This window comes from Salinibacterium sp. NYA9b, assembly GCF_976973725.1.
Genome location: NZ_OZ333476.1, coordinates 286169 through 512680, shown reverse-complemented (window position 1 = coordinate 512680; position 226512 = coordinate 286169). Strand labels below are relative to the sequence as shown.

Here is a 226512-nt window from a genome sequence, read left to right as displayed (position 1 = left end):
GCGAACAGACTGCCGCAATCCGAGTCGGTCAGCACCAGTTTCTGCTTCATTGAAGCCCTTGCCCGCATCGACCACGAGCACGCTTACTTCATGGTCAGACCCGAAGATGGCGACTTCCGCCTGCATCACACCCGAGTGCTTAATTACGTTGACGAGACACTGCTTGACGGCGGGCCCCAGTGCAGCATCACCTCGAGCATCCAGTCGAGACAATGCGGTCAGATCGCCGGTCACTTCCACGACTAACTCCAAAGCGCGCACCTCAGTAATCGCCGCGAGGAGTGCACTGTTCTGCCAATCGTGCCTCACGCTGTCCGTTGAGTCGAGCGTCGCCTCTGAGAGCCACTCCTCGCCCACCAACACTTCAAGATCACGCTTGATGTCACGCTGAAGTTTCGGATTCATCGCGCCAAACGGAGCATTCGCAATGGCGGCAAGATGCCCGAGAACAGTGTCGTGCATGACAGCAGCGGAAGTAGCTTCGATGCCGTAGCGGAGGCTCGCGAACTCATCGTCGCGGGCCGCACGGTGCAAATGCGATTGCACCCGTCGCACCCCACGTTGGCTGAGCCGCAAAATAACGAGCACTGCTACGACTGCCACGTAAACAACTACAGGCGCCGGGTGCGGATGCACGTAGCCCTGCCACTGCAGCGAGGCCAAAGCCACGGCACCCTGTGAGACGCCGAGCCCCACCGTGCACCAGAGGATGCTCCATCCCACGGTGCGACTCGCGCCGCCGACGAGCATGAGAGCGATTCCGACCAGGTTGAGCAAGTAATGGCCGACGACGCCCACTGGTTGCAGTTGCGAGATGACGGTGAGAGAGAACCAATAAACTGCCGGACCGCCGATCACTAGGTGCGCGACCGTAAAGAACACGGTGCGATAGCGATTGACGAGTGTGATCGTGACGAAAAGCGGAATCAGCGCGATCGCAGCCGGCAGGAGGTAGCGGGAGGGGTCTCCGGCGTACAGGGTCACAACGCCGACGAAAGCGAGGGAGAAACAAATGAATGCAACAGTGTTGATTGCTCGCGCGAAGGCACGGCTCACACTCTCTTTGCGCAGATGGGCTGGCAAGCCAATAGACATGCATGCCCCCATTCGTCGCGCCGTGAATGCACAAGCTCCAGTATGGCAGCATTCGGGGTACGAACTGTACCCCGCGTGCGGGGTACAGTTGAGGCCAATGGCCCACTAAACGGGGGACAAACAGTTCGTGCGGGCTGCCTACGGGTTGATGTGAAGCGCCGTCGCCGTGCGCGTGATCGTCTCCCGCGCCAGTTCGGGCGAGTCAGCAAGCTGCTGACCGAACGTCGGGATCATCTTCTCGATCTTCGGACGCCACTCATCCATGCGCTCCGGGAAGCACTTCTCCACCAGACCGAGCATGATCGGAACGGCCGTGGAGGCTCCCGGCGATGCTCCGAGCAGGCCAGCAATGCTGCCATCGGCGGAGGACACAACCTCGGTGCCGAACTGCAAGACACCGATCTTCTTCGGGTCTTTCTTCATGACCTGCACGCGCTGCCCAGCCGTAATGCTGTACCAATCTTCTGGCTTGGCATTGGGCACGAATGCCTTGAGCTCTTCGAACTTGGTCTCGGGGCTCGCCATCAGCTGCCCAACCAAGTACTTGACGAGAGAAAGGTTGCTGAGCCCGGCGGCGACCATCGGGAGCACGTTGTGCCAGCGGATGGAGGCAAAGAGGTCGAGAACTGAACCGGTCTTCAAGAACTTGGGGCTGAATCCGGCGTAGGGGCCGAACATGAGACTGCCCTCCCCCTCCACGACACGAAGGTCGAGGTGAGGAACCGACATGGGCGGCGAACCAACAGCGGCCTTGCCGTAGACCTTGGCGCTGTGGGCGGCCACGAGCTCAGGGTTGTCTGTGCGGAGGAACTCGCCACTGACGGGGAACCCGCCGAAGCCACGGATCTCTTTGATGCCTGACTTCTGCAGAAGGTTGAGAGCGTAACCGCCAGCACCCACGAAGACGAAACGTGCGGTCACAGGCTCGACAGGAGTGCCGCCGATGTCGTGACGAAGCTTGAGCTTCCAGAGGCCGTCGCGCTGTTTCGTGAGGTTCGTGACCAGGATGCCCGTGTTGAGCTCAGCGCCCGACTCCACGAGGTTGTTGACGAGATAGTGCGAGAGCGCGCCAAAGTCGACGTCCGTGCCTGAAGCAATATGGGTTGCGGCTACGGGCTCTGACTTGAGGCGACCTGGCATCATGAGCGGCGCCCAGCCGTGAATGACGGCAGGGTCTTCGCTGTATTCCATGCCCGCGAAGAGCGGGTGATCCTTGAGCGCTTCGAAACGCTTGCGAAGGTACTCAACGTTCGTCTCGCCCCACACGAAGCTCATGTGCGGGGTCGCGTTGATGAACGACTCGGGTTCGGGCAACGCTCCCTCGTCGACGAGGTACGACCAGAACTGACGTGACACCTGGAACTGCTCGTTGACTTTCACCGCACTCGAAATCTCGATAGAGCCATCGCTCTTTTGCGGGGTGTAATTGAGCTCGCACAGCGCGGAATGTCCGGTGCCAGCGTTGTTCCACGGATTCGAACTCTCCAGGGCAAGATCGCCCAAGCGTTCGAAAATCTGGATCTCCCAGTCAGGCTGCAATTGCTTCAACAGCGTTCCGAGGGTGGCACTCATAATTCCGCCGCCGATAAGCGCGACGTCGACGGTTTTCTTCACAACTCCACTTTAGCCTTCTGTTAGAGACCCACAGTGCGAAGAGCCTGATCCATCTCTGTCGCCAGCGCGGCGTAACCCTCATCGTTGGGATGCAAGCCGTCGCTGGCCATCCACTCGGGGTGACCTTCGATCCAGTGCGAGGCTCCCGGAATGTAGTCAGCACCGATGTCGGATGCCGCAGCCTCAACCCAGCCGATGATCGTTTCCACCGACTCTGGTCGTTCATCCGTGTACCAGAACGGCTCAACAACAATGAAGCGGGCATCCGGAAGCGCGGTTGTCAGCCGGTCGAAATCCGCTGAGATTTGAGTGCGGATGTCGCTGGCGCGGGCATCGAAGCTGAAGTTGTCGTTGAGGCCCATCGTCACGATCACGATGTCTGGGGCATCCGCGATGATCAGGCTCGGCAGGTCGCCATCACCGAACGTGCTGCGGTTGTTGATAAAGCCGAGCCCGTTTTCGCTCGGATTGAACTCGCTCCACCCGCGCTGCTGGCTGATCACCGTCGACCACCGGTTCTCGGATGCCGACGCTCCGGTGCCGAGAGTGTAGGAGTCACCATAGAAAGCGACGCGAACGTCGTTGGGGTCGCGTTCGGTTGCGGGCTCCTCGGAGCTGCAGGCAGAGAGGCTGAGGGCTGCTGCAACCACAACGGTCGTCGCGATAATGCGGGCTACTGAATCGAACTTCATGGAAGGAGTTCGGCGCGGGCGGCCTAAACGGTTGCTGTGGCTTAGAGCGCGGGAGAACATGGGCGGTTCACGAGAGCTAGCGCCCTAGGTCGCGAAGGGCGAGATCCATCTGGGTTGCGATCGCCGCATGACCCGCATCGTTGGGATGCAGGTTGTCGTCGGACATCCACTCCGGATGCCCCGTGAGCCAATAAGACGCCCCCGAGATGTAATCGGCGCCGGCCTCAGCCGCAGCGTCGCGCACCCACGAAATGATCACGCCGACCGAAGCGGGGCGCTGGGTTTTGTACCAGAACGGTTCAACGACAATGATCTGGGCATCCGGAAGCTGCGTCACGAGTCGCTCGAAATCACTCAGGATCTGGCCGGGCAGCTCGTCGGCATAGGCGTCATAGGCGAAGTTGTCGTTGAGCCCCATCGTGACGATGACGACGTCGGGGTCGTCCGAAATAATGAGGTCAGGAAGGTCGCCGTCGCCGAACTCCGTGCGGTTGCGCATGAACCCAAGACCGCTCACGCTCGGGTTGAACTCGCTCCAGCCCTGCTGGCTGCTGAGAAGCGTCGACCAGCGCAGTTGCTCCGCTGATGCTCCTGTTCCCCGTGTGTACGAGTCGCCGTAGAAAGCGACCCGGAGAGCATCGGAATCAGCCGCCGCCACGACGAGAGGCTCCGTCGAGGACGCGCTCGTCGCGCACCCCGCAAGACCCACCGTGACGGAGACCGCGATCATCGCAATGATCGTGCGGGCTGCGGAACCAAAGGTCATACGGGAAGTTCGGAGCGGCGGGCAGTAATGCGTGCCCGCTAAACCGATGCCTTCGCGAGAAGCTTCGCGGCAACGAGCTCCGCGATCTGCACCGCATTGAGAGCGGCACCCTTGCGGAGGTTGTCATTGCTGATGAACAGCGCGAGGCCGCGACCGTTCGGCACGCCCTCATCCGTGCGGATGCGACCCACAAAGCTGGGGTCGGCGCCGGCAGCGTCGAGAGGCGTCGGGATGTCGCTCAGGCTGACACCCGGAGCATCCGCCAGCAATTCCTTCGCGCGCTCGGGGCTCAAGGGCTTAGCGAATTCGGCGTTGATCGACAGCGAATGACCGGTGAAGACTGGGACGCGAACGCACGTGCCACTGACCAGCAGGCCGGGCAGTTCGAGAATCTTGCGGCTCTCGTTGCGCAGCTTCTTCTCTTCGTCGGTCTCGTTGAGTCCATCATCGACAATGTTGCCCGCAAACGGAACAACGTTGAACGCAATGTTCTTGGGGAACTTGTTCGGGGCCGGCATCGTGACGGCCGCGCCATCTTCCACGAGTCCCATCGTGTTTTGGGCGACCGCAGCAGCAGCCTGCTCGAGTAGCTCTTCGCCACCGGCAAGGCCTGCGCCAGACACAGCCTGGTAAGTGCTCACGATCAAGCGCTCAAGACCGGCTTCGGCATCCAGAACCTTCAACACCGGCATCGCTGCCATCGTCGTGCAGTTTGGGTTCGCAATGATGCCCTTAACGGCCTGGTCAATCGCGTGCGGATTGACCTCGCTGACGACCAGCGGAACCTCAGGGTCCATGCGCCAGCCCGACGAGTTATCGATCACAGTAACGCCAGCCGCAGCAAAACGCGGAGCCTGCGCCAGCGACGTGGTGGCACCGGCCGAGAAAATGGCAACGTCAAGGCCCGTGGGATCAGCAACAGACGCATCTTCAACGGTGATCTGCTCACCCTTGAACGGCAACGTCGTTCCGGCACTGCGAGCGGACGCGAAGTAGCGAATCTCCGCTACCGGAAAATCACGCTCTTCCAACAGACGACGCACAACAGCGCCAACCTGACCCGTTGCACCAACAACACCAATACGGATGCCTGCGTTACTCATGAGTACCTCTACCTACAGTTTGTATTCGCCACACTAGCGCCGAACAATTAACGATTGAGACCGCGAAGAGCGGTTAGCGACCTGTGCCCGCATGAACAACAGCCTCTTCGTCACCATCGAGACCGAACGCGGTGTGCACAACACGCACCGCCTGGGCGACCGTATCCGCACGCGTCACTACAGAAATGCGAATCTCGCTCGTGGAGATCATTTCCATGTTGATGCCCGCCTCGAACAGAGCCGTGAACAGTCGAGCCGACACTCCAGCGTTGGTGCGCATGCCGCCGCCGACCACGGAGAGCTTTCCGATCTGGTCATCGTGCTGCAGCGACTCGAAGCCAACCTCTTCTTGATTGAAGGTCAACGCGCGGAGCACATCTTCGGCATCCGACTTCTTCAGAGTGAAGGAGATGTCGGTGCGACCCGTGGCTGCCTCAGAAACGTTCTGAACGATCATGTCGATGTTGGCATTAGCGGTGGCCACAATCGTGAAGATCTGTGCGGCCTTTCCTGGAACGTCAGGAACTCCTACCACCGTGATCTTCGCTTCGCTCAGATCGGAGGCAACACCTGTGATGATTGCTTCTTCCACGCTCTCTCCATCCTTCGGATTGACTACCAACGTGCCAGTCTTGTTATTGAACGACGACCGCACGTGAATCGTTACCCCGTGTCGGCGCGCATATTCCACTGCGCGCACGTCGAGAACCTTGGCCCCTGCCGCAGCAAGCTCCAACATCTCTTCGCTCGTGACGACATCGACCTTGCCCGCGGACTTCACGATGCGGGGATCAGCCGTAAAAATGCCATCAACGTCGGTATAAATTTCACACGTCTCTGCGCCGAGGGCGGCGGCGAGGGCTACCGCAGTGGTGTCCGAGCCACCGCGACCGAGAGTCGTAATGTCTCCGGTACCGCGGTTGAATCCTTGGAAGCCTGCGACGATCGCGATAGCGCCATCGTCGAGGGCTTCTTTGACGCGGCGAGGAGAAACCTCCACGATGCGCGCGGCACCGTGTTGAGCATCCGTGACCATTCCGGCCTGGCTACCGGTGTAGCTGCGGGCATCGACGCCAAGACTCTTGATGGCCATCGCGAGCAGCGCCATCGAAATTCGTTCGCCTGCGGTGAGCAGCATGTCGAGCTCACGGCCGGTCGGCACTGGCACGACTTGTGCGGCGAGGTCGAAGAGTTCGTCAGTGGTGTCACCCATGGCTGAGACGACGACAACAACGTCGTTTCCGGCCTTGCGGGTCTCGACAATGCGCTTGGCGACGCGCTTGATACTCTCAGCGTCGGCAACGGACGAGCCACCGAACTTCTGAACGATGAGGCTCATTGTTCTCCTGAAGCGTGGTTGATCGGGCAGCTGGTGCCCAAAATGCGAGTCTAACGGTGCCAGCACCATCCGCCGCAGTTCATTACGGGAGCGCTAGTTGTCGATCGTTCGACGACCTTCAAATGCACGGCCGAGGGTTACCTCGTCGGCATATTCCAAATCTCCGCCAACCGGAAGCCCGGATGCGAGGCGCGAAATACGAAGGTTGGGTTGAACGAGAAGCCGCGTGAGATAGGTAGCGGTTGCTTCACCTTCGAGATTGGGGTCGGTCGCGATGATGACTTCTGTGACGACGCCGTCAGCTAACCGGCCCAACAGCTGCTTGATGCGCAACTGGTCGGGACCAATTCCATCGATGGGGCTGATAGCTCCACCGAGTACATGATACAGCCCGTGGAATTCGCGAGTGCGCTCGATAGCGACGACGTCTTTCGCCTCTTCGACCACACAAATCGTGGCCGGCGAGCGCCGAGCATCCCGACAAATTGAACACGTGTCGTGCTCAGTGACGTTGCCGCAAATGGCGCAAAAATGCACTTTGTCGCGGATGTCGTTGAGCAGTTCTGCAAGCCGACGAACATCAAAACTTTCGGTCTGCAAAATGTGGAAAGCGATGCGCTGAGCAGACTTGGGCCCGATGCCGGGAAGCCGACCGAGCTCGTCGATCAGTTCTTGAACAATTCCGTCGTACACGGGTTACTCGTCTCTCGGCTGCGGCACCACACGAGGCGCCACTTGCTCTTCTTCGATAAAGGTTGCGTTCAGCAGTTCGCGCACAACGGATTCGCCATAACGCGAACGATCCATTTGCGCTGCCGTTGCCGACATCGCTGCTTTCGCCATTGATTCTGGCGGGGCTGGGGGTGCAGCAGCTGCCGCTTCTGCCAGCCGGTCGGCCGTCGGCTTCTTCGCCGTTTGCTGGGCTTGCTGCGCTTGCGCGTTAGCAGTGCGTTGTGCTGCAGCGCCACCGCGTGCTGCAGAAGGATCGCCTTCAGGTTCTGGCTCGGACTCAGGGATAGCCGCTACAGCCCATCCCCCGGGTTCACGATCTTCGGCCGGCGCAGGTTCCTCAGGCTCGGGGCCCTCATCAACGGCGGGCACGGTGCGCTGCGGCGAGCGCGGCTGAGCCGTAGGTACCGGCGACATCTCGGGCGCGGGCATCCGCGATTCTTGCTGCGGTGCCGCCGCGGCGGGACGACCTGCGGGCGGCGCTGACGGCGCACCCTCAACCTTGGCGATGAACGCGGGCTCGAAACCGAGCACGTGCACCACGGCCTTCTTGAGATAGTCGCCGACTCCTTCGCCAGGAGCACTGCGCTGCTTGAGAGCATCGACGTCACGTTGGCTGGGGAACGAGAGCACCAAAATCTTGTCATCGCGCAGCTCGAGAGGCTTCGCAGTGAATACCACCATCCAGGCGGTGCGCTTGAGGTTTTCGACGACATCGAGAATCTCGGGCCAGGCGTCTCTCACCTGCTGAATCGACACGGGCGTCGTGCGCGGTGCAGCGGGGGCGGAGAGACCCGTGTTGGATGCTGCGGGCACGGGCGGCGAGGAAGCGGCTGCGGGCGCAGCTGCTGGTGCCACCGATGTCGCGGCAGGTGTCTCAGGTGCCGACGCGCGTGGAGCCTCCGCACCGGGACGTTCAGCCGGTGCAGCCGCAGAGGCAGGGGCCGCAGCACGCGACGGCGCCGCGCTCGCAGCGGGAGCAGCCGCGATGGGTGCGTCACCCTCAATGCCAATACGACGTTCGAGGCGCTCGACCCGGGCCAGAGCACCACGTTGCGTGTTATCGCTTGCGGGAACCAAAATGCGCGCAATCATCAGTTCGAGATGCAGCCGCGGCGAGGTCGCACCGGTCATTTCGGAGAGCGCTGCGTTGATGACATCAGCCGCTCGCGAAAGTTCAGCAGCGCCGAGCGTGTGGGCTTGCTGCGCCATGCGCTCAAGTTGATCTTGCGGGATGCCGCGCAGCACGGAGGCCGCGTTGTCTGCAGTTGCCGCAACAACGATGAGGTCGCGCATCCGCTCTAGAAGATCTTCGACGAAACGACGCGGATCTTGACCGGTCTGGATGACGCGGTCGACCGACGAGAACGCAGCGGCAGCGTCGCCAGTGCCGAGAGCATCAATCACTTCGTCGAGTAGCTCAGCGTGGGTGTACCCCAGCAACGCAACGGCGCGTTCGTAACCGACCGTGGCGGTGTCGGAACCAGCGATGAGTTGGTCGAGCAGCGAGAGAGTGTCGCGCACCGAACCGCCACCGGCACGAACAACGAGCGGAAGCACTCCTGGCTCCACCTCGACGTTCTCGCTTTCACACAACTGCTGAACGTAGTCGAGCATCTGGGCAGGCGGAACCAAACGGAAGGGGTAGTGGTGGGTGCGCGAACGAATCGTGCCAATCACCTTGTCAGGCTCGGTAGTCGCGAAGATGAACTTCACGTGCTCCGGCGGCTCTTCAACAATCTTGAGCATCGCGTTGAAGCCCTGAGGCGTCACCATGTGCGCCTCGTCGAGAATGAAAATCTTGAAACGGTCGCGGGCCGGGGCAAACACTGCGCGCTCGCGCAAGTCACGGGCATCCTCAACACCGTTGTGGCTTGCCGCGTCAATCTCGACAACATCGAGCGAACCGCCACCATCACGTGACAGCTCTACACACGACGCACACACACCACAGGGAGTGTCGGTCGGGCCCTCGGCACAGTTGAGGCAGCGCGCCAAAATACGGGCGGATGTCGTCTTGCCACACCCCCGCGGACCACTAAACAGATACGCGTGATTAACCCGATCGGTGCGCAACGCTGTGCGCAGCGGATCCGTCACTTGAGATTGGCCGATGAGTTCAGCAAAAGTCTCGGGCCGGTATCGGCGATATAGGGCAGCAACCACGCCTCTAGCGTAGTCGTGCCCGCTGACGATCCCAACGCGCGCTGAGCGAACACGCGCAGCTCACGCTCTTCTCAACGTGATTCGAAATCGACCAAACTACCCGGCCGCCGGTTCCGAATCATCTCTGGTCGGCTGGTTACCGACCACAGCCACACCTGATCCGTGGCATGCGTTACCCGAATAGACGTGCAGGGCTCACCCGGGGGGTGGGAAAACCCTGCACGCACTTAGCTCTCGAGGCGAGTGAACGGGCGGCAGCGCTCCAGTGCGCTGCTGCCCCTATTCACGCGCGATGGCGCCCGGTGAGGCGTCGAGAAATCATGAGTAGTCCGCCGGCACCGATGAGGGCGACAGCGAGCCAAGCAACTAGGTAGCCGGACGAACCGGTGAAGGCGAGGCCGTCATCCGCGGCCGCCAGCGTCGTGAGTTCGAAGGTGAAGCCAGGAGTGCTGACCTCCAGCGCACCCGACGCGACCATCGCGGGAACCCACATCGCTTCGTGTTCCGGAGTGATCACGGTGGCGACTGTGTCACTCAGAACGGTGAAGTTGGAGCCCCACACAGCACCGAAGCGTGCACCGGTGGCGGCCGAGAATCCAGCTCCACGAAGCGTCACCAGAGTGCCGCCATCGTCGGGACCGACCAGCGGCGTCATCGACAGGACCACGGGGGCAACGACGTAGGTGAAGTCGCCGCCATCAACATCGCCAATCGGATGCTGCACTACGACAGCCGCTGCACCTTCAGAACCTGCAGGTGTGGTCACCGTGATTTCGGTATCGCTCACGACCGTGAACGACGTTCCGTCATCCCCATCAAAGGTCACTCCCGTTGCGCCGGTGAAGCCGGTGCCCGTGATCGTGACTTCTGTTCCGCCCGCCAGCGGGCCCTCATCGGGAGCGATCGAGGACACTGTCGGTGCGGCTTGGTAGCTGAAAGTGCCCGGCGACGAATCGGATGGCGTGTTCTGCACGATGACGTCAACAGCGCCAATAACGTGTGCCGGGGTCGAAACGCTGATCTCGGTGTCGCTCACCACAGTGAACGACGTTCCGTCATCCCCGTCAAAAGTGACGCCCGTTGCCCCGGTGAATCCCGTGCCGGTGATAGTCACGGCAGTGCCGCCCGCGACCGGGCCGATGTTCGGCGACAACGAGAAGATGATGGGCGCAGCGGTATAGGTGAAGTCACCCGCAGCAGCATTTCCAATCGGATGCTGCACGACAACCGCAATGGTTTCTGCAGCGTGCGCGGGGCTCGAGACGGTGATCTCGGTGTCGCTCACCACAGTGAACGACGTTCCGGCAGCCCCGTCGAAGGTAACCCCCGTGGAGCCCGTGAAACCGGTACCCGTAATCGTCACTTCAGTGCCGCCCGCGAGTGGGCCTTCGTTCGGCGTCAAGCCTGAGACCGTCGGTGCTCCGCGGTATGTGAAGGTTTCGGGAGCAGAGTCGCCGGTTGCTCGTTCGATAATCAGGTCGACAGCGCCTAGGGCATGCGCCGGGCTCGTGACGGTGATCTGAGTGTCGCTATCGACGGTGAATGACGTGCCGCCAGTCCCATCGAACGTGACGCCCGTGGCATCCGTGAATTCAGAGCCAGTGATGGTCACCACCGTGCCGCCCGCGATCGGGCCGAAGTTTGGTGTCAGGGATGAGACGAGAGGTACCGGCGTGTAGGTGAACTCGGCAGCATCCGAAGCACCCGCCGGATGTTGGATGATGACGTCTACGGTGCCCGCAGCATGCGCGGGACTCGTCACAGTGATCTCGGTGTCGCTCACGACGACGAAATCTGTGGCAGCAACACCATCGAAAGTGACGCCGGTTGAGCCACCGAAGTCGGTACCGGTGATGGTGACCGCTGTGCCGCCGGTAGCCGGTCCGCTCGTCGGGTCAACATCGGTAATAGTCGGGCTAACCCCGACACTGTTGGGGCCGACGGCCGAGCGTGCGACATCCAGTTGGAGAAGCTCAGTTACCGGTCCCTGTGCGAGCAGGCCTACGCGAAGGGCAGTTTCTACGAACTCTTGGGCTGGTGCAACACCGAGCAACTGCTGGTTGTTGACGGTGAGCGCGAGAACCGTGTCAAGAGCTTCGAGCACCGGGTTCAGGAGCGTCACTACTGGTGTGATGACACCGGTCTGGAGTCCACCAATGAACACCTTGAGTGCGGTGGTACTTGGATCCAGGAGGTCCGAAGCCAGCGGTGCGATGGCTGCGCCGACGATCGCGGTCGTGAGCGCGGAGATGTTTACGAGACCAGAGAGCGCTGAAATCCCGATAGTCGCCGTGGACGTGGCAATTTCGCCGAGGGTGCCATCAACGGTGACCTCGACAATCGATACAACACCAAGGACAGCTCCAAGGTCGAGACCCAACTCGACGGTGATGCTCACTTCGGCGGCCGTGAGCGCCGCCGTGACGGCATCTTCGACATTGTCAGCAAATTGCCCGACCAATGTTGTCACCGACGCTGTAATTGCAGCGAGCTCGGTGGACGTAAGAACAGAGGTGTCCACCGGCAGTCCTGACAGCGAACCGCCTTTGAGCTCCGCCAAGTCGACGATGATCTCACCCGTGCCGAAGTCGATTGTGACGGCGTCGGAGGTGAGCGGTGTGTACACGGGAGCCAGCGCAGCCGGCAGGTCGAGCGTCACACTCGCTGAGGTATCCCCCACAGAGAGCACGCCCAAGCTGCTGAGGGTGCTGAGAGCGATGCCGGAGACACCGCTCACTAGCGAGCCGCTGGGCCCAGCAACAGCATCAACAGCGCCGGACAGCGTCGAGGCCAGGCCGTTTACTGTGGCGCTCACTCCAGCAACAGTGTCGCTGGTGAGTCGAAGTTCGGCGCCCACGATCTCGTAGGAGCCTGCCGGTGCGGCGGGAGCTGCGACAGATGCCCGAGAGCTGGCTGCTCCAACCTCGAGGGAGAGCGCCGTCAGCTCGTTCGCAAGATCGGTTCCCAAAGCCTCGGCGAGCCCTAAGGAAAGAGACGACGGTTGGTCTGTCAGATCGAAAAGGGAAGCCCCGATGTCTCCCGAGACATCAGCCAATCCTGTTGCGGCGATTGAGCTACCGTCATCCGCGGCGTGAGCAAACGTGCCGAGAACCCCAGCATCGGCGAGGGCGATAGGCACACCGATTCCACCAGCGGTGGCAGTGACCGCCGCGAGCACGCCGACTCCGGAGGTATCTGTCTGTAGAGCTTGGGTTCCATCGTTGCTCGCGGCTGATGCGCCGAGCAGAGCAACCTGCGCGGGGAGGAGTCCCGCAAGAAGCGTCCCAGACAAGAAAGTCGCATCCGCGGTGGAGTCATCACCCGCGACCGCGTGCGCCGGAGCGCCAGCAGAGAAGACAGAGAGCGTGACAAGCCCCGCAGCGGCGAACGTAGCAACGCTCGCGCGAATGGTGCGCGCCTGACCGCTCGTGCGTTTGTCTGTACCAAAAATTGGTTCCCTGAAAACCACAATGCCCCCCCCTGATCGCGAGACCGGTGCACCGAGTGCACACAGTCTCAACTCGAGTAGTGGTGAGCTACTCGCAGGGTGGTTGGCCCAACGTTGAGACCGCCCGAATTCGGTCTCGAAACCATAATAAAAGCTCAGAGAGTGTCACCACAAGGGTCCATAAAGGGGGACAAACAAGTGGTCTATCGGGTTACAGCCTCAACCGACTTTCGTGCTACCGACGAGCGTCACGAGCATCTCTCGGAGGTCAGGGATTTGAGTCATGGTCCACTGCCGTGAGAGATGGTTGTAGTCGCGGTAGACGGGGACATCTCCGTCCATTACCTTGCACACTTCCTCGTCGCACAGTGTGTCATTAGTCGTGTAGAACACCGCAAGATCATGACCCTCGATGGCTTCCTTCGCCACCGCCTGGAGTACTGCCGTCATTTCCAGAGCCTCGTCTCTGGGCGAGGCACAGCCCTCAGCGTCCCCACCTGAGCGCACTAGGCAGGTACTGGGATCGTAGCCAACGCGCGGGTTGTCTTGAATCACGCCCACCCGAGCACCCAGTGTTTCAAAAAGAATGATCGTGTTGTCGTAGGAAGCGCGCCATAGGTCGAGTTGTTCGGACAATACAAGGGCTCCACCATCGGGTTCGACGATTCGGCCGTCGTAGGCCTCAGCTTGGGAGATGAGAACTGCATCAGGTTCGATTTCCTCGATGATGTTTTCGGTGTCTTGGACGAAACCTTGGCACCCTTCAGTGAACTCCCCCTTCGAGCTCAAAGTATCCACGCCAATCGCCGCACAGGCAGTGAGCCAACGAACAACTAGTCGAATATTTTCCTGTTTCGCCGCCTCGGCTAAGGCATCTTTCCATTGCCCCGCATGAGAATCGCCCACCAGCACAACGGTCACCGGGCTATCCACGTCGCCCATCTCACAGAGATTGACGCCGCTGACGACAGTGGTTTCTCGGTCGCACTCCGGTGCAGGTTTATCAGCCCGAGCTTGTTCGATCAGCCGGTATTCCTGAACCGCAAGATTTCCCTGCACCACGGCTCCACCAGCCAAAAGTAGCCCGACGACGGTGACGGCTGCTGCAGAGATGAAGGTGCGCCGAAGAGAACGGACAAGTGCCGGGTTGAAACGAATAGGGTTCTCGACCAAGTAGTAGGTGATGGCAGCAGCCACGAAGGACGCAGCGGCAGCTCCTACGGTGACTCGAAGGCGTTCTGACTCAAACGCCACCCCTGCCAGCACTATGAATGGCCAGTGCCAGAGGTACCACGAGTACGACAAGTTTCCGACCCATTGCATAGGTGCGATCGCGAGCACACGCGCCGGCAAGGCAGGGACCTCGTCATCTGCGCGACGACCGCCGAGAATGATCAGCATCGTCGCCGCGACGGGAAGAAGCGCTGCGAACCCGGGGAACGGCGTAGTTTCAGGGAGCAAAACGACGGTCGCCAGTAAGACGGCTGCACCGATAACGGTCATCAGCGAGCGGAGCAGTTTCGCACCGAGATAGCGGCCGGGAAGCAGAGCAAGAAGGCCTGCCGCTGCGAATTCCCACGCCCGTGCGGGCAGTAGATAGAAAGCAGCCGATGGTGCCGTCTGAGTCCAGATGAGGGCGAGCAGGAACGAGAGCAGAATCGTGGCGGAGAAAGCGATAAACAGGACTCGGCGGATCGCGACCCCCCGACGATGGGCGATAACGGCAGCAGCAATGACCACTAGCGGCCAGAGAACATAGAACTGTTCCTCGACACCAAGAGACCACGTGTGAAGGAAGGGGCTCGGATCGCCGAGGTCTACCGTGAAATAGTCCGTCGCTTGCTGAGAGAACAGAAAATTGGAGACGTACAGCAGGGTACTTGCGGCGGCGCGACCCAGATCGGCCCATTGAAGTGGCGAAAGGAGCCAGGCCGCTAGCGGTAGCGTCACAAGCACCATGAGCACGGACGCAGGCACAAGCCTTCGGACACGCTTGGCCCAGAACTGCCCGATGTTGATCCGACCGGTAGCTTCAACTTCGCGCAGCAAGTTCGTGGTGATCAAGAATCCGGATATCACGTAGAAAACGTCGACACCGATGAAACCGCCACCGAAGCCGGGGAAACCCGCATGGAACGCTACAACGGGAACGATTGCCAGAACTCTGAGGCCGTTGATATCTCCGCGGAACCATGAAGCAAGACGCGTTGGCGCCTTACTATTCTGAACTTTCGACACGGCTCCCCTGACCTGACCGGAGTGCCCGGACCGACGGCAGACTATCAGTTGGAAAATATACAGCGAGACCGAGCAATGCTCTCCAAGCCTCTGCCGACGCCGCGCTACAGCGCTATAGCGCTACCGCCTCAACTGATTCCCGTGCTATTTGCAGTTCTTCGTTCGTCGGAATGACGAGAACCTTCACGCGCGAATCGGATGCCGAGATGACGCGCTCGCCACGATTGGCTGTGGCATTAGCAGCGACATCCATCTCGATCCCAAACGATTCGAGACCCTCGACCGTCGCGAGGCGCGTGTTGGCGTTGTTCTCGCCGACGCCCGCGGTGAACACGACGGCGTCCGCTCCGCCAAGGGCCACGAGGTACGCCCCCAAGTAGTGACGCAACCGGTGGTAGTAAACACCGAGCGCTGCCTGCGCCTGCTCATCGCCAGCATCCGCCTTCGACTGCACATCGCGCATGTCTCCGGTGCCGGTCATGCCGAGCAATCCACTCTCCCTGTTGAGCAAGTGGTCTAGTCCGGGGAGGTCCATTCCGGCCCGGCCGAGATGAAAAAGTGCCCCAGGATCGATGTTGCCCGAGCGGGTGCCCATCACGAGCCCCTCGAGCGGAGTCATGCCCATTGAGGTGTCGACGCTGCGACCACCATCGATCGCGCACACGGATGCTCCATTGCCCAGGTGAAACACGATCATCCTGAGATCGGCGAGATCTTTGCCCAGCACCGCAGCGGTCCGCTCCGAAACGTACCGGTACGAGGTGCCATGAAAACCGTAGCGACGGATGCCGTGCACTCGGGCCAGTTCCGTATTGATCGCGTACGTGTAGGCGTGCGGTGGCAGCGTGCCATGGAATGCGGTGTCAAAAATCGCCACATGAGGCACGGTCGAGAACGTCGCTCGCGCTGCGCGAATGCCCTTCAGATTGGCGGGGTTGTGCAATGGCGCCAGCACTGAAATCTCTTCAAGTCGGTCCTCGACCTCATCGGTGATCACGGTCGCCTGCGTGAACTCGGCTCCCCCGTGAACGACACGGTGTCCAACGACGGCCGGATGTTCGTCTCCCAGCTCCGCAAGGATCTGCCGCATCCCGTCGTCGTGGTCCGCTGCGCCTCCGCCGGGTTCCCCGATGCGTTCCACGATGCCGCCGCTATAGACGGAACCGGACTCGGCATCGAGCAGTTCCCACTTGATCGACGATGAACCGGAGTTCACCACGAAGACGGTTGTCATTCTTTCTCCTTGGCAGCGGCATCATCGGCGATGCCCTGTAGCGCGGAGGCCTCGGCGGCGACCGATTGAGCCTGAATTGCAGTGATCGCGACGGTGTTCACAATGTCTTGCACGAGCGCCCCACGCGAGAGATCGTTGATCGGTTTGCGGAGGCCTTGAAGGACAGGCCCAATGGCCACTGCTCCGGCGCTGCGCTGCACGGCTTTGTAGGTGTTGTTGCCCGTATTCAGATCGGGGAATATGAACACGGTCGCGCGGCCGGCAACTTCTGAGTCGGGCATTTTAGATTTTCCGACGGCGGCATCCACGGCAGCGTCGTATTGAATAGGGCCGTCGACGGCAAGATCAGGGCGTCGTTCGACCACGAGCGCGGTAGCGGCCCGAACCTTGTCGACGTCCGCACCGCTGCCTGAGGAGCCGGTGGAATACGACAGCATGGCAATGCGCTGCTCGATGCCGAACTGGGCAGCAGTCGCGGCAGAAGAGATAGCGATGTCAGCGAGTTGAGCGGAATCTGGGTCGGGGTTCACAGCGCAGTCACCATAGACAAGGACGCGGTCTTCAAGACACATCAAGAACACACTCGACACGATCGACATATCGGGCTTGGTTTTGATGATTTCGAAACTAGGGCGGATGGTGTGAGCCGTGGTGTGCGCTGCGCCCGAGACCATGCCGTCGGCCAGCCCCAAGTGCACCATCATGGTGCCGAAGTAGGAGACGTCGGTCACAGTTTCGCGCGCGACCTCCATCGTCATTCCCTTGTGGGCGCGCAGCTTCACATACTCCGTCGCGAATCGGGTGCGCAGTTCTTCATCAAAGGGGCTCAGGATGCTCGCGGCCGAGATATCGAGACCGAGTTCAGCCGCGCGGCCACGCACCTCGCCCTCGTCACCCAGGATCGTGAGCGTGGCAACGCCACGGCGCAACAGCGTGCTCGATGCGCGCAAAATGCGGTCATCACTGCCCTCCGGCAACACAATGTTCTGCGGGATGCTGCGAGCGCGATCGAGCAGACCGTACTCGAACATGAGCGGCGTGACGACGGTGGGCGGATGCAGGTCGAGTCGACGCAGCAGCTCTGCGGCATCCACGTGCTGTTCAAACAGGGCAAGCGCCGTGTCGAACTTGCGGGGAGACTCGGCAGCCAAGCGACCGCGCGTCTTGGTAATAATGCGCGCGGTGTCATAGGTGCCGAACGAGGTGCGAATCACGGGCAACGACACATCGAGACCATCCATGAGGCGCTCGATTTGAGGCAACAGCTCGAACCCACCGTTGAGGATGATGCCCGCAAGCGAAGGGAACGTCTCCGACGCGTGTGCCATCAGCGTCGCCAGCAACACATCCGACCGGTCGCCAGCAACCACCACGACCGAGCCCTCGATGAGACGCAGCAGCACGTTCTCCATCGTCATACCGGCCACGACCACGCCGAGCGCTTCACGCTGCAACAGATCATCGTCGCCGCGCAGCAACTCACCATCAACGGCAGTGAGCAGAGAGGCAAGGCTGGGCGCGATAAGGAAGGGGTCTTCGGGGATAGCCCACACCGGAGTATCGTCGCCGACCGCCGCGCTCACTCCGGCGATGATGTCGGTCATGAAGTCGGGGTCAGACCTATTGACGACCACACCGACCAACCGGGCGTGGGCGGCATCCAATTCTTGATGCGCTATCGAATAAACCTGCGCCATGTCAGCGGGGCTGCGGCTCTCGCCGTCCTCAGACTGAGCACCCAATACAAGGAGCACCGGAGCACCGAGGTTCGCGGCGACGCGGGCGTTGTAGGACAGCTCTGTCGGGCTGCCCACATCCGTGTAATCAGAGCCCACAATCACGACAACGTCGCACTGGGCCTCGACTGCCTTAAACCGTTCGATGATGCGGCTGAGTGCCAGCTCGGGATCAGCGTGCACGTCGTCGTAGCCCACGCCGACAGCCTCGTCGTAGCTGAGATTGACGGCTTCATGACCGAGCAACATCTCTAAGACGTAGTCCCGCTCATCGCTGGTGCGAGCGACGGGCCGAAACACGCCAAGTCGTTTCGCTTCGCGACTAAGCGTGTCGAGCAGACCGAGGGCGATGGTGGACTTGCCAGCGTGGCCCTCGATGGAGGTGATGTAGATATTCCGCGTCACCTCTCCAGCCTACGCCGGAAGATACGCCCCAGAAGGAGATGCCGGGCGCTTAACAGAAAAGACCCCTCGCGCACCCGCCAGAGCCCGGTTACCCTTGCTACGTTTCCGTCCTGGGGGAATTGGCCTGGATGGCGCCACGCGAGGAGCCGCCCCCAGTCTACCCAAAATTATTACCCCTCGCGCGCCGGCTGCACTCCCCGAATTCACGGCGTTCGGAACGTCGATTACCACTGGGCCGCCCACCCCGTTATGATCACTTGAGGCTGTTTGCGCTAACGCGCGTTCAACCTGTCAGGAGAATTCGCCTAGTGGCCTATGGCGCACGCTTGGAAAGCGTGTTGGGTGCAAGCCCTCGGGGGTTCGAATCCCCCATTCTCCGCACTTACCCCATTGTGATCGCCCACGCGAAAAAACGAAGGGAACGCCGTTGTCGACTAGGCCAGTGAGCCTCAAACCTCGCCGTGACGATCCTCGTCGGCGGCTAGGTCAACCCCGTTCGCTCTTGTGGCGCGGGTTTCAGGCTTGGCTGATTTTCACGGTAATCGTGTTCGGCGCACTGTATACCCTCACGATTCCGGATGGGCCGTGGCTTGCGGTCGTGATCACTCACGCGGTCGCTATCGCCGCCGCCATAGCCGCGTGTGTTTCCTACTTTCGCAGCGCCATCTGGATCGGTGCAAACTCCCCCCTCGTCACCGAGCGCGGTTTTTTCTTCGGGCGACTGACGCACTTCGACAAGTCAGACGCCACCTTGATCGTGCGGTCAACCGTCTTCACGAGCGATGGCTTGGAATCGCGGGCCGAACTCTCCGTGATGGGTCACAATGACCGTCGCCTGTTGCGCATGCGCGGGCAGTATTGGGCTCCCGAGGATTTCGAATTCGTCGCGTCTCACTTCAACGTGCCCGTCGAAACAATCCCCGGCACCGTTTCACACGGCGAAATTCGGCGCGATTACCCCGAAACCCTGTATACGTATGAGCGGTATCCCCTCCTCGTGGTCGCTATTGCGATTGGCACCACGGCCGCGGTTGCCGGTGTCTTTGCCGCAGCGCTCACCGTCATCAACGCCCTCGCTCGCTAGCGACGGCCGCAGCCGTAGCGCTAGCCACAGCGTTAGCGGCAGCAGCGACTCCCCTGTTAACGCGCAAATGCCGCGGTGCCGGCGCCCTCTGGATGGGCAACAGCACCGCGGCATTCGCAGCGAGGAGATCTGAGCTAGCTCTTGACCGAGCCGCTCATCAGTCCACCGATGAAGTACTTGCCGAGCACGATGTACACGACCAGCGTGGGCAGCGATGCAAGCAGCGCACCCGCCATCGCGGCACCGTAGTTCGCCAGTTGAGCGCCCTGCGCCAGGTTGTTGAGCGCGAGTGATACGGGCCCTTCATTCTGGTTCGACAGGAACAGCGCGAACAGGAAGTCGTTCCACGCTGAGGTGAACTGCCAGATGATCGTGACAACAAAGCCGGGAAGCGACAGCGGCAAGACGATACTGCGGAACGTGCGCAGCATCCCCGAACCGTCCATGCGGGCAGCCTCCATGAGCTCATGAGGGATGCCGGCGTAGTAGTTGCGGAAGATCAACGTACAGATCGGCAGACCGTAAATCACGTGCACCACGAGCAGGGTGGAGACATCGCTCGGCAAGCCGAGGCTGGTCTTCATCTGCACGAGCGGCGTCATGATCGCCTGGTACGGAATGAACATTCCGAACAGGATGAACGTGAAGACGACATCGGCGTACGGGAAGCGCCAGCGGGCAAGAACGAAACCGTTCATTGCTCCGAGGAACGACGCGATCAGTGCGGCAGGGATCGCCAGCAAGAACGTGCGACCGATGGATGCCGACAGCGCGTTCCACGCGAGTGCCCAGTTGTCGAAGCCGGTTGGTCCACCCTCGAAAGCAGGCTCCCACGGCCAACGAACCGGCAGCCCCCACGAGGTGGCGGGGTTGACGTCCTGCGGCGGCTTGAGGCTCGTGACGATCAATACGTACACGGGCATCAACACAATGACCAGGAAGAACACCAGCAGTACGTACTTCGCGGTGCGGCTCAGTCCAGCTCGCGCACGAATTGCCGAACTCTGCGGCATGTGCGACTCAGTGGTGGGTTCGCTTGGCTTCTTGTCGAGTCCAGTTGCGACACTCATCCTTGCCTCTTCTCTGCGCGAGCGGTGTAGATCAGGTACGGGACGATTACGACGGCAACGAAGAGCAACAGGATCGTCGCGATAGTGGCCGACTTGGCGTAGTCGTTAGAGGTCAAAGCAACCCACAGGTAGGTTGCGGGAACCTCGGTCTGGTAGATCGACTTCGTGATCGCCATGATGAGGTCGAAGACCTTCAGCGACATGTGGCCCACGATGATGAGAGCCGACAGCGCGACGGGGCTGAGCTGGGGGAAGATCACGTAGCGGTAGAGCTTCCACTCGGTCGCGCCATCCATGCGGGCTGCTTCGCGCAGCTCTTCAGGGATGCCACGGAAGCCCGAAAGGAAGAGTGCCATGACGTAGCCGGCGAGCTGCCAGATGGCGGGCAACGCAATGGCCGCCATGCCCCAGGTTGGATCGTTCCACCACGAGTTCTGGAGAAAGTCGAGCCCGAGGTTCTCGAAGACCCGGTTGAGTCCGGATGCACGGTCACCCTCAGCGCTGTTGAGCAACCAGCGCCAGACGACACCGGATGCCACGAACGAGATCGCCATGGGGAACAGGAACACCGAGCGGAAAACGCCCTCTGCGGTGACGCCCTTGTCGAGCATCCACGCCCACAAGAATCCGAAGATCATGGTGCCACCGATGAAGAAGAGGGTGAAGATACCAAGGTTCTGAAGCGAGTGGATGAAGCGCTCTTCGCCAAACAGAGCGATGTAGTTATCGAGTCCAACGAACTCAGTAGCGGGAACAAGACTGTTCCGGTTGCTGAGCGACACCGAGATGTTGGCGCCGATCAAGCCATAAACAAATATCCCGAGAACGATAATCGTCGGGGATATCAAAAGGAGCGGTGGGCCCCAGTTTTTGTATCCTTTTTTCACGCGCGAGCTCCTCGGTTTGCACGGTAGTGGGTGGGAGCGTCGCCGCCCCCACCCACTATGTCTCGTAGTGCTAGTTAGCCCTGAGCCTTGTCAGCGGCGGCAACGAGTCCGGACAGAAGCGAAGCTGCGTCGCGGTCAGCGCCGAACTTGCCGATGGCCGAAGAGATGTCTCCCGACCAGGCGATGCTTGCTGCTGCACCGTGTGCGAGCGAGCTAACAACGGTGTCTTCACCGAACGACTTGATAGCCGTCTGCTGGTACGCGGGGTAGTCAGAAGCAACCGTGTCGGTACGTGCCGGGATCGAACCCTTAGCGAGGTTGAATGCCTTCTGGCCTTCAGCCGAGCTGATGGTCGTCAGCCAGTCAATGGCAGCCGCTTCGTGAGGAGCGCCTTCCGAGAGGGTGAACGAGTCAGCGAGGAAGTCGAAGACTCCATCGGTGCCGGGGGTTGCCCAGGTGGTGTACTCGTTGTCGTAGGTCCAACCGGCCTGCTGGAATGCAGACTCGGCCCAGTCACCCATGACGTTGTAGGCAGCGTTGCCATCGAGAACGATCTGCGTTGCAGCATCCCAGTCGAGGCCAGCGAAGTCGCTGTTGGTGTATTCGAGCAGGTCGCCGTAGTGACCGATTGCGGTCTCTACTCCAGCGTCGTCCCAGGCGGTGTCGCCGGTCCAGAGTCCCGAGTAGCCCTCGGCGCCAAGGTCAGCGATGAGTACGTTTTCGAAGAGCTGCATCTGAGTCCACTCGGTGCCGAGCGCGAGAGGAGTCTCGACTCCAGCGTCCTTGAGCTTCTTCAGGTCTACAAGCCACGCGTCGATGTCAGCAGGAGCAGCCTTGGGGTCGATCCCGGCATCCTCGAGCACCTGGGTGTTGGCCCAGACGACGTTGGCACGGTGGATGTTGCTGGGTACCGAGTAGATGGCACCGTCAACGGTGATGCGCTCGATCAGGCTCTCGGGGAAGACATCCGTGAGGCCGTTCTCTTGGTAGAACGAGCTGAGGTCCTGAAGCTGACCGGCGTTGATGTAGTCCGTGAGCTCTGCTCCGGCGTGGGCCTGGAACGTGTCCGGCGGGTCGTTCGACTCGAGGCGTGATGCAAGAGCTGCCTTGGCGTTGGAGCCGGCGCCGCCAGCTACAGATGCATTGATGAACTCAATGTCAGGGTTCTGCTCAGCGAATACCGTGACGAGAGCGTCAAGGCCGACCTTTTCGGATCCTGAGGCCCACCAGGTGAATACCTCAACCTGGTCAGCGTTGTCGGGGTCTGAGCTAGGGGTGCTCGAGCAGCCCGCAAGAACGAGGCCTAAGGCCACCGCCCCGGCGATAATGGAAAGTGGCTTACGCATTCTGTGTTCCTCCATTGGAATATGAGTGCTGTTCCGTTCAAGAAGTGAATCGGACGTTCACCAGTAAACTGTCTAACCGTTGGGTTTGACAAGTGAACGCAGCAAGTTTTTGTACATTCGAATGGTCACGATTTGGCAACAGCGAGCCTATTTCGGTTCGCTGCCACCGCCGACTGGAGCGAACTTTGCGCTCTACTTCCGCTAGAACACTGGGTTTTAGGCGCGTTTGCGTGCCCGAGTGCCCGCTGCGGAGAGCTCCGGATACGGGTCGGAATTACCGACGTTTGAGGGTCGAAAAAATTCCGCGAAGCACCTCGCGCACGACCGTCTGTCCAGTTCGTGAACTCAAGGCGTCGCCCAAAACATTGGGCTGCTTGCGCGTTGTCGTGCGTGTAGTGGTGCGCGACGTGGTCTTTTTGTTCATGTCTTTGAGCGCTCGTTCGTAGTCGGCTTGCACCTTCGCCTGCTCCTTAGCGTGCGCCTTCGCGAGCTTCTCAGCGTCTTTAGCGGCAACCGCAGCAGCGTCTGCCGCCGCCTCCGCCGCCTCCGCTTTGGCATCTGCCTCAGCCGCCGCATTCATCTTGCCGGCCAAAATCTCCCGAGCAGATTCCCGATCAACCGCGGTGCCGTAGGTCACCATCAGCGGGGATGCGGCGACCGCAGCCTCCATCGTGCCGGCATCCGTCGGCGACATCGAACCTTGCGGTGCGCGCAATCGAGTCCACGCCACGGGAGTCGGAGCGCCCTTCTCATTCATGACGGTGATGATGGCCTCGCCAGTCGCGAGTGACGTCAGCACCTCTCCGAGGTCATAGCCCGATGTGGGGTAGGTCGAGACGGTCGCCTTGAGCGCCTTCGCCGAATCCGGCGTGTGTGCACGAAGCTGATGCTGGAAGCGCGAACCGATCTGGGCAAGCACATCGCTCGGAACATCCTTAGGCGTCTGGGTGACGAACACCACACCGACGCCCTTGGAACGGATGAGCCGCACCGTCTGAGTGATTGACTCAATAAAGTCTTTCGAGGCATCGTTGAACAGCAAGTGGGCTTCGTCAAAGAAGAACACGAGCTTGGGCTTGTCGATATCTCCGACCTCGGGAAGGTCATTGAAGAGGTCAGCAAGAAGCCACATCAAGAATGTCGAGAAGAGCGCTGGTTTGTTGCTCACGCCCGGCAGCTCAAGCAAGCTCACAATGCCCTTGCCTTCCGCGTTGGTGCGCAGGAAGAGTGACGTATCAATCTCCGGTTCGCCAAAGAACTCATCGGCGCCCTCGTTCGCAAAACCGATGAGCTCACGCAGGATGACGCCAGCAGTCGCCGACGACAAGCCGCCCAGGTTCTTCAACTCGACCTTGCCATCATCGCTCAGCAGGTATTGCACGACAGCGCGCAAATCGCTGAGATCAACCAGCGGCAGTCCGGTCTGATCGGCGTAGTGGAAAATCAGGCCCAGGCTCGACTCTTGCGTGTCATTGAGGCCGAGCACCTTCGAGAGCAACAGTGGCCCAAAGCTGGAAACCGTCGCCCGAATCGGCACGCCGATGCCGTTACCGCCCAGCGTGAAATATTCTGTGGGGGATGCTGCGGGCAGCCAGTCTTGGCCGATCGACTCGGTGCGCTCCAGCAGCTTGTCACTCGAGCTGCCTGCGGTAGCAATGCCCGAGAGGTCACCCTTGATGTCGGCGGCGAAGACGGGAACGCCGGCAGCCGAAAGCTGCTCGGCCAGCACCTGCAACGTTTTCGTCTTACCGGTTCCGGTGGCACCCGCCACCAAACCATGACGGTTGAGCATCGCGATCGGAATGCGCACCGGAACATCGGAGAGCGCATCTCCATTGACGAGAGCGCCCATCTCAAGCACCTCACCGTCGAAGGCGTAGCCCTCTCGGATGTCGGCTACCTGAGCCGCGCTGAGGGGGCCGTCACCCGAACCGGTAGCGTGGGTGGCTTTCGTTGGGGCTGACTTCGCCGCTGCCGGCTTGTCGGCTGCTGGTTCTGGGGGCCCGGCCTCCGGTGCGGTCTCGGGTGCGGCCTCCGGTGCGGCCTCCGGTGCGGTCTCGGCGGTCGTTGCCTCCGGCACTGCGGCCGCGGCCTGCTCGGCGGCAAGCGCGGCCTCTGCCGATGCCAGCTCGGCGGCCGCGAGCGCGGCCTGCGCCTGGGCTAAGGCTTTCTTGGCGGCTTCTACTTGGGCTGCGGCATCCGTCATTCTTCTAGCCTACGGAGTGAGGTCGCCCAGCGCTCTTATTGATGCCAGATTGTGGGTCTTCGGTCGCTAAGCGATGAGCGAATGGCGCCCACACAATAATCGCGACACCAACACCGAGGAGTGCACCTCCGATGGTGTCGCTCAGCCAGTGCGCCCCCAGATACGTGCGACTCAAGATCATGAGAATTGTGTAGGCGATACCGGCCACCAGCACCCACCGACGCTGCAGCAGGATGATGAGCACGACCGTGACAGTAGCGGCGTTGGCCACATGCCCCGACGGGAATGAACCGATATCGGCTGTGACCAAGATCTCCTCAGGACGCGCGCGACCAAAGAGTGACTTGAGTAACTGAACAACGCCAGCGCTCAGTGCTGACGCCAGCACAAAGTAGAGCGCTGCCGAACGACGTTTCGCAATAAAGAACGCAAGCGCTGCCCCCAGCGGGACAACAAATACCCCGAACCATCCACCACCCACAAAATCCATGACCAGAGCTGGCACGGTGAAAATATCGGCACGGACGCTCAGCAGGTCGTCGAGTACTAGCTGGTCGAGACTCAGCACGCCGTCTCGCGTCGCGATAAGAAAACCGAGCAGCACGGCCAGCACCACGGCGGTCACTCCACTGATAAGCGGCCAGCGCTGGGTAACCTGACGAGCTTCCGCTGGCGAAATTTCAGTATTCACCCATTTACGGTACCGGGTGAATCTTGGCGAGTGCCGAGACAATCCGCGGCTGTCAGCGCTCCGTGAGCCTCAACACTTCTCGCGATGCCTAGCGCGATAGCGCAGGCACGGTACGCGGACGGATGACCGTCCACATCACGATGATCGACACGATTGCGGTGCTCCCCATCACAATGCCCATCGGGATTGCGTTGGTGATTCCGAAGGCGCCGACGATAGGCGAGGTGAGTCCGGCAAGCCCAAAGTTCACGGCGCCCAACACTGACGCCGCCGTCGCCGCTTCTCCCCCGTGGTTGGCGAGCGCCAACACTTGAGTACAGGGGAACGAAAAGCCACAGGACATCACGAAGAAGAACAGGGGAATCAGCACCGTGATGAGATCGCCGTTCACGATGTCGAGGAACACGATCGTGGAGGCCGAGAGCAGCAGCATGACTCCGGAGCCGGCAAGAATCCACTGCGGCCCGATGAATCGCATCAGGAATGCTGCGGACTGGACTCCGATCACGACCCCCACCGAGTTCACGGCGAAGACAAGACCGAACGCTTGAGGATCAAGACCGTAGACGTTCTGCAAGAGGAACGGAGATGAGGCGAGGTAGGCGAAAAGCCCAGAGAAGGTCATTCCCGCGATGATCGCCGTGCCCACGAACACCCGGTCAGTGAAGAGGGCCTTGTAGCGCTGGCCTGCCGTGGCATGGCCGAGGTCTCGGCGCCGGGCTGGCGGCAAGGTTTCGATAATGAGGAACCACGCAGCGATCAATACCAAACCGGCGTAGATCGCCAGGAAGACGAACATTCCACGCCACGGGGTGATCAGCAAGAGCTGAGACCCGATGAGCGGAGCCAAGATGGGCGCAAGCCCCTGCACGAGGGCAAGGCGTGACAGCATCCGCACAAGAGGGAGCCCGCCAAAGAGGTCGCGCACGATTGCCATGGTCACGACAGCACCCGCGGCCGCTCCCATTCCTTGGATGAGGCGAAAGACGAAGAGCAGTTCGATGTTGGCTGCGAGGGCAACTCCGATACTCGCCATGAGGTGCACGCTCGTGGCAACGAGTAGCGGAAGGCGTCGACCGATTCGGTCACTCAGCGGACCGACGATGAGCTGGCCAAGCGCGAAACCGAGGGTCGTCGCGGTCAGCGTGAGCTGGACGATGGCCGCAGTGGTGTCGAGATCCGCTTCGATGAGAGGGAACGCCGGCAGGTACAGGTCGACGGTAAACGGGCCGAGCGCGGTCAGCGCGCCAAGCACGAGGACATACACAAGCCGTTGACGTGCAGAGAGTGAGTCACCGGGATGAACGACGGTAGTCAAGCGATTCCTAGCTAAGAGAGTGCCCGGTTGTGGGCGCGGCAAAAGTAGTGTGCCCGCAACCCCGAGGGCTACCCCAGCCTACGCCCAGCGTCCGGAACGTTGGCGCTCGACGCAACAGCGCTCGCCTACGGGATGTGCGTGGCCCCTAGTCGGTGCGGTTCTGTTCCGCATACAACCGCGAGTACTCGCCGCCGCGCGTGATCAACTCGGCGTGCGTTCCGCGCTCCACAATCGCTCCGGCGACGACAACGAAGATCACGTCCGCCGAACGCACCGTCGACAACCGGTGGGCTACGGCAATGGTCGTTCGACCCCGCGAAGCGGTATCGAGGGCTGCTTGCACAATGCGCTCAGAGATGGAGTCCAACGCGCTCGTCGCTTCATCGAGGATAAGCACACTGGGGTCTTTGAGCAGCACGCGCGCAATAGCAATGCGCTGTTTCTCTCCGCCCGACAGTCGGTAGCCGCGCTCCCCCACCGTCGTGGCGTAGCCATCGGGAAACGACATGATCGTCTCGTGGATGTTCGCGGCACGCGCTGCGGTTTCGATCTGCTCGGTCGTCGCATCCGGTCGCGCATAGGAGAGGTTCTCGGCGATGGTCGCGTGAAAGAGGTAGGTTTCCTGGCTCACAATGCCGATGTTGCGGATGAGCGAATCTTGGGTGAGATCCTTCACATCGTCGCCGGCGAAGAGCACGCGCCCGTTGCTCGCTTCATGGAGCCGAGGAATCAGATAGGACACGGTGGTTTTGCCGGCACCGGAGGGACCGACAAAGGCCGCGTACTGTCCGGGCTCAATCGAGAAGCTGACTGAGTCAAGCGTTGGCCGAGTGGATGCCTCGGCGTCGGGATAGCGGAAAGTCAGGTTATCGAAAGCGACCGCTCCCAGCTCGGCCCTATTTACCTCGTGGGCATCGGCCTTGTCGGTGATCGCTGGCGTGAGGTCGAGGTACTCGAAAATTCGCGCGAAGAGAGCCGAGGATGTTTGAAGGTCGAGCGCCACCCTCATAAGTCCAAGGAGGGGGAACATGAGGCGTGCCTGCACTGTCGTGAAGGCCACGATTGTTCCGGCAGTGACGTCAACGCCACCAGTAATGAGGTACGCGGCAACCATGTAGACGATCGCAGGAATGACCGACAAGAAGATATTGACGGTGGCGAAGAACCACTGGCCACTCATCTGCTGGCGCACCTGCAGGTCGACCTGTTGTTCGTTCTCGTCGGAATACCGCAGCGTTTCGATGTCCTGTTGGTTGAAGCTCTTGGAGAGAAGGATGCCCGAAACGCTCAAGGACTCTTGAGTGATCGCGGTCATGTTGCTCAGCGACTCTTGAGTCTTGGTGGCAATGCGCGCGCGGATCTGCCCAACGCGACGTTGAGCGATCACAATACCCGGAAGCACAATGACGGCAACCACGGTGAGCTGCCAGCTGAGCACGAGCATGCTGATGAACGCCGCGATCACCGTGACGGTGTTGCCGATCACGCTCGACACGGTGTTGTTGAGCACGCCAGCAACGCCACCAACATCGTTTTGAAGCCGGGATTGGATGACGCCCGTCTTAGTGCGGGTGAAGAATGCGAGCTCCATGCGCTGCAGCTGATCGAAGAGTCGCACCCGGAGCGCGCCCATGACCTTATTGCCCACTGTCGCGGTGAGGTAGGTCTGCCAGACGCCTAGCGCGGCGGACGCTATCCAGAGCGCGATCATGATGATGACGAGTTGCGCCAGCACGGGGATATCGGGTGTGCCTGACGCCGGGAAGAGGCCTTCGTCGAAGGCTTGCTTGGTGAGCAGCGGTGGCAGCACGCTTATGCCGGCGCCGATCAGCACAAGAGTGATGGTGAGCGTTAGCGCTGACTTGTGCGGCTGAAAGAGGTGAGCGATGCGCTGGAGGAGGTGGGGGACCTTGGGGGCTGCAGCATTTTCTGCTTTTTGGGCGGAGTAGTCTCCGCCGCTAACTCGGCCACCGCGTCGCGGACCACCTACTGTGCTCATAATTCGAGCCTAGTTCGCAGTTCTGCCCTTAACGGCCAATCGCACAGCGCCCGAGTGCGCTGTGCGAGAAACCTCACACGGGAGTTCGGCGGGCAACTAGGGTTGCCCGCCGAACAGTCAGGATCAGTTTCCGCGAACTACCGAACGTCGTCGCGCAACGCTGAACCCTACGAGCACCAATCCGAGCTGCAGGAACCCGAGTCCAGCCAGTGTCGGAGCGATTGTGCTCGAGCCTGTGTATGCCAGGGTAGGCAGATCTCCAACCGGCAATGCCAGAGTAGGCAGATCTCCAACCGGCAATGCCAGCGTTGGCAAATCAACTGTCGGGGTATCCGTTACCGGGGGAACCACGGTGGGCGGCTCCTCAGGGGGAAGCGGGAAGGTGGGCAGGTCGCACACCTCCAGCGTGATCGAGTCTTTCGCACTCAACGTGTTGTCTGCGTTCACGATCGACACCGTGTAGGTCTCGCCGTTCGGCACGTCGGTGATGGTGAGCGCATGAGTCGGGAGATCGGCCTCGAAGGTGATCGGAGCAACACCGTCAACAGGCTTGCCAGTGGAGTGCGTAACTACGGTGACCGTGTAGCTCTGGCCAACAGCTAGGTCGCTTGCCGATACAGCTATCGTTGAGGCACCCAAAACATCACACTCTGTCTGCATGAGCATCACGGTTGGGTTACTAGGGCACACGTCCAAGTACATGTCTGCCGCAGCAGTCACTGTCGGGTTCGACTTCGTGTCGGTCACGATGACTCGGTAGGTGTTCTCTGGCTCGAGACCCTCGAAGGTGAACTTCTGAGGTTTTCCGGTGCTGGAGTCAAGCTTCTGGGCTTTACCCACGAGAACGTTGTCAAGCATGAGCGCAACGGTATAGTCGCGGCCAGCAGCGTAGTGCGAAACGGTAGCAGTAAGCGAAGCGTTTTCACCCGGTGCGGTGCACTGTTCGGCAGTCAGCTGAACCGTGGTCTCGTTAGTCGCACACGACACCAGAGTTACGGTGGCGCTGTTCGTGTAACTCGTCTGCACCGCGTCGGTCACTGTTGCGGTGTAGGTGCCGCCAGCCATTCCCGTCAGCTTTGCGTCGTAGCGGTCAGCGGTTGCAAAGTAGCCGTTCTCGGTGAGGACGGGCTTCTTTGCGGAGTCGACCACAACAATGTTGTAGGTGCGTCCGGGAACGAGTCCCTCAACTGCAATCGTGATTTCACCTTCAGCATCGGTCGAGACCGCGTCGCACTGCGTTGCCAAGAGAGTCGGCTTCGCTATTGCTTCGGGGCACGGCAAGAAGGTGTGCGTGTTGCTCTGCTCAGGCGTCGCGTTTGCCTGGCTGGTGTCTACGATCGTCGCGAAGTAACTCGCGGAAGGGGTCGCTTGGGACTTGTACGAGCCGGTCGCCGCGCTAGCGGTGAAGGTGTAGCTGTCAACAACGGCATTCGAACTGGCGTTCACGATATCGATGCGGTATTCGCGACCAGCTACGAGAGAACTGACGTTCACCTTGATAGAGGCGCCTTCACCGTTTACCGTGCATTCATTAGCGACGATAGCGATACCTGACGATGCGGGGCACGCAAGCGATTGGACCGTCTTGCATGCCATCAGCGAACGATTCGTCGTATCGATGAGCGTCACGGTGTAAGCAGCTCCGGCGATGGCCGTTTCCCAGGTGTAGCTACCGGTGGTCTGCTTGGGGACGTACGTGACAGTTTTCGAGTTGCCAAGGTTGTCAGAGAGAGTGAGCTCGTACTTGCGGTCAGCTACGAGGCCCTTGAAAGTAGCGGTGATGTCTGTTGATCCACCGGGCACTTCGCAGCTCGAGGCGGTCAGGCTGACGATGCTCTGCGCGACGCACGGTTCAGAGGTCTTGGTCCAGGTGCGGTTCCAGCTCGAGTTTGTGGGGTTGTTCCACGCGGTCACCGATGCGGTGAAGGTGTGGGCTTCGGTGGAGTTGGGGAACGCGAAGAAGTGCGATCCGTTCTTGCTGAACTCAATAACCTGCTGCTTGCCACCCTCAAGTTGGAACTTGATGAGGTTCTGCTGGCCTTCGCCGGTGCCGCTGGCTTCGTAGTAACGGCCAGTAACGGTTACGCCTTCACACGTAACGTCGATGCTCGGTGTGTGCGCTTCGGCAGCCGAGGAGACAGAAACAACTGCCAGCCCTGAACCAACTACGAGTGCGAGAGCAACCATGGCGGAAATGCCGCGCATGTGTCGCAATGACCAGCGCTTTCGCTGCTGGCCGGTGGTCTTATCGAATCGGGGGCTTCGATTTGCGGCGCGCCAGCGCGCCAAAAAGTTAGTCACTTCGGGTTTCGCTCTCGGGTAACGAGCGACCTGGAACTATTCGAACCAATACGCTGGGGGGCGCGTTAGCCCGGCGGGGGATTCCGGGTAGCTCTATCGGGATTTGTCACACGTTCGGGGGTCAAGAATGCGACGTGCCCATTATGGGGGGTCATTGAGAAATAATGCAAGCGCGGCGCGCGGAGGGAGTAGTCTGTAAACCCTCGCGTCACCCACCCGACCAGGCGAGATCTTCGAACTCATCGAGACAGCTGTCTCGAAGGGGGGAATACAGCAATGGCGACAGCCGACGTTAGCGCGCTCGAACGCGCTTTCGATGCTGCCCGCTCCGCGGGAGACTTCACTCTTGCACTCGACGAGCTGCGCGAAGCGTGGCCCCGAGTGGTGAGTACGGCAGGTGCTTCACTGCGCTCAATGCTCGACTCCACCCCAGACGATTTGTGGCACAGCGACCCGTGGTTGATTACCTGCTACGCGTCAAGTTTCCGATCAGCAGACACTGCGAGCCGCACTACAGCGCTCCCCTACTTCGAGGCCGCTTTCGCGCTCCTCACCCCCGAGACCCCCGCGTTCGTGCGTGCGACCCTATACGTGCGATATGCGGCAGCTCTTCGCTCGCTTGGCCGCCTCAATGACGCTCTCGCCGCGATCACAAGCGCGAGTGCCATCGCAGATAGTCGCGATGTCATCCCGCTCGCCCGGCGCGTTCCGCTCACCGCAGAGATTGCGCTTCAGCGCGGAGCAATCGCTCTCCACGGTGGCGATTTCGATCGGGCAAAAGCAGATTTCCGCTTAGCCGGCTCGCTCGCGGAAACGAATCTGAGTGTTGCAAACCAGCTGGAAGTTTTCGGATGCCTCGCTCTCATCCAACTCCTCATGGGCGACTTTGAGCATGCCCTCAGTTACGTGGCCAGAGCCGAATCCACGGGGGCTAGCCCCGCGCTGCGCGACAGCAGATTCAACGCCCCGGCTCTGATCACCGAGCTGTTGATCGGCGCCATGCAGCGCGGCACAGACTCCGTCGGACCGCTCGTAGACAGGCTGCAGAAAGCCATTCGAGAGAGCGACTGGGAACCGTTAGGGCTCTACGCACAAGCCTTCACTGAACTCTTCGTCGGAAACGCCCACGAAGGTCTAGAAAAGCTTCGGCTAGCGCTCTTCTCGCTCGATGAATGGCAGCCCGTCGGCTTCGTTGATTCTGAGATTCGAGGACTGCGCGCCGCCGCTTTTCTGCAACTCGGCGACAGCGGGGCAGCCTGGGATGTGCTCGCCAGCCTCTCCCCCACCCAGCACCACACCGTCTGCCCGAGCCGGCTTGTAGCTCACTTGCGCTTCGTCACCGGCGACGCCCGAGGTGCTCTGGACGCGCTGCGCGAATGTGAGGCTTTGGGCGATAATCACTCAAGTCGCACGCTTGCCGATGTCTTTCTCGTGAAGGCAGCTGCGAATCTTTCCCTCGGGGGCGAGGAACAATCGGATGTTGCCTTCGACCGCGCCCTACGCCTGGCTGCGCGCAACCGCATGCACAGCCCATTCCGCCTTATTCCCAGCGAAGTGGTTCAAGAAATGCTCACTCGCGCATCGACGCGAAGCCAGCCGCTTGAAGTTGGAGCGCTCATCAAACGACTCGACGGCCTTACGGTCGTCCTCGTACGGCGTGACTCACTAGCCCTGAGCGACCGAGAACGCTCAATCGCCCGCGAACTCGTCCGCGGGAGCAACTCAGCAGAGATCGCGGAAACGCTCTTCATTTCGGTGAATACAGTGAAATCTCACCTCAAGAGCATTTACCGAAAACTGGGGGTGACATCGCGAGTCGAGGCAATCCACAAGTCCCGCGAGTTAGGCCTTCAGGTGGATATCACCCGCGACTAACCCTCTATTCACCCTCGCCGCTGTTGCTGCGTAACTTTCACCTCGATAGGTTAGTGACACCACTTCCGCTAGCCCCGTATTCTTTACGCGCCTAGCGGTCTCGTGCCGAAACATCCGCCTCCGGAACCTGATCCCTGGTGTCAACGGATTCGGCACGTTGGTGGGGCGCCCGGCTGGTTACCAGGCGCCCCACCCCCTCTCTCACACCGGTTCTCCTCTGAGACACTTTCCCCGGCAGTGTTCTTGTTAGCCCTGCGCCCGCTCCCGCAACAAGCCTTGGGGCGTGCTCTCATCACACACGCGCCCCGCTATCCGCACGCATCCACACATCCACACATGACGCCGCAGACCGCCCTCTCCGCCCCTCCCGGGCGAACCGCGACCCGAGTGTTGATTAACGCAGAAAGGCGCCACCCCGAAGGGTGACGCCTTTCTGGCAAGTAAGTCTCTAAAGAGACTCGAACCTAGTTAAAGGATTCGACTACTTAAGGGTTACGGTTGCGCCGGCTTCTTCAAGAGCAGCCTTTGCCTTCTCAGCGGTCTCCTTGTTTGCACCCTCGAGTACAGCCTTGGGAGCGCCGTCAACGACTGCCTTCGCCTCTCCGAGACCGAGGCTCGTGAGTGCGCGCACCTCCTTGATAACCTGGATCTTCTTCTCGCCAGCAGCTTCGAGGATGACGTCGAAGGAATCCTTCTCTTCAACCTCTTCAGCAGCAGCAGCAGGTGCAGCAGCAGCAGCAACCGGAGCAGCAGCAGTAACTTCGAAGACCTCTTCGAACTTCTTAACGAAGTCGCTGAGCTCGATGAGGGTCAGTTCCTTGAAGGCCTCGATGAGGTCGTCGCTTGACATTTTCGCCATGATTTTCTCCTATATTTCTTAAGCTAATTAACCCGCGCGTTACTGCGCGGAATCCTGCTTCTCGCGCAGCGCGTCGACCGTGCGAACGGCCTGAGCGAGCGGTGCGTTGAACAGATACGCGGCGCCGAACAGTGAAGCCTTGGCTGCTCCAGCAAACTTCGCAAGGAGCACCTCCCGACTTTCCAGTGCGGCCAGCTTGTTGACCTCTTCAGCGGTGAGCGCGTTACCGTCAAAGTAACCACCCTTCACCACGAGAAGAGGGTTTGCCTTGGCAAAGTCACGCATAGCCTTCGCAACGGCGACAGGGTCTCCGTGTACGAATGCGATTGCAGACGGACCAACGAGCTCTTCGTCGAACGACGAAATGCCTGCTGCGTTAGCTGCAATCTTTGTCAGCGTGTTCTTCACCACGGCGTATGTTGCGTGCTCACTGATTGACTTGCGCAGCGTCTTGAGCTGGGCAACAGTGAGTCCGCGATACTCGGTTAGCAGAACGGCGGTCGAGTTGCGGAAAAGATCCGTAAGCTCGGCGACCGATGCTTCCTTGTTCGCCATGGTGCTCCCTACTGGTTGATGTGTGTCTGCCTCAGAGCCGCACGGAAGTGTAAAGAGTGGCTGGAGAAAAGAAAAAGCTCCGGCCCTACTGCGCTAACACAGAGGCACGGAGCTGAGTTGCGGCCAGAACTGGCCGAAAAACTACTTCACACACCTGCGCTGGCCTTCGTTTTCACGAACTTCGATCACACACACTTTCGCGCATGCAAACGACCGGCGGTCTTTGGCTTCGATAAGAGTACGTGATGGGGAGCATCTGCGCAAACCAGCAGAAGCCCTCAGCTAAAGAACAACGCCCGCCGGCAGCTCAATGCGGAATACCGTATTGCCCGGCTCACTCGTAACTGAGCTCGAACCGCCATGCGCCTCGATTACCGCAGCAACGATAGCGAGGCCCAGCCCAGTGCTCCCCGCAGCGCGCGAGCGTGAACTGTCCCCACGTACGAAGCGTTCGAAGACCGTCGCCTGCAACTCATCAGCAATGCCAGGACCGGTGTCTCGGATTTCGATGACGGCGCGATCTGCCTCCAACGTCAAACACGCGGTAACCGTGGTGCCCGCGGGAGTATGCACTCGCGCATTGGCGAGTAGGTTGGCGACGACCTGATGCAATCGCGCGTTGTCGCCGCTGACCACTATCGAGTCATCCGGAAGTTCAAGCTCCCACACATGGTCGGGGCCAGCCACATGGGCATCCCCGACTGCGTCGATAAGGAGTCGAGAGAGATCGACAGAGGCATGCTCAACTGGCGCAGCTTCATCGAGGCGGGCCAACAGGAGCAAGCTTTCAACGAGACCGGTCATGCGCACGGACTCTGACTCGATGCGGCCGATCGCGTGAGCAACGTCATCCGGAATCTCATGGCCACCACGGCGGGTGAGCTCGGCATAGCCACGGATCGAGGCCAGCGGCGTGCGCAACTCATGGCTCGCATCGGCCACAAAAGAACGCACTTTCTTCTCACTGGCTTCACGAGCGGAGAGGGCGGATGCCACATGCTCCAGCAGTCGGTTGAGAGCGGATCCCACTTGCCCCACTTCGGTGCGCGGGTCGGCGTCATCGGCCGAGACTCGTTCTGCGAGCGCGACAGCACCGCGGTCAAGTTGGAGCTCAGACACCCGTGTTGCGGTGCTCGCGACTCGCTCAAGCGGGCGAAGGGCGAAGCGCACAGCGATAGCTCCAGCGATGGCGGCAATGACAATTGCAAGCAGGCCGATTACGACAACAAGGATGGTGAGTTGAAGAACTGTCGCGCGCACGTCAGATAGCGGCAGGGCGACGATCAATGACTCCCCGGTCGCGGCATTGTGTGATGCGATGACCCGGTAGTCGCCGAGGTCGCCGCCCAACGAGACGGTCGTGGGTTCGTCGATTTGTGCAAGTCCGGCCAGCGAATCGAGTTGGGTTTCCGTTAGCGGTGACGAGGCTCCCTTGTTACCGAGAACTCCGGCAGTGATCTCACCGTTTGCGCTCACTAGACCCGCAATGGTTCCTTCCCGTTGCCCAGGAAGAGCAAGAAAATCGCGTGCTGGTGGCGGCCTGCTCTGGTCGGTGGTTTCCCGAATATCGAGGGCGCCCTGAGAACGATTCGTCGCCAACTCAAGCTGATCATCGAGCCGATTCACGAGAAAACCCTGAAGGGCCAACACGCTGACGACACCGATAAGAATCGCGGCAAGCGCAATAAGAGCAGCGCTGCCAAGCACCAAACGCTTGCGGAGACTCAGCGGCGGACGTCGTGTGCCCGGAGCCCGGACCTCTCGAGGTCTGGTCATTCCGGAGCTCGCAGCATGTAACCAACCCCGCGCACGGTTTGGATCATGGGCGGGCCAAGAACATCGACCTTCTTGCGAAGGTAAGAAATATAGATTTCGACCACGCTAGCTTTGCCCCCAAAGTCGTAACTCCACACCCGGTCGAGGATCTGGGCTCGGCTCAGAACGCGACGTGGGTTACGCATAAGGTATCGCAACAGTTCGAACTCGGTGGCCGTGAGCTCGATCGCTGTGCCGGCGCGGCTTACTTCATAGGTGCTTTCATCGAGGCTCAAGTCGCCGACTTCGATGATGGGGTTAGCCTCCCCCGAGATCGTGAGCGCTGAACGACGCAACAACGCCCGCAATCGCGCAACAAGCTCTTCGAGGCTGAACGGCTTCGTGACGTAGTCGTCGCCGCCCACCGTGAGACCGGCAATGCGGTCGTCAACGGAGTCTTTGGCGGTGAGAAAAAGAATCGGGGTTTGGATGCCATCCGCCCGCAAGCGAGAAAGCACAGAGAGGCCATCGAGGCCAGGAAGCATGATGTCGAGAACGACGACGTCTGGCTTGAACTCGCGGATAGTCGACAGCGCTTGTGGACCATCGGACGCGAGCCGAACATCCCACCCCTCATAGCGCAGCGCCATCGAGAGTAAATCGGTGAGCGAGTCTTCATCGTCGACCACAACCGCACGAATAGCGGTTCCATCGGCGCGGCTGAGGCGCGGTTGAGCCTGGACGGCGGGGAGGTGGTGTGACTGGATCATGTCGTCTAGTTATTCGGAGTTTCCTATGAAATTTCTGTGCGCCATCGATGCAACTGCCACACGTCCACGGGCTTACGACCTTCAAAGCCCACTCTCAGCCTTGCCATAGAGCCCTGATAGACGACGTTTCTAGGTTTGTGTCAACTACCGCACCGTCCGCATCACCCGAGGAGACCCATGTTCGGAACGTACCTGTATCGAGAGCTCAGCAATCGACGCAAACAAACAGCCATTATCGCGGCCGGAATGGCTCTTGCCATTGCCCTTGTCATGATCGTCAATGGAGTAGCCGCCGGCGTCAAGGATGCCCAAGCTACCGTGCTGGCCTCGGTCTACGGCGTCGGCACCGACATCACCATCACGCAAGACCCCGCACAACCAGTCGAAGGCGAAGAAGGCCAGGCGCAACAACAGCAGCCCCGCTTCGAATTCGGCGCTGATGACGGCGAAACGACAGACGGCACCACCGCCATCAGCCAGTCCCGCCTCACCAGCGGCATCGCCAGCACCACCTTCGATGCGGATGCCCTCACCACAGCACAGGGCCTCGACACCGTAGCCGCAGCTACCGCCACGCTGGCCCTCACCAACGTGAGCTTCAGCGGCGAAGTAGCAGCGCCCGATGCCGCAACCGAACAAGGCACAGGACAGGAAGGTGCAGTTCCAGGAGAAGGTGCAGCACAGGGCGGCCGCGGCGGCCCAGACGGAGCAGGCGGAAGCGCCTTCGACGTTGACACCTTCACCGTCACCGGAATTGACGTTGCTGGCGAAAGCGTCGGCCCCCTCACCTCCGTAGAACTTGTCGATGGCCGCGCCTTCGAGACGAGCGACAGCGACTCCAACGTCGTCATCCTCGACACGAGCTACGCCACCACGAGCTCACTCGCCGTCGACGACACCCTCGAGATCGGTGGCGAAGAATTCACCATCATCGGTACCGTCACCTCGACCTCGTCTGACGCGACTACGGCATCCAACACCTACATTCCGCTCGATACCGCTCAGCGTGTAGCTGACCTTGAAGGTCAGGTCTCCACTGTCTACGTGCAGGCAGCAAGCTCAACAGACATCGCGAGTGTTCAGTCAGCACTGCAAACTGCGCTTCCGGATGCCTCAGTGAAGACCCAAGAAGACCTCGCCTCGAGCGTTTCTGGTTCGCTTTCCACCGCCTCCGACCTCGTCGGAAAGCTCGGAACGTGGCTGTCGATCATCGTGCTCGCCGCTGCCTTCCTCATCTCCGTACTGCTCACCACGTCGGGCGTAGCCCGTCGCACCCGTGAGTTCGGAACTCTGAAAGCAATCGGCTGGAACAATGGCGCCGTGGTGCGTCAAGTTGCCGGCGAATCACTCGTGCAGGGCGCCATCGGTGGAGTGATCGGAGTCGTCGTCGGTTTGCTCGGCATCCTCTCCATCAATCTCATCGCTCCGGTGCTCAGCGCGAGCGCAGTCGCCACAACAGCGGTTGCAGGCCAGGGTGCCGGTCAGGGCGGAGGCGGAAACCGCTTCGGTGATGCCGCAACCACGGCAGCCGCAACGACCGATATCGCTCTCCAGATTCCCGTGACCTTCGGAATCATCGGCATCGCTGTAGCTCTCGCCATCGCGGGAGGTCTCATCGCCGGAGCATTCGGTGGATGGCGTGCAGCACGACTTCGCCCGGCCGAAGCTCTCCGCAGCGTCGCCTGATCCCCCACACCCTGTAGACCTCAAGGAGACTTTCTATGTATGAACTCAACGAACTTACAAAAACCTACGAAACCAAGCGGGGCACGGTAACGGCCCTTAACAAGGTGAGTTTGACCATCCCGACCGGACAGATGGTGGCCATCCAAGGCCCCACCGGTGGTGGAAAATCGACGCTGCTGCAAATGTTGGGCGCTCTCGAACGTCCAACCAGTGGCACCGTCACCCTCGGCGATGACGAACTTTCGAAGATGCCAGATTCTCGGCTCGCTGAAATTCGCGCCCGCACAATCGGGTTCGTCTTTCAAGGCTTCAACCTCATCCCCACCCTCACTGCTCAAGAGAATGTGGAGACGGCGCTAGCTCCTCTCGGGCTTTCCAGCGCGGATCGCAAGAGTCGGGCCACGGCGGCTCTGGAGAAAGTGGGCTTGGGCGAGCGCCTCACCCACCACCCCTCTGAGCTTTCAGGCGGTCAGCAGCAGCGTGTTGCGATCGCTCGTGCCCTCGTGAAGGAGCCGACCGTGCTGCTTGCCGATGAGCCGACCGGAAACCTTGATGAGCAGACCCGTGACGAAATCATGGAATTACTCGAGGGGCTGTGGCGGGATCAGGGCCTCACTCTCATCATCGTCACTCACGACTCAGCCGTCGCGAAGCGTGCCGAGCGCCGACTGACGCTGAAGCACGGTGCGGTGACCGAGAAGAAGTAGCAGGGTCGTATCCCTCGGACGGGCGGCGCGTGGTCTCTAGCGCGTCGCCCCAGGGATCAGCCAGCGATCGCCTCGCGCACGGATGCCCAGAGTGACAGCGCGGGCACCGATATAGCCGAGACCAAAAGCGAACCACAGGGCCACGATCGCGGACACGGCTGTGAGGTGTGCCGTGTCGACCCACCACAGCAGGGGCACGTAGACCGCCAGATTGATGAGGCCAGTGAGCGCCAGATAGCGCGCATCCCCCGCGCCGATCAATACGCCATCGAGCACGAACACAAAGCCCGCGATCGGAATGCCGAGGGCAAGCACCGGCAGAAGCGCCGCCAAGCCGCTCTGCACTTCTGGGTCTGAACTAAACGCAAAACCGATCCACGGTGACGACACAAGAACCATGACTCCGAGAACGACACCGCTGCCGATTCCAAGCTCGATAAGGCGCCGCGTAATGGCACGGGCGCGCGGGAGGTCGCTCGCCCCCAGTTCTTTACCGATCATCGCTTGCCCCGCGATCGCCAGCGCATCAAGCACAAAGGCGAGCGTCGCGAAGATCGTGAGTGCGATCTGAACCGTCGCAAGCTCGGGCACTCCGAAGCTCGTGGCGACGGCTATCGTGGCGAGCATCGCTGCCCGCAAAGACGCTGTGCGCAACAGAAGCCAAGCTCCTGCATGGCCAGCCAACAGCATGCCTGTCGCGTGCGGTCGAAGCCGGGCACCCTCGCGACGGGCAAGAGTGACGAGCATCACAAGGTAGGCGGCAGCCATACCCCAACTTGCGACGACGGTACCGATTGCTGACCCTGCAACGCCCCAGCCGAAACCGTAAATGAAGAGTGTGTTGAGCAGCGCATTCGAGACAAACCCGGCAACGGCAACCACGAGCGGGGTGCGCGTATCCTGCAATCCCCGCAGCAATCCGGATGCCGCGAAGGTGATGAGCATCGCGGGCAAGCCCAGGATCGAAATTGACAGGTATTCGGTGGCGTAGCCGACGACACTGGCATCCGGGTTGAAGAGGCTAATCAGCCAGGGAGTGGTGGGGATGCCGACCGCCACGAGCACGACGCCGAGTGCGATGGCCAGCCACACGCCATCAACGCCGGCGGCGACAGCACGCGCCCGATTGCCGACCCCCAGCCAGCGAGCGACTGCGGGAGTGGTGGAATACGCCAGAAAAATGAGGAGCCCGACGGCCGTCTGCAGCACAGCACTCGCGACGCTCAAGCCGCCAAGTTGGGCACTGCCGAGGTGCCCCACGAGGGCGGTGTCGGTGAGCAGAAAGATCGGTTCCGCCACAAGCGCGCCCAGCGCCGGCACGGCAAGGCGACGGATGTCACGATCAAGTGGAGAGTGCAGCAATCCCACGGTTGTCTAGTCTGCTGCGCTATCGGTCGCGTCTGCGCCCGCGGACTGTGAAGTGGGTTTCGGTACAGGCGTTTTCGGCGCAGGCTTCTTTGGCGCAGGCTTCTTTGTGGCTGGTTTGCTCGCGGCCGGCTTTTTCGCGGCTGATTCGCTCGTGGTCGGCTTGCTTGCGGCCGGTTGGGGCGCACGCTTCTTCGCTGCAGGTTTCGCTGCAGCGGGCTTCGACGCTGCCGTGGTCGCCGTGGCTGTCGCGGACTGTGAAGTGGGTTTCGCCGGAGTCGTCGTCGTCTTCTTCTTCGCCGCTGTTCTGGGCGCTGACGTCGATGCCGTTTTTGGCTTCGCCTTCACGGGAGTCTTCGGCGCTGTCGGGGCGGAAGTCTTCTTCACCGAAGTTGTCGTGGCCTTAGCAGCGGATGCCTTCGGAGCTGGTGTGTTCTTCGCGGGGGCCTTCTTCGCTGGGGCTTTCTTCGCTGGCGCTCGCTTCGCGGCAGGTTTCTTCACTGCGGCGGTTGCCGCCTGTACTCCAGCGACCTCGTTCGCAATCTCGCTCTCAACCGCGATCTCATCGTCAACAGAAGTTGGCGGCGCTGTGCCCGCGGGCGCAGCGGGGCCTAACGCAACATCCGATTCCGTGGCGTCGCTGTCGCCAGCCGAGGCGGCTTCGTCGAGAGCTTCGTCAGTGTCGACTGCCGGTCCGTCTTTTGCGGCGCGACGTTCACGGCGTTCGCGCACCTGACCAACGACCGTCGGAATGAGCAGGACCAACAACACCACGACGATTGTCGTCACGATCAGCACCACAGACTGCACTGAGCCTTGGTCGGGCTGTGGCGTCTCGTCGACGACCTCAACGAGACGCGTGGACACGATGGGCTGGTATGCCTCGAGCGTCATCTCTCCCGCTACTTCGCTAGAGCCACGAACAAGGGGCGTGATCACGCCGTCAAGGAGGCTGAACCAGGCACCGGTCTCGGGTTCCTGCACAAGAGTTGCATCGTCGTCGACATCGTCAAGTGCAAGCGCAACGCCGGGGCGGCGAATGAAGTCAATCATTTCGGGGTCAACGGTCGCGGGATCAATGCCGATCATTGCGACCCCGACGGGCTCTTCTCCGATTGTCACCGGGACCATCCAACGGTTTACGTACTGCACCGGAGTCTCTGTCGATTGGCCCGAGTGATAATCGTTCGACCACAAGAAGACGCGATCAATGGCTCCGAGCTCGATTCCATTGGTGAAATCTAGTCCGCTGCCGCGTTGATTCTGCCCAAAAAACTCTTCGAGTTCCAAGAGCAACCCGTCATCAGCGTTGGCGAACAGCGTGACATCCGGCGGCGTCGAACCCACGGATGCCGAAGCACCGACAACCGGCACCAGCGTCACGATTGCCACCATTGCAGCCGCGGCTACTCCGACCCAGCGACGACGGAAGCTCGGGGTTGACGCTGTGTCGGGGTGCATGGCTGGCATGGGCCTAGTCTGCCAGTTCGTACCGGCATTGAATGCGCGGACGCGTGCCTCGTGGCCACTTGGCAACGACGAATCCCTCCTTTCCCTGTCGTGCGCGCACGCGATGCCACCGGTACGGGAGACAATAGGGGTGTGACTATGCAACCGGAACTCGATCTTTGGGAGCCGGTTGCGCCCAATCATCGCGACCGCATTGTTGCCCATTCTGAGGATCGAGTCGCGTGGCTTCGTGCCCGCAGTCGTGGCGTGACAGCAACGGATGCCGCCCGCCTAGCCACTGAACAATCCTTGCGTGCGGTTGTGGAGAGCAAGCTTCTCGGCTCCGGTTTCAGCGGCAACGCGTTCACTGATCATGGCCGCGCTCGGGAACCAGAAATCGCACGCTGGGTGCTGGGTGCGCACGGCATCCAGTCAAGTTCGGCGCTCTTTCACGCCCACGATCAGCCCCTGCATTTAGCAACTCCCGACGGCGTCTCGGTGCTTGATGGTTCGCTCGTGCTTTCGGAGATCAAGACGACGGCGAAAGCGTGGCGCACCATCCCGCGCTCGTACCTGCGTCAGGTCTGGTGGCAACAGTATGTGCTGGGCGCTGACCGCACGCTCGTAGTGTGGGAGCAACACACTGACTTTGTTCCCGTGCATTCTGAGCCGAAGTGCCAGTGGGTTGAGCGCGACGAAGATCAGATCCACACCCTGGTGGGCTTGGCCGATCGACTACTCGATCTCATGCGAGCACCCTAGCCCTCTGTACTCAGCGAGCTCGTTACTCGCGTGCATTCCGTGACAGCGCGCGAGCAGCAATCACTGTGCCGAGGATGATGAGCCACGCAATCGCAATCGTCGTGGCAACAAATTCAAGCCTGCTGCCGAGCACAACCTGAAAGCGGAAGAGCGAAAAGAGCCCACCCGTTCCCGCAATTACTGCGACCGCAACGGCGGTGATGAGTGACATTCTTGCGAGCACGCGGTGTTCCCGCGCGAACGAGGTTTGGATCATCGCCCAACATGCTGCTGCGAATGCAATGACCGCCGCCATGGTGTGCGTGAAGTCTTGCCAGGTGAAACTCGGGCCGTAGGGTAACGGGCAACCAGAAGTGCAGGTCACTTGCGATGCAATGAAGAAGAAGCCGCACCCCACCCAGAGAGATAACGCTGGCGAACCGAAAGAGAGCAATGGCGGCCAGGCGCGCACCCGTCGGGCGCTCCACGCAACTGCTGAGCCACCGCCCACAATGAGCAAGAGCGCGATCTCAAAGGCGGCCGCTGTAGGTTCGCCTTCCGCGCCCAACTCGCTGACATACAGCTCTCGGGGCACCATGAGCCGAGACGCCCAAATGACGACAAGCGCGATGCCGACAGCGACACTGCCGACGACGGCAGCGACTCCCTCAATGGCAGCGGTTGACACGCGCTGCGGCGCAATAGTAGTCATTGGCTACTGGGCGGACAGCGGTTCGTTGAGCGAAAGCTGACGCACGAAGTCGTCTTCCCAGCGCTCTCCGACAAGAAACTTTTTGGTGCCGGCGAGCCCGAAGCCCATCTTTTCGTAGAAACGATTGGCGCGAGCATTCTCCTGATTCACGCCCAGCCACATCCCGGCAAAGCCTTGATCGCGAGCCCACGCGATTCCCGTACCGATCAACGCGGGCGCGACGCCAGCGCCGTGAAAGAGGCCGAGAACGTAGCATTTACTGAGCTCTACTGTGGGGTGAAGGGTAAGCACCTGGGCGACATCCGGATCACTGGGCTCGGCGGCAGAAAACAGCGCGTAGCCGGCGGGCTGGCCATCTACCTCGGCGAGAAGAACCTCGCGGGCAGGGTCAGTGAGGTAGTGACGGAACGCCGACACCGAAAGGTGTTCTGCGATGTAGGACGCGATCGCTTCGAGCGTTGTTGTGGCAGGGCACGCCAACGGAAAAGTCTGGCGAGCGATCTCGTGGAGCAACTCGGCGTCACTCTCGATAGCGCGGCGAACAGTGGTGGTCACGACAAGGCTCCCTACGGCAGATACTGACCAGCATATTCCCCAAGCACAACGCCTAGGGAATGCAAAAAACGGGGGCCGGCGCAAGCCGACCCCCGTTCATTTAAGCAGTATTAGATCGAGTTGATGTCGACCGGGATGCCAGGACCGAAGGTGGTCGAAACCGTTGCCTTCGTGATGTAGCGACCCTTGGAAGAGCTGGGCTTTGCGCGCAGAACCTCGTCGAGTGCTGCCTTGATGTTCTCGTCAAGCTGCTCAGCCGTGAAGCCAGCCTTGCCCACGATGAAGTGAACGTTGGAGTGCTTGTCAACGCGGAATTCGATCTTTCCGCCCTTGATCTCCGAGACAGCCTTTGCGGTGTCAGGGGTAACCGTTCCGGTCTTCGGGTTTGGCATGAGGCCACGCGGACCAAGAACCTTACCCAAACGACCAACCTGGCCCATGAGCTCGGGGGTCGAAACTGCTGCATCGAAGCTGGTGTAGCCAGCGGCTACCTTCTCGATGAGCTCCGAGCCACCAACCTCGTCAGCGCCAGCAGCGATTGCTGCTTCTGCTGCAGGACCGGTTGCGAAAACAATAACGCGAGCAGTCTTACCCGTGCCGTGAGGCAGGATAACGGTGCCACGAACCATCTGGTCAGCCTTGCGAGGGTCTACACCCAAGCGAAGAGCAACCTCAACGGTGGAGTCGAACTTCTTCGAGCTCATTTCGCGAGCAACAGAGACAGCCTCGGTGGGCGTGTAGAACTTGCCCTCTTCGAGCTTCTCAGCGGCGGACTTGTATGCCTTGGAATTCTTGGACATTATGCCTCCACCGTGATTCCCATCGAGCGAGCGGTGCCCGCGATGATCTTCATTGCGCCGTCGATGTCGTTGGCGTTGAGGTCAGCCATCTTCTGCTCGGCGATCGTACGTACCTGGTCTTTGGTGAGCTGCGCAACCTTGACGGTGTGCGGCGTGCCCGAACCCTTTGCAACTCCAGCAGCCTTCTTGATGAGCTCTGCTGCCGGCGGGGTCTTGAGGATGAACGTGAACGAACGGTCCTCGTACACGGTGATCTCTACCGGGATAACGTTTCCACGCTGAGCCTCGGTAGCGGCGTTGTACGCCTTGCAGAACTCCATGATGTTAACGCCGTGCTGTCCCAGCGCAGGCCCGATGGGCGGTGCGGGGTTAGCGGCGCCGGCTTGGATCTGAAGCTTAATCAGACCTGTAACCTTCTTTTTCGGTGCCATTGTGTTTCCTTTTCAGTACGAACTGACCCGTGTGGCCAGCTCTCCCGCACCCGAAGGGCGCGGTGGTTTTTTAGGGGCGTAAGCCCTTAAAGCTTGGTGACCTGATCGAAGCTGAGCTCGACCGGGGTCTCGCGCTCGAAGAGGGAAACCAGAACGATGAGCTTTCCGCTCTCCGCCTTGATCTCGCTGATCGAACCGGGAAGGCCCGCGAACGAACCCTCCTTGATGGTGATGGTCTCGCCGATCTCAAAGTCGATCTCTGCGGGGATAGCGCGTGCAGCCGTCTTGCTCTTCTGCGATGCGCCCTTAGCAACAGGAGCTTCAACGATCTCAACAAGGCTCTTCAGCATGTTGAATGCTTCTTCGAAACGCAGCGGTACGGGGTTGTGGGCGTTGCCCACGAAGCCAGTAACACCGGGAGTGTGACGAACAACCGACCAGCTGTCTTCGTTGAGGTCCATGCGAACCAGAACGTAGCCGGGGATACGAACACGGTTAACGAGCTTGCGCTGACCGTTCTTGATCTCGACAACATCTTCCATCGGAACCTCGACCTGGAAGACGTAATCTTCCATCGCCATGGAAACCTTGCGGTTCTCGATGTTGTGCTTGACGCGCTTTTCGAAACCAGCGTAGGAGTGGATGACGTACCACTTGCCTGGCTGCAGGCGCAGATCCATGCGGAATTCGGCGTACGGGTCGACCTCAACCTCTTCGCCCTCGACTGCCTCAGCAGCGTCGGTGCCTTCCGCTTCAGCGTCATCCGCTGCTTCGTCATCGGTTGCAGCAACAGAAGCGTCAGCCTCTGCAGCGTTATCGATGTCGAGCGCGTCGTTTACTTCAGCATCTGCTGCAGGGTCGACTGCGGCATCCAAAGCCTCAAGGAGACCAGCAAGATCGGCGTCGACATCAGCCGAGTCGCCTTCAACGTGCATTGCCTGGTGCTCGGCGGAGTCTTCTGAACGCTCTGCCGCAGCCAAGGTGTTACCCGTCTGCGCCTCATCCTCCTCGGAGGACTGCTCTGCTGCCGTAGCGAGCTCGGAGTCTTCGCGGTGGTTCTCGGACACTAAATCTCTTTTCGTTGCTCTGCAGTTCGGCCGTAACCGCTGCGGTTTATGAAGGGCTTAGACGACCAGGTTCGGGTCGCCGAACAAGAAGTTCACCAACGCGCTAAACCCAAAGTCGAGGGCCGAAACGATACCCATCATGATGATGACGAACACAAGAACAACGAGAGTAAAGCTGACCAGCTCGCGCCGAGTCGGAGTTACTACCTTCTTGAGTTCGTTAATAACTTGGCGGATGAAGAGTGTCATGCGGCCGAAGGGTCCACGACGTTGCGCGCTCTCCTTCTTCGCCTTGGCGACGACGTCCTCGCTGGGCTCGTCTACGTCTTTCTTGGCCACTCTTACTACCTTCCGATACTTCGGCTTACTCGACCCGCTCCGTTTCTCACAGAGAGGGACTTGCAGGGCGGACAGGACTCGAACCTGCAACCTGCGGTTTTGGAGACCGCTGCTCTACCAATTGAGCCACCACCCTTTGCAAGAGATCGAAATCTCTTACCCACACTTTCGCACAAACACTACGACACATCCACATTGAGAAGTGAGGAGCAGGCGCGCGAAAGTATGGCAGTTATCAACAACCTGAACAAGTGTACGTCATCCTGAGCCGTCCCGCAGTGCCCACTCCCCCTGTAGAGAGATCAACACAGAGAACCAGCAGAAATGGGCGGCAATTCGCCCGCTTCTTCACCCGCCATTGGGGTCTCTCAGAAAAAGTTTTCAAGAAAGTTTGAAAACCCGCGTCATAACCGAGGGGGGTCTCAGTCTCTCTATGCAAGCAGGGCAAACCAACCCTTCTTATTCGGGCATTACCAGCACCACCATTCGGGCACCACCAGCAACACCAGCACCACCATTCGGGCACCACCACGCGAGACCTCACCATCTCGCCGCATAACTCAAAAACAAGCACCACCACATGGGCAAGCGAAGCTGAGATCAGGCAGTAGTTCGTGGCACAACCCTCAGGTTGGCCTCATCGTCGTATCAGCTTCCTTATCCGAACAGGATCAGGAAGGTACCAGTCGTGTTTACACAACACATCCCGCGCACTGGGAAGCCAGTCGGGAACACCAAGCACACCCCAGCAGTCCGTTTCGGAGCGGCTCTGGGAACCGTAGCCCTTGTATCGGGCTTCACTCTTATTGCACCCGTTGCAGCAAGCGCAGAGGAGACCACCGGCGCCTCCTACGCTTACGCAGAATTCCTTTCCGGCGATGTGCTCGGAACGGACCTCGGCAACGTTGCGGGTCTCGGCCAAGTCGTCGCCACCAACAACGGCAATCAGCCACGACAGGTTCACCGCGATCCCCTCACTGTTGACGCTCTTGGCGCAACCGTGCTCCACCAGCCAGGCGGCCTGCAGCTGCCCCTTCTCGACGTAGTGGATGCCGGTGTCGTCAACCAGTACGCCGAAGCCGACAAGAACGGCGAATCATTCGCTTCCACCGGAGCCATTCAGGACGACGGCGGCATCGGCATCGGCAACGTTGCTTCCGGCCCCGCCGGCGACCTCACGCTGGACCTGGACAGCCTCCTCGACAACGAGTTCGCTTCGGTACTCACCGACCTCAAGCTCGATCTGGATGCCGTTTCCGCTCGCGCTGACGGAAACATGACGTCAGCATCCGGCGATTACACCCTCGCCGACGCAACACTCAGCTTCTCCAGCCCCGCCATCAGCAAGCTGACCAGCAAGGTCACTTCTGCGCTGAGCGGCGTTGACAGCAAACTGGTCAGCTTGGGCGGCGATAACGGCGCTCTCGGCAACTCAATCGACGGCATCCTCGACCCTGTTCTTGGAGTGGTCGGCTCCTCGGCCGACGTCAAGGTCGTTGTTGATGCAGACCTCGACAAAGCCGCGAGTTCACTGCTCAAGGGCAGCTACGGCAACGGCGGCGTCAGCTTCAACCTCGAAACTGGCGCAGTCATGGTTGACCTCGAAACTCTCCTCGGCAGCGACCTCAACGATCTTCCGCCGAACACGGAGTTGCTGACGGATGTTGTCGTCAACAAGATCCTCACCGGCATCAGCGAAACCGTAGCCACTCTCGCCGACGACATCGTTGATCGCGTCGAGCTGGCTCTGCGCGACGCCAACGTTGAGGTGTCGGCGAAGCTGAACCTTCTGACCGCACAGGACCCCGTGCAGAACACGGTGTGCCGCGACATCCGGGTACCGATCATCGGTGACATTCTCAACGGAGACTCGACGGGCGGCGGGCTCGTCGGCGGACTCCTCGGTGGGCTCACTGGCGGCCTCACAGACGGTGTCACGCAGGGCATCATCGGCTACACAACGGACACCGTGTGCGACCTCGTCGACACTGTTCTTCCCGACCTCCGCAGCACCGTGGACGTCAGCATCATCGGAAACGTTGACGATCTCATCAACGGCACTGCAGTCTCTGCGAAGGCGAACATCTCGCTGCTCGGTGGAACGGTCAAGACCGGCCTCAACGTTAAGACGCTGATCGGTAGCCTCGGCCAGAGCCTCAACACGTCGCTCTTCTCCAACGGCGGAGTAGTGACCTCGCTCGTCAACAGCCTCAACACCGGCCTCGTGAATCCCGCTGTCACCGGCCTCCTCGGTAACAACTCAGTAGCGACAGTGCTCCGCGATCTGGTCTCCATCAAGGTCAACGTGCAAGAGCAATGGACATCGACCGGTGCAGTCTCAGGCGACATGTTCAGCGAAACCGCAGTGCGCGTGTCCGTCGGATCAGGGCTCACCACAGCGGGGCTCTCCAGCGCCGGCGGCCTCCTGAACGGTGCACTCGGCCAGGCAACAGCGGCCCCGAGCTTCGCTTCGACTGGAGTTGCAACACTCAATGTGGCTCGCGCCGTTGTTGGACCCAACGTTCAGACCGTCGTTGATCCTGGATGCACCGAAAACTGTGGGACCGGTGGAGACCCCGATGGCGACCCTGACCCCTGTGTCGGTACCTGTGTCGTTGGTGATTCGGACTTCCTCGACCTTCCGACCTATGCCCTCGGTGGGCAGCTCGCATACACCGGTGCCGGTGTTGCGACGCTCCTCGCCCTCATCGTCGCGTTGTTGGCAGCGGGTGCCTACTTCGCGCGTCAGGGTTACCTACGTACACACCCCAAGTCCGAGCTCTAGGACTGCGTAAGTAACCTCTAGCGGCCGGAGCTTATCGTCCCCCCAGGATCACAGCTCCGGCCGCTTCCCTCTGCCCCTACCGCGTTCTCGCGGTAGGGGCAGTCTTCTGCGCCAGCGCTGCTCTCGCTGGGTAGGCAATCTCTGGGCATCCGCCCTCCTGAAGCCATACACTTGAAGGGTGACCTCACCTCGCCTCTCCGCCAGAATTTCCGCCATCGCCGAGTCAGCCACCCTCAAGGTGGATGCCAAGGCCAAGTCGCTTCTTGCGGCAGGGCGGCCCATCATTAGCTATGCGGCTGGCGAACCCGACTTCGCGACTCCCGCGAACATTGTGGCTGCGGCGTCCAGAGCAGTGCTCGACCCCAAGAACCACCGCTACACGCCAGCAGCCGGCCTGCCCGAACTTCGTGAAGCAATCGCTGCCAAGACGTTGCGCGACAGCGGCCTTGAGGTCGGCATCAATCAGGTTGTTGTCACCAACGGCGGCAAGCAAGCCGTCTACCAAGCGTTCGCGACCCTTGTTGATCAGGGCGACGAAGTCATCGTTCCGACGCCGTACTGGACCACCTACCCCGAAGCGATCAAGCTCGCCGGCGGCACCATGGTCGAGGTTTTTGCTGGCGCAGACCAGGGTTACCTCGTGACCGTGGAACAGCTCGAAGCCGCTCGCACCGAGAACACCAAGGTGCTGCTCTTCGTTTCGCCATCGAACCCCACCGGTGCCGTCTACACCCCCGAGCAGACCAAAGCCATCGGCGAATGGGCGCTCGAGCACGGCATCTGGGTGATCAGCGATGACATCTACCAAAACCTCGTCTACGACGGAGTGCGTGCCGTCTCCATCGTCGAGGTTGTTCCGGCACTCGCGGACACCACCATCCTCGTCAACGGTGTCGCCAAGAGCTACTCGATGACCGGCTGGCGCCTCGGCTGGATGGTAGGCCCCGTCGACGCCATGAAGGGCGCTGCGAACCTGCAGTCGCACCTCACGAGCAACGTCTCCAACATCTCGCAGCGCGCTGCCATCGAAGCCCTGACCGGCCCGCAAGATGCCGTGGAAGAAATGCGTCTCGCGTTCGACCGCCGCCGCAAACTCATGGTCTCCGAACTCAACAAGATCGACGGCATCAACTGCCCAACACCCCAGGGCGCGTTCTACGTGTACCCGGATGTTTCCGGCTTGCTGAACCGCGAATGGGACGGAGTCACTCCGACCACAAGCCTCGAACTTGCCGACCTGATTCTCGAGAAGGCCGAAGTTGCGGTCATCCCCGGAGAAGCGTTTGGGCCAAGCGGTTACCTCCGCCTCTCCTACGCCCTCGGCGACGACGCCCTCCTCGAAGGCGTGCAGCGCTTACAAAAGCTTTTTAGCTAACCGAACCGCCCTCGGGGCGGTGGAGGAATTATGGATGCGACACCGCCGCTCGATGCGGCAGGCCGGTTGAACGTAGCCCTCACCGCCGCGCTTCCCTCCCAACGGCTTCAGGCTGCCCTCTCCGCCGGAACGCACCCGCGAGACGAGTTCGTGCGCGTGCTGCTAGAGCGGTGCGCGATCGAACCCGACCTCAACGTTCGCGAGACGCTCACGTGGGCGCTCATGCGGCATCCGTCGTCGATTACCGTGCCGCTGCTGATTGCCGAAACACGATCCGCGACAGCGCAGGCGCGCAGCCAAGCGCTGCACACTCTCTCGAAGATCGGTGACCCCGCCGGGTGGGAAGCGATCACCCCTGAGTTGCTGAACGACTCGGCTGAGGCGGTGGCCCGCACCGCGTGGCGCGTTGCAACGGTGCTGGTGCCCTACGGTAGCGAAACGGAACTTGCGAGAGCGCTCGTGGCGCACCTCGGTCGGGGTGAGCGCGAAGCCCACATGAGTCTCAGCCGATCCCTCGTGGCACTCGGGGAGCACGCCGCCGCGCTGCTGAACGACATCGCCGAGAACGGCGCAGGCGACGAGCGGCTTCACGCCATGACCACGCTGCTGCTGTGCGAATCTCCCGACGACGGCTATGAAGCGGCGCTATTCGACGCGGAGTTGCGGGTGCTGTTGGCGGATGCCGGCGCGGGCGAATAGCCCGCGGTGCGCCGTTACTAGCGTCCGGGAAGTTCGATCGTCACGGTGGTTCCGCCGTACCCGTTGGCCTGGTCTCGACCCTCGATCGTGACCTCGGCGATGCCCTCAGGAATTTCCACGCCCGGCTGGGTGCGGGTGAACGGCTGCTCGGCGGCGTGATCGTGGGTGAGCGTGTGCTCACCGAGCACCGTGCCATCGGGGGCGAGCACGCGCCATCCGTCGGCGTACTGCTCAGGAGTGTCATACGGCGAACTGATCGTGACCGCGAAGTCGAAAAGGTTGGTGCCCGTTGGCGAGACGCTCACGTCTTCCACATCGGGGAAGAATGTGGCGGCGTCAGGGCTTGAGCTGGCTGGCGGTGTTGTGCTGAGTTCAGACGTGTTGTTCGAGGTGCTCGCAGCGGAGCATCCCGTCACGGCGAAGGTGACGGCGAGCGCGAGCGCCGCCAGAGCGGAGGTTCGGGAGCGGGCCGGCATGATCATGGTTCGACGGTAGCGGGACAGGCTGAACGTCACCGCCACGCTGCGCACCCGCACTGCGCAGCCACACTGCGCAGCCACACTGCGCAGCCACACTGCGCACCCGCACTGCGCATCAACCGATCGGTTGATGCGCCTCTAACCGTCTGCACCTGTCGCAGCGCGGCCAGACAAGCGACGATAGAAGCATGAACACCACCGCTCCCGTCGTGCAGGTCGAAAATCTGCGCAAAACCTACGGTTCGTTTGCCGCTGTTGACTCCGTCAATTTTGAGATTCAGCGCGGCGAAACCTTCGCCCTGCTTGGTCCAAACGGTGCAGGCAAGTCGACCACGATCGAGATTCTCGAAGGCTACCGGGATCGAACCGGTGGCTCGGTGAGCGTGCTCGGCGTCGACCCCGGCAAGGGTGGCCTCGACTGGAAGGCGCGCCTCGGCATCGTGCTGCAGTCAAGCGGCGAGAGCGGCAACGTCTCGGTGCGCGAACAGCTCACCCACTTTGCTGGTTACTACCCCCACCCGCGCGACGTCGAAGAAGTTATCGCTTCAGTCGGTCTTGAAGAGAAGGCTGGCACGCTGATCCGCAAGCTTTCGGGCGGACAACGTCGACGAGTGGATGTCGCGCTCGGCATCATCGGAAGCCCCGAGCTGCTCTTTCTCGACGAACCAACCACAGGCTTTGACCCCGAGGCTCGTCAGCAGTTTTGGCAGCTGATTCGCTCGCTCAAGGCGGACGGCACGAGCATCCTCCTCACCACCCACTACCTCGACGAAGCGGCCCAGCTGGGCGACCGTGCCGGAGTAATCGCGGGTGGAAAAATGATCGACATCGGCGCTATCGACGAGATCGGCGGGCAAGAAGCGCGCACCCCCGTCGTGCGTTGGCGCGATGCCAACGGCAAGCATGAAGAGCGCACGCACGCCCCTGGCGCTGTCGTGGCATCCCTCATGGCGTCTGGCGTAGAACCGGCCGGGCTCGAAATTGTTCGCCCCAGTCTGGAAGACATCTATCTGCAGCTGGTCTCCGACCACGCGCACGCACGTGAAGTGGAGAACGCACGATGAGCACCACAACAACACCGACGGCCCCTGCTGCCAGCGCACCGAGCTTCGGTCTCGGAATCGGCCGCAGCCTCCGGCTCGGGTTCAGCCGCATCAAGCTCGAAGTGCGGAGCTACTTTCGCCAGGGCGACTCGGTCTTCTTCACCTTCCTCTTTCCTGTCGTCATGCTCACGATCTTCGCGGTCGCCTTCAGCGAGCAGAACTTCGGCACCGAAGAAGAGCCGCTCACCGCAGCTGCCTTCTACCTGCCAGGGATGATCGCCGCTGGCCTCCTTCTCAGTGGCCTGCAGAACATGGCGATCGACATTGCTATGGAACGCAGCGACGGCACCCTCAAACGTCTCGCCGGAACACCGCTGCCCGTAATGAGCTATTTCATCGGCAAGATCGGGCAAGTCTTCGTGACCGGCGTGCTGCAAGCTGCCCTCGTGATTCTGGTCGCGAGTGTCGCATTCGACGTCGAGCTGCCGAGCGAACCCAGCAAATGGCTGACTTTCGCGTGGGTCTTTGTGCTCGGTGTCACGACATCCGCCGTGCTCGGTATCGCACTGAGCGGCCTCCCCCGCAGCGGCAAGAGTGCCACTGCCGTCGTCATCCCCGTCGCGCTCGTGTTGCAGTTCATCTCCGGCGTGTACCTCGGCTTCTCGATGTTGCCTGAGTGGCTGCAAAACTTCGCCAGCATCTTCCCTCTCAAATGGATGGCGCAGGGGATGCGCGAAGTGTTCCTGCCGGCAAGCTTCGAAGTGATGGAGCAATCTGAAAGCTGGAACCTGCCAGGAGTGGCCATCGCCACCGGCCTCTGGTTGGTCATCGGTCTCATCGTGACGCGCATCACGTTCCGCTGGATCCGCAAGGATAGCTAAATGGGTTTCGCGCGTTGGATGAGCATTGCTGTGATCGTCACCACGGCGGTCATGGCAGTGCTCATCGTCGGCTCCAGTGGCTATGGCCCCGGTAGCCGACTCGGCGCTGCGGTGGCCCTCGCCGCCTTCGCTCTCGCCTGGTTCACGCTCGGCATCCGCGCCAGAGACAACAGCATCATCGCAGTCATTTACGTCGGTGTGCTCGTGGTCACCGTGGGTGCTGCCGTCGCCTTCATGCCGGTCATGGCCACACTGCAATCGCTGGCCTATCCCCTCGTCTGGGTGCTCGCCGAGCGCACGCGAAACGCCATCATCGGCAACGTCGCCCTCGCCCTCTCTGTCGGCGTCGGCTTTCTGATCAACATGGGCCTCAGCGCGGATGCCCTGCTCTACAGCAGCACAATCGTCGCCCTCTCGCTCATCTTCAGCCTCGCCCTCGGCCTCTGGATCACCCAAATCTCCACACTCAGCGACCAACGCCACGACCTCGTACTCGAACTGCACTCCACCCGCGACGAACTCGCCGCCATCAGTCGGGATGCCGGAGTCTCCAGCGAACGAGAGCGGCTTGCCCGCGAAATCCACGACACCATCGCGCAAGACCTCACCGGACTAGTACTCGTCGCCCAAAGAGCTAGGCGCGAACTCGACAACAACCACCCTGCCGCTGCAGCCGAACAACTCGAGCTCATTGAAGACAGTGCCCGCGCAGCACTTGCGGAAGCGCGTGCACTTGTCACGGCATCCGCTCCGGTAGGTCTCACGGGCGATGGCATCACTAGCGCTCTGACACGACTAGCTGAGCGGTACAGCCGCGAAACCCAACTGACCGTGACAGTGGATGCGGAGCACCTGCCCGCGATCGCCCGCGAAACCGAGGTGGTGGTGTTGCGCTGTGCCCAGGAGGCGCTCGCTAATGTGCGCAAGCATGCTGAGGCCACTCGCGCGACGATCACAGTCTCTGCTGATGATGTGGGGCTGACGATTTCCGTCGCCGACGACGGCGTAGGCTTCGACCCCACCACCGCTCACCCCGGTTTCGGCCTCGAGGGGATGAGCGAACGTTTGGCTCTCGTCAACGGTCGTCTCGACGTTGATAGTTCGGCCGCCGGCACCACCGTGCGTGCCACCATTCCGAAGGAAGTTCTTGCATGATCCGTGTCGTTGTTGCTGACGATCATCCGATCGTCCGCAGTGGAATCGTCGGCCTGCTGGGGTCGGCGGATGACATCGAAGTCGTCGGAGAAGCCAGTGACGGCACCGAGGCGGTTGCCTTGGCCACGCAGCTCTCCCCCGACGTTGTGCTCATGGATTTGCGCATGCCCGGCCTCGGAGGCGCAGAAGCGACCGCGCAACTCGTGGCCGCACGCCCCGACGTCCGCGTGCTCATCCTCACGACCTACGAGTCTGACGAGAACATTCTGACCGCGATTGAGGCAGGAGCGAGCGGCTATCTGTTGAAGGCGGCACCGCAAGAGGAGATTCTGGCCGGGCTGCGTTCGGTCGCGCGCGGCGAAGTCGCTCTGGCTCCATCGATTGCGGCGCTGCTCGTGAACCGCATGCGTGAGCCGGCGAAGGTGACACTGAGCGACCGTGAGACTCAAGTGCTGGCACTTGTGGCGGAGGGCAACAGCAACCGAAAGATTGCCGCAGCTCTGTTCGTGAGCGAGGCGACCGTGAAGACGCACCTCATCCATGTCTTCGAGAAGCTCGACGTGAAGGACCGTACGCGGGCCGTCACGAAGGCAATGGAGTTGGGGCTGCTGCCTCGCTCGCATTAGCGCGCCTGAGTGAGGCGAGCTTGGCGCGTGAGCGCAGGTTGTGAGGTGAGTTGGGCGAGCTAGGCGAGTTCGACGCCGACGCCGACAGGTTCTGGCTGCAGGTAGATGCCGTAGCGGCTGAGTACGCACGCGCCAATGTACCGGGCGAGTTCTGCAACTTCGGCAGCGTCCGCGCCCGTGCGGTTGACGATCGCCAGGCTGTGTTTCGTCGACACGGCGGCTCGTGAGCCTGGCAGCCGGAATCCCTTGTTCACGCCCGAATGTTCGATGAGCCAGGCGGCGCTGAGCTTGACCAGGCGCGGCTTGGGCGCGGGGGGCGGGGCAGGTTCTTCGCCGAGCGGAACCGCAACGTCGGTGACGGGTTCGTCCTCGATAACCCAGCGTGGGGCATCCGCGGGAAGCCCTCTCGCGATGTGTTCTGGCACGATCGGGTTGGTGAAGAAAGATCCACAACTGGCGGAGTCTGGTTCGTTGGGGTCGAGCACCATTGCTTTGGAGGCGCGCAGGGCGAGCACGGTGTCGCGCACTTGTTGTACGGGCACTCGGTCGCCGATGTTGACACCGAGCGCGGTCGCGAGCTGTTGGTACTGAACGGTGCTCTCGGGCGATGCCGCGAGGGTGACGTACACGGCGAGGACAACGCCGGCGCGCCCCTCTTTGATCACCGAGTTGCGGTAACCCAGTTCGAGTTCGGCGGTCGTGAGGTGAACGAACTCACCGTTGTCGTAGTCGAGAAAGTCGATGCCATCGAGCACGCTGGCGACTTCTTGACCATAAGCGCCGATGTTCTGAATGGGGGCTGCGCCTACTGAACCGGGAATGCCGCTGAGCGCTTCGAGCCCCGCCCAGCCCCGTGAAACGAGCTTCGCCACGAGGCCGTCCCAGGACTCGCCCGCTTGCACGCGGAGGCTCAGCGAGGTCTCGGTTTGAGAGACGAGTTGGATGCCGCGTGTTGCGATATGGATGACAGTGCCGTCGAATCCTTCGTCGCTGATGACCATGTTGGAGCCGCCCCCAATGAGCAGCCATTCGTCGCCTCGTTGCCACACGTCTCGCACGTTCGCGATCAGTTCTTGCTCGGTGGCGGGGCGCAGCAGCGTGTGCGCTGGCCCTCCTACCTTGATGGTGGTGAGGTCGGCGAGCGCCACGTTGTATTGCGGCGGTGTGCTTTCGCTGGGGGCGGTGTCGGTCATTTGTTGAGTTTGACCCTCACTTGCGACTTGCCGAGCACGGTTTGGTTAGCGGCGCTGACGGTGAGGTCGATGCGCGTCACGTCGTCTTCGATGGCGCCCACTTTGGCGGCGACGGTAACGACGACGCCCCCATTGCCGTCGACGACGACGGGGCGAGTGAAGCGCACACCGTATTCGACGAGTTCGCCGCGGTCGCCCATCCAGTCAATGACGGGTTGCACGGCGAGGCCCATGGTGAGCATGCCGTGGGCGAGTACGCCGGGGAGACCAACGGAGGCAGCAACGTCATCGCGGTAGTGGATGGGGTTGAAGTCTCCGGATGCTCCCGCGTAGCGCACGAGCGAGAAGCGGGTGAGAGTGATATTGCCGGTGATCAGTTCTTGGCCGACGACGAGGTCGCTCATTCTGTGCCTCTCATGACGAGTACGGAGGTTGCGGTGACGACGTGCTCGCCTGTGGCGTCGCTGATGGCGGTTTCGGCGGTAATCATGTCGTTGCCGCCGAGCGACTTAATGCTCGTGACTGTGAGGATGGCGGTGAGTTCGTCGCCGGCGACGATGGGCCGCGTGTAGGTGAACTTTTGTTCGCCGTGCACGATGCGCGAGAAGTCGATGCCGGTGTCGGGGGCGGCCAGGAGAAGGGCAAGGCCTGCTTCTTGGATGACGACGGCGAAGGTGGGCGGTGCTACGACATCCACAAAGCCTGCTGCTTTCGCGGCTTCCGGGTCGTGGTTGAGGGGACTTTGAGCGAAGACGGCGCGCGCAAATTCGCGTACTTTTTCTCGCCCGACGAGGTAGGGGGTCGTAGGCGGGAAGACCCGGCCTTCTAGTTCTTTATTCACTGGCACGGTGTCCAGCTTAGGCAATGTTGGCGATACGCGCGTGGGTGAGATTGGGGTTGTGTTTGTGGGCCGGCTTATTGCGGCGGGATTGTGTTGCGGGCGGATTGTGTTGCGGCTGTTAAATGGGTGAAGCCCCGGTGACCGTGAGGTCTGCCGGGGCTTCAGAAATTCTGTGAGGCGTTAGCTCAGTAAGTTTTTACTGGCAGCTGTCGCACTGCAGAAGATCCATTGGGTCGACGGGAATTGCATATCCGCCAACGGTGTCGTTTTCGTTATCCATTCGATCCTCCTTAAAAGTCTGCTAGAAGTTTGCCGACGGTTTGTCGGAGATTTCACTATATATGGGTAATGACACCCATGTCATTACCCCAGATGTAGTGTCTCGGCGTGTCGGCCAACTTTCTTTAAATCTACTCTCACCCGCTGACATTTGGCCGCAAAGGGTGCCTCTCATAGCTCCCACGCCGGACCGCTTTGTCCAACCCCCGTTGGGGTTACGGCAGGCCCATTTTTGAACGGATGTCGCTGGTATTACCAGATTCGTGCATAATGGTTCGCAGCGCACCGGAAACCATCGAACTGGTGAATAGCGGGCGCCCCACCACGGGTCCTCCTCAAAAACGAGGTTGACCAGGTTGGCTTCAACACTCAAGGAGGAGAAATGAAGTTTGTCAAAATCGCCGCTTCGACACTGGGGCTAGCCCTGGTTCTTACCGGCTGCAGCACGGGGTCGTCTGACTCAGGCAACGACTCAGGTTTGCCGTCGTACGACTGGGACTTCACCATCACGGTCAGCGACAAGTCCAGCTGGAACGCCGGGGCTGAGCGTTTCGCTGAAGTCCTCGACGAGGAGAGCAACGGACGCATCAAAGTCAACATCTTCACGAACGAACAGCTTTCAGGTGGAGATTCAGCGGCCGGCGTCGAACAGCTCATGAACGGCGACAAGGCTTTCTCCTACAACTCGACGATCATCTACTCGGGAATCGACCCCCGTTTCGGTACGATCAACGCCCCCTTCTTGTACGACAGCTACGAGACCGCGGATGCCGCAATCGAAGGCGGTGCACTCGACGCGTACAAGGAACTCTCCGCAGAGTTCGACGTGCAGCTGCTCGGCTTCGGCGAGTCCGGCTTCCGCCAGATCACCAACAGCAAGCATGAGATCCTCGCACCCGACGACCTCGACGGTCTGAAGTTCCGCGTCCCAGGATCAAGCCTCTTCCTCAGCATCTTCAAGGAACTGGGCGCTGACCCCGTCTCGATGAACTTCAGTGAAGTCTTCACCTCACTGCAGACCGGAACGATCGACGGTCAAGAAAACCCGTACGACGTCATCTACTCCAACGGCCTCACCGAGGTTCAGGACTACATGTCGGTCTGGAACTACATCTACGACCCGCTCATCCTGGGCATGAACAAGGACATGTACGACGCTCTGAGCGACGACGACAAGGCACTGGTCGAGATGGCTGCTGCCGAGGCAAACGAAGTTCAGAAGAGTGAAAACCGTGCACGTGAAGCAGAGCAGCTTGCCGAGATGTCAGAAATCATGACGGTTTCGGAACTCTCTGCCTCGCAGCTCGCTGTCTTCAGCGAAGCGATGTCTCCGGTCTATGACGAGTTCACCGACGCGTGGACCCCCGAACTGCTAGCTGCGGTCCGCCCGGAATAGTCCACGCTTCCCATGTTCGACAAGATACTCACGGGGGCTGAGAACACGATCATTGCGGTCGCGTTCTCAGCCATCACCCTCCTCGCGTTTTTCAATGTAGTCAGCCGCTATTTGCTGCACGCATCGATCGCGTACACAGCAGAGCTGGTCGTCAACTTGGCCGTTCTGCTCACCCTGGTGGGGGCCGCCGCAGCAGTGCGTCTCGGCACCCACCCGGGTTTTACACTCCTCAAGGACTCGACCCACGGCATCCCACGCAAAGTTGTCATTGTGATCATTGCGCTCGCAATGCTGGCGTTCTACCTGCTGCTGCTCTGGTTGGGCTTTGACATGGCAATGAAGCAGATGGAGTCCGGTCGGCTCACATTCGCGCTGGGCGTCCCTCAGTGGATCTTCTCCATGTCACTCCCGTTCGGCGCTGCACTCGGCGCCCTCCGGACCGTGCAGGTAGTCGTTCGCGAGCTGTTCAACAAGCAGACCGAAGCGCCACTAGAACTCAAGGGAGTCTGATCCCATGGTTGAACTCGTACTCTTTGGCTCATTTTTGGGCCTACTGCTCGTCGGTGTTCCCGTTGCATTTGCAATGGGAGGCTCCGCTTTCCTCACCATCGTTGTCGCTGATGGAGTGAACGCCCTTTTCCCGACCGCGGGAATTATGTACGCCTCGCTGTCGTCTGAAACGCTTCTGGCGATCCCCTTCTTTATCCTCGCCGGCGTGATCATGGAAATCACCGGAATCTCGGGCAGGCTCATCGAACTTGCCGATGCCATGGTGGGGCACCAAAAGGGTGGGCTCGCGCTCACCACGATCCTCGCTGCGCTTCTGTTCTCGGCGATCTCCGGATCGGGACCCGCCACCGTCGCAGCGCTCGGAGCGATTCTGATCCCTGCCCTCGCGAAGCACGGCTATAAGAAGCGTCACGCCGCAGCGCTGGTTGCCAGTGCTGGCGAAATGGGAATCGTCATTCCGCCGAGCATCGCGTTCATCGTCTTTGCCGTCGTGGCGAGCGACTACGAACGCATCTCGATCGGGCGTCTCTTCCTCGCGGGAATCGTGCCAGGAATCCTCATGGCGATTGCGTTCTACATTGTGGCCCGCCTGCTGCCCGTCGAAACCGAAATGGCTAAGACGAACGCGAAAAAACATATCGATAAAGCTCTCGGTCGCAAAGACAAGAAACTCCTTCTGACGGCGACAGGAGCCACCACTTACACCACGGCCAATCCGACGGTGCTCATGACCGCCGATGTCGATCCCGACGACGTTCAGGTCGGGCAACGTCGAACTCGAGCATCGTGGCCGGTCATCGGTCGCGCCTTCGTGCGAGCCATTCCCGGCCTTCTCGTTCCGGTGATCATCCTCGGCGGCATCTACGGCGGCATCTTCACTCCCACCGAGTCTGCAGCGGTTGCTTCGGTCTACGCGCTATTAGTCGGCGTTTTCGTGACCCGTAAGCTCAATTTCAGAGGGCTCTTCAGGGTATTCACGACCGCCGGAATCCAAGCGGGCCGCATTATGTTGATCATTTCGGCGGCGACGATCTTCGCCTACGTCATCACCAGAAACCAGATCGCCAGCCAGGTAACCGATGCCCTGCTCGCGCTGACGGATAATGTGGTGGTCATCATCCTGTTGATCAACATCATGTTGCTCATCGCGGGAATGTTCCTCGATGCTGTTTCGGCGTTTTACCTCTTCATCCCACTCTTTGTTCCGGTCATGCTGGAGCTAGGAATGGACATCACCACAATCGGTGTCGTCATGACGATCAACCTGGCAATCGGGCTTGTTACTCCCCCGGTCGGAATCGACCTCTTCGTGGCGGCTGGAATCGCGCAAGTTCCATTCGGTGAAGCCGTGAAGGGAATTTGGCCGTTCTTGGTGGCCAGCCTCACGGTTCTGATGTTGCTGACCTTCATACCAGTGCTCAGCACCGGACTACCCGACCTTATGGGTCTGTAGCGGGAGGCCGAGTTAAATGGTCAAGGATCTAGAAGGCCGAGTCAGTCTGGTCACTGGCGCAGCTCGCGGCATCGGACGGGCAATCGCACGAACTCTCGCGGAACGTGGTTCGCACGTGATGGTGGTTGATGTTATCGACGGCGCTGAAGCGGTCGAGGAGATCTCGGCCGCTGCGGACGGTCGGGTTCGCGTCGCTAGCTCAATCGTGGATGTGCGGGATCGCACTCAAGTGCGCGCCTGCGTTGCCGACGTCGTCGAGACCTTCGGGTCGCTCGACATCCTGGTCAACAATGCCGGCACGTGCGGACGCGTCGATCTCGAAATGATGGATGACGAAACCTGGGAACGGGATATTGAAACGAACCTGCGCGGCACGTTTCTCTTCACGCAGGCAGCGATCTACCCCCACATGAAGGAACAGTCGTTCGGCCGGATCATCAACATCAGCTCCATCTCAGGAATCATGGGTGGCCCGTTTGCTACCGGGGACGGTTCCAACCGCTCCGGCCCCGCGTATGCCGCTTCCAAGGGCGGCATCATCGCATTCACCAAGTGGGTGGCCAAAGAGGTCGGGGTGTTCGGCATCACGAGCAACACTGTGGCACCGGGCCCGATTTCTACGCCCATGACCGCGAGCACCAACTATTCGCTCGACTCCCACGCGATCAAACGCATGGGTACACCGGAGGACATCGCGACAGCGGTGGCCTACCTTGCATCACCCAGTTCCGGCTTCGTCACAGGGGACACCCTGAAGGTCGACGGCGGAACCGCTATCGGCTGATAGAACAACTAAATATCTCGGAAATCAGCACAACAACTGCTGGTATTACCAAAGGTCGTCTCTCCTCCTCACCAAGGCAGGGAGACACCGAAGCCACAAGCTGACAAGGCGGCACCAATGGAAGTATTGAAGCACCACGGCGAGACCCTCAGTCCCCGCATCATCTCCGTACCCACGCGCTCGCGCGGACGGCTCACCACCCTCACTCCCGGTCGAAACGTTCTCGAAGAACTCACCGAGCTGCTGCGTGAAATGGGCACCGATAGCGGCTACGTAGAACTGTTCTCCGGAAGCTACACGCCCGTGAGCTACTGCGTTCCTGCTGGCGCCGACAGTGAGCGAGCAGTCAGCTTCTCGGAGGCGCGAAGCGTTGAACACGCCGAACTCGTTTATGGCGCCGTGACCGTCGGGCTGCGCGACAACGAGCCGTTCATCCACAGTCACTGCATGTGGATCGACGAAAACCAGCAGCAACTCGGGGGCCACCTGTGGCCAGAAACCACATCCGGAAGCCCCGCTCCCCACGCTGCCATCTATGGAATCTACGGCGCACAGTGGACAAGCGCCGACGACCCTGAAACGCGGATGCCCGTGTTCACCCCATCCATCGACGAGAGGAACCCCATGCCCAACCAACTCACTGAAACCGGCTATCTCGAGACGGTGGTAGCTCGGGTGCGCCCGAACGAAGACCTCACGACGGCGATCGTCTTCCTCTGCGAGGAGAACGGATTCACCTCAGCTGTCGTCCGCGGCGGTCTTGGCAGCCTCGTCGGCGCCACCTTCTTCGACCGGAGCACCGGCGGAGTCACCCACGTCGACGGTCCAGGCACCGAAGTCATCTCAATCATGGGAGACGTCGCGCTCGTTAACGGCGTCTACGAAACGACGATCAGCTGCACCCTCGTCGACCTCCACGGCGTTGTTCACGCCGGAGAACTCGTGCCGGGCGAGAACGCTGTCGCTGTGACCTTCGAACTCGTCATCCAAAAAATCTCGTAACCAATAACCGCAACACTCATCTGTTTAACCCCACACACAAGGAGCACTCATGGACGTAACACTCGGAAAAGACTTTCTCGGCGACGAAGACGAAGCTGACCTCGTGGAATGGCTAGTCGCTGACGGCGCCACCGTCGCACAGGGCGATTCCATCGCTCAGGTCGAGACCTCGAAGCTCGTCAATGACTTCGTCGCGCCCGGCGCAGGCGTCATCACTTTCAAGGTTGCCGTTGGCGACGTTGTCTCTGTTGACGACGTCATCGCCACTATCGAATAGGAGCGGCTCATGCCTGACTTTGATAACGAAACACAAGGAATCACCGGATTGCGCCTGATGGCAAAGATCCGCGAGTTCGAACGACGGATGCCGCTGCTCTCTGAAGAGGGACTCATCCGCGGTTCGACGCACCCCTCGGTGGGAATGGAAGCCGTCGCCGTCGGAGTCTCACTGGCTCTCGAAACCGGAGACGCTGTCGCCAGCAACCACCGCGGTCACGCCCACACCCTCGCCAAGGGTGCCGACTTCGGTCGCACCATGGCAGAGATCCTCGGTCGCTCAGACGGATACTGCGGCGGCAAAGGCGGCTCGATGCACATTGGCGTCAAGGAGATTGGCGTGCTCGGCACCAACGGCATCGTTGGCGCCGGAATCGGCATCGCGACCGGTTCGGCATTGGCCGCTAAGGTCAGCGGCGACGGAAGCGTGGCTGTGGCCTACTTCGGCGATGGCGCCTCGAACCAGGGTGTGCTCGCCGAGGCGTTCAACCTCGCCGCCATCTGGAACCTTCCGGTCATTTTCGTACTGGAGAACAACCACTACGCCCAGTCGGCATCCATTGAAGAAATGGTCGCTCAGCCCGACTTCACCCAGCGCGGCATAGCGTATGGCGTGAAATCGGTCGCGGTCAATGGAATGGACATGCGCGACGTCTACCTTGCCGCCCGCGAGGCTGTCGACAAGGCACGAGCAGGAGACGGCCCCACGTTGATCGTCGCGGACACCTACCGCTACCTCGGCCACATGGCTGGTGACACCGAGATCTACCGGGATGCCGACGAGGTCAAACAGTGGCACGACAAGGATCCGATTGCCTTCTTGGCATCCGTCCTGATCGATGCTGGCGTGCTCGACAACGAACGCTGGACCAGCATGCAGGCCGAGCTCACCACCGAGGTGCAGGCCGCGGAGGACTTCGCTCGAAACTCCCCGTTCCCCGGTGTATCAACAGCATTCACCGATGTATACGACAAGGAAGAAGAGGTCTCGCGATGAGTAAAGCACCCAAGAGCATGAGCACGTGGCGTGCCCTCAACGCCGCGCTGCACGACATTCTCGAAGACACTCCCGAGGCATTCGTTCTCGGTGAAGACATCACCACGTGGGGCACCGGTGGCGGCATCTACGGCGTTACTCGCAAGCTCGCGGATGTCTATGGCAAGAACCGTGTCATGGATACCCCGATCAGTGAAGAAGTACTGATCTCCGCGGCAACGGCCGCGGCATCGCGTGGCACTCGACCGATCCTAGAAATCATGTATTCCGACTTCGCCTTCTTGGGCTTCGACGGCATCATCAACCAGGCTGCAAAGTCGCGCTACATGTTCGGCGGACAGTTTGATGTTCCGCTGGTGATTCGCACCAACGGTGGTTCGGGAATCGGTAAGGCTGCTCAGCACTCGCAGTCACTCGAGACCCTCTTTGCGCACATCCCCGGCCTTGAGGTCGCTGTGCCCGGAACACCCGGAGATGCTTACGGGCTGCTCCGCCATGCGGTCACGACCAACAACCCGACGATCTTCCTCGAACACAAGAACCTCTACTACGACAAGGGCCTTGTCGACTTTGAGCCGCTCCCCTTCGGGCAGGCTCGCATTGCCCGAGTCGGCACTGATGTCACGATCGTCGCTACGCAGCAGATCTTGGCGCGCTCGCTGGTGGCGGCGGAGATTCTTGAAGCCGATGGGATCAGCGCCGAGGTCATTGACCCCCGCACACTGTTCCCGTTCGACATGGACACCGTCTACGCGTCCGTAGCGAAAACTGGACACCTCGTCGTTGGTCACGAAGCAGTTCGGGACTACGGCTGGGGCGCAGAGTTCGTGGCAGAAGTCGTCGAGAACTCCTGGGACAAGCTCGATGCTGCACCGGTTCGCCTCGGCGCTGCACGAACGCCTATCCCCTACAGCGAAGAACTTGAAGCGGCGGTTATCCCCACCGTCGACAAGATCGTCGCCGCCGTGCGACGCACCCTCGCGTAAAGCAGCAACGAACTGGGTGGGGGTGTCCGAACGGATGCCCCCACCTGCACAAGCAAGAAAGTATGAATGACATGCAACGACTCAGCAACAAAGTAGCCCTCGTTTTCGGTGGAGGATCAGCCGGAGGCGAGATCAACAACGGCCTCGCGACGAGCATTGTGTACGCGCAAGCGGGAGCGCACGTGGTGATCGTCGATGTGAACGAAGAAGCCGTGAAGAGCGGTGTTGCTCGCCTCACGGCCGAGTGCGACACTCTCGGAATACCGTTCGAGGGAACTGGTCTCGTGGGCGACGTCACCTCAGAAGAATCCGTGTCAGCTGTTGTCGAGCACGTCATCGCCCGCTACGGTCGCATCGATATTCTGCACAACAACGTCGGCATTGCCCGCATGGGAGGCCCCATCGAGATGAGTCTCGATGAGTGGGAATTCGTGATGCGGATCAACCTCACCAGCGCCTTCCTCACCTGCAAGTTCGTGCTCCCCCACATGCTGGAGCAGGGCTCCGGATCGATCGTGAACGTCTCCTCCATTGGTGGCATGCGCTACATCGGTTACAACTACCCGAGCTACTCCGCCACGAAGGGCGGAATGATCCAATTCACGACCAACATCGCGCTGCAGTACGCACGCCAGGGCATCCGCGCGAACTGCGTAGCCCCCGGCTACATTGAGTCGCCATTGATGTATCGCCAGATCAGCGGAAACTACGATTCCGTCGAAGAGATGGTTGCTGCTCGAAACGAGCTCTCCCCCACGGGAAAAATGGGGGACTGCTTCGACGTCGCCTATGCGTCACTCTTCCTCGCCTCCGACGAGGCAAAGTACGTGAACGGCGTGTGCCTACCCGTGGATGGTGGCCTCACCCAGCAGTCGGCCGCCGCCGTCTAATCCCGCGAATCGATCGCTTTCGGCAACCAGCTGTCGGAGGGGCCACTGGTGTCGTTAGCCCTCAGGGTTTCCAGCCAGGCAAAGTGCTCATCAACCGCGGCGCCCGCGGCGTCACGGTCTTGTCGGAGCACGGCATCCAGCACGTCTCCGTGAACCTTGCGGAGCGTCTCACGGTCGTGTTCAAGAGCGATGTAGCGCACGGTACCGCGCAAGACTGAGTGCAACATCTGGGAGAAAAAGATCAGCCCCGACTGACCAGAGGCACGGAAGAGCGCGTGGTGAAAAGCGTTGTCTGCCTCGAAAAGCTCGCGCCCGTCGTCGGAGTCGCGCATGCGCTGCACAGCTTTTGCCAGATCGTCGAGCGCTTGCTCATCGCGGGTATCGCACGCCGCCATGGCAGCGTGACGTTCCAACGCGTAGCGCACGGAGATCAAAGAGTCGATCGTGAGCTGAGACGACATCAGGCTAAGAATCAGGGTGTCGCTGATGCTGTCAGGCTGGATGCCGGTGAGAAAGGTACCTTCGCGTTCGCGGCGCTGAAGAATGCCGAGCGAAACTAGGCGGCTGATGCGGTCACGCAACGCCGTTCGACTGATGCTCAGAGTTTCTGCGAGTTCGCGTTCACTCGGGATCTGCTGGCCAGGCTCTTTAGCGAGAAGCAGCGTAACGAGTTCGCCGAGCGCTTTATCTTCGAGAAGATTGGTCAAGAACCGGTGTTGTGAGAAATCTGACGGCTCGATGTCGGCAGACTGACCACTCATACGGTTCTTCCTCCCTGCCCAACACTGGACCGCTACTGGGCCAGAAAAGACTAGCCTCCTGCGATCATACGCCGATACTCCGCATCGCGGAGGGGTTCTCATGTCCCGATCGCTCAGTCATTCCTCGTCGAAGAATCCACGCACGGTCGCCGATTCTTGGAATCTTTTTCCTGCGTCCCGACGCTCTGGCGAGGTGAGCATCGTCGGCTTCGTGAGGGCGAAGTGAGTCGACTGTTCGAAGGCGAATGCAACCTGCAGAAGATCGAAATCTTTACCGTGCGGCATAGAGAGTTGCAACCCAACCGGAAGACCAGCCTCACTGAAGCCTGCCGGAACAGAAATGGCAGGAACGTCGGCAGCGGAGATCAGCGTGACAGACCTGAGCCACCCCAGATAGTTGTCGAAACGAACATCATTGATCGAAGTGGGGAACCGCTGCGTCGCATCGAACGGCAGGAGCTGTGCCACAGGGGAAGCGAAGACATCGAACCGCTCATGAAACGTCGCCATCGCGCGTTCCAAACGGGTGCGGGCCAAGGCGGCCGAGGTGAGATCGGCAGCGGTGAGCGCCTCACCCAGTTCGACATTCTGCTGCAGTTCGGGCTTCACAAAGTCTCGGTGTTGCGTCACGAAGTCGCTCAGCAGCATCGAGAAATCGAACGCCCGTGTTGTGCTGAAAACCTCATCCGCATCGCTCAGATCGGGCGCAGCCTCTTCGACAATCGCGCCGAGGTCTTCGAATACGGCCATGGCCCGTTCCAGTACGGCGATAACCTCAGGGGCGACAGGAATACCGAGCCCGAAGTCTTTCGACCAGCCGATTCGCAACCCGCGAATGTCCCGCTCCAAAGGCTGAGTGAACTGCTCGCCTCCCTCCGAAATCGAGAGCGGAGAACGGGAGTCGGGACCGGCGAGCACCGACATCGCCAACGCAATATCGGAGACCTCACGCGCCATCGGCCCGGTGCGACCAAGCCAGGCCCACGAGTTGCGGCCAACCATCGGAATACGCCCGCGTGACGGACGAAGCCCCACCACGTTGCAGAACGACGCCGGGATGCGCAACGAACCCCCGATGTCTGAACCGTCTCCGAGATTCTGGATGCGGGCCGCGAGCGCCGCAGCGACTCCCCCGCTACTGCCGCCCGCACTCAGCGACGGATCGAACGGGTTCGTGGTGATGCCAAAAAGGTCATTGAACGTGTGCGCGCCCGCCGCAAACTCGGGAACGTTCGACTTTCCGGTGCTGATAACCCCGGCCTCCCTGAACCGCGCGATAACGACATCATCCTCGTCAGGAACAAAGTCTTTCAACACCACCGAGCCCTGAGTAGTGCGCATGCCCTTCGTGTTGTTCGTGTCCTTGTGGGTCATGGGCACACCATGCAGCGGGGGCAACTCTCCGCCCGATGCAGTCACCTCGTCTGCACGCGCAGCGGCCTCGAAAGCACCCTCGCGGTCCTGCATAATGATTGCGTTGATCGCAGGGTTAATCAGGTCGATCTGATCGAAGTGCGACTGCACTGCTTCGCGGGCCGAAAGCTCGCCCGTGCGAATGAGTCTCGCCATCTCCGCCGCCGAGAGGTCAGGGATTGTCGAAGGCGAGCGTTCAGTCATGAATGAATCTTTCCACAGGCACGCCTAAAGTTGCCTCATGTTGTCGTGCGAAGATGCCCTGCCTCAGCGCCCACGCCGTGTTCTCGTGGCCGGTGTCTCTGGCGCAGGAAAGACGACTCTCGCTTTGAGGATTAGCGACATCATCGCAATTACGCACACCGAAATTGATGCCCTGTTCCACGGCCCGCAGTGGACCCCGCGCCCAGAATTTCTCGACGACGTACGAGCTCTCGTCGCGACCGACGCGTGGGTCACCGAATGGCAATACGATTCCGCTCGGTCGCTACTGGCCGAACACGCCGACCTGCTGGTCTGGCTCGACCTACCGTTTCTGCGCGTCACACTCCCACGAGTGATCCGCCGCACCCTGCGTCGCGCGATACGCCGGGAGCAATTGTGGAACGGCAACATCGAAGCTCCATTGCGAACCTTCTTCACCGACCGCGAGCACGTCGTGAAATGGGCAATCTCAACCCGCAAGAAGTATCACGCCGAGGTTCCCGCTCTCGTGCAGAAGCATCCCGAGCTAGTGATCGTGCGGCTGCGTTCCACCCGTCAAGTCGAACGCTGGCTTACGGGCGCCCTGAGCAACAGCATCCGTTTAGTGCAGAATGGGTCAACCGATAGCGAGAGGAACTCCATGAATTCAGAATCGAACCTTCCCCCCATCGAGCGCTGGTGGCCTGAATTGAGCATCCCAGCGAAGCATGCGCTTCAAGAGGATCTTCACGGCGAGATCAGCGCGACAGTACTCGAAGAGATTGGCACGCTTGCGGGAAGCACTGTCCCGGCGGCACCGCAGCACCTCAACGACGACGAGCGTGCTTATATCGCCACTCAAACCGAGATCGTCGACTAAGAAGGCGCGCTGGCAGCAGCGATGGATGACTTCGAATTTTCCGTTCACGGCGAGCTCTTTCGGGTCAATGAAGAGACGCATCCTGATCGAGTAGGCACTTACCAATTCGGTTGGCTGAACGGCCCGGCCGAGGGCACCTACGGCTTCAGCATCGGAAGATTTGCAGGCGGTGCTGCCTCGCCCGGGGATGACATCCACCCTCGGATGTCGCAGACCCAATTGATCGCTGAGGCGCGCAGTTTTGTCGAGAGCTTCTACGCTCCGGGTGGGATCGGAGAAGAGGACTTTCCCGAGCACGTGGCGGAACGAAGGCCAGAACCGCACCTTCGCGCCTGGCGCGCCAGCGATGCCGCCGCTCTCGTAGAGGCCTCCCATTCGTCTCCCGACGTGGCCGTGCAGTTGGGAACGCCCGACCTCACAACCGAGGCGTTGGCTCGCGACTTCATTGCGCATGACCTCGCTCAGACTGACACGCGCCTCAATTGGGCGATCGTCGAGGACTCTGTTGCGGTCGGCAACGCGGGGATGTCAAGGATCGACAGGAACCACAACACCGCGTGGCTGCATTACTGGCTTGCAGCCTCGGCACGTGGCAAGGGGCTCGCGACCCGCGCGCTCGTGTCGGTCGCCGACTGGGCCTTCAGCGACGGGCTCTTTCGCCTTGAGCTCGGACACCGCGTGAACAATCCGGCATCATGCCGCGTCGCCACGCGCGCAGGTTTTGTTGCAGAGGGCATCGAACGCCAGAAGCTTCGCTACGGAACCGAACGCTTCGATGTTGAGTTGCACGCGCGATTGCAGTCCGATGACGCCCCTGACATCCGAGCGTTGCCACTGATGCATTAGAGGCGCATGAGCGTCGCCTAGCTCTACGACAGGTGCGCTGTGCCCGAGATATGGGCAACGGGAGGCGACATCGGATGCGGGGAGAACCCGAACCGGTCGACGGCATCGACTTCGAAACCGGCGGCTTCGATCGCGGCAAGGGTGTCGCGGTTGGGGCGGCATCCGCCTGCTATTGCAGCCCAGGCAGGAGTAAGAGCATCCTCAATCACCGCGACGACACGATTGCTCGAACGCACGTGCTCGTAAAACGCGAGGTGCCCGCCCGGTTTGAGCACGCGGGTGAACTCCGCGAGCGCGGCCCGCTGATCAGGGACCGTGCACAGCACAAGGCTGCACACGACCCAATCGCAGCTGTTAGAGGCGAGGGGCAGCGCTTCTGCGGTGCCGTCGCTGACGGTGATGGGGACACCAGCCTTCAGCGCCGCCGCTTCGGCGAGCGACCGCAGTTCGGCATCCGGTTCGACGGCGTGAACCGACCGCACCGCCGAACCGTAGTGCTGAAAGGTCGTGCCGGTGCCCGCCCCTACCTCCACCACGGTGCCGGAGATGGCGCGAAACAGTGCGGCACGGTGGGTGTCGCCACCCCGTGCATCCATCGTCGGAGACAGCTTGATAAATCCCTGACGAAAGAACTTTTCGCGCCAGCCGCCCTCACCCACGGGGAAGACCCGCGAGTGAGAGCGTGTGGACAATCAGCACGGTGTTAGATGAACAGCGTCGTCGTGGATTCAGCTGCCTCGCCAAGGAAGGTGGCGACACCACCGAGCTCGACACCATCGATGAGGTCGGATTCGGCGATGCCGAGCAGATCCATCGTCATGGTGCAAGCGATGATGCGAGCGCCGCCCTCCATCGCCGATTCCATGAGTTCGGGCAGCGAGTGCACGCCATTCTTCTTCATGGTCTTCTTGATCATCGCGGTGCCCGCGCCCATCATGTGCATCTGCGAGAGCGTGAGCTTGTCGGCACCGGCGGGCATCATGCCGGCGAAGAGTTTGTCCATCGCCTTACGCTGACGCTTCGGCGGCTTCTGCTGACGAAGCGCATTGAGGCCCCAGAAGGTGAAGAACATGGAAACTTCTTCGCCCATCGAGACAGCACCGTTGGCGATGATGAACGCGGCGATCACCTTGTCGAGGTCGCCCGAGAACACCACAAACGAGACTTTGGGTTTCGCGGGGGCAGCAACGACTCCTCCCCCACCGGCGAGCAAGAGGGCCTCAGGACCAGCCTTGCGGATCGTGGCCACATAGCCGGGCCCCTCCGGTTCGATGGCCAACAGTTCGTGACCGTTGCGGCGCACCCACGCGGGGGCATCACTCGCGAAGCCGGGGTCGGAAACGTGGACGACGATCTCGTCGCCGAGGTTGAGCCCCTTCATCTCGGTGGCGAGCTTCATGATCGGCCCTGGACACGCGAGCCCAGTGCAGTCCAGGTTCACCGAAACACCTGTGCCGTTCGCGACGTGGGCGGCGACACGAGCCGAGTTGAGGGCTTCGGCCGCTTCGGCGTACGAGGTTTCTGGCTCGATTGGTCCGTCGGTGTCTGGCTCGACCTCATGCCACGCTCGGAACGTTTCGGATCCGCCCGACAGTGTGGCGACATCCGTAAATCCCAGCTGCACGAGGATGCGGTACGCCAGGTAACTGCGGAAACCGACGGAACAATAGAGCCGCAGGCCTACTGACCGGTCCCAGTCGACCGTGTCGGTGCGGAGGGTTGCGAGCGGCACATTCTCGGCGCCAGGCAGGTGGAAGATGGAGAACTCTTCTGGCGTGCGCACGTCGATGATGCGTGCGCCATCCGTGGCATGGGGGTAATCCTGCGCGTACCAGAGGTTCAGATCACCGAGCAGCACATTGCTGGCAACGAAGCCAGCCATGTTGACCGGGTCCTTAGCCGAACCAAACGGCGGGGCGTAGGCGAGCTCGAGTTCTTCAAGATCCCAGACGGTAAGGCCAGCACGCAGAGCAGTAGCGAAAACATCGAGACGCTTATCGACGCCGTCGAAACCGGTGACTTGAGCACCGAGCACCTTTCCCGTGTCGGGCGCAAACAGCAGCTTGATGTGCATCATCGCTGTGCCCGGGTAGTAACCAGCATGACCGGATGGATGCACGTGCACGGCCCGGTACGTCACTCCCGCTGCCCGCAACTGGCGTTCCGTCGCGCCGGTGCCACCCGCGACCATCTCGAAGATTTTCACTATCGAGGTGCCCTGAGTGGACTTGTACTCCGTGTCGCGGCCGCAGATATTCTCGGCAGCAACGCGCGCTTCGCGGTTAGCTGGCCCGGCAAGCGGAGCGAGCCACGACCCCGGCAACACCGTGTTCGGGGTTTCAACCGAGTCGCCCGCCGCCCAAATGTTCGGGTCAGACGTGCGCATATGGGTGTCGACGACTAGGCCGCCATTCTCGCCCAGGTCGAGACCGGCATCCCGAGCAAGGCCAACACTGGGGCGGACTCCGACCGACAGAATGACGAGGTCCGCTTCGATAGTGGTCGAGTTTGTGAGTTCCACCATGACCCCTCCGCCGGTGCGCGGCGCGAACGCGGCAGCCCCCGTCGAGAGGTGAAGAGCGATTCCTCGGCTGCGGAGGTGGTGTTCAACGGGAACCGACATCTCGTGGTCGAGAGGCGGCAGAATCTGGTCGCTCAGCTCCACGACATCCACTAGAGCACCACGGTGCTTCAGGTTTTCGGCCATCTCGAGCCCGATATAGCCCGCACCGATCACGACGCACCGCACGGGACCGCGAGCGCCACTGGCCGCTTTCTCAAGGTCAGCGTCGAGTTCCGCTTTGATGGCATCCATGTCGCCGATGCGACGCAGAACGTGCACTTCGGGCAGGTCGATGCCGGGAAGCGGCGGGCGAATCGCTTCCGCCCCCGTGCACAGTGCGAGATTGTCGTAACTTTCGACGTATTCGCGCCCGGTGTCGACTTCGCGCACCGAGACAGTCTTGGCTTGACGGTCGATCGCGGTGACCTCGTGAGCGATGCGCACCTCAATGTTGAGGGATTCGCGCAGGCTCTCCGGCGTCTGCAGGAGCAGCCGGTCTCTCTCGGTGATCACTTCACCAATGTGGTACGGCAATCCGCAGTTTGCGAACGAGACGTGATGACCGCGCTCCAGCACGACAATCTCTGCACTTTCATCGAGCCTGCGAGCGCGAGCGGCGACCGATGCGCCTCCAGCGACTCCTCCAACAACGACCAACTTCATGGGATGCCGTGCCTTCTGCGGCGACCTCTGGGCTGTGCCTTTCACAGTCCATCAATGCACCGCTATATAACCAACGCTACTCCTCTCCCTCAGGCCGTGCGGGAGTACCGGGCGCTTGTCGCGAGGTGCGATCTACCCACCCTCACTGAGCAATTTTCCACAGGCCTGTAGCGGCGTCCGGAGGACCATTTGCTAGTCTGCGAACCTGCCGCAGCGGCAGCGCAACGAGAGCCCAGCGGCCTCGTCGCGGCATCCGAGAGGGTTCGCATGTATTCACCGATCGTCTTCGACTACTGGTTGCCGACCTACGAACGCGAGCCCGCATTCGACGAGTTGTATGTGGTGCGGATCGCCGAATCGCTTCCCACCAACACCGCAGTCACGCTGCTGGATGTCGCCGAAGGGCCCAGCATCGTCAGAATGATTCCCACTTTTGCGGAACGCCTCGACCTCGTTGAGGGGCAACGCGTTAGCGGCCAGCAATTGCGCTCAGATCTCGACGCCGCCGGAGTCGCTCTCAACGGTGCAGATCAACTTTTCTATTTACCCCGGCATGCTCAGGATGTGCTCCTCGCTGAGGTGACTCCTGAGACAACGCGCCAGCTGACTGGAGCGGATGCGACAGCATTCGAACAGTTCACTGCGGCCGTTCCGGAAAGAGAATTAGACGAGGCCTTCGTCGAACTCGACCATTGGCTCGTGTACGGAACCTTTGCCGACGACCGCCTCGTCGCCGCCTCCAGCATGTACCCGTGGCAAGGATCACAGCTTGCGGACCTCGGCATCGTCACCCTGCCCGATTACCGCGGTCGAGGGTTCGCCACCCAGACCGTTCGCGCCATCAGCGCCCACGCCCTCGGCGGAGGCTACGAACCGCAATACCGCTGTCAGCCCGACAACGTTGGGTCTGTGGCAGCGGCCCTTGCAGCAGGCTTCACCCGCTTTGGGCAGTGGGATGTCGTGCCGCTGAACGACTGACGTGCAGCGCGCGCGGCTATTCTCCGCGCCAGGTAGCCGGCACGATTGTCCAGATGACTTCGGCACCGAGTTCGGCATCCGCTTCCCAGTTGTGCGGTTCACGGCCCGGGAACGTGAGCGAGTCGCCTGCCGCAAGCGGAATGTCGCGGTCCACGAAACGTACGGTCACCGCACCAGTGATCACGTGGAGGACTTCGACTTCGCAACTGATCGTGTAGAACGCATCCCCACCGTTGGCAGCGGGCTGCATGTGGGTGCGGATGACTTGAACGCGCGATTCGTTGCGCGGGGAGATGAGCCGCTCATCCACTCCTTGACCGCCGAGATTGATGTGCGGGGCATCCGCCAAGGAAATTTTTACTGCTTCAGGTTCCGCGAAGAGTGACCCGATTTCGAGTGAGAGAACTTGGCACAACTGCACCAGCGTCGCGACGCTTGGGGAAGTCTCGTCGCGTTCGAGCCGACTGAGAAAACCCTTGGTCAGCCCTGCAGTTGTGGCGATTTGTTCGAGGGTGAACCCCTGTGCTTTGCGGGCGCTGCGGATGCGCGCTCCGATGGCGAGCGCTTCGGCACTGGGTGAGGGCGACAGGGGTCTCATGGCTCTACTCCATCACTTACCGGGGTTGACGAGGCGCACCTCTGGGTTTACTGTGAGTTCACGTTTACTGCTGATTATCGAAAGTTTACTATGACGAAACCTATTGTTGGCCCGGTCGATGCAAGTATTGTCCCTCGCTTTGCCGGTATCGCCACATTCGCTCGTCTGCCGCGCATCGAAGATGTCGAGCACACCGACATCGCGATCGTCGGAATCCCCTTCGATAGCGGAGTGAGCTACCGCCCCGGTGCCCGCTTCGGTCCGGCCCACGTGCGAGAAGCATCACGACTCCTGCGCCCGTACAACCCCGCGCAAGACGTATCGCCGTTCGCGGCCCAGCAAGTGTCGGACGCCGGCGACATTGCGGCAAACCCCTTCAGCATCGACGATGCCATCCTCGAAATCGAGGCCGCCGCCCTCGACCTCGCAACCCGCGCCGACCGCATCCTCACTATCGGCGGCGACCACACGATCGCACTCCCCCTCCTCCGTGCCGTCACCAAGAAGCACGGCCCCGTCGCCGTGCTCCACTTCGACGCTCACCTCGACACGTGGGACACCTACTTCGGTGCGCCGGTTACTCACGGCACCCCGTTCCGCCGGGCATCCGAAGAAGGTCTCATCGACCTCACCGCGAGCATGCACGTCGGCACCCGCGGCCCGCTCTACAGCGCCGAAGACCTCACCGACGACAGCCGCCTGGGATTCGCAGTCGTCACAAGCGAAGACATCGAAGACGACGGAGTAGCCGTCGCCATCGAGCGCATCCGCGACCGCATCGGCGACAAGCCGCTCTACATCTCCATCGACATTGACGTTCTCGACCCTGCGCACGCACCGGGCACCGGAACCCCCGAAGCTGGCGGACTCACGAGCCGTGAACTGCTGCGCATTCTTCGCGCCCTCGCTGACAAGAACATCGTTGGCGCCGACGTCGTCGAAGTCGCCCCTGCCTACGACCACGCGCAGCTCACGGCCGTGGCCGCGAGCCACGTCGCCTACGAGCTGCTGAGCGCGATGGCTCCCCGCGATAACCAGACCCCGACCGCAACGCCCGAGAGCTAGAGGAGCGCACCATGAGCACGACAACCCCGCATCAGGATGACGTGCTCAGCGCAGCATCCGCCATCGTTGACGCTTTTAGGGCCACCGACGGCGACCAGTACTTTCGCGGCTTCGCGCCCGACGCGACCTTCATTTTTCATACCGAACCCGCCCGCCTGAACGACCGCGCTGAATACGAACGCCTCTGGGCCGGTTGGGTTGAGGGCGGCTGGAAAGTACTCGACTGCGAATCGTCGGACGCCTCAGTGCAGTCGTTCCCCGGCGGCGCTGTGTTCAGCCACACCGTTTTCACTCGCGTCGACACCGGCGACGGCGAAGACTCCTACCGCGAGCGCGAAACCATCGTGTTCCGCCTCGACAACGACCAATTGCTAGCCGTGCACGAACACCTCTCACCCCTGCCCGACCCTGCCCCATAAGCAAACGGACCCAACCGCACCCTACTGAGGAGACACACGCAATGTCGCTCTACACCCGCTTAAGCAAACACACCCAGGACCAATCGGATGGCGGCAAGCCCGTCAAAGGAACCTACTCACTGCTGCGCATTGGAATGATTTGGCTCGCAGCCAACCTCGTTGTCACGACTCTGCTCACGGGAACACTGTTCGTTCCCGGCGTTGACTTCGCGACCGCGTTTCTCATGATCGTTCTGGGAACCCTCGGCGGAGCCATCGTGCTCACCGCCATCGGAGCCATTGGCACCCGCACGGGACTGCCGACCATGGCCATCACACGCGCATCATTCGGCACGCGCGGCAGCCTTCTGCCCGTCGCGGCCAACGTGATCGTGCTCATGGGCTGGAGCTGGGTGCAGGCGATGCTCGCGGGCGTCACCGTCAACTTCTTGGTCGAAAGCGCTACGGGGTACTCCAACCCCATCCTGTTCTCCGTTCTCTGCCAGAGCATCGTCGTAATTCTCGCGATCTTGGGCCACGAAGGTATCTCCAAGATTGAGCCGTGGCTTGCCGTTCTCATCCTCGGCATCATCGCGTGGGTCTTCATCACCGCGTTCACCGCATTTGACCTCGGCGACTTTCAGGCTGTTGCCCCCGACGAGAGTCTCGGCTTCACCCCGATCATCGTGCTCGACATCGTGATCGCGACCGCCGTCTCGTGGACCGTGCTGTCAGCCGACTTCAACCGTTTCGCCCGCACCACCAAGGCCGGCGTGATCGGCTCGGGCATCGGCTACACCGTCTCAACCGTGACCGCGATGACGCTCGGCCTTACCGCCTTTGTCTACGTGATCCTTAAGGGCGACGAAGCTGCCGCGTTCGACCCCACCACGATCGTCGCCGCCTTCGGTGCACCGCTCGCCATCATCATCTTCCTCTCGGTGATGGCCACGAACACGATGGTCGTCTACGGAATGGTGACCTCGGTCGTCAACGCCAAGGTCGGTAGCCGACTGAAGTTCCTGCCGACAGCACTCATCCTCGGTGGTATCTCGATCATCGGCTCGACCTGGTTGCAGTTGCTCAACCAGTTCACCGACTTCCTCGTCGTCATCGGCGCCTTCTTCGTGCCGGTGTTCGCGATCATGATCGTCGACTACTACATCGTGAAACGCGGTGCCTACACGAAGGACATTCTTGAAGCTCGCGGTGGTCGTTACTGGTACAAGGCGGGCGTCAACTGGTTCGCTGTCGCCATCTGGGTCATCGGCGCCACCATGTCATACGTGTGGGCCTACGTCTGGCCGCTGCCGATCGGCGCCACCATCCCGGCGTTCGTTCTCACCTTCGTGCTCTATCTTGCAGTCATGCTTCCTGAGCGGAAGCGTCACGAAGCCGTTCGCAGCCAGCACCTCGCTGACACTGCGGATGCCGACGTGGATGCCGCCGCTCGCCCCGTCGCCTAACTCGCACTAGCCTCACCAGGAATCAGGTACCCCATGCGCGAACTGAGCCACCCCATCACCAGCGGAATGCAGGTTTACCCCGGTGACCCTGCGGTCTCAGTCGATAGCGCACTCAGCGTGGAGCAGGATGGCGTTGACGTCAGCCTGCTCCACCTGGGATCACACACCGGCACCCACCTCGATGCCCCGTCGCACACCGTCGCCGGCGGCCGCACGACAGCGGCAATCAGCCTTGAAGAACTCGTCGGCGACGCGCTTGTCGTGCACCTCGCTGAGCAGAAACCCCACGCGCTCTATGACATCGACGAGATCACGACCGCCCTCGGGGAGCTTCCCGCCGCTGTGCCCGCCATCGTCATCATCAACACCGGATGGGCTCAGCACTTCGGTTCAGACGAAGCGTTGAATCATCCCGCGATTGCTCCGGATGCCGCAGCTGAACTCTGGAGCCGTGGCATGCGATTGCTCGCCGTCGACACCCTCAGCCCCGACCCCACGGGCGAAGGCTCCACCGATTTTCCGGTGCACGAGATTGTGCTGGGCGGCGACGGCCTCATCGTGGAAAACATCACCGGCCTTGAGGGACTGCCCGAGCGCGTGCGCGTCGGTTTCTTCCCGCTACCGATCGATGCCGACGGTGCACCGGTGCGCGCGGTCGTTCTCAACGACTAACGACTCAGTTGGCGATCGCAGCCAGGATCGTGTCGCAGAGCGCCATCGTGCGCACGTTATCCGCTGCCGACGGGCTGAGCTCTTCGGTGCCCTGCAGCACTCCGACGAAGTGCTGCATCTCGCCGATGTAGCCACGCAGATAGAGATCTTTGAGACTCCCGGATCCGGGAGAGTTCGAGACGTCGAACGTGACGGACCGCTCAGAGAGGGTTTCGCCCGGCCCGGCAACAGTGCCGGCAACTTCGCCCGTAAGCACCTCGATGCGGCTCAGGTCGGAGACCCGCACAACCCCGTTGGCGCACGTCACACTGAGCTCTTCGGTCTCGCGCGACCACGCTTTCGCTGAAACGAAGTTCAACGATCCGACGACACCGTTCTCGTGGCGGACCTGCACGATAATCGCGAGTCCGTCGCCGACGCTGTTCTGCATCGCCGACACGTCAACCACCTCGCCGAATACGTCGCGCACGAGATCAATCAGATGGATGACCGCCTGGGTGATGAACTCGACAGGGGTGAAGTCAGGCTTCCACGCGGCGAAGCCGAACTCGCAGGCGTAGGAGATGACCGGGCCCTGCTCGGTGTCTTCACCAATGAGGGTTTTCAGCTGGGTGTAGGCCGGGGCGAAACGCTTCATGAATCCGAGCATCACGGGCACACCGGCATTCGCTGCAATTTCGGAAATTTTTCGGGCTTCGGCCTCGGTTGACCCGAGTGGCTTCTCGACGAACACAGCGACTCCTGCGCGAACGCAGTCGGCAACGACGTCAGCCTGCAGGTGCGGCGCAAGCGACACCACAATGCCGTCGAGGTTCGAGGCTTCGATGAGCGCGAGGTGGTTCGGGAAGATGGGATGGATGCCGCGGGTTTCGGCCTCAGCGACGCGGGCAGGATTGCGCTCCGCAACACCAACCAGAGGAACGCCCGTCGCGGCAAACGCGGGATAGAGGTTGAGCGAGGAGTGGAGGCCTGCGCCCACAAATCCGATTCGGGGCTGCGCAACGGTCGGCATAGGTCCTCACCTCTTCTGTGCACGAGTGGCACTGCCCCATTGTCTCCCACTCTCGCGGCGGCGCGGCCGCGAGGGGAGCCGTGGTGTGCGGGTGTGCGCTGGGTGGCGCGCGCATCCTGAATTGTCCGGCCCAATGTCAGGCGCGGCTGCTTCACTACCTCCATGGATGCCGCATCGCTCAGTTCCGACGGGTACGACGCTGATTTCTTGGGTGTTCCTGTGCCGTTGCCCTCCCCGGCCTCAGGAGCCCAGATTCGTAAGTTGCCGTATACGCATTTCTCGGTAAATCTGGATCCGTTGCGGAGGCTCGCCAGCGCGACCGGCGTGAATATCGATGGCGATCGGCTCGTTGATGTGGGTCGCGGCAATGACTGGCATCTGGATTCGCGCATCCCGGAGCATGAACAAACCGGCGAAGCGGTGTACGCCCGCAATGATCTCGACCGCGGGCATCTTGTGCGGCGGCGTGACCCCGTGTGGGGTGACGGGGCGACTGCCAGCCAAGCGAATTACGACACGTTTGCGTTCACGAATGCTGCGCCCCAAGCTGCGGGCTTCAACCAGTCAAAAGAGTTATGGCTCGGTCTCGAAGATCATGTGTTGGAGTACGCGCGCACGAACCGAAACCGCATCAGCGTGTTTACGGCGCCCGTGCTCGGCGACGACGATCCGGTGTACCGGGGTGTGGGCATCCCGCAACTGTTTTGGAAGATCGCCGCGTGGGCGACCAGCGTGGATGGCGCTGCCGTACTCCGGGCTGCAGGGTTCCTGCTTGACCAACGCCCTCAGCTCGCCGATATTGACCTCGACGAGGCGCGCGCTCAAGCCCTCGCTAACGGTGCTCCCCCGCCGTTGGGACCATTCCGCACCTTCCAAGTGCCCATCGACGATATCGCTGGACTCACCGGACTCGACCTTCGCGTTCTCTCTGACGCGGATGCTCTTGCTCCTGCCGACGCAGCCGCCCAGGGCTCAGAGCCGCACGCACGATGGGTCGAACTGCTCGATACCCTCGCGGTTCGCCTTTAGCCTGTCCACGCCGCGTGAGGCGAGGAGTTGCGTCTATCGCGCAATAAGCGCTGCCATAGCACGACGAGAGGTTTAGTACTAACCTGTCGGAAATCAGTACTCTCATCGCCCGCGGACTTCACTAACCCGGTTTCGCGCTGGCACTGACCCCACTCGGGATGCTGATGTATCGAGGATAGCCCCAGTGAAGGAGCACACTCATGAGCAAGTCTGCGAAGCCCCGAAAACTCCCGCCGAGATGGTTCGTTCGCGCCGCTTGGCGTGTTCATCGCGCCATTGTTAAGCTCACCAGAAGTAGGCGCGGGTTGTGGCTGGCGGAGCCCGACAAGTGGGGAGCGATGCGTGTCACTACAGTCGGCCGCCGCACTGGCCAGGAGCGCAGCGTCATTTTGGGCTACTACGAAGACGGCCCCAACCTCGTCACCATGGCGATGAACGGATGGGGCGAGGGCGAACCCGCCTGGTGGCTCAACCTGCTCGCGCATCCTGAGGCGACGGTCGAATTGGTGACCGGCCGGCATTGTGTGACCGCTGCTGCAGCGGAAGGAGACGAACGTGCGGCGCTCTGGGAACGGTGGCGTGAGCTACACGATGGCCTCGATGAGTATTCGAAGCTTCGCTCTACCGAGACCGCCGTGGTAGTGCTCCGCCCAAGAACGTAGCGCTCCCCGCCAGATGACTTGCCTGCGCCCGCAGCCAGGTCGATTGCAGAACCTTTTATCGAGCCGAAACCACATCAATGGCACCCGCGAGGTCGGGATGCTCGAACGTGAAGCCCGCCTCAGTGAGCGTGCCGGGCACAACCCAGCGGCTCTTCAGGATGAGTTCGGGTTCGGTTCTGAGAACCCACATGGCCGGCTCGAGCATCCATCGCCAGGCGGGCAAACCGAACGGTGCGCCGACCGCTGTGCGCAGGATGCCCATGAGCGTGCGGTTGTCGGAGGGGTTAGGGCTCGCGAGGTTGACCGGCCCGGAAATTGTTTCGGTGTCACGCAGAAAGCGGATCGCGTTGACGACATCGTCGAGGTGAATCCAGCTGAACTTCTGCCGACCGCCCGTCTTGTGGCCTTCGGCGCGACCACTGCCTGTGGGGGCCGGGCCGATGCTGCGGTACCGGTTGTGGCCGAACCACCAGCCATCGATTTGCGGGCCGCCGAGTCCGATCCGCGCGAGTCGCAGCAGCAGGTTGGTGGCGGGGCCATCGCCGAGCACGATCGCCATGCGGAGGGCAACGCGGCGCGTGTGCGGCAGCTCGCCCTCGAAGAATTCGTTCTCCCAATTGCGGGCAACATCCACCGAGAAGCCCTTGCCGAGTTCGCCATTGTCGTCGCTGTTCGGGCGGTCGGTCGAGTGGCGGTAGATCGTCGCGGTTGACGCGTTCATCCAGATGGCGGGCGGGGAGGATGCCGCAGCGATCGCCTCGCGCAGTGCCCGAGTTGTTTCTACTCGCGAGCGCAGAATCTCGTTGCGGTTCTTGACGGTGTAGCGGCAGTTCACGGATTCTCCGGCGAGGTTTACGACAATCGCCGAGCCATCGATGAGCCGGGCGATAGCGGCGGGGTCGCCCCACGTGACGGCAGCGTTGCGGCCGATAAACCGCACGTCGTACCCGTCGTCGCGGAAAGCATCGGCGATCGCTGGCCCGACGAAGCCGCTGGCACCGGCGATCACTGCGATGGGCTGTACTGCCGGTGGTTCTGTCGCTGATTGTGCCGCTACCGGTTCTGCTGCCATGACGCCCCCATCAGACTGAAGTTTTCTCAGGCAAGTCTATCGAGGAGGCGCGGCGCTCCGACATCGTGCCTGTCGTCGCCGCGACGTTCCCGCGCGCAAGCTGCCGAAGGTGAGCGGCACCCCGGGCAGGGCGAGCGCGTCGCGGTATCCAGCGCTCACAGGCTGAGGCATCCGCTTATTCACTCGACAACCTAAGGAGCGGCATGCCATTCATCGGCAAACTCTTCGACCGTCTTCTGCTCCAAGTCTCGGCGCACCACGCGAAGAAGTTGATCCGCCTCCTCGACGGAATCGACTGACGTGCGGATGACCTCCGCGCCAGTCGTACGGCGCGCCACAACGAGGTCGGCGCCAGGCCCTCTCGGACTGGTATCCCCCATCAGCAGACTTCCGACGAGCTCGGCCGCGAACCGGGCAGCATGACGCAGCGGATGATCGTGGCGCTTCTCGATGCGAACCTCAAGGTGTTTGGCCGCGCGATCCTGCTCCGACATGCTGCACTCCTTGCTTCGTCACCGAAACTCAATAACTGAGCCTATATCATTTCAAGCATCACCCGGACGTCGTTTCGCGCAGATTTCCCGCGTCATTTAGGCTGAACCCAGCGGTCTGAGCGACCGGATGCAGGCAAGAGGATTCCGCCCATGACCACCACCCCTGAGCACGTTCCCACCATCGTTTTGTCGAAGGCGTCGGCGGGTGGCGCTCACGAAAAGCCTGAGCTGACGGCGCTGATTCATGGGCTCGAAGCATCCATGAAATCGGCGATCGAAGCCACCGGTGCTCGCGTCATCAGCGTTGACGGTTTTACTGAAGCTGACGTGGATGCCGCGCTCAGCCAGGCGGACGGCGTCGTGCTGCTCGGCGGTGGCGATGTTGACCCGGACGAGTATGGGGCGACGGAGCGGCATCCGAAGCTCTACAACATCGACCGCACGACCGACCGCGTCGATATCGAGCTCGTGAATCAAGCCACCGAACGTCGCCTGCCCATCCTCGCGATCTGCCGCGGGATGCACATCGTGAACGTTGCGCGCGGCGGAACGCTCATCCAACACCTCGAACCGAGCGCCGTTGTTCATAGCGGCGGCGGAGTCGACGCGATGGTCGATCACGACGTGACACTCGATCCCGCTTCGCAACTCTCTGAACTGTATGGCGACGGCACGATGACAATCCGCTCCGGTCATCACCAAGCAGTGGATGTCGTCGGCGCCGGACTCACCGCCACCGGTCGCGCCGCCGACGGCGTGGTCGAAGCGGTGGAAAGCACCGACCCCACCTCTCCTTTGATTGCTGTGCAATGGCATCCCGAAGACGTCAAGTCGAGCGAACACGACCGCGAACTCCTCTTCGGCTGGCTCACCGCGCAGGCGCATGAATTTCACGCACGCCAAAGCGAAGTAGCCGCTTAGAGCCGGTCACCAAAGCTGAAGCATCCTTGCGAATGGATGCCCGCAGTGCAACGCTGAGAGCATGCGGAAACTAGCCCTCATCCTCCTTGCCGCTAGTGCCGTACTCGTTCTCGCGGGGTGCACCGCCTCCGCCAACCCTGAGCTTGCGCCCGCCAGTGGGTCGCCGGCCGAATTCCCGGAGTGGGTGCGCGAGGACTTCACGAACGAATATTCCGACCTCACGCTTGTCAGCGAAGACACCGAAGAAGTCGACCAAGATCTCATTTATTCCGCACGCAACACCAAGGATTTTGTGTGCGTCGTCATCGCAACCCCTCCCACCGGGGGCGGAGATGGCGATGACTGGTTCCTCTCAGCAGGGTGCGTGCCGCCCTCACGCTTCGCTGAGAACGGCGCAATGGTGTCGTACGGCGGCGGAGGCCGCAGCGGCGGAGCTCACCTATTCCCAACCGGCTTCAACATACCTCTCGAAGCCGGATGGGTGCGCGTGAGTCCGCAGCTAGCGATCCGAGACTAGCGAACCGCCATTGCGGCGCGAACGCCAGCGTTGACGATTTCGCCACCAGCTACGTTCAAGCCGCGAGCAAGCGCCGGGGATGCGGCAGCGGCGGCATCCCAGCCCAGGTTCGCGATGGCGACAACGAACGGCAGCGTGGCATTGCTGAGCGCGCGGGTCGAGGTGCGCGGAACAGCGCCGGGCATGTTGGCAACGCAGTAGTAGAGCGAGTTGTGAACCGTGAAGGTGGGGTCGTCGTAGGTCGTGGCGTGGGAGCCTTCGAAGCATCCGCCCTGGTCGATCGCAATGTCGACGAGCACCGAACCGGGCTTCATCGACGCCACCATTTCGTCAGTGACGAGCTTGGGAGCTGCAGCGCCGGGGATCAGCACCGAACCGATTACGAGGTCGGCTTCGAGAAGCTGTTCGGCAATTTCGTAGCGCGTCGAAACACGGGTCTGAATCTGGCCATTGAAGCGCTCTTCGAGAACCCGAAGGCGAGGCAGCGAAATGTCGATGATCGTGACTGCTGCGCCCAAACCGAGCGCGTTAGCTGCGGCGTGCTCACCAGCAACACCGCCACCGATAACAACAACCTTGGCCTTAGGGGTTCCGGCAACTCCGCCGAGCAGTTGACCACTGCCACCCTCAGCCTTGAGCAGAGCGTGGGCACCAGCAACGATCGAGAGTCGACCAGCGACCTCGCTCATCGGGGCAAGAAGCGGAAGCGAACGGTCGTCGCCCTGAACAGTCTCGTAAGCGATCGCGGTGGTTCCCGAAGCGACGAGGGCCTCGGTCAGCGCGCGGTCCGCCGCGAGGTGCAAGTAGGTGAAGAGAACGAGGTCTGTGCGAAAGTAGCCGTACTCCGAAGCGATCGGCTCTTTGACCTTCACAACGAGGTCGGCGGATGCCCACACCTCGGCTGCGTCAACAACAATCTGTGCGCCTGCTGCCGCGTACAGTTCATCGGTGAAGCCACTACCGAGGCCAGCGCCAGCTTGAATGATGACGGTGTGCCCGCCAGCCGCCAAGGTATCAACGCCCGCAGGCGTGATGGCGACACGATTCTCGTTGTTCTTGATTTCAGCAGGCACGGAAATGCGCATCGACTTACCTTTCGCAGCGGGGTGGAGTTGCTCAACCCTGTCAGAAATTCTGCCTTTTGTGGAAAAGTCAGAATTTTGATCGGCGTATTTTCAAAAGTGATGTGAATTCGTGCGAAAATGGCACCTCAGCGACATTTCAACCGAAGGATCTTCGCATGGCCGACGAGCTCGATCCGATCGACACGAAGATCCTCGCGCTTCTCTCGCGGGATGCCCGGATCAGCAACGCGGCTGTCGCCAGCACCGTGGGTATCGCAGCATCCACTGCCCACAGTCGCATCAAGTCGCTCTTCGACCGCGGCCTCATCACGGGATTCCACGCTGCGCTCAACCACGAGAAGCTCGGCCGAGGCCTTCAAGCCATCATCGGAGTCTCCCTGCGCCCGGGCGCGCGCCAAGAGAGCATCCAGGCATTCACCGAAGAAATCCGTCGGCTGCCCGAAGTGATTCAACTCTTCTTCGTGGGCGGTGGGGATGACTTTCTCGTGCACATCGCGGTCGAAAACTCGTCCAAGGTGCGCCTATTCGTAGTCGACCATCTGTCGGCCCGCCACAGCGTTGCCTCGACCAATACGAGCATGATCTTCGAGTACCACCGCAATGCGGTTGCAACGGATTTCTCGTAACCCTAACCGGCGACTTCTTGAAATTGATGCCTCGTGCTGGCAGTCTGAGCGAAGGCGGAAAACGCATCCCTCCCCACCCTTTTGGAGCAGCACCGTGACCACGATTCCTGACGCGAACAATCACACAAGTGCGGTTCGGTCCGCGAACAACACCGCCGGTCGCACCTCGCTGATCAGCGGCATTGTCGCCGTCATCCTCGGCACTGTGTTCTTCGTGGCGCAAACGAATCTCACTTTCACCGCCGGCTACGAACTAATGAATGCATGGGGACTAGCCAGCAACGTCGTTCTCGTCATCGTCAGCCTCACCGGCCTCGGTTTCGGAATCGCCGGCGCCGTGCAGCGCAGCAAACCACAGCTCGCCGCCGGGATTGGCATCGGCATCGCAGCCGTGATGCTCACCGATGTACTCGTATCGACCGTGGTGTTTGCCGTCGTCGCGGCAATCTTTTAGCGCGGAAAGACATGGGCGAAAGACTGCGGGCGCACCACGATCTGCATCTGCGGCTTTCTCCTAAAACTGGTCGAAGCGTGGGCTCGTGAGCGGCCAATCGCGTTCGATCCATGCTGGCACGAACGTATCGAGTGCGGCTTCGAGCTCGGTGCCGACGTACTCGTCCCGCACCCACCAGGAAACGTCGGCATCCGCTGTCTCGTCGTCGCTGGGGTCGATATAAACACAGCCGATGAGTTCCGTCTCGTTCTCGTCAAAGAGCGCGAAGTTGAACGACTCGTGGGTCTGCATCTCGTCGGCATGCCGCTGCAGATCCACGCGATCCTGCTCGGCGGTCATCGTCGCCGGCGGCCAGCCCCAAGCTTCGCCATAGATCGACCACAGCCGTTCCCGCGACCCCATCACGGCATCCATATCGAGCTCGGTATCGGAGGCACGGATCGGGCGGAGGTGGTGGCCGGTCGGCAGGGAGACGTGGGTCGGATGCGGCCAGACCGCGGGCAACCACGGCGCGGCCGATGGTGACGTGTTGCTGGGGTCAGTCATTGGGGTCCTTCTCGCTGAACGTTCTAACGCAGTAGTCCATTCTCGTACGCGTGCGCGACAATCTGCACCCGAGAGGTGAGTGACAGCTTCGCAAGAATGCTGCGGATATGGCTCTTCACTGTCGTCTCGCCGATGTACGCGGTTTGCGCGATCTCTGCGTTGCTCAGCCCTCGCGCTGCCAACAAGAAAACTTCCTTTTCGCGCACCGAGAGAACATCGATTGCTTCGGCGACGCGCTCGCGCTGCACGGATGATGTTTGCGCTCGGATGAGGTCTACCGTGTCACTCGCAGCGATCACCGACTGCCCGGCGCGCACAGCCCGAATGGCGGCCAGAACGAACTCGGGAGTCGCCTCCTTCACCAAGAATCCCTCGGCACCTGCCTGAATCGCGCGAACCACCGCCTGATCACGCTGGAAAGTCGTCAGCATGATGATCTTCGGGCCCAGTCGGGGTGCTGACCCTTCACTCCCTTCGCGTTCTGCCGCGGTCTCGGCGAGCGCGCTCATGATGCGCGACGTCGCCTCGATGCCGTCGAGGAGCGGCATCCGAATGTCCATCAACAGAACGTCCGGGTTCACCTCGTGAGCCAACGCAACGGCCGCTTCGCCGTCGTAGGCGGCACCCACGAACGTGAGGTCGTCCTGTGACTCAATCAGCATCTGGATGCCCGAGCAGAACAACTGGTGATCGTCAGCTATCGCAACACGAATGGGGCTCATTGAGCGGCCACCTCGTCTGCGACCAGCGGCTTCTCGTAGCGTTCCCCGTCACCCGGGTTCTCCTCGCTGGTTGAGGGAATGAACGCGGTAACGAGATAGACATCGCTCTCATCAGCGGCACCCGTCGTGAGCCACCCGCCCGCTAACCGTGCACGCTCGCGCATTCCGTACAGACCCCGAGTCGTGCGCGGAGCAGCCTCCGCGACGGCATCGGCGACCGCCGGAGCACCTGTCGAAGAAACGCTCAACGCCAAACCCGGCCCGCGCCAGTCCAGGGTGATGCGTGCCGCTGGTTCCCGCCCGGCATGCTTCAGAGCATTGGTCAGAGCTTCTTGAACGATTCTGTACACGGCGAGCTGTTGGCCAGGCGTCAGCGGTCGCGGGTACCCAAAACTCTCGATCGTGGCAGCAAGCCCGGCCCCGCGCATCCGCTCAACCAGCTCGTCGAGGCTCTCGATCGTCGGGTTCGAATGGCCCTCTGGCTCAGACACCAGCGACTCGATAAGAATGCGCACCTCCGAGAGCGACGAGCGCGCTGAACCCGCGATCCGCTCCAATGACTCTCCCATCGCATCGGGCCGCTTGGCGCCGATAAACCGAGCACCGTCAGCTTGCGCGATGATCACCGCGAGCGAGTGAGCCATGATGTCGTGCACATCTTGGGCGATACGGTCGCGCTCACGCGACACGATGAGGTCGATTTCAGCAGAGTGGAGTTCCTCGACGGTGGATTCAAATTTGAGGGCAATTGCTCGCCGAAGACGGGAAGACCCCAAAGCGAATCCAAGCGACCAGGTGACCACAGTGAAAGCGCTGAAGTAGGCAGCCAACACGATGGCTGTCTTATCGGCGGGGATTGAGGGCGTCCCCACCCACGCACCCCACCCGTAACCGTCGGAGAGCGCCGGCACGGACAACAACACTGCAACCATGATCGCGTAGGAAATGCTCACGGGAAGAACCAACCAGCGGATATTACCTGCTGCGCAAGTGCTGACGATTAAGCACGTGATCAGAATGGACAGGTATACGGGCCACGAGTTGTCATTAAATCGAGCGGCCGGCTCCACGAGCTGCAGGAGGATGACAGCCCCGGGAATCGTAGTTGCCAGCCAAGGCAGCCGTCGCGCGACCCCGATCGACACCGCGAGCACCGCGACAACTAAAGGAAACAGCGGCAACGGCGCATTGCCGATGCGGCCGCTCTCGGCGATCATCCAGAGCACGAAAAACACGACGGCGATGACTGGTTCAAGCAGCCAACGATATTTGCGAAGAATGATGAGCATGCGGCAATGCTAGGTGCGCGGCTCGGAGCGAACCCCACGAATTGGCGGAGTTCATCCCAATGGAGGAGGAAGGCCGCCTCTAGGGCGGAGATGGGAACGCACGAAGCTGTGGAGTGCTGAGCGTCGAGAACGACCGGCATCCACAGCCGCGCCTTCGGGCTACCCGGCCACGAGCACCGTCCAGGTGTCTCCGCCATCGAATGACTCGACGAGTCCGCGCTCATCGATCAGAGCGATGCGGTCGCCCTCGGCCCCGACGGTGAGCGCGAACGCGGTCCCCTGCACCGAGCCTCGGGCAGACCATCCCTCGTCCTCAGACGAACGCACCCAGACGGTGCCCTCAACATCCACTCCCACGAGCATTCCGGGTGCATTTGCTGCGGCCGCAAGCAAATACAGCAGCGGTGCATCCGCAGTCAGAACGAACGACTGCCCGGAATTCTCGCTCACCGCCAGACCGTCGGGCGTAGTGGCATATAGTCTCTCAGCGCTGCTCGGGTCAGCGACGAGTGAATAGGCTTCAATGCTCGCACCGGCGCTCCAGGTCACCCCGCCATCTGTGCTCGCCGACAGCGGCGCACCGTCGGATGACAATCCGTACAGCTGGCTGGGGTCATTCTGGTTGACAGTGAGCGAGTGGAAATCTGTCGCCCCGGCTAGCGAGACGCTCGCCCATGACTCCCCCGCATCCGTACTCGAGAGCAGCCCCAGGTTCGGCCCCTCAAAGGTGCTGGAGCTAGAACTCGGATGCCCGGAAACGAAATACTGATCGCCCGCCGCCGCGAAGCCCATCGCATCAAACGGCTCTCCGCCGAGAGGGCCGCGCAACTCGCCGGCAGCATCCACGCGGTAAATACCCGAATGGCTCGCGACAAGTACGTTGTCGTTCGAGTCGATTCCTAAGCCATGCACGTGCTCGAAAACGTTTAGCGCTGACGGCGTAGTGTCGGCACCGGCGATCGGCGCTGGAGAAGCGCACCCGGCCAAGGCAATCGCGACAATGGATGCGCTGGCTGCGAGGGGGATGGCATTCTTCTTGATTCTGTTCTTCACTGTGTTCCTTCTCATTCCTACTCATAGCGGCGGCGCCCCGAGAGGTGCCGAAAAGATCTCGGCTAAGCCGACATCCCGCCGATTAGGTGCGGTTGATAGAAAGCGCGTGAAGCGAAGGTGTGATGGCGCCCGTGACGGGGCCAGCGTTGTGAGCGTTCGGGGACAGCAACGGAGCAGCAACCGCCCACTGCGCCCGGAACGATGCAAGCGCAACGACACCGGTCAACGCAGCGACCGGCGTGCACTCCGCCATTGACATCGACGAATCGGAGTCGCTGGGGCAGGGGCAATGCTCGACGCTCGAGGGTTCCGAGTCGTGCGATGCTGCGGCGGATTGGGCGATAGTGTGGCCGGTCATGGCCGGAGCCGCATCCGCTGCGACCGAGTGCATGGCGACAAGCGCCACTATCGCCAGCAGCGCCGCGATCACCAGAAGGGCAGCACGAAGCGATTGAACAACGTTCGTCGCCTGCTGCGTCACGGTCACCCTCCCTGCCTTACGTCCCACTGATCGTAATCGACGGCGCACTCTCGCTAGCTGGGCGATAGCCGATAACGAAGACGGGCTGCGCTTCTCAGCGCCGAGCTTCTGAACCCAGATGATAGGTCAGCGCCTGCCGCACGCACTCACGCAACTCATCGGCAGGGATGCTGTCGCCAACATTGAAGAGCACCGCGCGGTCGCCCTCATACGCGAAGGTATCGCCGAACTGGGCCCGGAAGTCGCTGACTAAGTTCGTGCTGCAGATAAAGAACATCGCATAGTCGTGTGCGGATTTCGCGTTCGTTGGTGCGATGCGAATCGTGCTGCCGCTGCGCGTCTCCTTCGTGAGGTACGCCGGCTCGCCCCACTTCAGGGTTTCGGTGATCGCACCAACACCGTCAGCCTCGGATGCCGTGGCCAGGATCAGCTCACGAAGCGTGAGCAGTTCGGCGCGCATCGGTTCCGGATAGTCGCTGAAAGTTGCCGCCACCTCCGCCGGCATGGCCGTGCTGCTGGAGGCCGCCCCAGCACCGGCACTCGCAGCCGTACTCGTGTTCGTCTTCGCCGACTCACTCATGTTTCGACGCTACCGCTTCTCCTGACGGCGCACCATCTCCGCAATCCACAGCGGAGCAAAGGGAGAGGTGCAGCCCCGCGGGGTGGGGTAGTCCTTCAGCACCTCGAGCCGTTCGCCAATCTCGAGCGCTCGCTCGCGCAGGTCGGCATGCTCAATTCCGATGTAGGCGAGGGTGTTGTTCATCTCCCACTGCAGTCGATCCGGCGCATCCTTCATCTCGGCATCAACAACGTCGAGCAGGCTGGGGAGATCGAGCCCGTCAGCCTTCTTGCGCACTCGCTCGGCAGTGAGCGCCCAGCCAGCGCTGCGCAGTCCGGCATCCGGGTCATCCGTCCACGCCACCCGCAACTCTTCGAAGTGGGGGCTCTTCTTGACGACATAGTTGATCAACCAGTCGCGCACCTTCGATGCCCTCGCCTGGCGCACCATGGCATCCAACTCGGCGGCAGTGAACTCTGTGGGCCGACAGATGAGCAATGCCAAGAGTTGCGCGGGGGTGTCATCCGTTTCCCACAATTCAACGGCGAGCGGATGCTGCGTTTTGAGACGCTTCGCAATCGTCCGCAGCTTGCTCAGATTCACCCCGTGGTCATCGCCATGCCGTTCGTTAACGGCGCGAACCTTGGGATCCTCGAGCGCCGCCAATTCAGCCATCACCTCAGCGGTTGCAGTGGTATTCATGCCCCGACGCTACTCCCCCCGCGCCTCCCGTGCGCGAGCACCGAGCACGGTCAGATCGAGGCCAGAAAACTCCACCAATGATTTAGTTGCTTAAGGTAAGCAATATGATTAGTCTCGCTAAGTGCTTAAGGAGATGAGACATGATTGACGAGACGGATGCCGCACGGCTACTTACCGGCATGGTCACGATCAGCCGCACCTTCCGCAAGGCCGGCCAACGCAGTCGCGAACGCAGTCTCGCCGGCACGAAGTACGGATTCTTGCGGTGCCTGATCGACTCTGATGCTCGACTCGGTGAACTCGCCACGCAGCTCGTTGTCTCAGCCCCTGTCGCTTCCCGCGCTGTCGAGGCGCTCGAAGCAGAAGAGCTCGTCGAACGCCGCCCTGACCCGAGCGATGCACGCGCGATCCTCATCTCCATCACCGAGCAGGGGCGCACGGCGGTGGCCGAAGGCAACAGCCACATCATCCGCAATTTTGCTACTGCTCTCGACGACTGGTCTCCCCAAGAAGCCGAGCGGGCCATCAGCCTGCTCAGCGTGCTCAACGAGCGTTTGGCTGACGTGCTTGAACCCTCCGAAACTCCGGCCGACGCTGAAGCCAGCGCCATGCCCGACTCTGCTACACCGACCGACACACTCACCACTCACGACGAAGACGAGAACAACGAATGACAGCCCCCGCACGCGCCGCGGCGCAATCGCCAGACCAGCCCGGCGCGCCAGTGACCTACACCCACCGCGAAATTCTGCAGGTGATGACCGGCCTTCTCGCCGCTCTCTTCACCGCCATGATTTCCACCACGATCGTGTCGACCGCGCTGCCGACCATCATCGCCGAACTCGACGGAACCCAGCGCCAATACACCTGGGTCATCACCTCAAGCCTGCTGGCCATGACGATCACGACCCCGATCTGGGGAAAGCTGTCTGACCTGTACAACAAGAAGATGCTGACTCAGCTGTCCATCGTCTTCTTCCTCGTCGGCTCGATCGCCGCCGGCTTCGCTGGCTCTATCGGCGTGCTGATGATCGCTCGCGCACTCCAAGGCATCGCGATGGGTGGCCTCACTGCGCTCGTGCAGTCGATCATGGGATCGATCATTGCGCCGCGCGAACGTGGACGCTACGCCGGCTACATGGGTGCCGTCATGGCCGTCGCCACGGTCTCCGGGCCACTCTTAGGCGGCATCATCACTGACTCGCTCGGATGGCGCTGGTGCTTCTTCGTCAGCCTTCCGTTGGCCATCATCGCTCTCATCGTTCTGCAGATGAAGCTTCACCTGCCCACCAACCCGCACGCCAAGACTCAGCTTGACTACCTCGGAGCCGTGCTCGTCTCCATTACCGCAGCCCTCCCGATGCTCTGGGTCACCTTCGCCGGCAACGACTACGACTGGATCTCCTGGCAGTCGGGCGTCTTCCTCGCCGCGTTCCTCATCGTCGGCTTCTTCGCTGTTGTTGTTGAACTGCGCGCGCCCACCCCGATGATTCCGTTGCGCCTACTCGGCAACTCGACCACCATCTGGATGATCGTCGCCAGCGTCGGCATCGGTGTCGGGATGTTCGGCTCGGGCATCTTCTTGACTCAGTACTTCCAGCTCGGCACAGGAGCTACCCCCACGCAGGCCGGCCTGATGACGATCCCGATGATCATTTCGCAACTGCTCTCGGCAACCATCGGTGGGCTCATCGTCAGCCGCATCGGTCGCTGGAAGCCCGTCATGCTCGTCGGCAGCGTCTTGCTGCTCGCCGGCCTCACGGGCCTCGGCACGATCACCCACGACACCGCCTACTGGACTGTCGTGATCTACATGGTGCTGATGGGCGTCGGTATCGGCGCACTCGTGCAGAACGTCGTGCTTGCGGTTCAGAACACCGTCGACGTGAAGGATGTCGGATCTGCCTCGGCTGCAATCGCGTTCTTCCGCTCGCTCGGCGGCGCCGTTGGCGTCACCGTCTTGGGTGCGGTGCTCACCAGCCACGTGAGCACCAACATCGTCGACGACCTGGCCGAGATCGGCGTTGACCCCAACGCGCTCTCGAACGGCTCCGGCGAAACCAGCCTCGACATCACTGGTCTGCCCGACGTCATCCAGACGGCATTCCACCATGCCTATGCGGATGCGTTCGGTTCCATCTTTATGATCGCCGCGCTGGTCACTGCCACCTCAGTGATCGCGATTGCCGTAGCGCGTGGCTCAGTGCTGCGCACCACGATCGGCATGGCTCCGCCCGCCGGAGTGACGGTCACCGAGGCCGGCGCCGAGACCCCCGCTGCCGACGCAGCGACGGACAGCGACACAGCCGGTGATGCAGCCGGTGAGGCATCCGAAGGTTCGACTGAACGAACTGATCGCCCCAGCACAGACTAACCCGCGCTGGCTCGCTTAGGGACTGGCTCGACGAACACTTCGCCAACACGGCGAGTGTGCGTCGGGCCAGTTCCGTTTAAAGTGTTGGCGCGCTAGGTGTGCGCGTTGCGGGTGCGGGCTAGCCGTGCGCGCTACGCGAGCTCACGGATGGCGGCGACGAACGCGTCGATGTCAGCAGCTTGGTGCGCGAAGGACACCACGATGCGCACGACACCAGGCTCCCAGCGGTTGGCGTAGAAACCGAAACCGCGATCGTGGAGAGCTTCGGTCAACTCGTCGGAGAAGACAGCGAAGAGGATGTTGCTGCCGGGTTCACTCGTGACCGTCACGCCCGCGACATCCGCGATTCCCGCACGAAGGCGCGCAGCCATCGCATTGGCTTGGCGCGCGTTGTCGAGCCACAGATCATCGGTGAGGTACGCGTCGAGCTGGGCGGCCTGGAACCGCATCTTGGAGGTGAGTTGGCCGCCGCGCTTGTGACGGAACGACAGTTCAGTCGCCAGCGTCGGGTCAAAGCAGACAATGGCATCCGCCGTCAGCGCGCCATTCTTGGTCGCTCCAAACGAGAGCATGTCGACGCCAAGCTTCCAGGTCATCTCGGCGGGGCTCACATCGAGGGCGACGAGCGCGTTGGCAAAGCGAGCACCATCCATGTGGACGCGAAGGCCAGCCTCACGTGCAATATCCGTCAACACGCGCAATTCGTCGATCGTGTACACGCTGCCGGTCTCGGTGACCTGCGTAATGCTGAGCACGGATGCCTGAACACTGTGCACGTCGCCGCGACCAGCCTTCACTGCGACCCGCAACTCGTCGGGGTCGATCTTGGAGTGCTCGCCCCCGAGCAACACAATCTTGGAGCCATCGGTAAAGAACTCGGGCGCACCGGCCTCATCGTTCTGAATGTGGCTGTCGGCGTGCGCGAGGATGCTGCCCCACGGTCGGGTGAGCGAAGCGAGGCCGATTCCGTTGGCCGCTGATCCGGTGCCGACCGCAAACACATCGAGATCGCACTCGAACGCTGCCGCCATCTTCGCGCGCATCTGAGCCGTGAGCGCATCGTTGCCATAGGGCGCAGCGGGGCCAGCGGATGCCGCGACAACGGCATCCAGAATCTGCGGTGAGGCGCCGGCAGCATTGTCACTCAGGTAGCCACGCAGGATGGAATCGGTCGGAGTCATGGCAGCTTTCTGAAACGAGAAATAGGGAATGCCAATCGGATGCGCCTCGGGCCCTGGGCCTCGAACGCTACTAGACCGAATCGCCACCGCAGAAAGCGAATCAGTCGAGTGTTCGGCAACGATCAGCACTGCTCCGAGCCACTCTTAGTCGATGATATCTCGCGGCGAGTGGTGCCGGATAGCGGCTCCCTCTCGTGGTCGGTTGTGTGCAGCTTTATTGCGTCGAACGCAATGACGCGACGCCCCTTTGAGGGCTATGGTGCGTCGCTCCAGCCCGGTACTCTTGAAACATGAGTATTTTTGCAGCAGTGAGCAACGGTGGGCCCGACGGGTCGGCAGCGTTCGCGGTCGTCTTCATGATGATCTTTTGGTTCGCCTACATCGGATTCTTCGTCGTGCTGGGGCTCGCCTCGGCCGTGGTGTCCGTGCTCGCACTCGTGTCGATCTATCGCAATCGCTCCACACTGCGGGGCATCGAGCTCGCCGCGTGGGTTGCAATCTCGCTCGCCATTACGATCGCTGGCCCCCTCTGCTGGTTCCTCATCGGGCGCCGCAAGATGCTGGATGATGCGCGCGCAGAAGAGCAGCCGACACCCGCTTGAGCAGCGAATGTTACGAACAACACAATTGCTCGAATGAGGCCTCGACAGATTCGCTCGCAAGGAGTTGAATCTTAGTGAGCACCACCCGCACAGCAGCGGGACGCAACCCTGCAGTGTCTGAGGTCTTCAATAGTGTGAACTCGAAGGAGTAAAAAACTATGACGATAGCCGCGCCCCGGCCGACCGAAAGTTCAACAGACCGAGCACGCCCCACCGTCGTGTGGACCCCCATTCAAGCTGGTCTCTGGGTCGGCAATGCCGCCGGAGAATTCGCTGGAATGATCGAGCGGAGTTCGGCGGGTGAATTCTTCATTACCGATCACCGCGCCAAGCCGCTCGGCACCTGCTCCACACTCGATGAAGCACAAGCGCGCCACAACCGGCAGTTCCTGCTCATCAACGCCGAACGCCGCGACTAAGCCGATCGCTCGGCTGCGCAGCTGTGCGGTGGCTGTGTTCCTCGCCCCGCTATTGATATTAGAACTTGCGCATGTGATTATATTCGTATGAGCGCAGACATTTCGGACTGGTCAGACCCCAGCGATGATTACGTTTCAGTCGCTGTCGAAATCTTCTCCCTGCTCGCCGATGCCACCCGCTTTCGCATCGTGCTCGCCCTCCGCGAAGGAGAACTGGCCGTCGGGGAGATCGCGGAACGCGTCTCCAAGCCGCAAGCCACCGTGTCTCAACACCTCGCAAAACTGCGCATGAGCCGAGTCGTCACCACGCGCCACGAAGGTGCCCGCGTCTACTACCGGCTCAGTAACGATCACGCACTCGAACTCATCCGCGTCGCCGTGTTCCAAGCGGAGCACGCCGTAGACGACACCCTGCGCCACAGCCACCACGCGCCCGAACCTGCAGTTACCAGCGCACACGCCAGCGGAGTGCACTGATGGGCGCCGGGCACGACCACGCCGCGGGCACCTCCAACCGCACTCGGCTACTGATCGCCTTCATCATTACCGTCGGCGTTGTCATAGCCCAAGCGATTGGGGCAATCATCACGGGCAGCCTCGCGCTGCTCGTCGACACCGCCCACATGCTCACCGACTCTGCCGGCCTCCTCATGGCGTTGCTCGCTGCTGGCCTTATGCAACGTCCAGCCACTAGCAAGCACTCCTGGGGGCTCAAGCGCACTGAAGTGCTGAGCGCTATGGCGCAATCGAGCCTGCTCTTCGCCGTCGGAATCTACGCTCTCGTTGAAGGCGTGCGCCGCCTCTTTGACCCACCCGAGATTCAGCCGACCGGCTTGCTGGTTTTCGGAATCATTGGCCTCGTCGCCAACCTCATCGCCATGATCGTGCTGACCGGTGGACGCAACTCCAACCTCAACATGAAGGCAGCGTTCCTCGAAGTCGTGAACGATGCGCTCGGCTCTGTCGGCGTCATCATCAGCGCAATCGTGATCGCCCTCTTCGGTTGGTATCAGGCGGATGCCGTGGTCGGCATCCTCATCGCTCTCCTGATCGTGCCGCGCACCATCATCCTGCTCAAAGCGAGCCTCGGCGTGCTGCTGGAATCCACGCCCAAGGGCATCGACCCCGAAGCAGTGCGTGCCCACATCTTGGCCATGGAGCACGTCACTGCAGTGCACGACCTGCACATCACACGCATTTCCTCCGACCTGCCCGTGCTCACGGCGCACGTCATTGTTGGCGATGCGTGCTTCCGCGACGGTCACGCCGCCGAGATGCTGCCAGCGCTACAAAAATGCGTCGCCGAACACTTCGAGCTCAGCATCGAACACTCAACATTCCAGATCGAGCCAGAAAGCAACATCGACGAAGAACACGTGCACCACCACTAGGTCTGACCGAGCGGACTAGCTATTTGGTTCGTGCGGTCACAATCGACGCAATCAAGTCAGCCTGCGACAGCGAACGCTCGACGACAGCGGGAAGGTGTTCCTTCAACGACGCCGCGACAGTTTCGCGCGAGTCAGCAAGCTGCTCGAACCGAACAATAAGCGACGCCAGCTCAGCCTCGCTGTGCGGCATCGCCCACTCTTCAGCGCCGAACATTTCCAAGACCTCTTGATACTTGTGGCTCCACCCAATCACGAGGGTGGGAACAGTCATCGCGAGTGCCGACACCATGGCGTGAAAACGGCTGGCTACGAAAAGGTCGCATTCGCCGATGATGTAGCGAAGTTGTTGCGACGGAAGCTCGTCATCCACAAACAGAAGGTTAGGGTTCGCGCCCACTCGTTCGAAGATTTCGCGGCACAGGGGCAGGTCGTTGTTATGCGTCTTAGACGCATCGTCGCGCGCGCTGTGCGGCAGCAGCGCAACCTTGCGGCCTGACTCCAGAAGATGACTGATGAAGGATGCGGTCTGACCGATGTAGTCACCGTCGCGAGCATCCACCTTCTTTTGCAACACCACGCTGGGCGATACGCCCACTACGGTGCCCGACTCGAAGAAGCTCATGTCGAATTTCTTCGCCACGGCGGCGGCTTCGGTGCCATCAAGTTGAAGGGAGAATGCGTAGTCCGCACCGGCGTAAAGGTTCTTCAGGCCAAGGCCCTCGGCGAACTCATGCGTCTTTGCACCACGCGTCACGATCGTATTGACCCTGGGCAAGAAGAAGCGAGCAGCCCGGCGGTTGATGGGGTTCTTGAATGGCCCAATTGCTTGGGCACATTTGAACACCGGCGTCTTCACGAACATCGCCGGAAGGATCGACGCCACGTTGTAGAGCAAGAACTTCTCGCGGCCGTCTGTGAACGTGATGCCGCCCTGATCGAGCAGCACCTGCGAGCGAACCAAGGCACCGATTGCCTTGGAGTTCTTGCGAATCACCGGGCGGAGCGGGGGAAGGATGCGGTAGAGCAGTGCGAGCGAGTTGATCGCGACGCCCAGCTGCGCCGGCTTCGCGGCAACAATCTCAAGGTTCTTGTAGGTGTTTTGAGCGCGATCCTCTTCGGGATACATGCTCAAGAGAGTGAAGGTAACTCCGGGCAGCCGCGGTTCCAGAGTCTGGATCGCGCTCTCCAGCATTGCCGAAGCGCCCTTGTTGCCCGCTAGTGCGGACCCAATGATGGTGACGTGGGGAGCGGTCACTTTCCAGCCTCTCGTTTCAGCTTGGCTTGGGTATAGCCCGGACCAAACTCAATTCGTTTCGTGCGCTCCATAGAGTCCTCGAGCAGGATGCGGTTGATCCGCATCAAGTCGGCAAGCAAGCCAAGCGCGAAGGCCAATAGTCCACCAACGAGGAGCGCCGCTCCCAAAATGAGCGACTGGATATGGTCGCCAGCCGTGCCAGACAACCAGAGAATCAGATAGCGCACGAAGGGGATGAGCGACGCAACGGTGAGCCCGGTGCCCAGCGGCAGGAAGAACGCCAAAGGACGGAACATGAGGTAGCTGCGAATAATGGCTCGCGCAGATTCGCCCACGTGCTGCCACATCGACGAGAACAAACGCGATTCGCGTGTCTTGGCGTTCGTCTCAACCGGAACGCTTGCGAGCCGCATGCGCTTGTGGCCGGCCTGGATGATCGTTTCCATGCAGTAGCTGAACTCGGTGACGACGTTGAGTCGAAGGAGCGATTCACGCGAGTAAGCGCGGAATCCGCTCGCGGCATCCGGAACATCGGTGCCTGCAGCCATGTTGACCACGCGGCTTCCGAAACGCTGAAGAAGGCGCTTGAACGGTGAGAAGTGCGCGATGGTTGCCGTTTGACGGTCACCGATCGCAATGTCTGCGGTTCCATTCATCAAGGGAGCGATGAGATCGGGGATGCGGTTCTGGGGGTACTGGTTGTCACCGTCGGTGTTCACCACGATGTCGGCACCCTGAGCGAGCGCATAGCTGACGCCATCGGAGAACGACCGGGCCAAGCCACGGTTGCCGGGATGACGCACAAAGTGAGTGACCCCGTGCTCTTTCGCCACCTCAATGGTGCGATCAGTCGAGCCGTCGTCAATCACCAAGATGTGTAGCTCGTCTACTCCGTCGATGTGTTTCGGAATCGACTCGAGAACGAGAGGCAACGTGTGCTCTTCATTCAGGCAAGGGATTTGAACGAAAACTTTCACGAGAAAATCATCTCCAAGTGCAAAAAGGTCGCAAGACGGACCTTAGGTTGAGGCGGCAAAGCAGAAAGTTGGTGAGGGAACATTAAGAGCCCTGAACGAGTTTAGGCGGTAAACGCTTAAGCGACAGCGTGAGCGCCGCATAGAACAGCGCAACAAAGGCATCGGCGATGGTGCTGAGCAGACGAGAAAGCAACGCAAGAATGACAGCCTGCGCTGGGGTCATGTACTGCAGAGCGAAGAGGAAGATCACCGCTTCGCGAACGCCAAGCCCGCTCGGCACGAAGACCGCCAAAATGCCGATCGCGCCCGCGAGAACGTACGTTGCTCCCAACGGAAGCCACGAGGCGGGCGTGAGATCGAGGAACGAGGCGGCAACCAAGACGAAGCCGACACCATTGATGATGCGCGGTGCCACGAACGCAACGAGATACCCACCCACTGCGCGGGGCGGCAAGAAGTACTCCCGCGGCAGATCTTGCTTGAGCACTCGACGCGCCCCGAAGTTGAGCACGGGATGAAAGAGTCTGCGGTCAAGAACGACGAGCAACGGGATGAGGGCGAGCATCGGAAGCAGAAGCGTGACCGGGTTGTCTTGAAAGATCACCAGCCCGACGCTGACAAGCAGGATTGCGGCACTCGGAACGATCGATGAAACCTGGAGGAACACATTCTCGTAAATGAACGAGATCACCATGATGCTGCGGCTGATCCCCCGCTTCTTTCCCCAAATCACCTTGTTCAGAAGAGAACCAACCTGGCCGGGAACGTATTTGAGAAGCCACGACGCCGAATGCACGGCCATCGCTTCCCGCGGAGTCACCGCTGCTGACGCGCTCATCCGATTGACAATCGCACCCCAGAGCAACCCTGAGACCGGCACGGCAACAGCGAACAACACAATCGCGGCGACCATCAGCCAGTTGAACTGGAGCTTCTGCGCTTGCACTTCAGCCCAGTTGTCCGCCAGCGCGCGCCAAAACAGCACGGCAACGAGCGCGAGCACAATGACGGTGAGCCCATACCTCAGAAGGCGTTTGGGCAAGCGCGAAGGAACGGGCGTTGTCATCGCAACTGGTTATAGGAGCGGAACGTATCGAGTTCCTTCTTCTGCGAGTACGGCACGAGACCTTCGGGGTGCGCATAGCCGACCGCGATAAGCATGATCACACGATCGGTGACGTCAAGCCCCAGAGTCTTCTGCATTGTGGCTTCAAGCGGTTCGAAGTCGGGCCAGTTGATCACGCTCGAGCTGAGACCAAGGGTTTCGAGGCCATACATGAACGACATCGCAGCCAACGACGAGTCGATGTAAATCGCGTGGCGGTCTCTGGGGCTGAAGTAGCTCTCGAGCTTGCCGACAACGACGATGATCGTGGGAATGTTTTGCGCATAACCCGCGGCACCGAATGGCAACCCGGCGACCGTCTTCACCATTTCTGGGTCATCAAAGATTCGGAATTCGTAGGGAAGGCGGTTACAGGCTGTCGGAGACTGGCGCCCGATTACCAATGCCTTGTCAACGAGGTCGCGTGGAACCGGCTTCTCATCGAACCAGCGCACCGAACGTCGTTGCATCGCGAGCTCATGCAACTGCTCGTAGCTGACGCTGGAGAGGTTCTTCTTGACGTACGGAACCTTGTCGCTGGTCTGCGGCTGGTAAGCCAACTTCGCAAAACGGGCGCGCGCGGCATCCACAACAGGGTCGCTGCCGGTGCTGGCCCGGAAGTACTCCGCCAAGACGTTGTGGGCCCACTCCATTTCGCTCGACTCCATCGTGCTGGTGTCGGTTGCGCATTGCTGGGCCGCGAGCTCATAGAACTCGACCGTCTCGGTGATGTAGTCCCGCGCGAAGATATCGCGCCGTGGTCTCATGACGAGACCCTTTTCGAGGCGGTGGATGTTGCGGCGCAGCTCTACACGAGAGGTGCGGTCTTGGTTCTTGTTGCGGTAGTAGTTGCGACGCCCGCGGAGCACTCCTGCTTGCTCGCGGTTGAAGGCAAGAAAGCCGAACATGTAGAAGAAATGCGCAAGAATGCGGCTCGATCCGAACGTCTCGAGGAACACGCGATTGACGACCTCGTAGGTCTTTCGAATCCATGTGATCGCCAACAGATTTGTCGCGATAGTTTTGAGCTTCTTCAGCAAGTTCTCTCCGCACTTCAGAACGTAAAAAGGCGTCGTGCCCGCTCAACTGAGAGCAGGCGCGTCAACGCCGTAGTAACTATATCTGCTACGCCTTGTTAGCGACTGACGATGGCTTGGCTTGGGAAACCGTGGATGAGCGCCGCCACTGACCAACGCCGAGCGCGATAAGAACGTAGAACAACGCGACCGGAACGAGCTGGATCCACATTCTGTTGAGCGAGTCGCCGTCGCCGACGCGGTAGGCCGCATCCCTCAAGTACGCCAGCAAAAAACCAAGCGGAACGAAACTGGTGAGCGGGAAGCGGAGATTCACGCTGTTGGGCACCGCAATAAACGAAGCGACGACCAGAAGCACGGCGAGCAAGATCAGAGAGACTCCCCACGAGCCCGCGCCCATCACGACGTTCTGGAACGTTGCGGAAAGGCTCTCGCGAAGAATCAGAGGCTCCCGGAGTGCCAGCACGATCAGCGCCACCCACAAAAGAGTCTCGGCAAGAAGCAACAACATGCGGCCGCGCTTCATCAGAAGGTTCCACCGAAGCAACGGGATCGCCGCGAGCATCAGCACGCCAAACGCCAACAATCCCCACACAGAGAATTCAACCGACAGCCCGTCGGCACGATAGACAGCAGCCATAAACAGCTGCCAAGCGATCGTTGCCACACCCAGAATCGCAAGGAGGATCGACTTATGGAGCACGCTCACCGAGCGGTCGACGATCACCGGGAGAAGAACCAAGAACACCAAAATCGGTGACTCAGCGCGAACAAAAACAACCGCACCGATCGACAACGCCATCGCAGTGACGAGGGCCGTCTTGCTGACAGATTCAGTGGAGACGAGCATCCAGCCACCACCGACAATGACGAGCATCAGCAACGCAAAGAGAAGGTGCCCGTTGAGATAAAACGCATGAAAAACGAAACGGTTCATCGAGACGAGAAAGAGCACTCCCCCGACGATGAGCAACAAGAGCGCACGCTTGTTGAGTCGCGTCGCCAACGACTCCCACAACATCCACGACAGCAAAGCCAACACCAGCACTGAGATCAACGGAGTGATCGACTGCACGTAGTACTCGCCGCCAAGGTTGGCCGCGGCGTGCAGCTCGGGAACACCAATGAGTCGTTTGGGCAGCAGGCCGCTCGTCGCAATAGTGATGCTGTTGTTGGCGATGAGCGAGCCGTTGAGGAGGTACTGCAGGCTGTCGTAGGACCAAGCAACTTGAGGCAAGGCGCGAAACAGTGCAACCGCGGCAACGACGCCGGCGACGATGATTCCCGCCCACAGCGGTCGCACCGGCAGCACTGCTCCGCGGAATCGACGCCACAACCAGAGCGCGCTCGGAATCGCAGCGGTGAGAATCATCGTGAGTAACGGAGTGGTCGTGATCGGGGTTAGCACTTGGAGAGCACCGATGCAGAGGTACAGAGCTAGCCCGGCTACCGCGCCAAGGACGGGAACCCCCAGCCCACGCGCGCCAGCGACCTGGATGAGGGCAGAACCGCCCAACACCATCGACAGCAGAAAGACGACTTCGAGAATCATTCGCTCAGCCCACCGTTCGGCAACAAGCAGCTATCGGCGAAAACCAAAGCGTGATCTGTCTCGTCCATCAGATGACCGATGACGAGTTCGGAAGGGTCATCGCGGGAGCACTCGCCACGAATGTAGTACCAATTCTCTTCACTGTGTCCGTGGCCAGACGCTAGCCCTGTAGTCGTCGAGTAGACCGCTGGGCTAGCGAGCAACTCGTCGAGGCTCGTGACGTCGGCTAGCGATTCAGAGGCAAGAGAGAAAGAGTCAGCCCTGCCGTAACCCATCACAACAAATTGCAGCAGAGGGAAGATTTCAGCGTCGTCCGCAGAGAGCCGGATAACGGCATCCGGCTGGTGCTCGGAGAGAGCCCAGTACGGTCCGTAGATGTTCTTGACCGCGGTGTCTTGGCTCACAATCTCGACGATGTTAGAGCTGATATTGCGATTCACCGCCTGATAGTTCTGCGGGGCGACGGAGTCGATCGATTGAAACTGCACGACGTTCGCAAGAATCGCAATCGCAAGCACGCCGATCAGCGTTATCCGAGCAGTACCCATCACGGGTTAAGTATATAGAGGGCGTTGTGGAGGCTAGACCGCGCGCTGGCCCGGAATCGCCTCGAGCAGTTCCCGCGTGTACTCATGCTGCGGATTCGACATCACATCGTGGGCGGTGCCCGCTTCGAGCACCTTGCCCGAGCGCATCACGGCAATGTGGTCAGAGATCTGGCGGATGACGCCGAGGTCGTGCGAGATAAAGAGGTAACTGAGGCCGAACTGCACCTGAAGGTCGACCAACAGTTGCAGGATTTGCTCTTGCACCGAGACATCCAGAGCGGAGACGGGCTCATCGAGCACGATCAGTTCGGGGCCGATCGCAAGCGAACGCGCGATGGCGACGCGCTGGCGCTGGCCGCCCGAGAGTTCGGTGGGGCGACGCTGTGCGAGTGAGGGGCTGAGGCTCACGTGCTCTAGAAGCTCGCGCGCCATCTCAGCGCGGTGGGTGCGGTCGCCCACTCGGAACGCGCGCAAGGGCTCGGCGATGATCCGCTCAATCGACATCTTGGGGTCGAGCGAGCCGAACGGGTTTTGGTAGACGACCTGCACGCGGCGACGCAGTTGGCGCAGCGCCTCGCCCGAGAGCGAGGTGACATCGGTGCCGTCGAAGCTGACGGTGCCCGAATCGGCCGACGCGATACGAGCCGCGATGCGGGCGGTCGTCGTCTTGCCCGAACCCGACTCCCCCACGATCGAGAAGGTCGAGCCGCGAGGAACGACAAACGAGACATCGTCCACGGCGCGCAACACTTGCGAGCCTCCGCCTTGGCGGCGGAGAGCGAAGGTCTTGACCAGGTTCGAGACCTCAAGAATGTTGGTGGCTCCAGCGGCATCCGCCCCGCTGTCGGCAGCGGAAGCAGCGGCGCCGGATGCGGTGGCTGAGCCCGCAGGCTGCGCCGGGCGGGTGTGGGTGAATAGCTTTCCCGCGCTCGATTGCTGTTGTTCGCCGAGAGCCGTCAATGACGGGGTGAGGCGCCTGCTCGCCAACCCCGGAGCGGATTCCACGAGTTTCTTCGTGTACTCGTGGGTAGGGGCCGACAGCACCTGTGCGGTCGTGCCCTGCTCCACAATCTCACCATTGCTCATGACGGCGACATAGTCGGCACGGTCGGCGGCGACGGCAAGGTCGTGTGTAACGAGAACGACGGAGGTGTTGTGGCGGCGCACGAGTTCGTCGATGTTGTCGAGAACGTGACGCTGCACGGTCACGTCGAGGGCACTGGTCGGCTCGTCCGCAATAACGAGTTGAGGGTTGCAGGCCCACGCGATTCCGATGAGCACTCGCTGACGCATGCCTCCCGACAGTTCGTGCGGAAACTGCGTGGCGCGAGCCTCCGGATCCGGCAGCCCGACCTCGTCGAGGATGCGCACAGCTTCGGCTGCCGCTGCTGCTTTGTCGAGCTTGAGGTGCAGGCGCAGCGCTTCGGCAATCTGATCGCCGACGCGCATGAGCGGGTTGAGCGACTTGCTGGGGTCTTGCGGCACGAAGCCGATGCGGCCACCGCGAATGGAGCGCAGTTCGCGCTCCGACATCGGGCCGAGATCGCGCCCTTCGAACTCGATGGAGCCGCTGTCGATGCGGCCACCGGATGCCAGCCGCCGAATCAGCGCTTGCGAGGTCGTGCTTTTGCCCGAGCCCGATTCGCCGACGATCGCCACGATTTTGCCGCGCGGAACAACGAAGCTGATGCCACGCACCGCCGCCACCGAGCCGGAGCGGGTAGCGTACGAAACGTGCAAGTCACGCACGACGAGAATGTTGTCGTTGGCCGCCGTCTTGTCGTCTGTCTTCTGCTCGATCATTCGTCGCCTCCGATCGATCGCGCTACCCGGTTCACGGCGAGCACCACCACAAGAATTACGGCACCCGGAATGATGCTGAGGCCGGGGTTGGTCGCCACGTAGTCGCGACCGGCCGAGACAAGCGCGCCCCACTCGGGTGCGGGCGGCGGGGCGCCGAAGCCGAGGAAGGTGAGGGCCGAGACCGAGAGAATCGCGGTGCCCATTTCGAGCGCCGCCATCGCGATCACGGGGCGGGCGGCGTTAGGCAGCACGTGCTGCACGAGAATCGCGGGCGAGCGAACACCGAGGGTCCGGGCCGCTTCGACATACTCTTCGCTGCGGATGCGCAGCACTTGCGATCGCATGACGCGAGCGAAACTGCCCGCGGCTCCGAGGCCAACGCCGAGGGCGAGCGAGACCGGGCCGAAACCGAGACTGGCGACGACGATCAGGGCGAGCAGAACTCCGGGAACGGCGATCAGCACATCCACGAAGCGCATGATGATGAAATCAGTGCGCCCGCCGACAAAGCCAGAAATGAGGCCGACGACGGCACCCACAACAACGCCGACGACGACGGCGAGGGATGCCGAGAGCAGCGAGAGGGCTGCTCCATAGATGACGCGCGAGTAGAGGTCGCGGCCCAGGTTATCGGTACCGAACAGGTACTGAGCGCTCGGCGGCAGCAGGCGATCAGTGGCGACCGACTCGAAAGGATCGTGGGTCGCGAGCAACTGAGGTGCCAGAGAGGCCACGATCGCCAACGCAATAATGATGAGCCCGAGAACGAAGCCGGGCTTGCGCAGATTGGTCACTTCTGTGCCCCCAACCGTGCGCGCGAGGGAACGCCGCCACCGATTCTGGTGCGCGGGTCGATGAAGCCGTAGGCGACATCCACGAGCAAGTTGACGAGCGCATAGATCGCGCCCACCACCAGCACGACGCCCTGGATGACGTTGATGTCGCGAGCAAGCACGGCATTGACGGTCATGCGGCCGATTCCGTCGCGCGAGAAGACGGTCTCGACAACAGCGGTTCCGCCCGCCAAGTACCCGATGAGTAAACCGAGAATGGTGATGGAGGGCAGCATCGCGTTGCGCAGCAAGTGCTTCGTGAAGATGCGGCGCGGAGGTACACCCTTCGCGACGGCCGTAAAAACATAGGGACTGTTCTGGGCTTCGAGCACGGCAGAAGAGAAGACCTGGAAGAAGAGGGCGCCGACGGGCAGGGCGAGCGTGATCGCGGGCAGGATTGCGGCGTCGAAGCTGCGAGCGCCGGCGGAGGGCAACCAGCCGAGAGCGAAAGCGAAGACGCTGATCAGCAGCAGACCGCTCAAGAAGGCGGGCACCGCGATCCCGAATGGCGGAATCTGCAGCAGCAGTTGGCGCAGCCACGGCCACGGTGCTGCGTAGGCCAAGAAAGTGATGAGAACGGCGGATGTCACGCCGAAGAGCAGGGCGAGGGAGGCGATCTGCACGCTGAAGGGGAACGCTCGGGCAATCATCTCGGTCACGGGAACTCCGGTGGAGATGGAGACACCGAGGTCTCCCTGAGCCGCCGCGATGAGGTGGCCGAAGTACTGCTGCCAGAGTGTTCCGTCAAGCCCGTACTGCACCCGCAGGGCGTCGAGCTCGGCCGGATCGATGACCGTTGATGCGCCGCCCTTTGCTGCAAGGGCGGCGATCAACGGGTCACCGGGCAGGAAATGGACCAGCACGAAAACGAGCGTGTAGGTAGCCACGACAACGAACAGGAACTGTCCGATTTTGGGCAGCAGGTAGCTGGCCCAGGCTTTCACCTGTGTCATGACTGAGGCTCATTCATGCTGGTCACATCACCCCGTGAGAGTTATTCCGAAACGCTGACGTCGTACATGATCAGGCGCGACGACGAGTCGAAGGTCAGACCAGAAACGTTAGCGGTTGAGGCGTGCACCTGAGCAACTTCGAGAAGCGGGATCAGGTACGCACGGTCAATAATCATCTCCTGAATTTCGGCGATGAGTGCCGTGCGCTCGGCGGTGTCTGCCGTAGTGGCCTGCTCGGTGAGGAGCGACTCCAGTTCAGCGTCATCGATGATGGCCCACTTCGAGACGGCATCCTTCGAGAACGTGACCCGTAAAACGTCGGGGTCAGTGCGCGTGAGGCTGGCGCTCAAGAAGTCGTAGTCGCCGGTCGCGATGGCTCCGAAGAAGTCTCCGGCGGTCACAATGTTGAGCTGCAGGTCGATGCCAGCCTTAGCGAGCTGAATCTGAGTTGCCTCAAGAACATCCTGGCCGTAGAAGGCGGTAACGCTCATGGTGAGACGCTGGCCGTCCTTCTCGCGGATGCCGTCAGAGCCGACTACCCAACCGTTATCGTCGAGCAACGCGGTGGCTGCATCGAGGTCGTAGGCCATCGCGTCTTCCTGGCTGCTGTAGCCGGGAGTCGCGGAGCTGAGTGCGCTCGATGCGGGCTGCGACTGCGACGAACCGGTGAGTGCGGTGATTTCGGCACGGTCGGTGGCGAGCAGCATTGCCTTGCGCACGATCTCGTCGCTGACGACGGGGCGTGTGGTGTTGGGCACGAGGCTCGTGGGCATTCCGGGGTTTCCGCGAGCGTAGATGTTGTAGTCCGCGGTGTCGAAGCGGGTCTCGTCTACGGCAGGAAGGTCCTGGATGATGTCGAATTCGCCGGTCTGGAGTCCACCGGTGCGCACGCCTGCCTCAGGCGTGATCGGGAACGTGACGGTATCAACGAGTGCTTCACCGCTGTGGCCGCGAAGTTCGGATGCCCAGTCGTAGCCGACACGCTTGGCGATCACGACGGAGTCGTTAGCCACGTAAGAGTCGATCGTGAACGGGCCGGTGCCGACAACAGTCTGGCAGCGGTCTTCAGCGCTGAGTTCGGTGGTGGCGTCAGAGACGAGGCCGAGCGTGATGGTGCTTGCGCCCTGCAAGAACTGGGCGTTCGACGACTCGAAGTTCACGGTCACCGTGTTCTCGTCAACAGCGGTGCTGCCTTCGTAACCGGCGAGATACTGCGAAGCGAGGGATGCGGTGGAACCCATTTCGAAGAGAGCATCGAGGTTCTTGACCACGGTGTCTGCCGTCAGTGCGGTCTCATCGCTGAAGGTGACGTCATCGCGCAGTTCGAAAGTGAACTCGGTGAGGTCATCGTTGGTTTCCCAGCTCTCTGCGAGCCACGGCACGAGTTCACCGGTTTCAGCATCCTGATCAATGAGCGAGTCAACAACCTGGCGGCCAATGTTGAGCGCGGTGGTGAGGGTGACCTGCTGGGGGTCGAGGCACACGGGGTCGCCCGTGACTGCCATCGTGATATCCGTTTTGGGCGAAGCGGCTGGCCCTGCCGCGCAAGAGGCCAACAGGCCCAGTGCGGCAAGCGCTCCGATGGGGGCAATGCCCCAGCGAAGTACTCGGTTTTTCGGGGAGTTCATACTCGGTCCTTTCAGTGCTGTCGACGCAACGTGGTGAGCGTTGCGGTGGTACTGCGGAATGTGATGCGGATGCTGCGAGTGGTGCTGGTGCTGCACTTACTACTGGAGGTAGTCGTACTGGTAACGCGGGTGGTGCTGGTGACGCGATTACTGCGGGAGTTCTCCGAACACGACAACACCGCGCGAGACAACCGCGACGATGTTTTCGGTTCGAAGTTGAGTGATGTCTTCCCACGGACGACCCTTGAGCACGACGAAGTCAGCGCCCCATCCGGTCGCGAGGGTTCCGACCTTGTGTGCCAGGCCGATCGCGTCGGCGGCATCCGAGGTCGCGGACTGCAGCGCACGTTCGGCGCTCCATCCAAACATCTCGGCCATCAGACGCACTTCTTCCATCTGATCGCCGAATTTTACGAAGATGCCATTGGCATCAGTGCCGAGCACGAAGCGCACTCCGGCGCGACCTGCTGCAGCAAAGTTGGTGTTGCGCTCGAGCACAACGGCTTGCGCTTTTTCTTGCGCTTCGGCCGAGACAGGGATGCGAGCTTCGGCGATCACGTCGTTGATCATGAGCGTGGGAGCAACCGAGATGTTGCGCTCGAGCAGCGTTGGCCATTGCTCTTCGGTAATCCCAGTGCCGTGTTCGAGGGAGTCGACTCCGGCATCCAGAGCAATCTGGTTGCCCTCGGTGGAGTGACTGTGCGCTGCAACCTTGAGGCCGAGAGCGTGGGCTTCATCGAGGGTTGTCTCGATTTCGGCGGTGGTCTGGTTACGCCAGCCGACCTTGTCGCCGGTCGAAAGAACGCCGCCACTCGTGAAGATCTTGATGCCGTCAACACCGGCGCGAGCGTATTCGCGCACGAGCTTGCGGCACTCGTCTGGGCTGTCGGCGGTGGGCGTGCGGTGCGGGTAGTGCGGCGGGATGAAGAGATCGCCGTGGCCCGCCGTCATACCGACGGGGCCGTGCACAAGAATGCGCGGCCCCTGCTGAATGCCCTGATCGAAGGCGCGCTTGACGGCCAGTTGACGTCCGTCGCCGGCCAGATCGCGCAGCGTGGTCACGCCGTTGCGGGCTGCCTGATGGGCGTTCGCCGCGATGTGGAAGACCTGCTCTTCCCACGGCGTCATGAGCGGCCACGAAACCCAGTCGACCGTGTTCGGTCCGGCGTAGCCGCCGAGGTGAACGTGAGTGTCGATGAGGCCCGGGATCACGCTGTATTCGGATGTCGTGGTTGCGGCATCCGAATCGGTGGCCGTGCTGTCGGCGACGGTTTCTACCGCGTCGATCCGGTCACCTGTCCAGCTGAGGGAGCCAATGCCGTGTGTGGCCGTTCCATCCCATAGCGATATTCCCTCGATGCGCTGGGATATTTCGGTCACGAATGGCTCCTTCAACTTATGATTTGTACGACGCTAGCAGAAGAGTGGCACTTGTAAACAAGTGACAGTACTCTGAAACACAGCAGCGGACACGTCAAATGAGGCGCGCCACAAGCGCGACCATGCGCCGGTGTCGCGCCGCCTGAGAGGAATCAACGATGAAGGCCCTCTATAAGGACAAGGCCGGACCCGGCCTCATATTGGCCGAACGCCCCGAACCAACTCCTAGTCGCGGGGAGGTAAAAATCAGGGTCGCCCGCACCGGCATTTGTGGCACTGACCTGCATATTGAGTCGTGGGATGCGTGGGCCGCCGGCGCCATCAACGCTCCCCTGATTCCTGGCCACGAGTTCTCTGGCCACGTCGTGGAGCTCGGCGAAGGAGTCACTTCGGTCGAGATCGGCGCGCTCGTGTCGGGCGAAGGTCACGTCGTCTGCGGCCACTGTCGCAACTGCCGTGCCGGCCGTCGTCATCTCTGCAAATTCACTTCAAGCATTGGTGTAAACCGCGACGGTGCCTTTGCCGAATTCGTCGTCATTCCCGAACAGAACGTCTGGGCGCATCCCACCGATATCGACCCCGAGCTTGCTGCCATCTTTGACCCCCTCGGCAACGCCGTGCACACCGCACTGTCGTTCCCGATGGTTGGCGAAGACGTGCTCATTACCGGCGCCGGCCCCATCGGACTCATGGCCGCCAAGGTCGCGCGCCACATCGGCGCCCGCAACATTGTGATGACCGACGTGAACGAAGAGCGGCTGCAACTCGCCCGCGACATGGGCGTGAACCTCGCGATCAACGTGTCGACAACGCGCATCGCTGAAGCTCAAGAGCTGCTCGGCATGAAAGAGGGCTTCGATATCGGACTCGAAATGAGCGGTCACCCCACCGCCCTGCCCGAGATGATCAGCAACATGAACCAGGGCGGCCGCATCGCCATGCTCGGCCTGCCCGCCGAACCGATCGGCATCGACTGGGCCACCGTCGTGACCCACATGATCACCATCAAGGGCATCTACGGTCGTGAAATGTTCGAGACCTGGTACGCCATGAACGCCATGGTGCACACCGGTTTGGATGTCTCCGCCGTTGTCACCGACCGCTTCCCCGCTGAACAGTGGGAAGAAGCATTCGCGACCGCTCGCCGCGGAAATGGCGGCAAGGTCATCATCGACTGGTCGTAGCGCCCGTCGTCTTCGCTCACGGCCCCGCCACCCCACAACTTTCAGGAGCACATCATGTACGGAACAGTTCGCGACCAACTCAACGACACCCTGAGCGAGATCCGCTCCGCCGGCCTCTACAAGACCGAGCGCCAGCTCGACACGGCGCAGGCAGCGCATGTGGAAGCGGGCGGCAAGCCCGTTCTCAACTTCTGCGCCAACAACTACCTCGGCCTCGCCAACCACCCGCGTCTCGTGGCCGCCGCCAAGAACGCCCTCGACGACTGGGGCTTCGGCATGGCGAGCGTGCGCTTTATCTGCGGCACCCAGACCCAGCATGTTGAGCTCGAGAACCGGCTTTCGGCACTGCTGAGCATGGAGGCGACCATCCTGTTCCCCTCGTGCTTCGACGCCAATGGCGGCATCTTTGAGGTGCTGCTCGGCGCTGAGGATGCCGTGATTTCGGATGAGCTGAACCACGCGTCGATCATCGACGGCATCCGCCTCTCGAAGGCAGCCCGCTACCGCTACAAGAACCGCGACATGGCCGACCTCGAAGCGCAGCTGATTGCTGCGAAGGATGCCCGCCGTCGCCTCATCGTCACCGACGGCGTCTTCTCGATGGACGGCTACCTCGCCCCGCTCGAAGCTATCTGCGACCTCGCCGAGCAGTACGACGCGATGGTCATGGTCGATGATTCGCACGCTGTCGGCTTCGTCGGCGAGACCGGAGCCGGCACCCCAGAACACTGCGGCGTCTCCGACCGCGTCGACATCATCTCGGGCACGCTCGGCAAGGCGCTGGGCGGAGCATCCGGTGGTTACATCAGTGCCCACGCCGAGATCGTGGAATTGCTGCGCCAGCGTGCACGCCCCTACCTCTTCTCGAACGCCGTCGCCCCCTCCGTGGTTGCTGGCTCAATCGAAGCACTCAACCTCGTGGCCGAAGGCGCCGAGAGCCGCGCCAAGCTCAAGGCGAATGCGGAGCAGTTCCGCGCCGGAATGGCCGAGGCCGGGTTCACTCTGCTGCCGGGCGAGCATCCGATCATTCCGGTCATGTTCAGCGATGAGCACGAAGCAGTTGCCATGGCGGATGCCCTGCTCACGCTCGGCGTCTACGTGATCGCCTTCTCGTTCCCCGTCGTGCCGCTGGGAAAAGCTCGTATTCGCGTACAGTTGTCGGCTGGACACTCAAGCGAGGACATCAGCCGTTGCGTTGAGGCTTTTGTGGCCGCACGAGAGTCGATCGCCGCATAGGAGCGCACATGGAAATCACGGTCCCCGAAGGCCGCATCGTCACCGGTTCACTCACGGAGGATGAGCGCATCCTCAGTGGAGTGCTTCGTCATGTGCGCGAAGCAGCCCGCGACTCCAACTTTCTACTGCCCGGCGAGCTCAAGCTTGCCGAGTGGTTGGACTGCAGCCGCCCGCAGGTTCGGGTGGCGCTCGCGCAGTTGGAGCGTCAGGGAATTGTGATTCGCAGCCAGGGTGCCGCCACTGTTGTTGACCCGGTTGCTCTGCGTTTGAGCGCACGCTTTGAGGCGAGCGTCTCCTATGGCGAGGTGCTCGCGCGCATGGGCTACACGCCGTCGGTCGAAATCTTGACGGCCGAAACGATCGAGCTGCCCGCCGATCTTGCTCCCCTCTTGTCACCGCTCAGCACCAACCGCGCCGTGAAGATCGTGCTGCGCTGGTACGCCGACGAGCAGGCCGCGATGGTCGCCGAATACACGATCCCGCTGCCCGCCGGGGAACACGACGCGATCGACCCCACCGACCCCGTCTACGAGTCGGCAAAGAAGCTCTGGGGTGAAGGCATCGCGTGGGAAATCGTGACCGCTGGAGTTGCTCTGCTCGACGACAAGTACGCCGACCTGCTGCAACTTGAGAAGGGCACCGAAGCGAAGATGTGGGAGACCATCGGCGTCACCCTCAGCGGCGAACGCATCTTCTACGCCCTCGAACACCACCACCCCACCCTCGTGATGTACTCCTTCGTGCGCACCATGCGGGCACCGTGGAGTGCGATCCCCGGGCACTAGATTTTTAGTGCCGCCACTGCTGGCGGCCGGGAATTGTTCCCCCTCACGACAACGTTGGAGTTGGTATGAAAGCAATCGTTTACAGCGAGACCGGCGACCCCTCCGTACTTCAGTTGGTTGAGCGGCCCGTGCTCGAACCCGGGCCGAATGAGGTGCGCGTCCGCATCGTCGTGAGCGGAGTGAACCCGACCGACTGGAAGTCACGCCGTGGGGCGGCATCCGGTCAGGCCTTGCCTTTTGACGAGGTTGTACCCGGCCAAGATGGTGCCGGCATCGTTGAGGCGGTCGGCGCTGACGTGCAGCATGTCAGCGTCGGCGACCGCGTGTGGCTTGCCCTCGCCGCGTACCAGCGCTCGAACAGCGGCTCGAGCCAAGAGCAGGCCGTGCTGCCCGCCGAACGTGTTTTTGCTTTGCCCGCGTGCGCAGGCTTTGACCAAGGCGCCAGCATGGGGGTTCCCGCGATCACCGCGTACCGCGCGCTGACCGTTGCCGAAGATGGCCCAGACACACTGCATCCGGATGCTCTCACCGGCAAGATCGTGCTCGTTGCGGGTGGCGCCGGCGCCGTAGGTCATGCCGCGATTCAGCTTGCTCGCTGGGCGGGCGCAACCGTGATCACGACCGTGAGCGGACCGGCGAAAGCGGCCCTTGCCACTGCCGCGGGCGCCCACCACGTGCTCACCTATACCGACGCCGACATCGTGGATCAGATCCGGGCGATTGCGCCCGAGGGCGTCGACCAAATCGTTGAAGTCGCCCCCGCTCAGAATGCTGATCTCGACCTTGCGGTCATTCGCAATCGAGGCTCGATCTCTGTGTACGCCAACAACGGCGGAGACCACGTAACTCTTGATGTGCGCCGCCACTTCGCCCTCAACGTGCGCTACCAATTTGTGTTGCTCTACACCGTGGGCATTGATGCGATTCGTGCCGCGGCCGACGCCATCAACCGCGCTCTTGAGGATGGGGCGCTCGGCATCGGCGAAGAGACCGGCCTGCCGCTGCACCGCTTTTCGCTCGAGCAGACCGCGGATGCTCACGCTCTTGTTGAGAGCGGTGCCGTCGGCAAAGTACTGATCGACGTTACGGTCGCGTAATGCTCGCCGGGCTGTAATCGAGAATCTGAAAACGGCCGCAGTCGATCGTGGTCGAGGGCAGGTTTTCGGCTGCGGCGGGAAGCGTGAATGGTGCGCTCTGATCGTCAACGATCAGAAACGACACCTCGTGCTGGTCAAAATCTGAACGATCGACCAACCACGCATAGTCGCGCAGGGCGAAATCGGTTTGGATGAGCTGAGCCTGGTCATCCACATGAGTCTTGACGGCGCGAACACTCCAGAACTGACCAGCACCTACCGCGCCTGATGCGTTCACCCAGTCCACCGCACAGTCGAGCGAGGTGTCGTGCCCCGTTGCTCGTTGGGCGGCCGCCGGTAGCACCGCGATAACCATGACGCCACCGAGCAAGGCAGGGATGGCAGCGAAAGCGACGAGCCGCCGCCAGGGAGTCTCGGTGGGTGCCGCGCGCCGCGCATCCGCAATCAGGACGACCAGCGCAAGTGCCGGGGCAAACGCCCAGAGCTGCAGGTAGCGGGATGCTTCGGTGCCCATCAAGATGAAGCCAACCGTGGTCGCTACCGGGGCAAACCATGAATAGGCCGCAACGACAGCGGAGGCGATTGCTCCGTGACGCAGCGAGCGCACCGTGAGCCAGACGCCGAGCAGCGTTAGTGCGACGATGATGCCGACCGCGAGAACACCGGCCGGGCTCTCAAGTCGTTCGAGGAGCAGAGACCAGTAGTACTCGAAGGATGCGCGGGAGCGGCCTGGCTGGAAGTAGTTGTCCGGGTTTGCCACGATCCACGGCGCGAGCGGAATCCGCAGCAGGTACCCGAGCGCAGAGCCGCCGACGAGCGCGACGATTGACCACAGCGCTGAACGCCCCCTCCCAGCGCCAGCGCAGACGATGATCACGATGAGGACAAGCGGCGCGGTGGCCCAGGCAAGATAAAGCGGGTTGGTGACTACGGATACCGCCGCGATGGCGAAGAGGGCAATCACGAGGATGCGTCGAGGTGATGAGCTAGCAACAATGCGGCGCGTGATGCCCACGGCGAGCAGCACACCGAGAACCGTTGCGGCGTAGTAGGTGGTCACCGCCAAGAGAGAGGCGAGCTCTGGGCTGTCTCCATTGCCGGCGCTTTCGGTGCTGGCGAGGATGCAGACGGCTGCAAAACCTGCGGTCGCTGCGAGCGCCGCCCGGTTGCCCTTCGCTACCGTGACGGCGGCAACTCGAAACACGAGATAGAGCCCAGCAAAGTTAGCGACCGCCGAAAGAAATTGTGCTTCGTGGATGTCCCAGCCGAGCAGTGAGAGCACGAGGAACGCAGTGATCTCCGGCACGAACAGTACGGCCGACATCGCCCAGTTGCTCGCGGTGCCTTCGAGGATTGACCGCGAGAACAGTGGGACGATCATCGAGTCGCCGTCGAGGAACATCAACTCGCCGCGGCCTGGTGTTCCGGCCAGATAGGTGACGACAAGCAGCGCGAGACCGAGCGCGCCGAGAAGCCACAGAAGCTCGATCACAAGAGGGCGCAGAACGCGCACGTGAGGACGAGCAGGAGTTGCAGTCGCGGCGATACGCGTTCACCCCACTCTCTGCAGCGGCCTAATCGGCGCGCGGGTGCACGACGGCAGGGCACACAGTGCCACGCAGAATCTAACACCGGAGCGGCCCTGATCCGTGTAACCAACGGTCAGCCGGTTTCGTGCATCTGCCGGCGGCGAACACGGTAGAAATACTCTCACCGGTGCTGTTGCATAGGCTCATGAGACGAGTGTTGATTCTTGGTGGAACTGGATGGCTGGGCCGAGCAATCGCGCACATCGCCAGGCAGAGTGGGGCAGACGTTACGTGCCTGGCCCGCGGAGAATCTGGTGCGGCACCTGAAGGTGCTCACCTCATCCGTGCCGATCGCACCCGACCCAGCGCCTATGACGAGGTTCGCGGCCACTGGGATGCCGTCATCGAGCTCTCGAGAGACCCAGCGCAAGTGGAGTCGGCGTTGCAGTCGCTGGCGGCACAGGCCACTCATTGGACCTTCGTGTCGACGGTATCCGTCTATGAACGCAACGATGAGCCGGGTGCTGACGAGAGCGCCGACATTGTGGAGCCCGTTGATATGGACGACTACGCGCAGGCGAAGGTGGCAGCCGAGAGAGCGAGCGCCCGCCACCGCGGCGAAAGACTCCTCATCGCACGGCCCGGGCTGATCGTCGGCCCCGGCGATCCCACCGACCGCTTCGGCTACTGGCCGGCACGACTCCACCGTGGAGGTCGCGTTCTCACCCCGACCTTTGCAGACCGCTGGGTGCAAGTGATCGACGTCGATGACCTTGCCGCGTGGATCGTGCAGGCCGGGATCGCGGGGACTAACGAAACGATCAACGCCGTCGGCGACGCGCTCCCGCTCGAAGAGTTCCTCGAACTCACCGCTGACGTTGCTGAATTCGACGGGAGTTTCGAACAACGCGATGATGCATGGCTCACCGAACACGACATCCGGTACTGGGCCGGGCCCCGATCACTCCCGCTCTGGATCCCTGCGATCGATGCAGGCTTCGCCCAACGCAACAACGCACGCTACCGAGCATCTGGCGGAAAGCTTCGCCCCCTTCGCGAAACAATCACGCGAACCCTCGACGATGAGCTTTCACGCGGCAGAGACCGACCTCGCGCATCCGGGCTTGGTGCTGACGAAGAGGCGCGCGCCCTCCCGCCAACACCCTAGGAAGCTCTTACCGGGAACGCTTATCCTGCTGCCGAAGTGGCGGGCTGCTCGACCCCGGGCAGAGTCCAGATCGCGCAAGTGCGGGCGGCCGCCGAGAGCGTGAGCCCGGCGGCGGCGGATGTCAGAGTCGCGTTGCCGGAGAGGAACGTGGGAGCTGCGACATCCGCAGCCAGACCGGATGTCGCGATTGCCGCCGGCCGCAGCGTCACGGTCAGCGGCGAGCGTGCGACGACCACCAGCACCGTGGCGGCGGCATCCTCGCGAACGAAGACGAGCGCGTCATCGGCAACGTGCAGCCAGCGCAGACCGCCATGCGAGAGCGTGGGCAGCTCGCGCCGCAGCGCGATCAGCTGGCGATAGACCTCGAGCGTCGGGGCGACAGCGGGCTCGGTTTCGGTTCCCCACGGGATGGGCGTGCGCGACATTTCGCCGTCGTCGCCGCTGAGGCCAAACTCGTCGCCCGCGAAGACGACGGGCACTCCCGGCAGCGTCACCGAGAGTGCGAGAGCGAGCGGAACGTTCTCGGCAGGCGCATGGGTACGGAACCGCGCGGTGTCGTGAGTGTCGAGCGCGTTCATATTGCCGAGCCGAATGCGCCACGGAATGCTGGCCGTAAACCGCACCGTCATCTCGGCGAAGTCCCGCGCGCTGTAGTTCGGAATGCCGCCGATGGGCTGCCCGAAGAACCACGCCTCGGGGTCGACCGAACCATCCGCGGTCACGTGCGAGGTGTCACCGGGTTCGGTGAGCCACCCCCACACCGGCCGCGTGAACGAGGGGTACGTCATTGCGCCATGCCACGCATCGCCCTGCAGGTCACTCGCGGCATCATTCGTCGACTCCGCCAACAGCACCGTGTCAGGGTTCACGTCTTCCATGGTGCGACGGATGATCTGCCGCACCTCCTCGTTGAGATCCTCGGCGCCCATCCGCCCGGTCATGTTCGCGACATCCACGCGCCAACCGTCGAAGTTGTAGGGCTCTTTGAGCCAGTGCGCGACGACCGAATCATCGCCCTCAATGAAGCGCCGACGCAGCTCGGTCGAGTTCCAGTTGAACTTCGGCAGGCTCGGCGTACCCAACCAGCCGACGTACTCGGTGTGCTCGTCGTTCGTGAAGTAGTAGAAGTCGCCCTCGGGCGCATCCGGCATTCCGAGCGCCGCCTGGAACCACTCGTGCGCGTCACCGGAGTGGTTCGTGGTCAGGTCGCCAATGACCTTGAGGCCGCGAGCGTGGGCCTCGCCCACCAGACGGATCAGCGCTTCGCGCCCGCCCAAGAGTTCATCGACATCCACGAAGCTCGACGCGTCATAGCGATGGTTCGAACGGGCAGGAAAGATTGGCGTGAGATACAGCATTGTCACACCGAGGTCGGTCAGGTGATCGAGGTGCTCGGTGATGCCGTCGAGGTCTCCCCCATAGAACTGCTGCGAGCGGCCGGGCAGCACTGGGTCAACCGGCTCGCTCCAGCGCGCGGCAATCGCCCACTCGGGCTTGGCGTGAGAGTCGGCGGCGGATGATCGGGCGAAGCGATCGGGGAACACCTGGTACATCACCGTCTCCGCCAACCACTCGGGAGCAGCCGGGGTCGCGAGCAGCGCAAAGTCTTCGGAGTCGAGCGTCTCGATCGGGTGAAGCCCGCTCTGGTTGAGCCACTCAGTGCGGCCAGCATTGCCGTGCGCAGAAACGGCAACGCTCGACGTGCTGTGGCGTGGCTTGCTCTCAGCGTGATCAGCAGCCTCGTGCACGAGCAACCAGCGATAGCCATGCCGCAGATTCTCGACCACGATGTCGGCCTGCCACCAGTCCCAGCCGGCGGCGGTTCCGCTGAGGTGAGCATCCGTCCAGCGTGGTTCGTGGTCGGGATTCTCGCGCACCCGCACCGCCTTCAGCGGGCCGTAACCCACCGGCACGCGAAGGCGCAGAGTGACGGTGTCGCCGAGCGCGGGAGTCTGAGTCGAGACGTGTAGCGCCGAGCCATCGTGGTGCGGGAGAAGGGCATCCATTACTTCACACTTCCCGCGGTGAGACCACCGACGATGTATTTCTGCAGGAACAAGAACAGGGTCATCACGGGGATGGCAGCGAGCACGGCGCCGGCGGCGAAGATGCTCCAGTTGCGCGAGAACTCTTGAGAGACGAACTGGTAAAGGCCAACCGCGAGGGTCTGCTTATCGGGGTCGATCAGCACGATGCTCGCGATCACGAACTCGCTCGTGGTGCCGACAAACGACAGCAGCCCGACGACGGCCAAGATAGGTGCCACCAGACGCAGGATGATTGTGAAGAAGATGCGCGCATGACCTGCGCCATCAATCTTCGCTGCCTCGTCGATGGATGACGGCACCGTGTTGAAGAACCCGTACATCAGGTAGGTGTTCACTCCGAGCGCGCCGCCGAGGTAGACCATGATGAGCCCGATCTGGCTGTTGAGCCCGATTGCCGGGAAGATTTCGGAGATTCCGGAGAGCAGCAAGAAGATGGCGACGACCGCGAGCAACTGCGGAAACATTTGCACAAGCAGCAGCGTGAGCAGCCCCACCCGGCGGCCGATGAACCGCATGCGCGAAAAGGCATATGCCGCGAGGGCGCCGAGGAAGACCGTGCCGAGCGACGAGATTCCGCCGATCAACAGGGTGTTGCCGAACCACGCAGCGTACGGCTGCTGGGGTCGGTTGAAGAGATCGACGTAGCTTTCGAAGCTGAAGTTCGAGAAGAGCGAGTTGGCGGTCACGAGGGTGCCGCCGGGGTTCAGCGACGCACTAAACACGTAGAGCAACGGGAACGCCGCGAAGATCGACATGGCGATTCCGATGAGGTGACGCCAGCCGGTCTCGCGGAAGTAGCGCTTGAAGGGCCGCCTCGGGTGACCGACGACGTCCGAGCGCACGGCGGCATCCGGGTTCTGCTTCTGAGTTGTTGCAGCCATCTCAGTTCAACTCCTCAAGCGACTTCGTGCGACGGAAACTGATGATGGCGATGCCCGCCACCAGAATGAAGATGATGATCGCGAACGCGCTCGCGAGGCCGTAATCGCGGTTGGCTCCCACGAAGGCGACCTTGTAGACCATCGAAATCAGGATGTCCGTGGCACCAACATTCACCCCCGCGGAGACATCGCGCGGCCCACCATTGGTGAGCATGTAGATGAGGTTGAAGTTGTTGAAGTTGAACGCAAACGACGAGATCAACAGCGGCGCAACCGAGACCAACAACAGGGGCAGCTTGACGAATCTAAAGATGGCCCACGGCTTCGCGCCATCCACTGTCGCAGCTTCGGTGAGCTCTTCAGGGATGGCCTGCAGCGCCCCCGTCGTCACCAAGAACATGTACGGAAAACCGAGCCAGAGGTTCACGAACAGTATCGAACCTTTGGCCAGCCACTCGTTCGTGAGCCACGGCACTTCGGCTCCGCCGAGCAGCACCACGTTGATGAAGCCGAACTCCTGGTTCATCATTCCGGCCCACACGAGTGCCGATAAGAAGCCAGGGAACGCGTACGGCAAGATCATGATGATGCGGTAGTACTTGCGACTCTTCATCCGCTTGTCATTGAACACAATCGCCAAGAACAGCCCGAGCGCGAAGGTCGTGAACACCGAGAGGAACGCGAACGCGAAGGTCCACACCGTCACACTAATCAGCGGACCACGGATGGAGTCCTCACTGAACGCGCGAACGAAGTTGTCGAGCCCGACCTCAATTTTCCATCCCGGCAGCAGCTCTTGGCCGGCATCCGAGGTGAAGGCACCGGTGCCGATATCGGAGTACGTGATGCCGGAATTCTTGTCGCGCATGGTGCCGGCGGCTTCGTCGTAATCGAGCGACGAAGTGTAGAGGAAGGCGCTCGACCCGTCGGGGGTGCGCAACATTCCGTCGTTGGGATCGTCGGTCAGTGGGACGCTGATGGCGGCGATCTCGGTCTGCTTGCCGAGGATGTCTTGGAAGCCAAGACTCGTGTACCCGTCGAGTCCAACCGCGACGCCTCCCTCAAGCTGGGCGTTCTGCACCTCTTTGAGTGGCCGTTCGTTGCCGCCAATGCTCACGCTGCCATCGGGTTCGGTGACGAGGAAGGAGATTTCGCCCAATTGCTCAAGCACCGTCAGACGGTAGTTTGGCGAATCGGCGACGCGGTTCTGCGATGACAGCAGCAGCGAATTGACGGCATCCGCTTTCGTGGAATTGTGGCCGGTTCCGTAGTTCGTGAACGCGATGTAGCCCGAGTAGAGCAACACGAAAATTTGGAAGATCGCGAGAAAGATCAGGCCCGGCGCGAGGTACTTGGCGGGCAGCTTGCCACGGGAGAAGTAGATCCAGTTGACGAGCAGCGTGACCGCAACGACGAGTCCAGCCACGAGCCACGATTCGCTGCGCACGAGCACAAACAGCGCGTAGATCGCGATCGCGTCGACGACACCGAGACCCAAGATCTTGACGGCGACAATTTTCCAGCCACCGGCTGCGGCATCCGCAATTCTGGTCGCACGTTTCGCGCGGGCAGACTGCCGGATGGGGCCGGGATCAGTCTCGGGGGTTGTCGTCACGGGGATTCTCCATTGAAGGCGTGCAGGTCAGTCGAGCGGTGCGAACCGGGACTGCGTCCTGAGAACGCAGTGCCCGGCTCGGTGGTGCAGCGGAAGTGGCCGCCCGCATGCAGACGGGCGGCCACCGTGAGCTATCCGGCGATAGCGGTTTCGATGTCGCCTGACATCTTCTGCCAGAGCGACGTTGCGTCGCCGCCGTTGATGATGGCGGCTTCGGTGACACCCCAGAACTCCCAGACGGCTCCCATTGCGGGGATCGACGGCATGGGAACAGCGTTTTCTCCGACGGAACCGAATCCGGCAACGATCGGGTCGGCGCTTGCTGCTTCGAAGGATGCCGTGAGCGCTGGTGCGCGTCCGCCAACTTCAAACAGTGCGGTCTGCACTTCTTCGCTGCCCATGTAGTTCACGATGAACTCGTTTGCGGCGAGCGCATTCTCGCTCTTAGAACTGACGAAGAAGCCCTGCACTCCCACGAATGGTTGTGCGGTTTCGCCACCGGCGGAGGGGATCGGGTCGATCGCCACGTCGATGCCTGCTTCGACGGCGGCGGGCACGTTCCATGGTCCGGTCAGGTAGAAGGGCGATTCTCCGGCGATGAACTTTTCCTTGGCGAGGTCGCCAGTGATGTTGGTGTTGAGTACGCCTGCAGCGCCCTGTTCACCGAGCCAGGCCGCGAACTTGTCGCCACCGTCGTTGCCGATTTCGAGTGCGTCGGCGTCGTAGCTTCCGTCAGCGGCGGTGCCGAAGACGGGTGCACCGAACGAGGTCTGGAAGGGGTACAGGTGGTACGGGTCGGCCGCTTCAGGGTCGAGCCCTACCAAGAACGGGTATTCGGTTCCGGCAGCTTCGCCCATCGTGACCATCTCGTCGAACGTCGCTGGGGTGCTCGGCGCGAGGGCCGTGTTGCGCACGAGAGCGATGTTTTCGATCGAGTAGGGAACGCCGTAGACCTGGCCTTCGTAGCTCATGGCGGTGATTCCGACGTCTTGGAAGGCATCCGCTTTGTCGCCGAGTTCGACGGGAGCAACGACACCGTTGGTCACGAAGGTTCCGAGCCAGTCGTGGGCGCCGATGACAACGTCGGGACCCTTTCCGGTGGGTACTTGGGCGATGAACTGGTCGCGAATGTCACCGAATTCTTTTTGTACAAGCTTGACCTCGACACCGGTCTCGGCAGTGAAGTCTGCTGCGGCGTCTTTGAGCACGGCTGCGCGGTCGGCGTCGACCCACACGGTGAGCGCTTCGCCGGTTCCGGCGCTGTTATCTGCTGTGTCGGATGCTGCTGTGCATCCGGTCAGTACTAGCGATGCAGTAACTGTGAGTGCGCCTACGGCCCACAGTCCTTTGTTGTTCACCCTCATTGGTGCTGCCTTTCGTCAGTGAAAGCATTGCAAACTGCAAGCGCTTCCATGTATACCTCCTATAGGCGGGGTTCGGCAACAGTCGTTCACAAAATTTTCAGCATTTACCGCAAGAGAAATGAGAAGAACAATGTGGAAGCGCTTAGCTTTTAGTGCCGATGGCGATAGTGTGGCGGCTATGACTTCCGTGCTTCAGGACACCGAATGGTGGCGCTCCGCCGTTATTTACCAGATCTACCCGCGGTCATTTGCCGACGCAAACGGCGATGGGATGGGCGATTTGCTCGGCATCCGCGACCGCCTTCCCGAGTTAGCTGAGCTCGGCATCGACGCCGTCTGGCTTTCGCCGTTTTACACCTCGCCCCAGCGCGATGCCGGCTACGACGTTGCTGACTACTGCGACGTCGACCCCCTGTTCGGCACGCTCGACGACTTCGACTCCATGACGAGTCGCGCCCACGAGCTGGGACTGCGGGTCATCGTCGACCTCGTGCCCAATCACTCCTCAAGCGACCACCGGTGGTTCCAGGCCGCGCTTGCCGCGGAGCCCGGCAGCCCCGAGCGCGATCGCTACATGTTCCGCGACGGTCTCGGCGACAACGGTGAGCTGCCGCCCAACAACTGGCAGTCGGTGTTCGGCGGCGACGCGTGGACGCGCACCACGAACCCCGATGGCACGCCCGCTCAGTGGTATCTGCACCTGTTCGACACCACCCAGCCCGATTTCAACTGGGAGAACCGCTGGGTGCGCGACCAATTCGCCGACATCCTTCGCTTCTGGCTCGACCGCGACGTTGACGGCTTCCGGGTGGATGTCGCCCACGGCATGATCAAAGCCGACGGCCTGCCCGACTGGACTCCCCCGGTCGCCGGCGGAAGCATGGGCGGGGCCGGCACGACCGACGCCGAGCTTGCCGCATCCCGCGCACCGTTCTGGGCTCAAGATGGCGTGCACGAGATTTACCGCGAGTGGCGCGAGATTCTGAACAGCTACGACGGCGAGCGCATTTTGGCTGCCGAAGCGTGGGTCGATCCGCTCACCGACATGGCCAAGTGGGTGCGTCCGGATGAGATGCACCAGGCCTTCAACTTCCCTTACCTCGAGACACCGTGGGCTGCCGGCCCGCTGCGCTCGGTGATCGATGCGTCGATTAGCGCGTTTTCTGCCGTAGAAGCACCCAGCACGTGGGTGCTCTCGAACCACGATGTTGTTCGTCACGCGTCGCGCCTCGCGCTGACCGCCGAGAACCCGCAGGGTCACGGCATCGGACCGAAGTCAGCCGGCCTCCCGATTCCCGAGCTGGGTCTTCGTCGCGCCCGCGCCGCGACCGCCCTCATGCTCGCCCTGCCGGGTAGTGCCTACCTCTATCAGGGCGAAGAACTCGGCCTGCCCGAAGTAATCGACCTCCCCGATGAGGCTCGCCAAGACCCGACGTGGTTCCGCACCAATGGTGAGCGCTACGGCCGCGACGGCTGCCGCGTTCCAATCCCGTGGGAGGCGAACTCCCCCTCCTACGGCTTCGGCCCCACGGATGCCTCGTGGTTGCCGCAACCCGCAGAATGGGCAACTCTCGCCCGCGACGCCCAACGCGACGACAGCACCTCGACACTCTCGCTGTACCGCAACGCTCTCGCCCTTCGCCGCGCCCACGAGCTGGCCACCAACGAACTCGAATGGCTCGACACCGGCGCTGACACCGTGCTCGGTTTCCGCACCGGCGACGTGCGTGTCTTTGCCAACACCGGCGACACCGGCGTGGCTCTCCCCGCCGGCGACGTGCTGCTGTCGAGCGGCCCCTTGGCCGACGATCAACTGCCGGCAGACACGACAGTGTGGCTGAGGGCATAGACCAACGCGGCACCGAATTCTCGCGAATGGATGCCGGTCGATAGAATCAGCAGCGGCGCGACCGCTGTAGGGCGGCATCCATTCTCGTCAGAATCCAACGGAGGGCAACTGATGGCTAGCATCGAAGATGTTGCTCAGCGCGCTGGTGTGTCCACCGCGACCGTATCTCGGGCGCTCAGCGGCAATGGCCCCGTATCGGCGGCTGCGCGTCTCAAAGTGACGGAGGCTGCGGCCGCTCTCGACTATGTCGTCTCGTCGAGCGCGTCGAGTTTGGCATCGGGCCGCACCAAAAACGTCGGCCTGATGGTGCCGTATTTGACCCGCTGGTTCTTCACCTCCGTGGTGGAAGGCGCCCAGCAAGCATTGATGCGCCACGGCTATGACGTCACTCTCTACAACCTTTCGGGCAGCGTCGCCGAACGCGAGAAGGTCTTCGACATCTTCCTGCAACGCAAGCGCATCGACGGCATCATTACTGTTTCCCTCAAGCTCTCTCCCACCGAAGTGCAGCGACTGCATGCCCTCGACCGGCCAGCGGTCGGCGTCGGTGGCCCCATTGACGGAGTGCGCACTCTGACCTTGGATGACGACGCCGTGTCGAGCCTCGCCACCGGCCACCTGTTGGCGCTCGGCCACACCAAGATCGCTCACATCGGTGGCTCTGAAGACTACGATCTCGAATTTCACATCCCCACGAATCGGCGCCACGGCTACGAAGCTGCTCTGCGCGAAGCGGGAATTGAGCCACGACCAGAGTTCTTTGCCACCGCCGACTTCACCATTCAGGGTGGCTATCACGCCGCCAAGCAGCTGCTTGGCAACCCGCTACTGCGCCCGACGGCAATCTTCGCCTCATCGGATGAGATGGCCATCGGCTGCATCTTGGCCGCCAGAGACCTTGGCCTCGTAGTGCCGCGCGATATTTCCATCATGGGAATCGACGGCCACGAACTCTCCGAGTTCTTCGGGCTCACCACGGTGTCGCAGTCCCCGCAGGCTCAGGGCGAGCATGCCGTCGAGATCCTGATGAACCTACTCGTGCCCGGCAAGCATCCCGAGATCCCCGAAAACTCACCGATCGACTACGAGCTCATCGTGCGGTCGAGCACGAGCCGTCCACCCGAGTAGCCCCACCCAGTTCGGGTTACCTCGGGCTGTTCTCTCGTTTCGCTGTGGCACAATCAGAATCGAATGGGCCTATTGCAGGCGTCGAGAGTCTGGGGGCAGACGTGAGCACTGGGAGAGATCACTCGTCTTTGCCTGCCGACTCTCTCGATCAGATAGCGGATGACCTGCAACGACTGCGGATCGCCGCCGGAGAAGTGTCGTACTCCGAGCTTGCATCGCGCATCGCTCATCGCCGTGAGGAAAACGGCGTTAGTCCTGCCGCGGCGCGCGTCGCTCGTTCGACGGTCTTCGACATCTTCCGCACCGGACGAAGCCGCATTAATGCCGAGCTTGTGGCCGAAATTGTCATCGCCCTTGGCCGCGACGACCGTGAGGCAGAAGCCTGGCGAACTCGCTGTCTTGCGGTTCGCGTCACGGCGAAAGCGCAGACCCCGAACGCGCCGCTGAACCCCACCTCGAACCCCGATTCACGGCTCGCTTTTGTCGTCGTTTTGATGGTCGCGGCTGTCGGCCTCAACCTCTTCGGCGGCAGCGTGGTCTCAAAGTTTGAGTTGCCCATCTTTCTCGACATGATCGGAACCGCGGTCGTCGCGATCGTGCTCGGGCCTTGGCAGGGAGCCCTCGTCGGGCTCTCGACCAACGTCGTCGGGGTTTTTTCTACGGTGCCCGCGACCCTCGCCTACGCGATCGTCAATGTCGTGGGGGCGCTCGTCTGGGGTTACGGGGTGCGACTCTGGCACCTCGATAAGACCCGGCTACGTTTTTTGCTGCTCAACGTCTTAGTGGCGCTCGCCTGCACGATCACTGCTGTCCCCATCACCGTGCTGGTGTTTGGAGGCGTTGCCGGTCACGCCGGTGACGACTTTATTGCGACACTGCGGGCGATTGGCGACGGTCTGTGGGCGTCGGTCTTTACCGTCAACATCTCGATCTCACTCGCCGACAAGCTCATCACCGGCTACACGGCTCTCGCCATCATTCACCTGCTCGGCAGGCTTGGCCTGTCCGAAATCAGCCGCCGCGACGGCCCAGCGCTCAACACGCGACGCTGAGCCCCGGAGAGGTCGCCGACCGTTCGTCCTGCGTTCGCTCGCTCCCGAACTGCCGCGCGAATCGACCATCGGCCCAGCGCTGCGCGTCCTGATGGCGCGTCGCGAGTTCTGACGCTCGCTGCGCTGGTTCGAGCGACTCGAGATAGAGAGCGTCGGCGCGCGCGCAGAGGCCTGTCGCGCTCGACCACATCGTCTGTCGCGCCTGCGCGGGGGTCGTGCCTAGCTTCTCCCGCAGCTCTGCCTCGGGACCTTCGAAGGCGTGGGATAGCATTTCGGCGCGTTCCCCGAGGCGAGCGATCCACACCGATCGCATGGCGAACGTCCCGACCAGAATGACGAGCGAGAAGACAATCGCGAACGGAACGACGAAGAATCCGCCCACCGCAAGAGCCACAAGCAGGCTCTGAGCGAGCATCCGTCCTCGATCGTGGTTCTTCAGGTGTCGCGCTTTCTCCGCTACCTCGAGCGCGATCGCATGGTGGTCCGCGTTATAGGCGGTAAGCGCTCGGCGCAGCTCAGAGGTGACGGCAGCGAATTCCAGTTTGCTGATTCCCTTGAGGCGAGTGACATCGGTGCGTTCGATGATCGCGTCCAGGTCGGGCGCAACGCATGATGCGGTAACGAGCCGGCTATCCGCCTGCATCATCGCCTCGCTGAGGATGGCGGAAATAGCTCGTTTATCGTCGCTGGTGTGTGTTGTCATGCCGCCCCTGTCGGTGCTCACGGGTTTAATCGTTAGGGTTCAGTACACCCCCTGCGAGCACTGCCCCCGTGCGATTTGGATGATCCCGAACGAACCCGGACACCCCACGGATGCCGTCGCCGGGCTACTAGGAGTGGGGCTCTACGAGCCGGCGGGCGGCTTCGCGCACGGAGTCGCAGCGGGCTTTCTCGCTGCCCGCGAACTCGGGGCATCCGATGGAGCGCAGTTCTGCTGGTGCGCGCTCCCAGTTGCTGGCAACGGCCAGCAGCAGAGCGAGTAGCTCTTCGGGCTTCCACGATGAATCGACGACCCCTCGTTGCTGGGCGTCGGCGATCACTTCGAGCTTGTGCTTGTAGCCCTCGACGCGCCCTTCAGAGAATGATCCGAGCGTTTCGGCGTCGTGCAGCCAGGCCCACATGGTGACACGTTGCGCGCTCTGGTCGTTGACGAAGTAGTTGTGCAGTCGCACGGTGTATTCCACGAGATCAGCATCGATCGGAACGGCATGAGCGAGGCGGTCGAGCCCGGTCTGCATGACGTGGTCGAAGAGGGCGTCTTTGTCGCCAAACCAGGCGTAAATACGTTCCTTGCTCGCCTTCGCCGTTTCCGCGATGCGGTTAATGCGCGCACCAGCAACGCCGTACTCGGCAAATTCAGCCGCAGCTGCCTCGAGTACGCGCTGTTTTGTTTCGCGGCCGCGGAGTTGATCACGCGGCATTTCTGTCGAAACCACCAAACACCCCCTAATCGAACCGGTTGGTTTGACTTAGCCTACACGCCGACGTACTGTCGAACCAATTGGTTTGATAAGAAACCAACGGGCTCGGAAACGAGCACCATGGTTGTGTAAGGAGTCAGCATGACAAACGTATTGATGGTCCTCTCGGCAGCGTCCTCCCTGACGCTCGCTGACGAAACACAGCACCCCACCGGCGTGTGGGCAGAAGAGTTCCTTGAGCCATACCGCATCTTCACCGAAGCCGGATGGAAGGTTCAGGTAGCCAGCCCCGCAGGAGTTGCCCCCACTTTTGATGCGATCAGCCTCAGCGAAGGTGGCGTCGGTTCCGCCGAGCGCCTCGCTGACTTTGAGGCCCGCATCGTCGACCTCCAGTCTGTGCTGCAGCATCCGCTCCGCTTGGATGCCGTCAACGCGAGTGACTATGACGTGATCTTCTACCCCGGAGGCCACGGCCCCATGGAAGACCTCGCCGTCGACGACAACTCCGGCCAGCTCATTGTTGAAGCCGTGAAATCGAACACGACACTCGGTGTGCTCTGCCACGCTCCGGCAGCACTGCTGGCCGCGAACGACAAGGCAACCGGCGAATGGGTCCTCAAGGGTCGCAAGATGACGGGCTTCGCGAACACCGAAGAAGAACTCGGTGGTCTCGCCGACAAGGTCAAGTGGCTCGTCGAAACCCGCCTCGTTGAGCTGGGTGCCGACTACTCGAAGGCAGCAGAGCCTTTCGCCCCGTACGTCGTCGTTGATGGCGCGCTGTACACCGGTCAGAACCCCGCATCATCCGTCGCCGTTGCCGAGCGCATCGTCGCCGACAAGTCATAACCACACACTTCCCACTTTTCATACTTCATCAATTTCAAGGAGATTTTCATGACAACTGTTACAAGCACCCAATGGCAGCTCGCCTCACGCCCCACCGGCGTTCCGACCACCGACAACGTTGTGAAGGTTCAGATCGAGCTCCCCGAGCTCGCTGACGGCGACGTTCGCGTACGTAACACCTTCCTCTCCGTTGACCCCTACATGCGTGGTCGCATGAACGAGGGCCGCTCGTACGTTGCTCCCTTCAACCTCGGCGAGACCATGGGCGGCGCGGCCGTTGGTGAAGTCATCGAGTCGAACGACGCATCGCTGCCTGTTGGCACTCTTGTTCAGCACCAGCTCGGATGGCGCGACATCGCGCAGGCTCCTGCTGGCCAGTTCAAGGCGCTCCCGAACGTTCCCGGCATCTCGCCTTCGCTGTTCCTTAGCGTTCTCGGCATCACTGGAATCACCGCCTGGACCGGCCTCACCCAGATCGCGCACATTAAGGAAGGCGACACCGTCTTCGTTTCTGGTGCAGCGGGTGGAGTCGGCACCATGGTTGGCCAGATCGCCCGCCTCCTCGGCGCAGCACGCGTCGTCGGTTCGGCAGGCACCGATGAGAAGGTTGCACTCCTCACGAGCAAGTACGGCTACGACGCCGCCTTCAACTACAAGAATGGCGACGTTGCTGGCCAGCTGGATGCTGCAGCCCCCGACGGCATCGACGTCTACTTCGACAACGTGGGTGGCGAGCACCTCTCGGCAGCCCTCGGAGCATTCAAGGATGGCGGCCGCGTGGCAGTCTGCGGCGTCATGTCCTTGATCAATGGCAAGGATGAGGGCATCAAGAACAGCGCCAACATCGTGACCCGTGGCTTGACCATCAAGGGCTTCACCATGGGAAGCTACTTCCACCTCGCCCCCGAGTTCGGTGCGGCAATGCAGGGATGGCTCTCCGAAGGCAAGATCGCCTACGACGAAACCATCACCGATGGCATCGACAACGCGCTCGACGCCTTCAACGGCATGATGAACGGTGCAAACACCGGCAAGGCGATCGTTCGCCTCTAACCGTTTCGCGACGGCCGACCCGAACGGCACACACCACACACCTCGCGTGAAATAGAAATGCCCCGCAGCTGACGCTGCGGGGCATTTCTTAACTAACGCGCAAGTCAGGCCATCCGACGTCGCAACACAATTCCGGCGGCGAGAAGCAACGCTGCCAGTGCACCGATCGGCAGAAGCGGAGCTGAGCTGCTCGTCGCCGCGAGCATCGGCTCGGCATCCGCAGCAGCGACCGCACTCCAACCGGCGAACAGCGCGGTGTCGGCAGTGATCAGCGTGGAGAAATCGGCAAGAGTCGTCAGCGCAGCATCCGTGTACCAGCCCTCGAAGGTATAGCCGGCTGCTGTGGGCGCAGTCGGGGCCGAAATGGCGGTGCGGAACACTGCTTCTTTCGGTGCGATGGCGACGCCACGGCCGGAGAGGTCAAAAGTCACGATGGGGTTCGGGACGGCGTTGTAGCCCTGCCAGGTGGGGGTAGTGAATCCCGCTGCAGCTGCAGGATCAGCGAAGGCACTGCCGTAGTGCACAAGGGTTGGCGAAGACGCACCTAAGGCCCCGTTTAGACCCGCCGGAACGAACATTGTGGGAGCCGCGCCAAGAAATACAACGTCGGACAGCGAATCGTTGCCCTCAAACGCGCCAGCCCCGATGGCCGCGATAGACGCGGGAAAAGTGATTGAGGTGAGCAGATTGTCCTCAAAAGCAGACTCTTCGATCGTTACGAGGGAACTGCCCAATGTCACCGACGTGAGGGAGTTCTCGTAAAACGCGTACTCGCCGATCGTGGTGACAGAATCCGGAATCACCACCGTCTCTAGATCATTGTCCTCAAACGCGTCATCTCCGATAGTTTCTACCGAATTCCCGATAGTCACGGTTGTCAATCTGTTGTAGTTGAAAGCAGAATCGCCGATAGACGTCACCGAGTTGGGGATCACTGCAGAATCTAAGAAGTTGGCTTGAAACGCGGAGTTGCCGATGACTTTAACACTGCTCGGAATAACGATCGAAGTGATCCCTTCATCCCGGAACGCGGCGTAACCAATAGCAACCACGGGGTAAGTGTCGCCCGAGATCGTGACTGACGAAGGGATATCGGCATCGGTGCCGCCGCTTGCGGCTGTGGGGTTGTAGGCGGTGACGGTTGCACCAGCAGCCGGGTCAAAGTCGTCGCCCTCAAACGTCATCCCATCCTGAGTGATCAAGACGGGGAAGGCATAGGCCGGGGTCGCGGCGATAGCGGAACCAGCCGCAACCAGAGCAGACGCGACGAGGACTGCGGCGATTCGCCCCATCCTGTTCGCGGGCCGGTCGGCAATCGGCGCGGGGCTAGAGGCAGCACTATTCATCATCAGATCCACAATCAGTTCGGGTCACACGCACGTGGTTGAAATCGTCGACGCAGAGCGTGAGTAGAACCGACCCGACTAACCCTATTGGCACAGCGTAGTCAGCGTTGTTCCCCCGCCAAGTGGTCTAACTAATCTGGAGGCCTTCTGCTCGCTAACTCGTGAGTGCCGGGATGATGGCGCCCGAGAACACTTGCCACGCGAGCGCAGTCTTCGCGACCAAGCTGAGCGTGATGTAGGTGCGCTCCCCCTGCAGATAGCTCTTCCACTTTCCCACTTGCTTGTATTGCAGCCACTGGTTGAGCGCGAACGTGTTGAAGAACACGAAGAGCGAAATCACGATGCCGACGACAAAGCTGGGGGCCGCCACTTCGTTCGCACTGCCCGGTCGCAAGAAGTAGATGAGGATGAGAATCCACGGCACAACGCCGACCATCGATCCGAATACGAACGGCAGCATCCCGCCCGATCCTGGCTTCTCGTATTTCTCTTGTAAGGCGCCGAACAGAATCATCGCGGCGTTCACAGCGAAGACCGCGAAGAGGGCGGCGATATCAGTGACGCCGTTGATCGCGAGAATGAGCCAGATCATGATCGAGGAGCTGAGCGAGTACTCCGTCCAGCGGAAGTAGTTGCGACTCTCCAACAGACCCGTCTTGTAGCGCCCGAAGAACCACGGGCTCGAAACCAAAAAGTGGAAAAACGCGCTGAGCGCGAGAAAGGCCACAACGCCGACGCCGATATTGACCTCAAAAACGGTCACCCGCTCGGGCGGAATGGGCGCTCCGGGAGGGCCAGCCAAGTAGTCGGCCGTAACGGCGAACAGCACTTGAGTGCTGAGCATTGTGAGAACAATCGCAAAGCCGATGGCCTGCAGCAGGTGCAGGCTGCCCGCCACAACGTTGTAGACGCGTAGTCGGTCGACTTGTTGTTCCGGTGAATAGGTCTTCTTTGACACGGGATATTCCCTTCGACGGTAGCTGCCACGTTAGCACCGGCCGCACCAGCGAACGGGTCCTCTAGCGCGGTCGTTCTCTTCCCCTCACGGCAGCGCGGCGAGCGGCCCATTTCTGCCGACAAACACCGTGCGATCCGCAGTGCCCGGCAAAGGGTGAAGGTGCAGTTTGTGAGCGAGCGCGACCGAAGCTGCGTTGTCCGGATGCACGACCGCCACGAGCAGTAACGCCTCAATAGTGGTTCTCATATAGGCGAGCAGGGGACGCATCGCTTCGTACGCGATTCCTTGGCCCTGATACGCGGGATGAACAATCCAGCTCACCTCAAGACACCGCGCAGCGGCCGTGAGCGACCGCAGTTGCAGGGTGATCTCACCCACCAGCTCGCCGTCGTGTTCAATGGCCAACGCCAGCACGTCATCCACGCGGCGCATCTGCGTTTGCCGTGTTCTCAATTTCAGCTGTCGCAAGGAGGATCGCGCGGTGCGCTGCGGCCACGTCGTGTACTGGCGCACGTGCGGGCTTGACTGGATTTCGTGCCACCGTTCGGCGTCTGCCAACCGATGCGGGCGTAGTACCAATCGCTCGGTGCGCATGCTCGGAACACGCAGAGGCGACTCGAGCGTGGGCCGAGCATCATTTCTGGGCATGAACCTACCGAACCGATGTATCCGTCGAGCGTGCCAACCATGGTGTTCGCAGAAGTCTGACACAACCACTGACACGAATTAGTCGCGGGGATTCCGGCCCTGTAAACAGGAGGTAAATTACGCCGGATGCGCTTCCGCGTCGGGCAGAGAGCGCTCGACTGTGGGCCGCATCGTCGCCGCTGGGTCCGCAATGAGGTGCGAGAAGACGAGCTCAGCGGCACCGAGCGTGAGGATTTCGTCGCCGAAGGTCGCCGGCGCAAAACGCACTGCGAGTCCTGGTTCCTCCAACGCTGACCGTCGCATTTGCCGGGTCAGTGACTCTTCGGCCACCGCAAGCAACGACGCCAAAAACCCGCCGAGCACGATGACTTCAGGGTTGAAAATATTCACGACATTGGCGAGCGCACGGGCGAGGAAACTGATCTGGTAGTCGACAACTGCGACAACTGCTGGGTCGCCGGCGACGTAGCGCTCTTTGAGCAGGGCATCCAGCTGGTCGGGCTGCGAGAGGTCGAGACCGACCGCCTCAAGAAGCGGCTCTTGGCGCACCTCGGTTTCGAGGCATCCGATGGCCCCACAGTGGCAATCAAGACCGTTGGTGTTGACGAGAGTGTGACCGATTTCTCCGGCGTAGCCCGTGGTACCGGTCATCAGCGCACCGCCCGTGATGACGCCTCCACCGATACCACTCGCGCCACCGTTGAGATAGATCAGCTCTTGACCATCAACGCCGGCACCACGCACCGACTCGGCTACGGCACCGAGACTCGCATCGTTGGCAACATAAACGGGGTAGCCGGTCGCTTCGCGCATCATGTCGGCAATGGGTTCGTCGATCCAGCCCAGGTGTGGGGCCAGCGCCAACACTCCATCGCTCTCCCGCACCAGGGCAGGAGCGGCGATACCGATCCCTACGGTGCGGTAGTTCGAATCGAGCTCACCCTTCATCCCGGCGATGACGGCGGCAGAAATATTTACTGCTTCGCGTGCGCTGAGAAGGCGCCCGGTGTCGTAGCGAACTTGGCGGATGACGCGACCACCGAGCCCTACGAGCCCGATCGTGACGGCATCCACCTCCGGGTTCACGGTGATGGCGACGATGTGTTCGCTCGGAACGATGACAGAGCTGGGCCGCCCGACCAGACTGGTCTGGTCGGGACCGGCTTCAACGACGAGCCCCAGTTGCACAAGTTCGGCAACGAGGTCGGCGATTGTTGAGCGGTTGAGCCCTGTCTCGTGGGTCATCTTGGCGCGGGAGATACCCCCGAGCGCATGCACTCGGCCGAGAAGGATGGAGAGGTTGCGGCGACGAACAACATCAAAGTTGTTCCCTCGGAGCTCAGCTCGTACGTCCGCGTTCACTCACGTTCCTTTCGACAGTTCAGCATAGTTACTTCGAGCTGAAGGCTGCGTCAAACGCCGCTGCGGGCGGGTCGAAAGCGAGACGGCGCACGAACTCGAGAGCTTCTGGTGCTCCGATCAGGCGGTCCATTCCAGCGTCTTCCCACTCCACCGAAATGGGGCCTTCATAGCCGATCTGGTTGAGCATGCGGAAGCTACTCTCCCACGGCACGTCTCCGTGACCTGTGGAGATGAAGTCCCAACCGCGACGGCCATCAGCCCAGGCAAGAAGCGAGCCGAGCCGACCGTTCTTGCCGTTGTCCATCCGCTTCTTCGTGTCTTTGCAGTCCACGTGGTAAATGCGGTCTTTGAAGTCCCAGAGAAAGCTCACGGGGTCGAGGTCTTGCCACACGAAATGGCTGGGGTCCCAGTTGAGACCGAAGGCTTCGCGGTGGCCAATGGCTTCGAGGGTGCGCACTGTTGTCCAGTAGTCGAACGCGATCTCGGAGGGGTGCACTTCGTGAGCGAACCGCACACCGACCTCATCGAAGACGTCGAGGATGGGGTTCCAGCGGTCGGCAAAGTCTTGGTAGCCGGCATCGATTGCTTCTTGGCTCACGGGCGGGAACATCGCGACATACTTCCAGATGCTCGAGCCGGTGAACCCAATCACGGTCTTCACGCCGAGTTTCGCAGCGAGGCGGGCCGTGTTCTTCATGGCTTCGGCGGCACGCTGGCGCACACCTTCGGCATCCCCGTCGCCCCAGATTGCCGGCGGCAGGATGTCTTCGTGGCGCTGGTCAATGGGATCGTCGCAGACCGCCTGTCCCTGCAGGTGGTTAGAGATGGCCCACACCTTGAGGCCGTGCTTTTCGAGCAGGTCGAGCTTGCCTTGAACGTAAGCGGCGTCATCCCAGCGGCTGGGGTCCAGGTGGTCACCCCAACAGGCGATTTCTAGTCCGTCGTAACCCCACCCTGCGGCGAGCTCAACAACTTCTTCGAAAGGGAGGTCAGCCCACTGGCCGGTAAAGAGGGTAATTGGTCGAGTCATGGTTTTCTCCAGTTCTGCTAGATGGTTGTCCACGCGCTGCGGGCGTTGGAGCTTTCTTCGACGGCGGCGAGCACGCGTTGCACGTGAACTCCGTCATCGAAGGAGGGCGATGCGGGGCTGCCGCTGGTCACGGCGTCAACGAAGTCTTTGGCTTGGTGGCTGAACGCGTGTTCGTAGCCGAGCATGTGCCCGGCGGGCCACCAGGCTGCGATGTACGGATGCTCGGGCTCGGTCACCAGAATGGTGGTGAAGCCTTGCGTCTCTGCGGGCGCTGTCGCGTCGAAGAACTGCAGTTCGTTGAGGCGTTCGAGGTCGAAGCTGATGGCGCCAAGGGATCCGGAGATTTCGATGCGCAGACCGTTTTTGCGGCCGGTCGCGAAGCGAGTGGCTTCGAAGGATCCAAGCACTCCGCTGTCGTAGCGGCCGGTAAAGAGTGCGACGTCGTCGACGGTGACGTCGCCCATTTCGGTTCCGCCGGTGCCGCCGAGCCCGGCCGTGCTTTCGAGCACGGGGCGCTGTTTGATGATCGTTTCCATCGTTCCGGAGACCTCAACGAGGTGGGTTCCGGTGATGTATTCCGAGAGGTCGATGATGTGGGCGCCGATATCGCCGAGCGATCCTGAGCCTGCGAGGTCCTTTTGGAGGCGCCAGACGAGCGGCGTCTCGGGGTCGGTGAGCCAGTCCTGCAGGTAGCAAGCCCGCACCTGATGAATCTCACCGATCTTGCCCGCGGCCACGAGATCCCTGGCCAGCGTTGTTGCCGGAAGGCGACGGTAGGTGTGCCCCAGCATGGAGATCACCCCGTTCGTGGCCGCAGCGTTCGCGGCCGCCGCCATCAGCTCTGCTTCTTCTACCGAGTTAGCGAGCGGCTTTTCGCACAGCACGTGCTTACCCGCGTTGAGAGCGGCAATCGCGATTTCAGCGTGCGATCCACCCGGGGTCACGATGTCTACGATGTCGATGTCGTCGCGAGCGATAACTTCGCGCCAGTCGGTGGCGGTTTCTGCCCAGCCCCACTTAGTTGCGGCATCCGCCACGGCTTCGGCATTGCGTCCGACCAGCACCTGCATGTCTGGTTGGGCATCCAGATCAAAGAATCGGGGCGCAACCCTCCAGCCTTGTGAATGAGCGGCTCCCATGAAGCCGTAACCGATCATTGCAACCTTCAGGTGGCGCTTATCTGACATCGTGCGTAACCCTTTCACTTCGTTGTGTGGTTCTTTGGTCAGCTATCGCGTGCGGGATACCGACCAGAGTGCCCGCCCAGAGTATCCGGGCGGGCACTCCATTCATGCGGTTTAGGACTCGAACGCGGTCGGCAGGTACTCGTCGACGTTGTCGCTCGTGACTACCGGTGCGTTGAGAACGATGCGCTTGGGCACCTCGACCTCAACGATGTCGCTCAGCGACTTTCCCTGAGCAATCAGGCGAGCAAGACGGATGCCGTCAGCGGCCTGCGTCGACGGGTAAATTACCGTCGCCTGCAGCACGCCATCGCCCGACTGGATCTCGCGCATTGCGTTTGCGGATCCGGCGCCACCGACCATGAAGAACTCATCGCGGTCTGCGGCAGCAATGGCAGCGAGGACGCCAATTCCCTGATCGTCATCGTGGTTCCAGATCGCGTCGATCTGAGGGGCCGCGGAGAGCAACTGCGAGGTCACTGCTTCGCCGCCCTGGATGGTGAAGTCGGCAGCAACGCGGTTAGAAACCTCGAGGCCACAGGTGTCGAGTGCAGTGGCGAATCCTTCGCTGCGCGCCTGAGTAAGAGGAAGCGAGTCGATGCCGGCGATTTCTGCGATCACGGCGTCGGGGTTGTCGCCGAGCTGCTCACAAATGTAGGTTCCGGCGCTGACGCCCATGCCGTAGTTGTCACCGAGGATGGTGACGCGAGCGGCGAACGTGCTGGAGAACTCGCGGTCAACGTTGATCACGGGGATTCCGGCTTCCATCGCCTTGATGGCTACCTCGGTCAGCGCTGCGCCGTCGGTGGGCAGCAGAACGATTGCATCAACACCGTCGTTGATGAAGGTCTCGACCTGGCTGATCTGCAGGTTGGCGTCGTTGGTGCCTTCGGCAACAACGAGGTTGATGTCTTCGTACTTTTCCGCTTCTGAGATCGCGGCTGAGTTGATGGCGCCGAGCCAGCCGTGGTCGGCGGCGGGGCCAGAGAAGCCGATGGTGATGGTGTCACCGGCGGCTTCGTTTTCTTCGCTACTGGTTCCACCGGTTGTGGTGTTGTTTTCTGCGGTGCCAGCCGTGCAGCCTCCGAGTAGGCCTGCGACGGCGATCGATGCCCCCGCGGTGATGAGCAGTTTGCGGCTCATGCGAGTTGCCAACATGTACGTCCTCCTAGGTAAGTGAAATGCAGTGGTGTTCGCCAACGGGAGGTGCGTTAGCTAAACCGGATCTCACGAGGAGGGGTTTGGCTGTGTCCACATTGACGTTTGGAACAACATAACAGAGATGCATCCCGCGTCAACAGGTATTTTGGCGGGTGAGTGACCCGCAATTTCCCCCGCAGTGCTCGCAACTTCGTTCGATAAAGATGACCGGTAGGGAATGACGAATTCCCGGCATTCCGGGGCGCTACGTCTGCAAAATTCCCATTCCCCGCGGCTCCAACGTCTGATATGTTGCCACCATGATCAAAGTCGACCATGAGCCCGCATTGCTCGAGGTGCGCGGCGCCACCAAACGCTTCGGTGCGGTGCGCGCCCTCAAAGGCGTAGACATTTCCATTGCTCCCGGCGAAGTGCACGTCATCCTGGGCCAAAACGGTGCGGGCAAATCCACCCTCATCAAAATGCTCGCCGGCGTGCACACCCCCGACGAAGGCACACTGCGCTGGCACGGTGAGCTCGTCACCATCAGCAACCCTGTTGCTGCCCTCGAACTCGGCATCGCCACGATGTACCAAGAGCTGGATGTCGTCGATGGCCTCACCATCGCCGAAAACATCTACCTCGGCCACGAGATGGCTACCGGTGGGTTCTCCCAACGCTCCCGCGCCAACAAGAGCGCCACCGAGCTGCTCGATCGGCTCGGTCATGGAAACCTCTCCCCCAGCCGCGAGGTGGGATCACTCTCCCCCGCGAACAAACAGATCGTGAGCATGGCCCGCGCCCTGTCTCGCAACGCTCAACTCATCGTCATGGATGAACCATCGGCGGTGCTCGACTCTGAGGAAGTCAAGAACCTTTTCCGGGTCGTGAATGAGCTCACGGCATCCGGCGTTGCTGTCGTCTACATCTCTCACCGCCTCGAGGAGATTCGCGAAATTGGTGACCGCATCACCGTCATCAAGGATGGCCGCAGCACCGCCAATGGCCTCCCCGTCGCCGATACGTCGACGAGCGAACTCATTCGCCTGATGACGGGGCGCGACATCGACAACGTGTTCCCGGCGCGAGTGCCCGTGCCCGCGGACTCCCCTGAAGTGCTCACGGTCGAGAACCTTTCACTGAAAGGCGTCTTCGATCGCGTCGACCTGAGCGTGCGCGCGGGCGAGATTCTGGGCATCGCTGGCCTCGTCGGATCGGGCCGCTCTGAGATCCTCGAAACTATCTACGGCGCCCGCAAGCCCAGCACCGGCACCGTGCGGGTCAGCGGTTCACAACTCTCCCCCGGCTCCGTCACGGATGCGGTCGAGCATGGCGTTGGGCTCTCCCCCGAAGAACGCAAGAGCCAGGGCCTGCTCCTCGACCAGCCCATCTTCACCAACGTGACCCTCTCCTCGTTTGCCCGCTTTGCTCGCTTCGGGTTCCTCAATGAGAACGCCGAACGGGCTGCCGCTGTCGAACAAATTGAGGCACTCGAACTGCGCCCGGCCGACCCCGACAATCCTGCAGGCAGCCTCTCTGGCGGTAACCAGCAAAAGATTCTGCTGGCCCGCTGGCTCGTTCACGGAACCTCCGTGCTGCTCCTCGACGAACCAACCCGAGGAGTGGATGCCGGAGCCCGCGCCGAAATCTACGCCCTCATTCGTCGCCTGGCCGCCGCCGGCACCGCCATCATCGTCGTCTCCAGCGAGATCGAGGAAGTCCTCGGTCTCGCCGACCGCGTGCTCGTCATTGCCGACGGTCACGTACTCACCACAACAGAAGCCACCCAGATCGACGAGCACGGAGTGCTCGATCTCGTGATGAAAGGAAGTGCCGCGTGAGCGAGCAGCCCACCGTTCCCTCAGCCGAGCACCCCAACCCGGCCACGGAATCCACAGACATCGTGACCCCGAGCAGCCGCAGTTGGTTCTCGCGCGTCATGTCCAGCAGCGCCGGCCGCAACCTCGGGCTCGTTATCGCGCTACTCGTGCTGTTCGCGATTGGGGCCCTCACCGCTGGCGAACGGTTCACCAACTTTGAGAACATTCTCACCATCATCCGGTTCGCCTCGATCATCGGTGTGCTCAGCATCGGCATGACCTTCGTGATCATCGGTGGCGGCATCGACCTTTCGGTGGGTTCCGTTATGGGGCTTGCGAGCGTGATTTCGACGCTCTCGGTGATCCAGACCTTCGCCGAGCAGACGTCGTGGATCGTGATGGTTGTCGTCGCCATTCTGGTCGGCACCCTCGCCGGAATCGTCAACGGAATCGTGATCTCTTATGGCAACGTTGTCGCCTTCATGGCGACTCTCGCCATGCTCGTTGCTGCGCGTGGGTTTGCGGAGATCTTCTCCAACCGTTCAACTCAGATCGTGCGATCGCAGGAATTCATTGAAGTCTTCCGTGCCGACTTTCTGGGCATCCCCATCCTGATTTGGATCTTCATCGTGGTTGCCGCACTCGGCTGGATCCTGCTCAACCGCACCACGTTCGGTCGCCGCACGATCGCGATCGGTGGCAACCGTGAAGCAGCTCGCCTCGCCGGCCTCAAGGTCAAGCGCCACACCGTCTACCTGTATGCGATTGCTGGCATGACCGCAGGTATCGCGGCCGTCATGATTCTCGGACGCACGACCGCTGGCACCTCAACGCACGGCACTCTGTATGAACTCGACGCTATTGCTGCCGTCGTTGTCGGAGGCACCCTGCTCATCGGTGGTCGCGGAACGATTGTTGGCACCGTATTCGGCGTCCTGATTTTCGCGACCCTCACCAACGTGTTCACCCAGAACAACCTCAACACGTCGGTTCAGGCCGTCGCCAAGGGCGTCATCATCGTGCTGGCAGTTCTCCTGCAGCAACGCTTTGCCGCCCGCAATAAGCGCTAACCACGCCCCCGTTCTTTCCACTCGTCACCACTATTCAAGGAGTAACCATGTCCGTACCCACCCCCACTCGCGACGATAAGTTCTCGTTCGGTCTGTGGACCTTCGGATGGGCCGCAGCCGACCCCTTTGGTGGCCCGACGCGTGCGCCTGTCGACACCGTCTTCGCGGTCAACAAGCTCTCGGAGCTCGGCGCCTGGGGCATGACATTCCACGACGACGACCTGTTTCCGTTCGAAGCAACGGATGCCGAACGCCAGCACGAGATCGACCGCCTTCAGAAGGCCATGGCTGACACCGGCATCGTGATTCCCATGGTGACGACCAACCTCTTCAGCCACCCCGTCTTCAAAGATGGCGGCTTCACCTCCAACGACCGTGGCGTTCGCCGGTTCGCGCTCCGCAAGGTCATGCGCAACCTCGACCTCGCCGCCGAACTTGGAGCAAAAACCTTCGTTATGTGGGGTGGCCGCGAAGGCAGCGAGTACGACTCCGCTAAGGACATCGGTGCCGCACTCGACCGCTACCGCGAAGCCGTGAACCTACTCGGTGACTATGTCACCGACAAGGGATACGACATCAAGTTCGCGATCGAGCCCAAGCCGAACGAGCCTCGCGGCGACATCCTGCTCCCGACTCTTGGTCACGCGATGGCCTTCATCGCCACCCTCGAACGCCCCGAGCTGGTCGGCGTGAACCCTGAGACGGGTCACGAGCAGATGGCTGGACTCAACTTCACCCACGGCATCGCCCAAGCGCTGCACGCCAACAAGCTGTTCCACATTGACCTCAACGGTCAGCGCGGAATCAAGTATGACCAAGACCTCGTTTTCGGTCACGGCGATCTGCAGAATGCATTCTCGCTCGTCGACCTGCTCGAAAACGGTGGCCCCGGCGGCATCCCCTCCTATGACGGCCCCCGTCACTTCGACTTCAAGCCCTCGCGCACCGAAGACAGCACGGGCGTGTGGGAATCTGTTAAGGCCAACATGAGCATGTACTTAATGCTCAAGGAGCGCGCTGCGGCTTTCCGTGCTGATTCAGAGGTGCAGGAAGCTCTGTCTGCGGCAAAGGTTGCTGAGCTCAGCGTTCCCACGCTCGGTGAGGGCGAGTCGTACAATGACTTCCTCGCAGACCGCGCATCATTCGAAGACTTCAAGCCTGAGCGCTTCTTCGATGGCGAAGGCTTCGGCTTCGTTCGCCTCCAGCAACTCGCGATGGAGCACCTGATGGGTGCCCGCGGCTAGTACTGCGCAGCACAGACGAACGCCGTCTAGTTTGCTCCGAAGGGAGTGAGCTAGGCGGCTTTCTCGTTAGCTAAGGTGCGGCTCACCCGCGCGAGCCTATTCCCGCAAGCTGCCGGCCACGAACGACAGATCGTGGCCGTCGCGGGACATTGCGCGGAAGCCAAGGCGTTTCGCAAGGGCGATCGATGCTTCGTTGCTCTCGTCAATAACGGCGACGAGCCATTGGATATTCACCTCGGTGAAGGCGAACTCCATGATCGCTTCAGCAGCCTCGCGGGCATAGCCCTGGCCGTACGCATCCGGATGCAAGATCCAACTGATTTCGGCTGTCCGGCTCGAGAGCGAGACCGACCGAAGATGAAGTGCTACATCACCAATGAGCTGCCCTTCGTGCTCGATGCCGAGGGCTAGAAAGTCGTTCGCCTGTCGCAAGGTCACATGCTTTGTGCGGTGAAGCAGGTGCGCATAGGACTCCGCGCGATCGCGCTGGGGCCACGACGTGAACTTGTGCACGTCAGGCGATGACTGAATTTCGTACCACCGTGTGGAGTCATCAGCGCGGTGTGGACGCAGGGTGAGACGGTCGGTGACCAGCGTCGGCGCGTTGATGGTTCGGTCCATCGACGGACCGCGCACGAAGCGTGGGCGAAGGCTCAGCTTCATCAAGCGATTTCCTCATTCGGTCGGGGGGGGGGGGTTGGCTCGTGGTGAGAACCCACTGAATGTCCGCTGCAGGTCCATTCCGATAGAAAACCACAGATTTCTATGAAACAGCCAAGAGAACGCCCCTAAAGTTGAAGGTATTTCACTTAACGACGCGCAAGCCTGTCCGATTGAGGGGTTCGACGCAAGCGCCCCCAGCAGGGCCTTGGGTGCGGCAAAGAGGAAGCAGGAACCAGAGGACTCTGCGTGCGCTCCATACCGCGCTGGCCGCGACTTTAGGTGAAGAGACTCACGCCACCTGGACCGACCAGCAGTCCCACGACGATGAGAACAATGCCCCAGAGTAGCTGGCGGCGAACGAGCGCGACAATGCCAGAAATAACGAGAACTGCCGCAATGATCCAGAGAAGTGTTGCCATGGTGTTGCTCCCTTTCGTTACGCTTCGACGACCTCAGACCTAAAGCCAGATCGAGTCTGGTGAAGAAACTGTACCCCCCATTCGGGATTTGAGCACTGTATTTCATCCACATTGTCGCGGTAATAATCGCGACGGCAAGGACGCCACGACCGATCTCGTGACCGCGCTCGCTATCAGCTCATTCAACCTGCGCTCGATAGCCACATTCTTCCTGAAGCTCAGAGGCCGGACCATCGAGAAGCCCATCCGGGCACGCCGTCGAAAAGTCGAGAACAAGCGTCCTCTGGCTCGAACAGTATCCGCGACCAAAAGAGCAGTCCCGATGGACGGCGAAGAGAAAGATCTCTTCAAGATCTTCGCGGTCAATCGATCAAATGAAGAATGCGGCTTCACACAATGAAACCGCCAACTGTAGCTGAGGCGGGATTCGAACCCGCGACCTCACGATTATGAGACGTGTATCCGTTGTAGCCGCTCGTTATGCGAGCCAACACTACTACCACCGAAGCTGGTGCAGCTGAGGTAATCGCGCGCGGCTGCGTGCGCCCCATCAAGACCTCTACGGGCATCTGGGTGCGCTGCGGTTCTCGCGTCAAGAGCAGCTGCGGCTCGTGCGCTGAACTGTACCGGGGAGACTGGGCTTCAATAGCTCGTTCCGGCGTTTTCGACGGCCCGGTGCAGAACTATGGCTTCTACCTGCTGACCCTGACCGCCCCTTCCTTCGGTGCCGTTCACCGAGTACCAAAGCACGAACGGCAAGCCGTTTCTCGGTGCAAATGTGGTCACCTACACACCGCCAACGACGCTGGATTACGCGGCGTAGCTCTGCGCCCCTCGAGCTATGACTACGCGGGGCAGGCCGCATGGAACCGTGACGCGGGGCTGCTGTGGGATCGCACGCGGCGGCGGCTGCGGGATCGCTGGGACTCGGTGGAGTACTTCATCGTGCGCGAGTGGCAAGACCGTGGTGTGCTGCACGTTCACGTGCTGGTTCGCATCGCACGTTCCGAAGCGCCGGATGCTGACGTTTTACTCAACGCGGCGCGCTCAGCTGTCGCCTTCTCCAAGATCGACGGCGCGCGGGTCGAGTGGGGCGCACAACCGAAGTGTGACGCTTTCCGGGCTGACGGTGACGGCGCGAAAACGATCTGGTATCTCTCCAAAGCGCTGAACTACGTCATGAAGGATGTCGTGCACCAGGGCGAGACGGTGCACCCTCGCGTGTGGTCGCATCTGCTCGCGCTCGAGCAAGCCGCACGCGCAATGCGTTGCGCGCCCGACTGCGAACCAGAGTTCTGCCGTGGCCGGGTGCATGAGCGCTACGGCGCACGCTCCCAAGTGGTGAGCGCGTCCCGCCGCACGAAGCACCGCCCCGGCTGGTCGTTCACTGGCCTTACCCGCACGGTGCAGCGTCGGCTGCGGCTCGAGTGGTTTCTAGCGAACGTCGAAGCGCCGGAATCTGCGGCGCATCCAGCGGAGAAGGTGGAGGCCGTCGAGGGCCGCTCGCTGCGTATCCGACGAGAGCTAGCCCCCTGCGCGGCGGCGGTTCCGTGAGCGGGAAGGGAGGTGATGAGAATGGCTGAACCTGATTGCCAAATCTGCGCGATGATGGGCCTTCGCGCGTGTGATGCGTGCGGAAACCCCACCCCGCCGAAGGAAGAACGTGACGCGTTTGGGCGCGAGTTGTGCGCTTACTGCGTCTGACTGGTGGATGTAGCCGGCCATGAAGGTGGCGGGCTGGGCGGGTGTCGCGCGTGGTTGCCCCGGAGGGGCGAACGCGCGGCCCCGCACGGCCACCCGCCTGCACGCCGGACCATCAACCCAGCCACGCCGGGGAGCCAACCACGAATTTAAGGGCAACCGTAGCGCGAAGCGCGAAGGGCGGCAGTTCCATTTGGTGTTCTACAGACCACGCTCACGCTCCCGAGATGCCCAGTAGGTACGGGTAAAGGGCATCGTTACTGCTTTCAGCGCGACGCTCCGATCAGTCTCGCTCGGGGCTAGTGACTTTATCCGCCAGCCGCCCATGTTGCCGGGGACGCGTTCGACGATCGTCCCTCCTTGGACGACTCGGTGCGATTCGTTCGCACCGAAGTCTCCGGGATACTCATATGTCACTCCTGCAACTTCTCGTTCCTCGCTCGTCCCGCCCTCCCGTAAAAGTGCAATCTCTATCCATTCTTGTAGTGACTGCTCTCGCGTAACCCATTGCGTAGTGGCGGCGCCTGGCATAATGACCACCTCGCGCCCTCCTTCGGGATGATCAATCCGAACGCGCGCGCGTCTCGGACCATCATTCGACACGCTGATTTCCATACCAACTGCGATGGGGATCGCGTTGTCCCGAGGGGTTATGAACTCCTCGCCTACCTTCAGCTCGACGGGCTGGGATTCATCTGACAACCGTTCCGGATCCGCCTCGAATTTGTCGTTGCGCCACATCTCTCGCGCTTGTCTGGTGACTTCTACTGTCAACCTCGGCATCTCAGCATCGATTGCTGCGCGCTGGGCATCCGTCCGCAAGAGAGCGGCATGGGCAATCTCATCTCGAGCTAGCCCCAAGGTCTCTTCTGTGGTGTTCAAACTCCTACGCGTCAGAAACACCTGCGAGGCAATGAACACTGCCGAGAGGGTGGTCGCAATCGCGGCGGAAAGGGTACTCCACGCGGCGAGCGACTCAATAAACGTAGGTTCAATTGCGGCAAGAGGCATGAACGGAGCCTATTGCCAAAGTTCGCGTTGCGCCTGTCGACATAATTCATCGTGGGGAGCGGCCGTGCCGTGGGTGTGCCGCATGTTTACGTGCTGGGTCGCATCAAGCGCAGCGCGTAGGGCGGCAGCTATCCCGCTGATACTGTGCACTCATGAAGCTCACGCTCTCGTACATTGGACCGCTCCCCGCCACTCAGGGACGGGTATCGAAAGTCAAGGCGACGCTAAGAGAGCATTTCCATCCTCAAATAAAGGCCCAAGTTCAAGGGTTCACCGGTGGGGGTGTTTTGCCGATGATAACGAGCGAGGTTGAGGGGCACGGGTTCGTGTCGCCTGCTCACGACAAGTTTAGAACGGCAGTCGAGCTCGATGTCCTCTTACTTACGCCACCATCTCGACGCCCAGTGGGCGATCCCGACAATCGACTAAAGACGCTCATCGACGGGCTGACGAGACCTGCCAACTCGCAGCAAATGCAAGACTTCACTCACCCATCAGATGGCGGCCCAACCTATTGCCTCATGGATGATGACTTCCTTGTGAAACGTGTTGGCCTGGAGAGTCGAGTCTGGCACTCCCCCGAAGCTGCATCCGAAGGCCACGCTCTGGTCATAGTAACCGCCACAATCGTCCTTGGTGAGGGGTCGAGCGACACTAATCCGTTCGCAAACATCTTCTTCCTGCTCTGAGCATCTTGATCTTGTATAGAAGATTTCGGGAGAACCATTAGAGATAGCCCCTGACGGTCGTTGGCCGTAGTCTTGTAGTCGCGGATTACGAAACTAGGAGACGATACGAAGTGGCTGATTTCAGAGCGGATCGCATGCCATCACCCGAAGGTGAAGGCCGAGCAAGGAGCGCCCTCGAGACAGCTTGGGACTCCTACCATTCAGCGAACCAGACGGTAAACAAACCTCTGCTTGCCGCATTTCCCGGCATCAAAACGCTCATGCGTGGGTACATCAACTCGACCATGTTCGACCTCTTCGGCTTCTGGATTCTCTGGCGACTCGTCGGCGGATTTGAAGGCATGCAGGAAAACCTCGGCATGAGTAGATCAAGCGTCTACCGGCGCATCTCGCAGTTCCGAGCTGCGTTTGGAGAACATCCAGACGTCTACGAGTTTCCCGGAATCGAGATAGACGTGGAGGCGTTCCTCAAGGGCATGGGGGAACGTCAGAATAAAAGCTAGTCCCAGAATGTTGCACTAGCCGCATCTAGTGTCGTAGTCTCAGACTATGAGACTTCCCACCAGCAAGCGCACCTCGGTGACGCTTGCCGACTTCTACGACGAGTTTCACTCTGTCGTGGCAGAGGAACTTGTCTCTAACGCCGTCGCGGCATACTCCCGTGCTTGGCGGCTGCGCGTCCAACCTTCCCTCGGCAGCTTGGCGCTTGAGCAGCTGACGCCGCTCACCATCTCCCGCGCTCGTGCCGCGTGGAGCGGCAGCCCCTCCACAAAACAGGACGCGCTCGCGCTACTCTCCCGCCTGCTGGGCCTCGCCGTGATGGAAGGTCTCATTCTTGCGAACCCCTGCAAATCGCTCCGTGCCTCACGCGGCAAAGCCCACGATGCTGACCCCGTAAGCCGCGCGCTGAGCGACGTTCAGGTCGCACGCATGCTCACACTCGCGGACTTCCACCCGTTCGGACAGCGCTCGCTCGCCGGGCTTGCCTTCACCGGCCTGCGCCTGGGGGAACTCGTTGGGCTGCGCTGGGAGGACGTTGACACGGGGCAAGGCCTCATTACGGTACGTCGAACCTACTCCCCCAATGGCAGCGGCAAACTCGAGATTCGCCCCACGAAGAGTGGGCACATCCGAAGCGTGCCGATCCTCAACGAACTACTGCCGTGGCTCGAGCAGGCACAGGAAGCCGGATTCGATCATGTTTTTACGGGCGTGCGTGGTGGGCCGTTTGACAGCGGCAACCTCTCGCGGGCCGTGAAGTGGCCGCAGATTCGTGGACAGATCGCGACATTCTCCGACGGGCGTGAGCTTCGGTTCCATGACCTCCGGCACACGTTTCTGACGCGTCTCGCGCGGGCGGGAAACTCGCCCCAGAACATTCAGCGCGTAGCTGGTCACGCATCGATTACGACTACCGAGCTTTATACGCGCTCGTCGTCAACCGAAGCGGCACTGGCAGTGCGAGAGAAGATGAACCCCTCGAATCGTGAGGTCACATTTCGAGGGGGTGAGAACGCGGCAAATCTGCGGATTCTCGGGCATCTTTAGTTGTAGCTGAGGCGGGATTCGAACCCGCGACCTCACGATTATGAGTCGTGCGCTCTCACCAACTGAGCTACTCAGCCGCATCATCCAATTGCTGGATAAGCGAGCCCCCTGTGGGAATCGGACCCACTACCTCTTCCTTACCAAGGAAGTGCTCTACCAATGAGCTAAGGGGGCACACAAAAGCGCTGAACGCGCAATTGGCACCGTAAGAGACTAGCACCCGTTTAGGGCCTCTAAGTACGCTTTTGGGTCAAAATCGACCCTACAAGAAGATTAGTCGACAGCATTCGTCGTGAGCCAAGCATAGGGGTCAACGGGAACACCATCGAGGTGTACTTCGAAGTGCAAGTGTGCGCCGTAGGCGATACCAGTTTCACCAACGAGACCGATGAAATCGCCGGCCTTAATCTCTTGTCCAACCACAAGCGGGCTGGAGTCGGTGATCATGTGGGCGTAAAGGCTTTCGACCTGCTGCCCGTTGATGACGTGGCTAATGATCGCGTGATATCCGTAGCCCGACCAGTCGGCCTGGATGAGGTCAACAGTGCCGTCTGCGATTGCATAGATGGGCGTACCGGATGCGGCCGCAAAGTCTGTTCCCTTGTGGAAGCCGCCGACGCGATCGCCGAAACCATCAGTGATGGGGACCGTATAGGGGAACGGCCAGCGCACAGCGCCGACAGTCGCGTTGTAGTCGTAGTCGACTCCCGCATACTGCAGCGCCAGAACTTCGGCGTAGGAGATGACCTTGATGCTGTCGTGGGCAGCGAGTTCGCTTTCGACTTCACCCGACACTGCCAAGGACTGCGAGGGGCGAACGTTGTTGCTGAGGGCCGCGAGATCTGCTTCCGGGGCAATAGCTGCCGTGATCGCAGCGTCGCCATCCACGAACGCGTTCGAGGGCACCGAGACGCCAACCAGGATCGCTCCAGCAAAAAGCATGGCGACGAAGGAGAAGGCTTTGGATGCGGCGGCCTTCGTGCGGCGACGGGGCGTTCCACTTGGTGCGAATGCTGCACTCGAAACCCAGACGCGCTTCGACTTCACGGCGGAGCCACGTGGCGCGCGGGCAGCCGGAGCTGTGGCAACCTTCGTCGGCTTCGGCGCACGAGCACTCTTGGCGGCTTTGCCCGACTTCGCCCGCTTCTTTCTCGCCAGATCGTGCGCAACGTGCGCAGCCGGGGCGACAGCCACAGAAGTGGATGCGATAGCCGGATCTGGGGTGATGCCAAAAATGCTGAGCGGCTCGTCGGACGAAGCCTGTTCAGCCACCAGATCCGACGCAACCGACGCGGTGGATGCGGGCACCGTCGCGATCGGCGCGGTGAAGAGTCGTTCCGAAACGGTTGGGGCTCCCGCTGCTGGCGCAGTGGCACCGAGCACCGACGCCGAAACCGAGGCGGGCGCTGTGGGGATCGCCGGCACTGCCGCTGCGTTGGCCTGCTGGGCGCGCAAAGAGCGTCGGCTGGGCAGCGAAGCTTCGACCACCGGGGCCGTAGTGATTACGGGAGCCGCTTCGAGAACCGGCGCCGTATAGGCCACCGGAGCCACTTCGGCGACAACAGCCACGTCAATGGCGAGTGCCCGCTCAACCACTACCGGCGCGTGGTCGGCAGTGGGCTCATCCATCGAGTGCGGCGTAAACAGGTCAGCGAGCACGGGAGTAGTCGGCGCCTCCACCGACGGGGTAGCAGCGGACTGCTTCGTGCTGCGCTGCTTCGTGCCGTGCTTCTGCTTAGCGTCAAGCTGAGCCACACGTTCGAGCTCGCGCAGTTGCTTTCGAGTGAGCGGAGCGTTGCCCGCGGTTCCCGGTTGCTGTGGGAACAGGTGGTCTCGGCTCATAGAGCGAGACCGGCGTGACGGGAGGAGAGAGTCGCTGCGGCGCTGGCGCTCGTCAGTGACATTCTTCTCCTCCACGCGATTCACCTGCTAGGTGTGAATGCATAATTCGGGTATGAACCTACGCGCGTACGGGTTGCACGCAGGTAACAGATTCATAAAGGCTAGCGCGCAAGTGGTCTAGTTGCCACACCTTTTTAAAGTGGTCTAGTTCACGCGTCTAGCTGCATTAATACTGCCTCAAGTTTCTGGGCAACTGCTGGTTCCGCAGCCAAGATAAAGTCCTTGCCTTCAGCCTGCGTTCCCCGGCCTTTCACCGTAGCGCCGGCCTCGCGGGCAATGAGCGCCCCGGCCGCATGGTCCCACGGGTTCAGGCTTTCTTCGTAGTACGCATTCACGCGCCCCGATGCCACCATGCAGAGGTCCAAGGATGCGGTGCCCATTCTGCGAATGTCGCGAACCTGGGGAAGCAGTCCTGCAACCACTCGCCCTTGTTTCACTCGCAGCTCTTGCAAATAGGAGAACCCGGTCGCTACCAAAGCCTGCGAGAGGTCTACTGCTTCGGCCACCTGAAGTCGTTCGCCGTTGAGGAACGCACCGCCGCCGGCCGTGGCGGTATAGGTCTCCTGAGCGCCGAGATTCACGACAGCCCCGGCGAGCGAGCGCCAGGTCGAAGGGTCGGGGTCGCCTTCGACAACGGCAACGCTGATGGCGTAGTGCGGGATGCCGTAGAGGTAGTTCACGGTGCCGTCAATGGGATCAACAACCCAGGTCAGTCCGCTCGTGCCCGTATTCGCTTCGCCTTCTTCGCCCAAGAATCCATCGTTGGGGCGCGCGGCGGCGATCAGGCTGCGGATGAGTTCTTCGCTTTCGCGGTCGGCGAAGGTCACGACATCCACCGACGATGTCTTGCGATCGGCAACGGCGACACCTTCGATGCGGCGCCGAGCGGCGAGCTCTGCCGCCTGCGTGGCAACGCTGCGGGCAAGGTCGAGGAGTTCGTCATGAGGCATGACTTAAGCCTAGGGCTCAGCGGAGGATGCGAGACCCGCACCATTGGGGCCCCGGCAACAGCACCGCACCTACAAGCGGCGAGATGTCATCCGATCGCAGGTGAAGTCAGCGCACCGTGCGCATTGATCCGAGCGCGAATGGAACGAGAGAGAGCGAGGGCAGCCTGATCGTCGGCGGCGCGCTGTTCAGCAGCCCCATCAGAGAGCCCCCTAATCAGTGCCATATCGGCAGCGAACAATGTTCGCGCCCAGTCTGCGTGCGAGAGCTCTTTGTCCCCGGCGAGCGCCTCGTGCAGTCGCTGCGCTTCCTCTTTCAACGCTGCGGAAGTTTCGATCCCCCACACCTGAAGAACTTCGTGCGGAGCAGAGTCTGTCGCCGACAACCGAGCTAGGCCGGTGGATAGCAGGGCGAGCTCGTCGTCGTCCAGTTCCAAGGCCAGGCGCGGACTCTCTTTTCCCGCCTCAGCACCTGCTGCCTCTTCGCGCTCCACGCGCAGCGATTGCATGGTGTCGACGATGACGGCAATAAAAAGGTTGAGCGTGATGAAGGCGGCGATCAGGATGAACGGCACGAAGAAGAGCCACGCTAGCGGCATCACTTCCATGATGGGGCGAACGATTCCCATCGACCAGCTTTCCAGCGTCATGATCTGAAAGAGCGAGTAGGTCGACTTTCCAATGTCTCCGAACCATTCGGGGAACGCATCGCCGAACAGTTCTGTTGACATGACGGATGCGACGAAGAAGACGAGGGACATCAACAGTGCGATGGCGCCGATGCCGGGGAATGAGCGCAGCAACGCTTCCACGACCATCCGCACTTGAGGCAGGAACTTCACGACGCGCAGGATTCGCAGCACGCGCAATGCCCGCAGCACCGAAAGCGGCCCAGAACTCGGAACAAGGGCGATCGCAACAACGATGAAGTCGAAAACGGTCCAGCCGTCGGTGAAGAAGCGCTTCGGACCGTAGGACACGAGCTTGAGCAGCAGCTCAATAACGAACACCACGAGCGCAATGCTGTCGAGGGCATGAAGCACGCTGTAGGTGGTCGTTCCCTCCTCAGCCGCGGTAGCGAGGGCAATCACCACGGCGTTCACGATGATGACGGCGAGAACGAAGTTCTGCACTGGGGCTGAGTCAACGAACTGCGCTAACCGATGACGAAAAGACGGGCTCTCGGGAGAAGAAGTTAGAGTCACGCGCCTATTATTCACGAAAGGCCCCACACTGTGCGCGCGGGGCCTTTCGGTATCTCGGTGGCGAGTGGGGGATTCGAACCCTCGAATGCGATGCAGTCTGATTTACAGTCAGATCCCTTTGGCCACTTGGGTAACTCGCCGAGACGCCTCCGGCCACATGTATTCATCTGACCGAACGCGCTGAACCAGAATACAAGGAATCTGGGCTTCACGTGACCACTTCCCGAAAACTGGTCGGTGGGAGTTCTCGGCCGACCGCGGGTAGCATGGGCGCATGGCTGATTCTTCGTTTGACATTGTGAGCAAAGTTGACCAAATGGAGGCGGAAAACGCCGTCAACCAGGCGCAAAAAGAGCTTGCTCAGCGTTACGACTTCAAGGGCGTAGGCGCCTCGGTGGAGTGGACTGGCGAAAGCCTCCTCCTCAAGGCAAGCGCTGAAGAGCGCGTGAAAGCGGTTCTCGAGGTGCTCGAGGCCAAGTTCATCAAGCGCGGCATCTCGCTGCGCAGCCTCGACGCCGGCGAGCCTTTCCCCAGCGGCAAGGAATACCGCATCGAGATCAGCCTCAAGAACGGCATCTCGTCAGAAGACGCCAAGAAGATTTCGAAGATCATCCGCGACGAAGCTCCTAAGAGCGTCAAATCGCAGATTCAGGGCGACGAACTGCGCGTGCAGTCGAAGAGCCGCGACGACCTTCAGGCCACGATGGCACTGCTGAAGGGCAAAGACATCGAAGTCGCTCTCCAGTTTGTGAACTTCCGCTAAGACTCCCCCAGCATGGATGTTTTCCTGCTGATCTTTGCTGCGACTCTGCTGGTTGCGGTGCTGTTCTCTGCGCTCGCGGGGCGAACGGTACTGTCGGCCGCTGTGCTGTTTTTGGTTGTCGGCTTTGTGATCGGCTCGGAGACAACGGGCATCCTCGATATCGATTCGTCGTCGACCGAGGTCTCGACAATCGCCGAGATCGCACTCTTTGTAGTGCTCTTCACGGATGGCATGAAGATGGGCTGGGGTGACTTGCGCAAGGCGTGGCGACTTCCCGGTCGCGCTCTCGGGTGGGGGTTGCCTCTCACTCTCGGCATCACAGCGGTATTGGCGCATTTCATGCTGGGGCTGGATTGGCCTGAAGCGTTACTGATCGGCGCGATCCTTGCCCCCACAGACCCGGTGTTCGCGGCCGCCCTTGTCGGCAACAAACAGGTGCCGGAGCGGTTGCGTCAGCTGCTGAATGTGGAGTCGGGCGTCAACGACGGTTTGGCGCTGCCCTTTGTGGTCGTGTTCTTGGCTGTCAGCTCGGGCTCAGAAGATTTGCACTTGGGCGAGCTGGGAATAGAACTTCTCGCGGGCACCGCCATCGGTATTGCGGTGCCGTGGATCGTCATCAAGGCCCTCCACACTCGGCTGTTTGCTGCTGCCGGCGTCTTCGAGCCGATCGTGCCGATTGCTATCGGCCTCTTGGTGTTCGCGCTGGCGAGCTATACCCACGCGAACCTCTTCTTGGCTGCGTTTGCCGCTGGCGTGATGGTGGCAACGGTGGGGCAAAAGGAGCGCGAAGCCTTCGAGGAGTTCGGCGAGATCATTTCCGAGCTTCTGAAACTCTTGGCGCTCATGGTCTTTGGCGCTCTCTTGTCGTTCAAGTTCTTGGGCGAAATCGCGTGGACGGGCTGGCTCTTCGCCGTGCTCGCACTGATCGCTGCTCGCCCGATCGCGTTGTACTTCTCGTTCCTCGGCTCCGGCCTCTCCATGCGTGAACAGGTTGCCGCCATGTGGTTCGGGCCCAAGGGGTTCGCGTCGGTCGTGTACGTGCTCGTCGTGGTCTCGGCCGACATCCCGGCTGGCGACCTTATTTTCCACATCGTGGCGCTCACGATTGCGATGTCGATCGTCGCCCATTCGTCAACGGATGTCGTGGTGGCTCGATCGTTCGTCACGCCCGATGAGACCCCCGCTTGGCAGGGCCCTCCCCCGCGCTGGTAGCCGCCGCGTCGCCGCGACCAGGCAGTCGGTTACTGGCGAGAACTCGGTAGACTTCGCCCATGGACCTGAGCGGCATCGACTTCAGCTTTACAGCGGTATTAGCTGCCTTTCTTGTGCTTCTCGACTTCGCGATTCGGGTGCTGTCGCTCATCTACGTTCCTCGCAATCGCCGACCGCAAACCGCCATGGCGTGGCTGCTGGCTATCTTCTTCATTCCCTATGTCGGCATCCTGTTGTTCTTGATTTTCGGCAGCCGCAAGCTCCCCAAGGGGCGACGCGATAAGCAGTCCGAAATCAACCAGTTCATCCTCGAGTCCACGGAGGGCATGGACCAGGTCAAACAGGATCAACCATGGCCGCTCTGGCTTGCTCCCGTGGTGGAGCTCAATCGCACGCTTGGCGCGATGCCTCTCGTGGGCGGCAACTCTGCAACGCTCTACTCCGACTATCAAGAATCGTTGGAGGCGATGACTGCAGCGGTCAACGATGCCAACAACTACGTTCATGTTGAGTTCTACATTCTGAGTCTCGACCCCACCACTGCGCCATTCTTTGACGCGTTGGAAGCCGCCCACAACCGCGGTGTTCGGGTGCGCGTTCTGCTCGATCATCTGGCATCGCTTCGCGCTCCCGGATACCTCACCACCATCCGTCGCCTCAAGAAAATCGGATTGCAGTGGGAGGTCATGCTCCCCCTCCAGCCGCTCAAGTGGAAGTTCCAGCGCCCCGATCTGCGCAATCACCGCAAGCTGCTCGTCATCGACAACAAGCTTGCGTTCACGGGTTCTCAGAACATGGTCGATTCCACCTACAACAAGCGTGTGAACAAAAAGCGCGGGCTGCAGTGGAAAGACCTCATGGTGCGTTTTGAGGGACCGATCGTTGCGGGAATCCATGCACTCTTCATCACCGACTGGTACAGCGAAACGAACGAACTCTTAGTGCGTGAGGCGTCGCTGGCACCTCCCACCGCAACCACAACGAGCCTCGATGCTCAGGTTGTGCCGAGCGGCCCTGGCTTTGAGGGAGAGAACAACCTGCGGCTGTTCAACTCGTTGCTCTATGCCGCTCAAGAGCGCGTGATCATCACGAGCCCGTACTTTGTGCCCGACGATTCGATGCTCTACGCCATCACTACTGCCGCGCAGAGCGGTCTCGATGTGCAGCTCTTCGTCTCGGAGGTGGGCGACCAGGCTTTGGTTTATCACGCGCAACGCAGCTACTACGAGACGCTGCTTCGTGCCGGGGTAAGAATCTGGCTCTACCCCACCCCAACGGTGCTGCACGCCAAGCACTTCACCATCGACGATCAAGTCGCGGTGATTGGCTCGAGCAACATGGACATGCGCTCGTTCAGCCTCAACCTTGAAATCTCGGTGATGGTTCGCGGGCCGGAGTTCATCGCTGAGATGCGCGAGCTCGAGTCCGAGTATCGCGGTGTCAGCCGCGAACTCACCCTTGAGGAGTGGATGGAACGACCACGACGGTCAAAGGTGCTCGATAACCTCGCGCGGCTCACCGCCGCCGTTCAGTAACGACAGCGGCACGTCGCGCCGCATTCGGCTTTCCGTGGGCGATCGGCCTTGAACTGCTATTCCGAGTCAGTGGCTCTGGATGCCGCAATCATCTCGTCGCGGTCGACGAGCTTGATGCGCGCGCGGCCCTCAGGCTCACCGAGAGCGATCTCGTGGGCATCCAGCGATTGCCACCCCTGCAGGTTCGTGTACTCGACACCACGGCTCGTGAGGAGGTCGATGACCGACTGCTCATCGGGATGCTCGGGAGCCCACCAGTTGGCCTGATCATTCATGACGTGGCTGATGGTTTCCATCGCGTCAGACTTGGTGTGGCCGATGAGACCGACTGGCCCACGCTTGATCCACCCGGTCGCATAAACGCCATTGACCTGTTCGTCGTTGTCGTCGATGACTTGACCCTCACGGTTGGGGATCACACCACGGCGGTCGTCGAACGGGATGCCGTCGAGCGGCGATCCAAAGTAGCCAACAGCGCGATACAGGCTCTGAACCGCAACCTCACGGAACTCGCCGGTGCCGACCACTCCGCCTTCACCATCGGGCTTCGTACGTTCGTAACGGAAGCCTTCAACGCGATCGGTGCCGAGCACCTCAACGGGGCCAGCATAGAAGTGCAAGTGCAAGCGGCGGGATGCCGTGCCCTTTTCTTCGCCACGCCACTTCGTGAAGATGCGGTCGAGCACCATGATCTGTTTGTTGGATTCGATGGCCGCTTTCGAGGCAGCGTCGTAGTCGAAGTCTTCTTCGTAGACGACGAGGTCGACGTCGTTGAGTTCGCCGAGTTCGCGCAGTTCGAGCGGCGTGAACTTCACTTGCATCGGTCCACGGCGGCCGAAGACGTGCACGTCGGTCACGGGGCTCGATTTAAGGCCCTCGTAGACGTTGGCGGGGATCTCTGTCGGCAGCAGGTCATCCGGGTGCTTAGCGAGCATTCTGGCGACGTCAAGGGCGACGTTTCCATTGCCGATGACGGCGGTCTCTTTCGCGTCGAGGGTCCACTCGCGCGGAACGTCGGGGTGACCGTCGTACCAGCTGACGAAGTCGGCGGCACCGTGGCTACCTGGCAGCTCGATTCCGGGAATCGGCAGCGGGGCATCCCGCACAGCACCGGTGGAGAAGATCACGGCGTTGTAGTGCTTCTTGAGGTCGTCGAGCGTGATGTCGCGACCGTACGTGACATTGCCGAAGAGGCGGATGTTGCCGGTGTCGAGCACGTCGCGCAGCGCATTCACGATGCCTTTAATGCGCGGATGATCGGGCGCAACACCGTAGCGAACAAGACCGTACGGTGCCGGCAGTTGCTCGAACAGGTCGATCGACACTTCGAACTGTCGCTCCGCCTTCAGCAGGATGTCGGCAGCATAGATTCCGGCGGGGCCAGCACCAACAATGGCGAGTCGCAGTTTGCTCATCAGTTGTCGTTTCCGTTCATCTCGGGGCGCCCGGGGCGCGGGCGAGTATGGAGTAGTTAGTTCGAGCGTTCGACGACGTTTTCGGCGAAGCGCGTGAGTGCCTTCTTGACGGGACCATCGGGCAGCGGCGCAAGAGCGTCAACAGCTTCGCGACCCCAACGACGGGCTTCGTCCAACGTTTTCTTCGTGACGGGATGCTGGCGGAGCTCGGTCACGGCAGCATCGAGAGCTTCGTCGTCGCCTTCACCATAGAAGTTGGCATTCACGTCGCGCTCAATGCGGGTCAACAACTCGGCAGCATCGCTGTTGGTGACGGCGAGCTCGCGCAAGTACAGCAGCGGCAGCGTGGCAACGCCACTGCGCAGATCGGTTCCCGCCTGCTTGCCCGTCTTGCCGGTCTCATCAGACAGATCAATCACGTCATCGATGAGCTGGAAGGCGATGCCGACCTTTTCGCCGAACTCGCGAACCGGCTTCGTGTACTCCACCGGCGCATTCGAGAACATCACGCCAACCTCGGCGGCGGTCGCAATGAGCGACCCCGTCTTGTCGGCCAGTACCTGCAAGTAGTGCTCAACAGGGTTCTCGCCCGGCTTCGGGCCCAGAGTTTCGTGCAATTGGCCGAGGCACAACCGTTCGAACGTGTTCGCTTGCAACATCAGGGCCTCTTCGCCGAGACCCGCGACAAGCTTGCTCGCCCGCGCGAACAACAGGTCGCCCGTGAGGATCGCGACCGAGTTGCCCCACACGTTTTGCGCGCTCGGAACTCCACGGCGCAACTGCGCTTCGTCCATGACATCGTCGTGGTAGAGCGACGCGAGGTGAGTGATCTCTACGGCTTGAGCCGCCGTCACCACCTCAGCGTTATTGCCCTCACCGAGCTGAGCCGTGAGCAGTGCAAGCACCGGACGCACGCGCTTGCCGCCCGCTTCGAGCAAGTAGCGACTCGTGGCATCCGCAACGTCGTCAGCGAAGGCCATGTGGGCCAAGAGGCCGGCCTCGACCTGGTCGAGACCTTCCTCAATCGCGGCAGCAAAACGACGCTCATCGCTTGAGGCAAAGAGCTTCTCGCCCAAGCCCAGTGAGGAGCTCAGGGTGTTGCTGCGGCGAGCAGACGGAACACTCGGGTTCACTATCAACCGGTTTCTTTTGCGAAGCGCTACGGCTTCGGTGTGCTGTCAGAAGAGGTCTTGGGCGTCTTGGGCATAGTGATCGTCTTGATCGGACGAGTGGCATTGCCCTTGCGCTTAGCGACGGAGGCCAGCACTGTTTCATCAACAGGCTTGTGGCCACGGTGCATGGCAACGATGCCTGCGGTGAGATTGCGGTACGCGACGCGAGTGAACCCGGCAGCCCGAATCCACTGGCTGAGTTCGCCCTGGTCTGGCCACTCGCGAATCGACTCGGCGAGGTAGGTGTATGCCTCAGGGTTCGAGCTTGAACGATCAGCAATGATCGGCATGACACGGTTCAAGTAGGTGAAGTATCCGGCACGAACAATCGCGACGGGAGGCTTGGAGAACTCGGTGATCACCAGACGGCCACCCGGCTTAAGAACGCGGTACATCTCCGACAGCGCTGCGCGCGGATCGTTGATGTTGCGCAGACCGAAGCTGATCGTGACGGCGTCGAACTCATTGTCGCCAAACGGCAACTGCTGAGCGTCGCCCTGAATGAACTCGATCTTCTTGTGACGCTTGCGGGCCTGTTCGACCATCCCGGTCGAAAAATCGAGACCGACAACGCGGGCACCGTTGCGGTGCAAAGCTGCCGAGCTTGTGCCCGTGCCAGCCGCAATATCGAGGATGCGTTCGCCCGCTTCTGGGGCCACCGCTCGCACTGTTGCAGCGCGCCACAGCACCGCATTGCCGGCGGAAAGGACGTTATTTGTGCGGTCGTAGTGTTTTGCGACACCATCGAACATTCCGGCTACGTCTTCCGGTCGCTTGTTCATGTCAGCCTTACCCACATCACTAGTCTAGGGCGCTCAGAGCGGATGCTCACTTTCCTGCCCGCAACTGACAGGTACTCTGATACTTGGGAGACATTGTTGGGGCAAAAGCCGTCCGGTCACGGGCAGAATCGGAGAAGGTGCCATGGCTAGCACCCATGCCGTCCTGAGCAGTGTTACGCGCCCAACCGCAGCCGTCGATCGACTACTCGACTGGATCACCCCGCAGCATCCTCTCGGCTTCATTCGCGACGGCGAAGGCCTTGTTGGTATTGGCGAATTGCTGCGACTCGAGTTCCGAGGTGCCACCCGATTCACCGACGCCGCGGCCGCCTGGAACGAACTCTCGCGCACCGCAATCATCCACGACAGCGTGAAGCGCGCTGGCACCGGCCTGATCGCCCTCGGCAGCTTCGCGTTCGCCGATTCTTCGGATGCCGTGAGTGTGCTGATCGTTCCCCGCATTGTTGTCGGGAGCCGCGACGGCATCCAGTGGGTCACCACCATTACCGCCGGAGAAGCCAGCGGCCTGCCTGTCACCTCCGATGGCCTTCCCGCTGACCCTCGAGAAGCCGCCGGGGACCCCGTGCACATCGTTTTCACCCCCGGTGAGATGAGCGCAAAAGGCTTCACCAAGACCGTCAAAGCGGCCCTGCGCGAAATCTCCCACGGTGCGGCAGCCAAGATCGTTATCGCGCGGGACCAACACGCTGACCTGCCCGAGAACGCCGATCTGCGCATCCCCCTCAGCGCCCTTGCTGCGCGCTACCCCGACACCTTTACGTTTGCCGTCGACGGCCTCATCGGATCGAGCCCCGAAACGCTCGTGCGAGTGCACAACGGTGCCGTCAGCGCCCGCGTGCTTGCCGGCAGTGCCGCGCGCGGCGGAGACCGCATCTCCGACGGGCGAGCCGCCGGAAGCCTCATGAACTCCCCCAAAGATCAGAAAGAACATGCGCTCGCGCTTGCCAGCGTCATGGATGCCCTCGCACCGCTCAGCAGTGAACTGCATGCGGCATCCGCACCCTTCACGCTTCAGCTGCCCAACCTGTGGCACCTCGCGACTGACATCGATGGCCGGCTCCGGGAGCACGCGAGTGCGCTCGACCTGATCGAGATTCTGCATCCGACCGCGGCCGTCGCAGGCACCCCAACGCCCGATGCCATCCGCATCATCGATGAACTCGAAGGCTTCGATCGCGGACGCTACGCCGGCCCGGTTGGCTGGGTGGATGCCCACGGCAACGGCGAATGGGCTGTTGCGTTGCGCTGCGCCCAAGTGACCGGCACGCGCATCACGGCCTACGCCGGAGCGGGAATCGTGGCGGGCTCTGACGCCAAGAAGGAACTCGCCGAGACCGAACTGAAGTTCCGCCCCATCGTCGAAGCTTTCGGGTAGCGACGAGGGCAAGCCGCCGCTGCCGCCTCCTCTGTTGCCGTCGCCGGCAGCTAGGGCGCGATCTCGCGCAGTAGTTCTTCCACACGTGCGCGGATCTCATCGCGCACCCGTCGAACTCCGTCGATGTCGAGGTCGGCAGGGTCAGTGAGCTGCCAATCGAGGTAGCGCTTGCCCGGGTAAATCGGGCAGGCGTCGCCGCAGCCCATCGTGATCACGGCATCCGCAGCACGCACGACGTCGTCGGTGAGCGGTTTGGGAAAGTCGTCGGTGAGGGCGATGCCCTCTTCTGCCATCGCATCGACGACGAGAGACAGGATGCTGGCGCCCGGCTCTGATCCGGCGGAGCGCACGTGAACGCGCCCCTTGCCGAGCTCGCGAAGCCACGCTGCGGCCATCTGCGAGCGCCCGGAGTTCTGCACACAGACAAAGAGCACCTCAGGCACCGTCTTCGGAATCACGCCCTTCGCCTGAGCGAGAGCAGCGAGGCGGTCGTGCGCAAAGCGGTAGGCGAGGCTCGCTAGGTGCGTCGAAACTTTCGCGGTGCGCGCGAGCGCAGCGTAGGACTCGAAGAGAACTCGCTCGATGGTTTCCTCGCTCACGAGGCCGTCGTACTGCACCGCAAGACGTTCAGCGCCGCGGCGAAGAACGTCGTTGGGGTCAGTAAGCGGCAGTTGACCAGAAGATGGGGTGCGCATGATTCCTCGTTTCGCTTGAACACTCAAAGCATAGATGAACGTCTATGTATTTTCGAGTGTTAGCGAGCAGATTCATTTTCCGTTCACGAACGGCCAGCCCGCACCAGCCGACTAGCTGTTCGCGAGTCGCACTTTCTCAGCCTCGACGTCGTAGTCGGCGCTCGGCCACTGCAGGTCAAGGCTCTCCAACGCTTCGAGCAGAAGCTGCTGAACAGCCCAGCGCGCGTACCACTTGTGGTTCGCCGGAATCACGTACCAGGGAGCGTTCTCGGTCGTCGTGCGGCGCAGCGCGATCTCATAAGCCTCTTGATAGTCATCCCACAGCAGTCGCTCGTCGACATCGCCCGGGTTGTACTTCCAGTGCTTCTCGGGGCGATCAAGTCGCTCTTGCAGGCGGTCTTTCTGCTCGTCAGCGCCGATGTGCAGCATGACCTTGATGATCGTCGTGCCCTGCGCGATCAATTCGTTTTCGAACTCCTGAATGATGCCGTAGCGCTCTTCGACCGTCTCAGGCGTCGAGAACCCCCGCACGCGGTGGATCAGCACGTCCTCATAGTGCGAGCGGTCAAAGACTCCGATGAAGCCGGGGCCTGGGAGCTCCTTGCGGATGCGCCACAAGAAGTCGTGTGACTTCTCCTCATCGGTCGGTGCCTTGAAGGCATGAATCTGCACGCCCTGCGGATCAACCCCGCCAATCACGTGCCGCAGGATGCCACCCTTGCCCGCGGTATCCATCGCCTGCAACACGAGCAAAACGCGGCGCTCGCCACCGAACTTGCTCTCGGCGAAGAGCCGCTCTTGAAGCGCAGCGAGACGTTCGCCGTTTTTCTCGAGAGCTTTTTCGGCATCCTTCTTGTTGCCATCGAACTCAGGAGTGGATGACGGATCGATGCTGGCAAGCTCGAAATCAGCGGTGACAGGCGTGAGTGTGCTCATGCCTCAAGGCTACTCGGCACGCTTCTCAGCGCTAGGGGTACCGGGCGCGACTGCGGCCACGGCATCGACACTAGCGGCCGAGCGGAACCTCGATGATGGTCGGCTCGGGGTGTGCAGACAATGCTTGATCGAGTTCTCCGCGCGTTGCCGCAGAAACATACCGCCAGCCGTACGCGACAGCGAGCGCCTCGATGGAAGCGTTCTGTTGCGTGAGCAGCACCCGGTCGAAACTGTCGCCAGCCTGGCTCGCCACCTCGAGGCCGTCGAAGATGGTGCCGCCGTTGTCGTTGCCGACAATCACTTGGATGCGCGGTCGAGGTTCGCCAACGCCAAACATCAGCGCGCCCACATCGTGGAAGATCGCAAGATCACCAAGAAGCACACGGGTGACTCCCTCGTTGCCAGCTTCGGCTTGGCTCGCGAGCGCGATTCCGAGAGCGGTCGAGATCGTGCCGTCAATACCGGCGAGGCCACGATTGGAGTGCACCGAAATCTTCTTGCCCGGCACCACACGATCGACCTCGCGGATCAGTCGTGACGCGCCAAGGACGAGACGATCGTGCGGCCACGTGGCACGCCAGACGGCTTCGGCGAGCATCCGCCGGTCAACGGGGGTGCGCACGATCGCGAGTTCCGACTTCGCGTGGGTTCCGGCATCCGCTTCGATGTCAGGGGCGATGCTCTCAGTTTCGAGCAACTGGCGGCTCGACATCACCCAGCGACCCAACCACGCGCGATCGGTGGCTTCGCCCGAGACCGAAACCTCATCGACAAAGAGGCGAACGCACCGACCAGGGTTGTAATCGTCGGCCGACGGATGCCGCACCACAATGGTTTGCACCCCACGACGCTGAATGAGCGCGGGAATCTCTCGGCTGAGAGTCGGATGCCCGAACACGATCACGCGTGCCACCCGGTCACCGAAGTTGGCGGCATTCAGCAGCTCGCGGTAGGCGACCACGAGGTTGGGCCCGAAATGGGCTCCACTCGCGACCTCCGCGATGAGCGGTGCGCCGAGCTCGCGGGCTACCTGCTCGGCGCGAGGGCCAGCGCCGGTGCCCGCAATAACGACGGTGGCGGGCGACGGTGAGATGGCGAGATTTGTGGGAGCGCCCGGCGACTGATGCGTGGTGGTTTCAATCACAGGATCGAGGTCGCTGAAGAGATCGGGAAAGACGGGCTCGCGGGTGCCCGCCGGTTCGGGGGCGACATCTCTGTCACCGGGTTCCCACACGAAGGGCGCAGACAGCGGATCATCGAAAGACAGATTGAGGTGAACGGGGCCATTGACCGCGGCGACAGCATCGCGAGCGAGTTGCGCTGCGGCATCCATCTCACCATCAGCGCCGGTCGGCGCTTCAACATCCCACGTCTGGTGCACCGCGGTGCCAAAAATACCCGGCTGCTGCGTGGTCTGGTTGGAGCCAATACCGCGCAAGGAGTCGGGGCGGTCGGCGCTAATGATGATCAGAGGAACTGCCGAGTGGTGCGCTTCAAGAACGGCAGGGTGCAGGTTGGCGACGGCGGTGCCAGAGGTGGTGACGACGAGCACGGGCGAGCCTGTTTCGACGGCAAGACCCAAGGCGAGGAAGGCACCAACGCGCTCATCGATGCGCACGCGCAACCGCAACAAGCCCTGCTTCTCGAATTCGGCAGCCGCCAGTGCGAGAGCCTGCGAGCGCGAGCCTGGGCTCAGCACAACGTCTCGAACGCCGAGACGAACGAACTCTTCGAGAAGGGCTACCGAGAAGTTGGTGGCTGGAGAGTTAGTTGGTCTTATCGTCATCGTCGAGATCTGCAAGTTCCTGTTCGAGGCGGCGAATGCGCTCATCTTGTTCTTCCTGACGGCGCATCTTGCGCAAGAAGTCAGGATCATCGTCGGGTGCAACAGTGCGCGTCTGGCCAGAATTGGCACTACGTGCCTTGCCGAGCATGAACCAGAGCACCACTCCGATAACCGGCAGCAGCAGGATCACGATGATCCACAACACCTTCGGCATAGCGCGAACCCGGCTGCGTTCGGTAAGGATTACATCCACAATGGAGAACACGTCTACCGCGACGATCGCGAAAGCGAGGACGACCAATAGGCGAGGCATGCCACCATTCTACCGCTCGCAGTCTGCACGCGGGTTGCGAGCCTAGACTGTTGCCGTGAAACCTTGGATCGCCTACTCTCTTCTCCGCGTCGGAGTCTTCGCCGCAGCCTTTACCGTGCTGATGATCGCGAACGTCGAGCCGTGGATCGCCGCCCTCATCGCCGCAATTCTGGGATTCGCCATTTCGTATGTGTTTTTCTCCAAGCTGCGGGATGCCGTGGCTCTCGACCTTGCTTCCCGTCGCGGACGCCCCGCCCACGATCCTGATCGTGACGCTGAGGATGCCGCCGCCGACTACGACGCTGCCGAAGCAGACGCTGAGGCAGACACGGAGTCCGAAACGGAAGCCAGCGCGTCACCCACCGAGCAGGGCACGACGCCTACGCCTCGCAACGATGCCTAGAACACGATCGCTGCCGCGAGCCCTAGCCCAAACAACAGGGCGGTAAGCCCGGTGAGGCGCAGCGCCAAGATCAGCTCGGCTGGCGTTTTTGCGGTGAGCACGATCACGCAGGCGGGCAGCGCCACGAGCAGTACGAAGTTCACCAAGTAGGCGTTGAAGTACAGCAACGAGTAGACGCCCAAGATGCCGAACGGCACGAGCATCGCTACGACGTAGAAGATGCGCGATGGCAGGTTGCCCATCCGCACGGCCAGGGTGCGCTTTCCGGCGATCTTGTCTTGGGCGATATCGCGGATGTTGTTGACCATGAGCGTTGCAACGGCGAACAACCCGACAGCAACGGCTGCCAACCACGACTCAAGATTCACGGTGCCGGCGAGCACGAACGTGGTGCCGGCGGTCGCGACGAGGCCGAAGAAGATGAAGACGAACACTTCACCGAGGCCGAGGTAGCCGTAGGGGCGTTTGCCTCCCGTGTAGAAGTAGGCGGCGATGATGGCCGCAGCACCGACGGCGAGCATCCACCAGTGTCCGCTTCGCACGACGATGATGAGTCCGGCGATGGCGGCGATGCCAAACCAGACGAACGCGACAGTGATGACGGTGCGCGGGCGGGCAGCACCGGAGGCAGTGAGGCGACGAGGACCAACGCGGTGGTCATCCGTTCCCCGCACTCCGTCGGAGTAGTCGTTGGCGAAGTTGACGCCGATTTGGAGCGAGACCGCAACGATCAGGCAGAGCAGTGCGCGGGCCCAGTGCCAGCCGGCGCCATCTTCTTCGTGAGGAAGCACGTAGGCCGCCGCTGTACCCAGCGCAACGGGGGCAAAAGCCAAAGGCAACGTTTGGATGCGGGCACCGCTGATCCAATCGCGCGCGGTGGCTTTGGCAATCTTGGGTGCTTTCGGCGGTCGAGGACCTGGGCGTCCGCCCTTTTTCTTCGCCGCGGAGGCGGAAACGGTTGCGGGGTCGATGCGTTGCTTTTTAGGAGAGGCCACGGAGGGATTCTACTTAAGCACGACTGTGGCTAAGGCGAGTCTGTCGGGTTTGCCCGTCGACAGCAGCGGAATCTCATCGATCAGCATGATCCGCGCGGGCGCTGCCGCGGCCGAAGCCAGCTGGGCCGACACCGATTGACGCACCACGTCGAGGTCGATCGCCCGCGTCGTGATCACCACGGGGGCTTCACCCCACTCGGGGTGGGGAGCGGCGACAACGACAGCAGCATCCTGGCCGGGCAACGAGCGCACTGCGTTCTCAACCTCCGCGATCGAGACTTTCACTCCGCCGGAAATGATCATGTCATCGGCGCGACCGCGTACACGCAGCACGCCATCCACGAGTTCACCGACGTCGTCGGTGCGGTACCAGCGCACGCCATCCTGCATGCGGAAGGAGAAGGCACTGCGGCGTGGGTCGTCAAGGTATCCCTCGGCAAGCATGGGGCCAGATAGTTCAATGCGGTCATCCACGAGACGCACCTGGGCGGTGGGCAGCGGCTTGCCGTCCCAGACAGCGCCGCCGCCGGTTTCGCTCGACCCGTAGGTGGTCGATACGGCAAGACCGCGAGCGCGGGCCGTCGCCAATAACGCTACCGGGATCGACTGGCCGCCGACCAGAATCCGCTGGAAGGTGGAAAGCGCCGCAACGGCCTCTTCTGACTCGAGCAGTCGCGCCAGCTGCACGGGCACGAGCGACACAAAGCGCCGCTCCCCCGTGAGCTGCGCTGCTGCCTCGATAAACGTGGTGGCGCTAAAGTCTCGAGTCGCCATCATGACCGGCTCGGTGCCCGCACAGTGCGAACGCGCCAACACATTGATTCCGGCGATGTAGTGCGCAGGCACAGCAAGAAGCCACTGTCCCGGGCCACCCAGAAGCTCATCGGATGCCGCAGCACTCGCCTTCAGCGCGGCAGCACTCAGCATCACGCGCTTGGGTCGGCCGGTCGATCCGCTCGTTTCTACGATCACCGCAACGTTCGCGGGCACTGTTTCTGGCAGTCCAGAGGGGGAGGCCGGGTGCGGCAGAATCGCGGCTCCCGTTCCATCGAGTGCTGGCTTCAGCGCCGCCCACACTTTGCGGGGATCGCGCGCGTCAATTGACCAGAGTTCTCGTGTCATTGCTATGGCTCCGTTGCCTAGTATTGCCAGGGGAAAGGCGACCAATCGGGTTCGCGCTTCTGCAGGAATGAGTCGCGGCCTTCGACAGCTTCGTCGGTGCCGTAGGCGAGGCGGGTCGCTTCGCCAGCGAAAACTTGCTGGCCAACAAGGCCATCGTCAACCGCGTTGAGGGCGAACTTGACCATGCGGATCGCGGTCGGCGACTTCGTCATGATGGTTTGCGCCCACTCATAGGCGGTTGCTTCAAGTTCGGCGTGGGGCACGGCAGCGTTGATCGCTCCCGCGTCGAGGGCACGTTGCGCGTCGTACTCGCGGGCGAGGAAGAACACTTCACGCGCAAACTTTTGGCCGACTTGGCGAGCGAAGTAGGCGCTGCCGTAACCGGCGTCGAACGAACCGACGTCGACATCCGTCTGCTTGAAGCGGGCATGCTCGGCGCTGGCAATCGTCAGATCGCAGACGACGTGGAGCGAGTGGCCTCCGCCCGCTGCCCAACCGGGCACGACAGCGATAACGACCTTGGGCATGAAGCGGATGAGGCGCTGCACTTCGAGAATATGGAGGCGCCCCGCGGCGGCACGGCGCTTTCCTGCGGCAGCAGCAGCGTCTGCTTCAGTGAGCTGGGCATCAGCATTCGCAGCGGCAACACCGGCCGCCGTGGGGTTCGTAGCCCCCTCTTGGCCTTCGTACTCGTAACCGGCACGGCCACGGATGCGCTGATCGCCGCCCGAACAGAACGCCCAGCCGCCATCTTTCTCGCTCGGGCCGTTGCCGGTGAGAAGCACGACGCCGATGCGCGGATTCTGGCGAACGTCGTCCAGGGTTTGATACAGCTCGTCGACGGTGTGCGGCCGGAAGGCGTTGCGCACTTCGGGGCGATCGAACGCAATGCGCGCAATCGTGCCCGTCACATCGTGGTGGTACGTGATGTCGGTGAGGTCATCGAACCCGGCGACCGATCGCCACAACTTCTCGTCAAAAATTTCAGAAACAGGCACCATGGCTCCACCCTAACCATCGGGGTGCAGAGCGGGCTGATGCCGAACCGGGGATGTTCGGCTTTCGTTCGTCGCGACGAACCCTTTAGCTGCCGAAGAAGCGGAACACGTACAAAACGATGAGCGGGTTTGCGAGAACAGCGACGGCAAGCCCAAAGGCTGCCCAGCGGCGCTGCAGGCCGAAAATGAGACACAGCATGGCGGTAATTGCGGCCGAGATTGAGACCACGATTGCGGCATACGCCAGAGCGGTGCCGTTCGGGTAGTCCCCGCCAGCAGAGACGATCATCGCGATGATGAACAACACAAGCGTGGCGATGCCCAGTGCTGCGGCAATAAACCCCAGCCACCGCGGGCGTGATCGCCGCGCAACCGGACCCTCTTCGGCGTCGGGGGCTGGCTCCTGCTCGCCGTCGGTGGGCAGCTCAGTTTCTTCGTCGTCGACGACGCCCACGACGTAGTACGGTACGACTTTGGTCGCTACGCGCTCGATATCCCCCGGATTAGTCACGCAATTACCCTAACTGACAGAGGAACTTGTCAGACTGGGAACATGTTCCCTTCAGTGAACGACATTCTCGACACCGCGCACGTGGTGTCTCTGCCCATGACCTCACGCTTTCGCGGCATCGATCAGCGTGAAGCGCTCCTCTTTCGCGGCCCTCAGGGGTGGAGCGAGTTCTCACCATTCGTGGAATACGACGATGCCGAAGCGACCCCGTGGCTGCTGGCCGCAATTGACTACGCCTGGAATGAGATGCCGCCGCTCGTGCGCGACCGCATCTGGGTTAACGCCACCGTGCCCGCTGTTCCCGCCGACCTTGTCGAAGCGGTTCTCGAACGTTTCCATGGTTGCCGCACCGCCAAGATAAAGGTCGCCGAGCCCGATCAGACCCTTGAGGATGACATTGCTCGCGTCGCCGAAGTGCGTCGCGTCATGGGGCCGACCGGCCGCATCCGCATTGATGCCAACGGCGCGTGGACAGTCGATGAGGCCGAACGTGCCGTGCATGCCCTCGCCAAATTTGACCTCGAATATGTCGAGCAGCCATGCGCGACCGTCGACGAGCTGGGCGAGCTGCGCACCCGCATCGCGTACATGGGGATTCCTGTGGCGGCTGACGAGAGTGTGCGCAAAGCCGCCGACCCGCTTGCGGTTGCTCGGGCGGGTGCCGCCGACCTGCTCGTCATCAAAGCTCAGCCGCTGGGAGGCGTCTCTCGAGCCCTGACAATCGTGAAGGATGCCGGGCTGCCCGTCGTGGTCTCGAGCGCCCTGGAGACCTCCGTGGGGCTTGCGATGGGCGCGCATCTCGCCGCCGCCATCGACCCCCTCGACTACGACTGTGGACTTGCCACGGCATCCCTCCTGGCCGCCGATGTCACCGCCGCTCCCCTGCGCGCTCGCGACGGCCACCTCGAAGTGCGTCGCATCGAGGCCGATGAGGCGTTGCTCACGCGCTGGGCCGCAAACCCTGAACGCACGCAGTGGTGGCGCGATCGCGTCGTTCGCTGCCACGAACTAGGTAAAAACTACTCACCTCAGTAACGCGGACGCTCAGTAGGGTGGAATCACTGGTTGCCGCCACCGGCAAGCACATCCGAGGAGCAAGAATGAGTATTGAGTCGCGCCGTTTGCGTGCCGTAGCCGCCGTCAGCCTGCTCAGCCTCGCCACCCTCACGGCCTGCGCGTCACCGTCCGACGAGCCGACCGCGACCGATGCCGCAGTGGATGCCACGGCCCCCGAGGAAGTGGAAGAAGAAGCCGCCACCGGCCCCGAGTGCCTCATCGGCGACTGGTACATCGCCGAGGATCAGATGCAGCGCTTCTACTCCGCAGTCAGCGGCACCAACGAAGGACTCGACATCACGGTGGAGGGCGGCACCGGGCTCGCTTTCACCGCCACGAGCTACACCTACACTCCCGACTTTGCGATCCTGTTGCAGGTCGCAGGCACAGAAGGAACCGGCGCTATCACCGGCGGCATCAGCGGAGAGTACAGCGCCACCGAGACAGTGATTACGACCTCTCAAGAAGTGAGCGACATTGCCGTCACAGTGACCGTGTCTGGGGTCACGATGGATGGCGCCGACCTCACGAATAGTTTCCTATCCAGCGCGCCCATCAACTCGGCACCGTATGAATGCGGCGCCGAGGGTCCGCTGTTGCAGTTCAGCACCGGCGAGGGAAAGCCCACTGTGCCAATCCAGCTCACTGCAGCAGGCTAACGCGGCCCACCACACTGAGCCCTTGGGGGCTCTCCCCGATCAAACGCTGGGGTTCAGCTCGGTGCGGCCCCAGCGTTTTTCTTCCGCCATGACGTCGGCGCGCCCAGCCCTCTGGGCACGGCGAAACAGAGGCGCTGATGACGCGCCTCGCTGAGCCTGGTTCTACAGGCCTGAGTAGGAGTGAAGTCCCTTGAAGAAGAGGTTCACGACGGTGAAGTTGAAGATGATGGCGGCGAATCCCACTATGGCGAGCCACGCTGAACGCGAGCCGCGCCATCCGCGGGTTGCCCGGGCGTGAATGTAACCGGCATAGATGGTCCAGATGATGAACGTCCAGACTTCCTTGGTGTCCCAGCCCCAGTAACGGCCCCAGGCCCGCTCGGCCCAGACAGCTCCGGCGATGAGAGTGAAGGTCCACATGACGAAGCCAACGACCGTCAGTCGGTACGCAAGAGTTTCGAGACGGTCAGCGGCCGGCAGGGTGTCGAGAAAGCGCAGCTTGAGTGCCTTGCCCGCTTCGCGACGCGACTGCATGAGCTGCACAATCGAGAGCCCGGCGGCGAGGGCAAAGAACCCGGTGCTGAGGCTGGCGACGAAGACGTGGATGACCAGCCAGGCCGACTGCAACGCTGGCGGCAGCGGCACAACATCCACATAGAAGCTTGAGGTGCCGACGCCGAGCGCGAGCAATGCAAACCCGGTGATAAACGAGCCGAGGAAGCGCAAGTCTTGCCAGAACTGCACCAGTAAGAAGACGCCGACGATCAGGGCTGTTGCGGTGAGCGTGAACTCAAACATGTTCGCCCACGGAACGCGGCCAGCGGCAACTCCACGGAAAATGACGGCACTCACGTGCAGCACCCAGGCGATGACGGTCAGCGCCATGGCGATTCGCAACGACTTAGGCGAGTGCGCAACAGCAGCATCACCCGTTGAAGCGGGGCCCGCGGTCAGCGTTGCCGTACGGCCAGAACCCGCCGCCTGCAATACAGATGCCTGCTGGGCGGATGCCGTAGCCAACCCGGTTGCACTCGCTGCGGAAGCATCGCTCGACTCCGCCGAGCGGCGCGCCAAGTCGACGGCGAACATTACGAACGCAAAGGTATAGATCGCCATCGCTGAATAGACCGCAATCAGCGAATACGACACGAAGGTCTCAGTCACGATTCCACCCTAACTCTCAGTTGCTGGGAATGCTTATCGGCGAAGTCAGCGACCGCTGACTCGAGGTTGGGGTCGTCGCCGCGGGCTAGGGCGGCGTATTCAATCGTTGTCACACCCGACGGGTCGGTTGTGGCTGCTACCCACATGCGACGGCGCGGCACAAAGAGACTCGTGATGAGCCCGCCGAACAGCAACATCGAGAACAAGAGCACGGGCAGCTGCGACGGGTCATGGTGCACATCAATGGAGACGAATCGCGGGATGCTCGTCAACTCAACGCTGCCCAAACCGTCGGGCAGTTCAAGCCTGTCGCCGGGAGTGAGCCGCAAGGTTTCAGCTTCAGAGTTTCGACCCGCGATCTGATCGAGCGAGTCGGTGTTGAGCGAATAGGCATTGGTGCCCTGCCCGTTATCGAGGCCGAGGTCACCCTCGTACACCTCCAGTGTGAGCACGGGTGAGACCAGGTCGGGATACACGGAAGCAAGTGCGCCAGAGCTGAGGGTTCCCGTGGTCGGGTACAGGAACCCGAGCATCCCAATCTGCTGATCGAGTCCGTCTGGGACCTTAATGATGCAAGTGCTGCCGAGGTTGGCGTCGAACGGGAGGCACGGAGTGGGTTGCGACCAGATGACCTTGTCGTCCGCGTCACGCACCGTGATGATCGGGGCATAGCCGTTGCCGAGAAGATACAGATTGGTGCCGCTCAGGCTCAGAGGCGCGTTGACCTTGATCTGGGACTGCTGCGGTTCGCTGCCACGCACCGTGGTGGTGACATTCGCAGTGAAGTCAATCGCTTGACCGATCGCTTGTTGGTTCTCGATTTCGTAGACCGGCTCGAACGAGTCGAGCGCAACGGTGTACGGATCGAGCGAGTCATCCGTGAAGAAGCGCCCCGGGTTGAAGGAGTCGTAACTGGCGAGAGAGTTACTGAACGCATACCCCTCAACAACGACGCGCTGGCCCGTGTAGCCGAAGCCGCCGCCGATCCCCACCGTGACGAGCACGCCTACGAGCGCGGCGTGAAAGACGAGGTTTCCGGTCTCCCGCAGGTAGCCACGTTCGGCGCTGACCGAATCGCCATACAGTTCGGTGCGGTACCGCTGCGAGCGCAGCAGGCGGCGAGCCGAGTCGATCGTGGCTGTGGCATCCGCCTCGGTCGTGCGGGTCGTGAAGCCCTGCAACCGCGAAAGGCGGGCGGGGGTTTTGGGTGGGCGAGCGCGCAGCGCATCGAAGTGGTGTTTGGTGCGCGGCAGCACACAGCCGATGAGTGAAATGAAGAGCAGAAGATAAATCGACGAGAACCACACCGAGGAGTAGGTGTTGAAGACTTGGAAGAAGTCGAGCACCGCTGCAGTGTCGGGATAATTGTTGCGGTAGGCAATAACACCGTTGGGGTCGGATGTGATTTGCGGCACGAGAGAACCCGGAATCGCCGCCACGGCCAAGAGAAGCAGCAAGAACAGTGCGGTGCGCATGCTCGTGAGTTGGCGCCAGAAGAACCGCGCGTAGCCCACAAAGCCGAGCTTCGGCTGTTGGATCTTGCTTTCCGGCGCAGGCGTCGGCGCGTCCATGTGGTCGCTGGGACGCGTGGCATCCCCGCCAGTTACCGAATCGCCAGCTTCTGAATCAGAGGAGTGTGTCGAAGCCACCGATCACCGCCCCCAAACTTGTCACGATTGCACGCCACACACCGGTGACCATGAGTAGACCGATCAGCACGAGCAGCGCTCCGCCGATCAGATTAATAAGACGGATGTGGCGGCGCATCCACGCCACCGAACCGGTTGCCCAGTTGAGTCCAAGCGCCACCAAGAGGAACGGGATGCCGAGACCGAGGCTGTAGGCGATGCCGACGATGGCGGCACGGCCGGGGTCTCCACCATCCAGCACCATGCTTCCGACGGCGATGAGGGTGGGGCCTACGCAGGGCGTCCAGCCCAAGGCGAAGACAATGCCGAGCAACGGCGCGCCAGCAAGACCGGTCGCCACCTTGAACTTCGGCTTGATCGTGCGCTGGGCGAAGGTAACTTGCCCGATGAACACGACGCCCATCACGATCACGAGCGCCCCGGCAATGCGGGTGATCAGATCGAGCCACGGTCGCAGCAGAAGACCGGCCGTGCCAAACAGCACCGTGAAAGCCACGAAGACCACGGTGAACCCCAGGATGAAGAGACTCACGCCGAGAACAAGGCGCTTCGTGCTGCCCTTCTCTTCATTGCTCGTGAACCCGCCGATGTAGCCGAGGTAGCCGGGCACGAGAGGCAGTACACACGGTGAAGCGAACGAGACGAGGCCCGCGAGCAGCGCAATCGGAATCGCCAGAAGGAGGTTGCCGCCGAGAATGAGCTCCCCGACCGGGTTCGACACTACTGTTCCTCGGCGATGACGGAGTCGATCATCGCGGCGAGGATGCTCGGGTCACGCACGAGCCCGCTGATGCGAGCGGCCACTCGGCCCTCGCGGTCAACCACGAGCGTGGTCGGTACTGCGTTGGGAGGCACGGAGCCGGCGAACGCAAGCTGCACGGCCGCGGTTCTGGCATCCACAACCGACGCATACGGAATGCCGAACTCATCAGCGAAGGTGAGCGACGTTTCGGCCGTGTCGGACACGTTGACACCCAAGAACGGCACCTCGGGGTATTCCTCGCTCAGGGAGGCGAGGTCAGGCGCTTCGAGGCGGCACGGCGGGCAGCTCGAGTACCAGAAGTTCACGACGTAAACGGAGCCGACGAAGTCGTTGCTTGAGACGGCGTCGCCCGTGTCGAGGGTTGCGTCGTACGTGATGGGTTCATCGCGGCTGTCGGCCGGAATCTCAACGGTCGAACCGTCACCCGAGATGTAGCCCTCTTCTGACCCGTTCTCGTACTGCTGCGCGAGACTTTCAGTGGCGCCGGAGCACGACACGGTAAACAGAGCAAGGCTCGCCACAACAGCGGCGATGAGACGGCGATTCACACGGCTCCTAAATCGATGGATGCTGCCAGCAAGTCTCCCGCAGGTTCCTGATAGTCAACCTCGACGAAATGGTCTCCCTCGCGGGCGAGAGTCGTGATGCTCGACAGGGTGCAGCGGCGGTGGCGGGGGTCATGGGCGAGCCGCATTTTCTTCACGGAACGGGCGACAACAACGATGGGCAGCTGATGGCTGACCATGACGATTTCGCCGCCGTCGGCCGCGGACCATGCCTCGTCAATGGCAGCGAGCATCCGGGCTTCAATGCTCACGTACGCCTCACCCCAACTGGGCTTGAACGGATTGATCAGGTGCGGCCACGCGCGCGGCTGGCCGAGAACCTGTGGAAACCGCAGGCGACCGCCCTCGAACCAATTGGATGGTTCGATGATGCGCTCTTCGGTCGTGATGGGGAAGCCATAGCGCTCCGACCAGGGCTGCGCCGACTCTTGGGCGCGCTGCAGCGGGCTCGCGTAGAGGGCAGTGACCGGTCGATCAGCGAAGCTTGCGGCGGCGACATCCGCCATTTTATGACCGAGTTCACTGAGGTGATACCCGGGAAGACGGCCATAGAGAATGCGGTCAGGATTGTGCACTTCACCATGGCGGACAAGATGGATGAGGTCTGCTGGCACGGTATTCAGTCTACGTCGGCAGCCCTCCCGCACTTTCTCTCCCGTGATCCCTTGTAAACTCGGCGCTGTGACTACACGCACCCTCATTAAGAACCTGGCCGCCGCTAGCGATGGAGAGACCTCCGTTTCGGGTTGGGTCGACACTGTTCGAGATCAAAAGAAGGTGCAGTTCGTTGTGCTGCGCGACGAGTCGGGTGCGGTGCAGCTTGTTCACCCCCGCTCGTTCAACGAAGACGGCACCCCGGCAGAGGATCCCCTCGCCGAGATTATTTCCGGGCTCGCTCAGGGCACCTTCCTCACCGCAACCGGTGAGTTGAAGCACGACGAGCGCGTGAAACTCGGCGGCGTTGAGATCAAGCTTGCCGATATCGAGATCGCCGCCGAGGCCATCCCTGAGACGCCAATTGCAGAAGACACCAGTGTTGACAAGCGCATGGACTGGCGCTTCCTCGACCTTCGCGTACCGCGCAACAACCTGATCTTCCGCATCCAGACCACGCTTGAGCACGCCTGGCGCACCTACTGGGTTGAGAACGACTTCATCGAAATTCACACCCCCAAGCTCATGGCCAGCGCGAGCGAATCGAAGGCTGAGCTGTTTGAAGTCGACTACTTCGACACCAAGGCCTACCTCGCGCAGAGCCCCCAGTTCTTCAAGCAGATGGCTCAGTCCGCTGGCTTCGGCAAGATCTTCGAGATCGCACCGAGCTTCCGTGCCGACCCGAGCTTCACCTCGCGTCACGCCACCGAGTTCACGATGGTCGACAGCGAGATCAGCTGGATCTCCAGCCACGAAGACGTCATGAACCTGCACGAAGAGCTCATGGTTGCCGGCTTCCAGGCCGTCAAAGACAAGCACGGCGAAGAGATCGAGAAGCTATTCGGCATCGAGATGACGGTGCCGACTCGCCCCTTCCCCCGCATCCCGCTCGCCGAGGCTAAGCAGATCGTCAGCGACCGCGGCTACACGGTGCCGCGCGCCGACGCCGACATGGACCCTGAGGGCGAGCGCCAGATCGCCGCCTACGTGAAAGAAACTTTCGATCACGACTTCGTTTTCTTGACCGACTACGCCGCCAGCATCCGCCCGTTTTACCACATGCGTCACGCGGATGATGCAGGCCTCACGAACAGCTACGACCTCGTGTTCAACGGCGTCGAGATCTCCACTGGCGCCCAGCGCGAGCACCGCGTTGATGTGTTGGAGGCGCAGATCCGCGACAAGGGCATGGACCCTGCAGAGCTCGACTTCTATCTCGACTTCTTCCGCTACGGCGTACCGCCGCACGGAGGCTTCGGCATGGGCCTCGGTCGAGTCCTGATGCTGTTGCTCGGCCTTCCGAACTTGCGGGAAGCCACCTATCTTTTCCGGGGACCAACCCGCCTCACTCCGTAGCCGCCTTGTGGGGCTCGCGAGGGCCTCACAGTTCGACACACCGAACCCATAGCCAGCGCATAGCTCACTAAGGCAGGATGACCCCATGTCAAAGAAAATTGATTCCGCACTCAAAGATCTGAAGAAGGCACTCAACAAGCATGCTGAGGTCGTAGGCAGCAGTGCTGTCTCGCTGAAGAAGGCCCAGCGTGCGAGCGCCAAGGTAGCGGCAGCAGCAACGGCTTATGCCGAAGTAGTGCACTCCAAGAGTGGAATGGGCAACCCCTTCGACGACATGCTGCAGCCAGGACTCGACAGCGGAACGCTCGCGTCATTGGCTGCCGAGCGCGACTCCATCAAGGACCACATGACTGGTCCGATCGAAGTCAGCAAGTAGCAATCACAACGGTCGTGCTCGCGAGGATGCCCCGCGAGCACTGACACCCTGTTTTACGAAAGATCTTCGATGCTGGCCCCGCCGGCATTCTTGATGACGGACTCCACAGCACTCTTGGCTGATGCCTTCGCGACATAATTCTCACTCACCGCAAGAGTCTGGCCGTTGCTGGCAACGATGCGCCAAAAGAATGGCTGCGTCTCGCTCTTGCCTTTGACGATTTGAAACTTCATAGTTTCCTCTTTCGATCCTCGTTTCGGGACCACGCGAGAGCGCGGTAAGTGCCCCACATCCTAATGCGGAGGTATGAGCAGCCCGCAAGAGGCGGTGTCGCTCCCCGGTTTAGAGTTCGAAGTCGACGCAGGCGCGTTCGCGCGTGTTTGCTTTCACCACGGCGCCTGCTTCCACGTGCAGTGGATGAGTTCCGTAGGCCGCTAGGGCCTCAACCGAGGTGTGGTCAGACACGAGGATGACGTCCCAATTTCCGGCGACTGTTGCCACGTCCGGGCGCACTGTTAGCGCTTCGAGACCATCGATCTTGCCGACGAGAGGTTCGAGCGCCGCCGCCATGGCATCCGCAGCGATCTTCTGGTCTGCCGGATCTTCGGCGATGAGCTTCCACATAACAACGTGACGGATCATTCTGTTTCCTCCAGAAGGGCAGCGCTGAGGCGCTCGGGTTCGACACGCCAAATGGTGTGTACGCGGTCGTTGATGAGCACAACAGGAATCTCGTCCCAGTACTTCGCATTCAACTGCTCATCCTCGAGAATCGACTGCTCAGTGAGTTCGATCTCGATGGTTGAGGGCAGTGCCGCGATGACCTGATTGATCGTTTCGCGGGCATCGTCACAAAGATGACATCCCGGCTTGCCGATTAAAGTGAGACGTTTCGTGGGCACGACCCTAGAATAATGCGAATGCACGAGGTAACGTCGCCCCCACCCAGCCAGAACGCCGTTGTGGCTTTCTTTGACGTGGACAACACGCTCATGCGAGGGGCCAGTGCCTTCTATCTGAGCAAGGAAGCCTGGCGGCGTGGAATCGTGGGCTGGCGAGATATTGCTCGCTTTGCGTGGCACCAGTTTCGGTTCGTCGCTGTGGGAGAAAACCACAAACACATGACATCCGCGCGCGAGCGGGCGCTTGAGATCGTGGGCGGACATTCCCTGCAGACCCTCATTGAGCTGGCTGAGACCATCTATGAGCGTGACATTCTGCCCAACCTGTGGCCCGAAACCGTCGACTTGGCCAAAGAGCACCTCGCGAAGGGCCACGAAGTGTGGCTCATCACTGCGACGCCACAGTTCGTGGCACAAGTGATTGCCGAACGACTCGGCCTCACCGGGGCCCTCGGCACCCGCGTGCGCGCCGAAGACGGCTTTCTCACGGGAGAACTCGACGGGCACGTGCTTCACGGCCCAGAAAAGGCTGCCGTCGCCACAGAGCTAGCTGGGCGACTGGGCGCCGACCTCGCTGACTGCTGGGCGTACTCCGATTCCAGCAACGACATCCCTCTACTGAGCGCAGTGGGTAATCGTGTTGCCGTGAACGCGGATGTGAAACTCACGCACTATGCCCAAAAAATGGGTTGGCCAGTATTACCGCTGAGCCGCGCCGGCCTCAAAGAAGCCCGGCGCCGCGTGAAGCGGCAAGCCAAGATCGTGCGCAAAGACGCTCGTTAACGCCGAACACCCGATCGTTCAGATGAACGTTCGGGTGTTCGAGTTATGACCGTCTCGAAAGACGGCCGCTAGTCATTGGGACTAGTTACTTCTTGTTGCGACGCTGGTGGCGTGTCTTACGAAGCAGCTTGCGGTGCTTCTTCTTTGCCATACGCTTGCGACGCTTTTTGATGACTGAACCCATAGGAACCTCACTGATTTCTGAACGAACCGACCCGGTCCGATTCAGAACCGCGGAAAGACATACCGGAAGAGTTTACCGCACCGGGCGGGTTTAAAAGTCTCGATGAACTGGGAATGAACCCTCAGCGACGATTCGCCGCTATCCAACCTCGGAGATTGGGGGCGCAACGGCGCTCGCTACAGCCGATTCCGGGATGCGGAATGAGCGACCAAAACGAACAGCCGGGAGTTCACCGGAGTGAACGAGACGATACACGGTCATGTTTGAGACGCGCATCATGTCCGCCACCTCAGCGACGGTGAGAAAGCGCATCTCAGATAGATCCCGTGACATCGGACCAGCCCCTTTAGTTTCACCAACTGCAGAACGCACAAAGCGACTGCACAAAGCACCCAGCATGTGACTGAAGTGCTAATCGGTAACAATAGGGGCTGGTGTGACTCGCTGTCCACCCCTAAACGCGCTCCCCCGGCGCGCCTCGCGCTTAATCCTTGCGGAAGATGCGAGAGCGCACGGTGCCCGGGAGGTGCTTTGCAGCCTCCGCAACATCGTGAAGTGCGGTGCGAGCTTGGTAAGCACGATCGGCGACTTGGCGACCCAAGTTGTCTCCGACATCCGCTCCCGACCAGGCCGAGAAAGCGCCGGTCGACGCGAGCAGCTCTTCATCGAAGTCTTCCTGGAAGTCCGCACTCAAGAACGGAATCAGCCAGTCTTCAACCTCTTCAAGAGGAGAAGAGTCGAGACGGTAATAGCGGTGCTGGCCGTCTTCACGCACCGACACCAACCCGTGATCGCGCAGCACCTTGAGGTGCTTAGAGACGGTCGGCTGACTCAAATCGAGCTTCTCGACAATCTCACTTACGCTCAGCTCGCCACTCGGAGAATCCGAGGCGATGTACTGCTCAAGCAGCACGGTCAGAAGGCTACGCCGAGTTGAATCGGCTACTACGTCAAAGATGTCGGCCATTGCAATAGGGTACCGGGGGTTTCTGAGGAGTACCATGGCCTCCTGTGCGTGGGGAGATAATTTTATGAGTTCTTGGGCACCTATGCGTGCGCACCCTCGTGAACGCAGCATCCTCGCCCGCGTTCGTGATGTGATCGATCGTTTCGCTGCGGCAACCCCCGCGCGCTTCGCTATCGCCATCTTTTCGGCGCTCGTAGTCGTTCTCACGACGATTCTTGTGCTGCCGATCTCGGCTCGGGACGGTCAGGCAACTCCCCTCGTTGACGCGCTCTTCACCGCGGTATCCGCGATTTGCGTCACCGGCCTCACCACCGTCGATATGTCGACGCACTGGTCAGCCTTCGGCAACTCCGCAATTCTCATTGGTCTTCAAGTGGGCGGAATCGGCGTTCTCACCCTGGCGAGCATGCTCGGCCTCGTTGTGTCGCGCCGCCTAGGCCTTCGCCAACGACTCATCGCCGCGAGCGACACCAACCCCTCGCGCATCCACGTCGGGCCGGTTTCTGAATCACAAGCGATCCGGCTTGGCGAGATCGGTGGGCTTCTGGCGACGGTCGCGATCAGCGCGCTCGCCATTGAACTCGTGCTCTCCCTCGTGATCATCCCGCGATTGCTCGTGGAGGGTTACGACGTGTGGCCCGCCATTTGGCAGGGCTTCTACTTCGCGGCATCCGCATTCACCAACACCGGCTTTGTGCCCGCGGTCAGCGGCATGGAAGCCTTCGCTCAAGACCCGTGGATGCTCGGAGCGATCGGTGTCGGCGTCTTCCTCGGTAGCCTCGGGTTTCCCGTGATCTTCGCGGTGGTTCGCAACCTCAAGAGTGGCGCTCGTCTCTCGGTGCACGCCCGTCTCACCCTCTTCACGACGGTGTTGTTGATCTTTGCCGGGGCGCTAGCTGTGCTGATTCTCGAATGGAACAACACCAACACCATTGGTGGGCAAAGCCTGATTTCGAGACCCCTGACATCCACCTTCTTATCGACCATGACGCGCTCGGGTGGGTTCTCCACCATCGATATCAACGAGCTCAATGGGTCGACGCTGCTTGTCTTCGACATGCTGATGTTTGTGGGCGGCGGCTCCGCCTCCACTGCGGGTGGCATCAAAGTCACGACTCTGGCCGTGCTGTTCTTGGCCGCCCTCGCCGAAGCGCGCGGCGACAACGACATGCACGCTTTCGAGCGCCGCATCCCCACCGACGTGCTTCGCCTCGCCGTCAGCGTCACGCTGTGGGGCGCAACGATCGTCGCCATCTCCACCATCGCGATATTGCAGATAACCAAAGAACCGCTCGACCGGGTGCTCTTTGATGTCATTTCTGCCTTTGCCACCTGTGGACTCTCCACGGGACTGACCGAGACCCTGCCCGATGGCGGCAAGTACATCCTCGCCGCCACAATGTGGGCCGGGCGAGTGGGAACGGTTACGCTGGCGGCAGCCCTTGCGGCCAGTCAGCGCCGTCAATTGTTCACGAGAGCAGAAGAGAGGCCCATCGTTGGTTGACAAGATCGCCCACAATGCCCCGGTGCTAGTAATCGGGCTCGGTCGCTTCGGTGCGGCCACTGCCGGTCAACTTCAGCGCCTCGACCGCGAAGTTCTTGCGATCGATGCTGACCTCAGCCTCGTACAAAAATGGTCGGAGCGCGTCACTCACGCCGTGCAAACTGATGCTCGCAGCCTCGACGCTCTGCAGCAGATCGGTGCGCAAGACTTCTCGATCGCTGTCGTCGCTGTCGGCTCGTCGATTGAAGCCAGCGTGCTCATCACGGCCAACCTTGTCGACCTCAAGATTCCGCAGATCTGGGCCAAGGCCATCAGTCGCTCCCACGGCAAGATCCTCAACCGCATCGGTGCCAACCACGTGATTTACCCGGAAGCTGAGGCCGGCGAGCGCGTCGCGCACCTCGTCTCTGGCCGGATGATCGACTTCATCGAGTTCGATGACGACTTTGCTATCGTCAAGATGTACCCGCCGAAGCCCATCCGCGGCCTTCCGCTGAGCGAATCGCAAGTACGCCGCAAGTACGGCATCACGGTGGTCGGGGTGAAGTCGCCCGGTAAGGAATTTACCTACGCCACTCCCGAGACGGTGATCTCGAATCACGACCTCGTGATCGTCAGCGGCAACTCCGTTGACATCGAAAAGTTCGCGACACTAGCGACCTAGCCCCGTTCGTGGACTGATCTGCGCGCACTCGCTACCTGTATCTTGATTCCGTGAGCAAAAAACGGGCGACCCCGGGGTCGCAAACTTCGCTCCGCGAAGCTAACCGCGCTCGCATTGTCGACGCGGTAAAGCACCATGGTGGGCTCACACAGATCGAATTGGCCGGGGTTACCGGTCTTTCGCCAGCCACCGTCTCCAACATTGTCAAAGAGCTCGTCACCTCCGGAGTGCTCGCGACCACCATGAGCACGCGCAGTGGTCGTCGCGCCCACCAGATCACGCTTGCTCGCGCCCTCGGCCTCGTCGCTGGCGTTCACTTCTCGGAACGCCACATGCGCGTAGCGCTCTCGGATGTCGCCCACACGGTAGTCGCCGAGCACCACATGCCGCTCGCGAAAGACCACCGTGCTGACAACGAGCTCAACCGGGCTGCCCAACTCATCACCGACATGCTCGAATCAGTCGATGCCACGCACGATGAGATCCTGGCGGTTGGTCTCGCGATGCCCGCCCCCATGGATCAATCGACGGGCATCATTTCGCGTACGGGGATCATGCGCGGCTGGGACGGTGTTCCCGTCGCAGAATCTCTCGGCATCCGCCTCAATAGCCCGGTGTATGTCGACAACAACGCCAACATGGGGGCGCTCGCCGAGTACCGCTCGGGCGCGCTGCGGGGCAAGCCGAACTCTCTCTACGTCAGCATCGACGACGGTATTGGCGCTGGCCTCATCCTGAACGGCGCGGTGTTCCGTGGACACCACGGCACTGCCGGTGAATTTGGCCACATGGTTCTCGACGAAGATGGCGCGCTCTGCCGCTGCGGCAATCGTGGATGCCTCGAAACCCTCGCCGGTGGCCAAGCCATCGTTGAGTCGGTGCGCACTGGCCGTCGCGGTCTCAAGCTTCACGATGTGGTGGTGCGCGCAATCGCCGGGGATAACGCGTGCATCCGGGCCATTGCCGATGCGGGACGCCATCTCGGCATCGCCGCCGGCAATCTGAGTAACGTCTTTGATCCCGAGCGCATCGCTGTGGGCGGCGAACTCTCGCAGGCGGGTGAGCTGCTGTTGGGCCCGATGCGGCACGCGATGGAACGTTCGGTCATTGTGGGCTCTGGGCAGGCTGCTGATCTTGTGCAGAGCCAGCTGGGGCCGCGCAGCGAGCTGTTGGGGTCGATCGCCTTTGCGATTGATCAGCTCACGATTGGAGCCGACGCCACGCTGAGCGCCGAGCCTTCGATAACGGAGGCCTCGTGACATCCGCCCGTTCTCGAATTGTGCGACTGCTGGCGACCGCGCTCGTAACGGTTCTCGCCCTCGGCGGCTGCGCGATGATTTCCCCTAACGCGTCGGCAGATAACTCCCGCACGATCGCGCTGCTGCTGCCCGAATCGAAGACGGCGCGTTACGAGGCCTATGATCGCCCGTTCTTTGAGGCGAAGGTTGCCGAGCTGTGCCCTGAGTGCGACGTGATTTATGCGAATGCCGATCAGGACCCGGCGAAGCAGCAACAGCAGGCCGAGTCTGCTTTTGCGCAGGGCATTAGCGTGCTCGTGCTCGACCCCGTGGATTCTTCGGCGGCGGTAACGATCGTGGCGACGGCCCAGTCCTACAAGGTTCCCGTGATTTCGTACGACCGCCTGATTGGCAGCCCCGAACTCGCATTCTGGGTGTCGTTCGATAACGAAAAAGTGGGTTCGTTGCAGGGCAAAGCGCTCGTCGAGCGTCTCGCCGATCAGGGCCTCTCTGAGGGCAACATTGTGATGATCAACGGCTCCCCCACCGACAACAATTCGCGCCTGTTCAAGAAGGGCGCGCACAGTGTGATCGATGGCAGCGCCTATACGGTCGTCGCCGAATTCGACACTCCCGACTGGAGCCCAGACAAAGCCCAGGAGTGGATGGCGAGCCAGGTCACCCAGTTCGGCGACAGCCTCATTGGCGTCTACGCCGCTAACGACGCAACGGCTGGCGGAGCGATCGCTGCGCTCAAGGCTGGCGGGGTGGCCCCGCTGCCACCCGTCACCGGTCAGGATGCCGAACTCACCGCCATCCAACGCATTGTGAGCGGCGACCAGTACATGACCGTCTACAAGGATCTGAAGCGCGAGGCTGAGATCGCGGCGACACACGCGGTGGCGCTGCTCGACGGCAAGCAACTCGTGGGACAGAGCGAGGAAACCAACGGCGTTCCGACAACACTGCTCACTCCCGTAATCGTGACGATCGACAACATTATGGAGACCGTCGTCGCTGATGGTTTCTACACCGTCGAGCAAATTTGCACGACCGAATATGCCCAAGCGTGTGCGGCGGCGGGGATTCAGTAATGCCCCACGACACCAGCACGGTCAACGAACTCAGAACGGTCAACGAACTCAAGGAAGAGAGCCACAATGACTAATGTCACTCCGGCCACCTCAGACGATGAGCCGATCCTTTCGCTGCGGGGAATCAGCAAGCAGTTCGGTGCGATTGAGGCACTGAGCGATGTGTCGCTCGACATTTATCCCGGCGAGGTCGTGGCGATCGTTGGCGACAACGGTGCGGGAAAGTCGACCCTCGTGAAGGTGCTCGCTGGCGTGCATCCGGCCACTTCGGGCACTATTACCTGTCGCGGCGACGAAGTGTCGTTGGCGAACCCCACGGATGCCCGCGATTTGGGCATCGCGACGGTGTTTCAAGATTTGGCGCTGTGCGACAACCTCGATGTGGTGTCGAACCTGTTCTTGGGTCGCGAACTCGGCACTCGAGCGCTCGATGAGGTCGAGATGGAGCAGCAGACCTGGGCGCTCTTGCGGCAGCTCTCGGCCAAGATTCCTTCCGTGCGCACTCCCGTTGCCGGGCTCTCGGGCGGGCAACGCCAGACAGTCGCCATTGCGCGTTCACTCATCGGCAATCCGTCGATTGTGGTGTTGGATGAGCCAACCGCCGCCCTCGGAGTCGCTCAAACCGCTGAGGTGCTGAACCTTATTGAGCACCTCCGCGAGCGCGGTCACGGCATCGTCTTGGTGAGTCACAACATGGCTGACGTGCAGGCCGTGGCTGACCGCGTTGTGGTGTTGCGGCTCGGCCGCAATAACGGTGACTTCGCGGTGGCCGACGTGACGTACGAAGACATCATCGCGGCGATTACGGGCGCAATGGACAACGCGGTGAGTCGCCGTGCTGGATTGACCGGCGCGACCTTCACCCGCATCAAGGAAGGACTCAGCTCATGAGCACCTCCGACCCGCAACCGCCCACGAACAACTCGCCAGCCGTCGAGTTGCCGCCCGCGTCAGGTCTCGCAGAGTCCTGGGCCGGGTTTCGGTCACGCGTGAAAGGCGGCGATCTCGGGGCGATTCCCGTTGTCGTGGGTCTTGCCCTCATCTGGACCGTGTTCCAAATCTTGAACCCGACATTCCTGTCGAGTGCGAACCTCGTGAACCTTGCGATGCAGTCCGCCGCGCTCGGCACGATCGCGCTCGGTGTAGTGCTCGTATTGCTGCTCGCTCAAATCGACCTCTCGGTTGGGTCGCTCTCCGGGCTCGCGGCCGCGATTCTGGCGGTCACGTTTACCCAGCTGAACTGGCCGCTGCCGTTCGCCATCCTCGCCGCGCTCGCCGCCGGAGCACTGTTCGGATGGTTCTATGGCTTCTTGCTGACCCGCTTTGGCGTTCCCAGCTTCGTCATCACCCTCGCGGGCCTCCTCGGCGTGCTTGGGCTCCAGCTGTGGGTGCTTGGCAAGCTCGGCTCGATCAATATTCCGTTTGATTCATGGATCGTGCAATTCGCCCAGCTCATGTTTTTGCCTGCGTGGCTCTCCTACCTGCTCGCCGCGCTCGCAAGCCTCGCCTACGTTGGCACGCATCTCTCGCTGGCCAACCGCCGCATCCGCGCTGGCCTGCTGCCCGAGTCACGCACCGCGATCCTGCTTCGCGGTGGGCTCATGCTCGTCGCGCTCCTGTTGGGAACCTGGTATCTCAACACCGACCGCGGCATCGGCCTCATGTTTCTGCTCTTTGTCGTGCTCGTGATGGCCGTCAACTTTGCGCTCAAGCGCACGCGGTGGGGGCGCTCAATTTACGCCATCGGAGGCAACGTTGAAGCAGCCAGGCGTGCCGGCATCCGAGTGGATCGCGTCTACATTTCGGTGTTTATGGTGAGCGCAATGCTCGCCACTCTTGGTGGTGTCTTGGCCGCATCACGGCTTGCCGCCGCCAACCAGAGCAGCGGCGGCGGCGACACCAACCTCACTGCCATCGCAGCAGCCGTGATCGGCGGCGCAAGCCTCTTTGGCGGTCGCGGAAGCGCCTGGTCTGCCCTGCTGGGCATTGTCGTGATTCAGTCGATCTCGAGCGGCCTCACCCTGCTGAGCCTTGATTCATCGGTGCGCTACATGGTCACGGGAGCAGTGTTGCTGCTCGCCGTGATCATCGACTCGATGTCTCGTCGTTCGCGCGCGCTGCACGGCCGCTTCTAAAAGCGGTCGCGCAGCCGCATAAACGAGGCTGCGTGAACCGGTGGTGGCGTTAGCCCGCAGCGAGCTCCGTGGCCCGAGCGAGCGCCGCAGCGGTCGCCTTGTCGAAAATGGCCTTCAGGTCGGCAGCCTGCAGCTGTTCAACCGCACGCTCGGTCGTGCCCTTGGGGCTCGTAACCTGCTTACGCAGTTGCGCCGGAGAACTATCGGATGACGCCAGCAGGGCGAGCGATCCCTCGAAGGTTCCCGCCACCAAGGTCAGTGCCTGCTCGGGCGTGAACCCCATGTCGACCGCAGTGCGAGAAAACTCTTCGAGAATCAAGAACACGTAGGCCGGGCCGGAACCCGAGATGGTGCTGAGCGCATCAATCTGCGATTCCGGCGTTTCGACGACGGTGCCGACCGTTTCGAACACGGCGCGGCCGAGCGCGAGGTCATCCGCGGTGGCGCGCGATCCGGCGCTGAGCCCGGTCACGGCCTTGCCGACGATAGCGGGGGTGTTGGGCATGGCACGCAACACGACGTTGTCGACGATGCCCTCCATGCGCGCGGTTGTCACACCCGCAGCAACGCTGATGATGATCGCATCGGGTTCCAAGAATGGGGCGAGGGCGGTAAGGGTGTCGGGGATCATGGCGGGCTTGACGCCCAGCATCACGACCTTTGCCCCCTTCACAGCGCGCGCATTGCCATCAGGAGTATTCTCCAGCGCAAAGGACTCCACGCCCTCAGAACGCACCACAGCAGCCTTAGCCTCGGTGCGATTTGTGACGCGGATGCCCCCGCTTACAGTCACCGAGGGGTCAAGCAAACCCTGCAGGATGGCACCCCCCATTGATCCGGCGCCGACAATTGCAATGCTAGGAAGAGAAGTAGTCACGTGAACATCCTAGGATTGATGCCATGAGCGCGTCAGGCGGAACTAAGGCAATCATCGCTGCAATGGTGGCGAACGGCGGAATCGCTGTCACTAAATTCATTGCGTTTTTGATTTCGGGGTCCAGTGCGATGCTCGCTGAGAGCGTGCACTCGGTAGCGGACACCAGCAATCAGGCGTTGCTCTTGCTCGGCGGCAAGAAGGCGAAGAAGCAGGCGGATGCCGAGCATCCGTTCGGCTACGGTCGCGAGCGCTACGTGTACGCCTTTGTTGTTTCGATCATTCTGTTCTCGGTCGGTGGCGTGTTCTCGCTCTACGAGGGCATCAACAAGCTGCAAGACCCGCACCCTCTTGAGCAAGCGTGGTTGCCGATCACAGTGCTGTTGATTGCCATCGTGCTGGAAGGTTTCTCGCTGCGCACCGCGGTAAGAGAGTCGAACCTCGTGAGGGGCAAGCAGAGCTGGATTGCCTTCGTGCGCCACGCCAAAGCCCCCGAGCTGCCCGTCGTGCTGCTCGAAGATGTCGCTGCTCTGCTCGGTCTCGTTCTCGCCCTCTTTGGTGTCGGTCTCACGATCGTTACTGGCGACTCAATGTGGGATGCCATCGGCACGATCGCCATCGGTATCCTGCTCATTTTGGTCGCTGTCGTCCTCGGCATCGAAACGAAGAGCTTGCTTGTGGGCGAAGGTGCAACCACGAAGCAGCGCAACCTCATCCGCGACACGATCAACGCCCACCCCGACGTTCGCTCGCTCATCCACATGAAGACGCTCTACCTCGGGCCAGAAGAACTCATGGTTGCGGCCAAGATCGACTTCGGAGCGCAGACCCGGGTGAGCGACGTGGCTGCCAGTATCGATAGTGTCGAACGAGAGATTCGTGAGGCCGAGCCGATGGCCCGCGTCATCTATATCGAGCCCGATGTCTACCGTCGCCCTCCCGAAGCTGCCCCACCCACCGATGCCATCGTCATCGTGGGCAACGATTAACGAAGGAACCCGAAACCATGAACTTCGAACCAATCATTCACACCGTGCTCGCGCTACACATTCTGGGGCTCGCTCTGATCATTGGCTCGTTCGCGCTCCAGCTGCGCCGCAAAGAAGGCTTCGAACTGGGCACCATGCTGATCGGTGCCATCACGCAGCTCGTCACCGGACTCATCCTTGTTGGCCTCGTGCAGATGAACGACGAAGACGTCAACAACGCCAAGATCGCCGTGAAACTGATCTTCGCGATCGTTGTGCTCGTCGCCGTCATGATCGCGCGCTCACGCCAGGCCAAGGCCCTCAGCGCTGGCACCAGCGAAAAGAAAGCCACCCTGCCGTTCCTGCACCTTGCGGGCATGGGCGCCCTCATCAACGTGTTCGTTGCGGTGCTCTGGCACTAAGCACGCACCGAGAGCTGGCCCCGCGCGCTATGTACGTTGCGGGGTTAGCTCCACTAGGCGGGCGCTAGCGTCGGGCTTCGAAAAAGTCCGTCAACAGTGCGGCGCATTCAGCCTCTTGGATGCCCGCCACAACTTCGACCTTGTGCGGAAGCCGGCGGTCACGCAGCAAATCGTTAACGCTGCCTGATGCGCCGGCTTTTTCGTCCCACGCCCCAAACACCACGCGCGGGATGCGGGCCTGCAGAATCGCGCCAGCACACATCGTGCACGGCTCAAGGGTGACCACGAGAGTCATCTCATCGAGGCGCCACGAACCGGTGGCCGCGGCCGCTGCCCGGATTGCCACAACCTCGGCGTGCGCCGTAGGGTCGCCCGTGAGCTCCCGCTCATTGCGCCCAACGGAGACGAGATTGTCGTTCTGATCAAAGACGAGAGCAGCGACGGGAACGTCGGCAGAATTAGCTGTGAGCTTGGCCTCAGCGATGGCCAGCGTCATCCATTGATCGAACTTTGTCACGATCGGTTCTCCAAGTGGTCCGTACCTCAAGTAGATTTAGCCTATGCGAGTTCACGTTGCCGACCACCCGCTCATCACGCACAAGCTCACCGTGCTGCGCGACAAGAACACCGCGGCCCCCACATTTCGGGCGCTGACGGAGGAGCTAGTCACGCTTTTGGCGTACGAAGCGACCCGTTCGGTGCGCGTCGAAGAGGTCGACATTGAGACCCCCGTTACCGCGACGAAGGGTGTGGCAATCAGCTCGCCCAAGCCGCTCGTGGTGCCAATTCTTCGTGCCGGGCTCGGAATGCTTGAAGGAATGGTCAAGCTCGTTCCGACCGCTGAAGTCGGATTCTTGGGCATGGTGCGCAACGAAGAAACGCTGAAGCCAGACACCTACGCCGAACGCCTGCCCGACGATCTGTCGAACCGCCAGTGCTTCGTTCTTGACCCCATGCTGGCCACCGGTGGCTCGCTCATTGCGGCCATCCAGTACCTGCTCGACCGCGGCGCTACGGATGTCACGGCCGTCTGCATCCTCGGAGCCCCCGAAGGTCTCGCCGCCGTCGAAAAGGCCATGGAAGGCCAAAACGTCACGATCGTGCTCGGCGCGCTCGACGAACGCCTCAACGAGAACGGCTACATTGTGCCCGGCCTCGGCGATGCTGGCGACCGACTATACGGTCTCGTCTAGCAGCACAATTGTCGCGCGCAACTTGACAGAGGCGCGCTGCATGAAACATCATTGCAACCATGACTGTACAAACTCGCGACCTGACCGCCCTCGTGGCTTCCAGGACCGCTAGCGCGATGCTTACGAGCACTGCGGTGGCGGGCGACGTTTCGTGTTGTCGAATGTGTGCCTAGTCGGCCTACCTGCGCCGGGCATTCTCACCAGATGGGATGCCCCTCAGATCTTCGTCCTCATAACGGCGACTATCTAGCTCGACACATTATTTTTTTCCGAAGGATCACACCCTCATCATTAGAGGCCCTTCACCCCTTATCCAAGGATTTCTGGACCCATGTCACTTGCAACAATCGAACGCACCACTCGCACCTCTTTCGCTTCTGCGGCTCCCGCGTTGGCACCGACCTACACTCCGCCGGCCCGCGACCTGTCGATTGCCGTGCAGCCCGCTCGCAGCGTGCGCCCCGCAACGCCGAAACCGGCACCCGCCGCGCCAGCCGCTGACGCACCGCACTTGCGCGCTGTTCCGCAGGGAACCGAAGCTCGTGGCTTCGTGCTCTACGTCGGCATCGACGAGCTCAAGGCCGCCGCAGCCGGCACCGACCTCAGCGCGATCGTCGAACAGCTCAAACTCCTCACGCAGCAGCTCGTACCGAACGCCGAAACTCACGCCGCCGTTGCCCTCGCCCCCGTGGGCGCCGGTGGACGCGACGTCGACGTCGTGCGCCTCGCCCTGCAAGACCCTTCCGCTCTCGCGAAGCACCGCCAGGTTGAAGAGCCCGAAGAGAAGCCCGCGAGCGGTGTGGTCGTTGACCTCTCCCGCAAGCGCGTGCTCATCGATGACGCGCCCGCAGCCCTCACCTACAAAGAGTTCGAGTTGCTGCAGTTCCTCATCCTGCGCGAATCGCAGACCATCGACCGCGCGCAGCTCATCTCCACCCTGTGGTCAGCGGAAGACGACGAAGCGCCCAACGAACGCACCATCGACGTGCACATTCGTCGCCTGCGCTCCAAGCTCGGCGCGTACGAAGATGTTGTTCGTACGGTTCGTGGCATCGGGTACCGCTACGACCGTCATCCGGATGTCTCGGTGCGCTTCGCCTCGACCCCCAGCCCCGACTTCATCTAGCGGCTGTTCGCGCCGTCGCTGCGGGTGCAGAGAACCACTCTCGCTCGACGTAGAGGTTCAGCGCTGGCGCGTGTCACACTGACCGGATGACAACGACTGATGCCACCCGGATGCCCGAGAAGATGTCACGGGATCGAGAAGCCCTCGACGCGCTGCTCGACTCGGAGATCGTCGGGAACGTCGCCTATGTTCACGACGACGGAACCCCCGGCGTTTTGCCGACCGCGGTTGCTCGCCTCGGCGATGAGTTGATCGTGCACGGGTCGAGCGGTTCACGCTGGATGCGGCTCGTTTCTGGTGCGCCCGTCGCGATCTCGGTCACGGCAGTCGGTGGCATTGTCGTCGCGCGCTCCGCCTTCGAGTCGTCGCTCATCTACAGCAGCGCCGTGCTGTTCGGCTCCTTTCGCGTGCTCGAGGATGAGGAAAAAGCTGCCGCCGTCAACGCCATCACCGAGAAGATGATTCCCGGTCGTCTGGCCGAAGTGCGCCCCAGCAGCAAGAAAGAACTCGCCGCCACCCTCGTGCTTGCGCTGCCGATCGCGGAATGGTCGCTGCGCACCTCCGACGACTGGCCCGATGACACCGACGACGATATCGCCGGTGACGCGTGGGGCGGGCAGGTGCGGTGGGGAGCTCGAGCCGTTGAGGTTGTTGCCACGCCCGACCTGCGCAGCGGCATCCGCGTGCCTGAGTCTGTTCGGGCGTTCGAATAAGCGCAGCCCCGCCAAGTCATGCCCCGTTTGATACGCTGAATCTGTAGCCGCAATAGTCGGCTCCCGACGACGGATCAGTACCGGGTACGCGAAAAGACTGGCCAAGGAGACTCTTGTGCATTGGCTTGTTTTGATTCTTTCTGGCGTGCTCGAAGCCGTCTGGGCCACCGCCCTCGGCAAGTCGGAGGGCTTCACGAAGCTTTGGCCGACCGTGATTTTCGGCGTTGCCATTCTCGTGAGCATGGGCGGTCTCGGCTATGCCATGCGCGAGATCCCCATCGGTACCGCCTACGCGATTTGGGTCGGCATCGGCGCAGCGCTGACCGTGACCTACGCCATGGTCTTCGGCGGCGAACCCATCTCGTGGATCAAGGTGCTGCTCATTACGGGACTCATCGGCTGCATTGTCGGGCTCAAGCTCGTCGACACGGCCCACTAGCGGTCGCCTGCCGCGGCCCCGACACAGCGCAGAGGGCTAGCGCGAGGCGTGCACGACCGCGGCGATTAACCCCAGCATTGCGGCCAAGTCGAGGGCCCCCCACGAGAAGATTCGCCGCCGTTGCCCCACGCGCATTCTCCACCACAAGAGACCCACTACTGCGATGAGCAGTCCGGGCCACCACGTGACCGAGGCGACAAACTTCACTTCGTCAGCACGATCCGCAAGATTGGACGCGAGGACGTTATAACCCGCGGTACCTGCCGCGTAGCCTGCGACGATGGAGAGCACGATGAACGCGCCGCCCGCCAACACAAAGAGGATGCCTCCATAGAGTTGGTCCCAGCCAGGCGGAAAGTGTCGGGGAGCGAGGGCGTCGGGTTCGATTAGCCGCCTGGCCCTCCATTGGCGGGTGCTGACGACATTGACGGATGCGACGCCGAGGGAAACGACAGCGGCGAGACCAATAATCGCCCAACCAGGAACCGCCGTCACAAAAAGTGCGATGGAACTGGCCACGATAAAGATGGCGAGTCCGAGCGGCCCCAAGCAGACGACCACGAGAAGAACGAGCATCCATCCTTGAAGGATGCCGGCGAGGCCGAGGGATGAAGCAACCACTGCGATGACACCCACGCCGACGATGTAGCCGATCTGCGCGGGCCGACGATCAATAATGTGCCGCGAATCGCCGCCCACTAGCGGGAACTGACGTCTAAGAGAACGCTGATGAGCACGAGCATTGCCACGAGATCGATCGCTGCCCACGCGGTAGCGGGTCTTCCTTTATCGACGCGAATAATCCACGTCACAAGACCGGCGACAGCAATCAGTAAGCCCGGCCACCAGATGACTGCAGCTGCACATTTCACCGGGTCGGCCTCGTCTACCGAGACGCCGGACGACATTCCATCCGCCAGCAGGATGACGCCTCCCGCGATCACGGAGAGCGCGATGAAGGCCCAACCGGCAAGCGCGAAGAGCAGCTTGCTGAACGCTAGCCCATACCTCCGCGCCACGTCCGGCTCGTCCCCACTCAGCCCCTCAGAGGAAGGCGTGGCAGCGGCGATTCGTCGGCGACGTCTGCCCTTCACGATGATCACGTTGAGTGACGCGGTAGCCATCGCGACCGCGGCTCCCATCGCAACCGCGATCGCCACGTCTGAAGCAGAGTTCGCTAGAGCAAACACCGCGGTGACGGGGAATGCCAGAAGGGCAGCGGCCGCAAGCCCCAGCGGTCCAAGGTAGAGGATCATCAGCAGCGGAAGAGTTCGCAGGTCGAATTGAGAGAACCAGATGAACAGTGCACTCAGCACGCCGGCCCCGGCGATATAGCCGACCGTGACCGGCCATCTCTCAAGCTGAATAGCCCAGCGATCGACGACGGCACTGAGAGTCATATAGTGAGCGTAACCCAACATGCCCTTGCGGCAGGCTCAGCCCGATCCGCCCCTCGCGGCGCGCGGTGTGCACCGAGGGCGCAGGATTAGGGCGCTGCGCCCTGCGTGACGTCGGCCCACAGAATGCCGATGAGCGTCAGCATGATCGCGAGGTCCGCGATCGCCCACCGCAGCACGGGCTCCCCGCGACGGGTATTCACAATCCACAGCCGCAGGCCTGCAATCGCCACGACAAGACCCGGCACCCACACGATCGCCGACAGGAAGATCAGATGGTTCGCCCGTTCGACCGGCACACGAACCGTAATCCCGCCGGCGGTTCCCGCCGTACCCCCGGCGAAGAAGCAGAGAAAGATAAACGCGAGCCCAGCCGCCACGAACAGAACGGCGGCGAGCTGCTGGCGCCAACCGTGCCGACGCTCCTCCGCTTCAAACGGCCTCTCCAGCGGAGGTGCAGGCCTGCGCCACCGCGCAAGAATTTCGACATTGACGAACGCAATGCCGACCGCCATTACTAGGCTAAACAGAGCAGTGATCCACTCGTAAATCCCGTACACCTCGGGAAGACGGAGCGCTCCCAAGAAGAGCGCGACAAGTCCTAGAGGACCCAAATAGATCGCTAGGGCCAACTCGGCGATCGGCGAGAACACAACGCCTGGCCCTGCTAGCGAGAATGCCACCACGGTCATCACCCCGGCGCCAACAATGTATTTGCGCTTCTTCGGTGTGCGCGTGGCATTGTCGATCAGAGTCATTAGTTGATCATGGGGCACACGACCGCAGCCCGCCAGCCCGCCAGCCCGCGAATGAGGGTGGCTCATGTCGCGCCGCGGGTAGCCCACGACGGCTTGAGCGGTTTCTCCTATCCGAGATGCGAGACTCCAGCCGACCCGAACAACAGCGTCGCCAGGAGTGCGAGCTGGAGAAGGGCGTCGGCAAGCGCCCAAGACAGGCTGCCCCTCCCTCGGACCTCGTTCAGCACCCACAGCACAAGACCGCCGAGCGCTGCGGCGAGCCCCACCAACCAGACAGCGAACAAGAACGATGCCAGGTAAGGTCCGGCACCGGGTTGGGCTGTTCCCTGGCCAGAGCTCAGAGCCAGGTATCCCGCCACTACACACAGCACGATGAACACAAACCCCGCGACGACGAACAAGACTGCCGCGGCTACTCGACCCAACACGGTGTCACCGGCACGCCGGTCGGCGACTCGCACCCCGCTGCGCAGGTGGGCAATCCAGCCGAAGACCACAACAACATTGAGCAGTGCGGTGCCCATGGATAGAGGGATGACAATGGCGAGACCCAGCACAGAAGGTAACGCGGCGTTCCAGAGGACGAAGACAATCGGAAGCGCGAGCGTGGAAAACGTAATGACACCGAGAGGGCCCAGCACAAAGAAGATAGCTAAGCCAAAGAACACAACGAATTCGTCGCCGGCGGGCGAGCTGAGATAGGCACCGGAGAGCATGACCGCAGTGGCACCCACGTAAGCGAATAACGCCGCGTACTTATCAGTGCCAGCGCCGAGGATCATCTGTCGAGCATGCGTCACTTTGCGCACTCCCGCCAGCCCGCGAATGAGGGTGGGTCGCGGGCTGGCGGGCTGGCGTTCTGAAGCGTTCGCGGTATTGACCCGCGGTCGGGGTCAGCCGCCTCCCCGCTTTGCGCAGGAAACGTGGGGCAAGGAACACCTGTCGGCCGTCGCAACCGGCCGAGTCGACCACCCCTTCTGGGGTTGTCCCCGCCTGACACTAGGCTGCCAGAATTGAGTGATGCTCGCGCGGGGGTGCGAGTCGAGGGGAATTGATGAAGCAAGCTGGACCACGGGATTGGTCGCCGCCCGAGAACAACAACTATCGTCCGGCAGATAGCTACCGTTACCCGTCGAATAAGTCGACGACCACATTCGCCCCGCGGAAGTTGGTGCGCAACGGGCCCGGACGAATCTCGCTGCTCTTCGGCATCATCGCTGCCGGGCTTGCCCTGTTCCCCGTCGCCTCGGCGGGAGCAGGGAACGGATACATTGCCTCCACGGCGGGAATCACCGCGATCGCCTACGGTTTCTACGCCCTCAGACTTCGCCACTACCGGGAGGCCACCGCCCGGCTAAGTCCAATCATTGGCATCCTTCTGGGAGCTTTCGGAACGCTTCTGATGACCGCACTTGTCGCCAACTTCTATCTCAACGGGTCGGCCCTCAACTCTCCCCTGACATTTCAGGTCGCGCAGACAGAATTCACGTTTGATTCGGAAGGCTTAGCCCTGTCGACGCCCGCCGAAAGCGCGGCTAACGGCGGGACCGGCCCGACCACCGAGATCATCACACCAGCGCCGGTCGCCGCGCCTGCGTCATTCGCGTCCGCCGCCGAAGAACGGATGGCGCTCATTCAACATCTTGGCACCGTGCAGTTCGTGCTGAAGCAGATCGCGCCGCAGAGCAAGCCCGCCAGCCTCAGCCTTGCCACCCCCGGCGGCACCCTCTCGACACCGGACGGGCACGCGCTCACGATCTTGCCCGAAGGCACCGTGGTCAACTATGCCCCCTCGGCAGATGGCTCCAATTACGTCATGACGCTTAAGGGTGCAACCTTTGGCAGCATGGTGCAGCTCGACACCGCGGTCGGCCAGATCGTGGCGCTGAATTAGCTTTCCTGCCGGAGCGAGCGGCACATCGAGCGGCAACCGAACGTCGCTGCTCATCTGCGCGGAAACATCCGATTTCGGCCCATTTTGCCCAGAAACGTAGGGGGTAGACAGACTTTTCTGGAAATTTGCCAAAAATAACGGAATGGTAACTAGACAGCGTTATGTTTCCGTTATACATTCATAGAGCAGAAGTTGTTTGCTGTGGCAGCTACTGCGGAATGTGATTGCAGGACACTCTTGGTGCAAAGGGAGAGGGTCGGTTTCATGCCTCTGAAACCGGCCCTCGAACTATTTAACGGGCACCCCAGCAAACTTCCACAATCAAGCAATTGACCGCGAACCTCGTCACGACGCCTGCGGCTAGAGACTGTCCTCGCTGCGGGGCTCCCGCGGATCGAGCATGATCTTCTGGATCGGGAACGGCATCTCAATGTCGGCCGCCGTGAGTGCCCGTTTGATCGCCTCAAGAACCTGATCTTGTGCCTCAACCGCTTCGCGACGATCCGGTGGGCTAATCCAGAAGCGAACCTCAAGAATCACGCTGAAGTCGCCGAGCAGATTCACGAGAACCTCCGGCGTCGGGTCTGTGACGATGCCCGGCAAGGTCGCAATCGCCTCAAGGATGGCGGCACGAGCATCCGCAATGCTTTCGTCATAGCCAATCCCCACCTCCACACTGAGCCGGCGGTTCTCATACGCCGTGTTCACGACGACCCGCTTCGTGTAGAGCTCGCTGTTGGGAATCACCACCACCCGGTTGTCATAGGTGCGCAGCAGCGTTGCACGCACCAAAATGTCCACAACTTCGCCCTCATGATTCTCCGACACGATCTGGTCACCGATGCGAAATGGTCGAGTAAACAGAATCAGGATGCCGGCAAGCAGATTCTGAAAGATGTCGCGGAAGGCGAAGCCAATTACGACACCGCCAACGCCCAGAGCTCCGAACAATGACGCCGGGGTGATGGTCGGAAAGATCACGGTGAGCGCGACAAGCAGCCCAAAGGTGAGAATGCTCCAAGCAGTAAGGCGGCTCAGCACCATCTGGAGCCCGCGCGGCCGGCCCGCCCGCCGCATAGCCAGCCCCACGAGCTTGGCCACGACCCACGACAGGGCCCAAAAAATGAGGAAGACCACAATGCCGATGATCACATTAGGGAGGGAAAGAAATAGGGAGGAGAAAATGTTCTCCACACGCTCAATCACATCGCCGAAATCGACCGACTCCTGCCGAAAACCAGATCCTGTCATCGCACGGTAACCCCTCAGTCGAAACGCCGCCATCGACACCGACGACTGTTTTGCGCGAGTCTACGCCCCCAGCAACACCACCCCGCAGGCGTCAACCACCTCATTTAACGGGCACCGCTACAGGGCAAAAAGCCACACCACCACGATAAGAACGGCCATCAGGGCACAGTCAACAATCGCCCACGGTAACAGTGTCCTTTTTGCCTTGGCTCGGATAATCCAGATCGCCAGCCCCGCCAGAGCGGCCGCCAACCCCATCCACCACGCGGCACCAGCAACAACCAACGCCTGACCGTTCCAGGCCACAGGGACCACAGCGGGCACCCCACTCGCCATGATGGTCGCAGTGCCCGCCAGAGCGCTCAGCACCACAAATCCAAACCCCGCAAAGACGAATAGCAGAATGCCCAGCACCTCATATCGTTCATTCAGCGGGCCTGCCGTGCGTGCGGTCATTCCCAGAGTATTACCCAGAAAGCGTTGCTCCACCAGCCCACACGTGCGGCGATCGCGCGCGCTTCGGCCTAGGCTGACACGACCGCCGAATCGAACGGATGACCGTGACCACTGCCCCGCTGCATCCGGATGTAGCCCGCGCCATCCATGATCTCGGTGACGTACTGCCCCAATACGCTCAACTCGTGGTCGAGCCCGACAACGCCGAGTACGAGGCCGTCACCACCCTCCCCGCTGCAACCCGGTTTCGGGTCGCAAAACTGACCCCCACTAAGCCGGGTTTCTTCGTCACCGTTTGGCGGCGAGACACTGACGGCACCACGCAACCATTCCCCAGCGACGATGGCACCCAGCACCTCGTCGTCGTCACCCGCGACAGCAACGGCTTTGGTGCGTTCGTCTTTCCACTCAGCGTCCTGATCGTCCGCGGCATCGTTTCGGATGGCGGCCGCGGCGGCAAGCGCGGTTTTCGCGTGTACCCGCCCTGGGCCGACACCTGCAATCGCCAAGCCCAGAACACCCAGCAGTGGCAATGTGAGCACTTTCACCTGCTCAGCTAAATAGTCAGCCGCCGACCCTAGAGTTGAGCCGTGAGCGGAAACCAGAATCAGCCCTCCGTCGTGTGGCTGCGCAACGACCTGCGACTAGCCGACAACCCTGCGCTAACGGCGGCCGCGAGCGAAGGCCGACCGCTTGTTGTCGTCTACATTCATGATGAAACCGGCGACGGCATCCGCCCGCTGGGTTCGGCCAGCAAGTGGTGGCTGCATCACAGCCTCACTGCTCTGGATGCCGCCCTGCAGAATCTAGGCGGCCAACTGACTCTGCGTCACGGCCCGGCCGCGCAGGTGCTGCCGGCGCTCGTGGACGAGCTCGGCGCCGCCTCGGTGCATTGGAACCGTCGCTACACGGCCGCCCGGGATATTGACGCTGGCCTCAAAACGAGCCTGCGCGAGCAGGGGCTCACGGTCGAAAGCCATCAGGGCAACCTGCTGAACGAGCCGTGGCACATCCGCAATGGGCAGGGCGAGCCGTACAAAGTTTTCACTCCGTATTGGCGTGCGGCGCAAGATCGTCCGGTGCGGGATGCACTGCCGGCGCCGACCGCAGCCGAGCTGAGTTGGCCCGCCGACTCCCCCGCGAGCGACGACCTCGCCGACTGGGATCTGCTGCCCACCCGCCCCGACTGGGCCGAGGGACTGCGCGAGACCTGGACTCCCGGCGAAGATGGCGCCCACGATCGCCTCGAGAGTTTCGTCACCGAACGTCTCGCCGACTATCACCGCCGCGATGAACCTGCCGTGGATGCCACGAGTGGGCTCAGCCCGCACCTGCGGTTCGGTGAGATCAGCCCCACCCAGATCTGGCAGCGGCTGCGTGGCGACGGCTCGGGTGACGGCTCCGGCAACGGCTCCGCCGACGTGCCGACAGCCGCCCGCAAGAACGTCGCCAAGTTCTTGAGCGAAATCGGCTGGCGTGAATTCTCCACCGCGTTGCTTTTCGACAACCCGCGTCTCGCGACCGACAGCTACCGCCCCGCCTACAACGCCTTCCCGTGGGGCTACACCGTCGACCAGCTCGGCGCCGTGGACGAACCCGCGGGAGTCAGCGAAGTCGACGCGTGGCGCCGCGGCCGCACCGGCATCCCCCTCGTCGATGCCGGCATGCGCGAGCTCTGGCACACCGGCACGATGCACAATCGCGTGCGCATGGTCGTTGCGAGCTTCCTCATCAAGAACTTGCTCATCGACTGGCGGGCCGGCGAACAGTGGTTCTGGGACACCCTCGTTGACGCCGACGAAGCCAGCAACCCCGCCAACTGGCAGTGGGTTGCCGGATCTGGTGCGGATGCCGCCCCCTACTTCCGTGTGTTCAACCCGGTCTTGCAGCAGAAAAAGTTCGACCCCGCGGGCCACTACGTCTCGTACTGGATTCCCGAACTCGGCACCGACGCGTATCCCGAACCCATCGTGGATCTTGCCGAAACCCGCCGCGAAGCTCTCGAGGCGTACACGGCCGTGAAAGCCGCAGCGTCCGAATAAGGACTCCCCGCGGCCTACGCGACGGCCGTTCTTGGCGCGCCCGGCGAACCCGAATCGACCGTTGGATGCAGCACTGGGCACTTCACCAGACTCCACTCAGTTGACTGCCAGCTTGCGCCAATAGCACCGGAATCATGCGGATCCGAGGCCCCCGACAGCCAGCATCCGCACCCCAGATTGCTCGAATTTCAACTTTTTTGACATGACCCCCAAACCGGTTACGGCCGCACTCCGGAGTACTCATTGCGCCTCGGGAAAGCCTCGAGACGCAGAGCCTCTACGGAGGCCGACCACGTAAGAAGGAGTTCAGTCATGAACGCATTTACGAAGAAGACAACGCTCGGCGCAACCGCTACCGCAGTAGCCCTCATCGCGGTCGGAGCAGCAGCTCCCGCCATGGCCGCCACCGGTGATAGCTACACCTCGACGAAGTCATACTCCTACTCCTCCCCCAAGCAGACCGACATTCCCGTCGTTGTAGCACCCGAGGTCGGCGACGTTGACCTTCTGGGTGGAGACATCCTCGGTGGCGGCATCCTCAACGGTGACCTTCTCAACGGCAACGCTGTTGCTTCAGGCAACGAGGTCAACGCTCCCGTAGCTTCGGGCAACGACACCGCAGTCGGCAACGTGAGCGACTCCGCGAACGTGTCTGATGTAGCGAACGACGCCAACGTCTCTGACGTCGTCGACAACGCAACGCAGGTAACCGACGTTGTAGACAACGCGACTGACGTAGTGACCGACGTCACTGACATTGTTGATGTCGACGACATTCTCGACGATGTTGTTGACGCAGACGACATCGTCGGTGACATCACCGGTGACCTCGGCCTGAACGGAATCTTCAACTAACTTTCTTCACCCGCTTGCCCCCGCCTGATGTTCTCCGGGCGGGGGCAAGTTTCGTTAACTACGTCTGCCCGTACTTCGATGTTCGGCTTTAGACTGGGCGCATGTCGGTCACAGAGCTCTCGGTCAGCACCCAGAACTATCTGAAGACCGTGTGGAGCCTTTCCGAATGGTCAGATGCCCCCGTCACCGCCACCGTGATCGCCGAGCGCACCGGCTACACGCTGTCGAGCGTCTCGGATGCCGTGCGTCGCCTCACCGATCAAGGCTTTCTGGATCATGCCCGCTACGGTTCCATCGCTCTCACCGCGGTGGGTAGTGCTCACGCCGTCGCGATGGTTCGCCGCCACCGCCTCATCGAATCGTTTCTCGTCAGCGTGCTCGGCTACACCTGGGATCAAGTGCACGACGAAGCCGAAAACCTTGAGCACGCCGTCTCTGACTTCATGGTCGAACGCATCGATGAGTTTCTCGAACACCCCACCCGTGACCCGCACGGCGATCCCATCCCCAGCGCCGACGGCGTGATTACGATCCCGGATGCCGTGCAGCTCACCCGCGTCGCCCCCGGCAGCACCGTCGTCGTCGAACGCATTTCCGACGACGACCCCGAGCTGCTCAAGTTCTTCGAAGAGCGCGGCATCGGGTTCGAAGCGAAGCTCAGCGTGAATGCTGGGGCACCGTATTCGGATGCGCTCGAGGTGGTCGTGCTGGGTGGCGTCGACGGCGAAACCAGTGGGGCGAGCGGCGAGGCGCCGGGTGGTGCAGTGCGCCAATCCGCTGTGCCGATTAGCCTGGGCCGGAGCGCGACCGACGCACTCTACGTATCGGGCGGCACCCTCGCCGAATGACTTGAGGCGCACCGCGCGGGTTCGGTGCGCTGGCGGTGTCTTCCGAGCTACTGGGCGGCGAGCATCCGCTGCCGCTTCATCGCACCGAGTCGCTTGCCGATCACGCCCTGCGTGGGGCTGAACAGGTAAACGAGCGCGAAGATGCAGCCTTCGACGAGCACAATCATGCCGCCGGATGCCGTGTCTAAGTAGTAGCTGAGGTAGAGCCCGGTGACTGCCGCGAGCGCCGACATCACTGGGGCGATCACGAGCATGCGCGAGAAGCGATCGGTGAGCAGGTACGCGGTGGCGCCGGGGATGATGAGCAGTGCCACGACGAGAACGACGCCGACGGCCTGAAGCGCGACGACAGCGGTAAGGGCGAGGAGCCCGAGAAGCGCAGCGCCGAGAACCTTGGGGTTGAGGCCGATCGCGTGGGCGTGGGTGGCGTCGAAGGCGTAGAGGGTGAAGTCGCGGCGCTTCACGAGCAGGATCGTGAGCGTGATCGCGCCGAGGATGAGAACTTGAGCGAGGTCGGCCCAGGAGACTCCGAGGAGGTTGCCGAAGATGATGTGGTTCAGGTCGGTCTGCGAGGGCGTCACGGAGATGAGCACGATTCCCAGGGCGAACAGGGTGGTGAAGACGATGCCGATCGCGGCATCCTCTTTGATGCGGCTCGTGTTTCTCACGATGCCAATAAGGGCGACGGCAAGGAAGCCGAAGATGACCGCACCAAGGGCAAAGGGGGCGCCGACGACGTAGGCGAGCACCACACCCGGGAGCACGGCGTGCGAAACAGCATCACCCATGAGCGACCAGCCGATGAGGACCAGCCAGCACGAGAGCACCGCGCACACGATTGCCGCGGTCACACTCGTGGCGAGCGCCCGCACCATGAAGTCGTAGCTCAGCGGTTCGAGGAGGAAGTCGAGAGGGTTCACGCGGCGTCTCCCGCCGTGACATCGAGGCCGAAGGCGCGCGCAAGGTTTTCGGGCTTCAGCACCTCAGCCGGAGTGGATTGCAGCAGCACCGTGCGCATCAGCAAGATTGCCTCGTCGGCGAGTTTCGGCAGCGCATTGAGGTCGTGGGTCGAGACGAGCACCGTGGCTCCCTCGGCGGCGAGCTCGCGCAAGAGTGTCGTGATCGTTCCCTCGGAGCGCTTGTCGACGCCGGCAAAGGGCTCGTCGAGAAGCAGGATCGTCGCGCCCTGAGCGATTCCGCGGGCCACAAACGCGCGCTTCTTCTGGCCGCCCGAGAGTTGGCCAATTTGGCGGTCGGCGAGATCAGTCAGCTCAACGCGCTCGAGAGCCTCGGCGACGGCGGCCTTGTCGGCGGCCTTGGGGCGACGCGAGAAACCCATGTGGCCATAGCGGCCCATCATCACCACATCGCGCACCGAGAGCGGGAACGCCCAGTCCACGTCTTCGCTCTGCGGAACGTAGCCGACGGCTCCGGCCTTGCGAGCGAGTGCAGGCTGCCGACCGGCCAACGTGACTGTTCCGTGGTCGGGGCGCAGCATCCCGGTAATCGTCTTGAAGAGCGTGGACTTGCCCGAGCCGTTCATTCCGATAAGGCCATAAATGCGGCCGGGCGCGAGGCTGAGGCTCACGTTGTCGAGCGCGAGCACGTCGCCGTAGTGAACGGTGACGTTACGCACGTCGATGGCGGGCACACTCATTCCGTGGCCCCGGTCAATCCAGCGATGATGGTTTCGGCGTCGTGGCGCAGCAACTCGAGGTAGGTCGGCACCGGGCCACCTTCTTCCGACAGCGAGTCGACGTAGAGGGTTCCACCGAAGGTCGTGTCAGTGGCCTCGACCACTTGCTGCATCGCGCGATCGGAGACTGTGGATTCGCAGAACACGGCGGGCACGTCGTTGTCTCGCACGAACTCGATCACCGACGCGATCTGGCGCGGCGTCGACTGCTGCTCGGCATTGACCGCCCACAGGTAATGCTCGCTCAGCCCAGCGTCGCGTGCCAGGTACGAGAATGCTCCTTCACACGAGACGAGAGCGCGCTGTGACGTCGGCAACTCGGCAAGTTCGGCCGTGAGCTCGTCGTTCACAAGCTGCAGCTCGGCCTTGTACGCTTCGGCATTGGCGGCGTAGTCGGCAGCGTTTTCGGGGTCTAGTTCAGCGAACGCAGCCTCCATATTGTCGACGTAAATCTGTGCGTTGAGGGGGCTCATCCACGCGTGCGGATTGGGCAGCCCTTCATAGGCATCCTCCGCAATGTTGATGGTGTCGACGCCGTCAGAGACCACCACGTGCGGCACGTCGAGACCGTCGACGAACTGCGCGAACCAGGCTTCAAGGTTGAGCCCGTTGTCGAGAATCAGGTCGGCTTCGGCCGCCTTGGCAATGTCGCCGGGCGTGGGCTCGTAGCCGTGGATCTCGGCCCCCACCTTGGTGATGGATTCCACCCGCAGGTTGTCGCCGGCCACGTTCTCGGCGATATCGGCGAGCACCGTAAAGGTCGTGAGCACGACAGGGCGGTCGTCGTTCGGGTCAGTCGTGGCGCCCGCATCCGAAGCCGCCGTGCAGCCAGCGAGACCGAGCAGAAGGGCGGATGCTGCAGCCGCGATCATCGTCGTGCGTGCGGTGTGCGTGCGACCTGTTGCTGCTCTCATTCCCATGTTCTGATCCTATGTTGGGAGAGCCTCTTTAAGAAACTACGTCTAGACGTAGTTCCATGAAAATGCGGCCAACCAGCAATAATTGCGAATCTTTTATGGAACGACGAGAGCCCGCTGGAACTCAACTGTGGAGTTGGAGAAAAACGAACGACACCCAACGCGACTCGCGCCAGGTGTCGCTTCGTCTTTTCGCTGAACCACGCGAAAACGACTCGGCTGTGGCTACCGGTAAGTACGACTCGCCTGTGGCTACTGGTAAAAGCTCAAAGGTGCGCCGACTGCATCGCATTCGACAGCGAGCGCCGTCGTCGCTTCTCCCAACGCTGACGCGTCCCCTACGGCCGGTTCGGCACCGTCGGCGCCTAGCTCCGTGATTGCCGAACGTAGGTCGTCGACTTGGCTGCTCAAAAGCGCGTCCTTGTGCAAGATTCCAAGGATCGGGAAGCCGTCGGCAATAGTGGCAATCATGTAATCGAACGATTCCCTATTCAACTCGCCGGCCTCATACCCCGAGACCACGCCGTTCACCGTCATGAGTTCGATCGAGAGCGAATGGCACAGCCCAACATTGCCCTCCTCCAACGAAGTCGCGGCTGCGCTTGACGAAGGTTCGGCGGGCGGCGGCGGCTCGACTTCGGTGCATGCAGAAACAGAGATCAGCATTCCGACACATACGGCCGCGGACAGAAGATGTCTCATAAGGCTCCTTAGTTAGTTGCGGTCCCCACGTACCGTTCGAGTAGGCGCACAGGCGCCAGGTTTTCTCAAGCACCGGTTTGCCGAGCCGAGACGTACTGAAATCAATAATGTCTCATATTTTGCCGGCCTGTCTATCTTCCCGGCATTAGCTCGCGAGTCGAAACAGAGAGGGCGACGGACACCAACTCGGGCGCCCCGGCCATACACCTGCGCTATTGCCCGAAGAGCAAGACAAGCGGTAGCCTCGCCCTAAGCGAAGAATATTCGGATTTTGAAAGTGAGAGCTCACTTGTGTTGGCCTGCTGACGGTGCGATAACTGACGATCAGGTTTCGCCTGTCGCAACTTCGGGGCAGAGCGAACTAAGCGTTTTCGGCGCGTATCGGAACGCCACTTACGTCTGGACACCCGATGCATCCATTCCCGCTTTCGAAGAAAAAACGGATTCGCATTCAGACGTACTGGAGGCAGAACTTGCGCTTCACTAAGGCAGCCGCTTACCTAGCGGCATTCGGTTTGACCATCTCGACGCTGGCCGGGTGCAGCGACGTCACTTCCATCAATGACATGCCGGCCCAAGCGGATGACGCAGCTTTCAGCCGCACCGCCTTTATTTTCGAAGATGCTCGCAATTGCATTCAACTCCGTGCTGAAGAGTCTGCTCCGGTGACTGACCCGGAAGTATTTGCGGAAAGCATCGACGGCTGTGTGAGCCTGAATATCTACGGGTGGACAGATGACGAGATCGTGTCCGGGTTCAGAAGCGGTGACGCTAGTTGGCTCACGTCGAGCTCCATCGCCGAGGACCGCATAAAGGTGGCTGTGTTCACGACCAGTTTTGGACGAGCCGACTCCGGGCTGTCCGCCCAAACCCGCGTGTACAGCTTGTGCTGGTCTCTGAACTTCGACGCCCAAACGGGTAGCGACTTTGTAGTGTCGGATGAGACATGCAACCCCGCCATATTTCTTGCGCTTCCCCAGTACACCCTGACTAACGTCGCAGAGTTAGAAGCGGGACGTTAGGCGCTTCTGCACGGTTGAGTCAGAAGAAGTGCGACACCTGACTTCGGCATCGGCATCTCGTAGTGAGTGGCCGAAGCGTGTGTGACGACATCAGCGCATTCGGCGCTCCGCTCGTGACACCGTTCGCACTCCAGGATGCGGAGGCGAGCATTGCAGTCGAACTGCGTTGCTGAATATAGTTGAGCTAACCGAGAAGGGTCCAACGATGTTGAAACGCTTTCTCAATGTGATGGGTCGGGTCGCTAAACGCCTGGCATTCGTGTTTACCCAGTTAGGCGGAGCGGCCAACGGTGGCCGAAGCGCGGATCCCAGCGCTCGCTCACTCTACGAAGACCGCGACGACTACCGACCGTAATAGGTTCCGCTTACGGGCGGTCGCGGTCGCGAACCGTCCACGTGGGGTACACCCCAAACCGACGTCAAGGTCAGCCGAACCCAGCACCACGTTGCTACTGTGACCTCATGACCGACATCGCTAGCGCGCCTACCGCAGACCCGGCTGCGACAGCCTTCGACACGATCGTCGTCGGCGCCGGAGTCTCCGGGCTCACCGCGGCACGCTTTCTCGCCCAGTCCGGCCAACGAGTGCTCGTGCTCGAAGCCCGCGACCGCACGGGTGGCCGCACGCACACCGAACGCTCCGGCGACGTTGCCACCGACCGCGGAGCATCCTGGATCCACGGCGTCGACGACAACCCCCTCACCGATATCGTCAACGCCTTCGGCATGCGCACGGTCGAGTTCACGGTTGGCAGCTACCAGCCCACCGGCCGCCCCATCGCCTATTACAGCCCCACCGGCGAGCGCCTCAGCGACGACGCTGTCGCCCAGTTCGCGGATGACGTACGCACGTTCGACGCGCACCTTGCGACGGCGGTGCAGGCTTCCACTCTCGGCACAAGCTATGAGCAGGCGATGGGCGTCGCGCTTTCCACGCTCGGCTGGAACCCCGATCGGGCAGAGCGCGTGCGCGAGTTCGTGCTGCACCGCTCCGAGGAGCAGTACGGCGTGCACGCCGGGCTGCTCGATGCGCACGGTCTCGACGATGACACGGTCGAGGGCGACGAGGTGGTGTTCCCCGACGGCTATGACGAGCTGGCAACGAATCTCGCACAGGGACTCGACGTTCGCCTCGAGCATGTGGTCACCGGCATCCGTTGGTCAAAGCAGGGCGCAACGGTCGCCACCGCGCAGGGCGATTTCACCGCGGATCGCGTGGTCGTAACGGTGCCGATTGGGGTGCTCAAGAGCGGCGATCTCGCGTTCGAGCCGGCGCTGCCCGAATGGCTCACCCACGCCATTGACGGCTTCGAGATGAACAACTTCGAGAAGGTCTTTCTGCGCTTCCCCACTCGCTTCTGGGATGAGAGCGTCTACGCGATTCGCCAGCAGGGCGAGGCGGGCAAGTGGTGGCATTCCTGGTACGACCTCACCGATCTGCACGGCGTTCCCACCCTGCTCACGTTCGCTGCCGGCCCCAGCGCCATCGAAGCGCGCGACTGGAGCGACGAACAGATCAGCTCGTCCGTTCTCGATGCTCTGCGCGGGCTCTACGGCGAGCGCGTCGAGCACCCCGACGAAGTGCTCGTGACGCGCTGGCAAGACGACCCCTACTCGTACGGGTCGTACGCCTACATGCGCCCGGGGTCCACGCCCGACGACCACGACCTGATGGCCACACCGGTCGAGAACGTGCTGCACTTTGCGGGCGAAGCAACGTGGACGGATGATCCCGCCACTGTCACCGCGGCACTGCTCTCCGGTCACCGCGCCGCCGAGAACATCCTCGGGCACGAGCTGTCATTCAGCCGATTGAGCGAGTCGATGCACGGTCTCTGATCCGGTAGTCCACCTCCGGAGGAACCGGATCGCCACCGCCGTCGCTGTCAGGGTCGGCGCCCGGATCGGCATCGGGCACGCCATCGAGCAATTCGACCAAGAACGTGACCGCAGCCTTCGCCGTTGCCTCGGGCGCCAAATCGATCGAAGTTATGGGCGGAGCGCTGTTTCTGGTTTGCTCCGAGTCAGACCCTGAGGCAATCATGATGTCGTCGGGAATCAGATAGCCGGCCGCTTGCAGCCCAGCTTGCATGCCCGCAGCGTGGCGCCCGGTCAGGCAATAAATGGCATCCGGAAGCGGCTCGCCTGAGGCCAGCATCCGCTCGGCCAGTGCGCGACCACCCGCCTCGCCTAAGCCCTCATCTTGGTGGTACACAAGCGGAGCTTGTCCGCATTCCGCAGCCCACGCCCGGTACGTCAACTCGCTATCGGCGTTCCACGAGTTGTTGTCCTCGCCAGTAACAATCGCGATGCGCGTGGCACCGCGTTCGAGAAAGTGCTGGATAACAGCATCCGTGTTGGTGTGAGTGCCTGCGCCGAGCCAGGCGCTGAATTCCGGTCGCTCAATATCACGCCCGACCGCGACGACCGCGATTCCGTTTCGAGTGAGCAATTCGATAACCGGATCGCTGGCCACCGGGTCAGAAATGATGAAACCATCGGCGGCCAGAGCGATGCCGGGGGCATTACCAACGGTGGGGTCCCGCATTAACGCAAGCCCGTAACCGCGATCCAACGCTTCGACTGCGGCGGCTCCCGCAAACCGCAAAAAGTAGTCAACACCCTCCGGCTGGTAGGAGCCCAGAGTGTCGAGCGGGCGGATGACGAGTCCCAGGATTCCGAGGCGACGGCTGCGGAGTCCGCGAGCGATCGCATCGGGGCTATATCCCAGATCAGCGGCGGTTTCGACGACTCGTTGCCTAGTGGCATCCGCAATGACTCCCTTGCCATTGAGGGCGTGCGAAACGGTGGTGATCGAGACCCCGGCCCGCTTGGCGACGTCGTGAATTGTCGCTCGTCTGCGTGGCGGGTTATTGGTCACTCTGGCAGGCTACCTGAGTTTCCGGCATGTAAAACGTTTTGGGTATTTTTCCCCCAAAACGTTTTGGTCAACTAGGTTTTCACACACATCAAGCGTCTTAGCGTTCAGGTTCGATCTACCTAGGAGCAATTCAATGAAGAAAAAAGCAATAGCGATCGGCAGCATTCTTGCCCTCGCACTGACCGGGTGCGCAGCAGGCACCAGCAGCGACACCTCATCCAGCGTTGACAACAACGACCTCCTCACCCTCACTCCTGCCGCCACCGGCGAGCTCGATTTGGTGACGTGGAACCTTCCCTTCGGCGAGCCAGCATCGCTCGACCCGATCAAGTCGTTCAACTACGCCGAGAACACCGTTGTGGCCAACCTGTGTGAAGGACTCATGCAGTTGCAGCCCGACTTCACGATCGAACCCGGGTTGGCCGAAAAGGTCGAAACCCCCGACGATCTCACCTACATCTACACAATTCGCGAGGGCGTCGAATTCTGGGATGGCCAGGAAATGACCGCCGATGACGTCGTGTACAGCCTCGGTCGTCACCTGGATGCTGACGAAGGAAGCTATTGGGCCGGCGGCCTCGTCGGCAACATCGCTTCGATCGAGAAGACCGCTGACTGGGAAGTCACCGTTTCGCTCTCGAAGCCGGATGCCGCCTTCAACTCCTACATGGTGACCCCCGTCGGCACGATCGTGGAGCAGGACTTCCGCGAAGCAGCAGGCGACACCTTCGGCAACCCGACCGGCAAGGTCATGTGCACCGGCCCCTTCTCCGTTGGAGACTGGGACCAGGGCCAGTCGATCTCGCTGATCAAGAACGACAACTACTGGAACAGTGACAAGCAGGCTCAGACGGCTCAGGTCGACATCAACTTCATCGTTGACGCAGCCGCTATCGCCACCGCACTCGACACGGGCGCGATCGACGGTTCGTACGACGTGCCGCTCGGTGCGCTCAAGTCGCTGCAGAGCTCGACCGAGGGATCCCTTTACCTCGGCAACTCGTTGCAGATCGTCGGCATCATCGGCACCGGAAACGGCATCTTCGCCGACCCCGCCGTACGCCAGGCACTCATGATGGCGACCGACCGGGATGCCATTGCCGCGACAGTCTTTGAAGGCACGGCGAGCGCGTCACGCTCTCTCGTTCCCGACAACGGCTGGTCATACGGCGACGCTGAGTTCACTGCTGGCCGCGACGAACTCGCCCCGACAGAAATCGACATCGAAGGTGCCAAGGAAGTTCTGAAGGACGCCGAGGTCGACCTCACCGAGCCGATCAAGATCGTGTACCCGTCAGAGCGCACCTACTACGCCGACATCATCTCCGAGATCTCCAACGGCGCCCGCGCCATTGGCCTGACCGTTGAGCCGGCAGGTGTGCCCAGCGCCCAGTTTGGTGCATTCTTCTCTGACCCTGCAGCCCGCGAAGGACACGACGCGTTCGTGACCTACAACTACATGGACGTTCCTGACCCGCTCGCGTTCCTCCGCGCAATCGCCGGAACCGGTGGATCGCAGAACTACAACGACTACAGCAACTCCTCCATCGACGCGTTGCTGGACGAGGCCGCTGCAACCGCCGATGACAGCGAGCGCGCTGAACTCGTGAACGAAGCGCAAGTGCTCGTGATGGAGGATCTGACCTGGATCCCGATCGTCGACCCTGCCGTTCGACTGTTCATGAATGACCGCGTAACGGGTGCTCCCGCATCCTTCGTTTACCTGTACTACCCCTGGGCTGCCGACCTCGGCGCTTCGGGCGAATAGTTCACACGCCCGGGGGTCGCGTGGCTAACGCGCGCGGCCCCCGGGGTTCGGCTCCAATGAAAAGGCTCGTTCCGTGACCTTCATACTTCGACGACTGGCGGCGCTCATCGGCGTCCTCATCGCATCCAGCTTCCTGGTCTTTTCCGCTATGTATGCGGCGCCGGGAAGCCCAGAAAACTTTCTCGTTCAAGGACGAACGGTAAGCCCAGAAGTGCTCGAAGCTATTCGAGCGCAGTACTCCCTCGATGACCCGTTCCTAGTGCGATTCTGGAACTGGCTCACCAACGTGCTTCATGGCGACTTCGGTCGCTCGCTTGCCAACCAGCAGGATGTGGGCGATCTCTTGGCCGCCCGACTGCCCACCACACTGATGCTGGTCACACTGGCCGCCCTCATCATCATCGTGCTCGGCGTCGGCCTCGGTATTCTGGCCGGAACCCGCGGTGGCATCGTCGACAAGATCATCCTCCTCGGCTCCAACTTGGGCTTCGCCGTTCCCACCTTCTTCGCCGCCCTCATCCTCATGAGCATCTTCAGCGTTGGCCTCGGCTGGTTCCCTGTCTTCGGATCCGGAGACGGCTTCATCGACCGGGTATGGCATCTCACCTTGCCCGCCTTCGCCCTCGCCCTCCCCTCGTCTGCCGTCGTGGCGCGCATCACTCGCACCTCTATTCGTGAGGAACGCGACTCCGAGCATTCGGTAATGGCTCGAGCTCGTGGAGTAGCCGAACGTCTCGTCATGAGACGTCACGTCATCCGCAACTCGATGCTTCCCGTGAGCACCATCGTCGGCGTTCACATCGCCGGGCTGATTGCCGGGTCATTCGTTGTCGAATACGCCTTTACCCTCGACGGAATCGGCACGCTGCTGGTTCATGCCGTGCAGCGAAAAGACTTCGCCGTCGTGCAAGCCATCGCCATCGTGCTGGTCGCTGCGTTCGGCATCATCAATCTTCTCGTTGACCTCTTCTACGCCTCCATCGACCCGCGAGTGAAAGTGGAGACGAACCGATGAAACAATTCGCTGAACGAATGGGCACACTAGGCCTCATTGCGTGTGGAGTTATCGCCGTAGTCGTCCTCGGTGCGCTCTTTGCCCCTCTCATTGCGCCCTACGACCCGACCATCGGATCTGTCACCCAGCGCTACCAGGGAATGTCTTTCGAGCACCTGTTCGGAACCGACCAGGCCGGCCGCGACATCTTCTCGCGCCTGCTCTGGGGAGCACGGTCAAGCCTCACCGGGCCACTCATCGTCGTCGCTGTCACTGCGGTGTTCGGAACCTTGATCGCTCTCACCGCCGTCTGGTGGGGCGGCATCGTTGACTCGTTCCTCAGCCGCGTACTCGACCTTCTCTTCGCTTTCCCCAACCTGTTGCTCGCCATGCTCGCTATCGCGGTCTTCGGTCCCAGCCTCACTACAGCAGCACTGGCGCTGTCGGTGGCCTACATTCCGTATTCCGCTCGCGTGGTTCGCAGTATGGCGATGCGGGAGCGCAACCTGCCCTACATCCGCTCTCCTGAATTGCAGGGCATCCCCGGAATTGTGATTACCGCGCGGCACTTGCTGCCGAACGTCGCACCGCTCATCGTGACCGGCGCCACCATCAACTTCGGGTTCGCGATGATCGAGCTCGCGGCACTCTCGTTCCTTGGCCTCGGCGTGCAACCGCCGGCAGCCGACTGGGGACTCATGGTGTCGAGCGGACAGCAATCACTCTTGAACGGCTACCCCGCAGAAAGCGTTCTCGCGGGACTCAGCATCGTCATCACCGTGGCCGCCTTCGGTTACGTCGGAGAACGACTCGGTGGCCGTGCCGCCGCAGGGAGGAAAGCCTGATGCTTAACATTGACAACCTCTCGCTCACGATTGGCCCTGATCTGCAGATTTTGCGCGAAGTATCGCTCGCTGTCGCTGCGGGCGAAGCAGTCGGCCTTGTTGGCGAATCGGGCAGTGGCAAGTCCATGACCCTGCGCTCCATCTTGCACATCGAACCAGAGGGATCGCAGGTCACCGGCACGATCACGTTCGATGGCGTCGACGTTCGCAGTCTCAGCGGTGAAGCATTACGGCGGATGCGGGCCAACGACGTCTCGATGATCGCCCAGAACCCGCACGCAGTGCTCAACCCCGTGCTCCCTGTCGAGCGCTACCTCATTGAGGGAATGCATGACGCTCAAGGGCAGCCCACGAAAACCGCGAAGCTTCGCGCTGGCGAACTGCTCGAACAGGTCGGTATCGATGCCGTTGACCGCGTGCTGCGTTCCTACCCGCACCAGCTCTCCGGCGGAATGCTTCAGCGCGTTGTCATCGCGGGCGCCATTGCCGGACGGCCACGGTTGATGCTTGCCGATGAGCCAACCACCGCTCTGGATGTCACCACCCAAGCAGAAGTGATGGCCATCCTCGACGAGTGCCGCCACGAGCTCGGAATGGCCATGTTGTTTGTTACTCACGACCTCGATTTGGCCGCAGCAGTGTGTGACCGAATCGCTGTGATGAAAGATGGCGAAATAGTGGAAATCGGATTGCCAGTACAGCTTCGCGACAACCCTCAACATCCGTACACCCGAGCCCTGATGGAGTCGCGCCCGGCCGGACTCGCCTGGACCCCGGAAGGCGGACCGACCTCATGACTACCCCAGCTATCACCGTAGACGCACTCAACAAGACCTTCCACACCGGGCCAAAACAGCAGGTGAAGGCACTCGATAACGTCACGCTCAGCGTCGACAAGGGCTCGTGCTTGGCCGTCGTTGGCGAGTCCGGTTCAGGAAAAACCACGCTCGCGCGCATCATAGTCGGGCTCGAAACACCAGACTCCGGAGCCGTGACGGTGAGCGGGAAGCCCGTCGCACCGCGTGCGAACCGACGCGAACTGCGACGCCGCGCCCGCGACATCCAGATGGTGTTCCAAGACCCGCAAAGCTCGCTCAATCGACGGCTGTCCGTGCGCGTCGCGGTAGACGAAGTGCTCAAAGCTCACTCAAACCTCAACCGAGCGCAGCGACAGGTGCGCTGCGCTGAGCTCTTCACTCTCGTCGGTCTCGAACCTCGGTTTCTCGACGCCCTCCCCAGCGAATTGTCGGGCGGCCAGAAGCAGCGGGTTGCTATCGCGCGTGCGCTGGCGGCAGACCCCGCGGTCATCGTGCTCGACGAATCCGTCGCCGCGCTCGATGTGACGGTTCAAGCCCAAATCCTTGAACTGCTCGCAAACCTGCGCACCTCTCACGGCCTCACCTACCTCTTCATCACGCACGACCTCTCTGTTGTGCAGATGATTGCCGATCAGGTTGTGGTGATGCGCCAGGGCCGCATCGTGGAGCGGGGAACGACCGCCGAAGTGCTCACCAACCCGCAGCATCCGTACACTCAACTTCTCCTCGCCTGCGCGCCCCGCCCCGGCTGGAAGCCCGAGCGAGGAATGATCCGCAAGCTTCGGGAAGAGATCGCATCATGAGCACCACCCCTCCCTTTATTCAGATCAATTCAGCGGATGCCTTCCACCGCGGTCTGAGCCGCGGCGTCGCGATTGCTGAGACTCTGAAGCGCGGCGTTGCCATCTATCTCGACCTCTTCGAGACATCCGGAATCAGCCTCGGCGATGTACAGAAGTATGCCGACAACGCCGTTCTCGTCACCGAACGCTGGAGCGCCGACCTCGCCGCCGAAATGCGCGGAGTAGCCGAAGGAAGCGACCTGCCGCTCTGGAAGATCGCCGCCGTGAACGCTCGCACCGAGATTCTCTCTCAAGCGATCGGCACCAAACCGGGCGAATGCTCCACCATCGTCAACGCTCGCGAGAGCCCGGTCGGAGCCCAAACGTGGGACTGGCACGACGACCTCGCCGACTGCTGGCACCTGCACGAAGTCACCGGCACTCCCCGCACCTTTGTCGGCCTGACTGAGCACGGCATCCTCGGCAAAATCGGAATCAATGACGCCGGAGTGGGCATCATGCTCAACATCCTCGGCCACCAAGCAGACCGGCCAGACGGCGTGCCCGTGCACCTTGTTGCCGCCCGCGTTCTCGCCGAAGCGTCGACCCTGGCCGAAGCGGTCGAAATTCTGCGCACTGCACCCGTGAGCACGTCCAGCGCCATCACCGTCGTGAGCCCCGAAGGTTCCGTCACAGTCGAGCTGAACCCCGACGGCGCCGCCGTGCTCGAGCCAACCGATGGCGTGCTCATCCACACCAACCACTTTGTTGACCCCGAGCTGAGCAAGGGCGAAAAACTGGGGCTCTACGATCCAGACACCCAAGCACGCTACGACGTTCTTACCGAACGAGCAGCCGCCGCACCGCTGCCGACCACGGCGAGCGCCCTCATCCCCTACCTCTTCTCCGAACCGGGTGACGCCGCCCAACTCTGCTGCGTTCCCGCCATTGGCGCAGTGTTCGGCGACCGCTGGGCAACATTAGCCACCATTACTTTGGATGCCGCGGCACGAGCAATCACTGTCTCCCCCGGTTCCCCCAAAGACGCCACTGCCGAAACAACCATCCGATTGGTCGCTACACGCTGACAGCCAGACGCTGACCGCTTCGCACCGTCACATGTCGCAACTCTGTAGCCCCAAGTGTTAACGTGAGAACACCCTCTTCGGGGGTAGCGGGCCGCAATTTCGGGGTGGCCCCAGCGACGGCCATTCGGGTGGCCACTACGCAGAGGAGCAACTGTGTCGGTGCAGCAACAATCGGGCGAACACGGATCCGTCGCCTCGCGACCACGTGAGCAGTGGTCGGGCCAGTGGGGTTTCATCCTGTCGGCCATCGGCTCCGCCGTGGGTCTCGGCAACATTTGGCGCTTTCCCGGCGTCGCCTACGAGAACGGTGGCGGGGCATTCCTGATTCCGTACCTGATCGCATTGGTCACGGCCGGCATCCCGATTCTCTTTCTTGACTATGCGATCGGGCACCGCTTTCGCGGATCATCGCCAACAGCGTTCCGTCGTCTCGGTGGCAAGGCAGGCAAGTGGCTAGAGTCGCTTGGCTGGTTCCAGGTCTGGATCTGCATCATCATCGCCGTCTACTACGCCGCCGTTGTCGCGTGGGCAGCCAGCTACTTCACCTTCAGCTTCGATCTGCGCTGGGGTGACGACACCGCCGGGTTCTTCGTCACCGAGTTCCTTCAAACTTCGGAACCCGGTTTTAGCGCGCAGTTTGTGCCCGCAGTTCTGATCCCTCTCGTGCTCGTGTGGGTAGCGGTTCTTGCCGTGCTCGGCTCCGGCATTGCCAAGGGAGTGCAGCGCGCCAACGTGATCTTCTTGCCGCTGCTCGTGGTGGCCTTCCTCATCCTCGTGGTTCGCGCTCTGTTCCTCGACGGCGCGATGACCGGGTTGGATGCTCTCTTCACTCCTGACTTCTCCGCTCTGAGCGACCCCGGCGTGTGGATTGCGGCCTACAGCCAGATCTTCTTCTCGCTGTCGATCGCGTTCGGAATCATGATCACCTACTCGTCCTACCGCAGCCGCAAAGCCAACGTCACGGCGCCCGCGCTCGTGGTTGCGTTCGCCAACTCCTCGTTCGAGATCATCGCCGGTATCGGCGTCTTCGCCACCCTCGGGTTCTTCGCGTTCCAGCAGGGGGTCGGTGTCGACGAGCTCGAAGGCATCACCGGTGTCGGGCTTTCGTTCATCACGTTCCCAGCGATCGTCTCGCAAATGCCCGGCGGACCACTCTTCGGGGCGTTGTTCTTCGGTTCGCTCGTGATGGCCGGATTCACCTCGTTGTTGTCAGTGCTTCAGGTCGTGTCATCCGCGTTCCAAGACAAGTTCGGGATCACCGCCCGCCAAGCATCAGTGCGCGTCGGGGCCGCCCTGGCCGTTGTTTCAGTGCTGCTGTTCTCGACCACCACCGGTTTGATTACGCTCGACACCGTTGACCAGTGGGCGAACAATATCGGTATCGTCGTCGCCGCGATTGCCTCGACGATCCTCGTGATCTGGGTGTTCCGTAAGGGCCCCGAGCTCGCAGCACACCTCAACGCCGTCTCGACATTCAAGGTGGGGCGCCTGTGGCAACTGCTCGTCGGAGTTCTGGCGCCGGCCGTTCTGCTCTACATGCTCATCCAGCGAATCATCGTGCTCGTCACGGAAGGATACGAGGGCTACCCGCTCTGGTACCTCGCGATTGCAGGTTGGGGCACCATCGCGGTAATCCTGATCGGCGCCATCACCATGACCGCGCTGCGCTGGAAGCACGATCCGGATGATTTCACCCCGTGGCCCAGCGCCCAAGCACTGAAGGAGCTCAGCAAATGAGCGGCATCGCCATCACGTTCTTCATCGTCGCCGCCGTGCTCGTGTGGGGCGGCCTCATCGCGAGCATCATCTTCCTCGCGCGCAAACCCCAGCTCGACGTGTATCCCGAAGGCTCAGAACTGGTCAGCGACGACGACTAGCTTTCGCTGCGCAGTGAGTTCGACACGATCGGGTTGCTGATCGTCCCGATGCGTTCGATCTCTACCTCGACCACGTCGCCCGGGTGCAGCAACCAGGCTGGGGTGCGCGAGTAGCCGACGCCCGAGGGAGTACCGGTGCAGATGATGTCGCCGGGCTTCAGCGTGAAGCTATGGGAGACGAGCGAGAGAACTTCGCCCAGTTCATAGATCATGTTCTTGGTGTTGCCGTCTTGAACTTGCTCACCGTTCACCCGGGTTTGCACCCGTAAGCCGTCGCGCAAATCCCCCACTTCGTCGGCCGTGACGAGGGCGCCAAGAGGGCCGCTGTTGTCGCCATTCTTGCCCAAGATCCACTGCGAGGTGAGCTTCTGGGCCCGGCGTGAGGTGACGTCGTTGAACGCCGAATAGCCCATCACTGCCGCGCGAGCTCTATCCGCATCCGCATCGATTAGCGGCACACCGATGTAGGCGGCAATCTCGCCCTCCCAGTCGATTCCGTCCTCATTAGACGGCACGGGAATGGGCGCACCGCTCACGGTGAGCGACGAAGTCCAGCGTGCGAAAAGCGTCGGGTACTCCGGCAAGCCTGCATCGGCATAGCTTCCTTCGAGTACGTGATCGAGGTAATTGAGCCCGATGCAAATGACACGGGCACCCGGCAACACGGGAGGCACCAACTGCAATTGGTCGAGCGGAACAACCGTTCCACCCTCGGACGAGTAACTTGCCAAGGCGGCGGCCGGTGAGGCCCAGAAAGTTTCTAGATCCGTGAGGATGCGGGCGGCCTCCACGCCATCCTTCATCGTCAATTCTGCGATGAACGTATCGCTCCCCGGGGAGAGTCGTGCTCCGACAAGCCTCATGCCGCGCCTTTCTAAGCGATGGATGCAGGCGTAGCGCTAAGCGACCCTGCTTAAGATCGATCCTGAGCCCGCCAGCGACCCCGGTCAACTGCCTGTCTCACTTCACGGGACACCTCCTACGGGAGCGCACAACTGCTGTGCTTCAATAGCGACGTGATGAGCGACGACGCTGGTTTCCGGCACTACCTATACCCATCCGACGATGAACGGATCGTGGGCCTCCGGGGCCTCGACGCGTACTCCTATCGGGAGGCCGCGAAGCACGACGCCTTCACGGGAGACCTGATTCGGGGGTGGCAGCCGCTCTACCCCGCAGAGTTCGTCGGCGTCACTTCTGATGGCACGATCATCCCCGACCTCTTCGAAGCAGCCCCCAACGGTGCGCCCGTCGCAGCGATGGTGAGCGCAGCAACGGCAGCGCTGGCGGCGCTCACTCCTGAGCAACGCGAGACGCTGCAGTACCCCGTGGATGCCGTGGAATGGCAATCATGGGCGAACCCCGAATTCATGCAGCACGACACCGGTCTGCGGCTCGAGTTTCTCAACGCCGACGCTCGCGAAGCGCTCCTAGCGCTCCTCGATGCAACGCTGAGCCCCCAGGGCGCGACGCTCGCTCGCACGCTCATGCACATCAACGGCTACTTGGGTGGGCTTACCGGCCTTGAGCCGATCATGAACGACCTCAGCTACAACGTTTCCCTCTACGGAACTCCTTCGCTCACCGAACCGTGGGGGTGGCAGATTTTTGGACACCACCTCGCCCTGAATTGCGCAGTCGTCGCCGACCAACTCGTGATCTCGCCGATCTTCTTTGGCGCCGAACCCGACAAGCTTCACGATGACGACGACCCTGCGCTGACCCCGCGCGTGACGAAAGCTCGCGCGCTGCTGGCTGCGCTAACTCCGGCTCAGAGGAACACCGCCGTGCTCTTTGAATTGATGGTGGATCCCGCCATGCCGGCGGGCCGCATCCATCCCGGCGATGAGCGCCACCTTGCCGGCGCGTTTCAAGACAACCGCGTGATTCCTGACGAGGGAGTTCGCGCGTCGGAGCTCGAAGCGGATGCGCGCGATCGACTCCGTGAGCTCGTGCGCGAGTTCGTCGATTACTTGCCCGAGGGCCCGGCTCGAGCCCGGCAACAGGAAATCGAAGCGCACTTCGACGACACCTGGATCTCGTGGATTGGCGGAACCGGCCCCGAGGATGTGTTCTACATCCGTGTACAGAGCCCCGTCGTCATCCTCGAACTCGATCACCACTGCGGTGTCTTCCTCAGCAACACCGAGCCTGCGGGGTTCCACATTCACACCATCGTGCGCACCCCCAATGGCAACGACTACGGCAGAGCACTGTTGCGACGGTACGAGGCGACTCATGACTGAGGATGCATATTCGGCAGCCCAACAGCTCCTCTATCGCTACGGAGCGATCGCCGACGCCAAAGACATCCCCGCGGCGCTGGAGCTCTTTCGCCGCGCCACCGTCACGTTTCCTCAACGCACCGTAGCGGGTGACGATCAACTCACCGAGCTCTACTCCGAGCTGTGGGGCAAACCCAACAGCCACCGCCACATCATCACCAATGTTCGCCTTGTTGAGTCAGAACTGGGATACTCAGCCGTAGCTTTATATACCCGGTGGGAGTTCACTCCTGCCCCACTCTTGACGACGATGGGAGAGTACGAGATGTCATTCTCGCGCGACGGGCACACCTGGGGTATCGATTCCCTCATCGTCACTCGAACGTGGCCGGTGAGCTGATGTCCATCTTCGGCCGCGCCACAACGATCCTCAATATTGTCGCTGAGGGCCGCGGGCAGCTCTCTCTGACTGACCTTTCTCAGCGCAGCGGCCTGCCCCGCTCGAGCGTGCACCGCATCATTCAAGAACTCGAACGTGAATGCTTCGTCATTCGAGCGTCATCGGCCGGCGGCTACTCGCTCGGTCCCGGTGTCTTGAAGTTCGGGATGAACAGCCACTTGCAACTCGTCGCTGGCATGCGCCCCGTGCTCACCTCGCTCGCGCGGGCGGTGAACGAGAATGTCGAACTCGCTATCTTTAGCGGCCGAGAAGTCGTTGTCGTTGACCAGGTTGCCTCGACCGCGCGCCTTCACGCTGTCACTCAAGTGGGCAAGAGTTTTTCGTTGCACGGAAGCTGCATTGGCAAAGTGCTGCTGGCACAATTGCCCGACCAAAAAGTGCGTGAGGTACTGCCTGACGTACTCGTCGGACACACCAACAAGACCATTACCGACGTCGACAAGTTCATCGCCGAACTCGATGAGGTGCGCGCCAACAATCTGGCGTTCGACCACGAAGAACGCGACGTCGGCATCTCGGCGGTCGCCACCTGCATCCAAAACTCGGCCGGCGTCAATCAGGCTGTCGCCATCGTGGCCCCCACCGAACGGTTTGACGTCTTGCAGGCGCTCTTCGTGGAACGGCTCATGAAGTTGCAGGGAAGCATCGATACCCGAAACCTGCTGTTCGACTCTCGCAACATTCCCTCGGCCAGCTAGCTAGCCACCCCGCCCGCAGGTCAGCCGAGGTAGCTCGACAACAGCCGGGCATCAGCGAGCAACTCTGCAGGCTTGCCCTCCAGAGTGATCTCGCCCTGGCCGAGCACCATCGCGCGGTCAGCCAGCCCCAGCGCACGGTCCACGCTCTGTTCAACAACGATCATCGCGACGCCAGAATCTCGAATCGCTCCGAGCGCTTCATACACTTCGTCCACCGCAATCGGCGAGAGACCGAGAGAGATCTCGTCAAAGACCAGAAGCGTGGGCGCAGACATGAGTGCTCGTCCGATGGCGAGCATCTGCTGTTGCCCGCCCGACAAGGCTGTTCCCGAGTTCTTACGGCGCTGCTTGAGAATCGGGAAGATCGAGTAGACCGCCTCGAGTCGCTCTGCCTTCACGTGCTTGCGCGCGTCCAATCCACCAGCGATCAGGTTCTCCTCGATCGACAGGGTTCCGAAGATCTTGCGACCCTCCATGCACTGAGCGATCCCCAGTGCCGTCACCTCATCCGGTCGCAGCCCGGCAATTGATTTGCCGGCGAAGGAGATCGTTCCCGAGGTCAGTGGAACAGCGCCGGCGAGCGAGCGAGCCATCGTCGTCTTGCCCGCACCATTCGCTCCCAGGAGCGCGATACATTCCCCGGCATTCACCGAGAACGAGACGCCCTTGAGCGCATTCAGGCCGCCATAACGCACCCAAATATCGTCGACGGCGAGCAGAGGCGTGCCGGGCACTGACGTCGCTACGCTCACAAGCGACGTGAGCGAGGCACGGATGCCTGCCCGCTTCTCCTCGTCAACCACAACAGTGTCGGCGCTCTCCGCAACCGAGCCAAGGTAGAGCGATGCGACCACGGGGTCAGCGAGCACCTTGGGCGTCTCATCAATCGTGACCATCTTGCCGAAGTCGAGAACCGCAGTGCGATCGCAGCACTGCGAAATGACATCCATCACGTGCTCAATGAGCACCATCGACTCGACCTCGGTGCGCAGGCTCTGGATGATCGCAATCAGCTCTTCGGTCTCTGAGCGAACCAGACCAGCGCCGATTTCGTCGAGCAGCAGCACGCGGGGCTTCAACGCCAACGCTCGGGCGAGTTCCAACCGTTTGCGACGCAGCAGGGGCAGCTTGCCCGCAACCTCTTCGGCAAAAGGGGTGAGCCCCAGGCGCTCCAGGATGCCGGCAACGAAGGGCTCGAGCTCGCGCTGCGAAATGTGGTGGCCCGAGTTTGTCGCGGCCAGGCGCACATTGTCGGCCACGGTCATCCGAGTGAATGGTCGTGGAATTTGGTACGTGCGACCGATGCCCAGGCGCGCCCGATCGGCGGAGCTGAGTTTGCTGATGTCGCGGCCATCGAACGTGACGGTGCCCGAGTTCGGCGTGAGCGCGCCCCCAATGACCCCGATGAGGGTGCTTTTGCCGGCGCCGTTGGGGCCAATGACACCCAAAACTTCGCCGGGCGCTACTTCGAGCGAAAGGCTATCGAGCGCACGAACCCCGCCATACGACTTGGTGATCGACTCGAGCTGCAATACGGCGGTCATGAGAAGTTCCTGTTCTTCTGCAGAGCGAGCGTCAGCGTGCCCCAGATCCCATTGGGCATAAAGCGGATGACCAGCACGAGAACCACACCGACGACGGCCAAGTGGATCTCGGGGAACTGGATGAGAAACTCGCCAAGCAACACGATAAATACGGCACCGACCCACGGGCCGACCTTGGTGCCCATGCCGCCGATGATGGCAACGGAAACGATGTCAATCGTCCAGCTCATCCCGAACCCACCGTTGGGCTGAACGATGCCCTGGTTGAGCGCCTGAATCGAGCCGACGATGGCGATGAGTGCACCAGAGAGTCCGAACGCCCACAGCTTGGTGCGATAGGTGCGCACCCCCAGCTGGCTTGCGACATCTTCATCGTCGCGCACCGCTTGCATCCGGTACGACCATCGGCTGCGCAATAAGAGCAGAACGCAGACCACGACGAACACGGCAATGAGCAGCGCGATCCAATACAGGTCATAGGCCTTGGGCGCTCTGGCGGTCAGGTAGATTCCTGCTTGGCCGCCGAACCACGGACTATTGACGACGAAGATGCGCATCGCTTCGGCGAGCGCGAGAGTGCCCACGGTGAAGTACAGGCCGCGAAGGCGGAACAACGCCGGGCTCACGATGAGCGCGAACAGCCCCGCGACTAGTGCTGCGAGAACAACACACAGCGCAATCGGGAGGCCCGCGTTGCTGGCTATCGCCATCGTGTAGACGCCGATTCCGAAGAACGCGGCCGAGCCGAGCGACACTAGCCCCGTGTACCCGGCGGCAATATTCCAGGCGGCGGCAAGCGCTCCTAGTTGCAGGATGCGAAAGCCGACCTCTTGCTGATACGTTCCTGCAAAGTACGGCACAGCGAAGGCGACTGCGGCCAGCACGGCAACGATGATGAAGTCTCTCGGGCCCACACGAGTGGGGGTCGCGATGCGACTGAGCAGGATAGAAATTCCGTTCTTCACAGTGAGCGCCTCCGTTTGAGGATTCCGTTAGGCGCGATGGCCAGAAGAATGATGAGCATGACGAGTCCAACAAAAGTGCGGTAACCGTCGCCGAAGAAATAGGCGCCGAGCGATTGGATGACGCCGAGAGCGATTCCGCCCACGAAGGTGCCCATGATGTTGCCGAGACCGCCGAGCACGATGATCGCGAACGCGGTGAGCAGGTACTCCGAGCCGGATGACGGGGTGAACGAGAAGCACAGTGCGATGAGCACTCCACCCATCGATGCCAACCCTCCATTGAGGGCGAAGGTGCCCCAGCGCACGCGACTCACGTGGATGCCGACAATGGCCGCCGAGATCGGGTCTTCAGAACTGGCCCGCAGCGAGCGACCGAATGAGGTGCGGGTCACCAACATCCAGACGGCCAGACAGACGGTCAACGAAATGGCGAACCCGATGAGGTAAATCGTCGGGAGGTTGATGGGGCCGATAGCGAGCGTTTCGCGGCTGAAGGCCGTGTCGAGCGATCGGCTGTCGCCCGAGAAGAACCGAATGAAGAGGTTCTCGAGAATGATCGCGAGGGCGAACGTGGTGAGCAATCCCGCTTCTTCGCCGTGCTTGGCGACGGGAGCGAGGATGAAGTGCTGCACGGGCGCGGTGAAGGCGAAGCCAAGCACAAAGACGATAGGCAACGCGAGCAGAGGGCTGATGCCCCAGAACGCGGCCAAGTAGAAGGCGGCGTAAGCACCAAGCACGACAATCTGGCCGTGCATGAGGTTGACGAGTTTCATCACTCCCAACACGAGGGAGAGCCCTACCGCACTGAGGGCGATGAGCCCACCGAGAAGGGCTCCGCCGAGGACTGTGTTAGCCAGTCCTACAGGGTCAATCGAGTTCATCCGAGAGTCATCCACATCGTTGTAGGGGCGGTGGGGTGAGGGGCCGACACCGCAGTGCCGGCCCCCGTGTCACCGGGATTAGGGAACGGGAAAGAGGAAGTCCCCTGTCGCCTGTTCCGTCGGCCACACGATGATCGGAACGCCGTCTTGCCACTGCGACGACACGACGGGGATCTTTGCCGCGTGCTCGTCATCAAACTTCACCGGACCGACGGCGTAGATGCCGTCGGTTTCGCCGATGGCGTCGTTGATTTCGTCTTTGTCGAGCGACCCTGCTGCTGCGATGGCATCCATCAGCACCATTGCTGCCGTGTAGCTATCAGCGATGTGCTGGCTCGAGGTCAGGCCGGTCTCGGATTCGAACGCGTCTTTCAGCTCTTCTGCGCCGGGGTAACCGAAGGACGGGTCCCAGTAGGCTCCGACGATGATGCCGTCGGCCAGGTCTCCGAGCGCTTCAGCGAACTGGACTGGCTCGGCGCCCTTTTCGGCGACGATGACCTTCGGGGTCCACCCGATGGCTGCCATCTGCTTGCGGATGGAGATCGCCGCTGGTGTGATCGACGAAATGAAGACGATGTCAGCGCCTGACTCTTTGGCCTTCTGAATGGCGGCCGAGAAGTCGGTGTTGTCAGCGGGGAATTCGATATTTCCCGCGATCGTGTACCCCTGGTCGGCAGCAACGGCTGGCCAGATTTCGTTCCCGATTGCCTGCCCGTCAGGGCCGTTGTCGTGAAGGATGAACACTTGCTTGTTGGTTTCGATCCCATTCGCCTCAAGGGCTTCGAATGGAGCGACAGCCTGGTCGGCGACCGAGAAGAAGATGTCCCAGGCGTAGGTCCACTCCTTCACGGACTTGAATACCTCGATGGGGGTGCACTCCGCGACGAACGGAACGCCCTGGGAATCGGCAACGACCGCTCCCGGGTTCACCAGGTCAGGCGTGCAGGAACCGAGCAACGCATCCACCTTGGTGGAAGAGATGAGGGTCTTGATCGATGACGTGACCTCGTTGGGGTCGGACTTATCGTCGACGAGAGTGAGTTCGACTTCGCGAGCGGTTCCATCGATCATGATGCCGCCAGCAGCATTCACTTCGTCGACGGCGTGCTGGTAGCCCCATTGAAGGAAGCTGCCGAAGCCGGCGAGCGCTCCGCTGAGGGGAATTGTTGCTCCGATGCGGATGGGTTCTGAGGAATCAGAGGTTCCTCCATCCGCCCCTATGGGGGAACAACCAGTCAGGGCAAGTGCTGTTGCCGTGATGAACGCGAGGCCGCCAGCCAAGCGCCTACGTCGGGTACTGAGGTGCATCGCGAATCTCCTTTGATTGCGGCCCGTGGTGCACGGGATACCCCATACTCAAACCCTGTCGGCAAGCAAACAACTTTCCATCCCGTATTTCGGGACAGAACTTCGGCGCCCGCTTTCGCTACTTCTAGGCTCGGCGACGTGAGCAATGAAGCTACGCCGCCAACAGCGGCAACCGACAACTATGACGTGATGATCGTGGGACTTGGTCCCGTGGGAAAGCTACTGGCGATCCAACTTGGCCGTGCTGGTCATCGCGTCCTCATCGCCGATCGCAAGACCGAGGGCTATCCCCTGCCCCGTGCGGTGACTCATGATTTTGAGTTCGCACGGATCCTGCAATCCATCGGTCTGGCCCCGGACACGATTCCGGAGATCACCGAGCC

General features: G+C 61.5%; 224 protein-coding genes, 5 tRNA genes, 1 other RNA gene and 1 riboswitch (2 of these 231 only partly in view). Of the genes, 101 read left to right on the top strand and 129 right to left on the bottom strand.

What is annotated here, in order from left to right:
• The 13 genes from ACWFSR_RS02480 to ffs form a co-directional block, all read right to left on the bottom strand.
• Positions 1-1095: the 5' portion of a sensor histidine kinase gene (locus ACWFSR_RS02480; RefSeq protein ID WP_197107957.1), read on the bottom strand. The gene continues 126 nt to the left of window position 1, outside the view; only the first 1095 of its 1221 coding nucleotides appear in the window; its start codon is at positions 1093-1095; the stop codon falls past the left edge of the window.
• A 138-nt stretch (positions 1096-1233) separates the two neighbouring features.
• Entirely contained in the window at positions 1234-2709 is a 1476-nt protein-coding gene (locus tag ACWFSR_RS02475; protein ID WP_447522983.1) for a malate:quinone oxidoreductase, read from the bottom strand.
• A gap of 20 nt (positions 2710-2729) precedes the next feature.
• Positions 2730-3401 carry an SGNH/GDSL hydrolase family protein gene (locus ACWFSR_RS02470; RefSeq protein ID WP_197107961.1) on the bottom strand — a complete coding sequence of 224 codons (672 nt, stop codon included), beginning with the start codon at positions 3399-3401 and terminating at the stop codon, positions 2730-2732.
• Between the two features lie 76 nt (positions 3402-3477).
• Complete coding sequence (locus ACWFSR_RS02465; RefSeq protein ID WP_447522982.1) at positions 3478-4167, bottom strand: SGNH/GDSL hydrolase family protein; 690 nt, start codon at positions 4165-4167, stop codon at positions 3478-3480.
• Positions 4168-4205: 38 nt separating this feature from the next.
• Entirely contained in the window at positions 4206-5270 is a 1065-nt protein-coding gene (locus ACWFSR_RS02460) for an aspartate-semialdehyde dehydrogenase (RefSeq protein WP_197107972.1), read from the bottom strand.
• Positions 5271-5343: 73 nt separating this feature from the next.
• On the bottom strand, positions 5344-6609 hold the full coding sequence (locus ACWFSR_RS02455) for an aspartate kinase (protein WP_197110424.1): 1266 nt from the start codon (positions 6607-6609) through the stop codon (positions 5344-5346).
• Between the two features lie 93 nt (positions 6610-6702).
• Positions 6703-7302, bottom strand: a complete 600-nt coding sequence (recR, locus tag ACWFSR_RS02450) for a recombination mediator RecR (protein WP_197107976.1) — start codon at positions 7300-7302, stop codon at positions 6703-6705.
• 3 nt (positions 7303-7305) lie between these two features.
• Positions 7306-9504 carry a DNA polymerase III subunit gamma and tau gene (locus ACWFSR_RS02445; RefSeq protein WP_447522981.1) on the bottom strand — a complete coding sequence of 733 codons (2199 nt, stop codon included), beginning with the start codon at positions 9502-9504 and terminating at the stop codon, positions 7306-7308.
• Positions 9505-9787: 283 nt separating this feature from the next.
• On the bottom strand, positions 9788-12973 hold the full coding sequence (locus tag ACWFSR_RS02440; protein ID WP_447522980.1) for an IPT/TIG domain-containing protein: 3186 nt from the start codon (positions 12971-12973) through the stop codon (positions 9788-9790).
• Positions 12974-13171: 198 nt separating this feature from the next.
• Positions 13172-15190 carry an acyltransferase family protein gene (locus ACWFSR_RS02435; protein ID WP_197110426.1) on the bottom strand — a complete coding sequence of 673 codons (2019 nt, stop codon included), beginning with the start codon at positions 15188-15190 and terminating at the stop codon, positions 13172-13174.
• A 112-nt stretch (positions 15191-15302) separates the two neighbouring features.
• Entirely contained in the window at positions 15303-16424 is a 1122-nt protein-coding gene (locus ACWFSR_RS02430) for an acetate/propionate family kinase (RefSeq protein ID WP_447522979.1), read from the bottom strand.
• Complete coding sequence (gene pta / locus ACWFSR_RS02425) at positions 16421-18565, bottom strand: phosphate acetyltransferase (protein ID WP_447522978.1); 2145 nt, start codon at positions 18563-18565, stop codon at positions 16421-16423. The genes ACWFSR_RS02430 and pta overlap by 4 nt, the downstream gene beginning before the upstream one ends.
• Positions 18566-18619: 54 nt before the next feature.
• Positions 18620-18716, bottom strand: an RNA gene (gene ffs, locus ACWFSR_RS02420) — signal recognition particle sRNA small type.
• Between the two features lie 143 nt (positions 18717-18859).
• Between ffs and ACWFSR_RS02415 the strand changes: the two genes are divergently transcribed.
• Positions 18860-18944: transfer RNA gene (locus tag ACWFSR_RS02415), tRNA-Ser, on the top strand.
• A gap of 63 nt (positions 18945-19007) precedes the next feature.
• Positions 19008-19649 (top strand): hypothetical protein, encoded by a 642-nt coding sequence (locus ACWFSR_RS02410; protein WP_307784151.1) that lies wholly within the window; start codon positions 19008-19010, stop codon positions 19647-19649.
• 134 nt (positions 19650-19783) lie between these two features.
• On the opposite strand, the gene ACWFSR_RS02405 is transcribed toward ACWFSR_RS02410, so the two are convergent.
• The 8 genes from ACWFSR_RS02405 to ACWFSR_RS02370 form a co-directional block, all read right to left on the bottom strand.
• Positions 19784-20719 carry a carbohydrate ABC transporter permease gene (locus ACWFSR_RS02405; protein ID WP_129073070.1) on the bottom strand — a complete coding sequence of 312 codons (936 nt, stop codon included), beginning with the start codon at positions 20717-20719 and terminating at the stop codon, positions 19784-19786.
• Positions 20716-21606 carry a carbohydrate ABC transporter permease gene (locus ACWFSR_RS02400; RefSeq protein ID WP_129073069.1) on the bottom strand — a complete coding sequence of 297 codons (891 nt, stop codon included), beginning with the start codon at positions 21604-21606 and terminating at the stop codon, positions 20716-20718. The genes ACWFSR_RS02405 and ACWFSR_RS02400 overlap by 4 nt, the downstream gene beginning before the upstream one ends.
• Positions 21607-21680: 74 nt before the next feature.
• Positions 21681-22952 carry an ABC transporter substrate-binding protein gene (locus tag ACWFSR_RS02395; RefSeq protein ID WP_197110430.1) on the bottom strand — a complete coding sequence of 424 codons (1272 nt, stop codon included), beginning with the start codon at positions 22950-22952 and terminating at the stop codon, positions 21681-21683.
• A gap of 274 nt (positions 22953-23226) precedes the next feature.
• A complete protein-coding gene (locus ACWFSR_RS02390) occupies positions 23227-25158 on the bottom strand; it encodes a helicase HerA-like domain-containing protein (protein ID WP_447522977.1) in 1932 nt (643 codons plus the stop codon).
• A gap of 4 nt (positions 25159-25162) precedes the next feature.
• Positions 25163-25849 (bottom strand): phosphatase PAP2 family protein, encoded by a 687-nt coding sequence (locus ACWFSR_RS02385; RefSeq protein ID WP_447522976.1) that lies wholly within the window; start codon positions 25847-25849, stop codon positions 25163-25165.
• A gap of 88 nt (positions 25850-25937) precedes the next feature.
• Entirely contained in the window at positions 25938-27167 is a 1230-nt protein-coding gene (locus ACWFSR_RS02380) for a multidrug effflux MFS transporter (RefSeq protein ID WP_197108003.1), read from the bottom strand.
• A gap of 145 nt (positions 27168-27312) precedes the next feature.
• On the bottom strand, positions 27313-29166 hold the full coding sequence (locus tag ACWFSR_RS02375; RefSeq protein ID WP_447522975.1) for an ABC transporter ATP-binding protein: 1854 nt from the start codon (positions 29164-29166) through the stop codon (positions 27313-27315).
• Positions 29167-29289: 123 nt separating this feature from the next.
• Complete coding sequence (locus ACWFSR_RS02370; protein WP_447522974.1) at positions 29290-31467, bottom strand: RTX toxin; 2178 nt, start codon at positions 31465-31467, stop codon at positions 29290-29292.
• Between the two features lie 276 nt (positions 31468-31743).
• Here ACWFSR_RS02370 and ACWFSR_RS02365 point away from each other — a divergent pair, with 276 nt between their 5' ends.
• Positions 31744-33342: a LuxR C-terminal-related transcriptional regulator gene (locus tag ACWFSR_RS02365; RefSeq protein WP_447522973.1), complete on the top strand. Its 1599-nt coding sequence runs from the start codon at positions 31744-31746 to the stop codon at positions 33340-33342.
• 481 nt (positions 33343-33823) lie between these two features.
• On the opposite strand, the gene rplL is transcribed toward ACWFSR_RS02365, so the two are convergent.
• From rplL to ACWFSR_RS02345, 4 genes are all read right to left on the bottom strand, one after another.
• Complete coding sequence (gene rplL, locus ACWFSR_RS02360; RefSeq protein WP_197108011.1) at positions 33824-34201, bottom strand: 50S ribosomal protein L7/L12; 378 nt, start codon at positions 34199-34201, stop codon at positions 33824-33826.
• A 39-nt stretch (positions 34202-34240) separates the two neighbouring features.
• A complete protein-coding gene (gene rplJ, locus ACWFSR_RS02355; RefSeq protein WP_197108013.1) occupies positions 34241-34756 on the bottom strand; it encodes a 50S ribosomal protein L10 in 516 nt (171 codons plus the stop codon).
• A gap of 282 nt (positions 34757-35038) precedes the next feature.
• Positions 35039-36532 (bottom strand): sensor histidine kinase, encoded by a 1494-nt coding sequence (locus tag ACWFSR_RS02350; RefSeq protein ID WP_197108015.1) that lies wholly within the window; start codon positions 36530-36532, stop codon positions 35039-35041.
• Positions 36529-37281 carry a response regulator transcription factor gene (locus ACWFSR_RS02345; protein ID WP_447522972.1) on the bottom strand — a complete coding sequence of 251 codons (753 nt, stop codon included), beginning with the start codon at positions 37279-37281 and terminating at the stop codon, positions 36529-36531. The genes ACWFSR_RS02350 and ACWFSR_RS02345 overlap by 4 nt, the downstream gene beginning before the upstream one ends.
• A gap of 177 nt (positions 37282-37458) precedes the next feature.
• On the opposite strand from ACWFSR_RS02345, the gene ACWFSR_RS02340 reads away from it, so the two are divergent.
• Both ACWFSR_RS02340 and ACWFSR_RS02335 read left to right on the top strand, forming a co-directional pair.
• The gene (locus ACWFSR_RS02340) at positions 37459-38967 is read left to right on the top strand and encodes an ABC transporter permease (RefSeq protein ID WP_197108018.1); all 1509 of its coding nucleotides are present in this window, start codon (positions 37459-37461) and stop codon (positions 38965-38967) included.
• 35 nt (positions 38968-39002) lie between these two features.
• Positions 39003-39674 (top strand): ABC transporter ATP-binding protein, encoded by a 672-nt coding sequence (locus tag ACWFSR_RS02335; protein ID WP_197108020.1) that lies wholly within the window; start codon positions 39003-39005, stop codon positions 39672-39674.
• Positions 39675-39710: 36 nt separating this feature from the next.
• Here the strand turns inward: ACWFSR_RS02335 and ACWFSR_RS02330 are convergent, their stop codons facing one another.
• A complete protein-coding gene (locus ACWFSR_RS02330) occupies positions 39711-41042 on the bottom strand; it encodes an MATE family efflux transporter (RefSeq protein WP_197108022.1) in 1332 nt (443 codons plus the stop codon).
• A 6-nt stretch (positions 41043-41048) separates the two neighbouring features.
• Positions 41049-42509, bottom strand: a complete 1461-nt coding sequence (locus ACWFSR_RS02325; RefSeq protein ID WP_447522971.1) for a hypothetical protein — start codon at positions 42507-42509, stop codon at positions 41049-41051.
• Between the two features lie 138 nt (positions 42510-42647).
• Here ACWFSR_RS02325 and ACWFSR_RS02320 point away from each other — a divergent pair, with 138 nt between their 5' ends.
• Positions 42648-43250 carry a YqaJ viral recombinase family protein gene (locus ACWFSR_RS02320; protein ID WP_197110563.1) on the top strand — a complete coding sequence of 201 codons (603 nt, stop codon included), beginning with the start codon at positions 42648-42650 and terminating at the stop codon, positions 43248-43250.
• Between the two features lie 22 nt (positions 43251-43272).
• On the opposite strand, the gene ACWFSR_RS02315 is transcribed toward ACWFSR_RS02320, so the two are convergent.
• The 7 genes from ACWFSR_RS02315 to ACWFSR_RS02285 form a co-directional block, all read right to left on the bottom strand.
• Positions 43273-43941 (bottom strand): DUF998 domain-containing protein, encoded by a 669-nt coding sequence (locus ACWFSR_RS02315; RefSeq protein ID WP_447522970.1) that lies wholly within the window; start codon positions 43939-43941, stop codon positions 43273-43275.
• Positions 43942-43944: 3 nt separating this feature from the next.
• Positions 43945-44496, bottom strand: coding sequence for an N-acetyltransferase family protein (locus ACWFSR_RS02310; RefSeq protein WP_447522969.1), 552 nt, complete (start codon positions 44494-44496; stop codon positions 43945-43947).
• 110 nt (positions 44497-44606) lie between these two features.
• Complete coding sequence (gene rplA, locus ACWFSR_RS02305; protein ID WP_197108030.1) at positions 44607-45296, bottom strand: 50S ribosomal protein L1; 690 nt, start codon at positions 45294-45296, stop codon at positions 44607-44609.
• On the bottom strand, positions 45296-45727 hold the full coding sequence (rplK, locus tag ACWFSR_RS02300) for a 50S ribosomal protein L11 (RefSeq protein WP_100389473.1): 432 nt from the start codon (positions 45725-45727) through the stop codon (positions 45296-45298). Before rplK ends, rplA begins: the two co-directional genes overlap by 1 nt.
• Before the next feature lie 86 nt (positions 45728-45813).
• A complete protein-coding gene (nusG, locus tag ACWFSR_RS02295) occupies positions 45814-46794 on the bottom strand; it encodes a transcription termination/antitermination protein NusG (protein ID WP_197108032.1) in 981 nt (326 codons plus the stop codon).
• 57 nt (positions 46795-46851) lie between these two features.
• The gene (gene secE / locus ACWFSR_RS02290; protein ID WP_197108034.1) at positions 46852-47133 is read right to left on the bottom strand and encodes a preprotein translocase subunit SecE; all 282 of its coding nucleotides are present in this window, start codon (positions 47131-47133) and stop codon (positions 46852-46854) included.
• Positions 47134-47196: 63 nt separating this feature from the next.
• A tRNA-Trp gene (locus ACWFSR_RS02285) sits at positions 47197-47269 on the bottom strand.
• 552 nt (positions 47270-47821) lie between these two features.
• On the opposite strand from ACWFSR_RS02285, the gene ACWFSR_RS02280 reads away from it, so the two are divergent.
• The 3 genes from ACWFSR_RS02280 to ACWFSR_RS02270 all read left to right on the top strand — a co-directional run bounded on the left by ACWFSR_RS02280 (position 47822) and on the right by ACWFSR_RS02270 (position 51992).
• The gene (locus ACWFSR_RS02280; protein ID WP_447522968.1) at positions 47822-49918 is read left to right on the top strand and encodes a choice-of-anchor G family protein; all 2097 of its coding nucleotides are present in this window, start codon (positions 47822-47824) and stop codon (positions 49916-49918) included.
• 178 nt (positions 49919-50096) lie between these two features.
• Entirely contained in the window at positions 50097-51293 is a 1197-nt protein-coding gene (locus ACWFSR_RS02275) for a pyridoxal phosphate-dependent aminotransferase (RefSeq protein WP_447522967.1), read from the top strand.
• Positions 51294-51323: 30 nt separating this feature from the next.
• Positions 51324-51992 carry a HEAT repeat domain-containing protein gene (locus ACWFSR_RS02270; protein ID WP_447522966.1) on the top strand — a complete coding sequence of 223 codons (669 nt, stop codon included), beginning with the start codon at positions 51324-51326 and terminating at the stop codon, positions 51990-51992.
• A 17-nt stretch (positions 51993-52009) separates the two neighbouring features.
• Here the strand turns inward: ACWFSR_RS02270 and ACWFSR_RS02265 are convergent, their stop codons facing one another.
• Positions 52010-52474 carry a hypothetical protein gene (locus ACWFSR_RS02265; RefSeq protein WP_447522965.1) on the bottom strand — a complete coding sequence of 155 codons (465 nt, stop codon included), beginning with the start codon at positions 52472-52474 and terminating at the stop codon, positions 52010-52012.
• 185 nt (positions 52475-52659) lie between these two features.
• On the opposite strand from ACWFSR_RS02265, the gene ACWFSR_RS02260 reads away from it, so the two are divergent.
• The 4 genes from ACWFSR_RS02260 to ACWFSR_RS02245 are packed head-to-tail and all read left to right on the top strand — an operon-like array spanning position 52660 to position 56176.
• Entirely contained in the window at positions 52660-53535 is an 876-nt protein-coding gene (locus tag ACWFSR_RS02260; RefSeq protein WP_447522964.1) for an ABC transporter ATP-binding protein, read from the top strand.
• Entirely contained in the window at positions 53532-54395 is an 864-nt protein-coding gene (locus ACWFSR_RS02255; protein ID WP_231600038.1) for an ABC transporter permease, read from the top strand. The genes ACWFSR_RS02260 and ACWFSR_RS02255 overlap by 4 nt, the downstream gene beginning before the upstream one ends.
• Entirely contained in the window at positions 54396-55550 is a 1155-nt protein-coding gene (locus ACWFSR_RS02250; RefSeq protein WP_447522963.1) for a sensor histidine kinase, read from the top strand.
• Positions 55547-56176, top strand: coding sequence for a response regulator (locus ACWFSR_RS02245; protein WP_197108049.1), 630 nt, complete (start codon positions 55547-55549; stop codon positions 56174-56176). The genes ACWFSR_RS02250 and ACWFSR_RS02245 overlap by 4 nt, the downstream gene beginning before the upstream one ends.
• Positions 56177-56235: 59 nt before the next feature.
• Here ACWFSR_RS02245 and ACWFSR_RS02240 read toward each other — a convergent pair whose 3' ends face one another.
• The 3 genes from ACWFSR_RS02240 to ACWFSR_RS02230 are packed head-to-tail and all read right to left on the bottom strand — an operon-like array spanning position 56236 to position 58216.
• A complete protein-coding gene (locus tag ACWFSR_RS02240) occupies positions 56236-57369 on the bottom strand; it encodes a UDP-N-acetylmuramate dehydrogenase (protein ID WP_197108052.1) in 1134 nt (377 codons plus the stop codon).
• Positions 57366-57773, bottom strand: a complete 408-nt coding sequence (locus ACWFSR_RS02235) for a MaoC/PaaZ C-terminal domain-containing protein (protein ID WP_197108054.1) — start codon at positions 57771-57773, stop codon at positions 57366-57368. The genes ACWFSR_RS02240 and ACWFSR_RS02235 overlap by 4 nt, the downstream gene beginning before the upstream one ends.
• Positions 57770-58216 (bottom strand): FAS1-like dehydratase domain-containing protein, encoded by a 447-nt coding sequence (locus ACWFSR_RS02230; protein WP_197108056.1) that lies wholly within the window; start codon positions 58214-58216, stop codon positions 57770-57772. Before ACWFSR_RS02230 ends, ACWFSR_RS02235 begins: the two co-directional genes overlap by 4 nt.
• 655 nt (positions 58217-58871) lie before the next feature.
• On the opposite strand from ACWFSR_RS02230, the gene ACWFSR_RS02225 reads away from it, so the two are divergent.
• The 9 genes from ACWFSR_RS02225 (at position 58872) to ACWFSR_RS02185 (ending at position 66783) form a co-directional block, all read left to right on the top strand.
• Complete coding sequence (locus ACWFSR_RS02225) at positions 58872-59885, top strand: DctP family TRAP transporter solute-binding subunit (RefSeq protein ID WP_197108058.1); 1014 nt, start codon at positions 58872-58874, stop codon at positions 59883-59885.
• Positions 59886-59897: 12 nt separating this feature from the next.
• Entirely contained in the window at positions 59898-60395 is a 498-nt protein-coding gene (locus ACWFSR_RS02220) for a TRAP transporter small permease (RefSeq protein WP_197108066.1), read from the top strand.
• Positions 60396-60399: 4 nt separating this feature from the next.
• Entirely contained in the window at positions 60400-61848 is a 1449-nt protein-coding gene (locus tag ACWFSR_RS02215) for a TRAP transporter large permease (RefSeq protein WP_197108068.1), read from the top strand.
• Between the two features lie 16 nt (positions 61849-61864).
• Positions 61865-62632 carry an SDR family NAD(P)-dependent oxidoreductase gene (locus ACWFSR_RS02210; RefSeq protein ID WP_197108069.1) on the top strand — a complete coding sequence of 256 codons (768 nt, stop codon included), beginning with the start codon at positions 61865-61867 and terminating at the stop codon, positions 62630-62632.
• Between the two features lie 117 nt (positions 62633-62749).
• A complete protein-coding gene (locus ACWFSR_RS02205) occupies positions 62750-63634 on the top strand; it encodes a PPC domain-containing DNA-binding protein (protein ID WP_447522962.1) in 885 nt (294 codons plus the stop codon).
• Between the two features lie 49 nt (positions 63635-63683).
• Positions 63684-63911 carry a lipoyl domain-containing protein gene (locus ACWFSR_RS02200; protein ID WP_197108071.1) on the top strand — a complete coding sequence of 76 codons (228 nt, stop codon included), beginning with the start codon at positions 63684-63686 and terminating at the stop codon, positions 63909-63911.
• 9 nt (positions 63912-63920) lie between these two features.
• The gene (locus tag ACWFSR_RS02195) at positions 63921-64907 is read left to right on the top strand and encodes a thiamine pyrophosphate-dependent dehydrogenase E1 component subunit alpha (RefSeq protein ID WP_447522961.1); all 987 of its coding nucleotides are present in this window, start codon (positions 63921-63923) and stop codon (positions 64905-64907) included.
• Positions 64904-65893, top strand: coding sequence for an alpha-ketoacid dehydrogenase subunit beta (locus ACWFSR_RS02190; RefSeq protein WP_197138609.1), 990 nt, complete (start codon positions 64904-64906; stop codon positions 65891-65893). The genes ACWFSR_RS02195 and ACWFSR_RS02190 overlap by 4 nt, the downstream gene beginning before the upstream one ends.
• 62 nt (positions 65894-65955) lie before the next feature.
• Positions 65956-66783 carry an SDR family NAD(P)-dependent oxidoreductase gene (locus ACWFSR_RS02185; protein WP_197108074.1) on the top strand — a complete coding sequence of 276 codons (828 nt, stop codon included), beginning with the start codon at positions 65956-65958 and terminating at the stop codon, positions 66781-66783.
• On the opposite strand, the gene ACWFSR_RS02180 is transcribed toward ACWFSR_RS02185, so the two are convergent.
• On the bottom strand, positions 66780-67544 hold the full coding sequence (locus ACWFSR_RS02180) for a FadR/GntR family transcriptional regulator (RefSeq protein ID WP_197138607.1): 765 nt from the start codon (positions 67542-67544) through the stop codon (positions 66780-66782). The two genes, ACWFSR_RS02185 and ACWFSR_RS02180, sit on opposite strands and share 4 nt — an antisense overlap.
• Positions 67545-67661: 117 nt before the next feature.
• On the bottom strand, positions 67662-69161 hold the full coding sequence (locus ACWFSR_RS02175) for an amidase (protein ID WP_447522960.1): 1500 nt from the start codon (positions 69159-69161) through the stop codon (positions 67662-67664).
• Between the two features lie 37 nt (positions 69162-69198).
• On the opposite strand from ACWFSR_RS02175, the gene ACWFSR_RS02170 reads away from it, so the two are divergent.
• A complete protein-coding gene (locus ACWFSR_RS02170) occupies positions 69199-70020 on the top strand; it encodes a hypothetical protein (RefSeq protein WP_447522959.1) in 822 nt (273 codons plus the stop codon).
• A 21-nt stretch (positions 70021-70041) separates the two neighbouring features.
• Positions 70042-70866, top strand: coding sequence for a GNAT family N-acetyltransferase (locus tag ACWFSR_RS02165; protein WP_447522958.1), 825 nt, complete (start codon positions 70042-70044; stop codon positions 70864-70866).
• 23 nt (positions 70867-70889) lie between these two features.
• Here ACWFSR_RS02165 and ACWFSR_RS02160 read toward each other — a convergent pair whose 3' ends face one another.
• Both ACWFSR_RS02160 and ACWFSR_RS02155 read right to left on the bottom strand, forming a co-directional pair.
• Positions 70890-71558 (bottom strand): class I SAM-dependent methyltransferase, encoded by a 669-nt coding sequence (locus tag ACWFSR_RS02160; protein ID WP_447522957.1) that lies wholly within the window; start codon positions 71556-71558, stop codon positions 70890-70892.
• 11 nt (positions 71559-71569) lie between these two features.
• The gene (locus ACWFSR_RS02155; RefSeq protein WP_447522956.1) at positions 71570-74092 is read right to left on the bottom strand and encodes an FAD-dependent oxidoreductase; all 2523 of its coding nucleotides are present in this window, start codon (positions 74090-74092) and stop codon (positions 71570-71572) included.
• Between the two features lie 267 nt (positions 74093-74359).
• Here ACWFSR_RS02155 and ACWFSR_RS02150 point away from each other — a divergent pair, with 267 nt between their 5' ends.
• Positions 74360-75070 carry a GNAT family N-acetyltransferase gene (locus ACWFSR_RS02150; protein ID WP_447522955.1) on the top strand — a complete coding sequence of 237 codons (711 nt, stop codon included), beginning with the start codon at positions 74360-74362 and terminating at the stop codon, positions 75068-75070.
• A 16-nt stretch (positions 75071-75086) separates the two neighbouring features.
• Here ACWFSR_RS02150 and ACWFSR_RS02145 read toward each other — a convergent pair whose 3' ends face one another.
• Complete coding sequence (locus tag ACWFSR_RS02145; protein ID WP_197108092.1) at positions 75087-75668, bottom strand: helix-turn-helix domain-containing protein; 582 nt, start codon at positions 75666-75668, stop codon at positions 75087-75089.
• A 90-nt stretch (positions 75669-75758) separates the two neighbouring features.
• Here ACWFSR_RS02145 and speB point away from each other — a divergent pair, with 90 nt between their 5' ends.
• Genes speB through ACWFSR_RS02125 form a run of 4 tightly spaced genes read left to right on the top strand, consistent with a single transcriptional unit; the run spans position 75759 to position 79269 of the window.
• Positions 75759-76733, top strand: a complete 975-nt coding sequence (gene speB / locus ACWFSR_RS02140; RefSeq protein ID WP_197125992.1) for an agmatinase — start codon at positions 75759-75761, stop codon at positions 76731-76733.
• 11 nt (positions 76734-76744) lie between these two features.
• On the top strand, positions 76745-77152 hold the full coding sequence (locus tag ACWFSR_RS02135) for a YybH family protein (RefSeq protein ID WP_447522954.1): 408 nt from the start codon (positions 76745-76747) through the stop codon (positions 77150-77152).
• A gap of 41 nt (positions 77153-77193) precedes the next feature.
• The gene (locus ACWFSR_RS02130) at positions 77194-78597 is read left to right on the top strand and encodes a purine-cytosine permease family protein (RefSeq protein WP_197108098.1); all 1404 of its coding nucleotides are present in this window, start codon (positions 77194-77196) and stop codon (positions 78595-78597) included.
• Between the two features lie 33 nt (positions 78598-78630).
• A complete protein-coding gene (locus ACWFSR_RS02125) occupies positions 78631-79269 on the top strand; it encodes a cyclase family protein (protein ID WP_447522953.1) in 639 nt (212 codons plus the stop codon).
• Between the two features lie 4 nt (positions 79270-79273).
• Here ACWFSR_RS02125 and ACWFSR_RS02120 read toward each other — a convergent pair whose 3' ends face one another.
• Complete coding sequence (locus ACWFSR_RS02120) at positions 79274-80281, bottom strand: Gfo/Idh/MocA family oxidoreductase (RefSeq protein ID WP_447522952.1); 1008 nt, start codon at positions 80279-80281, stop codon at positions 79274-79276.
• A 162-nt stretch (positions 80282-80443) separates the two neighbouring features.
• Here ACWFSR_RS02120 and ACWFSR_RS02115 point away from each other — a divergent pair, with 162 nt between their 5' ends.
• Both ACWFSR_RS02115 and ACWFSR_RS02110 read left to right on the top strand, forming a co-directional pair.
• Positions 80444-81310, top strand: a complete 867-nt coding sequence (locus ACWFSR_RS02115; RefSeq protein ID WP_447522951.1) for a DNA/RNA non-specific endonuclease — start codon at positions 80444-80446, stop codon at positions 81308-81310.
• 338 nt (positions 81311-81648) lie between these two features.
• The gene (locus ACWFSR_RS02110; protein ID WP_231600039.1) at positions 81649-81972 is read left to right on the top strand and encodes a nitroreductase family deazaflavin-dependent oxidoreductase; all 324 of its coding nucleotides are present in this window, start codon (positions 81649-81651) and stop codon (positions 81970-81972) included.
• 55 nt (positions 81973-82027) lie between these two features.
• Here the strand turns inward: ACWFSR_RS02110 and ACWFSR_RS02105 are convergent, their stop codons facing one another.
• Positions 82028-83044, bottom strand: a complete 1017-nt coding sequence (locus tag ACWFSR_RS02105) for an epimerase (protein WP_447522950.1) — start codon at positions 83042-83044, stop codon at positions 82028-82030.
• A 191-nt stretch (positions 83045-83235) separates the two neighbouring features.
• Positions 83236-83538, bottom strand: coding sequence for a hypothetical protein (locus tag ACWFSR_RS02100; RefSeq protein WP_197110457.1), 303 nt, complete (start codon positions 83536-83538; stop codon positions 83236-83238).
• A gap of 150 nt (positions 83539-83688) precedes the next feature.
• On the opposite strand from ACWFSR_RS02100, the gene ACWFSR_RS02095 reads away from it, so the two are divergent.
• Together ACWFSR_RS02095 and ACWFSR_RS02090 are read left to right on the top strand one after the other, a co-directional pair.
• On the top strand, positions 83689-84459 hold the full coding sequence (locus ACWFSR_RS02095; protein WP_447522949.1) for a gamma-glutamyl-gamma-aminobutyrate hydrolase family protein: 771 nt from the start codon (positions 83689-83691) through the stop codon (positions 84457-84459).
• 61 nt (positions 84460-84520) lie between these two features.
• A complete protein-coding gene (locus ACWFSR_RS02090; protein ID WP_447522948.1) occupies positions 84521-84976 on the top strand; it encodes a hypothetical protein in 456 nt (151 codons plus the stop codon).
• On the opposite strand, the gene ald is transcribed toward ACWFSR_RS02090, so the two are convergent.
• A complete protein-coding gene (gene ald / locus ACWFSR_RS02085; RefSeq protein ID WP_197108127.1) occupies positions 84973-86061 on the bottom strand; it encodes an alanine dehydrogenase in 1089 nt (362 codons plus the stop codon). The two genes, ACWFSR_RS02090 and ald, sit on opposite strands and share 4 nt — an antisense overlap.
• A gap of 155 nt (positions 86062-86216) precedes the next feature.
• Between ald and ACWFSR_RS02080 the strand changes: the two genes are divergently transcribed.
• Together ACWFSR_RS02080 and ACWFSR_RS02075 are read left to right on the top strand one after the other, a co-directional pair.
• On the top strand, positions 86217-86687 hold the full coding sequence (locus ACWFSR_RS02080; protein WP_447522947.1) for an Lrp/AsnC family transcriptional regulator: 471 nt from the start codon (positions 86217-86219) through the stop codon (positions 86685-86687).
• Positions 86688-86781: 94 nt separating this feature from the next.
• Entirely contained in the window at positions 86782-87141 is a 360-nt protein-coding gene (locus tag ACWFSR_RS02075) for a hypothetical protein (protein WP_447522946.1), read from the top strand.
• Between the two features lie 60 nt (positions 87142-87201).
• Here the strand turns inward: ACWFSR_RS02075 and ACWFSR_RS02070 are convergent, their stop codons facing one another.
• From ACWFSR_RS02070 to ACWFSR_RS02040, 7 genes are all read right to left on the bottom strand, one after another.
• The gene (locus ACWFSR_RS02070; protein ID WP_447522945.1) at positions 87202-87687 is read right to left on the bottom strand and encodes a GNAT family N-acetyltransferase; all 486 of its coding nucleotides are present in this window, start codon (positions 87685-87687) and stop codon (positions 87202-87204) included.
• A gap of 23 nt (positions 87688-87710) precedes the next feature.
• Positions 87711-88409 (bottom strand): response regulator, encoded by a 699-nt coding sequence (locus ACWFSR_RS02065; protein ID WP_447522944.1) that lies wholly within the window; start codon positions 88407-88409, stop codon positions 87711-87713.
• Positions 88406-89698 carry a sensor histidine kinase gene (locus tag ACWFSR_RS02060; RefSeq protein WP_447522943.1) on the bottom strand — a complete coding sequence of 431 codons (1293 nt, stop codon included), beginning with the start codon at positions 89696-89698 and terminating at the stop codon, positions 88406-88408. The genes ACWFSR_RS02065 and ACWFSR_RS02060 overlap by 4 nt, the downstream gene beginning before the upstream one ends.
• A gap of 159 nt (positions 89699-89857) precedes the next feature.
• Positions 89858-90751: a F510_1955 family glycosylhydrolase gene (locus ACWFSR_RS02055; protein WP_447522942.1), complete on the bottom strand. Its 894-nt coding sequence runs from the start codon at positions 90749-90751 to the stop codon at positions 89858-89860.
• Positions 90752-90833: 82 nt separating this feature from the next.
• A complete protein-coding gene (locus ACWFSR_RS02050; RefSeq protein WP_307784156.1) occupies positions 90834-91238 on the bottom strand; it encodes a DUF6153 family protein in 405 nt (134 codons plus the stop codon).
• An 88-nt stretch (positions 91239-91326) separates the two neighbouring features.
• Positions 91327-91812 carry a DUF1801 domain-containing protein gene (locus ACWFSR_RS02045; RefSeq protein WP_447522941.1) on the bottom strand — a complete coding sequence of 162 codons (486 nt, stop codon included), beginning with the start codon at positions 91810-91812 and terminating at the stop codon, positions 91327-91329.
• 9 nt (positions 91813-91821) lie between these two features.
• Positions 91822-92493 (bottom strand): DNA alkylation repair protein, encoded by a 672-nt coding sequence (locus tag ACWFSR_RS02040; RefSeq protein ID WP_447522940.1) that lies wholly within the window; start codon positions 92491-92493, stop codon positions 91822-91824.
• A 140-nt stretch (positions 92494-92633) separates the two neighbouring features.
• Between ACWFSR_RS02040 and ACWFSR_RS02035 the strand changes: the two genes are divergently transcribed.
• Both ACWFSR_RS02035 and ACWFSR_RS02030 read left to right on the top strand, forming a co-directional pair.
• Positions 92634-93167: a MarR family winged helix-turn-helix transcriptional regulator gene (locus ACWFSR_RS02035; RefSeq protein WP_447522939.1), complete on the top strand. Its 534-nt coding sequence runs from the start codon at positions 92634-92636 to the stop codon at positions 93165-93167.
• Complete coding sequence (locus ACWFSR_RS02030; RefSeq protein WP_447522938.1) at positions 93164-94867, top strand: MDR family MFS transporter; 1704 nt, start codon at positions 93164-93166, stop codon at positions 94865-94867. Before ACWFSR_RS02035 ends, ACWFSR_RS02030 begins: the two co-directional genes overlap by 4 nt.
• A gap of 131 nt (positions 94868-94998) precedes the next feature.
• Here ACWFSR_RS02030 and ACWFSR_RS02025 read toward each other — a convergent pair whose 3' ends face one another.
• Complete coding sequence (locus tag ACWFSR_RS02025) at positions 94999-96048, bottom strand: threonine aldolase family protein (RefSeq protein ID WP_447522937.1); 1050 nt, start codon at positions 96046-96048, stop codon at positions 94999-95001.
• 290 nt (positions 96049-96338) lie between these two features.
• On the opposite strand from ACWFSR_RS02025, the gene ACWFSR_RS02020 reads away from it, so the two are divergent.
• The 4 genes from ACWFSR_RS02020 (at position 96339) to ACWFSR_RS02005 (ending at position 98460) form a co-directional block, all read left to right on the top strand.
• Positions 96339-96650, top strand: coding sequence for a PLDc N-terminal domain-containing protein (locus ACWFSR_RS02020; protein WP_197108143.1), 312 nt, complete (start codon positions 96339-96341; stop codon positions 96648-96650).
• 158 nt (positions 96651-96808) lie between these two features.
• A complete protein-coding gene (locus ACWFSR_RS02015; RefSeq protein ID WP_447522936.1) occupies positions 96809-97069 on the top strand; it encodes a hypothetical protein in 261 nt (86 codons plus the stop codon).
• 87 nt (positions 97070-97156) lie between these two features.
• Positions 97157-97546, top strand: a complete 390-nt coding sequence (locus ACWFSR_RS02010) for an ArsR/SmtB family transcription factor (protein WP_197108146.1) — start codon at positions 97157-97159, stop codon at positions 97544-97546.
• Positions 97546-98460, top strand: a complete 915-nt coding sequence (locus ACWFSR_RS02005; protein WP_197108148.1) for a cation diffusion facilitator family transporter — start codon at positions 97546-97548, stop codon at positions 98458-98460. Before ACWFSR_RS02010 ends, ACWFSR_RS02005 begins: the two co-directional genes overlap by 1 nt.
• A 19-nt stretch (positions 98461-98479) precedes the next feature.
• Here the strand turns inward: ACWFSR_RS02005 and ACWFSR_RS02000 are convergent, their stop codons facing one another.
• From ACWFSR_RS02000 to ACWFSR_RS01950, 11 genes are all read right to left on the bottom strand, one after another.
• Positions 98480-99715 (bottom strand): polysaccharide pyruvyl transferase family protein, encoded by a 1236-nt coding sequence (locus ACWFSR_RS02000; protein WP_307784309.1) that lies wholly within the window; start codon positions 99713-99715, stop codon positions 98480-98482.
• Positions 99712-100692, bottom strand: coding sequence for a glycosyltransferase family 2 protein (locus tag ACWFSR_RS01995; protein WP_197108150.1), 981 nt, complete (start codon positions 100690-100692; stop codon positions 99712-99714). The genes ACWFSR_RS02000 and ACWFSR_RS01995 overlap by 4 nt, the downstream gene beginning before the upstream one ends.
• An 82-nt stretch (positions 100693-100774) precedes the next feature.
• A complete protein-coding gene (locus ACWFSR_RS01990) occupies positions 100775-101758 on the bottom strand; it encodes a lysylphosphatidylglycerol synthase domain-containing protein (protein WP_197110467.1) in 984 nt (327 codons plus the stop codon).
• The gene (locus tag ACWFSR_RS01985) at positions 101755-102837 is read right to left on the bottom strand and encodes a nitroreductase family protein (RefSeq protein WP_197108160.1); all 1083 of its coding nucleotides are present in this window, start codon (positions 102835-102837) and stop codon (positions 101755-101757) included. The genes ACWFSR_RS01990 and ACWFSR_RS01985 overlap by 4 nt, the downstream gene beginning before the upstream one ends.
• Positions 102838-102922: 85 nt before the next feature.
• Entirely contained in the window at positions 102923-104386 is a 1464-nt protein-coding gene (locus tag ACWFSR_RS01980) for a hypothetical protein (protein WP_447522935.1), read from the bottom strand.
• Positions 104383-104937 carry a hypothetical protein gene (locus ACWFSR_RS01975; protein ID WP_197110470.1) on the bottom strand — a complete coding sequence of 185 codons (555 nt, stop codon included), beginning with the start codon at positions 104935-104937 and terminating at the stop codon, positions 104383-104385. Before ACWFSR_RS01975 ends, ACWFSR_RS01980 begins: the two co-directional genes overlap by 4 nt.
• Positions 104938-104967: 30 nt before the next feature.
• Positions 104968-106737, bottom strand: coding sequence for a dipeptide ABC transporter ATP-binding protein (locus ACWFSR_RS01970; RefSeq protein ID WP_447522934.1), 1770 nt, complete (start codon positions 106735-106737; stop codon positions 104968-104970).
• Positions 106734-107531: an ABC transporter permease gene (locus tag ACWFSR_RS01965; protein ID WP_197108168.1), complete on the bottom strand. Its 798-nt coding sequence runs from the start codon at positions 107529-107531 to the stop codon at positions 106734-106736. Before ACWFSR_RS01965 ends, ACWFSR_RS01970 begins: the two co-directional genes overlap by 4 nt.
• Entirely contained in the window at positions 107528-108523 is a 996-nt protein-coding gene (locus tag ACWFSR_RS01960; RefSeq protein WP_447522933.1) for an ABC transporter permease, read from the bottom strand. Before ACWFSR_RS01960 ends, ACWFSR_RS01965 begins: the two co-directional genes overlap by 4 nt.
• A 41-nt stretch (positions 108524-108564) precedes the next feature.
• The gene (locus ACWFSR_RS01955) at positions 108565-110151 is read right to left on the bottom strand and encodes an ABC transporter substrate-binding protein (RefSeq protein WP_447522932.1); all 1587 of its coding nucleotides are present in this window, start codon (positions 110149-110151) and stop codon (positions 108565-108567) included.
• A gap of 147 nt (positions 110152-110298) precedes the next feature.
• Positions 110299-111531 (bottom strand): metal-dependent hydrolase family protein, encoded by a 1233-nt coding sequence (locus ACWFSR_RS01950; protein ID WP_197108174.1) that lies wholly within the window; start codon positions 111529-111531, stop codon positions 110299-110301.
• 158 nt (positions 111532-111689) lie between these two features.
• On the opposite strand from ACWFSR_RS01950, the gene tdh reads away from it, so the two are divergent.
• The 4 genes from tdh to ACWFSR_RS01930 all read left to right on the top strand — a co-directional run bounded on the left by tdh (position 111690) and on the right by ACWFSR_RS01930 (position 115833).
• The gene (gene tdh, locus ACWFSR_RS01945) at positions 111690-112715 is read left to right on the top strand and encodes an L-threonine 3-dehydrogenase (RefSeq protein ID WP_197108176.1); all 1026 of its coding nucleotides are present in this window, start codon (positions 111690-111692) and stop codon (positions 112713-112715) included.
• Positions 112716-112769: 54 nt separating this feature from the next.
• Positions 112770-113951 carry a glycine C-acetyltransferase gene (locus ACWFSR_RS01940; RefSeq protein ID WP_447522931.1) on the top strand — a complete coding sequence of 394 codons (1182 nt, stop codon included), beginning with the start codon at positions 112770-112772 and terminating at the stop codon, positions 113949-113951.
• Positions 113952-113959: 8 nt separating this feature from the next.
• Positions 113960-114736 (top strand): GntR family transcriptional regulator, encoded by a 777-nt coding sequence (locus ACWFSR_RS01935; RefSeq protein WP_197108181.1) that lies wholly within the window; start codon positions 113960-113962, stop codon positions 114734-114736.
• Positions 114737-114801: 65 nt separating this feature from the next.
• Positions 114802-115833 carry an NADPH:quinone reductase gene (locus tag ACWFSR_RS01930; RefSeq protein ID WP_447522930.1) on the top strand — a complete coding sequence of 344 codons (1032 nt, stop codon included), beginning with the start codon at positions 114802-114804 and terminating at the stop codon, positions 115831-115833.
• Here ACWFSR_RS01930 and ACWFSR_RS01925 read toward each other — a convergent pair.
• A complete protein-coding gene (locus ACWFSR_RS01925; RefSeq protein WP_447522929.1) occupies positions 115820-117346 on the bottom strand; it encodes a hypothetical protein in 1527 nt (508 codons plus the stop codon). The genes ACWFSR_RS01930 and ACWFSR_RS01925 overlap by 14 nt on opposite strands.
• Positions 117347-117567: 221 nt before the next feature.
• Here ACWFSR_RS01925 and ACWFSR_RS01920 point away from each other — a divergent pair, with 221 nt between their 5' ends.
• Positions 117568-118530: an NAD-dependent epimerase/dehydratase family protein gene (locus ACWFSR_RS01920; protein ID WP_197108185.1), complete on the top strand. Its 963-nt coding sequence runs from the start codon at positions 117568-117570 to the stop codon at positions 118528-118530.
• 20 nt (positions 118531-118550) lie between these two features.
• Here ACWFSR_RS01920 and ACWFSR_RS01915 read toward each other — a convergent pair whose 3' ends face one another.
• The 4 genes from ACWFSR_RS01915 to ACWFSR_RS01900 form a co-directional block, all read right to left on the bottom strand.
• Positions 118551-120536, bottom strand: coding sequence for a glycoside hydrolase family 13 protein (locus ACWFSR_RS01915; RefSeq protein WP_447522928.1), 1986 nt, complete (start codon positions 120534-120536; stop codon positions 118551-118553).
• Positions 120536-121459, bottom strand: a complete 924-nt coding sequence (locus ACWFSR_RS01910) for a sugar ABC transporter permease (protein WP_197110475.1) — start codon at positions 121457-121459, stop codon at positions 120536-120538. Before ACWFSR_RS01910 ends, ACWFSR_RS01915 begins: the two co-directional genes overlap by 1 nt.
• Before the next feature lies 1 nt (position 121460).
• A complete protein-coding gene (locus ACWFSR_RS01905; RefSeq protein ID WP_197126063.1) occupies positions 121461-123074 on the bottom strand; it encodes an ABC transporter permease subunit in 1614 nt (537 codons plus the stop codon).
• Between the two features lie 131 nt (positions 123075-123205).
• Positions 123206-124438, bottom strand: a complete 1233-nt coding sequence (locus ACWFSR_RS01900) for a sugar ABC transporter substrate-binding protein (RefSeq protein ID WP_197108193.1) — start codon at positions 124436-124438, stop codon at positions 123206-123208.
• 178 nt (positions 124439-124616) lie between these two features.
• On the opposite strand from ACWFSR_RS01900, the gene ACWFSR_RS01895 reads away from it, so the two are divergent.
• The 3 genes from ACWFSR_RS01895 to ACWFSR_RS01885 all read left to right on the top strand — a co-directional run bounded on the left by ACWFSR_RS01895 (position 124617) and on the right by ACWFSR_RS01885 (position 128467).
• Positions 124617-126287, top strand: coding sequence for a glycoside hydrolase family 13 protein (locus tag ACWFSR_RS01895; protein WP_447522927.1), 1671 nt, complete (start codon positions 124617-124619; stop codon positions 126285-126287).
• A gap of 111 nt (positions 126288-126398) precedes the next feature.
• Positions 126399-127415 (top strand): LacI family DNA-binding transcriptional regulator, encoded by a 1017-nt coding sequence (locus tag ACWFSR_RS01890; protein ID WP_447522926.1) that lies wholly within the window; start codon positions 126399-126401, stop codon positions 127413-127415.
• A gap of 101 nt (positions 127416-127516) precedes the next feature.
• Positions 127517-128467, top strand: coding sequence for an ECF transporter S component (locus ACWFSR_RS01885; protein WP_447522925.1), 951 nt, complete (start codon positions 127517-127519; stop codon positions 128465-128467).
• Here the strand turns inward: ACWFSR_RS01885 and ACWFSR_RS01880 are convergent.
• Together ACWFSR_RS01880 and ACWFSR_RS01875 are read right to left on the bottom strand one after the other, a co-directional pair.
• Entirely contained in the window at positions 128451-129170 is a 720-nt protein-coding gene (locus ACWFSR_RS01880) for a hypothetical protein (protein ID WP_447522924.1), read from the bottom strand. The genes ACWFSR_RS01885 and ACWFSR_RS01880 overlap by 17 nt on opposite strands.
• A 127-nt stretch (positions 129171-129297) precedes the next feature.
• A complete protein-coding gene (locus tag ACWFSR_RS01875; RefSeq protein WP_197108203.1) occupies positions 129298-129903 on the bottom strand; it encodes a TetR/AcrR family transcriptional regulator in 606 nt (201 codons plus the stop codon).
• A gap of 126 nt (positions 129904-130029) precedes the next feature.
• Between ACWFSR_RS01875 and ACWFSR_RS01870 the strand changes: the two genes are divergently transcribed.
• Together ACWFSR_RS01870 and ACWFSR_RS01865 are read left to right on the top strand one after the other, a co-directional pair.
• Positions 130030-130734: a type 1 glutamine amidotransferase domain-containing protein gene (locus tag ACWFSR_RS01870; protein WP_447522923.1), complete on the top strand. Its 705-nt coding sequence runs from the start codon at positions 130030-130032 to the stop codon at positions 130732-130734.
• A gap of 48 nt (positions 130735-130782) precedes the next feature.
• Positions 130783-131787 (top strand): NADP-dependent oxidoreductase, encoded by a 1005-nt coding sequence (locus ACWFSR_RS01865; protein ID WP_197108208.1) that lies wholly within the window; start codon positions 130783-130785, stop codon positions 131785-131787.
• Between the two features lie 104 nt (positions 131788-131891).
• On the opposite strand, the gene ACWFSR_RS01860 is transcribed toward ACWFSR_RS01865, so the two are convergent.
• The 7 genes from ACWFSR_RS01860 to ACWFSR_RS01830 form a co-directional block, all read right to left on the bottom strand.
• Positions 131892-133136, bottom strand: a complete 1245-nt coding sequence (locus ACWFSR_RS01860; protein ID WP_447522922.1) for a leucine-rich repeat protein — start codon at positions 133134-133136, stop codon at positions 131892-131894.
• A 151-nt stretch (positions 133137-133287) separates the two neighbouring features.
• On the bottom strand, positions 133288-134091 hold the full coding sequence (gene heR / locus ACWFSR_RS01855) for a heliorhodopsin HeR (protein ID WP_197157206.1): 804 nt from the start codon (positions 134089-134091) through the stop codon (positions 133288-133290).
• Between the two features lie 84 nt (positions 134092-134175).
• Complete coding sequence (locus ACWFSR_RS01850; RefSeq protein ID WP_447523433.1) at positions 134176-134685, bottom strand: GNAT family N-acetyltransferase; 510 nt, start codon at positions 134683-134685, stop codon at positions 134176-134178.
• A 171-nt stretch (positions 134686-134856) separates the two neighbouring features.
• Entirely contained in the window at positions 134857-136101 is a 1245-nt protein-coding gene (locus tag ACWFSR_RS01845) for an ROK family protein (RefSeq protein ID WP_307783961.1), read from the bottom strand.
• A gap of 28 nt (positions 136102-136129) precedes the next feature.
• Positions 136130-137131 (bottom strand): sugar phosphate isomerase/epimerase family protein, encoded by a 1002-nt coding sequence (locus ACWFSR_RS01840; RefSeq protein WP_197108222.1) that lies wholly within the window; start codon positions 137129-137131, stop codon positions 136130-136132.
• Positions 137132-137148: 17 nt separating this feature from the next.
• On the bottom strand, positions 137149-138318 hold the full coding sequence (locus tag ACWFSR_RS01835; protein ID WP_447522921.1) for a Gfo/Idh/MocA family protein: 1170 nt from the start codon (positions 138316-138318) through the stop codon (positions 137149-137151).
• A gap of 111 nt (positions 138319-138429) precedes the next feature.
• Positions 138430-139473 carry a substrate-binding domain-containing protein gene (locus ACWFSR_RS01830; protein ID WP_197108224.1) on the bottom strand — a complete coding sequence of 348 codons (1044 nt, stop codon included), beginning with the start codon at positions 139471-139473 and terminating at the stop codon, positions 138430-138432.
• 302 nt (positions 139474-139775) lie between these two features.
• Between ACWFSR_RS01830 and ACWFSR_RS01825 the strand changes: the two genes are divergently transcribed.
• From ACWFSR_RS01825 to xylA, 3 genes are read left to right on the top strand one after another with little or no spacing between them, the layout of a single operon-like run.
• Positions 139776-141296: a sugar ABC transporter ATP-binding protein gene (locus ACWFSR_RS01825; RefSeq protein WP_197126086.1), complete on the top strand. Its 1521-nt coding sequence runs from the start codon at positions 139776-139778 to the stop codon at positions 141294-141296.
• The gene (locus tag ACWFSR_RS01820) at positions 141293-142345 is read left to right on the top strand and encodes an ABC transporter permease (protein WP_307783962.1); all 1053 of its coding nucleotides are present in this window, start codon (positions 141293-141295) and stop codon (positions 142343-142345) included. The genes ACWFSR_RS01825 and ACWFSR_RS01820 overlap by 4 nt, the downstream gene beginning before the upstream one ends.
• A gap of 47 nt (positions 142346-142392) precedes the next feature.
• Positions 142393-143589 (top strand): xylose isomerase, encoded by a 1197-nt coding sequence (xylA, locus tag ACWFSR_RS01815; protein WP_447522920.1) that lies wholly within the window; start codon positions 142393-142395, stop codon positions 143587-143589.
• 96 nt (positions 143590-143685) lie between these two features.
• Here xylA and ACWFSR_RS01810 read toward each other — a convergent pair whose 3' ends face one another.
• Together ACWFSR_RS01810 and ACWFSR_RS01805 are read right to left on the bottom strand one after the other, a co-directional pair.
• Positions 143686-144252, bottom strand: a complete 567-nt coding sequence (locus tag ACWFSR_RS01810) for a GNAT family N-acetyltransferase (protein ID WP_447522919.1) — start codon at positions 144250-144252, stop codon at positions 143686-143688.
• Positions 144253-144527: 275 nt separating this feature from the next.
• Positions 144528-144671, bottom strand: a complete 144-nt coding sequence (locus tag ACWFSR_RS01805; protein WP_197108232.1) for a GPGG-motif small membrane protein — start codon at positions 144669-144671, stop codon at positions 144528-144530.
• Between the two features lie 88 nt (positions 144672-144759).
• On the opposite strand from ACWFSR_RS01805, the gene ACWFSR_RS01800 reads away from it, so the two are divergent.
• Both ACWFSR_RS01800 and ACWFSR_RS01795 read left to right on the top strand, forming a co-directional pair.
• Positions 144760-145071, top strand: a complete 312-nt coding sequence (locus ACWFSR_RS01800; RefSeq protein ID WP_447522918.1) for a hypothetical protein — start codon at positions 144760-144762, stop codon at positions 145069-145071.
• A gap of 80 nt (positions 145072-145151) precedes the next feature.
• Positions 145152-146225 (top strand): replication initiator, encoded by a 1074-nt coding sequence (locus tag ACWFSR_RS01795; RefSeq protein ID WP_447522917.1) that lies wholly within the window; start codon positions 145152-145154, stop codon positions 146223-146225.
• A gap of 348 nt (positions 146226-146573) precedes the next feature.
• Here ACWFSR_RS01795 and ACWFSR_RS01790 read toward each other — a convergent pair whose 3' ends face one another.
• The gene (locus tag ACWFSR_RS01790; RefSeq protein WP_447522916.1) at positions 146574-147383 is read right to left on the bottom strand and encodes a hypothetical protein; all 810 of its coding nucleotides are present in this window, start codon (positions 147381-147383) and stop codon (positions 146574-146576) included.
• A gap of 152 nt (positions 147384-147535) precedes the next feature.
• On the opposite strand from ACWFSR_RS01790, the gene ACWFSR_RS01785 reads away from it, so the two are divergent.
• The 3 genes from ACWFSR_RS01785 to ACWFSR_RS01775 all read left to right on the top strand — a co-directional run bounded on the left by ACWFSR_RS01785 (position 147536) and on the right by ACWFSR_RS01775 (position 149620).
• On the top strand, positions 147536-148072 hold the full coding sequence (locus ACWFSR_RS01785; RefSeq protein WP_447522915.1) for a hypothetical protein: 537 nt from the start codon (positions 147536-147538) through the stop codon (positions 148070-148072).
• Between the two features lie 110 nt (positions 148073-148182).
• Positions 148183-148575 (top strand): hypothetical protein, encoded by a 393-nt coding sequence (locus ACWFSR_RS01780; RefSeq protein ID WP_447522914.1) that lies wholly within the window; start codon positions 148183-148185, stop codon positions 148573-148575.
• A 46-nt stretch (positions 148576-148621) separates the two neighbouring features.
• Positions 148622-149620 (top strand): tyrosine-type recombinase/integrase, encoded by a 999-nt coding sequence (locus tag ACWFSR_RS01775; protein ID WP_447522913.1) that lies wholly within the window; start codon positions 148622-148624, stop codon positions 149618-149620.
• A 3-nt stretch (positions 149621-149623) separates the two neighbouring features.
• On the opposite strand, the gene ACWFSR_RS01770 is transcribed toward ACWFSR_RS01775, so the two are convergent.
• From ACWFSR_RS01770 to ACWFSR_RS01745, 6 genes are all read right to left on the bottom strand, one after another.
• Positions 149624-149697, bottom strand: a tRNA-Met gene (locus ACWFSR_RS01770).
• A 25-nt stretch (positions 149698-149722) separates the two neighbouring features.
• Positions 149723-149794: transfer RNA gene (locus tag ACWFSR_RS01765), tRNA-Thr, on the bottom strand.
• A gap of 99 nt (positions 149795-149893) precedes the next feature.
• Positions 149894-151462 (bottom strand): peptidoglycan DD-metalloendopeptidase family protein, encoded by a 1569-nt coding sequence (locus tag ACWFSR_RS01760; RefSeq protein WP_447522912.1) that lies wholly within the window; start codon positions 151460-151462, stop codon positions 149894-149896.
• A 209-nt stretch (positions 151463-151671) separates the two neighbouring features.
• The gene (locus ACWFSR_RS01755) at positions 151672-152472 is read right to left on the bottom strand and encodes an inositol monophosphatase family protein (RefSeq protein ID WP_447522911.1); all 801 of its coding nucleotides are present in this window, start codon (positions 152470-152472) and stop codon (positions 151672-151674) included.
• An 86-nt stretch (positions 152473-152558) separates the two neighbouring features.
• Positions 152559-153674, bottom strand: coding sequence for an ion transporter (locus ACWFSR_RS01750; protein ID WP_447522910.1), 1116 nt, complete (start codon positions 153672-153674; stop codon positions 152559-152561).
• Positions 153675-153732: 58 nt separating this feature from the next.
• Positions 153733-153814, bottom strand: a tRNA-Tyr gene (locus ACWFSR_RS01745).
• A gap of 134 nt (positions 153815-153948) precedes the next feature.
• On the opposite strand from ACWFSR_RS01745, the gene ACWFSR_RS01740 reads away from it, so the two are divergent.
• Genes ACWFSR_RS01740 through cls form a run of 3 tightly spaced genes read left to right on the top strand, consistent with a single transcriptional unit; the run spans position 153949 to position 157184 of the window.
• Positions 153949-154437, top strand: coding sequence for a YajQ family cyclic di-GMP-binding protein (locus ACWFSR_RS01740; protein ID WP_197108252.1), 489 nt, complete (start codon positions 153949-153951; stop codon positions 154435-154437).
• A gap of 12 nt (positions 154438-154449) precedes the next feature.
• A complete protein-coding gene (locus ACWFSR_RS01735) occupies positions 154450-155649 on the top strand; it encodes a cation:proton antiporter (protein ID WP_197108262.1) in 1200 nt (399 codons plus the stop codon).
• 59 nt (positions 155650-155708) lie between these two features.
• Positions 155709-157184 (top strand): cardiolipin synthase, encoded by a 1476-nt coding sequence (gene cls, locus ACWFSR_RS01730; RefSeq protein WP_447522909.1) that lies wholly within the window; start codon positions 155709-155711, stop codon positions 157182-157184.
• 56 nt (positions 157185-157240) lie between these two features.
• On the opposite strand, the gene ACWFSR_RS01725 is transcribed toward cls, so the two are convergent.
• Genes ACWFSR_RS01725 through ubiE form a run of 3 tightly spaced genes read right to left on the bottom strand, consistent with a single transcriptional unit; the run spans position 157241 to position 160568 of the window.
• A complete protein-coding gene (locus tag ACWFSR_RS01725; protein ID WP_447522908.1) occupies positions 157241-158599 on the bottom strand; it encodes an FAD-dependent oxidoreductase in 1359 nt (452 codons plus the stop codon).
• Positions 158600-158655: 56 nt separating this feature from the next.
• Positions 158656-159732, bottom strand: a complete 1077-nt coding sequence (locus ACWFSR_RS01720) for a polyprenyl synthetase family protein (protein WP_447522907.1) — start codon at positions 159730-159732, stop codon at positions 158656-158658.
• 26 nt (positions 159733-159758) lie between these two features.
• The gene (gene ubiE / locus ACWFSR_RS01715; protein WP_307783970.1) at positions 159759-160568 is read right to left on the bottom strand and encodes a bifunctional demethylmenaquinone methyltransferase/2-methoxy-6-polyprenyl-1,4-benzoquinol methylase UbiE; all 810 of its coding nucleotides are present in this window, start codon (positions 160566-160568) and stop codon (positions 159759-159761) included.
• A 127-nt stretch (positions 160569-160695) separates the two neighbouring features.
• Here ubiE and ACWFSR_RS01710 point away from each other — a divergent pair, with 127 nt between their 5' ends.
• A complete protein-coding gene (locus tag ACWFSR_RS01710) occupies positions 160696-161949 on the top strand; it encodes an isochorismate synthase (protein ID WP_197108270.1) in 1254 nt (417 codons plus the stop codon).
• 50 nt (positions 161950-161999) lie between these two features.
• Here ACWFSR_RS01710 and ACWFSR_RS01705 read toward each other — a convergent pair whose 3' ends face one another.
• The 4 genes from ACWFSR_RS01705 to ACWFSR_RS01690 form a co-directional block, all read right to left on the bottom strand.
• The gene (locus tag ACWFSR_RS01705) at positions 162000-162644 is read right to left on the bottom strand and encodes an arsenate reductase ArsC (RefSeq protein WP_197108272.1); all 645 of its coding nucleotides are present in this window, start codon (positions 162642-162644) and stop codon (positions 162000-162002) included.
• A gap of 111 nt (positions 162645-162755) precedes the next feature.
• On the bottom strand, positions 162756-163580 hold the full coding sequence (locus ACWFSR_RS01700; RefSeq protein ID WP_197108274.1) for a polyphosphate kinase 2 family protein: 825 nt from the start codon (positions 163578-163580) through the stop codon (positions 162756-162758).
• Positions 163581-163650: 70 nt separating this feature from the next.
• Entirely contained in the window at positions 163651-165366 is a 1716-nt protein-coding gene (menD, locus tag ACWFSR_RS01695; RefSeq protein ID WP_197108276.1) for a 2-succinyl-5-enolpyruvyl-6-hydroxy-3-cyclohexene-1-carboxylic-acid synthase, read from the bottom strand.
• Positions 165347-165679, bottom strand: coding sequence for a PLD nuclease N-terminal domain-containing protein (locus ACWFSR_RS01690; protein WP_197108278.1), 333 nt, complete (start codon positions 165677-165679; stop codon positions 165347-165349). The genes menD and ACWFSR_RS01690 overlap by 20 nt, the downstream gene beginning before the upstream one ends.
• 55 nt (positions 165680-165734) lie before the next feature.
• Here ACWFSR_RS01690 and ACWFSR_RS01685 point away from each other — a divergent pair, with 55 nt between their 5' ends.
• The gene (locus tag ACWFSR_RS01685) at positions 165735-166082 is read left to right on the top strand and encodes a DUF4229 domain-containing protein (RefSeq protein ID WP_447522906.1); all 348 of its coding nucleotides are present in this window, start codon (positions 165735-165737) and stop codon (positions 166080-166082) included.
• Here ACWFSR_RS01685 and ACWFSR_RS01680 read toward each other — a convergent pair.
• The 4 genes from ACWFSR_RS01680 to ACWFSR_RS01665 form a co-directional block, all read right to left on the bottom strand.
• The gene (locus ACWFSR_RS01680) at positions 166079-167077 is read right to left on the bottom strand and encodes a 1,4-dihydroxy-2-naphthoate polyprenyltransferase (RefSeq protein ID WP_197110494.1); all 999 of its coding nucleotides are present in this window, start codon (positions 167075-167077) and stop codon (positions 166079-166081) included. The two genes, ACWFSR_RS01685 and ACWFSR_RS01680, sit on opposite strands and share 4 nt — an antisense overlap.
• A 9-nt stretch (positions 167078-167086) precedes the next feature.
• The gene (locus ACWFSR_RS01675; RefSeq protein ID WP_447522905.1) at positions 167087-168199 is read right to left on the bottom strand and encodes an AMP-binding protein; all 1113 of its coding nucleotides are present in this window, start codon (positions 168197-168199) and stop codon (positions 167087-167089) included.
• Positions 168200-168216: 17 nt separating this feature from the next.
• A complete protein-coding gene (locus tag ACWFSR_RS01670) occupies positions 168217-169200 on the bottom strand; it encodes a 1,4-dihydroxy-2-naphthoyl-CoA synthase (protein ID WP_447522904.1) in 984 nt (327 codons plus the stop codon).
• Between the two features lie 82 nt (positions 169201-169282).
• Positions 169283-169708, bottom strand: a complete 426-nt coding sequence (locus ACWFSR_RS01665) for a 1,4-dihydroxy-6-naphthoate synthase (RefSeq protein WP_197110496.1) — start codon at positions 169706-169708, stop codon at positions 169283-169285.
• A 42-nt stretch (positions 169709-169750) separates the two neighbouring features.
• On the opposite strand from ACWFSR_RS01665, the gene ACWFSR_RS01660 reads away from it, so the two are divergent.
• Positions 169751-170743, top strand: coding sequence for an o-succinylbenzoate synthase (locus ACWFSR_RS01660; RefSeq protein ID WP_197110497.1), 993 nt, complete (start codon positions 169751-169753; stop codon positions 170741-170743).
• A 65-nt stretch (positions 170744-170808) separates the two neighbouring features.
• Positions 170809-171423, top strand: a complete 615-nt coding sequence (locus tag ACWFSR_RS01655; RefSeq protein WP_447522903.1) for a hypothetical protein — start codon at positions 170809-170811, stop codon at positions 171421-171423.
• Positions 171424-171585: 162 nt separating this feature from the next.
• On the opposite strand, the gene ccsB is transcribed toward ACWFSR_RS01655, so the two are convergent.
• The 5 genes from ccsB to ACWFSR_RS01630 are packed head-to-tail and all read right to left on the bottom strand — an operon-like array spanning position 171586 to position 176179.
• Positions 171586-172587, bottom strand: a complete 1002-nt coding sequence (gene ccsB / locus ACWFSR_RS01650) for a c-type cytochrome biogenesis protein CcsB (RefSeq protein WP_307784162.1) — start codon at positions 172585-172587, stop codon at positions 171586-171588.
• Positions 172584-174158 carry a cytochrome c biogenesis protein ResB gene (gene resB, locus ACWFSR_RS01645; protein WP_447523432.1) on the bottom strand — a complete coding sequence of 525 codons (1575 nt, stop codon included), beginning with the start codon at positions 174156-174158 and terminating at the stop codon, positions 172584-172586. Before resB ends, ccsB begins: the two co-directional genes overlap by 4 nt.
• A 55-nt stretch (positions 174159-174213) precedes the next feature.
• Positions 174214-174957 (bottom strand): cytochrome c biogenesis CcdA family protein, encoded by a 744-nt coding sequence (locus ACWFSR_RS01640; protein ID WP_197110499.1) that lies wholly within the window; start codon positions 174955-174957, stop codon positions 174214-174216.
• Complete coding sequence (locus ACWFSR_RS01635) at positions 174957-175547, bottom strand: TlpA family protein disulfide reductase (RefSeq protein ID WP_447522902.1); 591 nt, start codon at positions 175545-175547, stop codon at positions 174957-174959. Before ACWFSR_RS01635 ends, ACWFSR_RS01640 begins: the two co-directional genes overlap by 1 nt.
• Positions 175544-176179 (bottom strand): histidine phosphatase family protein, encoded by a 636-nt coding sequence (locus ACWFSR_RS01630; RefSeq protein WP_447522901.1) that lies wholly within the window; start codon positions 176177-176179, stop codon positions 175544-175546. Before ACWFSR_RS01630 ends, ACWFSR_RS01635 begins: the two co-directional genes overlap by 4 nt.
• A 67-nt stretch (positions 176180-176246) precedes the next feature.
• Between ACWFSR_RS01630 and aspS the strand changes: the two genes are divergently transcribed.
• Together aspS and ACWFSR_RS01620 are read left to right on the top strand one after the other, a co-directional pair.
• Positions 176247-177575 (top strand): aspartate--tRNA(Asn) ligase, encoded by a 1329-nt coding sequence (gene aspS, locus ACWFSR_RS01625; RefSeq protein ID WP_197108321.1) that lies wholly within the window; start codon positions 176247-176249, stop codon positions 177573-177575.
• 85 nt (positions 177576-177660) lie between these two features.
• The gene (locus ACWFSR_RS01620; RefSeq protein ID WP_197108323.1) at positions 177661-177951 is read left to right on the top strand and encodes a hypothetical protein; all 291 of its coding nucleotides are present in this window, start codon (positions 177661-177663) and stop codon (positions 177949-177951) included.
• A gap of 53 nt (positions 177952-178004) precedes the next feature.
• Here the strand turns inward: ACWFSR_RS01620 and ACWFSR_RS01615 are convergent, their stop codons facing one another.
• The 3 genes from ACWFSR_RS01615 to ACWFSR_RS01605 all read right to left on the bottom strand — a co-directional run bounded on the left by ACWFSR_RS01615 (position 178005) and on the right by ACWFSR_RS01605 (position 178853).
• A complete protein-coding gene (locus ACWFSR_RS01615; RefSeq protein ID WP_197108325.1) occupies positions 178005-178184 on the bottom strand; it encodes a YegP family protein in 180 nt (59 codons plus the stop codon).
• A 109-nt stretch (positions 178185-178293) separates the two neighbouring features.
• Positions 178294-178593: a Dabb family protein gene (locus ACWFSR_RS01610; protein ID WP_197108327.1), complete on the bottom strand. Its 300-nt coding sequence runs from the start codon at positions 178591-178593 to the stop codon at positions 178294-178296.
• A complete protein-coding gene (locus tag ACWFSR_RS01605; RefSeq protein WP_197108329.1) occupies positions 178590-178853 on the bottom strand; it encodes a glutaredoxin family protein in 264 nt (87 codons plus the stop codon). The genes ACWFSR_RS01610 and ACWFSR_RS01605 overlap by 4 nt, the downstream gene beginning before the upstream one ends.
• A gap of 18 nt (positions 178854-178871) precedes the next feature.
• Here ACWFSR_RS01605 and ACWFSR_RS01600 point away from each other — a divergent pair, with 18 nt between their 5' ends.
• Positions 178872-179636 carry an HAD family hydrolase gene (locus ACWFSR_RS01600; RefSeq protein ID WP_447522900.1) on the top strand — a complete coding sequence of 255 codons (765 nt, stop codon included), beginning with the start codon at positions 178872-178874 and terminating at the stop codon, positions 179634-179636.
• Between the two features lie 85 nt (positions 179637-179721).
• On the opposite strand, the gene ACWFSR_RS01595 is transcribed toward ACWFSR_RS01600, so the two are convergent.
• The 3 genes from ACWFSR_RS01595 to ACWFSR_RS01585 all read right to left on the bottom strand — a co-directional run bounded on the left by ACWFSR_RS01595 (position 179722) and on the right by ACWFSR_RS01585 (position 180787).
• The gene (locus tag ACWFSR_RS01595) at positions 179722-179820 is read right to left on the bottom strand and encodes a 30S ribosomal protein bS22 (protein WP_003792170.1); all 99 of its coding nucleotides are present in this window, start codon (positions 179818-179820) and stop codon (positions 179722-179724) included.
• A 138-nt stretch (positions 179821-179958) separates the two neighbouring features.
• The gene (locus ACWFSR_RS01590) at positions 179959-180153 is read right to left on the bottom strand and encodes a helix-turn-helix domain-containing protein (RefSeq protein ID WP_129072959.1); all 195 of its coding nucleotides are present in this window, start codon (positions 180151-180153) and stop codon (positions 179959-179961) included.
• A 151-nt stretch (positions 180154-180304) separates the two neighbouring features.
• Positions 180305-180787, bottom strand: a complete 483-nt coding sequence (locus ACWFSR_RS01585) for an ArsR/SmtB family transcription factor (RefSeq protein WP_197108333.1) — start codon at positions 180785-180787, stop codon at positions 180305-180307.
• Between the two features lie 82 nt (positions 180788-180869).
• Here ACWFSR_RS01585 and ACWFSR_RS01580 point away from each other — a divergent pair, with 82 nt between their 5' ends.
• From ACWFSR_RS01580 to ACWFSR_RS01555, 6 genes are all read left to right on the top strand, one after another.
• Positions 180870-182291, top strand: coding sequence for a potassium transporter TrkG (locus ACWFSR_RS01580; RefSeq protein WP_197126339.1), 1422 nt, complete (start codon positions 180870-180872; stop codon positions 182289-182291).
• On the top strand, positions 182284-182955 hold the full coding sequence (locus ACWFSR_RS01575; protein WP_197108335.1) for a potassium channel family protein: 672 nt from the start codon (positions 182284-182286) through the stop codon (positions 182953-182955). Before ACWFSR_RS01580 ends, ACWFSR_RS01575 begins: the two co-directional genes overlap by 8 nt.
• A 50-nt stretch (positions 182956-183005) precedes the next feature.
• Positions 183006-184214 (top strand): ROK family transcriptional regulator, encoded by a 1209-nt coding sequence (locus ACWFSR_RS01570; RefSeq protein ID WP_197108337.1) that lies wholly within the window; start codon positions 183006-183008, stop codon positions 184212-184214.
• Positions 184211-185287 (top strand): ABC transporter substrate-binding protein, encoded by a 1077-nt coding sequence (locus ACWFSR_RS01565; protein ID WP_447522899.1) that lies wholly within the window; start codon positions 184211-184213, stop codon positions 185285-185287. Before ACWFSR_RS01570 ends, ACWFSR_RS01565 begins: the two co-directional genes overlap by 4 nt.
• Before the next feature lie 66 nt (positions 185288-185353).
• Positions 185354-186178, top strand: a complete 825-nt coding sequence (locus tag ACWFSR_RS01560; RefSeq protein ID WP_447522898.1) for an ATP-binding cassette domain-containing protein — start codon at positions 185354-185356, stop codon at positions 186176-186178.
• Positions 186175-187422, top strand: coding sequence for a sugar ABC transporter permease (locus ACWFSR_RS01555; RefSeq protein ID WP_197108347.1), 1248 nt, complete (start codon positions 186175-186177; stop codon positions 187420-187422). The genes ACWFSR_RS01560 and ACWFSR_RS01555 overlap by 4 nt, the downstream gene beginning before the upstream one ends.
• Before the next feature lie 49 nt (positions 187423-187471).
• Here the strand turns inward: ACWFSR_RS01555 and proC are convergent, their stop codons facing one another.
• Positions 187472-188299 carry a pyrroline-5-carboxylate reductase gene (gene proC / locus ACWFSR_RS01550; protein ID WP_197108357.1) on the bottom strand — a complete coding sequence of 276 codons (828 nt, stop codon included), beginning with the start codon at positions 188297-188299 and terminating at the stop codon, positions 187472-187474.
• A 23-nt stretch (positions 188300-188322) separates the two neighbouring features.
• On the opposite strand from proC, the gene ACWFSR_RS01545 reads away from it, so the two are divergent.
• Both ACWFSR_RS01545 and ACWFSR_RS01540 read left to right on the top strand, forming a co-directional pair.
• Positions 188323-189285 (top strand): cation diffusion facilitator family transporter, encoded by a 963-nt coding sequence (locus ACWFSR_RS01545; RefSeq protein ID WP_197108366.1) that lies wholly within the window; start codon positions 188323-188325, stop codon positions 189283-189285.
• 17 nt (positions 189286-189302) lie between these two features.
• Positions 189303-189686, top strand: a complete 384-nt coding sequence (locus ACWFSR_RS01540; RefSeq protein ID WP_197108368.1) for a hypothetical protein — start codon at positions 189303-189305, stop codon at positions 189684-189686.
• Between the two features lie 64 nt (positions 189687-189750).
• Here the strand turns inward: ACWFSR_RS01540 and ACWFSR_RS01535 are convergent, their stop codons facing one another.
• Positions 189751-190203: a nucleoside deaminase gene (locus ACWFSR_RS01535; protein WP_307783977.1), complete on the bottom strand. Its 453-nt coding sequence runs from the start codon at positions 190201-190203 to the stop codon at positions 189751-189753.
• A 43-nt stretch (positions 190204-190246) separates the two neighbouring features.
• Between ACWFSR_RS01535 and upp the strand changes: the two genes are divergently transcribed.
• The 4 genes from upp to ACWFSR_RS01515 all read left to right on the top strand — a co-directional run bounded on the left by upp (position 190247) and on the right by ACWFSR_RS01515 (position 193157).
• Positions 190247-190879: a uracil phosphoribosyltransferase gene (upp, locus tag ACWFSR_RS01530; protein ID WP_197108370.1), complete on the top strand. Its 633-nt coding sequence runs from the start codon at positions 190247-190249 to the stop codon at positions 190877-190879.
• Between the two features lie 331 nt (positions 190880-191210).
• Positions 191211-192005: a winged helix-turn-helix domain-containing protein gene (locus tag ACWFSR_RS01525; protein ID WP_447522897.1), complete on the top strand. Its 795-nt coding sequence runs from the start codon at positions 191211-191213 to the stop codon at positions 192003-192005.
• Between the two features lie 86 nt (positions 192006-192091).
• Positions 192092-192718: a pyridoxamine 5'-phosphate oxidase family protein gene (locus ACWFSR_RS01520; protein WP_447522896.1), complete on the top strand. Its 627-nt coding sequence runs from the start codon at positions 192092-192094 to the stop codon at positions 192716-192718.
• 40 nt (positions 192719-192758) lie between these two features.
• A riboswitch (guanidine-III (ykkC-III) riboswitch) is annotated at positions 192759-192824 on the top strand.
• Positions 192825-192833: 9 nt separating this feature from the next.
• Complete coding sequence (locus ACWFSR_RS01515; RefSeq protein WP_447522895.1) at positions 192834-193157, top strand: DMT family transporter; 324 nt, start codon at positions 192834-192836, stop codon at positions 193155-193157.
• Positions 193158-193193: 36 nt separating this feature from the next.
• Here ACWFSR_RS01515 and ACWFSR_RS01510 read toward each other — a convergent pair whose 3' ends face one another.
• The 4 genes from ACWFSR_RS01510 to ACWFSR_RS01495 all read right to left on the bottom strand — a co-directional run bounded on the left by ACWFSR_RS01510 (position 193194) and on the right by ACWFSR_RS01495 (position 196094).
• Positions 193194-193856, bottom strand: a complete 663-nt coding sequence (locus ACWFSR_RS01510; RefSeq protein WP_447522894.1) for a hypothetical protein — start codon at positions 193854-193856, stop codon at positions 193194-193196.
• Positions 193856-194557, bottom strand: a complete 702-nt coding sequence (locus ACWFSR_RS01505; RefSeq protein ID WP_447522893.1) for a hypothetical protein — start codon at positions 194555-194557, stop codon at positions 193856-193858. Before ACWFSR_RS01505 ends, ACWFSR_RS01510 begins: the two co-directional genes overlap by 1 nt.
• A gap of 86 nt (positions 194558-194643) precedes the next feature.
• Entirely contained in the window at positions 194644-195312 is a 669-nt protein-coding gene (locus ACWFSR_RS01500; RefSeq protein ID WP_129072926.1) for a hypothetical protein, read from the bottom strand.
• A 107-nt stretch (positions 195313-195419) separates the two neighbouring features.
• Positions 195420-196094: a hypothetical protein gene (locus ACWFSR_RS01495; protein ID WP_129072925.1), complete on the bottom strand. Its 675-nt coding sequence runs from the start codon at positions 196092-196094 to the stop codon at positions 195420-195422.
• A gap of 272 nt (positions 196095-196366) precedes the next feature.
• Between ACWFSR_RS01495 and ACWFSR_RS01490 the strand changes: the two genes are divergently transcribed.
• On the top strand, positions 196367-197206 hold the full coding sequence (locus tag ACWFSR_RS01490; protein WP_129072924.1) for a hypothetical protein: 840 nt from the start codon (positions 196367-196369) through the stop codon (positions 197204-197206).
• A 360-nt stretch (positions 197207-197566) separates the two neighbouring features.
• Here ACWFSR_RS01490 and ACWFSR_RS01485 read toward each other — a convergent pair whose 3' ends face one another.
• Positions 197567-198457, bottom strand: coding sequence for a mechanosensitive ion channel family protein (locus tag ACWFSR_RS01485; protein ID WP_447522892.1), 891 nt, complete (start codon positions 198455-198457; stop codon positions 197567-197569).
• Positions 198458-198574: 117 nt separating this feature from the next.
• Positions 198575-198913: a hypothetical protein gene (locus ACWFSR_RS01480; protein ID WP_447522891.1), complete on the bottom strand. Its 339-nt coding sequence runs from the start codon at positions 198911-198913 to the stop codon at positions 198575-198577.
• 98 nt (positions 198914-199011) lie between these two features.
• Here ACWFSR_RS01480 and ACWFSR_RS01475 point away from each other — a divergent pair, with 98 nt between their 5' ends.
• From ACWFSR_RS01475 to ACWFSR_RS01460, 4 genes are all read left to right on the top strand, one after another.
• Positions 199012-199473 carry a MepB family protein gene (locus ACWFSR_RS01475; protein ID WP_447522890.1) on the top strand — a complete coding sequence of 154 codons (462 nt, stop codon included), beginning with the start codon at positions 199012-199014 and terminating at the stop codon, positions 199471-199473.
• A gap of 30 nt (positions 199474-199503) precedes the next feature.
• On the top strand, positions 199504-200955 hold the full coding sequence (locus tag ACWFSR_RS01470) for a cryptochrome/photolyase family protein (RefSeq protein WP_447522889.1): 1452 nt from the start codon (positions 199504-199506) through the stop codon (positions 200953-200955).
• 312 nt (positions 200956-201267) lie between these two features.
• The gene (locus ACWFSR_RS01465) at positions 201268-201810 is read left to right on the top strand and encodes a hypothetical protein (protein ID WP_197108387.1); all 543 of its coding nucleotides are present in this window, start codon (positions 201268-201270) and stop codon (positions 201808-201810) included.
• Between the two features lie 101 nt (positions 201811-201911).
• Positions 201912-202658 carry a metal-dependent transcriptional regulator gene (locus tag ACWFSR_RS01460; RefSeq protein ID WP_447522888.1) on the top strand — a complete coding sequence of 249 codons (747 nt, stop codon included), beginning with the start codon at positions 201912-201914 and terminating at the stop codon, positions 202656-202658.
• Positions 202659-202705: 47 nt separating this feature from the next.
• Here ACWFSR_RS01460 and ACWFSR_RS01455 read toward each other — a convergent pair whose 3' ends face one another.
• The 4 genes from ACWFSR_RS01455 to ACWFSR_RS01440 all read right to left on the bottom strand — a co-directional run bounded on the left by ACWFSR_RS01455 (position 202706) and on the right by ACWFSR_RS01440 (position 205973).
• Complete coding sequence (locus ACWFSR_RS01455; protein WP_197126192.1) at positions 202706-203578, bottom strand: metal ABC transporter permease; 873 nt, start codon at positions 203576-203578, stop codon at positions 202706-202708.
• Positions 203575-204315: a metal ABC transporter ATP-binding protein gene (locus ACWFSR_RS01450; protein ID WP_197126194.1), complete on the bottom strand. Its 741-nt coding sequence runs from the start codon at positions 204313-204315 to the stop codon at positions 203575-203577. The genes ACWFSR_RS01455 and ACWFSR_RS01450 overlap by 4 nt, the downstream gene beginning before the upstream one ends.
• On the bottom strand, positions 204312-205274 hold the full coding sequence (locus ACWFSR_RS01445) for a metal ABC transporter substrate-binding protein (protein ID WP_447522887.1): 963 nt from the start codon (positions 205272-205274) through the stop codon (positions 204312-204314). The genes ACWFSR_RS01450 and ACWFSR_RS01445 overlap by 4 nt, the downstream gene beginning before the upstream one ends.
• 249 nt (positions 205275-205523) lie before the next feature.
• A complete protein-coding gene (locus ACWFSR_RS01440) occupies positions 205524-205973 on the bottom strand; it encodes a hypothetical protein (protein ID WP_197108399.1) in 450 nt (149 codons plus the stop codon).
• Between the two features lie 473 nt (positions 205974-206446).
• On the opposite strand from ACWFSR_RS01440, the gene ACWFSR_RS01435 reads away from it, so the two are divergent.
• The 3 genes from ACWFSR_RS01435 (at position 206447) to ACWFSR_RS01425 (ending at position 208834) form a co-directional block, all read left to right on the top strand.
• Positions 206447-206995: a hypothetical protein gene (locus ACWFSR_RS01435; RefSeq protein ID WP_197108401.1), complete on the top strand. Its 549-nt coding sequence runs from the start codon at positions 206447-206449 to the stop codon at positions 206993-206995.
• Positions 206996-207200: 205 nt separating this feature from the next.
• Positions 207201-207350, top strand: a complete 150-nt coding sequence (locus tag ACWFSR_RS01430; protein ID WP_197126199.1) for a hypothetical protein — start codon at positions 207201-207203, stop codon at positions 207348-207350.
• 107 nt (positions 207351-207457) lie between these two features.
• Entirely contained in the window at positions 207458-208834 is a 1377-nt protein-coding gene (locus ACWFSR_RS01425) for a flavin monoamine oxidase family protein (RefSeq protein ID WP_447522886.1), read from the top strand.
• Here the strand turns inward: ACWFSR_RS01425 and ACWFSR_RS01420 are convergent.
• Positions 208800-209876 (bottom strand): LacI family DNA-binding transcriptional regulator, encoded by a 1077-nt coding sequence (locus ACWFSR_RS01420; RefSeq protein ID WP_197126203.1) that lies wholly within the window; start codon positions 209874-209876, stop codon positions 208800-208802. The genes ACWFSR_RS01425 and ACWFSR_RS01420 overlap by 35 nt on opposite strands.
• A gap of 133 nt (positions 209877-210009) precedes the next feature.
• Here ACWFSR_RS01420 and ACWFSR_RS01415 point away from each other — a divergent pair, with 133 nt between their 5' ends.
• The 8 genes from ACWFSR_RS01415 to ACWFSR_RS01380 all read left to right on the top strand — a co-directional run bounded on the left by ACWFSR_RS01415 (position 210010) and on the right by ACWFSR_RS01380 (position 218048).
• Entirely contained in the window at positions 210010-211644 is a 1635-nt protein-coding gene (locus ACWFSR_RS01415) for an ABC transporter substrate-binding protein (RefSeq protein WP_197108408.1), read from the top strand.
• A gap of 73 nt (positions 211645-211717) precedes the next feature.
• Complete coding sequence (locus ACWFSR_RS01410) at positions 211718-212659, top strand: ABC transporter permease (RefSeq protein WP_197108410.1); 942 nt, start codon at positions 211718-211720, stop codon at positions 212657-212659.
• On the top strand, positions 212656-213483 hold the full coding sequence (locus ACWFSR_RS01405; protein WP_197108412.1) for an ABC transporter permease: 828 nt from the start codon (positions 212656-212658) through the stop codon (positions 213481-213483). The genes ACWFSR_RS01410 and ACWFSR_RS01405 overlap by 4 nt, the downstream gene beginning before the upstream one ends.
• The gene (locus ACWFSR_RS01400) at positions 213483-214280 is read left to right on the top strand and encodes an ABC transporter ATP-binding protein (RefSeq protein WP_197108414.1); all 798 of its coding nucleotides are present in this window, start codon (positions 213483-213485) and stop codon (positions 214278-214280) included. Before ACWFSR_RS01405 ends, ACWFSR_RS01400 begins: the two co-directional genes overlap by 1 nt.
• Positions 214277-215104: an ABC transporter ATP-binding protein gene (locus ACWFSR_RS01395; protein WP_197108417.1), complete on the top strand. Its 828-nt coding sequence runs from the start codon at positions 214277-214279 to the stop codon at positions 215102-215104. The genes ACWFSR_RS01400 and ACWFSR_RS01395 overlap by 4 nt, the downstream gene beginning before the upstream one ends.
• Positions 215101-216171: a C45 family autoproteolytic acyltransferase/hydolase gene (locus ACWFSR_RS01390; RefSeq protein WP_447522885.1), complete on the top strand. Its 1071-nt coding sequence runs from the start codon at positions 215101-215103 to the stop codon at positions 216169-216171. The genes ACWFSR_RS01395 and ACWFSR_RS01390 overlap by 4 nt, the downstream gene beginning before the upstream one ends.
• Before the next feature lie 153 nt (positions 216172-216324).
• Positions 216325-217908, top strand: a complete 1584-nt coding sequence (locus tag ACWFSR_RS01385; RefSeq protein ID WP_197108421.1) for a sodium-dependent transporter — start codon at positions 216325-216327, stop codon at positions 217906-217908.
• On the top strand, positions 217905-218048 hold the full coding sequence (locus ACWFSR_RS01380; RefSeq protein WP_197108430.1) for a MetS family NSS transporter small subunit: 144 nt from the start codon (positions 217905-217907) through the stop codon (positions 218046-218048). The genes ACWFSR_RS01385 and ACWFSR_RS01380 overlap by 4 nt, the downstream gene beginning before the upstream one ends.
• Here ACWFSR_RS01380 and ACWFSR_RS01375 read toward each other — a convergent pair.
• Positions 218045-218911, bottom strand: a complete 867-nt coding sequence (locus tag ACWFSR_RS01375; protein WP_447522884.1) for a fumarylacetoacetate hydrolase family protein — start codon at positions 218909-218911, stop codon at positions 218045-218047. The genes ACWFSR_RS01380 and ACWFSR_RS01375 overlap by 4 nt on opposite strands.
• Positions 218912-219067: 156 nt before the next feature.
• Between ACWFSR_RS01375 and ACWFSR_RS01370 the strand changes: the two genes are divergently transcribed.
• Genes ACWFSR_RS01370 through ACWFSR_RS01360 form a run of 3 tightly spaced genes read left to right on the top strand, consistent with a single transcriptional unit; the run spans position 219068 to position 221431 of the window.
• On the top strand, positions 219068-220294 hold the full coding sequence (locus ACWFSR_RS01370; protein ID WP_447523431.1) for a DUF3500 domain-containing protein: 1227 nt from the start codon (positions 219068-219070) through the stop codon (positions 220292-220294).
• Positions 220287-220673 (top strand): nuclear transport factor 2 family protein, encoded by a 387-nt coding sequence (locus tag ACWFSR_RS01365; RefSeq protein ID WP_197108434.1) that lies wholly within the window; start codon positions 220287-220289, stop codon positions 220671-220673. The genes ACWFSR_RS01370 and ACWFSR_RS01365 overlap by 8 nt, the downstream gene beginning before the upstream one ends.
• A complete protein-coding gene (locus ACWFSR_RS01360; RefSeq protein ID WP_197108436.1) occupies positions 220658-221431 on the top strand; it encodes an IclR family transcriptional regulator in 774 nt (257 codons plus the stop codon). Before ACWFSR_RS01365 ends, ACWFSR_RS01360 begins: the two co-directional genes overlap by 16 nt.
• A gap of 20 nt (positions 221432-221451) precedes the next feature.
• Here ACWFSR_RS01360 and ACWFSR_RS01355 read toward each other — a convergent pair whose 3' ends face one another.
• From ACWFSR_RS01355 to ACWFSR_RS01340, 4 genes are all read right to left on the bottom strand, one after another.
• Positions 221452-222975: an ATP-binding cassette domain-containing protein gene (locus ACWFSR_RS01355; protein WP_197110531.1), complete on the bottom strand. Its 1524-nt coding sequence runs from the start codon at positions 222973-222975 to the stop codon at positions 221452-221454.
• Complete coding sequence (locus ACWFSR_RS01350; protein WP_197108446.1) at positions 222972-223940, bottom strand: branched-chain amino acid ABC transporter permease; 969 nt, start codon at positions 223938-223940, stop codon at positions 222972-222974. The genes ACWFSR_RS01355 and ACWFSR_RS01350 overlap by 4 nt, the downstream gene beginning before the upstream one ends.
• On the bottom strand, positions 223937-224821 hold the full coding sequence (locus ACWFSR_RS01345; protein WP_197108448.1) for a branched-chain amino acid ABC transporter permease: 885 nt from the start codon (positions 224819-224821) through the stop codon (positions 223937-223939). Before ACWFSR_RS01345 ends, ACWFSR_RS01350 begins: the two co-directional genes overlap by 4 nt.
• Before the next feature lie 78 nt (positions 224822-224899).
• Positions 224900-226129 carry an amino acid ABC transporter substrate-binding protein gene (locus tag ACWFSR_RS01340; protein ID WP_197108451.1) on the bottom strand — a complete coding sequence of 410 codons (1230 nt, stop codon included), beginning with the start codon at positions 226127-226129 and terminating at the stop codon, positions 224900-224902.
• A 138-nt stretch (positions 226130-226267) separates the two neighbouring features.
• Here ACWFSR_RS01340 and mhpA point away from each other — a divergent pair, with 138 nt between their 5' ends.
• Positions 226268-226512: the beginning of a bifunctional 3-(3-hydroxy-phenyl)propionate/3-hydroxycinnamic acid hydroxylase MhpA gene (gene mhpA, locus ACWFSR_RS01335; protein WP_447522883.1), read on the top strand. The gene runs 1342 nt beyond the window's last position; the window shows 245 of its 1587 coding nt (coding positions 1-245); it begins with the start codon at positions 226268-226270; its stop codon lies beyond the right edge, outside the window.

Bases quoted from the DNA above. Each gene is read 5' to 3' on its own strand.
- ACWFSR_RS02235 (WP_197108054.1), bottom strand. From the start codon at position 57,773: ATGAGCGACCTCGTCGTCGGCCAAGAACTGATCACCGGCAATATCACT.
- ACWFSR_RS01705 (WP_197108272.1), bottom strand. From the start codon at position 162,644: ATGCGCACCCCATCTTCTGGTCAACTGCCGCTTACTGACCCCAACGAC.
- ACWFSR_RS02115 (WP_447522951.1), top strand. From the start codon at position 80,444: ATGGATGCCGCATCGCTCAGTTCCGACGGGTACGACGCTGATTTCTTG.
- ACWFSR_RS02030 (WP_447522938.1), top strand. From the start codon at position 93,164: ATGACAGCCCCCGCACGCGCCGCGGCGCAATCGCCAGACCAGCCCGGC.
- xylA (WP_447522920.1), top strand. From the start codon at position 142,393: ATGTCCGTACCCACCCCCACTCGCGACGATAAGTTCTCGTTCGGTCTG.
- ACWFSR_RS02195 (WP_447522961.1), top strand. From the start codon at position 63,921: ATGCCTGACTTTGATAACGAAACACAAGGAATCACCGGATTGCGCCTG.
- ACWFSR_RS02320 (WP_197110563.1), top strand. From the start codon at position 42,648: ATGCAACCGGAACTCGATCTTTGGGAGCCGGTTGCGCCCAATCATCGC.
- ACWFSR_RS01620 (WP_197108323.1), top strand. From the start codon at position 177,661: ATGTCAAAGAAAATTGATTCCGCACTCAAAGATCTGAAGAAGGCACTC.
- ACWFSR_RS01990 (WP_197110467.1), bottom strand. From the start codon at position 101,758: ATGACAACGCCCGTTCCTTCGCGCTTGCCCAAACGCCTTCTGAGGTAT.
- ACWFSR_RS01890 (WP_447522926.1), top strand. From the start codon at position 126,399: ATGGCTAGCATCGAAGATGTTGCTCAGCGCGCTGGTGTGTCCACCGCG.
- ACWFSR_RS02150 (WP_447522955.1), top strand. From the start codon at position 74,360: ATGTATTCACCGATCGTCTTCGACTACTGGTTGCCGACCTACGAACGC.
- cls (WP_447522909.1), top strand. From the start codon at position 155,709: ATGGACCTGAGCGGCATCGACTTCAGCTTTACAGCGGTATTAGCTGCC.
- ACWFSR_RS01345 (WP_197108448.1), bottom strand. From the start codon at position 224,821: ATGAACTCGATTGACCCTGTAGGACTGGCTAACACAGTCCTCGGCGGA.
- ACWFSR_RS02125 (WP_447522953.1), top strand. From the start codon at position 78,631: ATGCGCGAACTGAGCCACCCCATCACCAGCGGAATGCAGGTTTACCCC.
- ACWFSR_RS01600 (WP_447522900.1), top strand. From the start codon at position 178,872: ATGCACGAGGTAACGTCGCCCCCACCCAGCCAGAACGCCGTTGTGGCT.
- ACWFSR_RS01610 (WP_197108327.1), bottom strand. From the start codon at position 178,593: ATGATCCGTCACGTTGTTATGTGGAAGCTCATCGCCGAAGATCCGGCA.
- ACWFSR_RS02145 (WP_197108092.1), bottom strand. From the start codon at position 75,668: ATGAGACCCCTGTCGCCCTCACCCAGTGCCGAAGCGCTCGCCATCGGA.
- ACWFSR_RS01405 (WP_197108412.1), top strand. From the start codon at position 212,656: ATGAAACAATTCGCTGAACGAATGGGCACACTAGGCCTCATTGCGTGT.
- ACWFSR_RS02260 (WP_447522964.1), top strand. From the start codon at position 52,660: ATGAACACCACCGCTCCCGTCGTGCAGGTCGAAAATCTGCGCAAAACC.
- ACWFSR_RS01960 (WP_447522933.1), bottom strand. From the start codon at position 108,523: ATGACACAGGTGAAAGCCTGGGCCAGCTACCTGCTGCCCAAAATCGGA.
- ACWFSR_RS02390 (WP_447522977.1), bottom strand. From the start codon at position 25,158: ATGACGGATGCCGCAGCCCAAGTAGAAGCCGCCAAGAAAGCCTTAGCC.
- ACWFSR_RS02240 (WP_197108052.1), bottom strand. From the start codon at position 57,369: ATGACCGACACCGCCCCCAGCGAAAGCACACCGCCGCAATACAACGTG.
- ACWFSR_RS01930 (WP_447522930.1), top strand. From the start codon at position 114,802: ATGAAAGCAATCGTTTACAGCGAGACCGGCGACCCCTCCGTACTTCAG.
- ACWFSR_RS01955 (WP_447522932.1), bottom strand. From the start codon at position 110,151: ATGAACTCCCCGAAAAACCGAGTACTTCGCTGGGGCATTGCCCCCATC.
- ACWFSR_RS02335 (WP_197108020.1), top strand. From the start codon at position 39,003: ATGTATGAACTCAACGAACTTACAAAAACCTACGAAACCAAGCGGGGC.
- resB (WP_447523432.1), bottom strand. From the start codon at position 174,158: ATGGACGCGCCGACGCCTGCGCCGGAAAGCAAGATCCAACAGCCGAAG.
- ACWFSR_RS01560 (WP_447522898.1), top strand. From the start codon at position 185,354: ATGACTAATGTCACTCCGGCCACCTCAGACGATGAGCCGATCCTTTCG.
- ACWFSR_RS01700 (WP_197108274.1), bottom strand. From the start codon at position 163,580: ATGAGCACACTCACGCCTGTCACCGCTGATTTCGAGCTTGCCAGCATC.
- ACWFSR_RS02175 (WP_447522960.1), bottom strand. From the start codon at position 69,161: ATGACTGAACGCTCGCCTTCGACAATCCCTGACCTCTCGGCGGCGGAG.
- ACWFSR_RS02045 (WP_447522941.1), bottom strand. From the start codon at position 91,812: ATGAGTGAGTCGGCGAAGACGAACACGAGTACGGCTGCGAGTGCCGGT.
- ACWFSR_RS01585 (WP_197108333.1), bottom strand. From the start codon at position 180,787: ATGGCCGACATCTTTGACGTAGTAGCCGATTCAACTCGGCGTAGCCTT.
- ACWFSR_RS02010 (WP_197108146.1), top strand. From the start codon at position 97,157: ATGAGCGCAGACATTTCGGACTGGTCAGACCCCAGCGATGATTACGTT.
- ACWFSR_RS01450 (WP_197126194.1), bottom strand. From the start codon at position 204,315: ATGAGTGTGCCCGCCATCGACGTGCGTAACGTCACCGTTCACTACGGC.
- ACWFSR_RS01475 (WP_447522890.1), top strand. From the start codon at position 199,012: ATGACCGTGACCACTGCCCCGCTGCATCCGGATGTAGCCCGCGCCATC.
- upp (WP_197108370.1), top strand. From the start codon at position 190,247: ATGCGAGTTCACGTTGCCGACCACCCGCTCATCACGCACAAGCTCACC.
- ACWFSR_RS02200 (WP_197108071.1), top strand. From the start codon at position 63,684: ATGGACGTAACACTCGGAAAAGACTTTCTCGGCGACGAAGACGAAGCT.
- ACWFSR_RS01525 (WP_447522897.1), top strand. From the start codon at position 191,211: ATGTCACTTGCAACAATCGAACGCACCACTCGCACCTCTTTCGCTTCT.
- ACWFSR_RS01675 (WP_447522905.1), bottom strand. From the start codon at position 168,199: ATGACACGAGAACTCTGGTCAATTGACGCGCGCGATCCCCGCAAAGTG.
- ACWFSR_RS02470 (WP_197107961.1), bottom strand. From the start codon at position 3,401: ATGAAGTTCGATTCAGTAGCCCGCATTATCGCGACGACCGTTGTGGTT.
- ACWFSR_RS01725 (WP_447522908.1), bottom strand. From the start codon at position 158,599: ATGAGCAAACTGCGACTCGCCATTGTTGGTGCTGGCCCCGCCGGAATC.
- ACWFSR_RS01805 (WP_197108232.1), bottom strand. From the start codon at position 144,671: ATGGCAACACTTCTCTGGATCATTGCGGCAGTTCTCGTTATTTCTGGC.
- ACWFSR_RS02190 (WP_197138609.1), top strand. From the start codon at position 64,904: ATGAGTAAAGCACCCAAGAGCATGAGCACGTGGCGTGCCCTCAACGCC.
- ACWFSR_RS01375 (WP_447522884.1), bottom strand. From the start codon at position 218,911: ATGAGGCTTGTCGGAGCACGACTCTCCCCGGGGAGCGATACGTTCATC.
- ACWFSR_RS01740 (WP_197108252.1), top strand. From the start codon at position 153,949: ATGGCTGATTCTTCGTTTGACATTGTGAGCAAAGTTGACCAAATGGAG.
- ACWFSR_RS01465 (WP_197108387.1), top strand. From the start codon at position 201,268: ATGAACGCATTTACGAAGAAGACAACGCTCGGCGCAACCGCTACCGCA.
- ACWFSR_RS02015 (WP_447522936.1), top strand. From the start codon at position 96,809: ATGACGATAGCCGCGCCCCGGCCGACCGAAAGTTCAACAGACCGAGCA.
- ACWFSR_RS02065 (WP_447522944.1), bottom strand. From the start codon at position 88,409: ATGAGCCCCATTCGTGTTGCGATAGCTGACGATCACCAGTTGTTCTGC.
- ACWFSR_RS02005 (WP_197108148.1), top strand. From the start codon at position 97,546: ATGGGCGCCGGGCACGACCACGCCGCGGGCACCTCCAACCGCACTCGG.
- ACWFSR_RS01850 (WP_447523433.1), bottom strand. From the start codon at position 134,685: ATGCGCACCGAGCGATTGGTACTACGCCCGCATCGGTTGGCAGACGCC.
- ACWFSR_RS02135 (WP_447522954.1), top strand. From the start codon at position 76,745: ATGAGCACGACAACCCCGCATCAGGATGACGTGCTCAGCGCAGCATCC.
- ACWFSR_RS02035 (WP_447522939.1), top strand. From the start codon at position 92,634: ATGATTGACGAGACGGATGCCGCACGGCTACTTACCGGCATGGTCACG.
- ACWFSR_RS01920 (WP_197108185.1), top strand. From the start codon at position 117,568: ATGAGACGAGTGTTGATTCTTGGTGGAACTGGATGGCTGGGCCGAGCA.
- ACWFSR_RS01415 (WP_197108408.1), top strand. From the start codon at position 210,010: ATGAAGAAAAAAGCAATAGCGATCGGCAGCATTCTTGCCCTCGCACTG.
- ACWFSR_RS02170 (WP_447522959.1), top strand. From the start codon at position 69,199: ATGTTGTCGTGCGAAGATGCCCTGCCTCAGCGCCCACGCCGTGTTCTC.
- ACWFSR_RS01370 (WP_447523431.1), top strand. From the start codon at position 219,068: ATGAGCGACGACGCTGGTTTCCGGCACTACCTATACCCATCCGACGAT.
- ACWFSR_RS01935 (WP_197108181.1), top strand. From the start codon at position 113,960: ATGGAAATCACGGTCCCCGAAGGCCGCATCGTCACCGGTTCACTCACG.
- ACWFSR_RS01555 (WP_197108347.1), top strand. From the start codon at position 186,175: ATGAGCACCTCCGACCCGCAACCGCCCACGAACAACTCGCCAGCCGTC.
- ACWFSR_RS01390 (WP_447522885.1), top strand. From the start codon at position 215,101: ATGAGCACCACCCCTCCCTTTATTCAGATCAATTCAGCGGATGCCTTC.
- ACWFSR_RS01860 (WP_447522922.1), bottom strand. From the start codon at position 133,136: ATGATGAATAGTGCTGCCTCTAGCCCCGCGCCGATTGCCGACCGGCCC.
- ACWFSR_RS01760 (WP_447522912.1), bottom strand. From the start codon at position 151,462: ATGAGCCGAGACCACCTGTTCCCACAGCAACCGGGAACCGCGGGCAAC.
- ACWFSR_RS01615 (WP_197108325.1), bottom strand. From the start codon at position 178,184: ATGAAGTTTCAAATCGTCAAAGGCAAGAGCGAGACGCAGCCATTCTTT.
- ACWFSR_RS02250 (WP_447522963.1), top strand. From the start codon at position 54,396: ATGGGTTTCGCGCGTTGGATGAGCATTGCTGTGATCGTCACCACGGCG.
- ACWFSR_RS01595 (WP_003792170.1), bottom strand. From the start codon at position 179,820: ATGGGTTCAGTCATCAAAAAGCGTCGCAAGCGTATGGCAAAGAAGAAG.
- ACWFSR_RS01970 (WP_447522934.1), bottom strand. From the start codon at position 106,737: ATGATCGAGCAGAAGACAGACGACAAGACGGCGGCCAACGACAACATT.
- ACWFSR_RS01460 (WP_447522888.1), top strand. From the start codon at position 201,912: ATGTCGGTCACAGAGCTCTCGGTCAGCACCCAGAACTATCTGAAGACC.
- ACWFSR_RS02185 (WP_197108074.1), top strand. From the start codon at position 65,956: ATGAATGACATGCAACGACTCAGCAACAAAGTAGCCCTCGTTTTCGGT.
- ACWFSR_RS01910 (WP_197110475.1), bottom strand. From the start codon at position 121,459: ATGGCTGCAACAACTCAGAAGCAGAACCCGGATGCCGCCGTGCGCTCG.
- ACWFSR_RS02270 (WP_447522966.1), top strand. From the start codon at position 51,324: ATGGATGCGACACCGCCGCTCGATGCGGCAGGCCGGTTGAACGTAGCC.
- ald (WP_197108127.1), bottom strand. From the start codon at position 86,061: ATGCGCATTTCCGTGCCTGCTGAAATCAAGAACAACGAGAATCGTGTC.
- ACWFSR_RS02095 (WP_447522949.1), top strand. From the start codon at position 83,689: ATGACCACCACCCCTGAGCACGTTCCCACCATCGTTTTGTCGAAGGCG.
- ACWFSR_RS02350 (WP_197108015.1), bottom strand. From the start codon at position 36,532: ATGACCAGACCTCGAGAGGTCCGGGCTCCGGGCACACGACGTCCGCCG.
- ACWFSR_RS01810 (WP_447522919.1), bottom strand. From the start codon at position 144,252: ATGAAGCTGAGCCTTCGCCCACGCTTCGTGCGCGGTCCGTCGATGGAC.
- ACWFSR_RS01940 (WP_447522931.1), top strand. From the start codon at position 112,770: ATGTACGGAACAGTTCGCGACCAACTCAACGACACCCTGAGCGAGATC.
- ACWFSR_RS01655 (WP_447522903.1), top strand. From the start codon at position 170,809: ATGAGTATTGAGTCGCGCCGTTTGCGTGCCGTAGCCGCCGTCAGCCTG.
- ACWFSR_RS01660 (WP_197110497.1), top strand. From the start codon at position 169,751: ATGTTCCCTTCAGTGAACGACATTCTCGACACCGCGCACGTGGTGTCT.
- ACWFSR_RS01440 (WP_197108399.1), bottom strand. From the start codon at position 205,973: ATGAGACATCTTCTGTCCGCGGCCGTATGTGTCGGAATGCTGATCTCT.
- speB (WP_197125992.1), top strand. From the start codon at position 75,759: ATGACGAAACCTATTGTTGGCCCGGTCGATGCAAGTATTGTCCCTCGC.
- ACWFSR_RS01540 (WP_197108368.1), top strand. From the start codon at position 189,303: ATGAACTTCGAACCAATCATTCACACCGTGCTCGCGCTACACATTCTG.
- ACWFSR_RS02325 (WP_447522971.1), bottom strand. From the start codon at position 42,509: ATGCCAGCCATGCACCCCGACACAGCGTCAACCCCGAGCTTCCGTCGT.
- ACWFSR_RS02060 (WP_447522943.1), bottom strand. From the start codon at position 89,698: ATGCTCATCATTCTTCGCAAATATCGTTGGCTGCTTGAACCAGTCATC.
- ACWFSR_RS01835 (WP_447522921.1), bottom strand. From the start codon at position 138,318: ATGTCAGATAAGCGCCACCTGAAGGTTGCAATGATCGGTTACGGCTTC.
- ACWFSR_RS02070 (WP_447522945.1), bottom strand. From the start codon at position 87,687: ATGACTGACCCCAGCAACACGTCACCATCGGCCGCGCCGTGGTTGCCC.
- ACWFSR_RS02215 (WP_197108068.1), top strand. From the start codon at position 60,400: ATGGTTGAACTCGTACTCTTTGGCTCATTTTTGGGCCTACTGCTCGTC.
- ACWFSR_RS01355 (WP_197110531.1), bottom strand. From the start codon at position 222,975: ATGACCGCCGTATTGCAGCTCGAGTCGATCACCAAGTCGTATGGCGGG.
- tdh (WP_197108176.1), top strand. From the start codon at position 111,690: ATGAAGGCCCTCTATAAGGACAAGGCCGGACCCGGCCTCATATTGGCC.
- ACWFSR_RS01580 (WP_197126339.1), top strand. From the start codon at position 180,870: ATGCGTGCGCACCCTCGTGAACGCAGCATCCTCGCCCGCGTTCGTGAT.
- rplJ (WP_197108013.1), bottom strand. From the start codon at position 34,756: ATGGCGAACAAGGAAGCATCGGTCGCCGAGCTTACGGATCTTTTCCGC.
- ACWFSR_RS02405 (WP_129073070.1), bottom strand. From the start codon at position 20,719: ATGAGTGTCGCAACTGGACTCGACAAGAAGCCAAGCGAACCCACCACT.
- ACWFSR_RS01590 (WP_129072959.1), bottom strand. From the start codon at position 180,153: ATGTCACGGGATCTATCTGAGATGCGCTTTCTCACCGTCGCTGAGGTG.
- ACWFSR_RS02020 (WP_197108143.1), top strand. From the start codon at position 96,339: ATGAGTATTTTTGCAGCAGTGAGCAACGGTGGGCCCGACGGGTCGGCA.
- ACWFSR_RS01880 (WP_447522924.1), bottom strand. From the start codon at position 129,170: ATGACAACACACACCAGCGACGATAAACGAGCTATTTCCGCCATCCTC.
- rplL (WP_197108011.1), bottom strand. From the start codon at position 34,201: ATGGCGAAAATGTCAAGCGACGACCTCATCGAGGCCTTCAAGGAACTG.
- ACWFSR_RS02180 (WP_197138607.1), bottom strand. From the start codon at position 67,544: ATGAGTGGTCAGTCTGCCGACATCGAGCCGTCAGATTTCTCACAACAC.
- ACWFSR_RS02465 (WP_447522982.1), bottom strand. From the start codon at position 4,167: ATGACCTTTGGTTCCGCAGCCCGCACGATCATTGCGATGATCGCGGTC.
- ACWFSR_RS01795 (WP_447522917.1), top strand. From the start codon at position 145,152: ATGCGAGCCAACACTACTACCACCGAAGCTGGTGCAGCTGAGGTAATC.
- ACWFSR_RS01895 (WP_447522927.1), top strand. From the start codon at position 124,617: ATGACTTCCGTGCTTCAGGACACCGAATGGTGGCGCTCCGCCGTTATT.
- ACWFSR_RS01490 (WP_129072924.1), top strand. From the start codon at position 196,367: ATGAAGCAAGCTGGACCACGGGATTGGTCGCCGCCCGAGAACAACAAC.
- ACWFSR_RS02110 (WP_231600039.1), top strand. From the start codon at position 81,649: ATGCGTGTCACTACAGTCGGCCGCCGCACTGGCCAGGAGCGCAGCGTC.
- ACWFSR_RS02255 (WP_231600038.1), top strand. From the start codon at position 53,532: ATGAGCACCACAACAACACCGACGGCCCCTGCTGCCAGCGCACCGAGC.
- ACWFSR_RS02395 (WP_197110430.1), bottom strand. From the start codon at position 22,952: ATGCGTAAGCCACTTTCCATTATCGCCGGGGCGGTGGCCTTAGGCCTC.
- ACWFSR_RS01825 (WP_197126086.1), top strand. From the start codon at position 139,776: ATGATCAAAGTCGACCATGAGCCCGCATTGCTCGAGGTGCGCGGCGCC.
- ACWFSR_RS01365 (WP_197108434.1), top strand. From the start codon at position 220,287: ATGACTGAGGATGCATATTCGGCAGCCCAACAGCTCCTCTATCGCTAC.
- ACWFSR_RS02040 (WP_447522940.1), bottom strand. From the start codon at position 92,493: ATGAATACCACTGCAACCGCTGAGGTGATGGCTGAATTGGCGGCGCTC.
- ACWFSR_RS01485 (WP_447522892.1), bottom strand. From the start codon at position 198,457: ATGACAGGATCTGGTTTTCGGCAGGAGTCGGTCGATTTCGGCGATGTG.
- ACWFSR_RS02205 (WP_447522962.1), top strand. From the start codon at position 62,750: ATGGAAGTATTGAAGCACCACGGCGAGACCCTCAGTCCCCGCATCATC.
- ACWFSR_RS01425 (WP_447522886.1), top strand. From the start codon at position 207,458: ATGACCGACATCGCTAGCGCGCCTACCGCAGACCCGGCTGCGACAGCC.
- ACWFSR_RS01775 (WP_447522913.1), top strand. From the start codon at position 148,622: ATGAGACTTCCCACCAGCAAGCGCACCTCGGTGACGCTTGCCGACTTC.
- ACWFSR_RS01870 (WP_447522923.1), top strand. From the start codon at position 130,030: ATGACAAACGTATTGATGGTCCTCTCGGCAGCGTCCTCCCTGACGCTC.
- ACWFSR_RS02210 (WP_197108069.1), top strand. From the start codon at position 61,865: ATGGTCAAGGATCTAGAAGGCCGAGTCAGTCTGGTCACTGGCGCAGCT.
- ACWFSR_RS02080 (WP_447522947.1), top strand. From the start codon at position 86,217: ATGGCCGACGAGCTCGATCCGATCGACACGAAGATCCTCGCGCTTCTC.
- menD (WP_197108276.1), bottom strand. From the start codon at position 165,366: ATGACGATAAGACCAACTAACTCTCCAGCCACCAACTTCTCGGTAGCC.
- ACWFSR_RS02315 (WP_447522970.1), bottom strand. From the start codon at position 43,941: ATGACTACTATTGCGCCGCAGCGCGTGTCAACCGCTGCCATTGAGGGA.
- ACWFSR_RS02455 (WP_197110424.1), bottom strand. From the start codon at position 6,609: ATGAGCCTCATCGTTCAGAAGTTCGGTGGCTCGTCCGTTGCCGACGCT.
- ACWFSR_RS01445 (WP_447522887.1), bottom strand. From the start codon at position 205,274: ATGGGAATGAGAGCAGCAACAGGTCGCACGCACACCGCACGCACGACG.
- ACWFSR_RS01710 (WP_197108270.1), top strand. From the start codon at position 160,696: ATGGCTAGCACCCATGCCGTCCTGAGCAGTGTTACGCGCCCAACCGCA.
- ACWFSR_RS02220 (WP_197108066.1), top strand. From the start codon at position 59,898: ATGTTCGACAAGATACTCACGGGGGCTGAGAACACGATCATTGCGGTC.
- ACWFSR_RS02245 (WP_197108049.1), top strand. From the start codon at position 55,547: ATGATCCGTGTCGTTGTTGCTGACGATCATCCGATCGTCCGCAGTGGA.
- rplK (WP_100389473.1), bottom strand. From the start codon at position 45,727: ATGGCACCGAAAAAGAAGGTTACAGGTCTGATTAAGCTTCAGATCCAA.
- ACWFSR_RS01865 (WP_197108208.1), top strand. From the start codon at position 130,783: ATGACAACTGTTACAAGCACCCAATGGCAGCTCGCCTCACGCCCCACC.
- ACWFSR_RS01980 (WP_447522935.1), bottom strand. From the start codon at position 104,386: ATGATTCTCGAAGTCGTCTTTCTGCTGTCGATGGTGTTGGGCGGTTCT.
- ACWFSR_RS01430 (WP_197126199.1), top strand. From the start codon at position 207,201: ATGTTGAAACGCTTTCTCAATGTGATGGGTCGGGTCGCTAAACGCCTG.
- ACWFSR_RS02265 (WP_447522965.1), bottom strand. From the start codon at position 52,474: ATGATCATGCCGGCCCGCTCCCGAACCTCCGCTCTGGCGGCGCTCGCG.
- ACWFSR_RS01830 (WP_197108224.1), bottom strand. From the start codon at position 139,473: ATGTTGGCAACTCGCATGAGCCGCAAACTGCTCATCACCGCGGGGGCA.
- ACWFSR_RS02460 (WP_197107972.1), bottom strand. From the start codon at position 5,270: ATGAGTAACGCAGGCATCCGTATTGGTGTTGTTGGTGCAACGGGTCAG.
- ACWFSR_RS01545 (WP_197108366.1), top strand. From the start codon at position 188,323: ATGAGCGCGTCAGGCGGAACTAAGGCAATCATCGCTGCAATGGTGGCG.
- ACWFSR_RS02225 (WP_197108058.1), top strand. From the start codon at position 58,872: ATGAAGTTTGTCAAAATCGCCGCTTCGACACTGGGGCTAGCCCTGGTT.
- ACWFSR_RS01520 (WP_447522896.1), top strand. From the start codon at position 192,092: ATGACAACGACTGATGCCACCCGGATGCCCGAGAAGATGTCACGGGAT.
- ACWFSR_RS02090 (WP_447522948.1), top strand. From the start codon at position 84,521: ATGCGGAAACTAGCCCTCATCCTCCTTGCCGCTAGTGCCGTACTCGTT.
- ACWFSR_RS01380 (WP_197108430.1), top strand. From the start codon at position 217,905: ATGAGCGGCATCGCCATCACGTTCTTCATCGTCGCCGCCGTGCTCGTG.
- ACWFSR_RS01840 (WP_197108222.1), bottom strand. From the start codon at position 137,131: ATGACTCGACCAATTACCCTCTTTACCGGCCAGTGGGCTGACCTCCCT.
- ACWFSR_RS01785 (WP_447522915.1), top strand. From the start codon at position 147,536: ATGAAGCTCACGCTCTCGTACATTGGACCGCTCCCCGCCACTCAGGGA.
- ACWFSR_RS01900 (WP_197108193.1), bottom strand. From the start codon at position 124,438: ATGAGGGTGAACAACAAAGGACTGTGGGCCGTAGGCGCACTCACAGTT.
- ACWFSR_RS02025 (WP_447522937.1), bottom strand. From the start codon at position 96,048: ATGACTCCGACCGATTCCATCCTGCGTGGCTACCTGAGTGACAATGCT.
- ACWFSR_RS02365 (WP_447522973.1), top strand. From the start codon at position 31,744: ATGGCGACAGCCGACGTTAGCGCGCTCGAACGCGCTTTCGATGCTGCC.
- ACWFSR_RS01480 (WP_447522891.1), bottom strand. From the start codon at position 198,913: ATGACCGCACGCACGGCAGGCCCGCTGAATGAACGATATGAGGTGCTG.
- ACWFSR_RS02100 (WP_197110457.1), bottom strand. From the start codon at position 83,538: ATGTCGGAGCAGGATCGCGCGGCCAAACACCTTGAGGTTCGCATCGAG.
- ACWFSR_RS01340 (WP_197108451.1), bottom strand. From the start codon at position 226,129: ATGCACCTCAGTACCCGACGTAGGCGCTTGGCTGGCGGCCTCGCGTTC.
- ACWFSR_RS02375 (WP_447522975.1), bottom strand. From the start codon at position 29,166: ATGAGCACAGTAGGTGGTCCGCGACGCGGTGGCCGAGTTAGCGGCGGA.
- ACWFSR_RS01670 (WP_447522904.1), bottom strand. From the start codon at position 169,200: ATGGTGCCTGTTTCTGAAATTTTTGACGAGAAGTTGTGGCGATCGGTC.
- ACWFSR_RS02120 (WP_447522952.1), bottom strand. From the start codon at position 80,281: ATGCCGACCGTTGCGCAGCCCCGAATCGGATTTGTGGGCGCAGGCCTC.
- ACWFSR_RS02105 (WP_447522950.1), bottom strand. From the start codon at position 83,044: ATGGCAGCAGAACCGGTAGCGGCACAATCAGCGACAGAACCACCGGCA.
- ACWFSR_RS01755 (WP_447522911.1), bottom strand. From the start codon at position 152,472: ATGCCTCATGACGAACTCCTCGACCTTGCCCGCAGCGTTGCCACGCAG.
- ACWFSR_RS01790 (WP_447522916.1), bottom strand. From the start codon at position 147,383: ATGCCTCTTGCCGCAATTGAACCTACGTTTATTGAGTCGCTCGCCGCG.
- ACWFSR_RS01690 (WP_197108278.1), bottom strand. From the start codon at position 165,679: ATGCCTCGCCTATTGGTCGTCCTCGCTTTCGCGATCGTCGCGGTAGAC.
- ACWFSR_RS01400 (WP_197108414.1), top strand. From the start codon at position 213,483: ATGCTTAACATTGACAACCTCTCGCTCACGATTGGCCCTGATCTGCAG.
- ACWFSR_RS02130 (WP_197108098.1), top strand. From the start codon at position 77,194: ATGTCGCTCTACACCCGCTTAAGCAAACACACCCAGGACCAATCGGAT.
- ACWFSR_RS01735 (WP_197108262.1), top strand. From the start codon at position 154,450: ATGGATGTTTTCCTGCTGATCTTTGCTGCGACTCTGCTGGTTGCGGTG.
- ACWFSR_RS02340 (WP_197108018.1), top strand. From the start codon at position 37,459: ATGTTCGGAACGTACCTGTATCGAGAGCTCAGCAATCGACGCAAACAA.
- ACWFSR_RS02430 (WP_447522979.1), bottom strand. From the start codon at position 16,424: ATGACAACCGTCTTCGTGGTGAACTCCGGTTCATCGTCGATCAAGTGG.
- ACWFSR_RS01495 (WP_129072925.1), bottom strand. From the start codon at position 196,094: ATGATCCTCGGCGCTGGCACTGATAAGTACGCGGCGTTATTCGCTTAC.
- rplA (WP_197108030.1), bottom strand. From the start codon at position 45,296: ATGTCCAAGAATTCCAAGGCATACAAGTCCGCCGCTGAGAAGCTCGAA.
- ACWFSR_RS01505 (WP_447522893.1), bottom strand. From the start codon at position 194,557: ATGACTCTCAGTGCCGTCGTCGATCGCTGGGCTATTCAGCTTGAGAGA.
- ACWFSR_RS02165 (WP_447522958.1), top strand. From the start codon at position 70,042: ATGGATGACTTCGAATTTTCCGTTCACGGCGAGCTCTTTCGGGTCAAT.
- ACWFSR_RS01395 (WP_197108417.1), top strand. From the start codon at position 214,277: ATGACTACCCCAGCTATCACCGTAGACGCACTCAACAAGACCTTCCAC.
- ACWFSR_RS01915 (WP_447522928.1), bottom strand. From the start codon at position 120,536: ATGGATGCCCTTCTCCCGCACCACGATGGCTCGGCGCTACACGTCTCG.
- ACWFSR_RS02345 (WP_447522972.1), bottom strand. From the start codon at position 37,281: ATGATCCAGTCACACCACCTCCCCGCCGTCCAGGCTCAACCGCGCCTC.
- ACWFSR_RS02155 (WP_447522956.1), bottom strand. From the start codon at position 74,092: ATGAAGTTGGTCGTTGTTGGAGGAGTCGCTGGAGGCGCATCGGTCGCC.
- ACWFSR_RS01500 (WP_129072926.1), bottom strand. From the start codon at position 195,312: ATGACTCTGATCGACAATGCCACGCGCACACCGAAGAAGCGCAAATAC.